At 71.5% G+C, this 230686-nt stretch carries 202 protein-coding genes, 4 tRNA genes, 1 pseudogene and 1 riboswitch (2 of these 208 running past the window's edge); of the genes and pseudogenes, 94 read left to right on the forward strand and 113 right to left on the reverse strand.

The window, feature by feature from the left end:
• On the reverse strand, nt 1-28 hold the start of the coding sequence (locus HNR23_RS13860; RefSeq protein WP_184075979.1) for an endonuclease/exonuclease/phosphatase family protein. The gene continues 1502 nt to the left of window position 1, outside the view; the window shows 28 of its 1530 coding nt (coding positions 1-28); its start codon is at nt 26-28; the stop codon falls past the left edge of the window.
• Between the two features lie 417 nt (nt 29-445).
• On the opposite strand from HNR23_RS13860, the gene HNR23_RS13865 reads away from it, so the two are divergent.
• From HNR23_RS13865 to HNR23_RS13900, 8 genes are all read left to right on the forward strand, one after another.
• A complete protein-coding gene (locus HNR23_RS13865) occupies nt 446-2809 on the forward strand; it encodes a penicillin acylase family protein (protein ID WP_184075980.1) in 2364 nt (787 codons plus the stop codon).
• A 181-nt stretch (nt 2810-2990) separates the two neighbouring features.
• Nucleotides 2991-3710, forward strand: coding sequence for a PIG-L deacetylase family protein (locus HNR23_RS13870; RefSeq protein WP_184075981.1), 720 nt, complete (start codon nt 2991-2993; stop codon nt 3708-3710).
• Nucleotides 3711-3836: 126 nt separating this feature from the next.
• Nucleotides 3837-4373, forward strand: a complete 537-nt coding sequence (locus tag HNR23_RS13875) for a YbhB/YbcL family Raf kinase inhibitor-like protein (protein WP_184075982.1) — start codon at nt 3837-3839, stop codon at nt 4371-4373.
• Between the two features lie 167 nt (nt 4374-4540).
• Nucleotides 4541-5173 carry an HAD family hydrolase gene (locus tag HNR23_RS13880; protein WP_343070558.1) on the forward strand — a complete coding sequence of 211 codons (633 nt, stop codon included), beginning with the start codon at nt 4541-4543 and terminating at the stop codon, nt 5171-5173.
• Between the two features lie 444 nt (nt 5174-5617).
• The gene (locus tag HNR23_RS13885) at nt 5618-6628 is read left to right on the forward strand and encodes an ATP-grasp domain-containing protein (protein ID WP_184080299.1); all 1011 of its coding nucleotides are present in this window, start codon (nt 5618-5620) and stop codon (nt 6626-6628) included.
• Nucleotides 6625-7497, forward strand: a complete 873-nt coding sequence (locus HNR23_RS13890; protein WP_184075983.1) for a 3'(2'),5'-bisphosphate nucleotidase CysQ family protein — start codon at nt 6625-6627, stop codon at nt 7495-7497. Before HNR23_RS13885 ends, HNR23_RS13890 begins: the two co-directional genes overlap by 4 nt.
• Before the next feature lie 190 nt (nt 7498-7687).
• The gene (locus tag HNR23_RS13895; protein WP_394353775.1) at nt 7688-8167 is read left to right on the forward strand and encodes a DUF1707 SHOCT-like domain-containing protein; all 480 of its coding nucleotides are present in this window, start codon (nt 7688-7690) and stop codon (nt 8165-8167) included.
• 173 nt (nt 8168-8340) lie between these two features.
• On the forward strand, nt 8341-8760 hold the full coding sequence (locus HNR23_RS13900; protein WP_184080301.1) for a DUF1707 SHOCT-like domain-containing protein: 420 nt from the start codon (nt 8341-8343) through the stop codon (nt 8758-8760).
• A gap of 13 nt (nt 8761-8773) precedes the next feature.
• Here the strand turns inward: HNR23_RS13900 and HNR23_RS13905 are convergent, their stop codons facing one another.
• On the reverse strand, nt 8774-9268 hold the full coding sequence (locus tag HNR23_RS13905) for a DUF3145 family protein (protein WP_184075984.1): 495 nt from the start codon (nt 9266-9268) through the stop codon (nt 8774-8776).
• A 235-nt stretch (nt 9269-9503) separates the two neighbouring features.
• On the opposite strand from HNR23_RS13905, the gene HNR23_RS13910 reads away from it, so the two are divergent.
• The 4 genes from HNR23_RS13910 to HNR23_RS13925 all read left to right on the forward strand — a co-directional run bounded on the left by HNR23_RS13910 (nt 9504) and on the right by HNR23_RS13925 (nt 13893).
• On the forward strand, nt 9504-10094 hold the full coding sequence (locus HNR23_RS13910) for an RNA polymerase sigma factor (protein WP_343070559.1): 591 nt from the start codon (nt 9504-9506) through the stop codon (nt 10092-10094).
• A gap of 1 nt (nt 10095) precedes the next feature.
• Nucleotides 10096-10650, forward strand: a complete 555-nt coding sequence (locus tag HNR23_RS13915) for a hypothetical protein (protein WP_184075985.1) — start codon at nt 10096-10098, stop codon at nt 10648-10650.
• 241 nt (nt 10651-10891) lie between these two features.
• Nucleotides 10892-13387 carry a CHAT domain-containing protein gene (locus HNR23_RS13920; RefSeq protein WP_184075986.1) on the forward strand — a complete coding sequence of 832 codons (2496 nt, stop codon included), beginning with the start codon at nt 10892-10894 and terminating at the stop codon, nt 13385-13387.
• Between the two features lie 80 nt (nt 13388-13467).
• Nucleotides 13468-13893, forward strand: coding sequence for a DUF2203 domain-containing protein (locus tag HNR23_RS13925; protein ID WP_184075987.1), 426 nt, complete (start codon nt 13468-13470; stop codon nt 13891-13893).
• A gap of 177 nt (nt 13894-14070) precedes the next feature.
• On the opposite strand, the gene HNR23_RS13930 is transcribed toward HNR23_RS13925, so the two are convergent.
• The 6 genes from HNR23_RS13930 to HNR23_RS13955 all read right to left on the reverse strand — a co-directional run bounded on the left by HNR23_RS13930 (nt 14071) and on the right by HNR23_RS13955 (nt 21140).
• Complete coding sequence (locus tag HNR23_RS13930; RefSeq protein ID WP_184075988.1) at nt 14071-14724, reverse strand: MBL fold metallo-hydrolase; 654 nt, start codon at nt 14722-14724, stop codon at nt 14071-14073.
• A gap of 7 nt (nt 14725-14731) precedes the next feature.
• Nucleotides 14732-15517 carry an enoyl-CoA hydratase-related protein gene (locus HNR23_RS13935; protein WP_184080303.1) on the reverse strand — a complete coding sequence of 262 codons (786 nt, stop codon included), beginning with the start codon at nt 15515-15517 and terminating at the stop codon, nt 14732-14734.
• A gap of 211 nt (nt 15518-15728) precedes the next feature.
• Nucleotides 15729-16193 (reverse strand): redoxin domain-containing protein, encoded by a 465-nt coding sequence (locus tag HNR23_RS13940; RefSeq protein ID WP_184075989.1) that lies wholly within the window; start codon nt 16191-16193, stop codon nt 15729-15731.
• A gap of 10 nt (nt 16194-16203) precedes the next feature.
• Nucleotides 16204-17355 (reverse strand): alkaline phosphatase family protein, encoded by a 1152-nt coding sequence (locus HNR23_RS13945; RefSeq protein ID WP_184075990.1) that lies wholly within the window; start codon nt 17353-17355, stop codon nt 16204-16206.
• Nucleotides 17356-17469: 114 nt separating this feature from the next.
• Nucleotides 17470-18066, reverse strand: a complete 597-nt coding sequence (locus tag HNR23_RS13950; protein WP_221308114.1) for a DUF5998 family protein — start codon at nt 18064-18066, stop codon at nt 17470-17472.
• A gap of 347 nt (nt 18067-18413) precedes the next feature.
• Nucleotides 18414-21140 carry a GNAT family N-acetyltransferase gene (locus HNR23_RS13955; protein ID WP_184075991.1) on the reverse strand — a complete coding sequence of 909 codons (2727 nt, stop codon included), beginning with the start codon at nt 21138-21140 and terminating at the stop codon, nt 18414-18416.
• A 191-nt stretch (nt 21141-21331) separates the two neighbouring features.
• Between HNR23_RS13955 and HNR23_RS13960 the strand changes: the two genes are divergently transcribed.
• On the forward strand, nt 21332-22225 hold the full coding sequence (locus HNR23_RS13960; protein WP_184080305.1) for a PfkB family carbohydrate kinase: 894 nt from the start codon (nt 21332-21334) through the stop codon (nt 22223-22225).
• A gap of 287 nt (nt 22226-22512) precedes the next feature.
• Here HNR23_RS13960 and HNR23_RS13965 read toward each other — a convergent pair whose 3' ends face one another.
• The 4 genes from HNR23_RS13965 to HNR23_RS13980 form a co-directional block, all read right to left on the reverse strand.
• Complete coding sequence (locus HNR23_RS13965; protein WP_184075992.1) at nt 22513-24672, reverse strand: RecQ family ATP-dependent DNA helicase; 2160 nt, start codon at nt 24670-24672, stop codon at nt 22513-22515.
• 68 nt (nt 24673-24740) lie between these two features.
• On the reverse strand, nt 24741-25037 hold the full coding sequence (locus HNR23_RS13970; RefSeq protein ID WP_184075993.1) for a PTS sugar transporter subunit IIB: 297 nt from the start codon (nt 25035-25037) through the stop codon (nt 24741-24743).
• An 8-nt stretch (nt 25038-25045) separates the two neighbouring features.
• Nucleotides 25046-26527 carry a PTS transporter subunit IIC gene (locus HNR23_RS13975; protein ID WP_184075994.1) on the reverse strand — a complete coding sequence of 494 codons (1482 nt, stop codon included), beginning with the start codon at nt 26525-26527 and terminating at the stop codon, nt 25046-25048.
• 16 nt (nt 26528-26543) lie between these two features.
• Nucleotides 26544-27917 (reverse strand): hypothetical protein, encoded by a 1374-nt coding sequence (locus tag HNR23_RS13980; protein WP_184075995.1) that lies wholly within the window; start codon nt 27915-27917, stop codon nt 26544-26546.
• Between the two features lie 452 nt (nt 27918-28369).
• On the opposite strand from HNR23_RS13980, the gene HNR23_RS13985 reads away from it, so the two are divergent.
• A complete protein-coding gene (locus HNR23_RS13985) occupies nt 28370-28699 on the forward strand; it encodes a hypothetical protein (protein WP_184075996.1) in 330 nt (109 codons plus the stop codon).
• Between the two features lie 10 nt (nt 28700-28709).
• Here HNR23_RS13985 and mnhG read toward each other — a convergent pair whose 3' ends face one another.
• The 8 genes from mnhG to HNR23_RS14025 form a co-directional block, all read right to left on the reverse strand.
• Entirely contained in the window at nt 28710-29090 is a 381-nt protein-coding gene (gene mnhG, locus HNR23_RS13990) for a monovalent cation/H(+) antiporter subunit G (protein WP_184075997.1), read from the reverse strand.
• The gene (locus HNR23_RS13995; protein WP_184075998.1) at nt 29077-29349 is read right to left on the reverse strand and encodes a monovalent cation/H+ antiporter complex subunit F; all 273 of its coding nucleotides are present in this window, start codon (nt 29347-29349) and stop codon (nt 29077-29079) included. Before HNR23_RS13995 ends, mnhG begins: the two co-directional genes overlap by 14 nt.
• Nucleotides 29350-29395: 46 nt before the next feature.
• On the reverse strand, nt 29396-29989 hold the full coding sequence (locus HNR23_RS14000; protein WP_184075999.1) for a Na+/H+ antiporter subunit E: 594 nt from the start codon (nt 29987-29989) through the stop codon (nt 29396-29398).
• Nucleotides 29986-31512, reverse strand: coding sequence for a Na+/H+ antiporter subunit D (locus HNR23_RS14005; RefSeq protein ID WP_184076000.1), 1527 nt, complete (start codon nt 31510-31512; stop codon nt 29986-29988). The genes HNR23_RS14000 and HNR23_RS14005 overlap by 4 nt, the downstream gene beginning before the upstream one ends.
• A complete protein-coding gene (locus HNR23_RS14010) occupies nt 31509-31883 on the reverse strand; it encodes an NADH-quinone oxidoreductase subunit K (RefSeq protein ID WP_184076001.1) in 375 nt (124 codons plus the stop codon). The genes HNR23_RS14005 and HNR23_RS14010 overlap by 4 nt, the downstream gene beginning before the upstream one ends.
• Entirely contained in the window at nt 31880-32527 is a 648-nt protein-coding gene (locus tag HNR23_RS14015; RefSeq protein ID WP_184076002.1) for an MnhB domain-containing protein, read from the reverse strand. Before HNR23_RS14015 ends, HNR23_RS14010 begins: the two co-directional genes overlap by 4 nt.
• Nucleotides 32520-34904, reverse strand: a complete 2385-nt coding sequence (gene mbhE, locus HNR23_RS14020) for a hydrogen gas-evolving membrane-bound hydrogenase subunit E (protein ID WP_184076003.1) — start codon at nt 34902-34904, stop codon at nt 32520-32522. The genes HNR23_RS14015 and mbhE overlap by 8 nt, the downstream gene beginning before the upstream one ends.
• A gap of 353 nt (nt 34905-35257) precedes the next feature.
• Entirely contained in the window at nt 35258-35437 is a 180-nt protein-coding gene (locus tag HNR23_RS14025) for a hypothetical protein (protein WP_184076004.1), read from the reverse strand.
• Between HNR23_RS14025 and HNR23_RS14030 the strand changes: the two genes are divergently transcribed.
• From HNR23_RS14030 to HNR23_RS14060, 7 genes are all read left to right on the forward strand, one after another.
• Nucleotides 35436-37913, forward strand: coding sequence for a DNA gyrase/topoisomerase IV subunit A (locus HNR23_RS14030; protein ID WP_184076005.1), 2478 nt, complete (start codon nt 35436-35438; stop codon nt 37911-37913). The two genes, HNR23_RS14025 and HNR23_RS14030, sit on opposite strands and share 2 nt — an antisense overlap.
• A gap of 138 nt (nt 37914-38051) precedes the next feature.
• Nucleotides 38052-38555, forward strand: coding sequence for a beta-class carbonic anhydrase (locus HNR23_RS14035; RefSeq protein ID WP_184076006.1), 504 nt, complete (start codon nt 38052-38054; stop codon nt 38553-38555).
• 70 nt (nt 38556-38625) lie between these two features.
• The gene (locus tag HNR23_RS14040; RefSeq protein WP_184076007.1) at nt 38626-38952 is read left to right on the forward strand and encodes a tetratricopeptide repeat protein; all 327 of its coding nucleotides are present in this window, start codon (nt 38626-38628) and stop codon (nt 38950-38952) included.
• 105 nt (nt 38953-39057) lie between these two features.
• The gene (locus tag HNR23_RS14045; RefSeq protein WP_184076008.1) at nt 39058-40200 is read left to right on the forward strand and encodes an L-cysteine desulfhydrase Cds1; all 1143 of its coding nucleotides are present in this window, start codon (nt 39058-39060) and stop codon (nt 40198-40200) included.
• Nucleotides 40201-40504: 304 nt separating this feature from the next.
• A complete protein-coding gene (locus HNR23_RS14050; RefSeq protein WP_184076009.1) occupies nt 40505-41077 on the forward strand; it encodes a (2Fe-2S)-binding protein in 573 nt (190 codons plus the stop codon).
• Complete coding sequence (locus HNR23_RS14055; RefSeq protein ID WP_184076010.1) at nt 41077-42072, forward strand: FAD binding domain-containing protein; 996 nt, start codon at nt 41077-41079, stop codon at nt 42070-42072. The genes HNR23_RS14050 and HNR23_RS14055 overlap by 1 nt, the downstream gene beginning before the upstream one ends.
• A 205-nt stretch (nt 42073-42277) precedes the next feature.
• Nucleotides 42278-44524, forward strand: a complete 2247-nt coding sequence (locus tag HNR23_RS14060; protein ID WP_184076011.1) for a xanthine dehydrogenase family protein molybdopterin-binding subunit — start codon at nt 42278-42280, stop codon at nt 44522-44524.
• A gap of 85 nt (nt 44525-44609) precedes the next feature.
• On the opposite strand, the gene HNR23_RS14065 is transcribed toward HNR23_RS14060, so the two are convergent.
• Nucleotides 44610-46715 (reverse strand): DNA gyrase subunit B, encoded by a 2106-nt coding sequence (locus tag HNR23_RS14065; RefSeq protein WP_184076012.1) that lies wholly within the window; start codon nt 46713-46715, stop codon nt 44610-44612.
• 466 nt (nt 46716-47181) lie between these two features.
• Here HNR23_RS14065 and HNR23_RS26815 point away from each other — a divergent pair, with 466 nt between their 5' ends.
• The 4 genes from HNR23_RS26815 to yaaA all read left to right on the forward strand — a co-directional run bounded on the left by HNR23_RS26815 (nt 47182) and on the right by yaaA (nt 49074).
• Nucleotides 47182-47412: a DUF7455 domain-containing protein gene (locus HNR23_RS26815; protein ID WP_343070560.1), complete on the forward strand. Its 231-nt coding sequence runs from the start codon at nt 47182-47184 to the stop codon at nt 47410-47412.
• A gap of 218 nt (nt 47413-47630) precedes the next feature.
• Nucleotides 47631-47846 carry a type II toxin-antitoxin system VapB family antitoxin gene (locus tag HNR23_RS14070; protein ID WP_184076013.1) on the forward strand — a complete coding sequence of 72 codons (216 nt, stop codon included), beginning with the start codon at nt 47631-47633 and terminating at the stop codon, nt 47844-47846.
• On the forward strand, nt 47843-48265 hold the full coding sequence (locus tag HNR23_RS14075; protein ID WP_184076014.1) for a PIN domain-containing protein: 423 nt from the start codon (nt 47843-47845) through the stop codon (nt 48263-48265). The genes HNR23_RS14070 and HNR23_RS14075 overlap by 4 nt, the downstream gene beginning before the upstream one ends.
• A gap of 11 nt (nt 48266-48276) precedes the next feature.
• Nucleotides 48277-49074: a peroxide stress protein YaaA gene (gene yaaA / locus HNR23_RS14080; protein ID WP_184076015.1), complete on the forward strand. Its 798-nt coding sequence runs from the start codon at nt 48277-48279 to the stop codon at nt 49072-49074.
• Between the two features lie 53 nt (nt 49075-49127).
• On the opposite strand, the gene HNR23_RS14085 is transcribed toward yaaA, so the two are convergent.
• The 3 genes from HNR23_RS14085 to HNR23_RS14095 form a co-directional block, all read right to left on the reverse strand.
• On the reverse strand, nt 49128-50150 hold the full coding sequence (locus HNR23_RS14085; protein WP_184076016.1) for a hypothetical protein: 1023 nt from the start codon (nt 50148-50150) through the stop codon (nt 49128-49130).
• A gap of 304 nt (nt 50151-50454) precedes the next feature.
• The gene (locus HNR23_RS14090; protein ID WP_184076017.1) at nt 50455-52140 is read right to left on the reverse strand and encodes an RNA polymerase sigma factor; all 1686 of its coding nucleotides are present in this window, start codon (nt 52138-52140) and stop codon (nt 50455-50457) included.
• A gap of 301 nt (nt 52141-52441) precedes the next feature.
• Nucleotides 52442-54511: a SpoIIE family protein phosphatase gene (locus tag HNR23_RS14095; RefSeq protein WP_184080307.1), complete on the reverse strand. Its 2070-nt coding sequence runs from the start codon at nt 54509-54511 to the stop codon at nt 52442-52444.
• Between the two features lie 517 nt (nt 54512-55028).
• Between HNR23_RS14095 and HNR23_RS14100 the strand changes: the two genes are divergently transcribed.
• Nucleotides 55029-55286, forward strand: coding sequence for a hypothetical protein (locus tag HNR23_RS14100; protein WP_184076018.1), 258 nt, complete (start codon nt 55029-55031; stop codon nt 55284-55286).
• A gap of 252 nt (nt 55287-55538) precedes the next feature.
• On the forward strand, nt 55539-57161 hold the full coding sequence (locus HNR23_RS14105) for a hypothetical protein (RefSeq protein WP_184080309.1): 1623 nt from the start codon (nt 55539-55541) through the stop codon (nt 57159-57161).
• Between the two features lie 52 nt (nt 57162-57213).
• On the opposite strand, the gene HNR23_RS14110 is transcribed toward HNR23_RS14105, so the two are convergent.
• From HNR23_RS14110 to HNR23_RS14130, 5 genes are all read right to left on the reverse strand, one after another.
• On the reverse strand, nt 57214-58002 hold the full coding sequence (locus tag HNR23_RS14110) for a tyrosine-protein phosphatase (protein ID WP_184076019.1): 789 nt from the start codon (nt 58000-58002) through the stop codon (nt 57214-57216).
• Between the two features lie 54 nt (nt 58003-58056).
• A complete protein-coding gene (locus HNR23_RS14115; protein ID WP_184076020.1) occupies nt 58057-58791 on the reverse strand; it encodes a nucleotidyltransferase family protein in 735 nt (244 codons plus the stop codon).
• Nucleotides 58792-58870: 79 nt separating this feature from the next.
• Nucleotides 58871-61366, reverse strand: coding sequence for an AAA family ATPase (locus tag HNR23_RS14120; RefSeq protein ID WP_184076021.1), 2496 nt, complete (start codon nt 61364-61366; stop codon nt 58871-58873).
• Between the two features lie 212 nt (nt 61367-61578).
• Entirely contained in the window at nt 61579-62283 is a 705-nt protein-coding gene (locus HNR23_RS14125) for a ribonuclease HII (protein ID WP_184076022.1), read from the reverse strand.
• Nucleotides 62284-62339: 56 nt separating this feature from the next.
• Nucleotides 62340-62762, reverse strand: coding sequence for a hypothetical protein (locus HNR23_RS14130; protein ID WP_184076023.1), 423 nt, complete (start codon nt 62760-62762; stop codon nt 62340-62342).
• A gap of 285 nt (nt 62763-63047) precedes the next feature.
• Here HNR23_RS14130 and HNR23_RS14135 point away from each other — a divergent pair, with 285 nt between their 5' ends.
• Both HNR23_RS14135 and HNR23_RS14140 read left to right on the forward strand, forming a co-directional pair.
• Nucleotides 63048-63737: a hypothetical protein gene (locus HNR23_RS14135; protein ID WP_246421743.1), complete on the forward strand. Its 690-nt coding sequence runs from the start codon at nt 63048-63050 to the stop codon at nt 63735-63737.
• 229 nt (nt 63738-63966) lie between these two features.
• Nucleotides 63967-64158: a hypothetical protein gene (locus tag HNR23_RS14140; RefSeq protein ID WP_184080313.1), complete on the forward strand. Its 192-nt coding sequence runs from the start codon at nt 63967-63969 to the stop codon at nt 64156-64158.
• 52 nt (nt 64159-64210) lie between these two features.
• Here HNR23_RS14140 and HNR23_RS14145 read toward each other — a convergent pair whose 3' ends face one another.
• The 3 genes from HNR23_RS14145 to HNR23_RS14155 all read right to left on the reverse strand — a co-directional run bounded on the left by HNR23_RS14145 (nt 64211) and on the right by HNR23_RS14155 (nt 68533).
• On the reverse strand, nt 64211-65686 hold the full coding sequence (locus HNR23_RS14145; protein WP_184076024.1) for an SPFH domain-containing protein: 1476 nt from the start codon (nt 65684-65686) through the stop codon (nt 64211-64213).
• The gene (locus HNR23_RS14150) at nt 65687-67435 is read right to left on the reverse strand and encodes an SPFH domain-containing protein (protein WP_184076025.1); all 1749 of its coding nucleotides are present in this window, start codon (nt 67433-67435) and stop codon (nt 65687-65689) included.
• 126 nt (nt 67436-67561) lie between these two features.
• Entirely contained in the window at nt 67562-68533 is a 972-nt protein-coding gene (locus HNR23_RS14155; RefSeq protein ID WP_184076026.1) for an ornithine cyclodeaminase family protein, read from the reverse strand.
• Between the two features lie 155 nt (nt 68534-68688).
• Between HNR23_RS14155 and HNR23_RS14160 the strand changes: the two genes are divergently transcribed.
• Nucleotides 68689-68976, forward strand: a complete 288-nt coding sequence (locus HNR23_RS14160; protein WP_184076027.1) for a helix-turn-helix domain-containing protein — start codon at nt 68689-68691, stop codon at nt 68974-68976.
• Between the two features lie 36 nt (nt 68977-69012).
• Here HNR23_RS14160 and HNR23_RS14165 read toward each other — a convergent pair whose 3' ends face one another.
• From HNR23_RS14165 to HNR23_RS27510, 6 genes are all read right to left on the reverse strand, one after another.
• Nucleotides 69013-69441, reverse strand: coding sequence for a CBS domain-containing protein (locus HNR23_RS14165; RefSeq protein ID WP_184076028.1), 429 nt, complete (start codon nt 69439-69441; stop codon nt 69013-69015).
• Between the two features lie 78 nt (nt 69442-69519).
• Nucleotides 69520-69954, reverse strand: a complete 435-nt coding sequence (locus tag HNR23_RS14170) for a PIN domain-containing protein (protein WP_184076029.1) — start codon at nt 69952-69954, stop codon at nt 69520-69522.
• Nucleotides 69936-70247 carry a hypothetical protein gene (locus HNR23_RS26820; RefSeq protein WP_246421745.1) on the reverse strand — a complete coding sequence of 104 codons (312 nt, stop codon included), beginning with the start codon at nt 70245-70247 and terminating at the stop codon, nt 69936-69938. Before HNR23_RS26820 ends, HNR23_RS14170 begins: the two co-directional genes overlap by 19 nt.
• A 166-nt stretch (nt 70248-70413) precedes the next feature.
• Nucleotides 70414-73293 (reverse strand): vitamin B12-dependent ribonucleotide reductase, encoded by a 2880-nt coding sequence (locus HNR23_RS14180; RefSeq protein ID WP_184076030.1) that lies wholly within the window; start codon nt 73291-73293, stop codon nt 70414-70416.
• 168 nt (nt 73294-73461) lie between these two features.
• Nucleotides 73462-73944: a transcriptional regulator NrdR gene (gene nrdR / locus HNR23_RS14185; RefSeq protein ID WP_184076031.1), complete on the reverse strand. Its 483-nt coding sequence runs from the start codon at nt 73942-73944 to the stop codon at nt 73462-73464.
• A gap of 360 nt (nt 73945-74304) precedes the next feature.
• Nucleotides 74305-74841, reverse strand: a complete 537-nt coding sequence (locus HNR23_RS27510) for a LysM peptidoglycan-binding domain-containing protein (RefSeq protein ID WP_343070561.1) — start codon at nt 74839-74841, stop codon at nt 74305-74307.
• A gap of 452 nt (nt 74842-75293) precedes the next feature.
• Here HNR23_RS27510 and lexA point away from each other — a divergent pair, with 452 nt between their 5' ends.
• Nucleotides 75294-75959 carry a transcriptional repressor LexA gene (gene lexA, locus HNR23_RS14195; protein WP_221308676.1) on the forward strand — a complete coding sequence of 222 codons (666 nt, stop codon included), beginning with the start codon at nt 75294-75296 and terminating at the stop codon, nt 75957-75959.
• A 238-nt stretch (nt 75960-76197) separates the two neighbouring features.
• On the forward strand, nt 76198-77313 hold the full coding sequence (locus HNR23_RS14200; protein ID WP_184076033.1) for an alpha/beta hydrolase family protein: 1116 nt from the start codon (nt 76198-76200) through the stop codon (nt 77311-77313).
• A gap of 34 nt (nt 77314-77347) precedes the next feature.
• Here the strand turns inward: HNR23_RS14200 and HNR23_RS14205 are convergent, their stop codons facing one another.
• The 3 genes from HNR23_RS14205 to leuS all read right to left on the reverse strand — a co-directional run bounded on the left by HNR23_RS14205 (nt 77348) and on the right by leuS (nt 81477).
• The gene (locus HNR23_RS14205) at nt 77348-78151 is read right to left on the reverse strand and encodes a hypothetical protein (protein ID WP_184076034.1); all 804 of its coding nucleotides are present in this window, start codon (nt 78149-78151) and stop codon (nt 77348-77350) included.
• A 139-nt stretch (nt 78152-78290) separates the two neighbouring features.
• Nucleotides 78291-78971 (reverse strand): hypothetical protein, encoded by a 681-nt coding sequence (locus HNR23_RS14210; RefSeq protein WP_184076035.1) that lies wholly within the window; start codon nt 78969-78971, stop codon nt 78291-78293.
• Nucleotides 78972-78978: 7 nt separating this feature from the next.
• Nucleotides 78979-81477: a leucine--tRNA ligase gene (gene leuS, locus HNR23_RS14215; protein ID WP_184076036.1), complete on the reverse strand. Its 2499-nt coding sequence runs from the start codon at nt 81475-81477 to the stop codon at nt 78979-78981.
• Nucleotides 81478-81918: 441 nt separating this feature from the next.
• Between leuS and HNR23_RS14220 the strand changes: the two genes are divergently transcribed.
• Together HNR23_RS14220 and HNR23_RS14225 are read left to right on the forward strand one after the other, a co-directional pair.
• Nucleotides 81919-82377, forward strand: a complete 459-nt coding sequence (locus HNR23_RS14220) for a DUF6406 domain-containing protein (protein ID WP_184076037.1) — start codon at nt 81919-81921, stop codon at nt 82375-82377.
• A 122-nt stretch (nt 82378-82499) separates the two neighbouring features.
• Nucleotides 82500-84047: a long-chain-fatty-acid--CoA ligase gene (locus tag HNR23_RS14225; RefSeq protein WP_184076038.1), complete on the forward strand. Its 1548-nt coding sequence runs from the start codon at nt 82500-82502 to the stop codon at nt 84045-84047.
• A 63-nt stretch (nt 84048-84110) separates the two neighbouring features.
• Here the strand turns inward: HNR23_RS14225 and HNR23_RS14230 are convergent, their stop codons facing one another.
• From HNR23_RS14230 to HNR23_RS14270, 9 genes are all read right to left on the reverse strand, one after another.
• Nucleotides 84111-84377: a hypothetical protein gene (locus tag HNR23_RS14230; protein WP_246421746.1), complete on the reverse strand. Its 267-nt coding sequence runs from the start codon at nt 84375-84377 to the stop codon at nt 84111-84113.
• Nucleotides 84374-85525, reverse strand: coding sequence for a glycoside hydrolase family 3 N-terminal domain-containing protein (locus HNR23_RS14235; protein WP_246421747.1), 1152 nt, complete (start codon nt 85523-85525; stop codon nt 84374-84376). The genes HNR23_RS14230 and HNR23_RS14235 overlap by 4 nt, the downstream gene beginning before the upstream one ends.
• Nucleotides 85522-86421, reverse strand: a complete 900-nt coding sequence (locus tag HNR23_RS14240) for a carbohydrate ABC transporter permease (protein ID WP_184076039.1) — start codon at nt 86419-86421, stop codon at nt 85522-85524. Before HNR23_RS14240 ends, HNR23_RS14235 begins: the two co-directional genes overlap by 4 nt.
• Entirely contained in the window at nt 86418-87395 is a 978-nt protein-coding gene (locus HNR23_RS14245; protein WP_184076040.1) for a carbohydrate ABC transporter permease, read from the reverse strand. Before HNR23_RS14245 ends, HNR23_RS14240 begins: the two co-directional genes overlap by 4 nt.
• A gap of 3 nt (nt 87396-87398) precedes the next feature.
• Nucleotides 87399-88676 carry a sugar ABC transporter substrate-binding protein gene (locus HNR23_RS14250; RefSeq protein ID WP_184076041.1) on the reverse strand — a complete coding sequence of 426 codons (1278 nt, stop codon included), beginning with the start codon at nt 88674-88676 and terminating at the stop codon, nt 87399-87401.
• Nucleotides 88677-88840: 164 nt separating this feature from the next.
• Nucleotides 88841-90100, reverse strand: a complete 1260-nt coding sequence (locus tag HNR23_RS14255; protein ID WP_184076042.1) for a cytochrome P450 — start codon at nt 90098-90100, stop codon at nt 88841-88843.
• Nucleotides 90101-90306: 206 nt separating this feature from the next.
• The gene (locus tag HNR23_RS14260) at nt 90307-90765 is read right to left on the reverse strand and encodes a hypothetical protein (protein WP_184076043.1); all 459 of its coding nucleotides are present in this window, start codon (nt 90763-90765) and stop codon (nt 90307-90309) included.
• 86 nt (nt 90766-90851) lie between these two features.
• Nucleotides 90852-92111 carry an SAM-dependent methyltransferase gene (locus tag HNR23_RS14265; protein ID WP_184076044.1) on the reverse strand — a complete coding sequence of 420 codons (1260 nt, stop codon included), beginning with the start codon at nt 92109-92111 and terminating at the stop codon, nt 90852-90854.
• Nucleotides 92112-92168: 57 nt separating this feature from the next.
• Nucleotides 92169-93593: an FAD-binding protein gene (locus HNR23_RS14270; RefSeq protein ID WP_184076045.1), complete on the reverse strand. Its 1425-nt coding sequence runs from the start codon at nt 93591-93593 to the stop codon at nt 92169-92171.
• Between the two features lie 323 nt (nt 93594-93916).
• Here HNR23_RS14270 and HNR23_RS14275 point away from each other — a divergent pair, with 323 nt between their 5' ends.
• The 4 genes from HNR23_RS14275 to HNR23_RS14290 all read left to right on the forward strand — a co-directional run bounded on the left by HNR23_RS14275 (nt 93917) and on the right by HNR23_RS14290 (nt 97140).
• The gene (locus HNR23_RS14275; RefSeq protein ID WP_184076046.1) at nt 93917-94696 is read left to right on the forward strand and encodes an aspartate/glutamate racemase family protein; all 780 of its coding nucleotides are present in this window, start codon (nt 93917-93919) and stop codon (nt 94694-94696) included.
• Between the two features lie 138 nt (nt 94697-94834).
• Nucleotides 94835-95182, forward strand: coding sequence for a hypothetical protein (locus tag HNR23_RS14280; protein ID WP_184076047.1), 348 nt, complete (start codon nt 94835-94837; stop codon nt 95180-95182).
• Between the two features lie 93 nt (nt 95183-95275).
• Nucleotides 95276-96442, forward strand: a complete 1167-nt coding sequence (locus HNR23_RS14285) for an AI-2E family transporter (protein ID WP_246421749.1) — start codon at nt 95276-95278, stop codon at nt 96440-96442.
• Nucleotides 96443-96615: 173 nt separating this feature from the next.
• The gene (locus tag HNR23_RS14290; RefSeq protein WP_184076048.1) at nt 96616-97140 is read left to right on the forward strand and encodes a DUF6315 family protein; all 525 of its coding nucleotides are present in this window, start codon (nt 96616-96618) and stop codon (nt 97138-97140) included.
• 78 nt (nt 97141-97218) lie between these two features.
• Here the strand turns inward: HNR23_RS14290 and HNR23_RS14295 are convergent, their stop codons facing one another.
• The 5 genes from HNR23_RS14295 to HNR23_RS14315 form a co-directional block, all read right to left on the reverse strand.
• Nucleotides 97219-99279: an ATP-dependent DNA helicase gene (locus HNR23_RS14295; RefSeq protein ID WP_343070563.1), complete on the reverse strand. Its 2061-nt coding sequence runs from the start codon at nt 99277-99279 to the stop codon at nt 97219-97221.
• An 84-nt stretch (nt 99280-99363) separates the two neighbouring features.
• A complete protein-coding gene (locus HNR23_RS14300; RefSeq protein WP_184076049.1) occupies nt 99364-100155 on the reverse strand; it encodes a DUF427 domain-containing protein in 792 nt (263 codons plus the stop codon).
• Nucleotides 100156-100248: 93 nt separating this feature from the next.
• Nucleotides 100249-101586, reverse strand: a complete 1338-nt coding sequence (locus HNR23_RS14305) for a hypothetical protein (protein ID WP_184076050.1) — start codon at nt 101584-101586, stop codon at nt 100249-100251.
• A gap of 319 nt (nt 101587-101905) precedes the next feature.
• Nucleotides 101906-101978 (reverse strand) — tRNA-Ala (locus HNR23_RS14310).
• 156 nt (nt 101979-102134) lie between these two features.
• Nucleotides 102135-102207: transfer RNA gene (locus HNR23_RS14315), tRNA-Ala, on the reverse strand.
• Between the two features lie 160 nt (nt 102208-102367).
• Here HNR23_RS14315 and HNR23_RS14320 point away from each other — a divergent pair.
• On the forward strand, nt 102368-102661 hold the full coding sequence (locus tag HNR23_RS14320) for a GroES family chaperonin (protein WP_184080324.1): 294 nt from the start codon (nt 102368-102370) through the stop codon (nt 102659-102661).
• A gap of 82 nt (nt 102662-102743) precedes the next feature.
• Here HNR23_RS14320 and HNR23_RS14325 read toward each other — a convergent pair whose 3' ends face one another.
• Nucleotides 102744-103334, reverse strand: coding sequence for a TetR/AcrR family transcriptional regulator (locus HNR23_RS14325; protein ID WP_221308116.1), 591 nt, complete (start codon nt 103332-103334; stop codon nt 102744-102746).
• Nucleotides 103335-103497: 163 nt separating this feature from the next.
• Here HNR23_RS14325 and HNR23_RS14330 point away from each other — a divergent pair, with 163 nt between their 5' ends.
• Nucleotides 103498-105267: an ABC transporter ATP-binding protein gene (locus HNR23_RS14330; RefSeq protein ID WP_343070757.1), complete on the forward strand. Its 1770-nt coding sequence runs from the start codon at nt 103498-103500 to the stop codon at nt 105265-105267.
• Nucleotides 105268-105355: 88 nt separating this feature from the next.
• Here the strand turns inward: HNR23_RS14330 and HNR23_RS14335 are convergent.
• From HNR23_RS14335 to nadD, 4 genes are all read right to left on the reverse strand, one after another.
• Nucleotides 105356-105428 (reverse strand) — tRNA-Ala (locus HNR23_RS14335).
• Nucleotides 105429-105535: 107 nt separating this feature from the next.
• A complete protein-coding gene (locus HNR23_RS14340) occupies nt 105536-106162 on the reverse strand; it encodes a histidine phosphatase family protein (RefSeq protein ID WP_184076051.1) in 627 nt (208 codons plus the stop codon).
• A 133-nt stretch (nt 106163-106295) separates the two neighbouring features.
• Nucleotides 106296-106691, reverse strand: coding sequence for a ribosome silencing factor (gene rsfS, locus HNR23_RS14345; protein ID WP_184076052.1), 396 nt, complete (start codon nt 106689-106691; stop codon nt 106296-106298).
• Nucleotides 106692-106718: 27 nt separating this feature from the next.
• Entirely contained in the window at nt 106719-107372 is a 654-nt protein-coding gene (gene nadD, locus HNR23_RS14350; RefSeq protein WP_184076053.1) for a nicotinate-nucleotide adenylyltransferase, read from the reverse strand.
• 484 nt (nt 107373-107856) lie between these two features.
• On the opposite strand from nadD, the gene HNR23_RS14355 reads away from it, so the two are divergent.
• A complete protein-coding gene (locus HNR23_RS14355) occupies nt 107857-108915 on the forward strand; it encodes a M48 family metallopeptidase (RefSeq protein WP_184076054.1) in 1059 nt (352 codons plus the stop codon).
• A gap of 317 nt (nt 108916-109232) precedes the next feature.
• Here HNR23_RS14355 and HNR23_RS14360 read toward each other — a convergent pair whose 3' ends face one another.
• The 14 genes from HNR23_RS14360 to HNR23_RS14425 form a co-directional block, all read right to left on the reverse strand.
• The gene (locus HNR23_RS14360) at nt 109233-109508 is read right to left on the reverse strand and encodes a DUF6247 family protein (protein ID WP_184076055.1); all 276 of its coding nucleotides are present in this window, start codon (nt 109506-109508) and stop codon (nt 109233-109235) included.
• A 155-nt stretch (nt 109509-109663) separates the two neighbouring features.
• A complete protein-coding gene (locus HNR23_RS14365) occupies nt 109664-110920 on the reverse strand; it encodes a glutamate-5-semialdehyde dehydrogenase (RefSeq protein WP_184076056.1) in 1257 nt (418 codons plus the stop codon).
• Nucleotides 110921-111103: 183 nt separating this feature from the next.
• Entirely contained in the window at nt 111104-112069 is a 966-nt protein-coding gene (locus HNR23_RS14370; protein WP_184076057.1) for a hypothetical protein, read from the reverse strand.
• Nucleotides 112070-112632: 563 nt separating this feature from the next.
• Complete coding sequence (locus HNR23_RS14375) at nt 112633-112872, reverse strand: hypothetical protein (RefSeq protein WP_184076058.1); 240 nt, start codon at nt 112870-112872, stop codon at nt 112633-112635.
• Between the two features lie 73 nt (nt 112873-112945).
• Nucleotides 112946-114112, reverse strand: a complete 1167-nt coding sequence (gene proB / locus HNR23_RS14380; RefSeq protein ID WP_343070564.1) for a glutamate 5-kinase — start codon at nt 114110-114112, stop codon at nt 112946-112948.
• A 65-nt stretch (nt 114113-114177) separates the two neighbouring features.
• Nucleotides 114178-115542: a GTPase ObgE gene (gene obgE / locus HNR23_RS14385; RefSeq protein ID WP_184076059.1), complete on the reverse strand. Its 1365-nt coding sequence runs from the start codon at nt 115540-115542 to the stop codon at nt 114178-114180.
• Nucleotides 115543-115691: 149 nt separating this feature from the next.
• A complete protein-coding gene (rpmA, locus tag HNR23_RS14390) occupies nt 115692-115958 on the reverse strand; it encodes a 50S ribosomal protein L27 (RefSeq protein WP_184076060.1) in 267 nt (88 codons plus the stop codon).
• A gap of 13 nt (nt 115959-115971) precedes the next feature.
• Entirely contained in the window at nt 115972-116283 is a 312-nt protein-coding gene (rplU, locus tag HNR23_RS14395; RefSeq protein WP_184076061.1) for a 50S ribosomal protein L21, read from the reverse strand.
• A 274-nt stretch (nt 116284-116557) separates the two neighbouring features.
• Nucleotides 116558-119596 carry an Rne/Rng family ribonuclease gene (locus tag HNR23_RS14400; RefSeq protein ID WP_184076062.1) on the reverse strand — a complete coding sequence of 1013 codons (3039 nt, stop codon included), beginning with the start codon at nt 119594-119596 and terminating at the stop codon, nt 116558-116560.
• 160 nt (nt 119597-119756) lie between these two features.
• Complete coding sequence (locus tag HNR23_RS14405; protein WP_184076063.1) at nt 119757-120548, reverse strand: TIGR03936 family radical SAM-associated protein; 792 nt, start codon at nt 120546-120548, stop codon at nt 119757-119759.
• Between the two features lie 602 nt (nt 120549-121150).
• Nucleotides 121151-123085 carry a TIGR03960 family B12-binding radical SAM protein gene (locus tag HNR23_RS14410; RefSeq protein WP_184076064.1) on the reverse strand — a complete coding sequence of 645 codons (1935 nt, stop codon included), beginning with the start codon at nt 123083-123085 and terminating at the stop codon, nt 121151-121153.
• 129 nt (nt 123086-123214) lie between these two features.
• On the reverse strand, nt 123215-124447 hold the full coding sequence (hemW, locus tag HNR23_RS14415; RefSeq protein ID WP_184076065.1) for a radical SAM family heme chaperone HemW: 1233 nt from the start codon (nt 124445-124447) through the stop codon (nt 123215-123217).
• A gap of 120 nt (nt 124448-124567) precedes the next feature.
• Nucleotides 124568-125227 carry an MOSC domain-containing protein gene (locus HNR23_RS14420; protein ID WP_184076066.1) on the reverse strand — a complete coding sequence of 220 codons (660 nt, stop codon included), beginning with the start codon at nt 125225-125227 and terminating at the stop codon, nt 124568-124570.
• 14 nt (nt 125228-125241) lie between these two features.
• Entirely contained in the window at nt 125242-126291 is a 1050-nt protein-coding gene (locus HNR23_RS14425) for a LacI family DNA-binding transcriptional regulator (RefSeq protein ID WP_184076067.1), read from the reverse strand.
• Nucleotides 126292-126424: 133 nt separating this feature from the next.
• On the opposite strand from HNR23_RS14425, the gene HNR23_RS14430 reads away from it, so the two are divergent.
• Nucleotides 126425-128059, forward strand: a complete 1635-nt coding sequence (locus HNR23_RS14430; protein ID WP_184076068.1) for a glycoside hydrolase family 13 protein — start codon at nt 126425-126427, stop codon at nt 128057-128059.
• A 147-nt stretch (nt 128060-128206) separates the two neighbouring features.
• On the opposite strand, the gene lepA is transcribed toward HNR23_RS14430, so the two are convergent.
• Nucleotides 128207-130048 (reverse strand): translation elongation factor 4, encoded by a 1842-nt coding sequence (gene lepA / locus HNR23_RS14435; RefSeq protein ID WP_184076069.1) that lies wholly within the window; start codon nt 130046-130048, stop codon nt 128207-128209.
• Nucleotides 130049-130228: 180 nt separating this feature from the next.
• Here lepA and HNR23_RS14440 point away from each other — a divergent pair, with 180 nt between their 5' ends.
• The 7 genes from HNR23_RS14440 to HNR23_RS14470 all read left to right on the forward strand — a co-directional run bounded on the left by HNR23_RS14440 (nt 130229) and on the right by HNR23_RS14470 (nt 139081).
• Nucleotides 130229-131272, forward strand: coding sequence for a hypothetical protein (locus HNR23_RS14440; protein WP_184076070.1), 1044 nt, complete (start codon nt 130229-130231; stop codon nt 131270-131272).
• Between the two features lie 298 nt (nt 131273-131570).
• Entirely contained in the window at nt 131571-131843 is a 273-nt protein-coding gene (gene rpsT, locus HNR23_RS14445; protein ID WP_184076071.1) for a 30S ribosomal protein S20, read from the forward strand.
• 345 nt (nt 131844-132188) lie between these two features.
• Nucleotides 132189-133412, forward strand: coding sequence for a ComEA family DNA-binding protein (locus tag HNR23_RS14450; RefSeq protein WP_246421751.1), 1224 nt, complete (start codon nt 132189-132191; stop codon nt 133410-133412).
• Complete coding sequence (locus tag HNR23_RS14455; protein WP_184076072.1) at nt 133412-135781, forward strand: ComEC/Rec2 family competence protein; 2370 nt, start codon at nt 133412-133414, stop codon at nt 135779-135781. The genes HNR23_RS14450 and HNR23_RS14455 overlap by 1 nt, the downstream gene beginning before the upstream one ends.
• 53 nt (nt 135782-135834) lie before the next feature.
• Entirely contained in the window at nt 135835-136803 is a 969-nt protein-coding gene (gene holA, locus HNR23_RS14460) for a DNA polymerase III subunit delta (protein ID WP_184076073.1), read from the forward strand.
• 828 nt (nt 136804-137631) lie between these two features.
• Nucleotides 137632-138456 carry a Crp/Fnr family transcriptional regulator gene (locus tag HNR23_RS14465; RefSeq protein ID WP_184076074.1) on the forward strand — a complete coding sequence of 275 codons (825 nt, stop codon included), beginning with the start codon at nt 137632-137634 and terminating at the stop codon, nt 138454-138456.
• Nucleotides 138457-138844: 388 nt separating this feature from the next.
• A complete protein-coding gene (locus HNR23_RS14470) occupies nt 138845-139081 on the forward strand; it encodes a hypothetical protein (protein WP_184076075.1) in 237 nt (78 codons plus the stop codon).
• 58 nt (nt 139082-139139) lie between these two features.
• Here the strand turns inward: HNR23_RS14470 and hutI are convergent, their stop codons facing one another.
• Nucleotides 139140-140348: an imidazolonepropionase gene (gene hutI / locus HNR23_RS14475; RefSeq protein WP_184076076.1), complete on the reverse strand. Its 1209-nt coding sequence runs from the start codon at nt 140346-140348 to the stop codon at nt 139140-139142.
• A gap of 284 nt (nt 140349-140632) precedes the next feature.
• Nucleotides 140633-142156, reverse strand: coding sequence for a GTPase HflX (gene hflX / locus HNR23_RS14480; RefSeq protein WP_184076077.1), 1524 nt, complete (start codon nt 142154-142156; stop codon nt 140633-140635).
• Between the two features lie 303 nt (nt 142157-142459).
• On the opposite strand from hflX, the gene aceB reads away from it, so the two are divergent.
• From aceB to HNR23_RS14500, 4 genes are all read left to right on the forward strand, one after another.
• On the forward strand, nt 142460-144064 hold the full coding sequence (gene aceB / locus HNR23_RS14485; RefSeq protein WP_184076078.1) for a malate synthase A: 1605 nt from the start codon (nt 142460-142462) through the stop codon (nt 144062-144064).
• An 81-nt stretch (nt 144065-144145) separates the two neighbouring features.
• Nucleotides 144146-145609: an FAD-linked oxidase C-terminal domain-containing protein gene (locus tag HNR23_RS14490; protein WP_184076079.1), complete on the forward strand. Its 1464-nt coding sequence runs from the start codon at nt 144146-144148 to the stop codon at nt 145607-145609.
• A 40-nt stretch (nt 145610-145649) separates the two neighbouring features.
• Entirely contained in the window at nt 145650-146921 is a 1272-nt protein-coding gene (locus HNR23_RS14495; RefSeq protein ID WP_184076080.1) for an FAD-binding protein, read from the forward strand.
• 391 nt (nt 146922-147312) lie between these two features.
• Entirely contained in the window at nt 147313-148668 is a 1356-nt protein-coding gene (locus HNR23_RS14500; RefSeq protein ID WP_343070565.1) for a (Fe-S)-binding protein, read from the forward strand.
• Between the two features lie 34 nt (nt 148669-148702).
• Here HNR23_RS14500 and HNR23_RS14505 read toward each other — a convergent pair whose 3' ends face one another.
• The 3 genes from HNR23_RS14505 to dapF all read right to left on the reverse strand — a co-directional run bounded on the left by HNR23_RS14505 (nt 148703) and on the right by dapF (nt 152650).
• Entirely contained in the window at nt 148703-150538 is a 1836-nt protein-coding gene (locus tag HNR23_RS14505) for an ABC transporter family substrate-binding protein (protein WP_184076081.1), read from the reverse strand.
• Nucleotides 150539-150836: 298 nt separating this feature from the next.
• Complete coding sequence (locus HNR23_RS14510) at nt 150837-151829, reverse strand: ABC transporter permease subunit (protein WP_184076082.1); 993 nt, start codon at nt 151827-151829, stop codon at nt 150837-150839.
• On the reverse strand, nt 151826-152650 hold the full coding sequence (gene dapF, locus HNR23_RS14515) for a diaminopimelate epimerase (protein ID WP_184076083.1): 825 nt from the start codon (nt 152648-152650) through the stop codon (nt 151826-151828). The genes HNR23_RS14510 and dapF overlap by 4 nt, the downstream gene beginning before the upstream one ends.
• A gap of 49 nt (nt 152651-152699) precedes the next feature.
• Here dapF and miaA point away from each other — a divergent pair, with 49 nt between their 5' ends.
• Nucleotides 152700-153671, forward strand: coding sequence for a tRNA (adenosine(37)-N6)-dimethylallyltransferase MiaA (gene miaA, locus HNR23_RS14520; protein WP_221308118.1), 972 nt, complete (start codon nt 152700-152702; stop codon nt 153669-153671).
• Between the two features lie 94 nt (nt 153672-153765).
• Here the strand turns inward: miaA and HNR23_RS14525 are convergent, their stop codons facing one another.
• Nucleotides 153766-154446 carry a class III extradiol ring-cleavage dioxygenase family protein gene (locus tag HNR23_RS14525; protein ID WP_184076084.1) on the reverse strand — a complete coding sequence of 227 codons (681 nt, stop codon included), beginning with the start codon at nt 154444-154446 and terminating at the stop codon, nt 153766-153768.
• A 147-nt stretch (nt 154447-154593) separates the two neighbouring features.
• Between HNR23_RS14525 and HNR23_RS14530 the strand changes: the two genes are divergently transcribed.
• From HNR23_RS14530 to HNR23_RS14545, 4 genes are all read left to right on the forward strand, one after another.
• Entirely contained in the window at nt 154594-155340 is a 747-nt protein-coding gene (locus tag HNR23_RS14530; protein ID WP_343070566.1) for a TetR/AcrR family transcriptional regulator, read from the forward strand.
• Between the two features lie 39 nt (nt 155341-155379).
• The gene (locus HNR23_RS14535; RefSeq protein WP_184076085.1) at nt 155380-156657 is read left to right on the forward strand and encodes a cytochrome P450 family protein; all 1278 of its coding nucleotides are present in this window, start codon (nt 155380-155382) and stop codon (nt 156655-156657) included.
• 130 nt (nt 156658-156787) lie between these two features.
• On the forward strand, nt 156788-158203 hold the full coding sequence (locus HNR23_RS14540) for a cobyrinate a,c-diamide synthase (protein ID WP_184076086.1): 1416 nt from the start codon (nt 156788-156790) through the stop codon (nt 158201-158203).
• A complete protein-coding gene (locus tag HNR23_RS14545) occupies nt 158200-158796 on the forward strand; it encodes a GNAT family N-acetyltransferase (RefSeq protein ID WP_184076087.1) in 597 nt (198 codons plus the stop codon). Before HNR23_RS14540 ends, HNR23_RS14545 begins: the two co-directional genes overlap by 4 nt.
• 363 nt (nt 158797-159159) lie before the next feature.
• Here HNR23_RS14545 and cobO read toward each other — a convergent pair whose 3' ends face one another.
• Together cobO and HNR23_RS14555 are read right to left on the reverse strand one after the other, a co-directional pair.
• On the reverse strand, nt 159160-159762 hold the full coding sequence (cobO, locus tag HNR23_RS14550; RefSeq protein ID WP_184076088.1) for a cob(I)yrinic acid a,c-diamide adenosyltransferase: 603 nt from the start codon (nt 159760-159762) through the stop codon (nt 159160-159162).
• Between the two features lie 92 nt (nt 159763-159854).
• On the reverse strand, nt 159855-161924 hold the full coding sequence (locus HNR23_RS14555) for a putative cobaltochelatase (RefSeq protein ID WP_184076089.1): 2070 nt from the start codon (nt 161922-161924) through the stop codon (nt 159855-159857).
• Between the two features lie 56 nt (nt 161925-161980).
• Nucleotides 161981-162110, reverse strand: a riboswitch (cobalamin riboswitch).
• 186 nt (nt 162111-162296) lie between these two features.
• Here HNR23_RS14555 and HNR23_RS14560 point away from each other — a divergent pair.
• A complete protein-coding gene (locus HNR23_RS14560; RefSeq protein WP_184076090.1) occupies nt 162297-163316 on the forward strand; it encodes an LLM class F420-dependent oxidoreductase in 1020 nt (339 codons plus the stop codon).
• Between the two features lie 27 nt (nt 163317-163343).
• On the opposite strand, the gene HNR23_RS14565 is transcribed toward HNR23_RS14560, so the two are convergent.
• The gene (locus HNR23_RS14565; RefSeq protein WP_184076091.1) at nt 163344-163613 is read right to left on the reverse strand and encodes a DUF6504 family protein; all 270 of its coding nucleotides are present in this window, start codon (nt 163611-163613) and stop codon (nt 163344-163346) included.
• Between the two features lie 323 nt (nt 163614-163936).
• Between HNR23_RS14565 and HNR23_RS14570 the strand changes: the two genes are divergently transcribed.
• Together HNR23_RS14570 and HNR23_RS14575 are read left to right on the forward strand one after the other, a co-directional pair.
• Nucleotides 163937-166180, forward strand: a complete 2244-nt coding sequence (locus HNR23_RS14570) for a protein kinase domain-containing protein (protein ID WP_184076092.1) — start codon at nt 163937-163939, stop codon at nt 166178-166180.
• A 94-nt stretch (nt 166181-166274) separates the two neighbouring features.
• The gene (locus HNR23_RS14575; protein WP_184076093.1) at nt 166275-167243 is read left to right on the forward strand and encodes a quinone oxidoreductase family protein; all 969 of its coding nucleotides are present in this window, start codon (nt 166275-166277) and stop codon (nt 167241-167243) included.
• A 7-nt stretch (nt 167244-167250) separates the two neighbouring features.
• Here HNR23_RS14575 and HNR23_RS14580 read toward each other — a convergent pair whose 3' ends face one another.
• The 3 genes from HNR23_RS14580 to HNR23_RS14590 all read right to left on the reverse strand — a co-directional run bounded on the left by HNR23_RS14580 (nt 167251) and on the right by HNR23_RS14590 (nt 171989).
• Nucleotides 167251-168351 carry an SPFH domain-containing protein gene (locus HNR23_RS14580; RefSeq protein WP_184076094.1) on the reverse strand — a complete coding sequence of 367 codons (1101 nt, stop codon included), beginning with the start codon at nt 168349-168351 and terminating at the stop codon, nt 167251-167253.
• A gap of 72 nt (nt 168352-168423) precedes the next feature.
• A complete protein-coding gene (locus HNR23_RS14585; protein WP_184076095.1) occupies nt 168424-168864 on the reverse strand; it encodes an NfeD family protein in 441 nt (146 codons plus the stop codon).
• A gap of 173 nt (nt 168865-169037) precedes the next feature.
• Entirely contained in the window at nt 169038-171989 is a 2952-nt protein-coding gene (locus tag HNR23_RS14590) for a penicillin acylase family protein (protein ID WP_184076096.1), read from the reverse strand.
• A gap of 373 nt (nt 171990-172362) precedes the next feature.
• On the opposite strand from HNR23_RS14590, the gene HNR23_RS14595 reads away from it, so the two are divergent.
• The 5 genes from HNR23_RS14595 (at nt 172363) to HNR23_RS14615 (ending at nt 177007) form a co-directional block, all read left to right on the forward strand.
• Nucleotides 172363-172908 carry a hypothetical protein gene (locus HNR23_RS14595; protein WP_184076097.1) on the forward strand — a complete coding sequence of 182 codons (546 nt, stop codon included), beginning with the start codon at nt 172363-172365 and terminating at the stop codon, nt 172906-172908.
• Between the two features lie 329 nt (nt 172909-173237).
• Nucleotides 173238-173894 carry an ABC transporter permease subunit gene (locus HNR23_RS14600; RefSeq protein ID WP_184076098.1) on the forward strand — a complete coding sequence of 219 codons (657 nt, stop codon included), beginning with the start codon at nt 173238-173240 and terminating at the stop codon, nt 173892-173894.
• A complete protein-coding gene (locus HNR23_RS14605) occupies nt 173887-175215 on the forward strand; it encodes an ABC transporter ATP-binding protein (protein ID WP_184076099.1) in 1329 nt (442 codons plus the stop codon). The genes HNR23_RS14600 and HNR23_RS14605 overlap by 8 nt, the downstream gene beginning before the upstream one ends.
• Entirely contained in the window at nt 175212-176030 is an 819-nt protein-coding gene (locus HNR23_RS14610; RefSeq protein WP_184076100.1) for an ABC transporter permease, read from the forward strand. The genes HNR23_RS14605 and HNR23_RS14610 overlap by 4 nt, the downstream gene beginning before the upstream one ends.
• Nucleotides 176030-177007: a glycine betaine ABC transporter substrate-binding protein gene (locus HNR23_RS14615; protein WP_184076101.1), complete on the forward strand. Its 978-nt coding sequence runs from the start codon at nt 176030-176032 to the stop codon at nt 177005-177007. The genes HNR23_RS14610 and HNR23_RS14615 overlap by 1 nt, the downstream gene beginning before the upstream one ends.
• A 91-nt stretch (nt 177008-177098) precedes the next feature.
• Here HNR23_RS14615 and HNR23_RS14620 read toward each other — a convergent pair whose 3' ends face one another.
• The 3 genes from HNR23_RS14620 to HNR23_RS14630 all read right to left on the reverse strand — a co-directional run bounded on the left by HNR23_RS14620 (nt 177099) and on the right by HNR23_RS14630 (nt 180529).
• Nucleotides 177099-177599, reverse strand: coding sequence for a hypothetical protein (locus HNR23_RS14620; RefSeq protein ID WP_246422159.1), 501 nt, complete (start codon nt 177597-177599; stop codon nt 177099-177101).
• Between the two features lie 373 nt (nt 177600-177972).
• Nucleotides 177973-179520, reverse strand: a complete 1548-nt coding sequence (locus tag HNR23_RS14625; protein WP_184076103.1) for a cobyric acid synthase — start codon at nt 179518-179520, stop codon at nt 177973-177975.
• 1 nt (nt 179521) lies between these two features.
• Nucleotides 179522-180529 (reverse strand): cobalamin biosynthesis protein, encoded by a 1008-nt coding sequence (locus tag HNR23_RS14630; protein WP_394353776.1) that lies wholly within the window; start codon nt 180527-180529, stop codon nt 179522-179524.
• A 631-nt stretch (nt 180530-181160) separates the two neighbouring features.
• Here HNR23_RS14630 and HNR23_RS14635 point away from each other — a divergent pair.
• The 6 genes from HNR23_RS14635 (at nt 181161) to HNR23_RS27645 (ending at nt 185245) form a co-directional block, all read left to right on the forward strand.
• Nucleotides 181161-181233: transfer RNA gene (locus HNR23_RS14635), tRNA-Arg, on the forward strand.
• A gap of 203 nt (nt 181234-181436) precedes the next feature.
• Nucleotides 181437-182417, forward strand: a complete 981-nt coding sequence (locus HNR23_RS26335; protein ID WP_221308119.1) for a hypothetical protein — start codon at nt 181437-181439, stop codon at nt 182415-182417.
• The gene (locus tag HNR23_RS26340; protein WP_394353823.1) at nt 182348-182635 is read left to right on the forward strand and encodes an IS3 family transposase; all 288 of its coding nucleotides are present in this window, start codon (nt 182348-182350) and stop codon (nt 182633-182635) included. The genes HNR23_RS26335 and HNR23_RS26340 overlap by 70 nt, the downstream gene beginning before the upstream one ends.
• Nucleotides 182636-183223: 588 nt before the next feature.
• Nucleotides 183224-184615 (forward strand): group II intron reverse transcriptase/maturase, encoded by a 1392-nt coding sequence (ltrA, locus tag HNR23_RS14650; RefSeq protein WP_221308120.1) that lies wholly within the window; start codon nt 183224-183226, stop codon nt 184613-184615.
• On the forward strand, nt 184612-185088 hold the full coding sequence (locus HNR23_RS27640) for a DDE-type integrase/transposase/recombinase (protein WP_394353777.1): 477 nt from the start codon (nt 184612-184614) through the stop codon (nt 185086-185088). Before ltrA ends, HNR23_RS27640 begins: the two co-directional genes overlap by 4 nt.
• Before the next feature lie 13 nt (nt 185089-185101).
• Nucleotides 185102-185245, forward strand: coding sequence for a hypothetical protein (locus HNR23_RS27645; protein WP_394353824.1), 144 nt, complete (start codon nt 185102-185104; stop codon nt 185243-185245).
• 193 nt (nt 185246-185438) lie between these two features.
• On the opposite strand, the gene HNR23_RS14660 is transcribed toward HNR23_RS27645, so the two are convergent.
• Nucleotides 185439-185663 (reverse strand): hypothetical protein, encoded by a 225-nt coding sequence (locus tag HNR23_RS14660; RefSeq protein WP_184076107.1) that lies wholly within the window; start codon nt 185661-185663, stop codon nt 185439-185441.
• 186 nt (nt 185664-185849) lie between these two features.
• Here HNR23_RS14660 and HNR23_RS14665 point away from each other — a divergent pair, with 186 nt between their 5' ends.
• Both HNR23_RS14665 and HNR23_RS14670 read left to right on the forward strand, forming a co-directional pair.
• Nucleotides 185850-187733, forward strand: a complete 1884-nt coding sequence (locus tag HNR23_RS14665; protein ID WP_343070567.1) for a DEAD/DEAH box helicase family protein — start codon at nt 185850-185852, stop codon at nt 187731-187733.
• Nucleotides 187734-187783: 50 nt separating this feature from the next.
• Nucleotides 187784-188371 carry a hypothetical protein gene (locus tag HNR23_RS14670; protein ID WP_184076109.1) on the forward strand — a complete coding sequence of 196 codons (588 nt, stop codon included), beginning with the start codon at nt 187784-187786 and terminating at the stop codon, nt 188369-188371.
• Nucleotides 188372-189215: 844 nt separating this feature from the next.
• Here the strand turns inward: HNR23_RS14670 and HNR23_RS14675 are convergent.
• The 3 genes and pseudogenes from HNR23_RS14675 to HNR23_RS14685 form a co-directional block, all read right to left on the reverse strand.
• A pseudogene (locus HNR23_RS14675) lies at nt 189216-189527 on the reverse strand (transposase); the annotation flags it as partial.
• A gap of 33 nt (nt 189528-189560) precedes the next feature.
• Complete coding sequence (locus HNR23_RS14680) at nt 189561-190487, reverse strand: IS3 family transposase (RefSeq protein ID WP_184076111.1); 927 nt, start codon at nt 190485-190487, stop codon at nt 189561-189563.
• Nucleotides 190484-190795: a transposase gene (locus tag HNR23_RS14685; RefSeq protein WP_184076112.1), complete on the reverse strand. Its 312-nt coding sequence runs from the start codon at nt 190793-190795 to the stop codon at nt 190484-190486. The genes HNR23_RS14680 and HNR23_RS14685 overlap by 4 nt, the downstream gene beginning before the upstream one ends.
• 138 nt (nt 190796-190933) lie before the next feature.
• Between HNR23_RS14685 and HNR23_RS14690 the strand changes: the two genes are divergently transcribed.
• Nucleotides 190934-193060, forward strand: a complete 2127-nt coding sequence (locus HNR23_RS14690) for a GmrSD restriction endonuclease domain-containing protein (protein ID WP_221308122.1) — start codon at nt 190934-190936, stop codon at nt 193058-193060.
• A 734-nt stretch (nt 193061-193794) separates the two neighbouring features.
• Here HNR23_RS14690 and HNR23_RS27515 read toward each other — a convergent pair.
• On the reverse strand, nt 193795-193932 hold the full coding sequence (locus HNR23_RS27515) for a GntR family transcriptional regulator (protein WP_343070568.1): 138 nt from the start codon (nt 193930-193932) through the stop codon (nt 193795-193797).
• Between the two features lie 308 nt (nt 193933-194240).
• On the opposite strand from HNR23_RS27515, the gene HNR23_RS14700 reads away from it, so the two are divergent.
• A complete protein-coding gene (locus HNR23_RS14700; protein WP_184076113.1) occupies nt 194241-194381 on the forward strand; it encodes a hypothetical protein in 141 nt (46 codons plus the stop codon).
• 307 nt (nt 194382-194688) lie between these two features.
• Here HNR23_RS14700 and HNR23_RS14705 read toward each other — a convergent pair whose 3' ends face one another.
• The 3 genes from HNR23_RS14705 to HNR23_RS14715 form a co-directional block, all read right to left on the reverse strand.
• The gene (locus HNR23_RS14705; RefSeq protein WP_184076114.1) at nt 194689-195066 is read right to left on the reverse strand and encodes a hypothetical protein; all 378 of its coding nucleotides are present in this window, start codon (nt 195064-195066) and stop codon (nt 194689-194691) included.
• Nucleotides 195067-195787: 721 nt separating this feature from the next.
• Nucleotides 195788-196420: a TetR/AcrR family transcriptional regulator gene (locus HNR23_RS14710; protein ID WP_184076115.1), complete on the reverse strand. Its 633-nt coding sequence runs from the start codon at nt 196418-196420 to the stop codon at nt 195788-195790.
• Nucleotides 196368-196997, reverse strand: coding sequence for a DUF7134 domain-containing protein (locus tag HNR23_RS14715; RefSeq protein ID WP_184076116.1), 630 nt, complete (start codon nt 196995-196997; stop codon nt 196368-196370). Before HNR23_RS14715 ends, HNR23_RS14710 begins: the two co-directional genes overlap by 53 nt.
• Before the next feature lie 301 nt (nt 196998-197298).
• Here HNR23_RS14715 and HNR23_RS14720 point away from each other — a divergent pair, with 301 nt between their 5' ends.
• The 8 genes from HNR23_RS14720 to HNR23_RS14755 all read left to right on the forward strand — a co-directional run bounded on the left by HNR23_RS14720 (nt 197299) and on the right by HNR23_RS14755 (nt 204204).
• Nucleotides 197299-197484 (forward strand): hypothetical protein, encoded by a 186-nt coding sequence (locus tag HNR23_RS14720; protein WP_184076117.1) that lies wholly within the window; start codon nt 197299-197301, stop codon nt 197482-197484.
• Between the two features lie 449 nt (nt 197485-197933).
• Entirely contained in the window at nt 197934-198092 is a 159-nt protein-coding gene (locus HNR23_RS14725) for a DUF4352 domain-containing protein (RefSeq protein WP_184076118.1), read from the forward strand.
• Between the two features lie 6 nt (nt 198093-198098).
• Nucleotides 198099-198461: a hypothetical protein gene (locus HNR23_RS14730; RefSeq protein ID WP_184076119.1), complete on the forward strand. Its 363-nt coding sequence runs from the start codon at nt 198099-198101 to the stop codon at nt 198459-198461.
• Nucleotides 198458-199600: a methyltransferase domain-containing protein gene (locus HNR23_RS14735; protein WP_184076120.1), complete on the forward strand. Its 1143-nt coding sequence runs from the start codon at nt 198458-198460 to the stop codon at nt 199598-199600. Before HNR23_RS14730 ends, HNR23_RS14735 begins: the two co-directional genes overlap by 4 nt.
• A gap of 160 nt (nt 199601-199760) precedes the next feature.
• Nucleotides 199761-200327, forward strand: a complete 567-nt coding sequence (locus HNR23_RS14740; protein WP_184076121.1) for a hypothetical protein — start codon at nt 199761-199763, stop codon at nt 200325-200327.
• A 614-nt stretch (nt 200328-200941) separates the two neighbouring features.
• The gene (locus HNR23_RS14745; protein ID WP_184076122.1) at nt 200942-201274 is read left to right on the forward strand and encodes a hypothetical protein; all 333 of its coding nucleotides are present in this window, start codon (nt 200942-200944) and stop codon (nt 201272-201274) included.
• A gap of 809 nt (nt 201275-202083) precedes the next feature.
• On the forward strand, nt 202084-203706 hold the full coding sequence (locus HNR23_RS14750; protein ID WP_394353778.1) for a BCCT family transporter: 1623 nt from the start codon (nt 202084-202086) through the stop codon (nt 203704-203706).
• 30 nt (nt 203707-203736) lie between these two features.
• Nucleotides 203737-204204 (forward strand): Hsp20/alpha crystallin family protein, encoded by a 468-nt coding sequence (locus HNR23_RS14755; RefSeq protein ID WP_184076123.1) that lies wholly within the window; start codon nt 203737-203739, stop codon nt 204202-204204.
• Between the two features lie 101 nt (nt 204205-204305).
• Here HNR23_RS14755 and HNR23_RS14760 read toward each other — a convergent pair whose 3' ends face one another.
• The 11 genes from HNR23_RS14760 to rimP all read right to left on the reverse strand — a co-directional run bounded on the left by HNR23_RS14760 (nt 204306) and on the right by rimP (nt 217059).
• Nucleotides 204306-205640 (reverse strand): M16 family metallopeptidase, encoded by a 1335-nt coding sequence (locus HNR23_RS14760; protein ID WP_184076124.1) that lies wholly within the window; start codon nt 205638-205640, stop codon nt 204306-204308.
• 122 nt (nt 205641-205762) lie between these two features.
• Nucleotides 205763-208072, reverse strand: a complete 2310-nt coding sequence (locus HNR23_RS14765; RefSeq protein ID WP_184076125.1) for a polyribonucleotide nucleotidyltransferase — start codon at nt 208070-208072, stop codon at nt 205763-205765.
• Nucleotides 208073-208474: 402 nt separating this feature from the next.
• Nucleotides 208475-208744 carry a 30S ribosomal protein S15 gene (rpsO, locus tag HNR23_RS14770; RefSeq protein ID WP_184076126.1) on the reverse strand — a complete coding sequence of 90 codons (270 nt, stop codon included), beginning with the start codon at nt 208742-208744 and terminating at the stop codon, nt 208475-208477.
• 231 nt (nt 208745-208975) lie between these two features.
• Nucleotides 208976-209947: a bifunctional riboflavin kinase/FAD synthetase gene (locus HNR23_RS14775; protein ID WP_184076127.1), complete on the reverse strand. Its 972-nt coding sequence runs from the start codon at nt 209945-209947 to the stop codon at nt 208976-208978.
• Nucleotides 209948-210139: 192 nt separating this feature from the next.
• Nucleotides 210140-211033: a tRNA pseudouridine(55) synthase TruB gene (gene truB, locus HNR23_RS14780; protein ID WP_184076128.1), complete on the reverse strand. Its 894-nt coding sequence runs from the start codon at nt 211031-211033 to the stop codon at nt 210140-210142.
• Between the two features lie 91 nt (nt 211034-211124).
• The gene (gene rbfA / locus HNR23_RS14785) at nt 211125-211559 is read right to left on the reverse strand and encodes a 30S ribosome-binding factor RbfA (protein WP_184076129.1); all 435 of its coding nucleotides are present in this window, start codon (nt 211557-211559) and stop codon (nt 211125-211127) included.
• Nucleotides 211552-211860, reverse strand: coding sequence for a DUF503 domain-containing protein (locus HNR23_RS14790; RefSeq protein ID WP_184076130.1), 309 nt, complete (start codon nt 211858-211860; stop codon nt 211552-211554). Before HNR23_RS14790 ends, rbfA begins: the two co-directional genes overlap by 8 nt.
• 170 nt (nt 211861-212030) lie before the next feature.
• Nucleotides 212031-214982: a translation initiation factor IF-2 gene (infB, locus tag HNR23_RS14795; protein ID WP_184076131.1), complete on the reverse strand. Its 2952-nt coding sequence runs from the start codon at nt 214980-214982 to the stop codon at nt 212031-212033.
• 228 nt (nt 214983-215210) lie between these two features.
• The gene (locus HNR23_RS14800) at nt 215211-215516 is read right to left on the reverse strand and encodes a DUF448 domain-containing protein (RefSeq protein WP_184076132.1); all 306 of its coding nucleotides are present in this window, start codon (nt 215514-215516) and stop codon (nt 215211-215213) included.
• Nucleotides 215500-216552, reverse strand: a complete 1053-nt coding sequence (gene nusA / locus HNR23_RS14805; protein WP_184080345.1) for a transcription termination factor NusA — start codon at nt 216550-216552, stop codon at nt 215500-215502. The genes HNR23_RS14800 and nusA overlap by 17 nt, the downstream gene beginning before the upstream one ends.
• A gap of 24 nt (nt 216553-216576) precedes the next feature.
• Nucleotides 216577-217059: a ribosome maturation factor RimP gene (rimP, locus tag HNR23_RS14810; protein ID WP_184076133.1), complete on the reverse strand. Its 483-nt coding sequence runs from the start codon at nt 217057-217059 to the stop codon at nt 216577-216579.
• A 272-nt stretch (nt 217060-217331) separates the two neighbouring features.
• Between rimP and HNR23_RS14815 the strand changes: the two genes are divergently transcribed.
• On the forward strand, nt 217332-217844 hold the full coding sequence (locus HNR23_RS14815; protein ID WP_184076134.1) for a hypothetical protein: 513 nt from the start codon (nt 217332-217334) through the stop codon (nt 217842-217844).
• Between the two features lie 7 nt (nt 217845-217851).
• Nucleotides 217852-218346, forward strand: a complete 495-nt coding sequence (locus HNR23_RS14820; RefSeq protein WP_184076135.1) for a ferritin-like domain-containing protein — start codon at nt 217852-217854, stop codon at nt 218344-218346.
• A 78-nt stretch (nt 218347-218424) separates the two neighbouring features.
• Here the strand turns inward: HNR23_RS14820 and HNR23_RS14825 are convergent, their stop codons facing one another.
• Nucleotides 218425-220179, reverse strand: coding sequence for a proline--tRNA ligase (locus tag HNR23_RS14825; RefSeq protein WP_184076136.1), 1755 nt, complete (start codon nt 220177-220179; stop codon nt 218425-218427).
• 214 nt (nt 220180-220393) lie between these two features.
• Here HNR23_RS14825 and HNR23_RS14830 point away from each other — a divergent pair, with 214 nt between their 5' ends.
• The 3 genes from HNR23_RS14830 to HNR23_RS14840 all read left to right on the forward strand — a co-directional run bounded on the left by HNR23_RS14830 (nt 220394) and on the right by HNR23_RS14840 (nt 224316).
• Nucleotides 220394-221509, forward strand: a complete 1116-nt coding sequence (locus tag HNR23_RS14830; RefSeq protein WP_184076137.1) for an LLM class flavin-dependent oxidoreductase — start codon at nt 220394-220396, stop codon at nt 221507-221509.
• 13 nt (nt 221510-221522) lie between these two features.
• Nucleotides 221523-222647: a phenylacetate--CoA ligase family protein gene (locus tag HNR23_RS14835; protein ID WP_221308123.1), complete on the forward strand. Its 1125-nt coding sequence runs from the start codon at nt 221523-221525 to the stop codon at nt 222645-222647.
• A gap of 61 nt (nt 222648-222708) precedes the next feature.
• On the forward strand, nt 222709-224316 hold the full coding sequence (locus HNR23_RS14840) for an AMP-binding protein (RefSeq protein WP_246421763.1): 1608 nt from the start codon (nt 222709-222711) through the stop codon (nt 224314-224316).
• Here the strand turns inward: HNR23_RS14840 and HNR23_RS14845 are convergent.
• Entirely contained in the window at nt 224290-225288 is a 999-nt protein-coding gene (locus HNR23_RS14845; RefSeq protein ID WP_246421768.1) for an EamA family transporter, read from the reverse strand. The genes HNR23_RS14840 and HNR23_RS14845 overlap by 27 nt on opposite strands.
• 91 nt (nt 225289-225379) lie before the next feature.
• Here HNR23_RS14845 and HNR23_RS14850 point away from each other — a divergent pair, with 91 nt between their 5' ends.
• Nucleotides 225380-225940 (forward strand): MarR family winged helix-turn-helix transcriptional regulator, encoded by a 561-nt coding sequence (locus HNR23_RS14850; RefSeq protein WP_184076139.1) that lies wholly within the window; start codon nt 225380-225382, stop codon nt 225938-225940.
• A gap of 86 nt (nt 225941-226026) precedes the next feature.
• Here HNR23_RS14850 and HNR23_RS14855 read toward each other — a convergent pair whose 3' ends face one another.
• Both HNR23_RS14855 and HNR23_RS14860 read right to left on the reverse strand, forming a co-directional pair.
• Complete coding sequence (locus HNR23_RS14855) at nt 226027-226458, reverse strand: Zn-ribbon domain-containing OB-fold protein (protein ID WP_184076140.1); 432 nt, start codon at nt 226456-226458, stop codon at nt 226027-226029.
• Entirely contained in the window at nt 226455-227651 is a 1197-nt protein-coding gene (locus HNR23_RS14860; RefSeq protein WP_184076141.1) for a thiolase C-terminal domain-containing protein, read from the reverse strand. The genes HNR23_RS14855 and HNR23_RS14860 overlap by 4 nt, the downstream gene beginning before the upstream one ends.
• 259 nt (nt 227652-227910) lie before the next feature.
• On the opposite strand from HNR23_RS14860, the gene HNR23_RS14865 reads away from it, so the two are divergent.
• From HNR23_RS14865 to HNR23_RS14880, 4 genes are all read left to right on the forward strand, one after another.
• Nucleotides 227911-228462, forward strand: a complete 552-nt coding sequence (locus tag HNR23_RS14865) for a flavin reductase (protein ID WP_184076142.1) — start codon at nt 227911-227913, stop codon at nt 228460-228462.
• A 53-nt stretch (nt 228463-228515) separates the two neighbouring features.
• Entirely contained in the window at nt 228516-229370 is an 855-nt protein-coding gene (locus HNR23_RS14870) for a spermidine synthase (protein WP_184076143.1), read from the forward strand.
• Between the two features lie 740 nt (nt 229371-230110).
• Nucleotides 230111-230479 (forward strand): hypothetical protein, encoded by a 369-nt coding sequence (locus HNR23_RS14875; protein WP_184076144.1) that lies wholly within the window; start codon nt 230111-230113, stop codon nt 230477-230479.
• Nucleotides 230480-230565: 86 nt separating this feature from the next.
• Nucleotides 230566-230686: the beginning of a TetR family transcriptional regulator gene (locus tag HNR23_RS14880; protein WP_184076145.1), read on the forward strand. Its footprint extends 632 nt past the window's final position; the window shows 121 of its 753 coding nt (coding positions 1-121); the start codon lies at nt 230566-230568; its stop codon lies off the right edge, out of view.

The following is a 230686-nucleotide window of genomic DNA, read 5'->3' on the forward strand; positions in this document are numbered from 1 at the left end:
CCAGTACGCGGTGCTGCCAGTCGTGCATGTTTCCGGTCTGCCTCTCGGTTGGGGGACATTGGGGCCGCAATCGGTCACTGTGCAGCCCCGATCACCCGGTATGCCCAACAACGTCCGGACTATCCGCGACACCGCGGTGAACACTCCCCACCACCCGTGACCACGGCCCCCACCCCTTACTCCGGTGCCGGCGCCGACCGCGGACTCAGGGGCGGTTACGGGTGGTGCCCGCTCTGCCGCGGCTGGCACTGTCCGACCAGGGGCACCACATGATTCGCCGCCGCTCCCGCCGCCGACGGACCCATGCCGCGCGTCGGCGTCGCCGACCCCTCGGCGACGGGCCGAATGGGCGACCGCGGCCGTCCGACCGCGGCGGCGCGTGCGAGCCGCCCCGGCCCAGCCACCCGCACAGCCGTTCCCCGATCCCCACTCCCCGAGGAGACGCATGCGACCACAGCGGTACCTCGCGGCGACGCTCATCACCGGCTTCGCCCTGATCGCCTCTACACTGACCGCCATGACAGCGGGCGCGGCACCCCACCACCGCTCACCCAAGATCTCCGGGCTGCGGGAACCGGTACAGATCCTGCGGGACACCTGGGGTGTCCCGCACATCTACGCCGAGAACACCGACGACCTGTTCCTCGCGCAGGGATACAGCGTCGCCCAGGACCGCCTCTTCCAGATCGACCTGTGGCGGCGGCGCGGCCTCGGGCAGCTCTCCGAGGTCCTCGGCCCGCAGTACGCCGAGCAGGACCGCGCCGCCCGACTCTTCCTCTACCGCGGGGGCATGGACGAGGAGTGGGCGAGCTACGGCCCCGAGGCCGAGCAGGCGGCCATACGGTTCACCGAGGGCATCAACGCCTACATCGACCGGATCGAGGGCGACCCGGAGGCGCTCCCCCAGGAGTTCCGCGATCTCGGCTACACGCCGGCCAAGTGGAAGCCGGAGGACGTCGTCCGGATCCGCAGCCACGCGCTGGCCGGGAACTTCTACCACGAGGTCAGCCGGTCCTACATGGCCTGCTGGGCGGACCCCGACGCGCACAAGTTCCAGCAGAGGCTGGAGGCGGGCAAGAGCGCGCGGGTACCCGAGGGTTTCGAGCCGTGCGACCTGCCCCACCAGGACGACCCGCTGGACTTCCTGGAGACCTACGTGCTGGGCACCCAGCCGGTGACGGTCACCGACGGCGAGGTCACCATGGTCCCGCTCGGTTCCGGAGCCGCGGAGGGGAGCAACAGCTGGACCATCGCGCCGGAGCGCACCGCCACCGGCCGTCCGATCCTGGCCGGGGACCCGCACCGGGCGATGACGGCGCCCTCGCTGCGCTACGTCACCCACCTGTCGGCGCCGGGGATCGACGTCATCGGCGCGGGCGAGCCGTCCATGCCCGGTGTCTCGATGGGCCACAACGGCACGATCGCGTTCGGGCTGACCATTTTCAGCATCGACCAGGAGGACCTCTACGTCTACGAGCTCGACCCCGACGACCCCACCCGGTACCGCTACGGAGAGGGCTGGGAGAAGATGCGGGTCGAGACCGAGCGGCTCGCCGTCAAGGGCGAGGAGCCGCGGGAGATCGAGCTCCCGTTCACCCGGCACGGCCCGGTCATCCACACCGACGAGGAGCGCAACCTCGCCTATGCCCTACGCAGCGTCTGGCTGGAGCCGGGCACCTCGCCCTACTACCGGAGCATGCGGATGATGCGGGCGCGGAACTTCGCCGAGTTCCAGGAGGCCATGAGCGGGTGGGGCGGCCCGCCGCTCAACTTCACCTACGCCGACACCGACGGCAACATCGGCTGGCAGGCCGGGGGGCTGACGCCCCGGCGCGCGGGCTACGACGGTCTGATGCCGGTTCCGGGCGACGGCCGCTACGAGTGGGACGGGTTCGTGGACCCGGCCGAGTACCCGAGCGTCTACAACCCCGAGCGCGGCTTCTTCGCCACCGCCAACGAGTTCAACGTGACGCCGGAGCAGGCGGCGACGTTCGGCTACGAGTGGCAGCCGCCGTACCGCCACGAGCGCATCGCCGAGGTGCTGTCGGCCCAGGAGGCCGGTACCGTCGAGGACTCGATGGCGCTGCAGAACGACCGGGTGTCGATCCCGGCCCGGCGGATCGTCGGGCTGCTGGAGGGGCTGGAGGCTCCCGACCCGCAGACCGGGGCCGCGCTGGAGCTGCTGCGCTCCTGGGACGGCACGGTCGCCGAGGACTCGCCGCAGGCCGCGCTGTTCGAGCCGTGGTTCATGCGCCACCTCGGCCCGGCCGTCGTCGCCGAGGCGGTGTCGGAGCAGATGTCGCAGGTCATCGTGTTCGCCGATTCCGGGGCGACCATGATCGACCTGCTGGCCGACCCCGAGCAGTGGTTCGGCCCCGACGGTGCCGAGATCCGGGACAGGATCCTGCTGAGCTCGCTGAAGAGCGCGTACGCCGATGTGTCGGACCGGCTCGGCGCGGACTCCGGCACCTGGACGTGGGGGGCGATCCAGAAGACGACGTTCGCGAACCCGACCGGCGCCCACCTGGGGCCGTTCCCGCGCGGAGGCTCGCCGCACACGGTGGACGCGTCGAACTACAACTGGTTCACCTACGCGCAGACCTCCGGAGCGTCCTTCAAGATGGTGCTCGACGTGGGGAACTGGGACGGCTCCCGGGCGATCAACGCGCCCGGCCAGTCCGGCGACCCGCGCAGCCCGCACTACGACGACCTGGTGCCGAAGTGGCGCGCGGGCGACTACTTCCCGCTGTTGTACAGCAAGAAGGCGGTGAAGCGGAACGCCGTCTCCGAGCTGCGCCTGCGCCCGTAGCCGACGCGGCCCCCGGCCCGTGCCCCGGTTCGCCCGCGGCGCCGTGCCCTGCCAGGGTCCCGTTTCCTCTGGTGGCACCGGGCCGGATGGGAAAATGAGGGCAGCCGTCGATGCCCCCGACGCGCGGGGGATCCCCCGCTCCACGGCCCCGGACGAGGATCGCGCAGAGAGGAATTCGCCGATGCTGCACGACAACGACGTCGAACGGGCCCTGGTCGTCATGGCCCACCCCGATGACGTGGACTTCGGATGCGCCGGGACGGTCGCCCTGTGGACGGACGCCGGGGTGCGGGTCACCTACCTGATCGTCACCAGCGGCGACGCGGGAGGCGGAGAGCGCGGTCTGGACGGGGCGCACATGGCCGGGCTGCGCCGCACCGAGCAGCGCAAGGCCGCCGAGATCCTGAACGTGTACGACGTCCGGTTCCTCGGCTATCCCGACGGACGCATCACCCCCTCCTTCGAGCTGCGCCGGGACATCACCCGGGTCATCCGCCAGGTCCGGCCGCAGCGGATGCTCATCCCCAGCCCCGAGCGCGACTGGTCGGCCATCGCGCCCAGCCACCCCGACCACCTGGCGGTGGGAGAGGCGGCGATCAACGCGGTCTACCCTGACGCGCGCAACCCCAACGCCCACCCCGACCTGCTCTCCGAGGAGGGGCTGGCCACGTGGACGGTGCCCGAGGTGTGGCTGGCCCACGGGCCCTCACCCGACCACTACCCCGACATCACCGACGTCGCCGACCGCAGGATGGCCGCGCTCGCCTCGCACACCAGCCAGATCCGCGACTTCACCGAACTCGACACCGCCATGCGCGAATGGTTCGCCGACAACGCCGTCCGGGCCGGCCTTCCCAAGGGTCGGCTGGCCGAACGGTTCCGGGTGGTCGACACGTCGTAGCGCCGACGGACCGCACCGCCCCGGGACAGCGTGGCCCGCCGCACGGGGCGCCGGGAACGCACGATAATCGTGGACGTACGGGAGCGGGCCCGCTCCCGTGACCCCGATGACTTCAGGAGGCGCAACGTGGCACAGCCGCCATCTCCCTACGACTTTCTTCCCGACGTCGCGTCGTTCACCGTGACCAGCCAGGACGTCACCGAGGGCCGGACGCTGCCGATGGCTCAGGTCAGCGGGCTCATGGGGGCGGGAGGGGAGGACATCTCCCCGCAGCTGTCGTGGAGCGGTTTCCCCGAGGGGACCCGCGGTTTCGCCGTCACCTGCTTCGACCCCGACGCACCCACGGCGAGCGGGTTCTGGCACTGGGCGGTGTGCGATATCCCTGCGTCGGTGACCGAGCTTCCGGCGGGCGCGGGCGGCGAGACCGGTGCGGGGCTGCCGACCGGGGCCGTCACCGTTCGCAACGACGCCGGGGGCCGGCGCTACATTGGCGCCGCGCCGCCGCCCGGGCACGGCCCGCACCGCTACATGTTCGCGGTGCACGCCGTGGACGTCCCGACGCTGGGGATCGACGGCTCGGCGAGCCCGGCCTTCCTCGGCTTCAACCTGTTCTCGCACGCCATCGGGCGGGCGATCCTCACCGGGGTGTTCGAGCGGAAGTGACCCGTCCGCGCGGGGCGGCCGCGGGCGCGGCGCCTCGGCGATTCGCCCCGGCGCGCGCCGGAGGCGCCCAGTGCGGCTCCGGCGCCGCCGACTCGACTGCACGGCGATTCGCACATAGTCTCTGTTCGAATCAGTCACCTTCGGACATGGTTTGGGTGTGAATTCACGTGTCGTCCAATCGGAACGCCGCGTCCGTCCCCACCACAGCTGTTTTCGACTACGGCGAGGTGATCTCCCGTCCGCAACTCGTCGAGGCACGCGGCCATATGGAGCGCATCGCCGGGGTCGACCCGCGGGACTTCTGGACCGCCTACTGGGACGAGCGCCCGGACTACGACGGCGGTCTGACCTCGACGGAGTACTGGGAGCGCATCGCCCTGCGCCTCGGTGCGGACTGGGACGGCGCGCGGCGCCAGGAGCTGTGGGCGACCGACGTGGCCTCGTGGCTGCACGCCACCGAGGAGAGCGCGGCACTGCTGAACCGGCTCGCCGCGCGCGGGGTGCGACTCGCCCTGCTCTCCAACGCCCCCTCCGACATCGCCGGGGCGCTGCGCCACTCCCCCGTCCTGGCGCGGTTCGACGCTGTGTTCTTCAGCTGCGACCTGGGGATCCGCAAGCCGGACCCGGAGATCTACCGGCACGTCCTCGCCGAACTGGGTGCCGCGCCGGAGGAGACGGTGTTCGTCGACGACCGTGAGGAGAACGTCCTGGCGGCCAAGCGGCTGGGGATCGACGCGCACCACCACGGCGCGTTCGACGACCTGGTGTCCTTTCTGACCGCCCGATTCGGCATGTTCTGATATCACAGACCATTCGACCGCAATTCGATCAGCTGTGGCCGCTTACGGTCAGGGGAACAGGGGTTGCGCCCGCCCGAGGATGGATGCTGCGCTCCTCGCGTCCGGGGTGCCGCGTCCGTGCGGTCGGCGCCGGAATTGCGACAGAGAACAGATTCCCGGTACACGGCCCCCCACGGAGCGCGGGCGCCGCGCGAGGCCCGTATCCGGCCCGGGTGCCACGCGCGACGGGGCCTCCTGGTTGTCCTAGGAACCGAAACCGGCCACCCCCGGGCAAAGCACTGGTCAGAGACATACGCTCAAAACGTAGCTGAAGGACCGAACGACTGTCCCGTCCGGGCACGCCGTCACGCCCCGCTGTCCCGAGCCGGTCGCAGTGCAACTCCATCTTCCGATTGGAAAGGTTCATCGGTGCCCGCTGAACAGCTCCCTGATCAGCCGACGGTCGTGGTGACGACCGCCGGCTCGGCCCAGACCTCCGGAACGATCCTGCACCTCCGCCGCCAAGGCTTCCGCATCATCGCCACCGACATCGATCCGACCGCTCCAGGGCTCTACCTCGCCGACCGCGGCTACGTCGTCCCCCCGGGCACCAGCGACGCCTACCTACCGGAGGTCCGCCGCATCTGCCGTGAGGAGCGGGCGATCGCGATCATCCCCCTGGTCGACGAGGAGCTGGTCCCGGTGGCCGACCTGTCCTTCGACGACGTCGCGATACTGCTGCCCCGACCGGACTTCGTCGCCGTGTGCCTGGACAAGTACGTGCTGATGCGGCGGCTCGCGGCCGTCGGCATCGGGGTGCCCGCGACCTCGCTCGCCTCCGAGTGGGACGGGTCGCTGGAGCCGCCGCTGGTGGTCAAGCCGCGCGCGGGCCGCGGCAGCCGCGGGGTCACCGTGTGCACGTCGCCCGAGGAGATCGGCGGGCTGATCGCGGACGGCCCGTACGCGGCGGACGACCTCATCGTGCAGGAGCGGATCTGCGGCCCCGAGTACACCGTCTCGGTGGTGGTATGGCGCGACGGCGACATCCAGGCGGTCGTGCCCAAGGAGGTCATCCTCAAGCGCGGGGTCACCAAGTACGCGGTGACCAGACGCAACGCGCGGGTGGCCGAGGTGTGCCGCGCCGTGCAGCACGAGCTGCGCGCCGACGGGCCGTTCAACGTCCAGCTCGCCCTGGACGCCGACGGCGAGCCGCGCATCTTCGAGATCAACCCGCGCTTCTCCTCCACCGCACCGCTGACCATCGCCTCCGGCGTCGACGAGATCACCGGCCTGCTCCGCCAGGCGACCCGCGGCGGGCCGCGGCTGGCCGACGACTGGGAGGAGGGGCTGGTCATGGTGCGGCACTGGAGCGACCGGTTCCTCCAGGAGACGGAGTTCACCGGACACGGCATCTCACCCGCCGCAACGGACCCGCTCGCCCACTCGGCCCCGCAGATCGCCCAGGTCGCCAGGTGAGCGCGACCGGCCGTCCGACGCGGACCGCGCCCACCCGCCGCTCCCTCTCCGGCCCCGACGCGCTGGCCGACAGCCTGGCGGGTGCGGTGGCGGAGGTGGGCGGACTGCTGCGTGCGTGGCGCAGTGACGCCCGGGCGACACAGGGGACCTGGGAGGGGAGCCAGTTCAAGGCGGAGGCCGACACGCGGGCACACGAGGCGCTGTGCGCGCGGCTGCGGGAGATCGACCCGGGCATCCCCGTGGTCAGCGAGGAGGATCCGGGGTCGCTGCGCGGCGACCGGCCGCCGCGCTACTGGCTGATCGACCCGATCGACGGAACCGCCAGCTACGCGCACGGCTACCCGGGCTACGTCACCCAGGCCGCGCTGATGATCGGCGGGCGGCCCGCGCTGGCCGCCATCTGCGCCCCCGAGGCCGATGTGCTGTACACGGCGGTGCGCGGGCGGGGCTCCGCCGCCAACGGGCGGCCGCTGCCACCCACCGCCCGCGCCGCCCCGGGGTCGGGCGTGCTGATCGACAACACCCCCGAGCCGCACGGGATCGCCCGCGAGGTGGGTGAGCGGTTCGGGTACACGCGGTACCGGGAGTGCGGCAGCATCTCGCTGAAGCTGTGCCGGGTCGCCGAGGGGGAGGCGCACCTGTTCGTCAAGGACGTGCCGGTACGCGACTGGGACGTCGCCGCACCCGACCTGGTGCTGGCCGAGGTCGGCGGCCACCTGAGCCGGCTCGACGGCACCCCGTTCGCCTACCGCGGCGGCTTCCAGCACAGCGGGCTGGTCGGCGCGGCCGACCCGGGGACGGGCGCCGAAGTCGCGGCATGGTGCGCGGCGCGGCCGTCCGCCGACACCGACGCGGCCGATCCCCCCTGAGCCGGGACCCGCGGGGGTGCCGCCGGATGTCCTACTTCGGCCGTACGGCCGATCTGGACCTCCGGCGGAGGAAAGCCGCATTCCCAGCGGACTAGCATGGCGGTGAGGTGGCCGCCGTTTCCCCACGGGAACACCCGCCCGGGCCGGGGCGGCGCGTGCGGCGGTGCAGGTACGAGGAGGGGCCGGGAGCATGAGTTCCGATATCACACCGCACAGCGGCATGCGCGCGTCCGACGCCGACCGCGACGCGGTGGCGCAGCGGCTGGCCTCGGCGCTGTCGGAGGGGCGGCTCGACCTCGCCGAGTACGAGCGCCGCCTGGACACGGCCATGACCGCGACCGTCATGGGCGAACTTCAGCCCCTCACCGCCGATCTGCCGACACCCGCGCGCCCCGAGGAGCAGCCCGTCGACCTGGCCGCGGTGGGCGAGCGGGACGCCGCCCCGTCGGCGTGGCGCGAATGGTTCGACGAGTGGCGCTGGTGGCTGGGCGGCGCGATCATCATGATCGGGATCTGGGGCGCCACCAGCCTGAGCGCCGGGGAGTTCCAGCACTTCTGGCCGGCCATCCCGCTGGGCATCTGGGCCGCCATCCTCATCGCCCATGTCGTCTTTCCGTCCGACCATGGCAAGAAGAGGGACAGGAAAGACAAAGAAGACGACTGGTACTGAGGGCGAAGGACCTCGTCGGGGGGCCGGAAGTCCGTGGGCGGCGCGGCCGCCGCGACATGACTCTGGCGGAACCGGTGCCTTTTCTCGGCCCGGCCCGCGGCGTATCGTGAGTGTCGCCAGCATCCTGCCGCAGGGGGTGGGCGTTGGACGACGATCGCGTCCCGGAAAGCCAGATGCGCGCCTCGGACGCCGACCGCGATGCTGTGGCCGAACGGCTCGCGACGGCCCTCACCGAGGGCCGACTCGACCTGGCCGAGTACGAGCTCCGGCTCGACAGGGCGATGCACGCGGTCGTCCTCGGTGAGCTGCGGGCCCTGACGGCCGACCTCCCGGTGCCTCCGGAACCCGCGGACGAGTCGGACGGCGACCTCGTCGCCGCGGGGCGGGCCGCCCTGTCGCCCTGGCGGGACTGGGTGGACGAGTGGCGCTGGTGGCTGGGGGGCGCCGTGATCATGACCGGGATCTGGGGCGTCACCAGCATCATGGGGGGCGCTCTGCTCCCGTTCTGGCCGCTGGTCCCACTGGGGATCTGGGCCGCCATCCTGGTCGCCGCGGCCATCTGGCCGGATGAGAGCACCGGCAGCCGCACGTGAGCGCCGGAGCGGCTCAGCCTGCGGCGTGCAGCCAGCGCACCGGGGCGCCGTCCCCGGCGTAGCGGAACGGCTCCAGCTCTTCGTCCCAGACCCGGCCGGTCAGCCGGTCGAGCTCCTCGGCGAGATCGGCCTCGTGGGCCGCGGCCCGCTCCATGGCGTTGCGCAGCCGCGCCTCCGACACCATGACCTCACCCGACGCACTGGTCACCGCGGTGAAGATGCCGAGGGTCGGCGTGTAGCTGTAGCGCGCGCCGTCACACCCCACGGTCGCCTCTTCGGTCACCTCGAAGCGCAACCGCTGCCAGCCGTTCAACGCCGAGGCGATCGCGCCCGAAAGACCGGGAGCCCCCTGCCAGTTCAGCTCGGCACGGTGGGTGCCGGGCGCCGCCGGCTGGTCGTCCCAGTCGAGTTTCACAGGTACGCCGACCACACCCGCGACCGCCCACTCGACGTGTGGGCACAGCGCCGCGGGCGCGGAGTGGACGTACAAGACGCCACGTGCGGACACCGAACCTCCTGATACGAACGAGTGCGCTTCCCCGACGCCCTCGTATCCGCAGAGGAGCCGTCCGTGTAGGTATGAGTTCTCCTCGGCCTATTGTGCCGCATGGACCCCACAGGCACCAGGTCATCGTCGCCCCGAAGATCCGGCTCCTTCTCCGGCTACGGCGGTGACCCTTCGGCTACGGTGATTCCCGTTCTCCCGTGTGCATGCGGGAGCAGCGAGTCTAGCGGGGGTGCGGGTGAGTGACCAGCCCTGGGCGGAGATGGCCACCGGCGAACTGGTGAAGCGAGCGCTGGACGACGCCGTGGCGCTGGAGCACCTCATCGCCAGATTCGCCCGCAGGGTCCGCTCGGTGGTGCGCTTCTACGGCATGTCGGTCCACGACGCCCAGGACGCCGAGCAGACCGTCTGGCTCGGCTTGTGGCAGCACCTCGCGGCGATCCGCACCCCCGAGCATGTCGGCGCGTGGCTTGCCGCAGCCACCCACAACGCCTGCCGCAAGCAGCTGCGGCTGGCCCGGCGCCTCGCTCTGGCGGACCCCGTCCACCTCGACGCCTTCGACGTCGGCGCGTCCGGGCAGGCGCGTACGCCCGAGGAGCACCTGCTGGCCGCGGAACGGCGCCGCCGCGTCCGTGCGGCCATCCTGGAGCTGGGGGAACCGGACCGGACCATCGCCGTTCTGGAGCTGTGCGGGCCGCGCTCGCCGGCGGCGTCGGTCGCGGACTTCACCGGTCTGCCCATCGCCGAGGTACCCAATGCGCGGCGCCGTGTCAGACGGCGGCTGCGGCGCCTGCTGATCGACGAGCAACACGGCGGGGAGTGTCCGTGAGATGACCGGTGAGGACAGGGCAGGGGCCATGGACGGCCCGCAGCCGCAGGACGGCCGCGCCCGGGCGCACGGCGCGGCGCCCGAGGAGCCGTGGGACGCGGTCCTGGACGAACGGATCGCCGGGCTGTGGGGGGAGGGGACCGCCACCGGCGACCCGGCATCGGCCGAGATCCGCGCCACCGCCCGCACGGTCTACGCGGCCCGCGCGGAGGGCGGGATCATCGCCGAGGTGGTCAACGACTCCGTGGACGACCCGCCGAGTGACCTGCGCGCCGTCGCCGACCTCGCGGCCTCCCCCCGCTACGTGCGTTTCCACGCGGCGGGGCTGACGGTGCGGTTGGAGGTCGCGGTCGCCGACGACGGCCGCGACATCGTGGGCCGGGTCAGCCCGACCGACGTGACCGGTGTCGAGGTCCGCTGGCCGGGCGGCTCGATGCGGCGGGAGATCGACGAGTCCGGCAGCTTCGCCGCCCGCGCGGTCCCCCGCGGCCCGGTCAGCATCCGCCTCCACCGCGCCGCCGGACCGTGCGTCAGCACCCCGTGGCTGGCGTACTGAAAAAGGACCCGGCAGGAACGACGGATGGGGACGGGCCGCAGGACGTCCGATCAGCGGCGATTTTCCGACGCACGGTGACGAACGGGACGGTCCGGCCGGTGGATCGCGGATCTCCCCCTCCCATAACGGGATCACGGGCTGCTATCACTGGCAGTGACGCTCCGCCGACAGGCGGACGGGGACGGACGCTTCGCCGTCCAGGCGTCGCCCAGCACGATCGTCGCGTGCGAAAGGCTCTTCGATGGCGGATCCGCAGCATGTCGATGTCCACCTGCCGGTCATGCTCGTCGCACGGGACCCGCGCCGGGCGCGGACGCGCGCCGAGCGCATGCTCGCCGACTCCCCGGAGCCCGTGACCAGAGCCGTTGCGCTGCGCATCCTCGGGGTGGCGCAGCGGGAGTTCGGTGACACCGCCGGCGCGCACCGGACCCTGCGCATGGCGGCGGCCGTCGCGACCCGGGCGGGGGCCGACGAGCACGCAGCGCACGCCCGGACGTCGCGCCTGGGTCTGCTGGCGCTGCGCGGTGGCGGCGGGGTGGCCGGGGCCGCACTGGACCGCATGGCGGCGTCCACCCCGTCGACCCGCGCACCGGCACTGCTCCACCAGGGTGTCGCGGCCGCCCAGCGCGGGCATTTCGGTCCGGCCCTCGCCTTCTTCGACGCCGCACTCGCCGAACTGGGCCGCGGCGCCTACGACCGGATGCTGCCGGGCGTACTCAGCAACCGCGGGCTGGCGCTGATGTACTCCGGCCGCCTGGAGGAGTCGGCCGAGGACCTGCACCGGGCGCTGGCGCTGGCCGAGCGCCACGCGCTGGACTACCTGCGCGGGATCACCCTGCAGAACCTCGGCTGCCTGGCCACGCGGCGAGGCGACATCTCCGCCGCCGTCGCGAGCTTCCGTAGTGCCGCGCGGCTGGTGCCCGAGCACCGCGGGGCGGGGCTGCGCCTCGACCACACCGACGCGCTGCTGGCCGCCGGCATGTTCGGCGAGGCCCGAAAGGTCCTCCTCGGCACCGCGGTGGAGAGCGCCTACGCGGACGAGATCACCGCCCGGCTGCTGCGCGCCAAGATCCACCTGGGCCGCGAGGAGCGGCGCGCCGCCCGCGACCAGGCGCTGCGAGTGCGGGCCCGATGCGCCCCGGGCTCGCTGTGGGCACGGCTCGCGGACCAGGTGGCGTGGTCCGCGCTGCACCTCCCGGGAACCGCGCCGGCCCCCGGGCGGGGCGCGGTTCCCCGCTCTCGGCCTGCCGCGGCGCCACCCGCCGGACCACCCGGCCGCACCGCGGCCGGAGGAGCGGCTCCGGCCCTCGCACGCTGTGTGTCCAGCGCGCCGCTGGGTCCGCTGTCCCCGGAGGTGCTCGCCCCGAGGCATGCCGACGCGCTGCGCGCGATCGCCGCGGGCGACCACGTCGGGGCGCGGCGTGAACTGCTGCGCGCGGCGGACGACGGCCCGCAGGAGGCCCCGGCCGTGCACCACCTGGAGTTGCTGGCCCACCAGCACGCCCATGAGCGCGAGGTGGCGGCCGCCGGGGCGCGCGGCGCGCTGGACCAGGGGAACGCCGCTGCCGCCCTGGACTGGGTCGAGCACGGACGCGCGCTCTTCAGCGTCCCCGGGCGCTGCCGGGACCGGGCCTGGAAGGGGGTGCTGGACCGGTGCCGGGAGGCGTTCGCACGGGCCCGTAGCGGGGACGACGGCGCCGCGATCGAGCTGCGGCGGCTCACCGCCGTCCTCGGCCCTGCCCAGTGGCACACGGGCTGCGCCGCCGCGGGGGCGGGAGGTCCGGCGCCCTGGCCCGGCAGCACCGACCTCGCCGGGCTGCTGGGGCGCCGGGTGCTGGTCTGCTACGCCCAGCCGCACGGTGTCCCGGCCGCGATCACGGTCGTCGACGGGCACGTGGCGGCTCACCCGCTCCCGCCGCTGCGCGTGATCGAGGACGCCGTGTGCCGGATGAACGGGGTCGCCCGGATGAACTCCCGCGGCGATGCCGCGGACGGTGCGGGCCTCGCCGCGGCCGCCGCACAGGTCGAGCGGCTTCTGCTCGCCCCGCTCGCCGGGGTTCCCGACGACCGGCCGCTGGTGATCGCGCCGGCGCCGTTCGCCGAGGCGCTGCCGTGGGGGCTGCTGCCCGCGCTGCGGGGGCGGGAGGTGAGCGTGGTCCCCTCGGGGCGGGCGTGGCTGGCGTGCCGTGCCCGTTCCCGCGCCGTGGCCCACCGGGCGCCGCGGGCGCTGCTCGCGGCCGGCGGCGACCTGGGAACGGCGGTCGCGGAGGTCCGGTCGCTGCACCGCCGCCATCCCGGGGCCGAGGTGCTCACCGGTCCGGACGCCCGGGTGGGCGCGGTGCTGGACGGGCTGGCGCGCTGCGACCTCGCACACATCGTCGCGCACGGACTGGTGCCGGCCGGTGCCCCCATGCTGTCCGGGCTCGCGCTCGCGGACGGGCCGCTCTTCGCCTACGACCTGGAATCGCTGCCCGAGGTCCCGGCCGTGACGGTGCTGTCCTCGTGCCGTGTGGGCACGGCCGCCCCCTCGCCGGCGGGCGTGCGGCTGGGTTTCGCCGCGGCGCTGCTCGCTCTGGGCGGAGCCACCGTCGTCGCGGGCGTCCTGCCGGTCCGCGACCGGGGCACACCGGCCGCCATGGAACGCTTCCATTCCGCCCTCGCCTCGGGTTCCGCCCCGGCCCGAGCGGTCGCCGACCACCTCGCCGACGCCGGCTTCCTCTGCTTCGGCGCCGGGTGAGGCGCGGCCGGGGCTCGCCGCGGCGCCGTCACGAGTCGCCGTTCCGCCTGTTCGGGATGGCCGGTCGGTACCGTGAACCCATGAGCGACGACGATGTTCCCCCGGTCGCGGCCGGAGGGAAGGGCGGACCCGACGAGCCGCACGTGTTCACCCTGGAGGAGGCACGCGCCCTGATGCCCGAGGTGCGCAAGCACGTCGACGAGTTCGTTCGGCTCCGCGCCGACCTGGCCGAGCACGCCGCCGACCTGCGGATCTCCGGTAGCTCGCCGCTGGGCGGTGTGCCGGAGCTCAAGGCGATGGAGGCCCGGTTCAGCGAGCTGCACGCCTGGTTCCCCGACCACGGCATCGAGGTGAAGAACCTGGCGCCGGTGCTCATCGACTTCCCCGCGCTTCTGGACGGGGCCGCGGTGCGGCTGTGCTGGCTGGAGGGCGAGCCGGAGCTCGCCTGGTACCACCGCAGCGAGCTGGGCTTCATCGGCCGACGCCCGCTGCCGCGCGACCGCTGAACCCCCGCCCGGGCCGTCGATCCCGGCAAAGTGCTCCGGATGCCGCCGGTGGTCGGCAGTGGTCGGCAGTGGTCGGTGCGCGCCACCGAGATCGGCGCCGGACCCGGTGGCGGCGCGGCGGGCCCCCGGCGCCCCGGCGCGGTCTCCGCGGGGGCGTCGGGGGCCCGGAACGGGTGGTCACCAGCCGCGATCGCGCCACTCTCCCAGGTGCGGGCGTTCCGCCCCGAGCGTGGTGTCCTTACCGTGGCCCGGATAGACCCATGTGTCGTCGGGCAGCACGGCGAAGACGCGCTCATCCACGTCGTCGATCAGGGACCGGAAGTCCTCCGGCGCCCAGGTCTTGCCGACGCCTCCGGGGAACAGGCTGTCCCCGGTGAACAGGTGGGTGCACCCGTGCGGGTCGTCGTAGCGCAGGGCGATCGAGCCGGGGGTGTGGCCGCGCAGGTGGATGACCTCCAGGGCGCACTCGCCGACGGGGATCCGCTGGCCGTGCTCGACCGGTTCGTCCACCGACACCGGCAGCTCTCCCGCGTCCGCCGGGTGGGCGACGGTCCGGGCACCGGTCGTGCCGACGACTTCGGCCAGTGCCTGCCAGTGGTCGTGGTGGCGGTGGGTGGTGACCACCCGTTGCAGCCCCCCGTCGCCGACGAGTTCGAGGAGGCGGTCGGCCTCGTTGGCGGCATCGATGAGCACCGCGTCCCCGGTGCGCCGGCAGCGCAGCAGGTAGGCGTTGTTGTCCATCGGCCCCACGGCGAGCTTGGCGATGAGGAGCTCGGGCAGTTCGCGTATGTCGGCGGGCCCACCGACCCGCGTATCTCCGGAATAACTCACGCCCCCATTACAGCACCCAACGCGGAGGGCGCTTCGCGAAGAAGGCCTCGCGTCCCTCCGCAGCGTCGTCGCTGCCGAAGAATTCGCGGGACAGCTCGCCCATTTCGGCGAAGGCGGACGCGCGCTTGTGCCCGTCGGGCCCGCTCAGCAGCGCCTTGGTGCGGGCTAGGGCGCGCGGTGCGCCCTTGCGCAGCCCGTCGAGGATCTCCTCGGTGTACGCGTGGAGCCGGTCGGCGGGCACGGCGGCGGTCAGCAACCCGGCCTCGGCGGCGGCGCGGGCGTCGAACGTCTCACCGGTGAGGAAGTAGCGGCCGAGCTGGCGGTCGTGCATGCGCGCGGCCACAGGGACGGAGATGATGGCCGGGACCACCCCGATGCGCACCTCGGTGAAGGCGAAGGTGGCGTCCTCCGGCGCGACGGCGATGTCGGCCGCGGCGACCAGCCCGATGCCTCCGGCGCGGGCCGGGCCGTTGAGCCGGGCGACGACCGGCTTGTCGGCGTCCATGATCGCGGAGAACAGCTCGGGCATGCCGGGCGCCGCGGGGTCGGGCTCCCGGCCGGCACGCTCGGCGGCGACCTCCTTGAGGTCGGCTCCGGCGCAGAAGGCGGGGCCGGATGCGGTGAGGAGGACCGCCCGCACGGCGTCGTCGGCCAGGGCCGCGGCCAGGCCGTCGGCGAGCTCGGTGCGCAGCCGCGCCGAGAGCGCGTTGCGGTTGTGCGGGGAGTCCAGGGTGAGGGTCGCGATGCCCCTCTCCGTGCTCCGGCGCACCAGCGGCGTGGTGGATTCCACCATGTTCATCTCGCCCTTTCCGTCGTTCCGTGAACGTCGTCGTCCTCGTCATGACCTCCGTCGATCCCGGGGGCGGCGACCGTGGTCCGGCACGCGTCCGGTCGGTGTCCCCGAGATCGGCGGACGGGGTGGGCACGGGGCCCGGTGCGCCTAGGGCGTGTCCGACGGATCATTCCCGGCTCGCGGCCACCGGAAAGCATCCGCCCAACACGCCCTAGTCGCGCAGGGCCCGCAGGGCGCGCAGGGCGCCCTCGGCGTGCGCCTGCATGCGGATCTCGCTCCTGACGACGTGCAGCACCCGGCGGTCGGTGCCGATGACGAAGGTCGTGCGCCGGGTCGGCGCCACCGCCGACAGCACGCCGCCGCGGCGTACCCCGTAGAGGTCGGCGACGGTGCCGCCGACGTCGGACAGGAGGGGGAAGTCGAGCCCGTGGGCGCGGGCGAAGTCCGACTGGCGGCCGACCGGGTCGGCGCTGATCCCGATCCGCTGGGCGCCGCGTTCGGCGAACTCCGCACCCAGATCCCTGAAGTGGCAGCTCTCGGCGGTGCACCCGGGCGTCATCGCGGCCGGGTAGAAGAACAGTACGGCGGGGCCGACCGCCAGCAGGTCGGTGAGCCGCCGGGGAACGCCGTCCTGGTCGGGCAACTCGAAGTCGGGGGCGTGCGCTGCGATGTCCACGCCGCAAACCCTAGGCCACCGTCGTCACCCGCAACAGGGGCACCCTCAGTTCCACGGGGGTGAGCGACCCGTGCTGGCCGACCAGGGAGCTCTCGACCGGCTCGGCCTTGGGGGCGACCAGCGCGGTGTCGCCGTGGGCCAGCGCCAGGACGTCGCCGATGCGCGCCCGTACACCGTCGTCGACCGCGCCGAACAGGCCCCGGGCGATCGCCTCGTCACGGGTGACGACCTCGGCCGACCCGGCGAGGCGCTCCCGCCACGCGGCCAGGACGTCGTCGGCCGCGCCTTCGCGGGCGTAGACCTGCCGGACCCGGGCCTCCCCCGCCAGGACCCGCACACCCGCGCTGAGGGCGGGGTCGGACTCGACGTCGATGCGGGTGTCGGGGCCGGTGTCGACCATGCCGTGGTCGGCGGTGATGTAGAGGGCGGAGTCGGGCGGCAGTGCGGCCGCGATCTGCTCGGCCAGGCGGTCCACGTGCCCCAGGTGCAGCCGCCAGTAGGCGGAGTCCACCCCGAACATGTGGCCGTAGGAGTCGAGGTCGGGGTGGTAGACGAAGGCCAGCGCGCGGTCGGCTGCGGTGAGCGCGGCGCGTGTCCGGACCGCGAGCTCGGTGATGTCGTTCGCGGCGAGGTAGCGGCTGCCGCGCGCCGAGGCCCGGCTCAGCCCGCCGCCCTCGAACGCGCCGGCCGCGACGTAGGAGGCGGCCACCCCGGCCCGCTCGGCGCGCTCGTAGACGGTGGCGCGGGGCTGCCACGCCTCGGGGTCGACGTCGGGGTCCCAGCGGAGCTGGTGCAGGATGCGGTCGGTGCCCGGGATGGCGACCTGCAGGCCGATGACGCCGTGGTGGCCGGGCGACAGGCCGGTGCCGAGTGTGGTGAGACTGGTGGCGGTGGTCGTGGGGAACGCGGCGGTGATCGGGGCGGCCGCGTCGATCAGCGAGGACAGGAAGGGGGCGCTGCCCCGGTTGGCGAGGAGCGGCTCCCAGCCCATGCCGTCGACCAGCAGGACACAGGCCCGGCGGACCGGGGGCAGCTCCAGGGGGCCGCTCTCCCCCGGCACGCCGAGCGAGGCCAGGACCGACGGGCTCAGGTCGGCGAGCGAGGCGCCGCCGTAGCGCGGGGACTCGAACGGGGGCACGGACGCGGCCGCGGGCGTGTTCATCGGGATGATCCACCTGCTCTCGGACCGGGTCGCGGACCGGTGCCCGGGACACCGGTCCGCGACCGAGCGGTTGGCGCTGTCGTCGTGGTCTGCCGGGCCGCCGCGGCCGCACCGTCACGGACGGGCGGTGGCCTCCGACAGCACGTTGGCGAAGTTGACCATGGTGGCCACGGAGTCGGTGCCGTCCGCGGCCTGGCTCACCCGCAGGGTCAGCGGTTCGGCGGTGATGGCGCCGGTGTAGCCGTGGTCGAGCTCGCAGGACTCGTCCGCGCACGATGCGGGTTCGAGGTCGATGTGGGCGATGGCGCCCCAGTTGACGTTGAGGCTGATGCTCAGCACCACCTCGCCGGGCAGGCTGCCGGGCGCGTAGTTGGCGGGGTCGGCCACCACCCGGGTCAGCGCGACGGACTGGATGTTGCCGATCCGGATGGAGTCGGTGGTGGTGGAGGCGTGCGGGCGTCCGTTCCCCTCCGCCGGCGGGTGTTCGTCGGTGTGGCAGACGATCAGCCGCGTGGGGGTGAGGAGCAGGACGGTGGTGTGCCGCCGCATCTCCATCGCGGGATCGAAGATGGCCTCGTGGTGCACCACGAAGGCCTCGGCGGTCTCGTTGCCGAGAGCTGTGGCGACGGCATCGATCACGAGACCGGGGTAGTACCCGCTGCGCTCGATCTCCGAACGCCAGTCGGTGGGCACGGCACGCGTTTTCCTCATGTCTCCATCCTGCCCTCTTCCGGCAGCAGATCGCATCCCGCGTCCACAAGGCGCGCCGCCCGGTGGGTGGCCCGCCGGGCACGGGTAACCGGAAACGATCCGGGGTAGGGCCGTCGGCATGAACGCGACTGTGCCACCGGTACCGATACCGGATCCGCCCGGACCGCAGCCGCCGGGTCCGGGGCCGGTGCCGCCCGAGCCGACACCGGCACCGCCCGAGCCGCCGATGCCCGAACCGGGCCCGGGGCCGGGCCCCGGGCCGCTGCCGCCGGAACCGGAGCCCGAGCCCCGCCCCGCCTGACCGCGGCCCGCGGCGCGGGCGTGTGCGTGTGTGTGCGGCACCCGGGTCAGAACGTCACGCCGCGCAGCCGCCGCGGCCCGGCGTCGGGGCGCAGGTCGGGCGGTTCGCGCAGCCACACCCGGGCACCCAGGACATGGGCGCCCTCGGCGTTGACCACGACCGGGTCGAGGTCGACGTGGGCGACCTCGCCGAACGCCTCCACCAGCCGGGACACCCGGATCAGCAGCTCCTCCAGCGCGTCGACGTCGGGCTGCTCGGCCAGCGATGTCGCCCCGGCCGGAAGTCCGAACAGCAGGGGCGAGGAGCGCACCGCCCGGACCAGGTCGGCGGCGTCGGCGTCGGTGAGCGGGGCGAGCCGGAACGCGCGGTCGTCGAGCAGTTCGGCGGTGACGTCGGCCAGTCCGAACCCGACCACCGACCCGAACGACGGGTTCTCCCCGGCGCGGATCACCGTGGGCACACCGGGCACCACCATGCGCTGGACCGCGAGCATGGCCTCCTCGCCGAGCCGGTCGAACAGGGCGGTGAACGCCCCCCGGACGTCGCTGGATGTGCGCAGGTCGGCCCGGATTCCGCTGCCACCGGCGCGCAGCCGCAGGTCGGGGGCGTTGGCCTTGACCACGACGGGGTAGCCGATCCGCTCGGCCGCGGCGACGGCCTCATCGGCGGAGGCGACCGGGACGTCCTCCCACACGTCGATTCCGTAGCAGGCGAACAGGTCGCGCGCGGCCTCCGGTGCGACGGCGTTCTCCTCGTTGTGCACCGGCTCGCTGGTGAACCACACCGGGCGCGGGATGCCCTCGGCGTCCTCCTCCATGGCGAGGGTCCGGTCGATGATCTCGCGGGCACGCGCCCCGTCGATGTCGGCGAGCTCGGGGTGGCGCCCGGCGTCGCGCCGGCGCCACATGGAGTAGCGGGTCGCGTGGGCCAGGGCGCGCACGGCGTCCTCGGGCGCGGGGTAGGAGGGCACCGAGCCGCGCACGGTGCGCCCGTCCTCGCCGGTGCGGCGCAACTCCTCGGGCAGGCCCTGGTAGCCGAGGTAGGTGGTGACGATGGGCTTGTCACCGGTGGCGGCCTTGGCCCGCATGACCGCGGCGACGTCGTCGGAGATCGGGTTCAGGGCGGGGATGAACACCACGACGACGGAATGCACCGCGTCATCGGCCAGCGCCGCGGTCAGCGCGCGGTCGAAGTCCTCGGCGGTGGCCTTGGGCCCGAGGTCGACGGGCTCGTGCGGTTTGAGCCCCGAGCGCACGCAGGCGTCCTTGACCAGCAGCCCCAGCGAGTCGGAGTTGCCGAGGATGCCGACGCGCGGTCCGGCGGGCAGCGGCTGGTAGGCGAAGAGCTGGGCGACGTCGAACATCTGGGTGATGTCGTCCACGCGCACCACCCCGGCCTGTTCGAACAGCGAGGTGACGGCGTAGTCGGGCAGGGCGAGCGCCCCGGCGGCGTGCCCGGTGGGCACGCCCTGGGAGGATCCGCCGCTGCGCACCGCGACGACCGGCTTGTGCTGGGCCAGGCGCCGTGCCAGCCGGGTGAACTTGCGGGGGTTTCCCAAGGATTCGAGGTACTGCAGGACGACCTCGGTGGCGGGGTCCTCCTGCCAGTACTGCACCAGGTCGTTGCCGGACACGTCGGCGCGGTTCCCCGCCGAGACGAAGGTGCTCAGGCCCATGCCGCGGTCGGCGACGCGCTGCAGAATGGCCCGACCCAGCGCGCCGGACTGGGAGAAGAACCCGATGGGGCCGCGCGGCGGCAGGTCCGGGGAGAGGGTGGCGTTGAGGGAGACCGCGGGATCGGTGTTGGCGATGCCCAGGCAGTTGGGACCGACCACACGCATCCCGGCCGCGCGGGCGGTGCGCACCAGCTCGTCCTGGCGGGCACGGCCCTCGGGCCCGGTCTCACCGAAGCCGGAGCTGACCACCACCAGGCCGTGTACGCCCTTCCGGGCGCACTCGTCCACCACGTCGGCGACCATGTCCGCGCGCACTGCGACGACGGCGAGGTCGACGGGGTCGGGGATGTCCAGAACGCTGCGGTAGGCGCGGACGCCCGCGACGGCCTTGGCCTCGGGGTGCACCGGGAACACCGGCCCCTGGAAGTCCGCGGCCAGAAGGTTGCGCAGGGCGGTCTGGCCGATGGTGTGCGCGGTACGGCTGGCGCCGATGACGGCGACCGACTCCGGAAAGAGCAGCCGGGAGATGGAGCGGGACTCGGCCCGCTGCTCGCGGGCGCGCATGACCTCCTGGGAGGAGTCGGTGGGCTCCAGGTCCAGGGTGAGCCGGATGACGCCCTCGTCGAAGGTCTGCTGGGCGGTGTACCCGGCCTCCCTGAAGACGTTGATCATCCGGCGGTTCTCGGGCAGGACGTCGGCGATGAACCGGCGGATGCCGCGCTCGCGGGCGGCCGCTCCGATGTGCTCCAGCAGCACCGAGGCGAGCCCGCGCCCCTGGTGGGCGTCCTCCACGACGAAGGCGACCTCGGCCTCGTCCTCGCTGACCTTGTCGTAGCGGACGACGGAGACCATGACGTCGGAGATCGTCGCCACGAGCGCGACGCGGTCCTCGTAGTCGACGTGGGTGAACCTCTTCACGTCGCGGTCGGAGAGCTTGGGGTAGGGGGCGAAGAAGCGGAAGTAGATGGTCTCCGGCGACAGCCGCGAGTGGAAGGCCCGGAGCAGATCGGCGTCCTCGGGCACGATGGGGCGGATGTGGGCGGTGCCGCCATCGGTGAGGACTACGTCTGCTTCCCAGTGGTTCGGGTATGACTGCACGGTTTTGAGCCTAAACGAGAACCGCCCGGGGGTGACCAACCCCACGCCTGCGATTCGCGGTCTGCCACTTCGTTACCCGCAGCCCCCCTCAGACCTGTTAACGTCGCATGGCAGGCGTTCTTAACGGGCACGAATGCGCGCGGTACCCGCGGAACACGGGCGGCAAGGCGGTGGGTGAAGCAATGGCACGAGTGGTAGTGATCGGCGATCTCATGACCGACGCTGTCGCGAGGGCTTTCCACCCGCTGGCCCGCGGCAGCGACACCCCCGCGTCGGTCATCACCTACGGCGGTGGATCGGGCGCGAACGTCGCGGCGTGGCTGGCGATCGAAGGCACCGAGACCACATTCGTCGGGCGACGCGGATCCGATATCACCGGGCGGACCCGCGAGATGGAGCTGATGGGCTACGGCATCGACTCCCGGCTGGTCATGGACCCGGAGCGGCCCACGGGCACCTGCGTGGTGATGATCACGCACCGGGGCGACCGCACGATGCTCAGCGACCCCGGCGCCAACGCCCGGCTGCAGCCCGAGGACCTGCCGCGCGACGTCTTCGGCCCCGACGGCCACCTGCACGTCTCCGGTTACACGCTGATCAACGACGACTCCCGGCGCGCGGCCCGCATGGCGCTGCGCATGGCGCGGGAGACGGGCATGTCGATCTCGGTCGACGGCGGCTCGCACGCCCCGCTGGAACGCGCGGGCGCCGAGAACTACCTGGACTGGACCAACGGCGCCCGGCTCCTGTTCGCCAACAGCGACCAGGCCCGCGTTCTGACCGGCCGCGACGAGCCCGAGGCCGCGGCAAAGGTGCTCACCGCCTGGTTCCCCAACGTCGTCATCAAGATGGGTGACGAGGGTGCGCTGTGGGCGTCCAAGACCCGCGACGACATCGTCACCGTCCCCGCAGAGCCGGTGGAGCCCTCCCCCGGATCGATCGGTGCGGGTGACGCGTTCATCGCCGGGTTCCTGCCTCCCTGGCTCGCCGGCCGCCACCCCAAGGACGCCCTGGGCCACGCCCAACTGCTGGCCGCCCGCGCCCTCCACCAGCCCGGCGCCCGCCCCGACCTCGGCGACTCCTAGGGCGTGTTCGGCGGATGCTTTCCTCCTGAGCGAGCGGCCGTCCGGGGCGGCGCTCGCAAGCCGCTTCACGAAGTCGATCCAGGTCGGCTTTGCGAGTGGAGCGGCGCAGCGAGCGTCGTTCCGGAGGCCCTCTCGTGCTGTCAAATCGCTGCCGGGCTGTACCTAACCTCTGTGGTCAGTACACCTAGGGCGTGTTCGGCCTTCACCGATCGGTGTGCCCTCCTGTCCCGCGGTGATCGTGGAAGGGGCATCCGCGGATGCCCCTTCCGCCCGGTCGGGTTCCGTGGTCACCGCTGGAGGGCCAGCGTGAGCGGGAGGACGTCGTCGGCGCCGGCCTCGCGGAGCAGGCGAGCGGCCAGGGTGAGGGTCCAGCCGGTGTCGGTGTAGTCGTCGACCAGCAGGACGGGACCGTCGAGGGCGGCCAGGGCCGAGGCGACCTCGTCGCCGACCGTGAGCGCCGTCCACACCGACGCGAGGCGCTGGGCACTGTTGTGGCGGCGCGGGCCGGGGCCCTCGGGTCGCGTGTAGGCGAGGGCGCCGACGGGTGCCAGGCGCCCGACCCGGGCCAGGCGGGCGGCCAGTTCGGTGATCATGCGGGGGCGGGTGCGCGAGGGCATCGCGACGACGCCGACGGGGCGCCGCTCCCACGGCCAGGCCGCCAGAACCTCGACGACCGCCTGGAAGACGCGGTCCCCCACGGGCTCGTCCGGTGCACCCTCGGCCAGCAGTCGGCGCAGCTCGGTGCCCCAGCCGATGTCGGTGAGGCGGGCCAGGGCACGGCCCTCCTGCGCCCGCTGGCCGGCGGGGATGTTCCCGGAGGCCGCGATGTCGAGGGCCGCCATTCCGGTCGGCCACTGCTTGCGCGGCGCGATGGGAGTTCCCGGCCGGGCCAGGTGCGCCGCTGCCGCCGCGCGCCGCTCCGGGTCGACGTCGGTGGACCAGGTCCGCCCGGTGCAGGCGTCGCACCGCCCGCACGGCGCCGCCCGGGGGTCGTCGAGCTCGCGGCGGAGGAACTCCATCCGGCAGCCGTCGGTGGCGATGTAGTCGAGCATCGCCCGCTGCTCGCGCTCGCGCGCCGCGGCCACGGCGGCGTAGCGTTCGGCCGCATAGACCCACGGCCGCCCCGTGGCCTCCCAGCCGCCGCGCACGCGGCGCACCGCCCCATCGACGTCGAGCACCTTCAGCATCTGCTCCAGCCTGCTCCGGCCCAGGTCGACCTCGGTCTCCAGACGCGGGGTCGACACCGGGCCGCCCGCGGCGGCCAGCGCGTCGAGCGTCCGGCGCACGGTCTCCTCCGGCGGGAACGCCAGACCCGCGAAGTAGCTCCAGATCTCCCGGTCCTCGCGCCCGGGCAGCAGGATGGCCTCGGCCCGCTCCACACCGCGCCCGGCCCGGCCCACCTGCTGGTAGTAGGCGATGGGCGACTGCGGCGCGCCGAGGTGGATCACGAAGCCGAGGTCCGGCTTGTCGAACCCCATGCCCAGCGCGCTGGTCGCGACCAGCGCCTCGACCCGGTTGTGCAGCAGGTCGTCCTCGGCCCGCTGCCGCTCCTCGGGGTCGGTCTGGCCGGTGTAGGCACGGACGTCGCGCCCGCACTCGGTGAGGAACGCGGCGGTCTCGTGCGCGGCCGCGACGGTGAGCGTGTAGATGATGCCCGACCCGGGCAGTTCGGGCAGGTGCTGGGCCAGCCAGCTCCAGCGGGCGGTGGAGTCGGGCAGGTCGACGACGGACAGCCGGAGGCTCTCGCGCTCCAGCGGCCCGCGCAGCACCAGGGTGGCGGTGTCGTCGCCGACCTCCAGCTGCTCGGCGACGTCGCGGGTGACCCGCTCGTTGGCGGTGGCGGTGGTGGCCAGCACCGGGATGCCGGCGGGCAGTTCGCGCAGCAGGGTGCGGATGCGCCGGTAGTCGGGACGGAAGTCGTGGCCCCAGTCCGAGACGCAGTGGGCCTCGTCGATGACGACCAGCCCCGCCCCGGCCGCGAGCTCGGGCAGGACGCGGTCGCGGAACTCGGGGTTGTTCAGCCGCTCCGGGCTGACCAGCAGGACGTCGACCTTGCCCGCGGCGACCTCCTCATAGGTGGCCTCCCACGCGGTGACGTTGGAGCTGTTGACGGTGTGCGCGCGGATCCCGGCGCGCTCGGCCGCGGCGATCTGGTTGCGCATCAGCGCGAGCAGCGGCGAGATGATGACGGTGGGGCCGGCCCCCTCGGCCCGGCGCAGCGCGGTCGCCACGAAGTACACCGCGGACTTGCCCCACCCGGTTCGCTGAACGACCAGGGCGCGCCGCCGCTCGGCGACCAGCGCGTGGATGGCGGTCCACTGGTCCGCACGCAGCCGCGCGGAGGGGCCGGCGAGCGCACGCAGGTGGCGCTCGGCCGCTTCGCGCATGGCGGGGTCGGCGGGGGACGCGGTCGCCGGTACTGCCTCGGGAGGCACGGAGGTAGCCATGTGCTCCTTGGTATCAGAGTGGGGCGACGCCCGCCGACCGTCGTCCACGACCGGGTCGGCCTCGGTCGTCAGTCCAGGAGGCCGTGCGCGGTCAACCGGTCCCGCAGGGCGGCGGCCAGGCCCTCGGCATCGAGGAAGTCGCTGACCGTGACGACGATCGGCGCGAGGTCGCCCAGCTCGGCGGTGTGCAGCTCCTGGCCGATGACGATGTCGGCGCGCATGCCGCGGGCGGTCGACACGTCGGTGGCCTCGACGCGCGCGGGCAGGCCGAGGGCGCGCAGGGCGTCCTCGGCGGTGATCTTCAGCATCAGACTCGACCCCATGCCGACGCCGCAGACGGTGATCACGTCGAGTGTCCGGTCCATGGTGTGCCTTACCCGCTTCCGGTCGTCCGACTTCGGTTCCGCTCGCCCCCGCCCGCCGTGCGCCGCTCCCTGCGCCCGAGGGCCAGGAGGATCGCGACGGTCGCCCCGAGCCCGATGACGGGGACGGCCCAGACCGCGGCGCCGCCGAGCAGCGGCCGCACCCCGGCGACCAGCCAGACCAGGAGGTACCAGTCAGGGTCGGCCAGGGTGGCGAGCTCGGGGGCGGTGCCGGAGAGCAGCCCCCAGGTGAGGGCCTGGCCGACGGCGAGGCCGAGCCCGGTGAGCGCGCCGCCCAGCACCGCGCCGGGCCAGCCGGCGACCGCGTTGCCGAACACGGCCGCGGCGCCGCCGACGAAGAAGAGCATGATCATGGGAGGCACCAGGGTGAACCACCCCGTCACGGCGAACAGTCCGAGGAGGGCGAGGAAGACGGCGGTGGCGGTGACGAAGCCGAGCATCACCGCCGTCGGCGCCACGGGGAAGATCGCGGGCGCGTCGAGGGCCGGCCGGGTGCCCGGGATGACCCGGTCGCTCAGCCCCTTGAAGGCGGGCACGATCTCGGCGAGGAACATCCGGACGCCGAAGAGCAGGATCGCGATCCCGCCCGCGAAACGCAGCCCGACGAGCAGCGCCCACACCCACGGGGACAGGGCGGGGTCGGTCTGCGCCGCCAGGTCGGCGACCCGGTCGGGGTCGGCGGCGGCGACCGCGCCGAGCAGCAGGGCGGAGACGACCAGGGCGGTGCTGACGTTGACGTCCTTGAAGAAGGAGAGTCGGCGGGGCAGGGCGATGCGCTCGGTGTCACGTGCCCCGCGGCCGCGGAGCGGCCGGGCGGCCAGGCCGGTGAGCACACACATCACCGAACTGGTGTGGGCGAAGCCGAAGCGGTCCTCGGGCATGACCCTGCGCATCAGCGGGCGCATCCACAGCGGTTGGAGGGTCCAGTAGGCCGCGACGACGGCGGTCCCGCACACCACGAGGGTGAGGCGGTCGGCGTCGGGGGCGGCGATCACCAGCGCGGCGACCGCGACCGTGCTGATCCAGAACATCAGGTGCCCGGTCAGGTAGAGGTAGCGGGCGGCGGGCAGCAGCCGGACCAGCAGGACATGGGTGAGGAAGCCGAGGGTGAGGACCAGGGCGACGGTTCCGCCGTGGAGGGTGAGGAACTCGGTGAGCGTCCGGTCGGCGGGAGGCGGTTCGGCGCCCACCGCGTCGGCGAGCACGGTCTGGAACCCTTCCAGCCCGCCGGTGAACACCTCGACGCCGATGAAGAGGATGACCACACCCACCGCGGCGCGCAACGCGCCGCCGACCACCTCCTCGACGGGTTTGCGCTGCAGCGCCAGCCCGGCCAGGGTGATCAGGCCGATGAGGAGCGGCACCTGGCCGAAGACGTTGTCGGCGAGGAACACCAGGGCGTCGGTGACGGTCGCGCCGATGGTGCCGGCCACGGTGTCGGCACGGGTGCCGGTGTCGGCGCTTACGTCCATGTCGCGGCCGTCTCCCTCACGCGTCGGGTACGTACAGGCGGATGTCGTCGACGACGGCGGAGCCCTCGTAGAAGTTCAGGTGGGGGTCGCCGATGATGAAGGTGTCGGGGTAGGCGGAGTCCGCGGGCCAGGCGTGTTCGGTGGTGTAGGTGCCGGCGTGGCCGGTGTGGGTGAGGGAGCGGTCGAACGCGCCGTCGTAGGCGCCGGGGGTCCGGTTGTAGTGCCAGATGGGTCGGCCGTCCTCGACGAACTCGTGGTGGAAGCGCAGGGTGATCGGCCCGGGTGGCCCGCTGTGCCGGAACGGTCCGCTCATCTCCAGGGTGTAGCCGGTGGCGTCGCGTTCGACGGCGAAGGTGTAGGCGGCTTCGGGAAGGAGTTCGGGGCGGAGTTCGGTGCCGGTGAGGATCCCGGAGTACCGGCCCTCGTCGTCGAAGGGCTCGTCCCCGGAGAATTCCCCGCAGGCGGTCTTGAAGTAGTACTCGTTGCCGACGTCGTTGATTCCCGAGCGCATTCTGTCGCCGCGGATGAAGATCGCGTTCACGCCGTTGTACGTTCCGTCCTCGACGCCGTGGATCCGCCCGGTTCCCGGGTCGCACACGGCGTTCTTCGCGGACCATTCCCGCTGGCTGTAATACCCGTCCATGACCACCTTGCGGCGAAAGTGGATCCCGGGGTTTCCCTGCGGCGACGGCGTGGGGTGGTCCAGTATCCCCAGATAGTAGAAGCCGTTCTCCTCGGTGACGTCGTGGTAGTCGCAGCGCTCGACTCCGGGAAGGGCGCCGTGGAAGGTCCAGGGGAAGCTCGTCTTGCACCCGGCTCCGGTCCGGTAGCCGTTGTACTTCCCCTCGTATTCCAGCGACCCGTCGCGCATTCCGCCGAAGTCGATGTCGCGCAGGGTCATCTCCACGCGGTAGCGCTCCGGGAGCGGGTCGGTGGAGCGGATCAGCACCCCGGCGTCCCAGCTGGGCTCGTGGATCCGCGCGGCGCGCTCACCGTCCGGCAGCTCCACGGTCGCCAGTCCGGGCTCGGAGTCGGGTGCTCCGGACCGGTCCTTGTCCACCGCGGCGATCTCCGCGGTCAGCCAGCCGCCGTCGCCGAACGCGACGCGTTTGCGGTAGACGTCGAAGGTGGCCGTCTGCTCGGAGAAGTCCGGGTCGCTGATCGCGTGCCACACCTCACCGTCGTCGCCGAACGGGTCCATGTACCACGGGCTCCGCGGCCCCTGCGGGTCGAGCGTCCACGGCACCTCGTCGATCCGCAGCGGATCGACGAAATCCTCCTCGGCGACAAGGCGCCATCCGGATAAATGATCGTTTTCGCCGGCGTCGGCCGACTGCGCCGCCAGAATCGCCGCGGCGATCGTGGCGGCGGCCGTTCTCCGGTACCGCATGCGGGGCCCTCCGGTCCGTTCGGAGGCGGGCTGGGAACGCCAGGGTAAAACGATTCCCGGCCCGAGTGAACGACCGTCGGGCCAATGCGGCCGAAACGCCCGACGGGTCGGCGGACCTCCGATCGAATACACGGGGTGAGCCGACGGGAAGTGCCAAATCGTCGGCCTCTCCCCCGCATCTTCGGCACTCGCACCCTCTGCTTCCACACTGACCGAAATTGGGAAAAGTCCCCGCGCGCGGCGCGTCCTCGATCTAGGCTTCCAGGGGGAGGCCGCCCGTCACCGCCGACCCCGCGGCCCACCGCACCGTCACGTGTCCGCCCGAGGGAGAGTGCACCGATGGCCCGTCCGTGTCCCCGCTGCGGCGGTTCCGGCAACAGCCCCGACGGCTCAGGCAAGTGCTACTTCTGCAAGGGAAACGGGGAAACCCTGCGCGCCCCGGCCCCCGCGTCATGACCGTCGACCCCACCGATCTCAGCCGCGGCGGGTCCTTCGACACCGCGTGGCGGACCTGGGCCGAGGGGTACGCCGCCGCCTCAGCGTCCGATCCCCCGCCGCCCGAACCGGACGCCCGGCCCCTCCACCTCTACGACCTGCTGCCGCCCGACGTCCTGCGGCGCCTCGACTGGGTCACGCTGCAGTGCGCCGCGATCACCAAGATCCTGCCCGGTAACCGGTGCGACTCCGACCTGGTGCTCCGCTTCGCGGCCACCTACCGGGAGCCCGGCCTGCGCCGGGTGCTGGACGACATGCGGCGCCACCCGCCCGGCCGGGTCGGCTGAGCGGCCCGGCTCAGCCGCGCGGCGGCCCCGGTTCCCCGGCCGGGTCGCCCGGCTCGGCGGCGTGCAGCGCCTCGGCCAGCTCGTCGACGACCAGGTGCTCCTCGTCCGTCTCGCCGCGGCTGTAGGCCACCCGGCCCAGGGTCTGGGCGAACACGGGGATGGTGGTGAACTGGAAGAGGGCGACCAGCAGCAGCGGGGCGGCCGCGGCCGGTCCGGGCAGTTGGAAGGCGGCCCCGGCGAGGATGAGCACCAGGCCGACCGTGTCGGGCTTGGTGGCCGCGTGCATGCGCGCGAGCACGGTCGGGAAGCGCAGCAGGCCGAGCGTGCCGAACAGGGTGAACAGCGCGCCGAGCGGCATGAGCACGGCGGTCATCACGTCAGTCCAGGTCATGCGCCCGCCTTTCGGCGAATCGCGCCGCCGTCAGCGTGGCGACGAACCCCAGCAGCGCGATGCTCACCAGCACACCGATGTAGGCGTTGTCGCCGCGCACCGCCATCTCCACCGCCATGAAGCTGACGAGCAGCACCGACAGTGTGCTCAGGCACATGATCCGGTCCAGCACGGAGGGCCCGCGCACCAGTCGGAACAGCACGAACAGCACGGACAGCGCCAGCATGGCGGACGTGGCCGTGTAGACGATACCGAGCATGTCTCACCCGCCCTTCGGCTCGTAGGTCGGTCGGTCACGGCGCGGATCAGGCACGTGCGGACCCCTCCTCCGCCGCCTCGAAGGCGGCGATGTCGTCGGCGGTGCCGAAAGCGCGTACGAACAGCTCCTCGATGCGGCGCGCGTGGCGGCGCACCCGCTCGGCATCCTCGGGTTCGGCGACCGGCAGGCCGTGCACGTAGATGACACCCTCGTCCCGGTTGAGCTCGATCACCAGGCTTCCGGTGATCAGTGACAGCCCCCCGGTGACCATGACCAGCAGCAGTTCGGAGTCGGTGCGCATGGGCACGGCCACGATGGCCCCGTTCACCTCGCGCGGCCGCCACACCACCCGGAAGGCCACCTGGAGGCTCGACGCGATCAGGTCGAAGAGGAAGCGCCCGGCCAGCCGGAGCACGCGCAGCGGGCGGAAGCCCAAGCGGACCGGGAGGTGCGGCAGCTTCGCCACCGAATAGCACAACGTGGCCACCGCGGCCCCGGCGAGGACCGTCCCCGGACTCGCGTCGCCCCACAGCAGCACCCACATCACGGTCAGCCAGGCGATGGTGGGCAGCCGCCCCAGGACCCGGCGCCAGCGGGGCCGCCCCGTCTCGGAGCCGACGTGGGTGCTCGCCGCGTTCATGAACCTCCTCCGGGAAGGACGGCCTCGATGTAGGCGCCGCCGTCGAGCAGGTCGTGCGCCGCGGTGAAGGACAGGTCGACCAGCGGGCCGCCGAGCACGGCGACGAGCACACCGACCCCGACCATGACCCCCGTCGTCACCGTCATCATCCGCAGCCCCGCCGCGTCGGGCCCTCGCTTGAGCTCGGCACGCGCGGTGAGCATGTCGGGAAGCGGGGTTCCCCAGAACGCGCGGGTCCACACGCGGAAGATCGCGATGATGGTGAGCAGGCTCGTCAGCAGCCCGGCACCGATGCCGACCCAGGTGAGCCACCCGCCGGCCTCGACCCCGGCCTGGAACAGCGCGACCTTGGCGATGAACCCCGACATCGGCGGGATGCCGGCGAGGCTGACCGCCGGCAGGAAGAAGAAGAGCGCCAGCGCGGGCGACACCGCTGTGAGGCCGCGGATGGACCGCAGCGAGGTGTGCCCGACGTACTGTCGGACCAACCCGTTGACCAGGAACATCGTGGCCTGCACGACGATGTGGTGGACCAGGTAGACCATCACCCCGGCGATCCCGGCCACCGTGTTGAGCGCCAGCCCGAAGATCATGAATCCGATGTGGCTGACCAGCGCGAACGACATGATCCGGTTGATGTCGTCCTGTACCAGGGCACCCAGGATCCCCACGATCATGGTGGCGATCGCGATCCAGAGCATCACGGCCGACACGTCGTCGCCGCCGAAGAGCAGCGTCTGGGTGCGGATGATGGCGTAGACCGCGACCTTCGTCAGCAGCGCCGCGAAGATCGCCGAGATGCGGGTGATCGCCACCGGATAGCTGTCGGGCAGCCAGAAGTGCAGGGGCACGATGGCCGCCTTGATGCCGAACACCACCAGGAACAGCAGCGCCAGCACCATGCGCAGGTCGTCGGGGGCGCCGTCGAGCTTGATGGCGATGTCGGCCATGTTGACGGTGCCGACGAGCGCGTACACCAGCGCGATCCCGGTGAGGAACAGGATCGAGGAGGTCAGGCCGACCACCGTGTAGATCATGGTGGCGCGTACCCGCGCCCGGGTCGGAGCCTGGGTGATCAGCGCGTAGCTGGCGGTCAGCATCACCTCGAAGGCCACGAACAGGTTGAACAGGTCGCCGGCCAGGAAGCTGAGGCAGACCCCGGCGGTGAGCACCAGGTACAACGGGTGGAAGGTCTGCGGGGTGGCGCTGCTGAGCCCGCCGATGTCCTGGCCGATGGCGTACAGCAGCACCAGCAGGAGCACCACGGACGAGACGGTCAGCAGCAGCGCGGCCAGCGGATCGGCCACCAGGGTGATGCCCAGCGGCGCCGCCCAGCCCCCGGCGTCGCTCGCGATGACGGTGCCGTCGGCGGTCAGCCACAGCAGCCACACGGCGTCGACGACGACCGCGGCCAGCGTGACGACGCCCGCGATCTGCTTGGAGCGGGGGGAGCGGCGGAGCAGCAGGGTGATGCCCGCGCCGAGCAGCGGGATGACGAAGGGTACGGCGAGCAGCAGGTTCACGCGGAGTCCTCCGGCTCACTCAGCCGCCCGATGCGCCGGTCCTCCAGGTCGTCGGGGACCTCGTCGTTGGCGTCACCCAGCCAGACCCGGTAGGCGAGCGCGAGCAGGAACGTGGTGACGCCGAAGGTGATGACGATGGCGGTCAACGCCAGCGCCTGGGGCAGCGGGTCGGAGATCGGTCCGTCGGGTCCGCCGAGCAGGGGTGGCAGGGTGATGGCGGCGTCGGTCAGCATCAGCGACAGGTTGGCGGCGTGCCCGAGCATCACGATGCCGAAGACGACGCGCATCAGGGAACGCTGCAGCAGCAGGTAGAAGCCGCAGGAGTAAAGGATCGCCACGGAGGCGACGAGGACGAGTCCGGGGACGTTCACGGCGTCTCGTTCCTCCCTTCCGTTGTCGGTCGGCCCGGGTCGGTACGGGGCTCCACCGCGCCGCCGGAGGGCGCGCGGCGGCGGCGCCGCAGCGCGCTCAGCGCCCGCGCCTCCTCTTCCTCCGCCTCCATGCGGGCGCCCAGTGCGGCGACGACCGCCAGCACGAGGCCGACGACGATGAACACGACGCCGAGCTCGAACAGGAGGTAGCTGGCGAACTTGACCTTGCCGAAGACGGGAAGGTCGGCGGTGTAGGAGAAGGTCCGCAGGATCGGGTCGCCCCACAGCAGCGGGGCCGTGGCGGTTCCGGCCGTGGCCAGCAGGCCGATCGCCAGCAGCCCCTGGGGGCGCGTCGGCAGCCCGGCGGCGAGCTCCTGCCGCCCGCCCGCGACGTAGCGCAGCACGTAGGCCATGCCGGCGACGAGTCCGGCGGCGAACCCGCCCCCCGGCCGGTCGTGCCCGGTGACGAGGAGGAACACCGCGAAAGTCAGGATGGAGGGGATGAGCAGCCGGGCGACCACCTCCAGCAGCACCGACCGCGGGCCGAAGGCCGGCCGCACGACCGTGCTCAGCCACCTCTCGCGGGGTGCCTCCCACCCCTCGGGCGGTCCGCCGCGCACCGGCGGTCCGTGCTGATCAGCCATGGCGCGTCCCCCTGTCCGCGTCCTCGTGTTCCTCCGGCGGATCCTCCACGACCACCCGGGCGCGCCGGTTGAGCAGGACGAGGGAGGCCACGGCGATGGCGGCGGTCGCGAGCACCACGACCTCGCCGAAGGTGTCCAGCGCCCGGAAGTCGGCGAGGATCAGATTGACCAGGTTGGCCCCGCCCGCCTCGGCTGCGAGGTCGGAGTAGCCGAGCGAGACGGGCGGATCGGTGCGTGCGGCCGTCATCGCCCACAGGGCGACGGCGATGAACGTTCCGGCTGCGGCACACAGCAGCACGGTGAGGCGCTTGCCCCAGCCGTCGGGCCGGGTGCCGAACGTCGCGGGCAGCCGCCGCAGCACGAACAGCAGGATGATGGTGGTCAGTGTCTCCACCAGGATCAGGGTGAGTGCCAGGTCGGGGGCGCCGTAGAGCACGAACAGCCCGGCCACGCCGAAGCCGGTGGCGCTGATGAGGATCAGCGCGCCGAACCGGCGGTGTTCGCGGATGGTGGCGACCGCGGTGACCGCGATGACCACGGCGACCAGGCCCTCCAGCGGGGAGTTCCACAGCAGCGGCCCGTTGTCGCCGCCGGGGAGTTCGATGCCGCCGCCGACCAGGCCCATGACCAGGTAGGTGCCGGGCAGCGCGAGCAGGGTGGCGAGGATGATGCCCAGGTAGACCGGGAGTGACCCGCTCTGCGTGCGCCGGGTGACGCCCAGGGCAGCGGAGTACACCGCGTGCAGGACGAGATGGTAGCCGACCTCGGCATCGGGCCAGCGCGGCATGGCGTTCTGCACCCGGGTGAGCCGGCCCCGACCGACGAACAGCAGCCCACCGGCCGCGATCACCAGCGCGGTCAGCCCCAGTACCGGGGTGAGGCCGTGCCACAGCGCGAGGTGGTAGGGCTCCCCCTCGGGGAACGCGGCGGCGTGCCCCTGGGCGATCGCGTCGACGGGCGCCGGGTAGAGCCCCAGGAGCAGACCCAGTGCCGAGGTCAGCACGGGCGCGGCGACGAACGGGGCGGCGGGCGCGGTGAACCGCCGCTCGGAGACCGTCTCCTTGTCGGCGAAGGCGCCCCATACGAACCGCGCGCTGTAGGCGAACGTCAGGATCGAGGCGATCACCAGGCCGGTGAGCATGATCGGGCCGGTGAGCGGCCAGTCGCCCGGCGCCTGTCCGGGGAGGAACCCCTCCAGCGCCGCCTCCTTGCCGACGAAGCCCAGCAGCGGCGGGAGCCCGGCCATCGACGCGGCGGCCGACGCGGCGGCCGCGGTCAGCACGGGCATCCGGCGGCCGATCCCGGTGAGCAGGGAGATGCTGCGGGTGCCGGTCTGGTGGTCGATGATGCCGACGGTGAGGAACAGGGTGGACTTGAAGAAGCCGTGCGCGAGCAGCACCCCGATGGTGGCGGCCGCCGCCGTCTGCGTTCCCGCCCCGGCGAGCAGGGTGAGAAAGCCCAGCTGGCTGACGGTGCCGTAGGCGAGCAGCAGCTTCAGGTCGTCCTGGCGCAGCGCGCGCCAGCCGCCGATGACCATGGTGGCCAGGCCGAACGACAGCACGATCGCCCGCCAGGGGTCGACGTCGGCGAAGCCCGGGGCGAGCCGGGCGATGAGGTAGACGCCGCCCTTGACCATGGCAGCGGCGTGCAGGTAGGCGCTGACCGGTGTCGGCGCCACCATGGCGCCGGGCAGCCAGAAGTGCAGGGGCGCCTGGGCGGACTTGGCGAACGCCCCGACGAGGATGAGCACGAGGGCCGCGGGCAGCAGGGGGTGGTCCAGCGGCGGGTGGGCCAGCAGCTCGGAGATGCGGTAGCTGCCGCCGATCCGGCCGAGCAGGATGAACCCCAGCAGCATCGGCAGGCCGAATCCGGCGGTGACGACCAGCGACTGGGTGGCGGAGCGCCGCGCCTGCTCCTTGCGGTCGTCGTGGCCGATGAGCAGGAAGGAGGTGACGGAGGTCAGCTCCCAGAAGACGAACAGCGCGAACAGGTTGTCGGTGGTGACGACGCCGAGCATCGACCCGGCGAACAGGACCAGCAGGGAGGCCAGCCGGCCCAGGGCACGCTCGTCGGCGTGAAAGTACCAGGCGCAGTAGCCGAAGATGACCGCACCGACACCGCTGACCAGCAGCACCATGGCCAGTGCGAGGGGGTCGAGGAGCAGGTCGAAGCCGATGCCCAGGCCCGGGACCCAGGCGATGGAGGCGGTTGCGGGGATCCCGGCCACGACGGCGGGGGCGTGGGCGAGCGCCCACACGGCCGCGGTCGCGGGCGGCACCGCCGCTACCAGGAACGCGCGCGGGCCGAGCGCGCGCACCAGCCGCGGCAGCAGCACGGCGACCGCTGCGTGCAGCAGGAGGATGAAGGGCAACAGCATGGGGAGGCCAACCATCGGGAGCGCTCCGGAGTGCGCGGTTCTCACCTCCGGGCGGTGGGCGGACGGGGTGGGACGGGGTCGGGCGGACCGGACACCGCAAGGTTAGCCTGAGTCACACGGTGCGCCTTGACTCCGACGCGATCCGGTGTAACATTCGCCGCGCTTTTTCACCCTCCGCCAATGGATACTTTCCGTTACTTCCCACCCCGACCAGGCATGACGCCGACGACAGGCGCAGGCGGTCGCCGCGGATTCCCGCATTCGCCGTGTTTGATCTCACCGAACGCCCGAAAAGCCGCTCCAGGACCGGTTGCGGCCCGCTCCGGCGGAACCGGACACACCCCCGGACATCATCACCCAAAGTAGTCATCGCCGACGTTCACCCCCGGTCCCCCGGCGCCGCGGAGAGCACGTTCACGCGGTTTTAACGGGATCTTGACGCCCCCGCACAGCGCGGTTTCCGGCGCCGCGCCGCGCCCGATGGGGGCGATCGGTTCGCGCTGGTCGCCGCCGCGGGCCAGAATGACCGGCATGGCCCGTACTACATCCGCTCCCCCCGAGGAACCCGCCGAGAAGATCATCGACATCGACGTCTCCGAGGAGATGCGCGGCAGCTTCCTGGAGTACGCATACTCGGTGATCTACTCGCGGGCGCTGCCGGACGCCCGCGACGGGATGAAACCGGTGCAGCGCCGCATCCTCTACCAGATGAACGAGATGGGGCTGCGCCCCGACCGCGCCCACGTCAAGTGCGCCCGCGTGGTCGGCGAGGTGATGGGAAAGCTGCATCCGCACGGCGACAGCGCGATCTACGACGCCATGGTGCGGATGAGCCAGGACTTCGCCATGCGTGTCCCGCTCGTCGACGGGCACGGCAACTTCGGGTCCCTGGGCGGTGACGACGCCCCGGCCGCCATGCGCTACACCGAGGCGCGGATGGCCCGCGCCGCCGAGCTCCTGGTCGGCTCGATCGACGAGGACGTCGTCGATTTCCAGCCCAACTACGACGGCCAGGAGACCGAGCCCGAGGTCCTTCCGGCGGCCTTCCCCAACCTCCTGGTCAACGGCGCCTCCGGGATCGCGGTGGGCATGGCCACCAACATGGCCCCGCACAACCTGGGCGAGGTCATCGCCGCCGCGCGGCACCTCATCGCCCACCCCGACGCCACGCTGGACGACCTCATGGAGTTCGTCCCCGGCCCGGACCTGCCCACGGGCGGGAGCATCAACGGACTCGACGGCGTCCGCGACGCCTACGCCAAGGGCCGCGGCACCTTCCGGACCCGCGCGACCGTCTCCATCGAGAAGGTCTCGCCGCGCCGCACAGGCCTGATCGTCACGGAGCTCCCCTACAGTGTCGGCCCGGAGAAGGTCATCGCGCGGATCAAGGAGCTGGTCCAGGCCAAGAAGCTGCAGGGCATCTCCGACCTGAAGGACCTCACCGACCGCAACCAGGGCCTGCGGCTGGTCATCGAGCTGAAGAACGGCTTCAACCCCGAGGCGGTGCTGGAGGAGCTGTACCGCCTCACACCGATGGAGGAGTCCTTCGGCATCAACAACGTGGCGCTCGTCGACGGCCAGCCGCAGACGCTGGGCCTGCGCGAGCTGCTGCAGGTCTTCGTCGACCACCGCCTCGACGTGGTGCGCCGCCGCTGCGAGTACCGCCGCGCCAAGCGCCAGGAGCGCCTGCACCTGGTCGCCGGCCTGCTGATCGCGCTGCTCAACATCGACGAGGTCATCGCGCTGATCCGGGAGTCCGAGGACACCGCGCAGGCGCGGCAGCGGCTGATGTCGGCCTTCGAGCTGTCCGACACCCAGGCCCGCTACATCCTCGACACACCGCTGCGCCGCCTCACCAAGTACGACCGGCTGGAGCTGGAGACCGAGCGCGACCGGCTCAACGAGGAGATCGCCGAGCTCACCGCGATCCTGGACTCGGACAAGAGGCTGCGCCGCCTGGTCTCGGGCGAACTGGCCAAGGTCGCCAAGGAGTTCGCCACCCCGCGCCGCACCGTGCTGCGGGAGAGCTCCGGCGCCACGCGCAGCGCCGTGATCCCGCTGGAGATGGGCGACGAACCCTGCCACGTACTGATGAGCACCACCGGCCGGCTCGGCCGCAGCAAGGGTGCCGCCGTGCCGCGGATGCACGACGGGCTGCGCGCCGAGCACGACGCCGTGGCCGTGTCGATCCCCGCCACCACGCGCAGCGACATCGGGTTCATCACCGACCTGGGCAGGATGATCCGCGTCCCGGTGCTGGAACTTCCCGAACTGCCCGACGGGGACGGCGACACCCCCGCTCTGGCCGCGGGGCTCCCTGCGGACGAGTTCGTGGCGCTGGGCGAGGGCGAGCGGCTCGTGTCGGTCGTCGCGATGTACGCCGACGGCCCGGGGATCGTCCTGGGCACCGAGCAGGGCGTGGTCAAGCGCGTCGCTCCCGACTACCCGCCGAACAAGGACGACTTCGAGGTCATCGGCCTCAAAGACGGTGACCGTGTGGTGGGCGCCGCCCAACTGTCCACCGGCGAGGAGGACCTCGTCTTCATCACCTCCCAGGCGCAGCTGCTGCGCTTCTCCGCATCAGGTGTGCGCCCGCAGGGACGCGCCGCCGGCGGTGTGGCCGGGGTGAAGCTGCCCGAGGAGGCGCGCGTGGTGTGGTGCGGCGCGGTCGCTCTGCCGGAGGACTCGGTGGTCGTCACGGTCACCGGGGCCTCCACGGCGCTGCCGGGCACGCAGGCGGGGTCGGCGAAGGTGACGCCGTTCGAGGTGTACCCGGCCAAGGGGCGCGCCACCGGCGGTGTCCGTTGCCAGCGCTTCCTGAAGGGGGAGGACACCCTGCTGTTCGCGTGGATCGGCCGGGCGCCGGCCCGCGCCAACCGGGCCGACGGCGGCCCGGTCCGGCTTCCCGACCTCGACCAGCGGCGCGACGGCTCCGGAGAGCCGCTGACCAGCCCCATCGCCACGGTGGGCAGCGGGCGGACCGACGCCGGGGTGACACCCCCGGCCTGATCGGCGCCGATGACGGCGCGAACACCCGGTGTGCGGCCGCCGCCCCTGCCTTGGAAGAATGGGGGGAGCCGCACACCGCCGACGGGGGCCGCACGCGCTCACGGCGTGCGAGCAGGGAAAGTGGAGAGGGACGATCCGATGAGTGGCGCGTTCGACGACGTGTTCAAGGCCAACGACGACTATGTCGCCCGGTTCCGCCTGCAGGGCCTGCAGCCCGTGGCCGCCCGCGGACTGGCCCTGGTCACCTGTATGGACTCGCGTATCGAGCCGCTGGACACGCTCGGCCTCCAGCCCGGCGACGCCAAGATCCTGCGCAACGCCGGCGCCCGCGTCACCGACGACACCCTGCGCACCCTGGTGCTGGCCGTCTACCTGCTGGGGGTCGACCGGGTGCTCGTCCTCCCGCACACCCGTTGCAAGATGGCCTCGGTGGCCAGCGACGACGAGGTGCACGACACCATCCTGGACACCTACGGGGTCGACACCCGCAGCCTGGAGTTCAAGACCGACAACGACCAGCTCGGCGCGCTCAAGCACGACCTTGAGCGGATCCGGCACCACCCGCTGCTGCCGAAGGGGCTTCCGGTGGGCGGCGCGATCTACGACGTGGACACCGGCCGGGTCACCCCCGTCGGCTCCTGAACCCCCGCCCGACGCGCGGGAATAGGCCGCCGGGGGCAGGTGTTGTGATGCGGAGACGCAGGGGGTGCACGTGGAGGAGACCACCTACGAGACCTACGCGCGCGGCCGCATGTACTTCGACCTCGGGGACCCCATCGGAGCAGCCCGGATCCTGGCTCCCCTCGCCGACGCCGAACCGCGCAGCCGCTCGATCCTGGAACTCCTGGGGCGGGCCTACTTCCACTCCGCCCAGCTGCGGAAGGCCGAGGACACCTTCCGCCGACTGGTCGAACTCGACCCGTGCGACAGCTGGGCGCACATCGCCCTGGCGCGCGCCCTGGAGCGCCAGAACCGCGAGGACGAGGCCGCCCCGTACCGGCGGCTGCACGCCGTCATGTCCGGCGGCTCACTCGACTGACCGCCCGGTGCGGCCCCGGCCGGCTCCGGTGCCGCACCGTTCCCCCCGCGCCAAAGCCGCACCGACCTGCGGGAACACCCGTCGCTCCGGGGTAGCATGCGGCGTATGACAGCCTCGGGAGACGAGAACGGTTCCGCCTGGGTCGACCGCAGCTGCGCGCGCACCCGCTCGTGGGTCGACGAGGCGATGCGCAGGGTCGTCGCCGACGCCAACCGCTCTGCCGACACCCACCTGCACGTGGTCCCCCTCCCGGCGGAGTGGGGCATCGACCTCTACCTCAAGGACGAGTCGGTGCACCCCACCGGCAGCCTGAAGCACCGGCTGGCCCGGTCGCTGTTCCTCTACGGGCTGGCCAACGGGTGGATCCGCGAGGGCACCACGATCGTCGAGGCCAGCTCGGGCTCGACCGCCGTCTCCGAGGCGTACTTCGCCCGCCTCATCGGCCTCGACTTCGTCACGGTCATGCCGCGCTCCACCAGCCCGGAGAAGATCGAACTGATCGAGCGCTTCGGCGGGCGCTGCCACTTCGTGGACGTCCCCGCGGAGATGTACGGCGAGGCCGAGCGGTTGGCGGCCGAGTGCGGCGGCCACTACATGGACCAGTTCACCTACGCCGAACGGGCCACCGACTGGCGCGGCAACAACAACATCGCGGAGTCGATCTTCGAGCAGCTCACCATGGAGCCGCACCCCGTCCCCGACTGGATCGTCGTGGGAGCCGGTACAGGCGGCACCTCCGCCACCATCGGCCGCTACCTTCGCTACCGGCGCCACCACACCCGGCTGGCCGTGGTCGACCCGGAGAACTCCGCGTTCTTCCCCGGCTGGGTCACCGGATCGGCCGACCACACCACCGGTATGCCGTCGCGTATCGAGGGCATCGGGCGCCCGCGTATGGAGCCGAGCTTCGTCCCCTCGGTCATCGACCTGATGGTCCCGGTGCCCGACGCAGCGAGCATCGCGGCGATGCGCCACCTCAACGACACCACCGGGCTGTGCGCGGGGGGTTCCACCGGCACCAACATGTGGGGGGTGTGGCAGCTCGTCGCGCGCATGCTGCGCGAGGGGCGGCGGGGCAGCGTCGTCACCCTGCTGTGCGACGGTGGCGAGCGCTACCGGCACAGCTACTACGCCGACACGTGGGTGGCCGACCGCGGCCTGGACCTGGCGCCCTACACCGCCGCCATCGAGCGCTTCCTGTCGGCCGGGACATGGAGCCCTCCCCCGACGGTCGGCGGCACGGAGTAGCGGACCGGCACGCCCACCACCACACCCCGACCGCGGAGCGGATCCACCCGACGAAGCTGCACGGTCATCCGCGTCGCCCCCGGCCGCCGGAAGCCGGCGGTCCGTCAACGATCGATGGGCCGATCTTTACCGCCCCACGGTGTCCCATGTCACATTCCACGGGAAGGGTAGAGGCGTTGGCCGCCGTCGGGGGAGGCACCCCGTCCCGGGGTTCGACGGCGGAACGTTCTGCCATGGGCAATAGGGGGATGCACATGTCCTGTAACTCGTGTTCGGCCGCCGACCCGCAGCGGAGGGCCGCGCAGTGAGCCACCAGACGACCCACCGGACCCACACAGCACGCGTACCCGGCCAGCCCCGTGCCACCGAGGCGGCCCCCGTCGCCGCCGAACGTGGACCGGGCACCGTCGAGGTCACGCTGACCGTCAACGGGACCGTGCACGACATCGAGATCGAACCCCGTGTGAGCCTGCTCGACGCGCTGCGCGAGCACCTCGACATCACCGGCCCCAAGAAGGGCTGCAACCAGGGCGCCTGCGGCGCCTGCACGGTCTGGGTGGACGGCCGCCGCGTCGTCTCCTGCCTGACCCTGGCCATCTCCTGTGAAGGACATGAGGTCACCACCGTCGAAGGGCTCGCCGACGGCGATGAACTGCACCCGATGCAGCAGGCCTTCGTCGAACACGACGCGTTCCAGTGCGGGTACTGCACACCCGGCCAGCTGATGTCCGCCATCGCACTGATCGAGGAGGGCCACGCCGACGACGACGCCGAGATCCGCGAGTGGATGAGCGGCAACATCTGCCGGTGCGCCGCCTACCCCAACATCTGCTCGGCGATCCGCGCCGTCCGCGACGCGTCGGAAGGGGGCCGGTGATGCAGCCGATCGCCTACACCCGCGTCTCCGACGTCACCTCCGCCATCACCGAGGCCGCGTCCGACCCCGGCAGCGAGTTCCTGGCCGGCGGCACCACCGAGGTCGACATGCTCAGGATCGGCGTGGCGCGGCCGCGCCGCGTCGTCGACATCAACGACCTGCCGATCTCCCGTATCGAGGAGCTGCCCGGCGGCGGTATCCGCCTCGGCGCCCTGGCCAGGATGAGCGACGTCGCCCAGGCGCCGAGCGTGCGCCAGCGCTTCCCGATGGTCGCCCAGGCGCTGGAGCTCGGCGCCTCGGCGCAGCTGCGCAACATGGCGTCGATGGGCGGCAACCTCATGCAGCGGGTGCGCTGCTCCTATTTCCGGGAGGGGACCGCCCCCTGCAACAAGCGGGTACCCGGCAGCGGGTGCGCCGCGATCGACGGGGTCAACCGCGGCCACGCCGTCCTCGGCACGAGCGAGCACTGCATCGCGACCCACCCGTCGGACGTCGCGGTCCCGCTGGTGGCGCTCGACGCCGTCGTGCACATCCAAGGGCCGCAGGGGACCCGCACCGTCGGCTTCGACGACTTCTTCCTGCTGCCCGGGGACACCCCGGACCGGGAGCACCCGATCGGCCACGGTGAGCTCATCACGGCGATCGACATCCCGCCGATGCCGATGGCCCGCAGGTCCCACTACCTCAAGGTGCGCGACCGGGAGTCCTACGAGTTCGCCCTGACCGCGGCGGCCGTGGCCATGCGGATGGAGAACGGGGTCATCGGCGAGGTCCGCATCGGGCTCGGGGGTGTGGCCACCAAGCCCTGGCGGGCCCGGCGCGCCGAGGAGGTCCTGACCGGGCAGCGACCCGACCGGGAGACCTTCGAGCGGGCCGCACGCGAGGAGATGGCGCCGGCCGTCCGGCGGAGCATGAACGGGTTCAAGGCCGAACTGGGCCGACGCACGATGGTCCGGGCCCTGGAGACGGTCGCGGCGATGGGAGGCACAGCGTGAGGCCGACCGAGCAACCGGAAGCGCCGGTGCCGACCGGCCCCAGACCCCACAGCTCCGGCGCTGGAGGGCGCGAGGAGACCGAGCGTGAGGGAGGCCGCAACGCGAGGCCGACCGAGCAACCGGAAGCGCCGGTGCCGACCGGCCCCAGACCCCACAGCTCCGGCGCTGGAGGGCGCGAGGAGACCGAGCGTGAGGGAGGCACAGCATGAGTACTCCGACGAAAGCCGAGATCGGGCGGCCCCTCGACCGTATCGACGGGCGCTCCAAGGTCACCGGTAGCGCTCGGTACTCCGCCGAGGTCACGCCGCAGGGGACGGCGCACGCCATCATCATCGGCTCGGAGATACCGGCGGGCAGCGTCACCGCCGTCGACGACGCCGACGCCCTGGCGGCCGAGGGCGTCCTGGCCGTACTCAGCCACGTCAACATGCCCCGAATCGCCACGGAGCCGCACCTGATCCCGTCGCTGGCGGGCACCACGGCCCATGGGCAGAGCTTCTTCCCGATGCAGGACGCCAAGGTGCACTACGCGGGCCAGCCCGTGGCCGTGGTCGTCGCCGACACCCTCGAACGGGCTCAGTTCGCCGCCAGGCTGCTGCGGATCTCCTACGAGCGGGAGCCGGCGACGACCACCGTCGCCGAGGGGCGCGACCATGCCTATGAAGCCGAGCGGATCTTCGGCGGGATGATTCCCGGCCGGGCCGAACGCGGCGATATCACGGCCGGGTTGGCCGACGCCGAGGTGCGGGTCGACCGCACGTACCACCTGGCCGCCAACCACCACAACCCGATCGAGATGTCGGCGACGACCGCCGTGTGGGAGGACTCGCGGCTGACCCTGTACGACGCCACCCAGGGCCCCACCGCGACCCGGCTGACGGTGGCCGAGCTCCTCGGCATCCCGCCGTCCAACGTCCGTGTGATCAGCGACTACGTGGGCGGCAGCTTCGGGTCCAAGGCGATGATCTGGCACCATCCGGCGCTGGCCGCGTTCGCCGCCCAGCACGTGCGGGCACCGGTGAAGCTCGTCCTGATCCGCGAGCAGATGTTCGACGGCTGCGGGCACCGGGAGGAGCAGGAGCAGCGGGTGGTCCTCGGGGCGCGGCGCGACGGCACGCTCACCGGGATGCTCCACCACAAGCTCTCGCCGACGTCGCACTTCGACGACTGGGCGGAGCCGTCGCTGAACGTCGCGTCGCAGATGTACGCCTGCCCCAACTATGAGGGTGTGTACCGCCTGTTCAAAGCCAACACCATGACGCCGACGTTCATGCGCGGCCCGGGCGAGGCGTCCGGTGTGTTCGCGGTGGAGACGGCGATGGACGAGCTCGCCTACGAGCTGGGCATGGACCCGATGCAGCTGCGGCTGCACAACCATGCCGACGTCGACCCGGAGTCCGGGCGACCGTGGTCCAGCAAGGGGCTCAAGGAGTGCTACGCGCGCGGCGCGGAGCTCTTCGGGTGGTCCGACCGCGACCCGCGCCCCGGGGTCCGCCGCGAGGGGAACTGGCTCATCGGCACGGGGATGGCCACCGCCATCTACCCGGTCTACCTGCCGATGAACCCGCAGCGGGCGCGCGCCCGCATCTACGCCGACGGCCACGCCGTGATCGAGAGCGGGGCCGCGGACTTCGGCACCGGTGTGGGCACGGTGATGGCGCAGGTGGCGGCCGACGGGCTCGGTGTGTCCACCGACCTCGTGGCGGTCCACTACGGCGACACCGAGCTGCCCAACACCGTCGCCGCGGTCGGATCGGCCGGTGCCGGGGCGGTCAGCGCGGCCGTGCACACCGCGGCCACCGCGCTGCGCGACCAGCTCATCGCCCAGGCGGTGGCCGACGCCCGGTCGCCGTTGCACGGCGCGGACCCGGCCGGTGTCGAGGTGCGCGACGGGCGGATGATGCTGCGGGACCGTCCCGACACCGGTGAGACCTACGCGGAGCTGCTGCAGCGCAACATGATGTTCGACGCCGAGACGCTGGGGTCGTGGAACCCGCCCGGGCCGGACACCGGCCACGGCATGGCCACCTTCGGCGCCCAGTTCGCCGAGGTCGCGGTCGACCCGGAGCTGGGGGTGGTCCGGACGCGCCGGATGGTCGGCGTGTTCGCGCCCGGCCGGGTGCTCAACCTCAAGACCGCGCACAGCCAGCTGATGGGCGGCATGCTGTGGGGGCTCAGCCAGGCGCTGCTCGAAGCCACGCATATGGAGCCGCAGCTCGGCCGCTGGGCCAACCCCAGCCTTGGCGAGTACCTGCTGCCCGTGCACGCCGACATCCCGGACGTGCGTGTGGAGACGATCGAGGTCGAGGACCGGGTCGTCAACCCGCTCGGTGTCAAGGGCGTCGGCGAGATCGGCATGGTGGGCGTGTCGGCGGCCATCGCCAACGCCGTCTTCCACGCCACCGGAAAGCGCTTCCACGAGCTGCCGATCACCATCGAGAGGGTGATGTGATCCGCTGACATGGCAGTGACACGGCGTCCGCCGTGCGCCCCGCCGTCCGGGGGCGGACGGCGGGCGCCGCCGTCGGTACGGCGGGTCAGGTGTCGATGCGGTTGAGGTCCAGCTCCTGGGCGCCCTTGCTGATGAACTCCCGCCGCGGCGCGACCTCGTTGCCCATGAGCAGGCCGAAGACCTTGGCGGCCTCTTCGGCGTGCTCCACCTGGATGCGGCGCAGCGTGCGGAACCGCGGGTCCATCGTGGTCTCGGCGAGCTGGTCGGCGTCCATCTCGCCCAAGCCCTTGTACCGCTGGACCGGCTCCTTCCAGCTGAGCCCTTTCTTCTCCAACTCCAGCAGGGTGCGCTGCAGCTCACCGTCGGAGTAGGTGTAGATGTAGCGGTCCTCGGGCTTGGCCCCGCGCTTCTTGCGGACGTTGGTCAGCTCGATCCGGTGCAGCGGGGGCACCGCGGCGAACACCCGCCCGGCCTCCAGCATCGGCCGCATGTAGCGGTAGAACAGCGTCAGCAGCAGGCAGCGGATGTGCGCGCCGTCGACGTCGGCGTCGGCCATGAGGATGACCCGGCCGTAGCGAGCCGCGTCCAGGTCGAAGGTGCGGCCCGAACCGGCACCGATGACCTGCAGGATCGCCGCGCACTCGGCGTTCTTCAGCATGTCGGCGACCGACGACTTCTGCACGTTGAGGATCTTGCCGCGGATGGGCAGCAGCGCCTGGAACTCCGAGTCGCGGGCGAGCTTGGCGGTGCCCAGGGCGGAGTCGCCCTCGACGATGAACAGCTCGCTGCGGTCGAGCCCCTCGCTGCGGCAGTCGACCAGTTTCGCCGGGAGCGCCGAGCTCTCCAGGGCGTTCTTGCGGCGCTGGGTCTCGCGCTGCTGACGGGCGGCCAGCCGCGCCTTGGCCGCGTTGACGACCTTCTCCAGCACCGCGCGGGCCTGCTGCTTCTCACCGCGCTTGGTGGAGGTGAGGAAGTGCCGCAGCTCCTTGCCGACCACGGAGGAGACGATCCGGGAGGCGGCGGAGGTCCCCAGGATCTCCTTGGTCTGGCCCTCGAACTGCGGCTCGGGCAGTCGCACCGTGACCACGGCCGTCAGCCCTTCGAGGACGTCCTCCTTGGTGACCGCCTCGTCGTTGGCCTTGAGCAGCTTGGTGGTGCGCAGCTGGTCGTTGATCACCCGCACCAGCGCCCGCTCGAACCCGGCCATGTGGGTGCCGCCCTTGGGCGTGGCGATGACGTTCACGAACGAGCGCGCCGTGGTCTCGTAGCCGCTGCCCCAGCGCAGCGCGATGTCGACCTCCAGCTGCCGTTCGACGTCGGTGGGCACCATGTGGCCCAGGTCGTCGAGGACCGGCACGGTCTCGGTGAAGTGCCCGGTGCCCTCGATGCGCAGGACGTCGTTGATCGCCTCGTCGGGGGCGAGGTAGGTGCAGAACTCGCCGATGCCGCCGTCGAAGCGGAACTCCTCCTCATAGGGCTGCTCCTCCGCGGAGCGTTCGTCGCGCACCGCGATGGTGAGGCCCGGGATGAGGAAGGCGGTCTGCCGGGCGCGGTCCAGCAGGGACTCGCGCGTGATGTCGGCGTCCTTCAGGAAGATCTGGCGGTCGGCCCAGAAGCGGATGCGGGTGCCGGTGACCTTCTTGGCCACGCGGCGCACCTGCTGCAGGCCGGAGGCCGCGGCGAAGTCGGCGTCCGGCCCGGGGGCGGCGAAGCGTCCCGGGATGCCGCGGCGGAAGCCGATGGAGTGGGTGTGCCCGGCGCGGTCGACCTCCACGTCCAGGCGGGCGGAGAGCGCGTTGACCACCGAGGCACCCACGCCGTGCAGGCCACCGGAGGCGGTGTAGGACCCGCTGCCGAACTTGCCGCCCGCGTGCAGCTTGGTCATCACCAGCTCGACGCCGGACAGTCCGGACTTGGGCTCGACGTCGACCGGAATACCGCGCCCGTCGTCGCGGACCTCCACCGATCCGTCGCGGTGCAGCACGACGTCGATGCGGGTGCAGAACCCGGCCAGGGCCTCATCGACGGAGTTGTCGATGATCTCCCACATGCAGTGGGTCAGTCCGCGGCTGTCCGTCGACCCGATGTACATGCCGGGGCGCTTGCGTACCGCCTCCAGGCCCTCCAAGACCGACAGGTGCCGTGCGGAGTAATCCTCTGGTTCATGGACGGCTGCGGTGAGGGCGGTCACGTGGACATCTCCTGCGGTCGAAGGACAGGGACAGGCGCACGGCCGGGGAGGGTGCGCGGTACACGGGCGGCCGAGGGCGGGCGGTCAGGCCCGGCTTGGTTCACGGGTGTGACAGGACCCGGCCTCCCCGGCCACTCGCGCGGACTCGGGGCGCGACCGCCGAGAGCGACGGCGCGTGCGGCTCACTGCCCGCCCGGCGGCAGTGAGGCGGGCGCTTCTCCCTCTCCCGGCCACACCACGCGCGACATTACCATCTCCGGCCCGCTCGGCCCGGCTGCTCCCCATCCGCCCGATAGCTGGGCGTGTCGTCGGGTACAACTCGAAGAAGATGACCCCCACCATCCGGGTGAAGCAGACCACAAACCCCGAGATTCCGCTGTCGGCGTACAGAGGAGCTGGTTGGGAAGCTCTTCGTCCGGTTAGATGTTGTCCAGGGTGACTAACGCCGAGCATTGAGGAAGGCGAAGTGACTGGAACTCTTGCCCCCACGCAGCCCCTGAGCGCTGCAGACCGCTGCGACCGCTGCGGAGCGCAGGCGTACGTCCGAGTGGTTCTCAACACCGGTGGCGAACTACTGTTCTGCGCGCACCACATGCGCAAGCACGACGATTCGATCAGAAAGATCGCCTCGGAGATCCAAGACGAGACGAGTCGCCTCCACAAGGAACCGGCCACAACGCCCGACGAGGAGCGTTAGGTCAGAACTCCCCCAGACGTCCGGCGGCGGCCTCCACCACGGAGGCCGCCGCCGTTGTCGTGTGAGCCGGGACAGCGAAACCCGCTCGTTCCGCTCTGCCGCATGCCCTGCACACGCCGTATGTATCGCCGCGGTTTCCCTGCACCGCAGAGCCGGTGCGTATATCTTGGTGTTCAGTTCGTATATATGAACCGACGCACCGACGCCAGTGAGGCGAGATGACGAAAGTCCTGATCGACATCGACGACGAGGCCCTCACTCAGGCCACGGAGCTGCTGGGCACGAAGACCAAGAAGGACACGGTCAACGCGGCCCTGCGTGAGGTCGTGCGGCAGATGAAGCGCGCCCGAGCCCTCGCTGACATGCGTGAACACGCTGCCGAAGGTGGGTTTGACCTCGACCTGCTCATGGACAAGCGGAACTACCGCCGGTGAGCCAGGCGCATTACCTCATCGACACCAGTGCGCTGGCGCGACTCCTTGCCAAGCCCGACAGCCTCCCGGAATGGGATCGGGCGATGCGATCCGGAGTCATCGCGGTCAGCCCGGTGACCGAGCTGGAGTTCTTGTACAGCGCCCGGTCGCAGACCGATCGAGAGCGCATGGTGCGAAATCTCAACGACATGCTCCTACCCGCCCCCTTCGACGAGCGCCACAACGCGCGTGCATGGCAGGTACAGGGCCTGCTCACCCAACACGGGGAGCACCGCAGCGCAGGCCCCATCGACCTGCTGGTCGCATCGTGCGCGGAGGTCACCGGGTTGACATTGCTCCACTACGATCGGGACTTCGAAACGATCGCCCGCCACACCGGCCAGCCCACGCGGTGGGTGGCCGAGCCCGGTTCCCTGTGAGTGAGAAGCGCATGTTGATCCTGCTACCCCCGTCCGAAGGCAAGGCGAGTGCGGGGGACGGTCCGAAGTTGGACCTGTCCGCGTTGAGCCTGGCCGAGGTGACCGAGGCGCGCGAGACGGTGTTGGACGCGCTGGAGCGGGTGTGCTCGGGGCCGGTGGAGACGGCGCGGGAGGTGCTGGGGCTGTCCGCGCGGCAGACCGATGCCGTCGAGCGCGATCTGCAGGTGCGCATCGCGCCCACGCTGCGGGCGGCCGACCTCTACACCGGCGTGCTCTTCGACCACCTGCGCCTGCCCGAGCTGCTGGCCGGGGGCGCCGCGGCGCGTGCCCGGGAGTCGGTGCTCATCTTCTCCGGGCTGTGGGGCGCGGTCGGGGTCGCCGACCCGCTGCCGCCCTACCGGTTGTCGATGGGGGTCAAGCTGCCCCCGCTGGGCGCGCTCGGGGCGTTCTGGCGGTCCCGGCTGACCGACGCGCTCGCCGCGCGGGCCGAGGGGCGGCTGATCGTGGACTGCAGGTCGGCGGCCTATGCCGCCGCGTTCGTGCCCACCGGTGCGGCAGCCGAGCGAGCGGTCGCGGTGCGGGTGCTCCGCGAGACCACGAGCGGAGGCGTCACCAAACGATCGGTGGTCAGCCACATGGCCAAGGCCACCCGCGGGGCCATCGCGCACACGCTGCTCGCCGAGGGGGTGGAGGCGGCCACCCCGCGGGAGCTGGCCGACGCCCTCAACGACCTCGGGCACACCGCCGAGCTGAGCGCGCCCGCGCGCGGGAAGCGGCCGGCCACGCTCGACGTCGTCGTGCGCGAGTGACCCGGGCGTGACCGCGGCGCCGCGGGGGTGAGTGCTCCTCCCCCGCCGCCGTGTCAGGCCATCTTGAGGTCGACCAGCGCCGTGGCGAACTCGTGCCGGGCCGACTGCCGGTACCCCCACGGCTTGGCGACGAGGTGGTTGCCCACCTGCTCCAGGTGCCAGCGCGCCGCGTCATGGGCCCCCGCCTCGTAGAAGCACCAGCCGAAGTAGTGGTGGGCGGCCAGGTCGTCCGGGTGCGGGCCGGGTGCCGCCGTGCACCACTTGGCGGCCGCCGCCCGCAGCTCCGCCACGGCGGCCTCGGACCAGTGCTCCTCCTGGAACTTCACGTACTCCCAGGTCTTGTCCTGGTGCTCGACCAGGTCGTCGTAGACGCGCTGGACGTACTCGTAGTGCGCCATCGGCAGCAGGTAGGGAACCGGGTGCCCGTTGGGTGCCAGGGCGACGGTCTCGCGGGCGAAGGCGAACATCTCCGCGTGCGACCCGTACCACTTCTCGCACAGCACCTGCAGGCGGCGCCAGTTCGCGTCGATGAGGAAGCGGGCACGCTGGGCGACGTTGGCCCAGATCCGGTCCTGCCGGTCGCGGTCGAGCTGCATGCCCATCCCGTAGGCGAGCATCTCGTGCCAGGGGGTGGGGTCGTCGGGGCGCAGCTTGGCGGCTTCGAGCAGGGGTTCCTCGGCGGCTCCGAGGCTGGCGAAGAAGAGCTTGTAGCGGTCCTCGCCGACGGTGTCGGAGTACCCGCCGCCGCGGATCTCCCAGGCCTCGCTGACCAGCGTGGAGCCGAGCCAGACCAGGATGTCGGCGGCGTCTTCGGCCGGCATTCCGTCGGCTAGGAGGTCGAAGACCTCCCCGCTGCGTCCGATCGCGGCATCGCCCAGTGTGCCCACCCGGCTGACCCGCAGCTCGTGGTCGTAGCGGCACTCGCGCAGCAGCGCCAGCCCGGCCTGCAGGTAGCCGTCGCCCACGGCCTGCGCGCCCGCGCTCAGCGCCGGGTCCTGCCATAGGCCGGTGGTGACGAAGCCTTCGGCGAGCGCCTCGATCTTCGCCTTCTTCTTGCGGTTGCCGAACAGTCCCATGGTTCTGCGACATTAGCGGCAGAACGGACGGGGCGGCGCCCCAGGGCCCCGAGCACGGGTAACGAACCGGTCTCGGTCCTTTATCTCAGTCCTACACGGCATCCGGCAGGATCGTTCCCGTCGGATGAAGGATGTACGGAGCGGCGCCCCGGCACAGCGCCCCCCTCGGGAATCGCCACACCCGGGGGACCGGCCGGCCGGGCGGGGCCGCACACGGACCGGGCCGACCTTCCAAGGTCGCGGGAAGGTCGGCCCGGGGAAAACCAGCGCGAGGGCGGCGGTCCGCCCCGCGGATGCCGCGGGGTCAGTCCAGGTAGTCGCGGAGCACCTGGGAGCGAGACGGATGCCGGAGTTTCGACATCGTCTTGCTTTCTATCTGACGGATCCGCTCGCGGGTCACGCCGTAGACCTTGCCGATCTCGTCCAGCGTCTTGGGCTGGCCGTCGGTCAGGCCGAAGCGCATGGAGACCACCCCGGCCTCGCGCTCGGACAGGGTGTCGAGCACGGAGTGGAGCTGCTCCTGCAGCAGGGTGAAGCTGACCGCCTCACCCGGCTGGATGGCTTCGGAGTCCTCGATGAGGTCACCGAACTCGCTGTCGCCGTCCTCACCCAGCGGGGTGTGCAGCGAGATGGGCTCGCGCCCGTACTTCTGGACCTCGACGACCTTCTCGGGGGTCATGTCGAGTTCCTTGGCCAGCTCCTCCGGGGTGGGTTCCCGGCCGAGGTCCTGCAGCATCTGGCGCTGGACCCGGGCCAGCTTGTTGATGACCTCGACCATGTGCACCGGGATGCGGATGGTGCGGGCCTGGTCGGCCATGGCCCGGGTGATGGCCTGGCGGATCCACCAGGTCGCGTAGGTGGAGAACTTGAAGCCCTTGGTGTAGTCGAACTTCTCGACCGCGCGGATCAGGCCGAGGTTGCCCTCCTGGATCAGGTCCAGGAAGAGCATGCCGCGGCCGGTGTAGCGCTTGGCCAGCGAGACCACGAGCCGGAGGTTCGCCTCCAACAGGTGCTTCTTGGCGCGCCCGCCGTCCTCGGCGATCCATTCGAGTTCGTCGAGCAGCTCGGGGGTGAGCGTGTGCCGCTCCTCCGCCAGCTTCTCCTCGGCGAACAGGCCGGCCTCGATGCGCTTGGCGAGCTCGACCTCCTGCTCGGCGTTGAGCAGCGCGACGTTGCCGATCTGCTTCAGGTAGTCCTTGACCGGGTCCGCGGTGGCACCGGCGGCGACGACCTGGGCCGCGGGGGCGTCGTCGTCATCGTCATAGAGGACGAACGCCTCGTCCTCCGATGTGCTGGACACCGTCTTCTCCGGGGCGCCGGCCCCGGGGCGGGCCCCGCGCCCGACGGGCTCGGGCTTCTCCGGGCGGTCCTCGACGAGCTCCAGCTCGACACCGGTGTCTTCGAGGTCGTCGGCGATCTCCAGGTCGAGGTCCTGGTCCTCGGCCGCGGCGAGACCGATCTCGTCCTCGGGCTTCTTCTTCTCGGCGGCCTTGGCCTTCTTGGCGGTCGGCTTGGCCGTGGACGTGGCGGCGGTCTTCTTCGCCTTCGTCGCCTTGCCGGCGGTCCCCTCCTCGGCCTGAGCGGCGGCCGCACGCTTCTTGGGAGCGGGCGTCGCGGAGGCGGCACCGGAGTCGACGACCGCGGTCACGGTGTCGGGCTGCTCCTGCGCCGCGGCGGCACGCTTGGCCCTGGTCGTCGTGGTGGCGGCCTTCTTGGCTGCAGGCTTGGCGGCGGGCGCCTTGCGCCGCGCGGACTTACGCCGCGCGGGTGCCGACTCCTCGGCTCCGACCACGAGGGTGACCCCCTCCTTGGTCAGGCTCCGGAGCACGGCCTGGGCCTGCGACATCGGGATGTCGGCCTCCTCGAAGGCACGGCGCACGTCCTCGGGCTCAAGGTACCCCTGGGACCGCCCACGCTCGATCAGCTGCTGGATGACGGGCTCTTGCAGCGACTCCGGCTGCTTAGAGCGGGTCGAACTGGCAGGTGACACAAACACCTCTCGAACGGACGTGTGGCGAGATTGCTGGACCCGGCGGCCGAAGAGCCACGAGGGAGAGCGCTGCCCTGTCCTCGCTGTTGCCCGGGATCGTCCTCGCCTCGGCGAGGAAGACTTATTTTCTTCAGCGTATGCGCCCTGTCTAGCGTTTGGGCACATCCGCCCAGTAGGATTTTTCTCCGCGATACGTGCGGATCGAACCCCACCGTCGGGTCCTCGAACCCACCCCCCGCGCGAGCGGGGTTAATGGTTCCTCCACCTTAGGCAAAGTGGCGGACTTCTTCGTACGGTCTGCTTACTCCGGCGTGGCCTCGTTCACCGGAAGGTGGACGGCGAGCAGTGTGACGTCGTCGTCCTGCTCATACCCTGCGAGCATGCCCTCAACAAGGTACTCCAGCATGTGCTGTGGATCCCCCACCACCTCCGGCGGCGCCTGAGACGCTACGGCGACTAGATCTTCGATCCCGGTGGCGACGGCCCGCCTCCGGTTCTCAACAAGTCCATCGGAGTAGAGCACCACGGTGTTACCGGGTTCCACGAAAAATTTCTGGTGCCCGCGCTCCGAACTCACCCCCAGCGGCGTGTCGGGCTCTCCTTCCAGCAGGCGCGGCGCCCCGTCGGCGGAGACCACCAGGGGCGGCGGGTGGCCCGCGTTGCTCAGGTCGATCTGCCCGGTCTCCGGGTCGAGGACGAAGTAGACCAGGGTGGTGACCTGGTCCAGGCCCTCGGTCGCGTCGAACATGCGGTCGAGCCCGGTGAGCACGTCGGCGGGCTCGGGCATGCTGAACGCCAGCGCCCGCAGGGCGTTGCGCACCCGGCTCATCCCGGTGGCCGCCTTGAGCCCCTTGCCCATGACGTCGCCGAGGACGCCGGCCACCCGGCCGTCGGGCAGCGGGAAGGCGTCGTACCAGTCGCCGCCCACCTGCACGTGCTGGGTGCCGGAGCTGTAGGAGGCCCGCATCCGGATGCCCTTGACCTCGGGCAGGTCCTCGGGCAGCAGGCTCTGCTGCAGTGCCTCCGCGGTGCGGTGCTCACGTTCGAAGAGCTGGGCGCGCTCCAGTGCGAGCGCGCACTGCCCGGCCAGCGCCTCCAGGAAGACCTTCTCCTCGTCGGAGACGTCGCGGCGACCGGTGAACGCGAAGCGCAGCGCGCCCATCGGCAGCCCGGCGCTGAGCAGGGGCAGGGCGATCCACGCCTGCTCGTCGGTGTGTTCCAGGAAGCGCTCCACCTCGGGCGCGTCGTCGAGCAGGGCGCGCAGCTCCAGCCGGCTGCCGACGATGAGCGGCCCGCGCTCGCGCACGGCCGCCGCCATCGTGCAGGGGAAGTCCAGTGCGGCGTCGCACGGCTGGGCGCCGGGGATGTCGGGCAGCTCGTAGGCGGAGGAGCCCAGCAGCCGCAGCCGGAGGCGGTCGCGGTCCAGTTCGGCGATGGTGGTGCGGTCGGCGCCCACCGCGGAGCGGCCGATCTCGGCCATGACCTCGACGACCTGGTCGACGGTGAGCGCCTCGGCCAGGTCGGAGGTGGCCTTCTGCAACCGCACCGTACGCAGTGCCGCCTCACCCAGCTGCTGGGTGAGGCGCTGCCGCATGTCGTCGGCCTCACGCTGGACGGTGACGTCGGTGTTGGCGCCGACCCACTCCACGACCTCGCCGCCACGGGTGATCGGCACCGCCCGCGAGCGGTAGTGCCGGGTCTCGCCGGACTGGCTGCGGATCCGGAAGGTGGCGTCGAAGATCATCCGGTCGGCGACGGCATCGTCCCAGGCGCGCTCGACCCGCTCCCGGTCGTCGGGGTGGACGGCGTCGAGCCAGCCGCGGCCCAGGTACCGCTCGACCGTCTGGCCGGTGATGGCACGCCATTCCGGGCAGTCCTCGCCGACCTCCCCTTCCGGGTCGGCCGCCCAGACCACCTGGTTGGTGGCGGCGAGCAGGGACCGGTAGCGCTCCTCGCTGCGGCGCAACGCCACCTCCGCCTTGTGCCTGTCGCTCAGGTCGACCGCGATGAGCGCCACGCCGTCGATCACTCCGTCCTCACCGTAGGCGGGAAACCAGGACAGGGCCCAGTGCGGCTGCTCTCCGTAGCCGTCCGTGTCGCCGCCGACGAGGTGGTGGTCGCTGTAGACCACGGTCTCACCGGCGAGTGCCGCCGTGATGGCGGATTCGTGGGCCGCGACGTCGTCCGGAGAGGAGCAGACCTCGGCCGGGGTACGCCCGTGGAGTTCGGCTTCGCCGTGTCCGTATATCCCGGCCAGTGTCCGATTCACCCGGCGGAAGCGGGCCGAGGTGTCGAGAAACGCGAATCCGATGGGTGCTTCCTTGAGCAGCGTGTCGAGCAGGGCCGAATCGGAGGACCCGAGTCCGGACATGCGAGGGAGCGGGAGGGATGTCTCGGTGCTCAACAATGACACCTCCGGGGTCCGGGTCACCCCCACGGGCGTGGGGCTCGCTCATGCGAGCGCCAAGAGCTTAACGAATCAGGGGGAGGGAAAGAGGACGTGAGGCGGACCGGCACCGCCCCGGCTCCGGCCACCTCGCGGCGACGCGTGCGGACGCGGCGCCGTCTCCGCCCAGCATAGGCCACCGGTCTCCGGGGAGCCGATGCCGCGGCGGAAAGTCAACGTCGTTCACGGAAGGCAAATGATACGCCGTGATGCTCACGTTCGCTGCCCCAGGCCTGGTTTCGGTCAGCCCATTCTCGGCGAAACGCCGCCTTGAGCTGGAGGAACATGGATATTTACAGAGCCAGGCAGTTTTCCCTCTTGGTCCGAAAAAGGTATACACCAATTAAAGGTCGGCCGGAGAGGGGTTGACACCCTTCCCCGAACAAGTGAAATGGATGGAGGTCGCCGTCCAGACCACCGCCAGCGAGGGGCGTGAGCAAGGATGCTCCAGACCTATCCCGTCCGTGACCTGCAGGAGGTCACGGCCCGACTGCACGACGAGTTCAGCGTCCTGTCCCATCGATGCGTCGAACGCTGTGTCAACGACAGCTGGAAATGCGCGGAGCACCTCGGGTACCAGGTCACGCCGAGCCTGGTGGAGGGCCTCGCCAGGGAACACCTGCAAGCCATGATCAACTCGCAGCCGCCGTCCCGGCTGAGCGTCCCCCTGCCGACCCGGCCACGCGAAGGACTGCTGTAGGGACCGCTGCCGCCGTCCGCCGCGACGCGGCCGGCACGGCGCACGGACGCGCGGTGCGCGCACTCCGGGGCGCCCCACCGGGGCGCCCTCCTCGTGTGGGTGCACCACGTTCGCGCCGAACGCCGTGTGCACACCGCGGCGGCGATGCGAACCGGCCCGGACCACGTGTGCCATAGGCTTTATCGGGTGTCCGTTCCTTCCCACTCCCCGCGGCCGGACGGCGAGCCCGTGCCGGACGCCGTCTTCGCAGAGATGCTGCGCGCGGCCCGAGCGCTCCTCGCGATGCGGCACCCGCTGGACGCCGAGATCGGCGTCAGCGAGATGCTGGGCTCCTGGTGGGGACTGAGCATGCCGGGCACGCCCGGGGCCGACGTCGAACGGCGCCTCGGCGAGGGGCTGGTCGCGCACGCCGCCGCCTCCGGCACCGCGGCCGGGCTCGCCCTGCTGAGCGGCATCGCGGCCCTGGGCACCTCGCGCCGCCAGCGCATCCTCGCCAAGAAGGGCGTCCTCGACCTGAGCGGGCAGGGCGTCGGCCGACCCACGTGGGCCGCCGCGCTGGGCGCCGCTCGGCCCGTCGCCGCCTACGTCTCCGGGTCGCGATTCGGCGACACCGACGACATCATCTGCACCTTTCGCCACGAATGCGACCCCGACCCCGGTGAGGAGGCGAAAGCCGACGGCTCCGGGCACGCGCTGATCGCCGTCGTCGACCACAACAGCGGCGGGGTCCTACGCGACGCCTGGGTGACCACCAAGGTCGGCCGACTGCTGGAGCACTGCCGCGCCGAAGCGGCCGACAACCCCATGGCGACCTTCGAACCGCTGGACCTCGGCCGCGCCCGCGACCTGCTGGAGGCCGCGGTCGCCCGCACCGACCGGCGGCTGGCCGACAGCACCGCGGCGCACACCGACCCCGACACGGCCGCACACGGCCCCGGGCTCACCGGACGATCCCTCGCGGCGCACCATGCCCTGCTCCGCGCCCGGATCCGGGTCCTGCCACACGCGCCGGAAAGCGCCGCCGAACCGGTGTGGCGGCATGACCGCAGGGCCATGCTGGCCGCGCGCTTCCTCGCCTCCGACGAGGCCGCGGAGCTCTCCGACTCCTATGCGGCCAGCAGATGCGTCGACCACATCATCGACTACGGCTGCGACCGGGACGCCGGCCGCCCGCTGCGGGTGAGCCCGCGCAAGGTCGAAGCGTTCCTGCTGAGCTGGCTGCCGCGGCGAGTGGTCCTGCTCCCGGCCGAGCAGGAGGCCATGCCCCACGTGCTGGCGGCGTGGATCCGCTGGACCGGCCCCAGGTCCGGGCTGCCCGACATCGCGGTCGGTGCCACCCTGGACGCGCTGTGGGAGGCGACCACCCCGTTCACCACCTCCTACCGCGACCCCAGCGCCTCCTTCGGGCTGAACCAGGAGGCGATCCGGCGGCTGCTGCCCGACCGCGACCTGTCGGCGCTGCCCCGCCGCATGTTCGCCTTCCCCCTGCTCGCCAGCGACCTGCTGGAGGAGTCGGCGGGCGACTTCGACCCCTCGACCTCGGCCGGGCGCCGCGCGCTGCTCCGCCTGGACCATTTCGGCGAGTACGACGCTCCGGCCGCCCACCGCGGCAGGCACGAGACCCCGGCCGACGGCGGGGCGACCGACCACGGCACGACCGAGGACGGCGCCCGCGCCGCGACCGAGGCGGAGCTCACCGCGCACGAGCATCTCGCCGAACGCCTGTGGCACGGCGAACCACCCGCGCTGTGGGCGGCGGCCCAGCGTCTCCTCGACCGCGGGCTCAGCCGCCCCGCCGTGCTGCGGACCCTGCTCGACACCCTGGCGTCGGCTCAGGACGGCGAGGAGCCGACGGCGGCGCTGGAGGACCTGTAGTCCTCCGCCGACGACCCCACGGCCCCCTCGCGCCACCCGCCCGACGCCGTCATCACCCGGGCGACAGGAGGCGTTCGCGCAGGGCGGTGACGGTCTCCGGGGCGACCTTCAGGCCGTCGGCGACATAGCCCTCGAAGGACCCGTAGACCCGGTCGGCCTCGTCGAACGCCGACTGCAGGTACTCCGCGCGCACCTCCATCAGCGGCTGGAGCAGGTCCGGGTCGATCCCGTAACGGGCGGCGGACCCGTGCATCCACTCCCGCGCCTGGGCCAGGCGCGCATTGCTGGCGAGGTAGTCGGCGACGATGGTCTCGCGGGGAACATCCAGCAGGGCCAAAAGGACGGCCGCACCCCAGCCGGTGCGGTCCTTGCCCGCGCTGCAGTGGAAGACCAGCGGGGAGGGGCCGGCCGCGGTGAGCCGCACCAGCTCCCCGTACCCGGCCAGGGCGTCCTCCCAACTGACCAGCATGCGGTTGACCTCGTGCACGAAGCGCTCACCGCCGCCGTTGCCGAGCAGTTCGGCGGAGCGCTCCGGGTCGGTCAGCATCGCGGCGAGGTCGGCGCCGGTGCTGTGGTCCCCCTGGACGTCGATGACCGCGTACTCGACGCCGTCGGGGACGCGGTCGGCCGCGGCTGCGCGCTCGAAGGAGGTCCGCAGGTCGACCTGGAGCCGCAGGCCCAGACGGTCGCCGAGCGCGTGCAGCTCGTCGTCGGTGAGGTTGGCCAGGGAGTCGGAGCGGTAGACCAGGCCGCGGCGGACGACGGATCCGTCGCGGGTGGTGTGTCCGCCGAGGTCGCGGAAGTTGGGGGCGCTGGCCGGGAAGTGGGCGTCATTCGTCACGGATGCGACGATACCGACCACCGGTCACGGCCCTGTACCGCGCGGCGGCGCCCCTCAGGACGCGGAGGCCCCTCCGCGCAGCGCCGCGATCTCATCGCCCGCCTCCTTGACGTCCTTGACCGTGTCCACGCCGCGCCAGAACCCGTCGATGCGGTACCCGAACAGGCGCCCCTCCTTGGCCAGTTCGGGGAACGTGCCGGACTCGTGGTCACCCTTGACCGGGAGCAGCGGCACGGCGGCGCGCTCGAAGAGGTAGACGCCCGCGTTGATCCAGAACGGCAGCTGCGGGCTCTGCGTGAAGCCCTCGATCACACCGTCGTCGGCGACGTCCACGATCCCCCAGGTGGTCTGGAACCGGGCCAGCGCCAGGGTGACCAGTCCGCCCTTGCCCCGGTGGTAGGCGGTGAACTCGTCCAGCGGGAACCAGGTGAGGATGTCGCCGTTGAGGGCGTAGAAGGGGTCGCCGGAGCCCCGCAGGCCGCCGGCCGCGTGGCGCAGACCGCCGCCGCGGCCCAGCGGCTCCTCCTCGACCACCAGGGTGGTCTCGGGGCCGCCGCCGCGCCCGGCCAGGTGGTCGCGGAGCACCTCCGCCTTGTACCCGCAGGACACGACCACGTGCTCGACGCCGTGTCCGGCCAGCCAGTCGAGCTGGTGGTCGATGATCGGCCTTCCCGCGACCTCGACCATGGCCTTGGGGCGGGTGTCGGTGTAGGGGCGCAGCCGCGTGGCCTGGCCTCCGGCCAGGATGATCGCCTGGGTGACGGGAGCGGCGGTGGAGTGTCCGGTCATGCAGCGGAGCGTAGCAGGCCGGTATTCCGCGCGGATGGCGGAGCTCGGCGCCGCCGGCGGGGCCCGCGGGGGCCCTGGTTCAGCTCTGGGTGAGCTCCGAGTAGGCCTGGCGCAGATCCGCGCTGGTGACCAGGGTCAGCTCGGCGGCGGTGGCGGAGTCGCCGAGTTCCTCGGCCACCCGCAGGTCCCGGTAGGAGCACGCCTTCTCGAACAGGGAGCGGGCGAAGCGCCCGTTGCCCAGTTCGTCGATCCAGCCCCCCTCGCACACGTAGCCGAAGATCCGCCGCAGGTCCTCCCGCGCCTCGGGGTCGAAGGCGTCGCCGGTGCGGGCCGCCACCACATCGGCGATCTCACTCAGCTCGTCGGCGGTGTAGCTGGGGAAGGCCACCCGCACGTTGAAGCGGGAGGACAGCCCGACGTTGCTCGCCAGGAAGCGGTCCATCTCCGCCGGGTACCCGGCCAGGACCACGACCAGCCGGTCCCGGTCGTCCTCGGCCCGCTTGAGCAGGGTCTGGATCGCTTCGGCGCCGAACGCGTCGCCGCCGCTATAGCCGGGGTTGGCCAGGGCGTAGGCCTCGTCGACGAACAGCACGCCGCCCAGCGCGCGGTCGACGAGCCGGTCGGTCTTGATCGCCGTCGCGCCGAGGTGCTCCCCCACCAGGTCGGAGCGCTGCGCCTCCACGACCTCGGCCCGGCCGAGCAGCCCGAGCGCGGCGAACACGCGGCCCAGCACGCGTGCCACCGAGGTCTTGCCGGTGCCCGGCGGCCCGGAGAAGACGAAGTGCCGCATCGGCGCCTGGGTGCGCAGTCCCTGCTCCTCCCGGAGCTTGGCCACCTGGAGCTGGGCGACGATCGAGCGCACCTGGGCCTTGACCGGCTCCAGGCCGATCATGCCGTCGAGCTCGGCCAGGGCCTCGGTGATGTCCGGTGTCTCCCCGAACCCGGGCAGCCGCGCGGTGAGCTCGTCGAACGCGGTCACGATGTCGGCGGCGCGCACGGTGACCAGGTCGTCCGGCACCGGGCGGCCCCCGCCGTGGCCCGCTGTCACCACGCGCACGTCGCGGGCCTCGGCCGACTTCTCCACCAGTGAGCGCACGAAGCGGCCGTTGCCCAGGTCGTCGATGACGCCGCGCTGGACCACCTGGTCGAACCGGCGGCGCAGTACCGGGCGCGCCGTGTCCTCGACCAGGTCGCCCCGCTGCTCGAAGTGGTGCTCGGAGATCCGCCGCAGCTCCTCGGCGGTGTAGCTGGGAAAGGTGACGCGGGTGGCGAAGCGCGAGGCCAACCCGGGGTTGGAGGCCAGGAAGCGGTCCATCTCGGTCTCGTATCCGGCGAGGATGACCACGAGCCGCTCGCGGTCGTCCTCGGCGCGCTTGAGCAGGGTCTGCACGGCCTCGTTGCCGAAGCGGTCGGGCTGCCCGTCGCCGTCGTTGACCAGGGAGTAGGCCTCGTCGATGAACAGCACGCCGCCCAGGGCCCGGTCCACCAGCTCGTTGGTCTTGATCGCGGTCGCACCGAGGTACTCGCCGACCAGGTCGGCACGCTGCGCCTCGACCACGTGCGGCGTGGGGAGCAGGCCGAAGGAGTGGAAGATCGTCGCGAGGGTGCGGGCGACACTGGTCTTGCCGGTGCCCGGCGGTCCGGAGAACACCAGGTGCCGCAGGGGCTTCTCCACGGAGTAGCCGGCGTCGGCGCGCAGGCGCGCCGCCTCGATGGACGCCGCGATCGCGCGGACCTGCTGCTTGACCGGATCGAGGCCGATCATGTTCTCCAGCCGGGCCAGGGCCTGGTCGACCGGGATGGGCTCGGGCACCTCGCCGTCCCGCGCGCCGGGGCCGCCCTTCCCCCCCTCGGTGGCGCGGTCGCGGCGCCGGTCCGCGGCCCCGTCGGTCGGATGGTCGGTCCGGTGGTCGGCGAGGTCGCCGGTACGGCTGCCCGCGCGGGGGAAGAGGCCGGACCCTCCCGGCCGCCTCCCCGCGGCGGCGTCCGCACCGTCGCGGGGCTCCATGCCGCGGCGCAACCGGTATCCGGCCAGTGCCCGCCAGCCCAGGGCGGTGGCCGCGGCCACCGCGCACACGGCGACGCCGGCGCCCGGCCCGACGGTGTCGGTGAGCAGCCCGGCGAGCGCGACGGCCAGGCCCACGATCAGCCCGACCAGCAGTGCCAGCAGGGTGGTGTGCCAGACGGGGAAGGCGGTGATGCGGGCGGCGCCCAGCGCCACCAGCAGCGGGATGAGCGGCAGGAGCAGCAGCACCGAGGAATCGGCCACCGAGATCGGGATCTGGAACAGGACGTAGGCCAGGACCAGCCAGACCAGGCTGACCAGGGCCGTGGCGACGGCGTCGGACGAGCGCATCAGCGCGGCGAAGAGGGACAGCGCCGCGACGGCGATCACGATGGCGAGGAGGACCGGGAAGGCGGCGAGGTAGGCGAGCGCGGCGGCGGCGGTGACGGCGGCCAGGGCCGCGAACAGCCGGGTCCGCGGCGGGAAGGCGTAGTAGGCGGCGCGCAGCCGGGCGAGCGGCGTCCGAGTCTCGGCTCTCGGGGAGATGCGGGTCCGGTCCTCGCGTGCCATCACCTGCTCCTCCCCGCTGTGTGCTGCGCCGTGTGCGTCACCGAGCGCTCCGCGGCGCCGACGGCCGCTCACCTTTTCTACCGCCCCGGGGCCGCGGCCCGACAGGCCCTGCGCCGGGACCCATCTTGGCGGCTGCGGCGGCGTTCCGCCGGGTTCCACCGCCCCGGGGAGCCCGGCGTGTCGCGCGCGGCGCGGTTCCGGGCCGACCCGATCTAGAGGAGGGGCAGCTGGCCGTCGCGGTCGGGCCGGTGCCGGCGCAGGTGCCGCCACTTCGGCAGTTTGTCCAGGTAGGACCAGCTCATTCGGTGGTGGGGGGTGGGTCCCTTCTCGGCGAGTGCGGCGCGGTGCGCGGGCGAGGGGTATCCGGCGGCGGTCGCGAAGCCGTAGCCGGGGTACTGTGCGTCGAGCCCGGCCATGTAGGTGTCGCGGTGCACCTTGGCCAGGACGGAGGCGGCGGCGACCGTGACGCTGGTGAGGTCGGCCTGGATCTGGGTCCGCACCGGCCAGGGTGCGCCGAGGTAGTCGTGTTTGCCGTCGAGGATGACGAGATCGGGCCGGATGCGCAGGCCGTCCAGGGCGCGGGCGGCGCAGCGGCGCAGTGCCTCGGTCATGCCGACCTCGTCGATCTCCTCCGGCTCGGCGGCACCGAAGGCATGGTCGGCCACCCACGGGCGCAGCAGCTCGGCCATGGCCGTGCGGCGCTTGGGGCTGAGCTTCTTGGAGTCGGTGAGGCCGTCGGGCGGTACCGATCCGTCGGTGACGGCGGCGCAGACCACGACGGGTCCGGCCCAGGCGCCCCGGCCGACCTCGTCGACCCCGGCGATGCGGGTGGCGCCCCGCTCGGCGAGCCGGCGCTCCAGGTCGTAGGTGGGTGCACCGCCGGAGCGGGGAGCGGTGGGAGAGGATGAGGCGGCCACGCGGCACAGCTTAGAGGAACCGGCGGCGCGCGGCTCCCCACCCGCTCATGCCGCGTTCACCGGCGCGGGGCCAGGTCGCGCAGCAGGGAGTGCCCGGCGTTGGCGCAGGCCACCGACATCCAGACCCCGATGATGGGGAGGACGGCCTCGCTGCCGAGGACCACCGCCAGCAGGAACGTCAGGACGAGCCCGGTACCGGCGGAGAGCACCGCCACGGCCAGTGTGCTCCAGGTCCGCACCAGCCACTCGGGGGCACCAGCCCCGCCGGTGCGCGGCGCGGGTGCCGTGTAGGGCCCGCGCGACGCGGAGGAGACGCCGAGGCGGGCGTCGATACGCCGGTCGATCTCCTCGCCGATGCGCTCCACGAGCCCTTCGGCCACGACGTCGTCGTAGGCCGCGCCGAGCTCCCCGCGGGCCGCGACCGCCGACCGGATCTCGCCGTCGACGCCACCGTTCCCATGCGCCACGTTCTCACTCATGTCCGGCCTAACGCCGGGCGGCGCACCGACGGTTCCGTCCGTGCCCGTACGTGCCCGACCCGGACGACCAGGACGTACGGTCGCGGTCCGCGGTCGGAAACGGACGAACCCCACGCCGGATTCGGGCCTCCGGAGGCCCGATCATGCTCCGCGTCTCCCCTATCCTGAGGGGCGGGCCGCTTCGCGGCGGCCGTCTTGATAGGTGACGCGGCGACCAGCGGCCCGAGCCCTGGCGTCGGCCGTGCACGATGGCGTACCGAATCTCAGTGGGGAGAGGCCGGCACAATGACCCCCGTAGCCCCGACGCCCGGGTCCGACCCACAGGGCGGCGACGGCTCACCCGGTGACCAGGACTCGGTCGCGAAACTGATCGAGATCGCGCATCGTCCGACCCTGGGCCAGCGGCTCATCTCCTGGTCGTCGCGGCCCCCGGGCCGCCTCTACCTCCCGGCCTGCGCGTTCATCGGGCTGGTGCTGCTGCACGAGGACAGCATGCCCGGCGGCCACCTGCCGAGCTGGGTGATCGGCATGGGCGGGGGCGCGTTCCTCGCGGCGATGGGCGCACTGCGGCTGGGAATCGCGCTGTCGGTCGCCCGCCCGATGATCCGCCGCTACTGGCTGCGCTGGGTCACCGCTCCGGTGATCGCGGCGCTGGCCATCGTTCTGTCGGTGATGGACGTCCCGCTGCAGGCACGGGTCGACGCGTCCCATGACCAGCTGCTACAGGTGGGCGCCACCGCCAACCGGTCCACCGCCATCCCGATGAACGGGACCTGGGCGGGGCTGTACCCGCTGGCGGCGGTGTCGGTTTCGGACGGCGTCACCCGCTACACCGTGCAGGGTGCCGGATTGCTGCGCGACTCCGGTCTGGCCTACAGCACCGAGGAGCTGCCCACCGACGTCTTCGTCCCGGGGCACGGCGGGGTGGTCTACGAGCACATCACCGGCGACTGGTACGCCTGGAGCGAGTACTGACGGGACGTGGGGGTGTGCGACGGCCCGGGTAAGAGTTCCCGGCACCGCCCCACCGGCCGCTTTCGCACCGGACCCGCCCACCCGCAGGGCTTCCGGGAGCCGCCCGTGGCACATGTCACGGGCGGCTTCGACGTCCCGGGGCTCGCCTCTCACCGCCTTCTTATACCGGTTCGGTAAACCTAGGGGCGGAACTCGCGAGTCTTTGGCGACCCGAGGGACGGAGGACATGATGAGTGAATTCATGACGACGCTGCACCTGCGGATCTACGACGCGGTCCGCGCGCTGCGCCGCGCACACGAGCGGGGCGACGAGGCGCTGTGCGCCGCCCAGGCCGGCGAGATCGAGGACCTGGTGGAGATCGCCGCCCGGCACGGGGTGGACATAGGAAGCGGCTACAAGGAGCTGGCGCACGCAGCGTGAAGGGGGAGGCCGTCGGCCTCCCCCTTCTGCGTGGCGGTGCGGATCCGGGGCGTCAGCGCTGGGTGCGCCGCCCGTAGCCCTCACCCTGCTCGAACTGGCGCTGCATCGCCTCTTGCTGCTCCTGCTGGTAGGTCTCGGCCAGCCGCTGCTGCCGCTCGGCGGCGGCCGCCACCGAGCCGCGGGCCTGGTCGAACATCTCGGCCGCGGCCTGGGCCCCCGGACCGTCACCGCCCCCGTCGATCGAGGGGCGGCGGGCTGACCGGCTCCCGCCCAGGGTCGGCAGCAGCTGCGCCAGCAGCAGCGTCGACAGCGCCGACGAATCCCCACCTCCGTCGGTCCGCACGACGACCGACTGCGGTGCGTGCTCGGCCAGGGTGGCGCCGACCTCCAGTCGGCGACGGGCCAGCTCGTAGGTGAGCACCGCCCGGTTGTCCCGGTAGGAGGTGGCCAGCCGGCGCTGCGCCTTCGCCTCGTTCTGCGCGGCGACCAGGTCGGCGCGGCCGCGCGTCTCGATCTCATAGCGCACCCGCTGCGCCTCGGTCTCCTGCTCCTCCAGCATCTGCGCGACATCCTTGCGCGCCTTGTTCAGCGCCGCGTTGACCTCGACGATCTTGGCGTCGCGCGTCTTCTTGGACCGCTCGATGTCCATCAGCAGGGTGTCGATGCGGCGCTTGCGGGTCAGCTCCCACTCCTGCTCGTAGGCGACCAGCTCCTTGGCGACCCGCTCGCGGGTGGCCAGGTGCTGCTGGTACTGGCTGGGCAGCTGCACGTCGGGGATGTTGCACCCCATGATGCGCACGCCGTAGCGGCTGAGCTGCCGGTTGAGCAGGTCCTGCATGTCGGCGACATCGGAGCCGCGCAGGTCGTAGGCGCGCTCGGTACGCACCTGGCGGCCGCGCTGGCGGATGGCGTCCTGCACGGCGTTGGACAGCACCAGGTCGAAGTTGCTGGCGCCGATGGTCCGCACGAACCGGATCGCGTCGGTGATGCGGAACTTCAGGAAGAACTCGATCGACTTCAGCGGCACGTTCTCGTGCGTGGGGCAGGCCACGACGGGGGCCGAGTAGGGGATCTCGGTGGAGGTGTCCACGACGAAGTCGACGCGCGCCCACGGGTGCCACAGGTAGTGCCGCCCGGGATCGAGCGTGCCCACGACGGCACCGTACTTGGTGAGGACGCCGGTGGTGCCCTGCTCGATCTCCACGATCGACGAGCGCCACCACCACATCAGCGCGAGGCCGATGCTGAGCAGCCCCACGATCAGCGTGGGGATGGACAGGATCAGGTAGACGCCGTCCCCTGCGATCGCCGCGTCCCGGCGGATCGCCATGACCAGCGCCGAGAAGAGGGCGAACAGGCCGAACCAGATGGGGACGGTCCACAGCAGTCCGCGGCTGTCGCGCGGGATGACGACCGGGACGAGTGCCCCCTGGTCGCCACCGCGCAGCAGGCGGGCGATGTCGCTCCACGACGCGAGCGACTCCTTGATGCTGGAGCCGCTGCGGTCGGCGTGTGTCGGCTGGCTCATCTAGTGACCTCCCCGATACGGGCCGTCCTGGGTGTCGGTGCCCGGCTGCGGCCAGGGCGCGGGCGGCCCGTCGGGCGGTGGCGCGGTGGCCGCGCCGTCCTCGGCGGCGGTGCCCAGGCGCTGGTCGATGGCCTCGTCGGAGACCGACCGGCGGATCTCCTCGACGCGGTCCTCGCCGGGCACCTCCCCGCTGTCCGGCGGGGCGGCCACGGTCGCCTCCTCCGCCTCCAGCAGTTCGGCGATCTCGGCCTCGCGCGAGGCGATGCGCTCGGAGATCTCGCGCAGCCGGGTGCGGATGGCCGCCATGTCCTCCTCGGTGAAGAGCGCGGACTCGGCCTCCCCGATGATTCCCTGGGCGACCCGCAGGTAGTCGACGCTGGACGCGTCGCCGTCGCCGATCTGCAGCACCTGCGGGAGGCTGTCGGCCACGGCCTCCAGCTTGTCGAGCAGGTCCTGCTGGTAGCGGTAGTTGAGGATCTCCGGGGCCTCGGCGGCGCTCACCGCGCGGATGTCCAGCGCCTGGGCCTCCAGCAGGGCGGCGTTGGCGTTGGCCTCACTCTCGGCCTCGACGAAACGGCGGCGGGCCACGGCGCGGGCACGGTTGGTCTCGCGCTCCAGGGCGGTGTCCATCTGCGCCTGGTACTGGGCGATGTCGGCCTGGATGGCCGACAGCGTCTCGTTCAGCGAAGCGAGCTCCTTGTTGAGGTCGCCCTCGTTCTGCTCCTTGCGGAGCTGCAGCTCGTACTCGTAGGTGTAGGCCTCCTTGGCCACGCGCACCATCTCGGGCGCGGCCAGGTCCATCCGGTACTCCTGGCTGGAGGGCTCGGCGTGGGTGATGTTGGCGTTGGTGAGCTCCACGGCCGGCATGAACTGGGCGTTGAGCTGCTCCAGCAGGCGGGCGGTGTTCTCCCCGACCATGTCGTAGATGCCCGCTGCCTCCTGCTCGTAGATGAGGCTGCGGGTGGTCTCGCTGATCGCGTTGTTCAGCTTCTCCTGGAAGCCCTGGACCGCGCCGAGGGTGTAGATGAACTCGACCGGGTCCTTGATCTGGAACTGGACGAAGAGGTCGATCGAGGCCTGCACGCCGCTGCGCGTGGGCGCCTCGCGGATCGGCGCGTTGAACGGGTACTCGCGGGTGGTGTTGACGATGTAGGAGACCCGCTTCCAGGGGTTGAACAGGGTGACCCGGCCGGGGCCCACGACCTGTTCCAGCTTGCCGAACTTGGTGATCATCGCGTGGCAGCCGTCGGGCACCATCACCATGCCCTGGCGCCACCACATGAAGCCGGTGACGCCCAGCGTGATGATCCAGTAGTGGAACCCGAAGAAGGGGTTGAGGAGGGGGTTGGTTCCGGCGGCCAGCGCCGCGGGGACGATGACGACCAGCGCCACGAGCCCGATGGCGATGAGCGCGATGGCGGGCAGCATGGTCGTGAAGGTGCGGCCCCGCGGGATCACCATGGGGCAGATGACGTGGACGGGGCCGCCCTGGCCCCGTTCGAAGGAGCTGCGGTTGAGGGCCTCACCGGCGTTGTTCAGCGAGGTGGTCTGCTGCTCGATGCGGGTGCCGACAGAGGCTCCCTGGTCGCGGGCGGCGAGGAAGTCGCCGGGGTCGAGCCCGACCCCCTCCGCCGCATCACCGACCGCGCCGCCGACCGCGCCGCCGACCGCGTCGGCGACCGCCTGGCGCGGGTCACCGCCCTGGGCGATCGACGCGGCGGCCCCGCGCACCGTCTGCGCGAAGGACATACGTGATCACTCCTTGCATATGGAGGAGGAGAAGGAACTGGGGATTGGACGCCGGCACCACCGGGACGGTTCCCGCCGGGCCGGTCAGAGGGGGTGCCCACGCGGAATCGCCCCCGGATCATCGCATCACTCCAGGAACTCGAACCGGGTGCCCACCCGGTCGCCCCGTGACGCGTCGGCCTCCTCGGCCGCCCGGTAGGCGAGCCAGGCCAGCGCGAGGTCCTGCCAGGCCAGGCCCACGGGCGCGTACACGGTGACGGTGTCGGCGGACTCGCGCGCCGCGAGGGCTCCGGTCAGGATGTCGCGCAGGGTCCCGTCGATGTCGGACCGGTCCAGCGCGGTGCCGCCGACCGGTCCGCCGGACAGCGCGAGCCCGGGGTCGTCGACGATCACCCGGGCCGCCCGCAGCAGGTCGGCGGAGAGCTCGGCCCGGCCGGGCTCGTCGGAGCCGAGCGCGGTGTAGTGGGCGCCGGGCCGGGCGTCGTGCAGGTCCAGCAGGGGGCGGCGCGACCAGGTCGCGGTGAGGACGATGTCGGCCTGGGCGGCGACGGCGGGCGCGTCGTCGGCGATCCGCACGGGGACGCCGAACTCGGTGGAGCAGCGCCCGGCGAACGCGTCGGCCCGCTCCCGGTCGATGTCGGTGACCACCAGCTCGGAGATCGGGCGCAGCCCGACCAGTCCGCGGGTGAACATCCCGGCCTGGGCGCCGCACCCGACGATGCCGAGCACGTCGGCGTCGTAGCGGGCCAGCGAGTGCGTCCCGAGCGCGGCGGCCAGCCCGGTCCGCCACGCGGTCAGCGTCGCGGAGTCGAGGAGGGCCAGCAGCTCGCCGCCGGCCAGGTCGTGCAGGCACACCACCCCGCGCACGGCGGGCCGCGCGTCAGGGAACCCGGCGTTGACCTTGACGGTGTAGGCGGGGACATCGGGCAGCAACCCGGGCAGCAGCGCCACCGCCGTCCCGGGACCGGGCAGATCGGTCCGCACCCGCCGCCCCTCGATCGCCCCCGGCTCAGCGGTGAACCCACTCCACAACCGGTCCAGACAGGTGTGGGTGTCCAACACACCGAGCAGGTCCGAACGACCCAGGATCAGCGTCACACCTCCATTGTCCCATCGCACCCTACGACCCGTCGGCACCATATCCAGGTGCGGGAGGAGCCTCAGGTCCGAGAACGTTCCCAGCGATCGGAGAGTGATGGCGAAATCCGGTGCGGCCACGGCGTTACGATCGAGGACCACTGCTTGGAGGACCGATGAACGGCACGCAAGGCGAACACGCTGTCTGGCGCCGCAGTGGTCGACACTCCGACGCCTATGACGAAGCCCGTCGAGGATTTCTGCTCGGCAAGATGGTCTGTGAGCGTCGCGTCGCACTGGGACTGAGCCAACGTGAACGGGCTGAACGTGCTGGTATGACACAGCCCCAGGTGTCTCGGTCGGAGGAAGGAGGCACCACTCCGAGCATCGCCCTCCTGGAGCGTCTGGCGGAAGCGCTCAACGCCGATCTGAGCATTGGCTTCACACCACGCAATGCCGCGTGACCGGGCCCTGCGTCGTTGCCGGGCCCGGGTGGGGGGTCAGCCCTGGGTGATGTAGGCCTCCAGTTGGCGGCGGTCCTGTTCGAGTTGGCTGATGCGGGCTTTGACGACGTCACCGATACTGACGATCCCGACGAGGGAACCGGCTGACACCACGGGGACGTGGCGGACCCGGTTCTCGGTCATCAGGACGGTCAGGGTGTCGTCGGTGTCGGTCGTCGCGCACGTGACGACCGCGCTGGTCATGATGTCGGAGACCGGCGCGGCGAGCAGCTCTGCTCCCCGCGATCGGAGTTGGCGGACGACGTCGCGCTCCGACGCGATTCCGGTGATGGCCCCGTCATCGGTCACCACCACCGCCCCGATATTGTGCGCGGCCAGCCGCGTCAGCAATTCGGCCACGGTCGTGTCCGGCTGGACAGTCACCACCTCTGAGCCTTTGGCACGCAGGATCTCAGCGATCAGCATGGCAACCACCTTTCGATCGGTGACCGAGGGTTACCCGCGCCAGGCTCACGCCAATCATCTGAGGACCGCGACAGAAATTCAGATGTGAACGACGGCGACCCGTTGATTCTTCGCGCGATCCGGCTCCTCCACCAGTCGGCTCATGTCGTCAGGGTCGCTGCTCAATACGAGGACGGGACGTTCCTGGTCCAGAGCGGTCACCGCTACCACGGCATCGATCGCACAACGGTGCCCGGACAGACCAGTGGCTCCGAGCAGCTCACCGGCACGGCGAGCGACGTCGGGCGTGACGCCCACGACGTTCACCCGGGAGAGAACGCGGTGCACAGACGCATCCCGCGGACTGCCGTGCAGGACCTCGGTCAGCGTGATCGCGCTGACCACCAGGCGGGCACGGCGCGCGAGGGCCTTGTGCAGATGTCCGCGCGCTTGCACGTCGCCGGCTGCGAGTTTGGAGAGGCCTTCGCTGTCAAGGATCAGCGTCCCACTCGTGGCTATTCGGCGTCGGGCCACGCCGCCTCCGCTTCAGCCAGGGCCTCCTCAGGCACAGGACCGTGTTCGGCTTCCAGGAGCTCAGCGAGCTCCGCCAGCTGATCCAGTTCAAGTTGCCTGGTCACAGCTTCGGTGACGTAATGGCTGAACTCGCCGCGGCCGACACGGTTCTGGACCGCCGCGGAAAGTCCTTCCGGCATCGACACGCTCACTTTGCGTGTCCGGCCGCCGAACCGCGTATCTTTGCCGCGCGGAGTACACGCGTCGGCAGCGACCTGGTTCCCGTCCCTCGATCTCTTCGCATCTGCGCCCATATCCACGATGCTACCGGCGGTGGCAGCACCCTGTCCGGGAAACCGAGACCCTCGACACGACCACGACACGAATCGAGATCGCCGCAGTGGACATGCGGACCGGGGCCGACGGTACGTCGGCCCCGGTTCGGGTGTGGCCGGGGTCAGGCCCGCACCGGCTCCCGGATCAGCTGCAACCGCTGGTGGAGCCGCAGCCCTCGCAGGCGTAGCAGCTGCCGGACGGGCGCATCTTGGTGCCGCAGGTGACGCAGAGCGGTGCGTCGGCGGTGAAGCCCTGCTTGGCCTCCAGGAGCTCCGTGCTGGTGTGCGCCTCGGAGACCGGGCGGGCCGGTTCGGCGGCCGGGCCCTCCTCCGAGGCCGCCGGGCCTCCGGTGATCTGCTCGGCCTTGGCCGGGGCGGCCGACTGGGCGTACGACTCGACCTGGGCGGCGACCTGGGAGGGGTGCTCGCCGGCGGCCTGGGCGCGGCGCTCCTCGGCGGAGAGCACGCCCAGAGCGGCGCGGTCCTCATAGGAGAGGTAGTCCAGGGCCAGGCGGCGGAAGATGTAGTCGACCACCGACTGGGCCATACGGATGTCCGGGTCGTCGGTCATCCCGGCCGGCTCGAAGCGCATGTTGGTGAACTTCTCGACGTAGGTCTCCAGCGGGACCCCGTACTGCAGCGCGATGGAGATCGCGATCGAGAAGGCGTCCATGACACCGGCCAGGGTGGAGCCCTGCTTGCCGAGCTTCATGAAGACCTCGCCGAGGCCGTCGTCCGGGTAGGACCCGGCGGTGATGTAGCCCTCGGCGCCGCCGACGGTGAAGGAGACGGTCTGGCTGGGCCGCTTCTTCGGCAGCCGGCGCCGGACCGGGCGGTTGACCTCGATGACCTCCGGCTCCGGACGCTTCTCGGCGGTGGCGGTGCTCACCTCCGCGGCCTTCGCTCCGCCCTCGGCCTTGCCCGTGGACAGCGGCTGGCCGACCTTGCAGTTGTCGCGGTAGACCGCCAGCGCCTTGAGGCCCAGGCGCCAGCCCTCGTAGTAGATGTGCTCGAAGTCCTCGACGGTGGCCTCCTCGGGCACGTTCACCGTCTTGGAGATCGCACCGGAGAGGAACGGCTGCACGGCCGCCATCATCTCGACGTGGCCCATGGGCTTGATGTAGCGCTTGCCCATGGCGCAGTCGAAGACCTCGTAGTGCTCGGGGCGCAGCCCGGGGGCATCCACGACGTGGCCGTTCTCCGAGATGTACTCGACGATGGCCTCGATCTGCTCCTGCTGGTAGCCGAGGTTCTTCAGGGCGCGCGGGATCGCCTGGTTGACGATCTGCATGGACCCGCCGCCGACCAGCTTCTTGAACTTGACCAGCGAGAAGTCCGGCTCGATGCCGGTGGTGTCGCAGTCCATCATGAAGCCGATGGTGCCGGTGGGCGCGAGCAGGCTGGCCTGGGCGTTGCGCCAGCCGTTCTTCTCGCCGACCCGCAGGCACTCCTGCCACTGCTTGGTGGCGGCGGCGTGGATGTCGGCGTCCATCGCGCCGACGGTGCGCAGGTCGTCGTTGGCGGCGGCATGCTTGCGCATGACGCGCTTGTGGGCGTCGACGTTCTTGGCGTAGCCGTCGTACGGGCCCACCACCCCGGCGACCTCGGCGCTGCGCCGGTAGGCGGTGCCGGTCATCAGGGAGGTGATCGCGGCGGCGACGGCGCGGCCGCCGTCGGAGTCATAGGCGTGGCCGGTGGCCATCAGCAGCGCCCCGAGGTTGGCGTAGCCGATGCCGAGCTGGCGGAACGCGCGGGTGGTGTCCCCGATCTTCTCGGTCGGGAAGTCGGCGAAGGTGATGGAGATGTCCATCGCCGTGATGACCAGCTCGGTCAGCTTGACGAACTTCTCGACGTCGAAGGTGTCCTCGGGGGTGAGGAACTTCAGCAGGTTGATCGAGGCGAGGTTGCAGGAGGAGTTGTCCAGGTGGACGTACTCCGAGCACGGGTTGCTGGCGCTGATCCGCCCGCTTTCGGGCGTGGTGTGCCAGTCGTTGATGGTGTCGTCGTACTGCAGCCCGGGGTCGGCGCACTCCCAGGCGGCCTTCGCCATCCGGTGGAAGAGGTCCTTGGCGCCCACCGTGGCGACCACCTCGCCGGTGGTGCGCGAGGTCAGGCCGAAGTCCGCGTCGGCCTCGACGGCGCGCATGAACGCGTCGGAGACGCGCACCGAGTTGTTGGCGTTCTGGTACTGGACGCTGACGATGTCGGCACCGCCCAGGTCGACGTCGAACCCGGCGTCGCGCAGCGCGCGGATCTTGTCCTCCTCGCGCGCCTTGGTGTCGACGAACTCCTCGATGTCGGGGTGGTCGACGTCGAGGACGACCATCTTGGCGGCGCGGCGGGTCGCGCCGCCGGACTTGATGGTGCCGGCGGAGGCGTCTGCGCCGCGCATGAACGACACGGGGCCCGAGGCGGTGCCACCGGAGGAGAGCAGCTCCTTGCTGGAGCGGATGCGCGAGAGGTTCACGCCCGCGCCGGAGCCGCCCTTGAAGATGATCCCCTCTTCCTTGTACCAGTCGAGGATCGACTCCATGGTGTCGTCCACGGAGAGGATGAAGCAGGCCGAGACCTGCTGCTTGGACATGGTGCCGACGTTGAACCAGACCGGGGAGTTGAAGCTGAAGAGCTGGTGCACCAGCGCGTACTTCAGTTCGTGGTCGAAGATCTCGGCGTCGGCGTCGGAGGCGAAGTAGCCGTTGGCCCTGCCGGTCTCGGTGTACATCCCGGCGACGCGGTCGACGAGCTGCTTGAGGCTCCACTCACGCTCCGGGGTGCCCACGGCACCGCGGAAGTACTTGCTGGCGACGATCTGGGTGGCGTTGATCGACCACGGCGCGGGGAACTCCACGCCCCGCTGCTCGAAGTTGACCGAGCCGTCCCGCCAGTTCGTCATGACCACATCGCGACGTTCCCACTCGACCTCGTCGTAGGGGTGAACGCCGGGCGTGGTGAAGATGCGCTCGACCTTCAGACCGCTGCGCTTCCCCTTCCCCTTGCGCCCCGTCGCGCCGGTGGTCTCCGTCATGTCAGCTCCCCCAGTTCTCGCCACATATCCGTTCCGATCCCCCGCCAGTGCCCCCGCGTCACACCCCTCGGCATGACGCGGCCGCAGTGGCGGTACTTACTCACGTCGTCACGGTCCGGCCGCGCGCGGACCGGACCCGCGCGTCTCCGTTCGCCGCCGTCCGGCCGACTACGCCTCGTCCTGCCCGCCCGCCCCGTCGGCCTTGGCCCGGTCGGCCCGCAGCAGGGCGATCTCGTTCTCGAAGTCCATCAGCGACTCGAAGCCCCGGTAGACCGACGCGAAGTGCAGGTAGGCCACCTCGTCGAGGTCGCGCAGCGGGACGAGGATGGCCAGGCCGATCTCGTGGGAGGGCACCTCCGCCTGCCCGCGGCACCGGATCTCCTCCTCGACCTGCTGGCCGAGCTTCGCGAGCGCGTCCTCGGTGACGGGCCGCCCCTGGCAGGCCCGGCGGACACCCGCGATGATCTTGGTCCGGGAGAACGGTTCGGTCACACCGGAGCGCTTGGCGACCATCAGCAGCACCGTCTCCTGCGTGGTGAAGCGCCGCTCGCACTCGGGACACGCGCGTCTGCGGCGGATCGCCGCGCCGTCGTCGGTCGACCGGCTGTCGATGACCCTGCTGTCGGGGTGGCGGCAGAACGGACAGTGCATACCGGTGTGCCTCCCCCCAGATCCGCGTCGATCGAACTCCGCGCACCACGTGTCGCGGACGTGCTCGCGACCGTGCCGAGCAGCCGCTCGCGCCGTGGTGAACCGCCCTCTCTGAACCGGACGCCGCCGAACGACTCAGAAAGATCGGATACCTACTAAAGCACAAGTTCTAGTCTGCTTGTTCCGTGCGAGCACTAGATGTTGTGGTCAACCTACGGGGGTCGCCTGCCGCGCGCAAGTCACGGAACGGTGCGGCGGCCGATCGGACGCCGGGGCAGGCCGCGCCGGGATCCGGGCACACCGAAAAGGCGCACCCGGCGCCGCGGGGGCGGACACGGGCACGCCACAGGCACGGGAGTGTCAGTGGTCGGGCAGCCGGAGCACCTGACCGGGAGTGAGATCGGGATCGGGCAGGTCGTTCAGCTCGACGATCTCGTGCACCGCCGGGCGGGGGTCGTCGCCGGGCCGGACCCGCTGCGCGATCCCCCACAGCGTATCGCCATCCCGCACGACCACCGTCGCGGGCGCGCCGTCGGGCAGGGGCGCCGCGGGCTGCCCCCCGGACGCCGCAGCCCCGACAGCGGCGGAGGTCACGAAGAGCATCGAAAGCCCGGCGACGGCGACGGCGGACGCGGCGGAGACGAGGACCACACGGCCGCGCCGGGTGAGTCGCACCGCGGCGGGGCACGCCGCAGCGCGCGCACGGCCGGAGGAGGCGGCGGCGGAGGCGGACGGGGCCGCGCGGGAAACGGCGGCGGAGGCGGACGGGGCCGCGCGGGAAACGGCGGCGACGGGCCCTCGGAGGGGAGCACGCGCCGGGGCGGCCGGCACGGCACGGCCGCGCGGACCGGGGGCGTGGGCCCACTCGGGGATCTCCACCGCCCAGTCGAAGAGCACGGGAGCCTTCCGGCGCGGCGCGGGAGGGGGAAGCCGGCGGGGTGGGGCCGGAGGGACGGGGTGGGGTGCGAACACGATCATCACCTTCGAATGCCAGTTCGCTAGAACAGCTGTTCGACTAATATCGCATCCGGGCGATTTTTTCATCACCATCTCGAACGTTTGTTTGATATGGCACTGCACACGCAGTAACGTTGGACATGCTCGATCGGCGCAACCGCCGGGGCATCCGCGCCGCGGCACCCGCATGCGGGCGGTGGTGACACCGCCGGTGAGGCGGTCGGCCGATCGACACGAACACACCGACATCCCACGCAGAACACCGACCGCCGAGGAGGCCGGCCGTGCCGGAGGACAACCACGGAACGCACGAACCTCAGGCGGGCGGGAGAAGCGTCACCGCACTCTGGTCCACCGGCTCCCCCGCGACGACCGCGGAGACCGACGAATCCATGGGCCAGACCGATGCCATGCCGAAGCTCACGGCCCGCCAGCAGAGTGTTCTGAACTGCATCCACCGCTATGTACGGCAGCGCGGGTACCCACCGTCCATCCGGGAAATCGGCGATGCGGTGGGCCTGTCGAGCCCGTCCAGTGTCGCGCACCAACTGAAGGTGTTGCAACGTAAAGGCTATCTTTATCGGGACCAAAATCGCCCAAGGGCGGTGGAAATTCGCATTCCAGGGCAACCGCCGATCCGTTCCTGGGATGAACTGGAGAACGACCCCCGGGCCGACTACTCCCGCGCGACCGACGTCCCGGTGGTCGGCCGCATCGCGGCCGGCGGTCCGATCCTGGCCGAGGAGTCCATCGAGGACGTCCTGACCCTGCCCAAGCAGATCGTCGGTGAGGGCCGGCTGTTCATGCTCAACGTCGTCGGCGACTCGATGGTCGACGCCGCCATCACCGACGGCGACCTGGTCGTCGTCCGCCAGCAGCCCGACGCGAACAACGGCGACATCGTCGCCGCGCTGCTCGACGACGAAGCCACGGTGAAGGTGTTCAAGCGGGAGGGCGACCGCGTGCTGCTGCTCCCCCGCAACGACGCCTACGAGCCCATCGACGGTGACAGCGCGACCATTCTCGGTAAGGTCGTCGCCGTCATGCGGCGGGTGTGACCCTCCGGGATAACGACGCCGCATCGTTTCGGCCGACGGGCCCGTGATCTCCGTGTGAGACCGCGGGCCCGTCGCGATTCCGGCCGGTCCGCATCCCCGCGGCACTCTGGATCGCATTCGACGGCCGGCGTTTCCGAACCGCAATATATCGAAATGGACTCGGACGCGAAGAACGGCGGAATTCCCCCTCCCCCGCCGCTCGCGCACTCCGCCGCGCCGCGCCCCCTACGGTAGGACCATGCCTGCTCCGTCTTCACCTCCTCCGTCTTCACCCCCTCGCTCCCTCCGGGCGCCCCTCCGGGCCGCAGCCGGAGGGGCGGTGGCGCTGCTTCTCGCCACCGGGTGCGGCGTCGGCCCCGACCACCCGGCCGAGCCCGACCCCCCCGGCTCCGATCCGGTCGAGCGCGAGGTGAGCTTCGACAGCGGCCCCGACACCGTGTACGGCACCCTCGCCCTGCCCGAGACGGCCGCCGACGCCCCGGTCCCGGGCGCACTCATCATCTCCGGGAGCGGCCCCACCGACCGCGACGGCAACAGCGAGCTGCGCGCGAGCGCCGACACCAACCTGAACCTCGCCCGGATCCTGGCCGACGCCGGTGTCGCCTCGCTGCGCTACGACAAGCTCGGCAGCGGCCGCACCGGCCTCGGCGACCGTGACACCGACGACCCCGTCCCCTACGAGGTCTTCGAGCGCCAGATGGCCGACGCCTACGCCGAGCTCCTCGGCCGGCCGGAGGTGGACCCCGAGCGGGTGGTCGTCGTGGGGCACAGCGAGGGCGCTCTCTTCGCGCTGCGCTCACCGGACGTGGTCGCCGAGCACCCGCCCGCGGGCCTGGTCCTGGCCGCCCCCATGGGCGACCGCTACCTCGACACCCTCGACCGCCAGATCACCGAGCAGGTACGCTCGGCCGAGTCGGCCCGGCGGATCACCGCGGAGGGCGCCACCGACATGCTCTCCGAACTCCGCCAGGGCATCGCCCGGATCCGGGCGGACGAGCCCCTGTCCGAACAGGTCGAACCACCGCTCGGCGCCGTCCTCAACCCCGGCAACGCCCCGTTCCTCCGGACGATCGACAGCATGGACCCGGCCGAGCTGGCCCGTGAGCTGCCCGCGGAGACGAGCACCCTGGTGCTGTGGGGCACGGCCGACGCCCAGATCTCCGAGAGCGATGTGGACCGCCTCATGGACGGGCTCTCCGGCCAGGCCGACGCGCGCAGGGTGGACCTCCCCGACGCCGACCACATCCTCCGTGTCTACGACGACGCCCCAGGCGTGTCGGCCCTCGATGCCGACCGCGCGTTCGCACCGGAGGTCGAACCGGCGCTGCGGGAATTCCTCGACGGGGTGCTCTAGGACGGCGGGCGGCCCGCCCTCGGCCGCCCCGTGCCTACTCCGGGCCGTCCAGGATCGCCTGGACGACCTCGCGGGCGAGCTCCTCGGCGCCGGCCAGGGCCTCCTCCTCGGAGATCGACTCGTCGGCGTTGAAGTCGGCCGCGGCCGTGTAGCAGGTCTCGGTGTAAAGGTTGGAGATCCGCACGCCCACGCAGCCCCACGCGTAATCGCCGTGGGAGTCCGCCCAGGTGTAGGCCTCGTCTCCGAGGTCGGCGAGCTCGCTCGACTCGTGGTCGCTGCGCGCCTCGCGCAGGGCCGCCGCGGCCTGCGCCTCGGCGTCGCGCTGTGCGTCACCCCCGTTGGCCACGAGGACCAGGCGGGCCGCGGCCGGAACGGCCGCGCCGTCCTCCGCGGTGGCCCAGCGGCACTCCTGGCCCTCGCGCCCGGTGCCCTCCAGGTCCTTGATCCGCTGGTCGACCTCGGTCGTGCGGTCGGGCACCAGCCGGTTCAGGGCCTCGCCCCTGGCGATCGTGCACTTCGGCGCGGTCTCGTAGTCGCCCCCGGCGCCGGTGAGCACGATGACCGTCCACACCCCGCCGCCCAGCAGGGCGATGACCGCGAGCGACAGGCCTGCGATCATGGCGATGGCGCAGCCCCGCCGCTGCTTGGGCGCCGACTCCACCGGCGGCATGTACCCCGGCGTCGGCCCGTGCGGCGCCGTCGGCCCGGACGGCGGCGGGGTGGGGCCGGAGAGGTGTCCCGGGGCCGCCGCTCCCCCGGCGGCGGACGGATCGATCGGCGGCCCGCCCCTCGGTCCGGCCGGTCCTCTTTCGGGGCCACCGGAAGGTGGCTGGGCCATGGACGCCTCCGTGTGGTCGCGCCGACGCGTCTCGTCGTTCCGGGAGCCCACGGTACTAGGCATTCCGCCCCAGACCGGACGCGGACCGGAGCGTCCGACATGGCCGCCTCCGACCGGTCCGCCTCGGTCGGCCGACGACCTACAGGGCGTCGGCGACCTGCTCGGCGACGGCGACGGCGCCGTCCCGCGCCGCAGCGAAGGAGAGCGGTGCGCCCCCGCTGTCCTCGGCACCCCCGTAGGAGACCCGGACCAGCAGGTTGTCGCTGCGGAACACCAGCTCGGCCGTTCCGTCGTCGGCGCCGGGCCAGACCAGTGCGTCGGCGCCGAGCCGGGGCAGCGGCGCCGCGCCCTCCAGGTCGGCGACCGGGGCGAAGCCCTGCAGCGCCCGGGCGGCCGCGGACGCGCCGGTGACGTCGCCCGCCCGGTCGGTGAACCGCGCCTCGAAGTCGACGGCCAGGACGCGGGGCGGTACACCGTCGGCGTCCACCGACGTCCACACGCACGTGGTCCCCTCGGCGTCCATCAGCGGCCCGTGCTCGTCGGCCTCCGGCCGCCCGGAGGGCAGCAGCTCGGCCACGGTGCCGGCCTCGACGACGGAGCACTCCGGCGCGGTCGTGACGGCGTCGTCGGGGCCGGCCCCCAGGGCCGGTCCGTCCTTGCCCCACCACAGCCCCGCCGTGATCGCACTCCCGGAGAGGACGGCCACGGCGGCGGCCATGGCGAGCGCCCGCCTGGCTCTGGGCGTGCTCAGGAAGGCGGCCGCGCCCGAGGGACCGGCCGTGGCGCCCGTCCGCTGCGGCTGCTGGGGGTTCGGCTCCACCTCGGTGTCAGCCCACGACGATGTTGACGAGCTTGGGTGCCCGGACCACGACCTTGCGGATCTCCTTGCCGCCGATGAAGCCCTGCACCTTCTCCGAGGCGAACGCGAGGCGCTCCAGCTCCTCCTCGGAGATGTCCGGGGCGACCTGCAGCTTATCGCGGACCTTGCTGGCCACCTGCACGACGCAGGTCACCGCGTCCTGCACCAGCAGGGCGGGGTCGGCGGCCCGCCAGTTGCCCACGGCGACCGTGCCGCTGTGGCCCAGCCGCTCCCAGCCCTCCTCGGCGACGTAGGGGGCGAACAGCGAGAGGGTGACCGCGATGACCTCGGCGGCCTCGCGGACCGCGGGGTCGGCGGCGCCGGGGCCGGAGTCGATGGCCTTGCGCGCGGCCGTCACCAGCTCCATGACCCGGGCGATGGCGACGTTGAAGCGCTGGGCCTCGATCGCCGCGGTGACCTTGTCGATGGTCTGGTGGGTGGCCTTGCGCAGGGCGAGGTCTCCTGTGGCCGGTTCGGTCCCCGGCTCGGAGGCGGCGCCGGCCTGCGCCATGACGCGGAACGCGCGGTTCAGGAACTTCAGCGACGCGCCCGGTGAGACGTCGGCCCAGTCCACGTCGTCCTCGGGCGGGCCGGCGAACAGCATGGTGAGCCGGACGGCGTCGACACCGTAGTTGTCGATCTCCTGGCCCAGGTCGACGCCGTTGCCCAGGGACTTCGACATCGCCTTGCCCTGGTTGATGACCTGGCCCTGGTTGAGCAGCCGCTTGAACGGCTCGGTGAAGCCGACCAGCCCCATGTCGTAGAGCGCCTTGGTGAAGAAGCGCGCGTAGAGCAGGTGGAGCGTGGCGTGCTCCTTGCCTCCGATGTAGTTGTCCACCGGCCCCCACCGGTCGACGAGTTCGCGGTCGAACGGGGCGGTGTCCAGGTTGGGCGAGCAGTAGCGCAGGAAGTACCAGGACGAGTCGACGAAGGTGTCCATGGTGTCGGTGTCGCGCTTGGCCGGGGCGCCGCACCCGGGGCAGTCGACGTTGACCCAGTCGGTGGCGGCGGCCAGCGGCGAGACGCCCTTGGGAGCCAGGTCGGCGCCCTTCAGGTCGTCCGGCAGGCGCACCGGCAGCTGGTCGTCGGGGACCGGAACCTCGCCGCAGTCAGGGCAGTGCACGATCGGGATCGGTGTGCCCCAGAAGCGCTGGCGGGAGATCAGCCAGTCGCGCAGCCGGAAGTTGACGGTGCCCTCGCCGGTGCCGCGCTCCTCCAGGATGCCGATGATGCGCTGGACGGCCTCGTCCTTGCCCAGCCCGTCCAGCGGGCCGGAGTTGACCAGGGTGCCGTCGCCCGCGGTGGCGATACCGGTCTCGGCCGGGTGCGGTTCGCCGGTGTCGACGACGACCCGCACGGGCAGCTCGAACTTGAGCGCGAAGTCCAGGTCGCGCTGGTCGTGGGCGGGCACCGCCATGATGGCGCCGTGGCCGTAGTCGGCCAGCACGTAGTCGGCGGCCCAGACCGGCATGCGCTCGCCGGAGACCGGGTTGACCGCGTAGCGGCCCAGGAAGACACCGGTCTTGGGACGCTCGGTGGACTGCCGCTCGATGTCGCTCAGCTTGGCGACCTGCGCACGGTAGGCCTCGAACTCGGCGCGCTGCTCGGGCGCGCACAGCTCGTCGGCCAGCGGCGCATCGGCGGCCACAACGAAGAACGTGGCGCCGTACAGCGTGTCGGGTCGGGTGGTGAAGACCGGGACGGCCTCCTCACGGCCGTCGATCTCGAAGCGGACGTCGGCGCCGTGCGAGCGGCCGATCCAGTTCCGCTGCATGGTCAGGATCTCGTCCGGCCAGTTGCCGCCCTCCAGCCGGTCCATGTCGTCCAGCAGGCGATCGGCGTAGTCGGTGATACGGAAGTACCACTGGTTCAGGCCGCGGCGCACCACCTCGGCGCCGCAGCGCTCGCACCTGCCCTGCACGACCTGCTCGTTGGCCAGAACGGTCTGGTCCTGCGGGCACCAGTTGACCAGGCCGTCCTTGCGGTAGGCCAGGCCGCGCCCGAACAGGCGCAGGAACATCCACTGGTTCCAGCGGTAGTACTCCGGGTCGCTGGTGTGCAGGCGCCGCGTCCAGTCGACCGAGATGCCGTAGCGGCGGAACGACTCGGCCTGGGTCTCGATGTTGGCGTAGGTCCAGGCCGCCGGGTGGCTGTCGTTGCGGATCGCCGCGTTCTCGGCGGGCAGGCCGAAGGAGTCCCAGCCGATGGGGTGCAGCACGTTCTCGCCCCGCTGGAAGCCGTAGCGCGCGATGACGTCGCCGATGGCGTACACCTCGGCGTGTCCCATGTGGAGGTCGCCGGAGGGGTAGGCGAACATGTCGACGACATAGCGGCGCGGACGGTCGTCGGCCGGGCTGTCGTCGGCGAGGAAGGGGGCGTCCTTCTCCCACCGCGCCTGCCACTTCTCCTGGAGGGCGCGAGCGTCGTAGACGTCGCTCGCCACCTGGTCTCCACCTACCGCTGTCATCGCTCGAATGTCCTCTACCGGGTCGCAACTGAGGGGCACATCGTGTCTGGAGCGCCCGCGTCGGTCCGCCCGTGTGTCGCGGTCGGGCCCGCGGTCCGTTCCTCTCCAGCCGAGTGACTGTGCTTCACAGGTTAGCGCGGTTGCCGGATCTCCCTCGACGGGAATCGCAGGCGGCCCGGGCCCGGCGCCCGCCACGCCCGGGCCGCCGGCCCGCGTTCGGCCCCTCTGCCTTGGGATTCCCTGAGTGCGGCGGGGATCCGGTCTCCCCGCCGGCGCGCCGGTGGGAGAATGCAGCCTGGGCGGTCGCCCGCCGCGCCCGCTCCGTCGCGCGGTGTCGCGCCGGCCGCGCTGTCGTGTGCGGCGTCGCCGCGGCCACGGAACCGGTCGCACACCCTCCTCCCAGATCCGCAGCGTCCACGAGTAGTTGGAGATCAGTCGAACATGACCGTCTTCGCAGGGGCCCGCCGAGCCGCCCGGTTCATGTCCATCGCCGCCCTGGGGGCCGGTCTGGCGTTCGGTGCCGCGGCCTGCGGCGGCGAGCCGGAGATCGACTCCGCGTCCGACGCGTCCCCCGCCCCGGTGCTGGGTGAGGACACCGACCGCGTCCAGCTGACCGAGGGCATCCCCTTCGACCTGCGCACCGGCCCCGACGAGGCGGCGGCGCTGTCGCTCAAGATCACCGGTTACGAGGAGGGCGACGACCCGGCGGTGGTGATCGCCGTCGACTCCGGCGCCGAGCCCCCGGCGAGCTACACGCTCAGCCTCGGTGACGAGCTGAAACTCGGCGACGACACCTGGCGCGTCTCGGAGATCGGGATGAACGGGGACGCGGGACCGGGCAGCGCCACCCTGACGCGGGACGAGCCGGACACGGGCGGACAGGGCGACCGGCAGGAGTAGCCGCACCCGGCCGCGACCCCCGAAGTTACCGTGCGGTAAAACAGTGATCGGGAACACTCAGGTGGCCGGGGACGCCCACACGCGCCACGGGCACTGGACCGATGCACGCTGTAGGAGGCCCGATGCTCAACCTGTCCGTACTTCTGGAGGACGGTGCCCGGAACACCCCCGACCGGGACTGCCTGGTCTTCGGCGAGCTGCGACTCACCTACGCGCTGACCGACATGATCGCCAACCAGGTGGCCAACCTCCTGGTCGAGCGCGGGGTCAAGCCCGGCGACAAGGTCGCGCTCGCCAGCCCCAACGTCCCCTACTTCCCGTTCGTCTACTTCGGGGCGCTCAAGGCCGGGGCCGTGGTCGTGCCGCTGAACGTGCTGCTGACCCCGCGTGAGATCGCCTACCACCTCCAGGACTCCGGGGCCAAGGCGCTGTTCGCGTTCACCGGAACCCCTGAGCTGCCACTGGGCGAGCGCGCGTTCGCCGCGTTCGGCGAAGTCGACACGTGCACCACCTACATCGACCTGCCGGCCGCACCGGGGGCCAAGGAGTCCGCGATCGAAGGCGCGGAGACGTTCTGGGCCGCCCTGGACGGGCAGCCCGGCGCGTTCTCCTCGGTCCGCACCGAGGCGGACGACACCGCCGTCATCATCTACACCAGCGGCACCACCGGCACCCCCAAGGGCGCCCAGCTCACGCACAACAACCTGCTGTTCAACGCGGTGGCCTCCGACGCCCTGTTCAGCAGGGCGGACAGCGGGCACGACGTCTGCCTGGCCGTCCTGCCGCTGTTCCACATCTTCGGCCAGACCACGATGATGAACGTCGGCCTGTACCGGCACGCCACCATCGTGCTCATGCCGCGCTTCGACGGCGACGAGGCCCTGGCGCTGATGGAGAAGGAGGGCGTGACGATGTTCGCCGGCGTGCCGACCATGTACTGGGGCCTGCTCGGCGCCAAGGGCGAGCACGACCTCGCCGCGATCGCCGGGAACCTGCACACGGCCGTCTCCGGCGGCTCCGCCCTCCCCGCCGAGCTGGCCCGCAACATCAAGGACCGGTTCGACGTCGGCATCCTGGAGGGCTACGGCCTGTCCGAGACCTCGCCCGTCGTGTCCTTCAACAACCCCAAGGTCAAGGCGAAGACCGCGTCCGTGGGACGGCCGATCTGGGGCGTGGAGATGAAGCTCATCGACGGCGACTTCAACGACGTCGAGGGCGAGGGGCCCGGCGAGATCGCGGTCCGCGGCCACTGCGTGATGAAGGGGTACCACAACCGCCCGGACGCCAACGCGCAGGTCATGCGGGACGGCTGGTTCCGCACCGGCGACATCGCCCGCCGCGACGAGGAGGGCTTCTACTTCATCGTCGACCGGTCCAAGGACATGATCATCCGCGGCGGGTACAACGTCTACCCGCGCGAGCTCGAAGAGGTGCTGATGACACACCCCGAGGTCAGCCTGTGCGCGGTCGTCGGTGTCACGCACGAGACGCACGGCGAGGAGATCAAGGCGTACGTGATCCGGGAGGAGGGGGCCGCGCTCACCGAGGAGGCTCTCATCGACTGGGCGAAGGGACGGCTCGCCGCCTATAAATACCCCCGCCTGGTGGAGTTCCGCGACGAACTGCCGATGACCGCCACGGGCAAGATCCTCAAACGCGACCTGCGCTGAGGTGCTCCCGCGAGAGCGCACGAGCGAGCCGAGCCCCCGCGCGTGGGCGGGCGGCTCGGCCCCTCAGGACAGCGGGCGCCAGGGGGAGTCGCACGCGGTGCAGCGGAACTCGATGCGCCTCCCGCAGGTCCGGCAGTGCGGGCCGGGGCCGTAGCCCGCGCGGTCGTCGGCGTGCCGGTCGGCGAAGAACCGCAGGCCCATACAGGCGTTGCAGCGGATGCGCACGCTCGTCGGGCTCTTGGGCCACGGATGGTCGGGGTCGATCGCGTGCCCGTCGGGGTCGATCGCGTGCCCGTCGGCGTCTCTACCGGGGGTGCTCTCCGTCCTCACCTCGTGCGCTCTTCCCGTTCGGCCGCGCGGACCAGATCCCCGGCCCGCCGCAGCAGCCGCTCCACCCGGTCGGCCGCCTCCTCAAGCCGGCCGCGGGGCACCGCACCGCCGCGCACCGCCGCGAGCAGTCCGTCGCGCGCCGCCGTGAACATGTCCTCGTCGCGCACCCCGGCCGTGGCGGGGTTGCCCAGGCACAGCAGGTCGGCACCGGCGGCGAGCGCGGCGACGGCGCCACGGGCCAGGTGCTCGCGCACCTCCGCCACACCGGTGTAGGCCCCCAGGCCGCGCATGTCCAGGGCGTCGGTAACGGCCACTCCGCTGAACCCCAGGTCCGCGCGGAGCAGCGCGTAGGCGCGCGGCGACACGCTGGCCGGTGCCGCGGCGTCCAGCGCGGGGACACCGATGTGGCCGACCATGACCATCTCGGCGCCCGCTGCGACCGCCGCGGCGAAGGGCGGCAGCTCACGCCGCCGCAGGGTCGCCTCGTCGATGTCGATGACGGGCAGGTCGACGTGGGAGTCGGTGCGGGTGTCGCCGTGCCCGGGGAAATGCTTGGCCGCGGCGGCCACCCCGGCGGCGTGCAGCCCGGCGATGAACTCCGCCCCGTGCCGGGCGACGGTGGCGGGATCGGCGCCGAACGCGCGCACCCCGATCACCGGGTTGGCGGGGTCGATGTCGACGTCCATGACGGGGGCGAGCGCGGCGTCGATGCCGGCCTCGCGCAGCTCGCGCCCCATGGCGGCGGCGACCGCGCGGGTGTGCCCGGGGTCGCCGACGTCGCCGAGCTCGCCGTGGCCGGGGTAGGGCGAGCCGGTGGCGGCGTGCAGCCGCGTTACGGCGCCGCCCTCCTCGTCGGAGGCGCGCAGCAGGTCCGGCCGGAGTGCGCGCAGCTCGGCCGAGAGCCGCGCGGGGTCGTCGGCGAGGTTGGGCGCGAAGTACAGGACCGAGGCCAGCCCGCCATCGATCGCCCGGGCCAGCCACGGTGGCACGGACGTACCGGTGAAGCCGGGCATCAGGACGGTGTGCACCATCCCCGACAGGCGCGCCCCCTCGCGCTCCGGGGTCGATCTCGGCGACGTACGCGGGGTGCTCGGCGGTTCTCGGTGCACGTCGCCGCGGTCGTCGGAGGTCCGGGCGTCGGCGGTCATCCCTTCACCGCCCCCTGGACGAGGCCGGAGACCAGGCCGCGCTGCACGATCAGGAAGAAGACCATCACCGGGAGGGTGATGATCGTGGAAGCGGCCATCAGTGCCCCCCAGTCGGTGGTGTGCTGTTGGAAGAACTGCCGCAGGCCGACGGCGACGGTGAACTTGTCCCCGTCCTGCAGGAACGTGAGCGCGAGGATGAACTCGTTCCAGGCGACGATGAAGGAGAAGATGCCGGTGGCCACGAGTCCCGGGGCGACCAGCGGGAACAGCACCGACCAGAACATCCGCGGCCAGGACGCGCCGTCGATGTAGGCGGCCTCCTCGACCTCGACGGGGATGGCCGCGACGAACCCGCGCAGCATCCAGATGGCGAACGGCAGCGACATCGCGATGTAGACGATGCTCAGGCCGATCAGCGAGTTGAGCATCCGTAGGTCGCTGGCCTGCAGGAAGAGCGGGATGACCAGCGCTTCCAGCGGGACCATCTGCACGATGAGGACCATGATGAGAACGCTGGTGCGCAGCCGGAACCGGAAGCGCGCCACGGCGGTCGCGGCGAACAGCGCGAGCAGGGCGCTGCCCACGACCGTGATCAGCGCGACGAGCAGCGAGTTGCGCAGGTAGGTGAGGAAACCCGCCTCGGTCAGCACGTAGGTGAAGTTGTCCAGGCTGACCGACCGCGGCAGCAGCGCGTCGGTCCCGGAGACGGCGCGCTCGGAGAGCCCGCTGACCACCATGAAGTAGGCGGGGAAGAGGGTGAAGGCCAGGACGACGGCGACGCCGAGCGCCCGCCAGGCGGTTCCGGCGGCGCGGCGGTACCGGCGGGGGCGCGGGGGCGTGCGCGTGCTCCGCTTCCCCGGGGCGTCCGGCGCGGCCGGCGCGGCCGGGCGGCTCATCGGAGCTCGTCCTCTCGGAACAGGGCGCGCACGTAGACGATGGTGATCGCGAGCAGCAACAGCGTGAGCATCACCGCGATGGCCGAGCCCATGCCGTAGCTCTGGTGGCTGAAGGACCGGATGTAGGACCACACGCCGAGGTTGAACACCTCCTGGTTGCCCCCGGAACCGCCGGGCATCAGGTAGACCTGCGCGAACACTTTGAAGTCCCAGATCGTGGAGAGGATGGTGACCACCGCGAACACGGGGCGGATCGTCGGCACGGTCACGTACCAGAACCGCTGCCAGGCGCCGGCGCCGTCGAGCACCGCGGCCTCGTAGAGCTCGCGGGGGATGGTCAGCAGCCCGGCGAGCACGGTGACGGCCACGAACGGGAAACCGTGGTGGATGACGTTGAGGACGACGATCGCGTAGAAGGACACCCGGTCGGCGAACCAGTTGAACCCGTCGGGTCCGAGCAGCCCGAGCGAGGTCAGGGCGTGCCGCACGACGCCACGGTCGACGTCGAAGATCCAGATCCACACGTAGGTGCCGGAGACGGCGGGCATCGCCCAGGCCACCATGACGCAGCTGATGACGATGGTCCGGGAGACCCGGCCCAGGCTGCGCAGGAGCAGTGCGACGAGCGTGCCCACCACCACCGTGCCGCCGACCGCGAACACCGCGAACACCACCGTGTTGGGCAGCACCACCCGCCACAGGTAGGGCTCGGTGAGCAGCTCGACGTAGTTGGCGCCCCAGTTGTAGTTCGTCTCGCCGGTGTAGATGTTGCGCAGCGTGTAGTCCTGGAAGGACAGCCACACCACGCGCCCGAGGGGGAACAGCAGGAGCGCGCCGATGACCAGCAGCCCGGGGGCCAGCAGGCCCCAGGGCAGCCACCGCCGCAGTGTCCGCGCCGGGACCCGGGTCCGGGGTCGGGGCGGCGGGCGGCCGTCCCGCGCGGCGGGTGGCCGCGTGTCGACGGCGGCGCTCACGCGTCAGGCGCCTTCGTTGAGGGTCGTCTCGATCTCCTCGGCGGCCTTGGCCGTGGCGTCCTCCAGGGAGGACCTGCCGTTCAGTATCGACTGCAGCATCCGGGGTATCACGGCGTCGCCTTCGACCTTGCCGAAGTCGGGCGAGGAGGGCAGGGCCTTGGAGGCGTCCCTCATCTGGACGGCGAAGGGCGCCACCAGCGGGTCCTGCGATTCGGTGTAGGGGGTGAGCTGGTCGGTCTTGCCGGGGAAGTAGGTGGACTGGTCGGCCCAGAGCGCGGCGTGCTCGTCGTCGGTCACCAGGTCGATGTAGGACCAGGCGAGGTCGTCGTTCTGGGTGCCGGACATGATCGCCAGGTGGGAGCCGCCGAGGAAGGAGGGGCTGTGGCCGCCGTCGCGGCCGGGGATCGGGAAGACGCCGATCTTGCCCTCCATGTCGGGATTGCCCTCGACGATGGCGGCGGGGGTCCAGCTTCCGGAGATGGCCATGGCGACGTTGCCGTCGGTGAAGTTGTCGAGCACGTCGGTCTCCCGCCAGGTGCTGGCCCCGGTGCTGGAGACGCGGTCTTCGAGGGCGAGGTCGGTGAAGAACGCGAGTCCCTCACGGGCTTCCTCGCCGTCGAGCGGGGAGGTCCAGGTGCCGTCGGCCTCCTGCACGGCGATCTCCCCGCCGGCTCCCCAGATGAAGGGGAGGGAGTGGTAGTAGGCGTCGCCGGCGACGGGGAAGGCGGTGACGTCGTCTCGCTCCTCGGCGATGGTCAGCGCGGTCTCGCGCAGCTCGTCCCAGGTGGTGGGTTCCTCCAGGCCGAGCTCGTCGAAGATGTCGGTGCGGTAGACGATCGACCGCACCCCGGCGTACCAGGGCACGCCGTAGAGCCGTCCGTCGACGGTCCCGGCTTCCACCAGGCCCTCGGAGTAGGCGCCGGTGTCGCCGACCCGGTCGGTGAGGTCGACCAGCGCCCCGGCGTCGGCGAACTCGGGGGTCCAGGTGCTGCCGACCTCGGCGATGTCGGGCAGGCGGCGCCCGGCGATGGCGGTGACGAACTTGTCGTGGGCGTCGGCCCACTGCACGAACTCGACCCTGACGTCGGCCCCGGTCCGCTCCTTGAACGCCGCCGCGACGTCGGCGAAGTAATCGCCGGCGTCGGGGTTGGTGCCGTCCATGATCCAGACTTCGAGGGTGTCGCCGTCCGCGGCGCCGTCGCCTCCGCCTCCGCACGCGGTGGCGAGCAGGGCCAGGGACGTGCCGAGCGCTGCGACGGTCAGGGCATGCGTTCGTGCCATCGGAGATCTCCCGTTCGCTTACGGTCTCCCCCGCGGGTTGGTAAGAAACCTACGCAAAAACCGCCCGGCTGTGAAGGCGGCGCCACCGTCCGGGCCGTGCCGCCCGACGAAACCGTCGCCGGGTGCGGCAGGTCATCACCGTATCGGGCGAGGGTACGGAGGTGTCAGAACGAACACGGCATGGATTTGATGCCGTTGACGAAGTTGGAGAACAGCCGCTGCGGCCTGCCGGTGGAGTGGATGTCGGGGAGGCGCCGGTGCAGTTCGCGGAACATGACGGTGATCTCACGCCGGGCGAGGTGGGCGCCGAGGCAGAAGTGCGGCCCCGGCCCGCCGAATCCCACGTGGGGGTTGGGGCTGCGGGTGACGTCGAAGCGGTGCGGGTCGCAGAAGACGGTCTCGTCGCGGTTGGCCGAGGCGTAGTAGAGGACCGTCTTGTCCCCGGCGCGGTAGCGGTGCCCGTTCATCTCGTGGTCGCGGGTGACGGTGCGGCGCATCCAGACCACCGGTGAGGCGTGCCGGATGATCTCCTCCACGGCGGTGGCGGCGTAGCCCTCGAAGTCCGACCACCAGGTCGCGCGCTGCTCGGGGTGGAGGGTGAGGAGCTTGAGCCCGTGGCTGATGGCGTTGCGGGTGGTCTCGTTCCCGGCGACGGCCAGCAGGATGAAGAAGGAGCCGAGTTCGGCGTCGGTCAGCGACTCGCCGTCGATGTTGGCGTTGACCAGGGCGGAAGTGAGGTCGTCGGTGGGGTGGGCGCGGCGCTCGGCGGCGAGGTCGGCCAGGAGCCCGGCCAGCTCGGCCCCGGCTCTGAGCACGCGGCCCACGGCGGTGTCGATGTCGTCGCCGAGGTAGTCGCGGTCGTGCCCGGCCAGGATGATGTTGGAGTTCTCGAACACCATCCGGTGGTGGCTCTCGGGTATGCCCATCATCTCGCAGATGACGACGAGCGGGAGGCGGGCGGCGGCTGCGGCGACGAAGTCGCACGGTCCGGTCCGCTCCAGGTCGGCGACGATGCGCTCGGCCTGGCGCTGGACGCCGTCCTCCAACCGCGCGAGCATGCGGGGGGTGAAGCCGCGGGAGACGATGCGGCGCAGCCGTGCGTGCCGCGGGTCGTCGAGGTTGATCATCGAGCCGAAGAACTCGTTGAAGCCCTCGGGCAGGTCGGGGATGGAGATGGCGCTGGGTTCGGAGGCGAAGACCTCGGGGGTGCGGCTGGCCTCGACGACGTCGGCGTGGCGGACCAGGGCGTAGAAGCCTGGGCCCGTGGGGATGGGGCCGAGGTCGGGTTCGGTGAAGAACACGGGGGCGGGCCGGGCGCGCAGCCGGGCGAACGCCTCGTGGCGCTCCCCGCTGGGGCGGCTCCAGAAGCCCATGTCGGAGAGGTCGATGTCGTCGAGGGGGGCGGGCCGGGTCGCCGGTCTCATCGGGGGGAGTCCTTTCCCTCACGGCCGCCGCCCCGGGTTCGGGGCGGCGCGGCGCGGAACGGAGTGGGCTGGCTCACCCCCACACTCTTTACATAACATCCTTCCGTGTCAAGAAGAATCCGGCCTCCTGCGGTGGTCTCGGGGATATCGCCCGAATGCCGGCGGCGAGAATGAGGTCGATACCCCCGAGATCGACGCGGGGAGGGTCAGTCACCCAGGCCCGCGGCGATGCGCAGCGTCGAGATGAGCTCGGCCGGCTTGTAGACCGCCCCGCCGATCGCCGCGCAGAAGGCCGCCAGCATGTGGACGTAGACCACGGGGTCGCCGTTGGTGAAGCGCTCGGCCACCGCCTCCTCACCCACCGAGTAGGCCTCCCACGCCGTGACGACCGCGAACTCGATCTCCGGTGGCAGCATGTCGGCCACGGCCGCCGCCACGGCCTCCCGTGCGTCGGCGGGCTTCCACACCACCCCGGTCTCCTGCACCCGGCGGGTCAGGAAGGCGGCGAAGACCTTGAGGTCGGAGGTGACCTCGGCGGTGGCGCCGCCGATCCCCGCGACCGCGGCGGCCAGGGCGTCGGCGTCCTTGCGCACGTAGGCGTCGACGAGGGTCACGGCGAGCTGTTTGACGCGGGCGGCGTCGTCGGGTCCGTCTGTTGCAGGCATACCTCCATCATGCCCGGGGTGCGGGCGGTGATCGCGCCGCTCGCGGGGGAGCGCGCCCGGAGCGGGTGGCCGGGCGCGCCCGGTCCTCAGGTGAAGTCGGGCCGCAGCGGCATGTGGGCGTCGGTGCCGTCCAGCTTGACGCCGAGGATCTGGTGCAGCTGCACCACGTTGCGCTCGAAGCCGAGGATGCAGCCGGCCATGTAGAGCCGCCATACCCGCGCGGTGCCCTCGCCCACCTGGGCGACGGCGGCGTCCCAGTTGGCCTCCAGGTTGTCGCACCAGTGGCGCAGGGTCAGCGCGTAGTGCTCGCGGAGGTTCTCCTGGTGCCGGATCTCGAAGCCGGCGTCGTTCATGGAGGTCTGCAGCACGCCCGGCCCCTCAAGCTCGCCGTCGGGGAACACGTAGCGGTTGATGACCCCGCCGGGGAACATCGGGGGCAGGTCGTTGCGCGGCCGGGTGATGCAGTGGTTGAGCAGGCGGCCGCCCGGCTTGAGCTTGGCGTACAGCCCGGCGAAGTAGGAGTCGACGTTCTTGTGGCCGATGTGCTCGGTCAGGCCGATGGAGCTGATCCGGTCGTAGATGCCGTCGGGCACGTCCCGGTAGTCCATGTGCCGGACCTCGGCCAGGTCGCCGAGGCCCTCCTGGGCGATCCTCTTGCTCGCCCACTCGGCCTGCTCCTTGGAGAGCGTGACCCCCAGCGCCTTGACGCCGTACTCGCGGGCGGCGTGCCGGACCATGCCGCCCCAGCCGCAGCCCACATCCAGCAGGCGCATTCCGGACCGGAGGTCCAGCTTCTTTGCGACCAGGTCGTACTTGTCGAACTGGGCCTGCTCCAGAGACGTCTCCGGGGTCGCGAAGACGGCGCAGGTGTAGGTCATCGACGGGCCCAGCACCAGCTCGTAGAAGGCGTTGGAGACGTCGTAGTGGTGATGGATCGCCTCGGCGTCGCGGTCCTTGGAATGGCGAAGTCCACGGCCCAGCAGGCGCTTGGGGGTCACCTCCTGCGGGGGCGGCGGGACGCGGTTGACGAACTTCACCCAACCGATGTCCTTGGCGATCTTGACCATCTCCAGCGGGGAGATGGCGATACCGTCGCCGATGGCCAGGTCCCACATGCGCTTGAGGGCGGTGTACATGTCGCCCTCCAGGTCGAGGTGGCCCCCGACATAGGCCCGGGTCAGACCCATGGCCCCGGGCGACTGCGCCAGGTAGTTCAGTGCCACCGGGGTGCGGACGACGATCGTGACATCGCTGTCGGGATCCCCCGCTGTGCTGCCGTCATAGGCGCGGAACCGAACGGGCGCATTGGCGCCGACGACACGTTCGAAGATCTCCGCAAGCCGCATGGTCGTTCCCTTCGTCACCTCTGGGCGGGACCGCTCCCCCGGACACGGTCCCGCGATTCACTTGTTGCCGACACATTTCGCGTAGAGGTCCAAGAGCCGCCCGTCGGGGTCGTAGGCCTGCTTCAGGTCCCGGTACGCGTCGCCGTTGTAGAGCCGCCAGAACTCCTCCTCGGTGTAGAACGCGTCGGAGTACAGCGACTTGTGGCCGTCGAGGCGGGCGACCTCCTCCTCCACCAGCCGGTTGTGGTGGGCACGGCGCTGCCCCGGCTTCATCTCGACCATGCCCCAGAAGCCGAAGTTGATGTAGAGGCGGTCCTGCTCCAGCGGGTACAGCGGCCACACGTGCCGCCGCCCGGCGATGGGTGCGGCCTTCTCCCGCAGCCGCAGCGGGCACATCCACACCGGCGCCATGCCGATCTCGGACTGGAAGAAGTCGAGGAACTCCGCTCCGCGCTCCACGCCGACCTCGATGTCCTGGATCAGCGGTTCCGACTGCCGCTTGCCCCGGTAGTGGGCGAGCAGGCGGGTGAAGTCGGTGCGCCGGTCCAGCGCCACCAGCCGGCGGTAGACGTCGGAGCGCTTCAGCGACCGCGGCCAGAACCTGCGCACGGTCGGGTTCTGCACGCCGAACGCGCGCGAGCACCAGAACCAGTCGGTGTCCCACCGCCACAGGTAGTCGTGGACGGTGAGGTAGTCGCCGGGACCGGTGCCGGCGTAGCGCGGGATGGACGTGTAGTAGATGTCGTTGCCGGTGTAGTCGCTGGCCCAGGGGGCGCTGTCGACGAACGAGGCCAGGGTCAGGTACAGCTCGCCCGGGCCGAAGGCGACACCGTCGACGAAATCCACCGGCTCGCCGTCGTGCTCGGCGTCGGCGCAGATCCGCGCGAAGGCGTCCATGGCCTCCTTGGCGTCGCCGAAGCGCAGGTGGCGCAGGTGGACGAAGGGCTTGACCGGTTCCAGCTCGATGCGCAGCCGCAGCGAGTAGCCCAGCGTGCCATAGGAGTTGGGGAAGCCGTGGAACAGGTCGCGGTGGTCGTTGTCGCGCCGGGCCACCACGGTGTCACCGGCGCCGGTGAGGATCTCGATCTCCTGCACCGACTCGTGCGGCAGCCCGTTGCGGAAGGAGGAGGACTCGATGCCCATCCCGGTGACCGCGCCGCCCAGCGTGATGGTGCGTAGTTGCGGCACCACCAGCGGCATCAGGCCGTGCGGGAGGGTGGCGTTCACCAGGTCCTCATAGGTGGTCATGCCGCCGACCTCGGCGACCCGCTCGACCGGGTCGACGGAGAGCACCGAGGAGAAGGCGCCCACGTCGAGCGGACGGGTGGCCGCGGGGTCGCGGAAGCGGAAGAGGTTGGAGGTCGGTTTGGCCAACCTCACGGGGGCTCCTGGGGGCAGTGCCGCGTACTCGCGTCGCAGCCGCTGGACGGCTTCGACGTGCTCGGCGAAATCTCGTTGCGAAGGCTGACGAATCACGTTCACCCGCTCTATTCACCCGCTTCGGACGCTGTTCGCGCCCGCGTCGTGCATCGGTTCGCACCGAATGGGCGCAAGCCGTCGGTCAGCCTACGCCTACCCATCAGTAGCGCCGACATCCCCGTCCTTGTTCCGTGTGACACCCCACGTCGCGCGGGCCACATGGCAAAACGCCGGTCGCGCCAATGCGCGTGACACGGAACACGGATCACGGTGCCCCCTCGACCACTTGTCCACGTAACGTTCCCGCCATCATTGTGGCGCGGACAGGACCCGACATCCACGCCATTTATCCGCGCAGCTTTCGGAACCGCCTATCATCTGCTGACGTGCGTATCTCCCTCGTCGACTCAGGCATCGGCATGCTGTCCACGGCCGCCGCGCTGCGCGCGGCCCGCCCGGACGCCGACCTGATCCTGTCCATGGACCCCGACCACATGCCGTGGGGGCCGCGCCGCCCCGACGACGTGATCGGACGGGCACTGGCCGGGGCCGAGGCCACCGCCGCCTTCGCGCCCGACGCGATCGTGGTGCCCTGCAACACCGCCTCCGTGCACGGACTGGACGCACTGCGTGCCCGGTTCGAGCCGAAGACCCCCGTGATCGGCACCGTCCCCGCGGTCAAGCCGGCCGCCGCCCACGGCGGCCCGATCGCCGTCTGGTCCACCGCGGCCACCTCGCGCAGCCGGTACCAGGCCGACCTCATCGAGCGCTTCGCCGCCGGGCACACCGTCACCCCGGTGGCCTGCGTCGGCCTCGCCGAGGCGGTGGAGAGCGCGGACCCGGCCGCCATCACCGAGGCTGTGGGGCGCGCGGCCGAGCGCACACCGGCCGACGTTCGGTCCGTCGCCCTCGCCTGCACCCACTACGACCTGGTCGATGAGGTGATCTCGGCCTCCCTGGGGCAGCGTCCCGCACTGTTCAGCGCGGCCGCGGCCGTCGCGGCGCAGACCCTGCGCCGCATGGGTGCCGCCCCCGCGCCCGAGGCCCCCCGCACCGGCACGGTGACCGTGCTGGCCAGCGGCCGACCCGGTGAGCTGCCCGAAGCGGCCCTGGCCTATGCCGCGGGGGCGGCCCTGGCCCTGCCCCCCGTGGGCTCGGGCGTCTGAGTCGACGGAAACTCCCCGCCCCGGCGGGAACCCGGGGCGATCTCACCCGCGTTGTGCGGAAAAGGGAACGGATAGACTCGGGCGGACCGGTGCCGCACGGCGTCGGGCACGGCGACTCGGAAGGGGAGCACGGCGCACATGGGATGGCTGGACCGGTTCGGACTCCGCAAGGCCAAGCGGCAGAGCAATGCCCGGTTCGACCGCGCCGCCGAGGACTCCGACGTGCAGGCCCTGATCGACTTCGCCAAGAGCCGCACCGGTGTGGAGTTCTACGTCGAGCCCGAGACCTTCGCCACCAGCACCACCGCGGTCGCCGTAGCCAGCGACGGCGAGTGGACCCGCCGCCGGGTGGGCTCCCCCGACGTCATCCGCAAGGTCGCCCGCAACCTCGCCGCCCCCGTGTACGACGTCCAGGTCGTGGGGTACCCGCGACGGATGCGCGAGTGGACCGCCCGCAACAAGCGCGGACTGTCCATGGACGACTGACGGCCCGCTCCCGCTCGCACCCCCTGCCCTTCCGCACGGCCCCCTGCCGCCGGGCCTGACCACCGTCCCCCATTAAGGAAGTCGTCGCTCCGCATGAGCGCCCCAGGCCCCAACGGCATGCCCGGATGGCTGCCCCGCGCCATGATCCTCGCCGTGTGGACCGTGGTCGGCTTCGGCATCGCCGGCTGGATGCTGTTCCAGCTCCGCGGCCTGCTGATCCTGCTGCTGATCTCGCTGTTCCTCGCGCTGGCCCTGGAACCCGCGGTGAACTGGCTGCACCAGCGCGGCTGGCCGCGAGGACCGGCCACCGGGGTGGTGCTGCTCGGCGCGTTCAGCGTCTTCCTGCTGTTCGTCACGGTGCTGGGCTCCATGCTCATCGGCCAGGTGCTGGACTTCGTCAACCAGCTGCCCGCGATGAGCAGGGCGCTGCTGCGCTGGGTCAACGCCACCTTCAACACCTCCTTCGACCCGGTGCTGCTGCTGGACGAGATCTCCGACCTCAGCGGGACGCTGGAGCGCTACGCCAGTAGCGCCGCCGAGAACGCCCTGGCGGCCGGCACCACCGTGCTGGCGCTGCTGTTCAACGGGCTGGCGATCGCGCTGTTCACCTTCTACCTCACTGCCGACGGACCGAGGTTCCGCCGCACCCTGTGCTCGGTACTGCCGCCCCGCACCCAGAGCGAGGTGCTGCGCGCCTGGGAGATCGCCATCGCCAAGACCGGCGGCTACATCTACTCCCGTGCACTGCTCGCGCTGATCTCGTCCGGGGCGCACTACGCCGCGCTGCTCGTGCTCGACATCCCCTACGCCTTCGCACTGGCCCTGTGGATCGGTGTGTTCTCCCAGTTCATCCCGACCGTCGGCACCTATATCGGGGGCGCGCTGCCGGTCCTGGTCGCGCTGCTGCACGGTCCGTTCGCCGCGCTGTGGCTGCTCCTGTTCATCACCCTCTACCAGCAGTTCGAGAACTACCTGCTGCAACCGAGGATCACCGCCCGGACCCTGGACATGCACCCCGCGGTCGCATTCGGCGCCGTCATCGCGGGCGCCGCCATCCTCGGAGCCCCCGGCGCACTGCTGGCGCTGCCGGTGGGGGCGAGCCTGCAGGCCTTCCTGGGCGTCTACATCCGGCGCTACGAGGTGGCCGAGCACCCCCTGCTCGACTCCGTCGAGGCGGAGGCCGAGCGGTCCGAGGAGAAGCCGTCCGAACGCACCGGCGCGCACACCCGCGAGACCAGGGAAAACGATAGTGCCGAGTGAAAAGGCGCAATCTACATCACAACGGCACCGCGTTTCCAGGGGTGCGCCGAAAAAGCTTTCCGCGACTCCGCTTTTTGGCCGTTGATGACGACAGTTTGTAGAACTCCTTCGGCCAATCGGTTCCCTCACGGGGGGTTCCCGTCGCATACTCCCTGGGGAGGGGGAGTGAAAGGATGAAGCGGGATCTCACCGCCCTGTGCTGCGAATGTGGCGCAATCCGTCAGGTCAGCGCACATAACGGCATCGGGGAAGCACAGTCCGCGTACGGCCTCGCGCGCTGCGTGGTCCGACGGGTGTGCCGGTCCTGCGGACGCCGGACCGACCACGCCTACCTTCGCGGCGACGACGACCGCGACGAGCTGGAGGACGCACTCAAACTCGACGACGCCCTCGCGGCCGAAGCCCTCGACGAGGAGGTCGAGCAGCTGCGGCTGTGCGGGATCGACATCGGCCACGCTCCCGTTCCGGCGATCTGGGACGGCCAGCCGGTGGGAATGGTCACCCAGCGGCTTTCCGACCGCTCGTACGCCATCGTGCTCGACCCGGAGTCCTCGGTGGTGGCCCGGCTCAAACTCATCGACATGATCTGGAACGAGCTGTCCATCGGCGACAACGACGACCGCTGGTACATCCAGCCCGCCGAGGACGACTCCCCCGGCTACGCCGTCCGTCTGTTCGGCTACCGGGTGCGCCGGTAGCGCCGTCCGTACCCTGGCCGACGATGGCCATGGACCGGCACCCGACGGTTCCGCTCGGCCCGACACCCGTTCCCGTGATCACCGCAGGGCGGGGGCCGCCGCGAGGCGGCGCAGGGCGGCGCGGGCGACGTCCGGATCGCTCGTGCCCCAGTAGGGCGGCAGTGAGGCGCGCAGGAAGCCGCCGTAACGGGCGGTGGCCAGGCGGGGGTCGAGGACCGCGACCACGCCGCGGTCGTCCATGGAGCGCAGCAGCCGCCCGGTGCCCTGGGCCAGCAGCAGTGCCGCGTGAGTGGCGGCCACGGCCATGAAGCCGTTGCCGCCGTGCGCGCCCACCGAGCGCTGCCGCGCCGAGGCCAGCGGGTCGTCGGGACGCGGGAACGGGATCCGGTCCACGATCACCAGCTGCAACGACGGTCCCGGGACGTCCACCCCCTGCCACAGCGACAGGGTGCCGAACAGGCAGGACGCCTCGTCCTCGGCGAAGCGGCGGACCAGCTGGCCGGTGGAATCGTCGCCCTGGCACAGGATCTCGAAGTCGAGCCGGTCCCGTAGCTCCTCGGCGGCCTGCGCGGCCGCGCGCATCGACGAGAACAGGCCGAGCGTGCGGCCGCCGGAGGCCTCGATCAGCTCGGCGATCTCGTCGATGTAGCGGGGGTCCAGGCCGTCACGGCCGGGGGTCGGCAGGTGCTTGGCGACGTACAGGATCCCGCTGCGGGCGTGGTCGAACGGCGACCCGACGTCCAGCGCCCGCCAGCGCGGCTCACCCGCCGAGGTGGGGTCCGGCTCGGCTCTCCCGGTGCCGTTCAGCTCCTCTACGCCCGGCACCGCGGCGGTGCCCGACGCGTTCAGGACGGTCTGCCGCCCCAGGCCCCACTGCATGGCCAGGGTGTCGAAGGAGCCGCCGAGGGACAGCGTGGCCGAGGTCAACACCGCCGTGCGGTCACCCCACAGCTTCTCGCGCAGCAGCCCGCCGACGCCCAGCGGGGCGACGTGAAGGCTCGGCGCCTGCTTGCCGCCCTTGGCCAGCCACACGACGTCGCGGCGGTCGCGCAGCGGGGGCTCGAACGACTCCAGGACGGCCACGGCGGCGTCGTGCACCTCCTCCAGCGCCGCCAAGGCGAGCTTGCGCGCGGTCGCGGACTCGGGATCCTGCTCGCCGTTCGCGGGGCCGATCGCGGTGACGCAGGTGTGCGCGGCGTCGCGGACGCCCGCGACCGCCCCGGCCAGGCCGTCGTCGATGTGGTCGATGCGGCCGGGCTCCATGTCGGCGAACATCAGGGCCAGGCCCTCGCCGGTCTCGGTCAGCCGCTCGGTCAGCCCTTCCTCGCACAGCCGCGCGGCACGCTTGGCGGCGGCGCCCACCGACCGCTCGCCCAGCGCCCGGGTGGCCACCGACGTCACGCGGTCGGTGAGCTCGTGCGCCTCGTCGACCACCAGGACCCGGTGCTCGGGCAGCAGCTGGTAGCCCTGCATGGCGCCGATGGCGAGCATGGCGTGGTTGGTGACGACGATGTCGACGCCGCCGGCGTCGGCCCGGGCCTGCTCGGCGAAGCACTCCTGGCCGAACGCGCAGGCGGCGGCGCCCACGCACTCGTTGGCCGACACCGACACCTGCCGCCAGGCGAGGTCGCCGACCCCGGGCACCAGTTCGTCGCGGTCGCCGGTGACGGTCTCCTCGGCCCACTCGTGCAGCCGCTTGACCTGGCGACCCAGCGAGGACAGCTGGTGCGGGTCGAACAGCTCGGCGTCCTCGGGCTCGGCGTCGGCGCCCTGCAGGCGCTGCCGGCACAGGTAGTTGCGCCGCCCCTTGAGGATGGCGAACGTGGGCTCGCGGCCGAGCAGCGGCGCCAGCGCCTCGGCGAGGCGCGGCAGGTCGCGCTCGATGAGCTGGCGCTGCAGGGCGATGGTGGCGGTGGAGACGACCACGGTGGTGTCGGTGCGCAGCGCATGGTGGACGGCGGGGACCAGGTAGGCCAGGGACTTGCCGGTGCCGGTTCCGGCCTGCACCACCAGGTGCTCCTCGGCCGTGATGGCCGCGTCGACCGCCGCGGCCATGGTCACCTGGCCGTCGCGGCGGGTGCCGCCGAGCGCGCGCACGGCGGCGTCCAACAGGGTTTCGACGTCGGGGATCTCAGCCACGCCGTCAAATGTAGTGCCCGGCGGGGACGGGCGTGCCGACCCTCCACAGATCCTCGGACCGCCCCGCCACAGGGTGCCGGGCGGTCACGCCCGTTCGAGCGTGGTGGTGACCTCGTCGTGCAGGAAGCAGAAGTGGTCGCGCACGTCGTGGCCGTCCTTCAGCGGGTTCGGGATGCTCCAGGCGGCGTCGGCGATCTCCCGGTCGCCGACTCGGATGTTCCAGTAGGACGCCCCGCCCTTGTACGGGCAGTAGGTGCGGGTGGTGCTGGGGGTGAGGAACTCGCGGCGCACGTCGTCCGGCGGCAGGTAGTGGCGGTTGGGCAGCCCGGTCTCGGAGAGCACCACGGGGTTGGCCGACAGCGCGACGACCGCCTCGCCCACCGAGATCCGGACCAGTGTGGAGGAGCGGCGGGTGTCGACCCGGTGGTAGGGGTCGCGGAGATGGCCGTGGACGCGCTCGTCCTCGTCGAACCAGGCGTCGGCGGCGTCCCAGGCCACCGCGGCCAGGCCGCGCAGCCAGTAGGCCTCCTCCCGGGCCTCCGGGTAGGACCACACCGCATCGCGCACGAACCGCTCGCCCACGGTGATGTGCCGGTAGGCGGCGTCCCCCTTGAACGGGCAGTGCGTGGTGTGGTCGCTGGGCCGCAGCAGGCCCTGGCGGATGTCGTCGTCGGGGACGTAGAGCACGGGCAGCAGGTTGGTCTCGTGCAGCAGGTAGCCGCGGTCGGAGTCGAGTACCGTCCGCCCGGCGACCTCGGCCCGGACGCGGCGCGGGAACGGCTCCATGAACAGCGAGTGCCGCGGTGAGTCGATGGTGTAGTTGACGGTCTTGGGTGCGCCGGAGGCGAGCGGCCCGGCGCCGATGGTGAGTGACATCCCCGTCATCCCCTCATCGGATCGGATGCTTCCAGGGTGGTCATGCCCCGACCGGGGCGATCTCACCCCGTGAGGCACCGCCGCGTGGTGATGTCAGACGTCGTCGCCGTCGATCCCGGCCTTGCGGGCGCGCCCCAGGTAGATGGCCGCGCTGCCGCCGCCGAGGGCGACCAGGCCGCTGCCGACCAGTCCGAAGAGGGCGCTGCCGGTGATGGGCAGCCGGTCCGAGCCCCCGCTGTCGGAAACGGGAGGCGTCGGTGCCGGCAGCACGGGTTGGGCGACCGTGGGGGACGGCCGGGGCGAGGGCGGCGCGCCCGTTACCTGCGGCGGTGCCGACGCGGAGGCCGAGGACGGGGACCGCGGCCGCGGACTCGGTTCCGGCCCCCTGGGCGTTTCGGGCGCGGGCGACACGTCGGCTCCGCGGCCGGGCGGCGGAGGTGCCGGCTGCGGGTCGGGTTCGGGCGTAGGGTTTCCGCTGAACACCGGGGGTTCCGAGGCACCGGTGGCCCCGCCGCCGCCCGTGCTTCCGGCATCCTCGCCCGCGGGGGTGTGGGAACCGCCCCCGCGGGTCGCGCCGCCGTCGGCCGGGCCGGTGGGCGGGGCCGCGCTGTGCACCCCGGCCTGGGCGAGGTCCAGCCGGTAGGCGACGGTGTCGGTGGGCTCTCCGTCCCGGTCCAGCCAGGCGACGTCGAATCGGATGGCCAGCCAGGCGTTGGCGGTACCGGGGGCGGCCGCGGCGCCGGGGCCGGAGCCGTGCGGCACCCCCTCGTCCACCTCGGTGACGTACCGCTCGGCGGTGACCTCCACCCGCACGGAGTCGCCGTCGTCGCCCTCCTCGGTGAAGCCGTCGCGGTAGGGGCCCTCCCCGAGGTCCACGGGCTCTCCCAGGATCTCCAGGCCCTCGACGGCGATGCGCGCCCGCGCCCCCTCCTCCTGGGACCAGGAGGCGGAGGCCTCCGCGTACCCCACGGCGACCGTGTCGGTGTCCTGGAAGGCGGTGGGGACGTGCTCCCCGCCGCTGTCATCGGGGACGGCGAAGGGGCCGCAGTCGGGGGTGAAGCGCAGGTCGGTGACGGCCGCGACGGCGGTCAGGCCGTCCTCGGCGCGGGTGACCGCGCTGTGCGCCGTGCCCGGGGGGATGCGGAAGTGCGGCGCGGCACCGATCCTGTCGGCGTCGCGCGACCAGTCCGCGGTGTCGTCCCCGCCGGCGCGGTCGGTGTCGACGTCGCCGATGACGCCCTGGACGCACCACTCGACCGCCGCGATGCGCGCCGCGGCGTAGTGCGCTCCGGCAGGGTCGGCGCCGATGGGGGAGAAGGCGGAGGCGGCAAGGGCCGGAAGCGCTCCGGCGAGCGTCAGCGCGCCCGCGGCGGTGATCGCGCTACCTACCGCGATCAGCCGACGGTGCGGCGTGGGGGAACTCGCAGTCACGATCGTCCTTTTTCAGGGCGCTGAGCGGTCCGGGGGACTCCCGAGGGACCGTCGTCGAACCTACATTCCCATGGACCGCGCGATAAGGGCAGTCATGGGTGGGGAAGCCGCGGCGGTGGTCCGCCGCCACGGCGGAACCGGGGCCCGCCGCCCGGGGCGGGCGCGGCCGTCGGCGTCGCCATCGCAGGTGGCACCGGGTGTGCCCGTGCTGGGGGCGGGGGCCGTCGGTGAAGGTTCACGCTGCGGCCGGTATCGGCCAGCTCACCGTCGAGGACGAGAAAAGGTCCCGCAGCCGACAGCTGCGGGACCTTCCGAAACGTGGAGCTATGGGGATTCGAACCCCAGACCTCTTCCATGCCATGGAAGCGCGCTACCAACTGCGCCATAGCCCCGTGGAGACGTCTGCGAGTATATCGGACCCGTGCGGGCACGGGGACCGGTACTCGGCACCGCGCTCTCCCGGCCCGGCTCCGCGGCCGACGGACCGGCACACTCGGCATACGGAACGGGAAAACCGCCCCCGGTTCACCCGGAAGCGGTTCGCGACGTGGAGCTATGGGGATTCGAACCCCAGACCTCTTCCATGCCATGGAAGCGCGCTACCAACTGCGCCATAGCCCCTGGACCTCCGCCGCCCTGCGGCCTCTCGGCCTCGGCGACACCACGACTCTACCGGACCCGCGGGGGTGTTCGCGCCAGCTCTGCGCAGGCCGCCTGCTCACCGCCACGGGTTGAGTCGGAATAAGCTTGAGGAGTGTCCGAATCAAAGCTTGAGATCCAGATGCTCCACGACCGCCTGCTCGTGCGCGAGGCCCCGGAAAAAGGAGAGCGGCGCAGCAGCGCCGGTCTGGTCATTCCGGACACCGTGAAGATGGCGACCCGCCTCGTCTGGGGCGAGGTCTGCGGAGCGGGCACGGGAGCCAGGCACGTCAAGACCGGCGACCGGGTGCTGTTCAACCCCGAGGACCAGCACGAGGTCGAGCTCCAGGCGGAGCGCTACCTCGTCCTCCGCGAGCGCGACGTGCACGCGATCGCCAGCGAACACCCCTCCCAGGGCACCGGGCTCTACCTCTGACCGCGCCCGCGACGACTCCGGCACCGCGCCTCCGCGCACTCCCCGACCGGCGGGCGGCGCCGCCGCTCCCCCGGCCCCTCCCTCAGGACGTTTCCGGGACGGCCACGGCCTTACGGAGCGTGTAGAGGCACTGCGTCAGCGCCTCGTGCTTGGCCGCGGCACCGCTTCTGACATGCATCCCGGCGGCGTACAGCATCGCCCACACGAACTGCCCCATCCACGCCGGGGAGAGCCGCGGGTCGATGGTGCCGTCGGCGTGCCCGCGCTCGACCAGCTCGGCGAGCGCCGCGTCGCTCTCGTCGGGCTCGTCATCCGCGCTCGCGGCCCAGTCGTCATCGCTCGTGAAGGCGAGGAACACCAGTTCATAGGTGTCGAAGTACTCCGACACCAAGCGGTTGAGTGCCTCGGCGGCCGTCCCATCCCCGATCCGGGCGCTGCGCACCGCCTCGTGTATCCGCTCGGTGGCGTACTCCGCCAACGCCGAGGTCAGGCTCTCGCGGTCGGGGAAGTAGCGCTGCAGCGTGCTGCGCGCCACCCCGGCCCGCTCCGCCACCGCTGACATCGTCGCGGACGCGTCCTGACCCAGCACCAGGACCGCGGCGTCCAGAATCGCGCGCCGTGTCCGCGCCCGAGTCCTGGACTGCCCGGCCACCGGTTCGTTCTTCACCACCATGCGCACATCCTAGGTCGAGAGGGGATGACGGGTATCCAGTTGACAAAAATCGGTCATCTATGACCTACTTTTAATCATGAATGATGCCATACCGTCCGAAGAGAAACCACAATCGGGCGATACCGACGCGTCGATCGCACCCCCCCGCTTCGCCCCGATGCGCGTGCTGTGGTCGTTCGTCCGCCCCCACCGGGCCGCCCTCGCACTCGGGCTCGTCCTCGCCCTCCTCGGCTCGGCCCTGGAACTGGCCACGCCGATGGTGATCAAACTCGTTCTGGACACCGTCTCCGGGTCCGCCGACCTCACCGGGCCGATCGCGCTCCTGGTCGCACTGCTCGTGGTCGGCGCCGGCCTCGGCCTGTGGCAGTGGACGCTCATCGGCACCGTCGCCGAGCGGATCGTGCTCGACGCCCGCACCTCCCTGGTCGACCGCTACCTGCGTGCCGCACTCTTTCCACTGTCCCGGCGCCCCGCCGGTGAGCTGGTCACCCGCGTCACCTCCGACACCCTGCTGCTGCGCGAGGCCGCGTCCTCCAGCATCATCGGCCTGGTCAACGGGGTCATCCTGCTCGCCGGGACGCTGATCCTGATGGGCGTGCTCGACCTCGTCCTGCTGAGCGTCACGATCGGCGCGGTGGTCGTGGTCACCGTGATCTTCCTGACCCTGATGCCGATGATCGCCCGCGCCCAGGAACAGGCCCAGTCGGCGCTCGGCCGCATGGGCGGCGTCCTGGAGGGCACACTGCGCGCCATCCGCACGGTGAAGGTGAGCCGGGCCGAGGGGCGCATGGGCGACGCGGTGCTGGCCGACGCCCACGAGGCGGCCCGGCACGGCGTGCGCTCGGTCCGCCGCGAGGCCCTGGCCTGGACCGTGGCCTACGCCGGCATCCAGCTGGCGATCATCGCGATCCTGGGCGTCGGCGCGCTGCGCGTGGCCTCCGGCCAGATCGAGGTCTCCACCCTGATCGCGTTCCTGCTGTACGCCTTCACCCTGATGGGTCCGGTCACCGAGCTCTCCCAGAACGTCACCGGGCTGCAGTCCGGCCTCGCCGCGGCCCGGCGTATCCGCGAGGTCGAGGCACTGCCGGCGGAGCCGGCGCCGACGGGCACGCCGGACCGTGCACGGGCCGCGAAGGCACAGGCATCGCCCGCGTCCGCCCTGCTCGAACTGCGCGGGGTCACCGCCCGTTACACGCCCGGGGACCGGCCCGCGGTCACCGACGTGGATCTGGCGATCCCCGCGACCGGGCACACCGCCATCGTCGGCCCGTCCGGAGCGGGCAAGACCACCGTGTTCTCGCTGCTGCTGCGCTTCCTGGAACCGGAGAGCGGGCGGCTGCTGCTGAACGGGACGCCCTACGACGGGCTCTCCCCCGCCGAGGTACGCGGCCGGTTCGCCTATGTGGAGCAGGACACCCCGGTGGTGCCCGGCACCATCCGGGAGAACCTGGTGTTCAGCGCACCGACAACGGGTGAGGACGAGCTGTGGCGGGTACTCGGCGAGGTGCGGCTGGCCGAGAAGGTCTCCGCCCTGCCCGACGGCCTGGACACCAGGCTGGACACCCAGTCGCTCTCCGGCGGCCAGCGCCAGCGCGTCGCCCTGGCCCGCGCGCTGCTGGCGACGCCGGAGGTCCTGCTGCTGGACGAGGCGACCGCGCAGGTGGATGCGATCACCGAGGCGGCCGTCACCGAGAGCGTGCACCGGCACTCCCGGCACGCGGCGGTGGTGACCATCGCGCACCGGCTGTCCACCGTCATCAACGCCGACCGGATCATCGTCATGGAGTCCGGAGGGGTGCGCGCCGCAGGCACGCACGAGGAGCTGCTGCACGCCGACACGCTCTACCGGGAGCTGGTGGAGGCGCTGCGCATCGAGCAGCGGGGCGACACCGCCGTGCTCGCCTCGGCCGCCGACGGCCCGCCCACGGCGTGACCGGAGACGGGCGCGGGTCCGCCGGTACGAAAAAGCGGGGCGGCCCGGCGAGCGAGTCTCACTCGCTCCGGGCCGCCCCGCTGTCGTGTGGAGCTATGGGGATTCGAACCCCAGACCTCTTCCATGCCATGGAAGCGCGCTACCAACTGCGCCATAGCCCCTGGTGGGAGTCGTCGGATCAGCTCCGCCGACTCCCAGAACAATAGCGGAATCCGGCGTTTTCGTCGAAACGGATTCAGCGGCGCCCGGGCGTCGAGCGCTCGCGGGATCAGCGGTCGTCGCTGAGGACGCGCCCCTCCGGCAGGCTGGCCGCGTTGTGCTCCAGCAGCCGCCAGCCGCCCACACGCAGCGGCCCCAGTACCGACCACGAGCAGTTGCCGAGCGGGCCGAGGACCTGGCGCAGCTCCGGCGGCAGGCCGAGCATCCGGCTGATCCCGGACCGCAGGGCGGCCCCGTGGCCGACCACGACCAGCAGCCCGTGCTCCGGGACCCGCTCCAGCCCGCGCAGGGCGGCCTCGTGCACCCGCTCCCCGACGGCGAGGACATCCTCGCCGTCCGGGATGTCCATCCGGGCGTCGTGCTCGGGCCAGCGCTCGCGGATCTCGGCCGTGGTCAGCCCCTCCCAGGAGCCGCCGAAGCGCTCCCGCAGCCCCTTGTCGTACTCGACCTCCAGGCCGGTCCGCTCCGCCAAGCACTGCGCGGTGACCGCGGCGCGCCGAAGGTCGGAGGCGACGATCGCGTCCGGCCGCATCGCGGCCAGCAGCGCCGCCGCTTCACGCGCCTGCGCCTCGCCCACCTCGTTGAGCGGGATGTCGGTCTGCCCCTGGAACCGCTTCTCGACGTTCCAGGTGGTCTGGCCATGGCGCCAGCAGACGATACGGCGGGTCTCGGGCACGGGCTGCCTCTCAGCGGTCGGTCGGGACGATACCGGCCTCCTCTTCGATGGTCTCGGGGGGTGCGGTCCGGATCACCGTCGATCCGGACCGTACTCCCGAGATCATCGAAGAGGGGGTATCAGGGGGCGGGGGTCAGGAGGCGTCGCCGGCGGAGCGGCTCTGCCCCTTGGCCGTCTCGGGCAGCTTGATCTCCGGGCAGTCCTTCCACAGCCGCTCAAGGCCGTAGTGCCCGCGCTCCTCCTCGTGCTGTACGTGGACCACGATGTCGGTGTAGTCCAGGAGCACCCAGCGGCCGTCGCGCTCCCCCTCCCGGCGCACCGGCTTGGCTCCGGCCTCACGCAGCCGGTCCTCGACCTCGTCGACGACGGCCCGCACCTGGCGATCGTTGGGGGCGGAGCACAGGACGAACGCATCGGTGATGACCAGCTGGTCGCTGACGTCGTAGGCGATGATCTCCTGGGCGAGTTTGTCCGCCGCGGCCTCCGCGGCGATGTTCACGAGCTCGACGGCCCTGTCCGTGGCGGTCACGATGTAGCAGCTGCCTCCCCTGGGCCGCTATCCCGACATGTGGTCGTCGAGATAGAGCCCGGTCTTGTTGATATAGCGGACGATACCGTCGGGCACCAGGTACCAGATCGGTTCGCCCTTGCGGACGCGCTCCCGGCACTCCGTCGAGGAGATCGCCAGTGCCGGAATCTCCACCAGGCTGACCTTGCCGTCGGGAAGTCCGGTGTCGGTGAGCCGGTGTCCGGGACGGTTACAGCCTACGAAATGCGCGAGATCGAAGAGTTCATCGACGTTGTGCCAGCTCAGGATAGCGCCCAGTGCGTCGGCCCCGGTGATGAAGAACAGCTCGACGTCGGGGCCGTACATAGCGCGCATCTCGCGCAGGGTGTCGAGGGTGTAGGTGGGGCCCTCGCGGTCGATCTCGATGCGGCTGACCCGGAACTGCGGGTTTTCCGCGGTGGCGATGACCGTCATCAGGTAGCGGTCCTCGGCCGAGGCCACCTTGGACAGGTCCTTCTGGTAGGGCTGCCCGGTGGGCACGAACACCACCTCGTCCAGGTGGAAGAGGTGAGCGACCTCACTGGCCGCCACGAGGTGGCCGTGGTGGATCGGGTCGAACGTGCCGCCCATGATGCCCACACGGCCGGGGCGTGCGCCCAGCCCCCGGGCTGTGCCTCGTGCGTTCGCTGTTTCGTTCGGCACCTTGACCGCTCCCGTTTCATCCCCGATGCCGGATTTCGTCAACCAACGCCGAGATTAACCGACTCGCCCGGCTCTCACTCCCAGCCCTACCCGGGGCACCCCCCGAAATTCCCGCAGTGCCCCTGCGCGCTCACGCTCCCCGTGCGCTCAAACTCCTCCCTCACTCCGCCGCCGACCCACACAGGCCTCCGGCCACACGGGACCGACGACTCCGCTCACTCGATCGCTTTCGCGACACACCCCCCGCGCGCTCAAACTCCTCCCTCACTCCGCCGCCGACCCACACAGGCCTCCGGCCACACGGGACCGACGACTCCGCTCACTCGATCGCTTTCGCGACACACCCCCCGTGCGCTCAAACTCCTCCCTCGCTCCGCCGCCGACCCACACAGGCCTCCGGCCACACGGGACCGACGACTCCGCTCACTCGATCGCTTTCGCGTCATATCTCGACATCGGAAAGCTGTCCGCATAGAGTGCCGACATGTCCACGAACTCGCCAGAACGCGCCCGCGTCCGCCTCGAAAACATCAGTTCCCGGGCCTACGAGCATCCTGCCGACCGAGGCGCGCTGGTCGCGCTGCGGTCGCTGCGGGGGTTCGACGAGGTCTTCAAGAAGCTCTCCGGACTGTTCAACGAACGGGCCCTGCGGCTGATGTTCCTCTCCAGCTCGGTGCGGGTGAGCGAACAGCAGTTCCCGGAGGTCTACAACTACGTCCGGGACGCCGCCTACGTCCTCGACCTGGACGAAGTACCCGAGCTCTACATCCAGATGAACCCGAAGCCCAACGCCATGGCGATCGGCAGCCAGAAGCCGTTCATCGTCATGACCACCGGGCTGTTCGACCTCCTCGACGCCGAGGAGCAGCGGTTCGTCGTGGGCCACGAGGTCGGCCACATCCTGTCCGGCCACGCCGTCTACCGGACCATGCTCCTGGCGCTGATCAACCTCGCCGCGCGGGTCGCCTGGATCCCGCTGGGCTACATCGGCCTGCGCGCGATCGTCACGGCCCTGGAGGAGTGGTACCGCAAGTCCGAGCTGTCCTGCGACCGCGCCGGGCTGCTCGCCGCGCAGGACCCCGAAGCCGCCAAGCGCGCGCTGATGAAGCTCGCCGGCGGGTCCCGGCTCGCCGAGATGAACCCCGACGCCTTCCTGGAGCAGGCCAAGGAGTACAGGGAGGGCGGCGACGCCCGCGACAGCCTGATCAAGCTACTCAGCCTGATGGGGCAGACGCACCCGTTCGCCGTGGTCCGGATGGCCGAGCTGGACGCCTGGATCAAGGACGGGTCCTACCGCCGCGTCATCGCCGGGGACTATCCGCGCCGGGACACCGACAAGGACGCCTCGGTCGGCGAGGAGGCCAAGAGCGCCGCCAACTACTACAAGGAATCCTGGGAGCGGACCAGCGACCCGCTGCTCGGCACCCTGCGCGACGTCGCCGGAAGCGCGGCCAGCGCGGGCGGCAAGCTCTTCGACACGGTCGCCGACCGCTGGAAGAGCGCCGGCCGCCGGGACGGGAACTCATCGTCGACCGGTTCCTGACCGACGCCGGGGCGGGCGACGCTCCGCGCGCCCGCCCCGCGCATTTTCGCGGCCGACGGCTCTAGTCGACCCATATGATCCGCAGAATCTCGACGAGCTCCAGGTGGTCCACGATCAGGTAGATCACCGTGCACTGCGATTCCTCACCGAGCGAGTGCGCCCGGATATTGGCGTCCGGTCGCGCGCGGTTGTTAGGAAACCCCGCTCCACGGCTGTAGTTCGAGCAGGTCCATGAGCACGGCGAAAGGTGGCCGCAGGTGTTCTGGGAGCGCCCTGAGCTGTTCTTTGGCTACGTCGTCGATGTCGACCTTGTACGCCTACAGCCCCAGCTCCGCCTTGAGCACGGACCATGGGGTGCCAGAGACCCGTTCACCGCGATTGATGCGGTCGGCGGTCTCCAGCATCTGCCGGTGTCCCTCGGGGTCCTGGGCGGTGGACATCGCAACCACCCACCATCGGTCGAGGCATTCGAACACCGGAGTCAGGTCGAGTTGCTCCTTGGCGTCCGCCATGACCTGACGGTACTCCCGGTCGAAGTCGCCCGCTTCCTCCGGCAGCAGGACCTCACGGATCGCCCGTGGTGCCTTCTCCACACGCACCGATCGGTCCGGACGAGGGCGGGAAGCCGCCCCGGTGTCGCCCGATCCTTGCGGTCGGGCAGCCGTCATAGACCTCACCTCCGCCGCTCAGCTCAGGCCGTCTTCCCTCACCCATGTGGCGGAACCGCGAGAAGCGTTCGACCATCCCATCACCGCAGGTGCCCGTCACCCGTGACGACGTACTTGGTGGAGGTCATCTCCGGCAGGCCCATGGGGCCGCGGGCGTGCAGTTTCTGGGTGGAGATGCCGATCTCCGCGCCGAAGCCGAACTCGCCGCCGTCGGTGAAGCGGGTGGAGGCGTTCACCATGACCGCGGCCGAGTCGACTCGCGAGACGAAGCGGCGGGCCGCCGCCTGGGAGTCGGTGACGATGGCCTCGGTGTGCGCGGTGGAGTACCGGCGGATGTGGGCCACGGCGTCGTCCAGCGAGTCCACCACCTTCACCGCAAGGTCGGGCGAGAGGTACTCGGTGGACCAGTCCTCCTCGGTGGCCTCGACGGCCTCCGGGTCGACGGAGCGGACCTTGGCGTCGCCGTGCACGGTGACGCCCAGCTCGCGCAGTCGGCCCAGGACGTCGGGCAGGAAGACGTCGGCGACGTGCTTGTGCACCAGCAGCGTCTCGGCGGTGTTGCAGGTGGAGTAGCGCTGTGTCTTGGCGTTGACCGCGATTTCCAGCGCTTTGTCCAGGTCGGCTGCGGCATCCACGTACACGTGGCAGTTGCCCTCGCCGGTCTCGATGACCGGGACGGTGGAGTCGCGCACCACCGCCTGGATCAGGGCTGCGCCGCCGCGCGGGATGAGCACGTCGACCAGGCCGCGCGCCCGCATCAGCGCCTGGGCGGAGTCGCGGCTCGTGCCGGGCACCAGCTGCACCGCGTCGACCGGCACCCCGGTCTTGGCGAGCGCACCGCGCAGCACCTCGACGATGCGGGTGTTGGACGAGTAGGCGGAGGAGGAACCGCGCAACAGGGCGGCGTTCCCGCTCTTCAGGCAGAGGGCGGCGGCGTCGGCGGTGACGTTGGGGCGGCCCTCGTAGATGATACCGACGACACCCAGCGGGACCCGGATCTGGCGCAGCTCCAGGCCGTTGGGCAGGACCTTGCCGCGTACCACCTCGCCGACCGGGTCGGGCAGCTCGGCGATCTCCCGCACGGCGTCGGCGATGGCGCCGACGCGTTCGGTGGTCAGGGCGAGGCGGTCGACCATCGCCTCGCTCTGGCCGGCCTCGCGGGCGCGGGCGACGTCCTCGGCGTTGGCCGCGACGATGGACTCGGCGTCGTCGACCAGAGCGTCGGCCATGGCGAGCAGCGCCTCGTCCTTCACCGCCCGGCTCAGCGGCGCGAGGTCGGCCGCGGCGTCCCGGGCCCGCTCGGCGACGGCGTGGACCTCGCGCTCGATGTCACTCATGGTGGTGTTCCGCTTTCCAGGTTCGTCGTTCCGGTCATGGGCCAGCTTAGGGGGTGCGCCCCCACGCCGCCCGGCCCTCTCCCCTTCTCCCACCGGAATGGCCTGGCCACGCGCGTGCGGCCCCGCCCTCCGGCCGGAGGGCGGGGCCGCACGCATGTGTGGCGCGGTCGATCGCCGTACCGCCTAGAAGGCCTTGCCGGCCTCCTCCGCGTCGGCCTTGGCCTCGCCGCGGCGCTCCGCGGCCTTGGTCTCGATCTCCTCGGCACGCTGGGTGGCCGGGGCGCTTCTGGTGCTGGCGCTCGGGATGTCGCCGAACTCGCCGGTGATCCCGCCGCGGACCCGGTTGTTGTTCCCGGTCTGGGCCACCGGCTCGTTGCCCTGGCCGATCAGGGCGCCGCGGATGATGTTGTCGTCGATCCGGGCGCCGCCGGTGTTGCCCTTCACCTCGACGTCGCCACCCCAGTAGCTGGTTCCGGTGCAGGTGCCGTCCTTGCCGGAGGCGCCGATCTGCAGCGCGCCCGGGTTGTTGGTGTAGGAAGCGTCGCCGTGCACCTCGCCGTGGCAGAACACGCTGCCGAGCCGGTTGCCGTCGACGTGCAGGCTGCCGTTGACCACCGTGTTGTACAGGTCGGTGTACTCGGTACCCTTGCTGGCCGCGCTGCCGCCGATGGTCGCGCCGACCATGTAGACGTCGCCGTGGGTGGCGTTGACGCTCCCGCCGATGCCGCTGTCCAGGGCGTAGAAGAAGCTGTCGGTGTCGGCGCCCCTGACGGCCACCGTGCGCACGTTCTTGGCGGCCCGGCTGTCGTCCAGGTAGGCGCCGTAGGCGCTGCGGGCGGTGACCGTGCCGCTGATCTCAGTGTCCTTGGTGTCGAGGAACGCGTTCTGCTGGACCACGACGTCGGACTTGAGTGTGCCGCCGACGACGACGAGGTCGGCGCCCTGGCGGACGGTGACCTTGCCCTCGACCGTGGTTCCGTCCAGCGTGCAGGACTTGCCGGCGGGAACGACGAGCTCACCGGGCACGGTGACGGCTCCGCCGACACCGTTGCAATGGGTGACCAGGCCGGCGTGCGCGGGGGCCGAGAGGAAGGCGAGCCCGCCGAGGGCGAACACCGCGGTCGAGGCGACTGCACTCCAGGACTTCATCAATGTGTCCCTTTCCGCATGAGACTGTGGGGGACGGCTCCCCTGGACGCCGCTGCGCCGGGGTGCGGGAAATCGGACACGACACCCGGAAACGCCGTAGCGGAGGGGGGTAAGACCGTCCTCATGAGTCCTCCACGGGTCCGGTGCGCCATCGAACCGATTAGAGCCGTTACGGAGTGAAGTTACCGACAGAGCCTCGCAGAAGGAACATCTGGAGCAGAGAATCTTCTATTTCTCAGGTGATCCGTCACGCCCCGTCCCTCCCTTGTTCACCCATGCGCAGGGATTTCGGGCAGGAGTGGTGGAGACTTTTCGCTTTTCGGGACAGGCCGGAAGACCGCGGGTAGGGTGTCGGCGCCGACAGCGGCCGACAGCGGTTTCGGAGAACGAAGGGCGGATGCACATGTCCGCATGTCCGCAGGGCGGGGAGCACGACTGGGAGCTGGGTACCGACCGCAAGTTCCACTGCACCAAGTGCGGCGCGCAGAGCGCCCGCCGCCTCTAGGGCGTGCTTGACGGATCATTTCCGGCTCGCCCACCGGAAAGCATCCGCCGAACACGCCCTAAGGCGCGTCCGGCGGATACATCGTGCCCTCGCGCACGACCTCGCCGTCGGAGCTGGCCCGCCAGGAGACCGGACCGCCGATCTGGTCGGCCACCGACTGCGCCCAGCGCTCCAGCGGGACGAACATCTCCGGACCGGGTGACAGCACCGTCCGGCCCCGGTACACCATGCCCCCCAGGCTGACGACGTCGCCGTCGTGGAGCAACTCGGTGTCGTACTCGTGAGTGGTCGGCCGCATGGCGCCCACCCTAATCGGCACCGGCCGCCGCCGCACCCGGTGCGGCGCCGTCGCAGCGGTGCCGCGCCGCATCTCAGTCCCGCGGGTCGGGCAGCACCACCAGGTCGTCGCGGTGCACGATCTCCCGTTCGTACTCCGGTCCCAGTTCGCGGGCCAACCACCGGGTGGAGCGCCCCATCAAATCGGGGATCTCCACCGAGTCGTAGTTGACCAGCCCGCGCGCCACGACCCGGCCGTCCTCGTCACACAGGTCCACGGGGTCGCCCGCGACGAACTCGCCTTCGACCTTCACCACCCCGGCCGGGAGCAGCGACGCCTTCGCCTCGGCGACCGCACGCACGGCACCCGGGTCGAGCACCACGCTGCCCCGCCCCGCGGTCGCGTGCGCCAACCACAGCTGCCGGGTCGAGGGACGGCGCCGGGGGGAAGCGGTGAACAGCGTCCCCACGTTGTGGCCCGCAAGCGCGGCGCGGGCGTTGGCCGCCGAGGTCAGGACGGTGGGTACGCCCGCCTCCGTGGCGATCCGCGCCGAGTCGACCTTGGTCACCATGCCGCCGGTGCCGACACCCCGCCGCCCCGCGCTGCCGATGTCGATGCCGTCCAGGTCGTGCGGGTCGGCGATCTCCACGATCCGCTGCGAGCCGGGCCGCGCCGGGTCCCCGTCGTACAGCGCGTCGACGTCCGAGAGCAGCAGCAGGGCGTCGGCGCGCAGCAGGTGCGCCACCAGTGCGGCCAGCCGGTCGTTGTCTCCGAAGCGGATCTCGTGCGTGGCCACCGTGTCGTTCTCGTTCACGATGGGCACCACGCCCAGATCGAGCAGGCGGCGCAGGGTGCGCTGCGCGTTGCGGTGCTGCACCCGGCGCATCATGTCCTCGACCGTCAGCAGCACCTGGGCCGCGGTCAGCCCATGCGCGGCGAAAGCACGCGTGTAGTGCGCCACCAGCAGGCCCTGGCCGACGCTGGCCGCGGCCTGCTGGGTGGCGAGGTCGTTCGGGCGGGCGGCGAGCCCCAGCGGGGACATGCCGGCGGCGACCGCGCCGGAGGACACCAGGATGACCTCGGTCCCCGCCGAGCGCCGCTCGGCGAACACGTCGGCCAGCTCGCGGATGCGCTCGCGGTCGATGAGCCCCTTCGGTGTCGTCAGCGACGACGACCCGACCTTGACGATGATCCGCCGCGCGTTCTTCAGCTGCAGGCGCTCGGCGGTTCCGTTCTCCCCGTTGGACTGCGCGTCGTGCACGTCGTTCGTCTTCCTATCCGTGTCCGTGCGTCGAGATGGCTGGATGCGGGGCTCCCCACGCGGCGTCAGCCCAGCCGGGAGTCGGTACCGCGCGGGCCGATCGGGGTGGCCTCGGCATCCACGGACGGGTCCCAGTCGAAGACCACGGAATCCTCCTCGGTGCCGATGTAGACCTCGGCGCCCTCGGTCGCCCCGGCCTTGGCCAGGGCCTCCTCGATGCCGAGGCGGTTGAGCCGGTCGGCCAGGTAGCCGACGGCCTCGTCGTTGGAGAAGTCGGTCTGGCGCACCCACCGCGCGGTCTTGTCGCCGCGCACCCGGAAGGTGTTGTCGCCGAGCGGGACGACCTCGAAGGGGATCTCACCGATCTCCCGGGGGCGCAGCACGACGCGCGTGGGCTCGGGCGTGGGCGCGGCGGCGCGGGCGGCGGCGACCTGCTCGGCCATGGCGAAGGACAGCTCGCGCAGCCCCTCGCGGGTGGCGGCGGAGACGGCGATGACCTTCAGCCCGCGCTCCTGGAGCATGGGCGTGACGAACTCGGCGAGCTCGCGGCCGTCGGGGACGTCCACCTTGTTCAGCACGACGATGCGCGGCCGGTCGGTCAGGTCGATCTCCGTGCGCTCGCCGTAGGCGCGCAGCTCGGCCTCGATGGACTCCAGGTCGCTGACGGGGTCGCGGCCCTGTTCGTAGGTCGCGCAGTCGAGGACGTGCACCAGCGTGGAGCACCGCTCGACGTGCCGCAGGAAGGACAGGCCCAGCCCCTTGCCCTCGCTGGCGCCCGGGATCAGCCCGGGGACGTCGGCCACCACGTACTGGGTGGCGCCCGCCTCGACCACGCCGAGGTTGGGGATGAGCGTGGTGAAGGGGTAGTCGGCGATCTTCGGCCGGGCCGCGGACAGCGCGGCGATCAGCGACGACTTGCCCGCGCTGGGGAACCCGACCAGGCCGACGTCGGCGATGGTCTTGATCTCCAGCTTGACCTCGATGGACTCGCCCTCCTCGCCCTTGAGGGCGAAGCCGGGGGCCTTGCGGCGGGGCGAGGCCAGCGCCGCGTTCCCCAGACCGCCGACGCCGCCCTGGGCGACGATGAGCCGGGTTCCGACACCGACGAGGTCGGCGATGAGCTCGCCGTCGGGGCCGGTGACCACGGTGCCGTCGGGCACGCCGAGGACCAGGTCCTCGCCGTTGGCGCCGCTGCGGTGCCCGCCCTGGCCGGGCGTCCCGTTGCGGGCCTTGCGGTGCGGGCGGCGCTGGTACTCCAGCAGCGTGGCGACCTGCGGGTCGACCTCCAGGACGACGTCGCCGCCCCGGCCGCCGTTGCCACCGTCGGGCCCGCCCAGGGGCTTGAACTTCTCCCGGTGCACGGAGGCACAGCCATGCCCGCCGTCACCGGCCTTGAGCTGCAAGACCGCTTCGTCGACGAAGTCCGGCATGTGCTATTCCCCCCGTGTGGTGGACCTGCTCAGTAGTGCAACGCGCGAAGGGCGGGCCAGATTTCCTGGCCCGCCCTCGATCATCCGCAGGCGTGGGCGGAGCCGCGCGCGGTAAGGCGCTGCGGGCTCCCCCACTGCTCCGGGCCGACCTACTCCGCGGCGGCCGGCGTCGGGACGATGTTCACGGCCTTGCGGCCGCGCCGGTTACCGAACTCGACCTTGCCCGCGACCAGCGCGAACAGGGTGTCGTCGCCACCGCGGCCGACGTTGTCGCCCGGGTGGAACTTCGTGCCGCGCTGGCGGATGAGGATCTCGCCGGCCTTGACGCTCTGACCGCCGAAGCGCTTCACGCCGAGGCGCTTGGCGTTGGAGTCACGCCCGTTACGGCTGGACGATGCGCCCTTCTTGTGTGCCATGTCGAGCCCTCCCCTACTTCGCCGCGATGCCGGTGACGCGCACCTTGGTGTAGGTCTGACGGTGACCCATGCGCTTCTTGTAACCGGTCTTGTTCTTGTACTTCAGAATGTTGATCTTGGGGCCCTTGGCCTCGCCGAGGACCTCGGCGGTGACCTTGTAGCCGCTCAGCTCGGCGGTCTCGCTGATGACCTTGCCGTCCTCGACGACAAGCAGCGGCTCCCACGTCACCGTCGAACCGGCCTCACCGGAGACCCTGTCGATGTCCAAGACGTCATCGACAGACACCTTCTCCTGTCGGCCGCCCGCTCGCACGATCGCGTACACCGGGAAACTCTCTTCCTGCTCGTGGACAATCCTCGCCAGGGCGAGGAGCAAATGCGCTGCTGTTGACCGCAGCTCGGACCCATCGGGCACCCGCGGTGGGGGCGTGGGAATCGAGGTCCGGTCTCGGGCGCGCGAACGATTGGGGCGCGCCGACGCACCGACCCTTAGATTACCACCCGCCGATCGGCGGCCGACACGTTCTCGGGTGTGATCAGGCCGAACCGGGCGCTACTCGACATAGCAGACACGATTCGGCCCGACCGCTCTCCCGTCTCTATCCCGCCTCGGCGACCGCGGACTCGGTACCGGCGGCCTTGGTCCGGCGGGTGCGGCGCCGTGTCTTGCGCTGCCGCTCGGCCTCGCCGCCCTCTCCCGTACCGTCGGCCGCCGCGAGCGACGCGGCCCCGACCGACGCGGCTTCGGCGTCGGCAGCGGCCTCCGCAGCCGGCTCCGCTGCGGCGCCGGCGTCCCCGGTCGCCTTGCGGGACGTCTTCTTGGCGGTGGTCGCCTTCTTCTTCGGTGCCGCTTTGGCGGTGGTGCTCTTGGTGGCGCTCTTGGTAGCGCTCTTGGTAGCGCTCTTGGCGGTGCTCCGGGCCCGGGTGGACCGGGTCGCCCTCTTCTTCGGCTCCTCCGCGGGCACCTCCGCCTGTTCGGACTCCTCGGTCCGGGCCTCCGCAGCGGTGCCCACGGCGGGAGCCGCGGCGGCATCCGGGGCCTGTGCCGCCGGGGGCTCCTCGGCGGTCGTGGCGGCGGTCTCCTTCTCGGCCTTCTCCGCCTTCTCCGCCTTGTCGGCCTTGTCGGCCTTCGCCTTCTTCTTCTTTCCGGTGCCCGAGACAGCGGCCTTGCCCTCGACCGGCTCCGAGGAGATCAGCAGGCCGCGGCCGTTGCAGTGCTCGCAGCCCGCGGAGAAGGCCTCCAGCAGGCCCTGGCCGACGCGCTTGCGCGTCATCTGCACCAGACCCAGCGAGGTGACCTCTGCCACCTGGTGCTTGGTGCGGTCCCGCGACAGGCACTCCAGCATCCGGCGGAGCACCAGGTCGCGGTTGCTCTCCAGCACCATGTCGATGAAGTCGATCACGATGATGCCGCCGATGTCGCGCAGCCGCAGCTGGCGCACGATCTCCTCGGCCGCCTCAAGGTTGTTCTTGGTGACCGTCTCTTCGAGGTTGCCGCCCTGGCCGGTGAACTTGCCGGTGTTGACGTCGACGACGGTCATCGCCTCGGTGCGGTCGATGATCAGCGAGCCGCCGCTCGGCAGCCACACCTTGCGCTCCAGCGCCTTGGCGATCTGCTCGTCGATGCGGTAGGCCTCGAAGACGTCGCGGTCACCGTCCCACTGGGAGACGCGCTCCGACAGGTGCGGCGCCACGTACTCGACGTACTCGTGGACGGTGTCCCAGGCCTCGTCACCGGAGACGACCAGGCTGGAGAAGTCCTCGTTGAAGACGTCGCGCACCACCCGCACGGTGAGGTCGGGCTCGCTGTTCAGCAGCGCGGGCGCGGTCGCCGACTTCGACTTGCGCTTGATCGACTCCCACTGCGCGGCCAGGCGCGCGATGTCGCGCTCCAGCTCCTCCTCGCTGGCGCCCTCGGCGGCGGTCCGCACGATGACCCCGGCGTTCTCCGGCATGACCTTCTTGAGGATCTGCTTGAGCCGCGCGCGCTCCTTGTCGGGCAGCTTGCGGCTGATGCCGGTCATGGAACCGTCGGGCACGTAGACCAGGTAGCGGCCGGGCAGGCTGATCTGGCTGGTGAGCCGGGCGCCCTTATGGCCCAACGGGTCCTTGGTCACCTGCACCAGCACCGACTGGCCGGACTTCAGCACCGACTCGATGCGCTTGGGCTGGCCCTCCAGGCCGGAGGCGTCCCAGTTGACCTCACCGGCGTACAGGACGGCGTTGCGGCCCTTGCCGATGTCGACGAACGCGGCCTCCATGGACGGCAGCACGTTCTGCACCCGCCCGAGGTAGACGTTGCCGACGTAGGAGCGGTGGGTGGCGCGGTCGACGTAGTGCTCGACGAGGACGTCGTCCTCCAGCACACCGATCTGGGTGCGCTCGCCGGTGCGCCGGATGACCAGGTCCCGCTTGACCGCCTCACGGCGGGCCAGGAACTCCGACTCGGTGATGATCGGGGTGCGGCGGCGGCCCTGCTCGCGTCCTTCGCGGCGGCGCTGCTTCTTGGCCTCCAGCCGGGTGGACCCGCGGACGGCCTGCACCTCGTCCTCGATCGGCTTCTCCACGCGCGGCTCGCGCACGCGGACCACGGTGTTCGGCGGGTCGTCGCGGCCCGGTGCCTCTTCGGCGGCCTCGCCGCCGGAGCGGCGGCGACGACGGCGGCGACGACGGCTGCCGCCCTCGCCCGCGTCACCCGCCGGGGTCTCCTCCTCGGCCGCCTCGGGCCTCTCGGCCGGGGCCTCCGCGACCGCCGGGGCGGCGGTGGACGCGCCCCGCTCGGCTTCGGTCTCCTCCTCGGCACCGCGCGACTTGCCGCGCCCGCGGCCGCCCCTGCGGCGTCGGCGGCGCGAGGGGCGCTCCTCGTCCTCGTCGGCGCCGCGGGCGTCCTCGACCGGTTCGGCCGACTCCTCGGCCGCAGGCTCGGCCTCGGTGTCCTCGTCCTCGGTGTCCTCGCCGACCGCGGGCTCCACCTCGGCGGCGGCCCCTCCGGCGGGCGCCACGGGCGGCTGGAACAGCACCATGGGCGGCTGGAAAGACGCGGTGGCCGCGGACTCCACGGCGGGGGCCGCCGCGGACCGGGGGTCGGCGGTGTCGCCGTCGCCGTCCTCGTCGCCGGCGGTGTCCGCGGGCTCGGCAGCGGCGCGGGCACGGGTCGCACGCGAGCCGCGCTTGGCCGCCTGGGTCGTGCCCGACGCGCGGGTGCGGGTGCGCTTCTTGGGCGCGCGCTCCTCGGCCTCCTCGGCCTCGGGCGCCTGATCGGCGGTGGCCGCTGCGGCGGTCTCGGTCGCGGCCGCCCCGGCGGCCTCCTCGACCGGCGTCACGACCTGCCGCGCGACCGTGGTCCTGCTGCCGACGACCGGAGCGGACTCGACGTCCCCCGGTCCGGCCAGTCGTGTGAGCGGAGCGGCACCGGGCGTGAACACGGGCTCGGGCTCCGGAGGCGGACCCGCCTGCCGGGCGGCGCCCTTGCGCTTGCTCGGCCCGCTGACCTTGATCTCCGCCTCCTGTGGCGGCGCGAACGTGGTCCGCGCCCCAGTGCCGTTGGACGTGGAGGTGGCGGCCTCGGCAGCCGCATCCGCTGTTTCAGTTGTACCCGCGGTGCCGTCGGCACCGCCGTTGGGCTCGTTTTCGAGCATCCGGGTGGTCTCCCGTCAGAGTCCTCGGGTGCGGCGTCGGCCTGCTTCGGCCGCCGCGCTCGCGCGCGAGGACTGTCGTCGCTATGTCGGCGCCGGTAGCGTTTCCGCCGCTACCGGGGCAAAGTCCTTGATCGCGGTCGCCCACGTTCCCCGCTGGAGGTCACCCATCCGGTGCGCTCCGCGTGGGCGCCGACGGCCTCGGGCCGAAGTCCGCGCGTCCGTCCGGATCCGCCTGCGCCGTACCGCTCCCGGGTACGGCCCCTTCCCGCCCGGTGTACCGGGCGGCCGCCCTCTCGGCGGCGAACGGGTCGGCGATCGCGGCGGACACCCCGTCAAGAGGCCCCTGCGCCAGCCGGGTCATCACCGGTGATGACAGCGGCGCGAGGTCGGCCACCTGACGAAGGCCGGTCACCACATCGTCTGGTCGCACGGCAGGTGTCGTGTGCCGAACAACCATACGAAGTATGGTATATGTCACATCTTGTCCCATTGTGGCGCGATCGTCCACTTCCAGTCGGACGACCGCCGAACGGGTGTCGAAGCGTCGGCGGCCCTTCTTCGTCAGCCGCTCCACTTCGACCGTCTCGGCCGCGAGGTACGCGGCCGCTGCCGCCGCAGCGTCGTCGGGGGCGACGCCGGGCAGCTCCACCTTCCACTCCGATGCCTCCAGGCGGTCCGCCAGACCACCCGCCGCCGCTTCCACGACCTCGGTCACGTCCAGCCCCTCGGGCATGGCGCCGTCCAGCCGGACACGCACCTGTCCGGGGTCGCAGGGCTCGGCCAGGGTCAGCTCGAAGTACTCCGCCTCGCTGGCCACCCCGGTGGGGGCGGCTCCGGTGTAGGAGATCTTCGGGTGCGGCGTGAACCCCGCTGAGAACGCGACGGGGACCCCGGCCCGGCGAAGGGCCCGCTCCAGCGCGCGGGCGATATCGCGATGGCTCGCGAACCGCATCCTTCCGCGCTTGGCGTAGCGAACGCGCAGCCGCCGACCGGCCTGTCCTGTGGAGGGCGAGGTGGTGCCCTCAGGTGCGGGGGGCAGCGCTACTCCTTTCCTCGATGCCTCCCGGGGGGTGCGGGGATTCCTCCCTGACACACCCACCTGGGAGATTCACGTCCTCTTCAGCCTACGGTGCGCGCCGGGTACAGCGCGCCATCGGCTCGGGGCGAGTGCCGATCAGGCGCTCACCGTCGACGTATCGCCGGGGGCGCCACGTGTCTCGAAGGGCGCACCCCTTACCTCTAGAGCTGTTCCCATCGACGCGATACTTGAAAAGCGGACCGTCCGTTGCTTCCGACACAACCGGACCCGCCCGGAACCGGCCGTCGCGGACGCGGCTGACCTGGGGCGGCATACCGGCCGCGGATCTCCGCCGAGATTTTTTCGATTCCATGCCAACCTCAGGCGCCCCCAACCCGTCCAACTACGCGTATGGCCCGGCGCGAGCGGGGCGCCGGGCCATACCTCGTTCTCCCATCTCTCACGTCCACGGCCCGTATGGCCGGTTCCGGCCGCCCGTGCACAGTGCCCCCGGCCCGGCGGCAGGCCACCGGTGGTCAGACCACCGACAGCGGAAGAAGCTTCCTCTTGTCCCCCGGGCCGATCTGGATCTCGGTCCCCATGCTCGGGCAGACACCGCAGTCGTAGCAGGGGTTCCACCGGCAGTCGTCCACTTCCAGCGACTCCTCGCCGTGCAGCGCGTCCCGCCAGTCCTGCCACAGCCAGTCGCGGTCCAGCCCGGCGTCCAGGTGGTCCCAGGGCAGCACCTCGTCCTCGTCGCGCTCCCGCGTGGTGTACCAGTCGAGGTCGACCGGCTCGGCGGCCAGCACCTCGGCGGCCGCCTCGCACCAGCGCTCGTAGGAGAAGTGCTCGCTCCAGCCGTCGAACCGGCCGCCGGCGCGCCACACCGCCTCGATGATCCGGCCCACGCGGCGGTCGCCGCGGGACAGCAGGCCCTCGATGATCGACGGGCTGCCCTCGTGGTAGCGCAGGCCGATCGACTTGCCGTAGCGGCGGTCGGCCCGCAGTGCGTCCTTGAGCCGGTGCAGCCGCGCGTCGACGACCTCGGCGGGCGTCTGGCCGGCCCACTGGAACGGCGTCTGCGGCTTGGGCACGAACCCGCCGATGGAGATCGTGCAGCGGATGTCCTTGCGGCCGGTCACCTCGCGCCCGGTCCTGATGACCTCGGCCGCCAGTTTCGCGATCGCCAGGACGTCGGCGTCCTCCTCGGTCGGCAGCCCGCACATGAAGTACAGCTTGACCTGGCGCCACCCGGCGGCATAGGCGGCGGTGACGGTACGGATCAGGTCGGCCTCGGTGACCATCTTGTTGATCACCCGGCGCATCCGCTCGCTGCCGCCCTCGGGCGCGAACGTCAGTCCGGAGCGGCGGCCGTTGCGGGTGAGCTCGTTGGCCAGGTCGATGTTGAAGGCGTCCACCCGGGTCGAGGGCAGGGAGAGGCCGGTGTTGGTGCCCTCGTAGCGGTCGGCGAGGTCCTTGGCGATGCCGCCGATCTCGCTGTGGTCGGCGCTGGACAGCGAGAGCAGGCCGACCTCCTGGAAGCCGGAGGACCGCACGCCCTGCTCGACCATCTCGGTGACGGTCTCCTTGCCGCGCTCGCGGACCGGGCGGGTGATCATCCCGGCCTGGCAGAAGCGGCAGCCGCGGGTGCAGCCGCGGAAGATCTCGACACTGTAGCGCTCGTGCACGGACTCCGCGATGGGCACCACCGGGTTCTTGGGATAGGGCCAGTCGTCGAGGTTCATGACGGTGTGCTTCTGCACGGTCCACGGCACGCCCGGGCGGTTGGGCTCGTAGCGCTCGATGCGCCCGTCGGGGTGGTAGCCGACGTCGTAGAACCGGGGCACGTACACACCACCGGTGGCGGCCAGGCGCAGCAGCAGGCCATCGCGCCCTTCAGGGCGCCCTTCGCGCTTCCACTCCCGGATGATCTCGGTGATGGCCAGCGCGATCTCCTCGCCGTCGCCCAGCACCACGGCGTCGAGGAAGTCGGCGATGGGCTCGGGGTTGAACGCCGAGTGGCCACCGGCCAGCACCACCGGGTGGTCGTCGGCACGGTCGGCGGCGTGCAGCGGGATCCCGGCGAGGTCCAGCGCGGTGAGCATGTTGGTGTAGCCCATCTCGCTGGCGAAGCTCACACCGAGGATGTCGAACGCGCCCACGGGGCGGTGGGCGTCGACGGTGAACTGCGGGATCCGGTGCTCGCGCATGAGCGCCTCAAGGTCGGGCCACACGGCGTAGGTGCGCTCGGCCAGCACGCCCTCGCGCTCGTTGAGGACCTCGTACAGGATCTGGATGCCCTGGTTGGGGACGCCGACCTCGTAGGCGTCGGGGTACATCAGCGCCCAGCGGACTTCGGCTGCGTCCCAGTCGCCGACGACGGAGTTGAGTTCCCCGCCGACGTACTGGATCGGCTTCTGTACCTGCGGCAGCAGGCTCTCCAGTCGCGGGAAGACGCTCTCGATGGGCATTGGTCCGGTCCCTCGTCAGATCCTGCGGTCAATGGGTGGGGTCGACGCGTGGTCGAACGAATTCCTCCCAGCTTAGCCACCGGGTCGGCCGCCGGGGGACGTCGCTCCTGACAGGGCGTGCGGTGCCGGTCAGGTGAGGTCGCGCACCACGGCGTCGGCGAGCAGCCGCCCCCGGCGGGTCAGCACGGCGCGGCCGGCGGCGTGCGCGTCCACGTCCAGCAGGCCGTCGGCGACCGCGCGCTTCGCTGCGGCACGGCCGGCGTCGTCGAGCAGGGCCAGCGGGCAGCCCTCGGCGATGCGCAGCTCCAGCAGGATGCGCTCGAAGCGGCGGGTCCCGGCGTCCAGCACCTCGCGGGCGTGGCCGGGGCTCACGCCCTCCGCCAGGCGTGCGGCGTAGGCGGCCGGATGCTTGACGTTCCACCACCGGGTGCCGCCGATGTGGCTGTGCGCGCCGGGGCCCACACCCCACCAGTCGCCGCCGGTCCAGTACAGCCGGTTGTGCCGGCTCCGGGCTGCCGTGCCGCGCGCCCAGTTGGACACCTCATAGGCGTGCAGGCCGGCCTCCGTCAGCGCGTCGTCGGCGGTCACGTAGCGGTCGGCCATGGTGTCCTCGTCCGGTGGGCTGAGTTCGCCGCGGCGGACACGGGCGGCCAGCCGGGTGCCGTCCTCGACGATCAGCGAGTAGGCCGAGACGTGGTCGGGACCGGCGCCGATGGCGGACCGCAGCGAGTCCTTCCAGTCGGCGTCGGTCTCCCCGGGGGTGCCGTAGATGAGGTCGAGGTTGACGTGCTCGAACCCGGCCGCGCGGGCCCAGGCCACACACTGTTCGGGACGGCCGGGGGTGTGGCCGCGCTCCAGCACCTCCAGCACGTGCGGGCGGGAGCTCTGCATGCCGAAGGAGACGCGGGTGAACCCGGCGGCACGCAGCCGCGCCAGGGTGCCGGGGTCCACGGTCTCGGGGTTGGCCTCGGTGGTGACCTCGGCGCCGGCCTCAAGGCCGAACTCGGTGTCGATGGCGGCCAGGATGCGGCCCAGGTCCTCGGGCGGCAGCAGGGTGGGGGTGCCGCCGCCGACGAACACCGTGCTCACCGGGGTGTCGACGGCGCCGAGGACACGGCGGGCGAAGCGGATCTCGGCGACGGCCTGCTCGGCGTAGGTCGCACGGGAGGCCAGCGCGCCTCCGTCGCGGGAGCGCAGCTCGGCGGCGGTGTAGGTGTTGAAGTCGCAGTAGCCGCAGCGGGTGGTGCAGAACGGCACGTGCACGTAGAACCCGAACGGGCGGCGCCCCAGGTCGGCGGTGGCCTCGGCGGGCAGCACGCCGTCGGCGGGAACGGGATCGCCGTCGAGCGGAACGGAAGGCATACCTCCAGTGTCGGTGATCGACGGGACTCACCGGTCCCCGCGGCCGATCCCGGGGAGATCGGGGGCGGGAGCCGCCCGTGGACCCGTGGACCCCGATATCGCCGATATCCCCGAGGGCCGTCAGGCGCGGCCGAGCTGCGTGGCGACCTTCGCGGTCACCTCTTCCCACTTCGCCGCCCGGCCGGGCAGCTCCAGCACGCGGTGGAGCAGGTCGATGTCGCGCTCGTCGTAGGCGCGCGCGGCGGCGTACACGGTGATGTCGTGGTCGGGGCGCTCCACGGTGACGGTGTCGCCCGCGCTGAGCTCCCCCTCCTCAAGGACGCGCAGGTAGACGCCGGTGCGGGCCTCGTCGGCGAACCGCTTGACCCACCGGGGCTCCTCCATCCAGGCCTGGAAGGTGCGGCACGGGGTGCGGGCAAGGGTGGCCTCCAGCACCACGGTGCCGATGCGCCAGCGCTCGCCGATCAGGACCTGGGCGAGGTCGATGCCGCGGGTGGTGAGGTTCTCGCCGAACACACCGTCGCGCAGCGGCCTGTCGAGGCGTTCCTGCCACACGTCCAGGTCCTCGCGCGCATAGGCGTGGATGGCCTGGTCGCGGCCGCCGTGGTGCTGCCGGTCGCCCTGCTCGTCCCCGGCCACGCCGAGCGCGTGCACGGCGACGGCGCCCTCCACCGGGCGCTTCTCGATGGCGGTGGGCTTGTCCTTGACCGCCCACGCGGTGGTGACGGCGCGGCCGGTGTTGACGGATCGGACGGCGGGGAGACGGGGTGTGGAAGGCATAGGAGAACGTTAGGTCAATCCGCGGCCGACGGCACCCGGATATCCCCGGCGGTGCCCACGGGGGCGGCGCCGGTGGAGCCCCGGACCACGAGTTCGGGGTCGAAGAGGTACTCGGCGTGCGTCGCCGCGGAGGCGTGTCCGGCGATCTCGTCGCACAGGGTGCGCACCGCGGCCAGCGCCATCGCCTGCACGGGCTGGCGGACCGTCGTGAGCGGCGGGTCGGTGAACGCGATGAGCTGGGAGTCGTCGTAGCCGACGACGGAGACGTCGCCGGGCACCGACAGGCCGCGCTGGCGGGCGGCGCGGATCGCGCCGAGGGCCATGAGGTCGGAGCCGCAGACCATGGCGGTCACCCCGCGGTCCAGCAGCCGGACGGCGGCGGCGTGGCCGCCCTCGACCCCGAACAGGGAGGGCTCCACCAGGCCGTCGGCGGGCAGCCCGTGGCGGCCCATGGCCTCCCGGTAGCCCGCAAGCTTGCGCTGGACGGGGACGTAGCGCTCGGGTCCGCTGGTGAAGCCGATGCGGGTGTGGCCGAGGGCGGCGAGGTGGTCGACGGCGATGCGCCCGGCCTCCCGGTCGTCGCAGGAGACGAAGGCGGCGGGTACGTCCTCGGCGTAGCCGTTGACGAGCACGATCGGCAGCCTGCGGGCGGCGATCCGCCGGTAGCGCTCGTGGTCGGCGGTGGTGTCGGCGTGCAGGCCGGAGACGAAGATGATGCCGGAGACGTTGCGCTCCATCAGCAGCTCGACGTACTCGTCCTCGGCGACCCCGCCGGGGGTCTGGGTGCACAGCACGGGGGTGTAGCCGTGCTGGGCGAGGACGCCCTCGGCGGCCTGGGCGAACATCGGGAAAACGGGGTTCTCCAGCTCGGGGACGACCATGCCGACCAGTCCGGCCGAGCGCTTGCGCAGCCGCGCGGGGCGCTCGTAGCCGAGCACGTCGAGCGCCGTGAGCACGGCCTTGCGGGTTTCGGCTCCGACCCCCGGCTTGTCGTTGAGGACCCGGGAGACCGTCGCCTCGCTTACGCCCGCGTGCCGCGCGATATCGGCCAGTCGTGGACCCATGGCAGCACTCTAATGGAAAAACCCCCGCCAACTATCTGCAAGAACCGGGTAATCTTGCGCAAGTCCTTGCAGTCCGTGTTCGTTCGGGCCGGAGTGCCCTCGTCACCACTCCGGCAAGAGAGGGGACCGCCCCATGCCGCAGACGCCCTCCTCCCCGCCCCCCGCCCCCGCCGCGGCGCGCCGGGACTGGTGGCGCGACGCCGTCATCTACCAGATCTACGTCCGCAGCTTCGCCGACTCCGACGGCGACGGCGACGGCGACCTGCCGGGCATCCGGCAGCGCCTGCCCGAACTCGCGGCGCTCGGCGTCGACGCCGTCTGGCTCACCCCCTTCTACCGCTCTCCACTCGCCGACGGCGGCTACGACGTCGCCGACTACCGCGACGTGGACCCCCGCTTCGGCACCCTGGCCGACTTCGACGCGCTGACCGCGGCCGCGCACGACCTCGGCCTGCGCGTCATCATCGACATCGTCCCCAACCACACCTCCTCCGCCCACCGCTGGTTCACCGAGGCGGCGGCCGCCGAGCCCGGCGGCCCGGAGCGCTCGCGCTACATCTTCCGGCCCGGCCGCGGGGCCGACGGCGACCTGCCGCCGAACAACTGGCGGTCCATCTTCGGCGGGCCGGCCTGGACCCGGCTCAAGCGGCCCGACGGCACGCCTGAGGAGTGGTACCTGCACCTGTTCGACGCCGAGCAGCCCGACCTCGACTGGACCTCCCCCGAGGTGCACGCCGAATTCGACGACGTGCTGCGGTTCTGGCTGGACCGGGGCGTCGACGGGTTCCGCATCGACGTGGCCCACGGCATGGTCAAGGACCCCGCACTGCCCGACATCGCCCCCGGGCAGAAGGCCGCGCTGCTCGACGGCGAGACCCGGCTGCCCTACTTCGACCAGGACGGGGTCCACGACATCCACCGGCGGTGGCGGCGCATCGCCGACTCCTACCCGGGCGGGCGCGCCCTGGTGGCCGAGGCGTGGGTGCAGGACGCCGCCCGGGTGGCCCGCTACCTGCGGCCCGACGAGCTGCACCAGGCGTTCAACTTCGAGTACCTGACCGCGGAGTGGGACGCGGCCGCACTGCGGTCGGTCGTGGATGCGTCACTGGCGGCCAACGGCTCCGTCGGCGCCACGACGACGTGGGTGCTGTCCAACCACGACGTGACCCGGCACGTGACCCGGTTCGGCGGCGGTGAGGCGGGGCTGCGCCGCGCCCGCGCCGCCGCGCTGCTCACCCTCGCGCTGCCCGGCTCGGCCTACCTCTACCAGGGTGAGGAGCTGGGCCTGCCGGAGGTCGCCGACCTGCCGGAGGACGCGCTGCGCGACCCCACCTGGGAGCGCTCCGGGCGCACCGAGCGCGGCCGCGACGGCTGCAGGGTGCCGCTGCCGTGGGAGGGTGGCGAGCCCCCGTTCGGGTTCGGCCCCGCGGGCACGGAGCCGTGGCTGCCGGTGCCCCCGGCGTGGGGGGCGCTGACCCGCGAGGCCCAGCGCCACGATAGGGACTCCACTCTCACGCTGTACACGGCCGCGCTGCGCGAGCGGCACGCCCACCCGGCGCTGGGTGATGGGGCCATGGAGTGGGCGGAGGCGCCCGAGGGCGTCCTGGCGTTCCGACGCGCCCCCGGCTTCGCCTGTGTCGTCAACCTGACCGGTGAGACCGTGGCCGCCCCCCTGCCGGGCGAGGTGCTGCTGTCCAGCGGTCCGACCGGACGCCGCGGGGCCGACCTGCTGCTGCCCGGCGACACCGCCGTGTGGCTCCACGCCTGACCGGCCCTCTCCCCGCCCCTTCGTTGATCTCGGAGATATTGGGGCCTCAGCGGCGATTTTTACCCCAATATCCCCGAGATCAACGAAGGGAAGCGGCGCGGGCGGGCCCTTTCCCGGAGCCCGCCCGCGCAAACGCCGCTACCTCGGCTACTTCTTCTTGCCGTCCTTGTCGCCGCCCTCCTCGGTGGACAGAGCGGTGATGAAGGCCTCCTGGGGCACCTCGACCCGGCCGACCATCTTCATCCGCTTCTTGCCCTCCTTCTGCTTCTCCAGCAGCTTGCGCTTCCGGCTGATGTCACCGCCGTAGCACTTGGACAGGACGTCCTTGCGGATGGCCCGGATGTTCTCCCGGGCGATGACCCGCGATCCGATGGCGGCCTGCACCGGCACCTCGAACTGCTGCCGCGGGATGAGCTCGCGCAGCTTCTTGGTCATCTCCGTGCCGTAGGCGTAGGCCTTCTCCTTGTGCACGATCGCGGAGAACGCGTCGACGGCCTCGCCCTGCAGCAGGATGTCGACCTTGACCAGGTCGGCCGCCTGTTCGCCGAAGGGCTCGTAGTCGAGCGACGCGTAGCCCTTGGTACGCGACTTGAGCTGGTCGAAGAAGTCGAACACGATCTCGGCCAGGGGCAGCGTGTAGCGCATCTCCACCCGGTCCTCCGACAGGTAGTCCATGCCCTGGAGGTTGCCGCGGCGGTTCTGGCACAGCTCCATGATCGGACCGACGAAGTCGGCGGGGGCCAGCAGCGTCGCCTTGACGACCGGCTCGTGGACCTCGGAGATCTTGCCCTCGGGGAACTCGCTGGGGTTGGTCACCGTGTGCTCGGTGCCGTCCTCCATGATCACCCGGTAGATGACGTTGGGCGCGGTGGAGATCAGGTCCAGGTTGAACTCGCGCTCCAGCCGGGCGCGGGTGATCTCCAGGTGCAGCAGGCCCAGGAAACCGCAGCGGAAGCCGAAGCCGAGCGCTGCCGAGGTCTCCGGCTCGAACACCAGCGCGGCGTCGTTGAGCTGGAGCTTCTCCAGAGCGTCGCGGAGCACCGGGTAGTCGGTGCCGTCGATCGGGTACAGCCCCGAGAACACCATGGGCTTGGGGTCCTGGTAACCCGCCAGCATCTCGGTGGCGCCGCGGGCGGCGGAGGTGATGGTGTCACCGACCCGCGACTGCCGCACGTCCTTCACACCGGTGATGATGTAGCCGACCTCGCCGACGCCGAGCCCCCCGACCTTGGTGGGTTCCGGCGAGATGACGCCGACCTCCAGCATCTCGTGGGTGGCGCCCGTCGACATCATCTCGATGCGCTCGCGGGTGCTGAGGTGCCCGTCCACCACGCGGACGTAGGTGACCACGCCGCGGTAGGTGTCGTAGACGGAGTCGAAGATCATCGCGCGGGCGGGGGCGCCGGCGTCGCCGACGGGGGCCGGGACGCGCTGCACGATCTCGTTCAGCAGCTCCTCGACGCCCACCCCGGTCTTGGCGCTGACCTTGAGGACGTCGGAGGGCTCGCAGCCGATGATGTTGGCGAGCTCGGCGGCGTACTTCTCCGGCTGGGCGGCGGGGAGGTCGATCTTGTTCAGCACCGGGATGATCGCGAGATCGTTCTCCAGCGCCATGTAGAGGTTGGCCAGCGTCTGGGCCTCGATGCCCTGGGCGGCATCGACGAGCAGGACGGCGCCCTCGCAGGCCGCCAGCGAGCGGGAGACCTCGTAGCTGAAGTCGACGTGGCCGGGGGTGTCGATGAGGTTGAGGACGTAGGCGGTGTCGTCGAGCGCGGTGAAGGGCAGGCGCACCGCCTGCGACTTGATGGTGATGCCGCGTTCGCGCTCGATGTCCATCCGGTCGAGGTACTGCGCGCGCATCTGCCGGTCCTCGACGACACCGGTCAACTGGAGCATTCGGTCGGCCAGCGTCGACTTGCCATGGTCGATGTGCGCGATGATGCAGAAGTTCCGGATCAGCGCGGGATCGGTCCGGTTCGGCTGTGGCACCGTGCTCCGTTCACAGGTCTCGTACGTCGTGTGGGACATGCCGGGTCGGGCGTGGCGGCCGCGGGCGTGGCGCGGAATGTCGCCGTCTATGATCCCATGACCCCCGTGGGCCCTCGCCCCGGTGGCGGGGACCGCCCGGCACACTCAGGCTAAGCGACGACCGGGAAGTGGTGGACATCGGTGAAGTGGCTGCTGAGCAGGATCCTGGCGGGACTGGCCGCGGTGCTGGTCGTCGCGGCGGGGGCGGCGGTGCTGCTGGCGGCCCAGTATTCGGGCACTCCGGCGCCGTGGGCGGCGTCGACGGGGCACGACGCGGCGTGGCTGGGCGGCCCCTGGGCCGCACAGGACGTGGACTCGGACGAGTACGCCACCCTGGCGTCCCGGGTCGAGCGGGGCGGGATCAGCGAGCTGTACGTGTACGTGGGTGAGATCGGTGCGGACGGGACGCTCGCACCGGAGGGATACGCCGAGGCGGAGCGCTTCCTGCGGCGGGTCGGCGAGGAGCTGCCCGATGTGCGCGTGCTCGGCTGGATGAACTTCACCGGGGACGGGTCCTCGCTCGTGGAGGACCGGTTCGACCGGGAGCAGCGGGCCGCCGTCGCCGCCGCGGCCGGTGCGGTGCGCGATGCCGGGTTCGACGGCGTGCACCTCGCGGTCTCCCCGGTCACCACCAACGACCCGTCGCTACCCCGGCTCATGGGCGAGGTGCGCGAGGCGATCGGCGACGACGCCCTGCTGTCGGTGCAGGCCCAGCACGTGGAGCTCGTGCCGGGCGCGCGGGTGCCGTCGTTCGTCTTCTCCGGGCGGGAGAAATACTGGTCGAAGGGGTATCTGGCGCGGGTGGCCGGGCCGGCGGACATCGTCGTGCTTCCCGGGCACGGCTCGGGGATGCCGGTGTCGTCGCTGTACGGAGGATTCATGGTGCGCCAGGTCACCCAGGCGCTCGGCGCGCTGGACGGGCCGGAGGCGCAACGGGACGGCGAGGACGCGGTGGCGGTGCGCTTCGGCGCGCCCGTCTTCGAGGACGAGGCGTGGGGGGAGCCGTCGGGCGGGGAGAGCGTCGCGACCGCCACCGAGGCGGTGCGCATCGGACTGACCGACCACGGCCGGCGGGACGACGTCGGGATGGCGGTCTACCTGCTCGACGACGCGGACGAGCAGGCGTGGGATGCGTTCCTCACCGGATGGGTGGACGTGGCCGACGAAGCGGACCGCGCGGACTGAGCGGACTGAGCGGACTGAGTGGACTGAGTGGACCGGGGGGACCGGGGGGACCGGGGGGACCGGGGGGACCGGGGGGACCGAGCGGCGGCGACGCGGTCAGCCGGGTGTCGCGACCACTCTCCGGGCGGATGCATAATGGAGGTTCCGTGTCTCGGACGTTCCACGTTCGGTTTTGAGCCCTTCGGTTCACATACCTGGCGTTACGGCGTGCCAAGGTCACTGCCGCGGATCGGCTGCCCGCGGTGCGGGACCGGGCCCGGCGGCGCAATGATCAGAATTTACTGGAGCACGTTTTCGCATGGCGAACATCAAGTCGCAGAAGAAGCGCAACCGTCAGAACGAGAAGCGCCGGATGCGCAACCAGGCGGTGCGGTCTGAGCTGAAGACCGTCATCCGCAAGTTCCGCGAAGCGGCCGAGGCCGGGAACGTCGACCAGGCCGTCGAGACGCAGCGCCACGCTGCCCGCAAGCTCGACAAGGCCGCGAGCAAGGGCGTCATCCACCGCAACCAGGCGGCGAACCGCAAGAGCGCCATCGCCAAGCGGCTCGACCAGCTGCAGAAGAGCGCCTAGTCGACGACGGGTCCTTCCCACGTCGGCCCCCGCCCCATCGGCGGGGGCCGACGTGTTTTTCGTGCCCCGACCGGCCCGAACCCCGCACGCCACACCTCACAGCCGACCCGGACCTACGAGCGTCCGGCGCGCCACGCATCGTCCGCGCCGCGGCAATGCCGCGATCAGCGGCCCCGCGCCGCTCTGCGGGCATGTGACGCCACCCCTTGCCCTCTCCCGCCCGTCCACCCGGCGGGCGCGCAGCGCGGAAGCGGCCCCGCCCGCCCCAGGGCAGCGGAGACGGTTATCCACAGCCGGAAGAATTCCTCCTGACCGCGTCCGGAGCCGGTTCCTAGCGTGGATCGCATGTCCACTTCATCGCGATCCCGGCGTTCGTCCCACGCCACCCCCATGCGGCGGCTGCAAGCCCTGACCTCCGACGAGGAAGGGGCGGAGGCCGCCGCGCCGCCCGCGCCCGCCGACGGTGCCGGTGGAATCGGAGAAGCCCCGGTCACGGTCGGTGAGCCGCCACCCGACCCCCCGCTGGTCGGCGACATCCCCGTCCCGCCCTACGCGGTCCAGGCGGCGGAGGCCGCCACGGACCCCGACGCGCCCCGCCACGAGGCGCGCGACGAGCCGGAGTCCGCGCCGGACGCGGATCGGCTGTCGGACACGGGACACCGACCGTCCCCGCGGCCCGCGGCGGCACGGGACCCGCGGCCACGTCGGAATACCGAATCCGAGGCCGGCACCTGTGCCCGCCGACCTCCGGACCAGGACACCGCCCACGACGAGGACGAGGGCGAAGACCGGCCACCCGACGACGTGCCCGAGGACCGGCCGCCGCGCGGATACGTCGAGGTGGACGCCGCCCCGGAACCGCGGTCACGGCTCGCGGCCCTGGCCGGCTCCGCCCTCTCGTCCCTCTCCGACCGGCCCCTGCTGAACCGCAGCGGGGTGCAGGCCCTCCTCGCCGTCTGCGCCTTCGCCATCCTGGGCACCGCGTGGTTCCTCCTACAGTCCCGGCCCGACGCCACGCCCGCCCCCGAGCTGATCTCCGACACCGAGCCCGCCGCCGCGTCGGCCGGGCCATCCCCCGGAGCCACGGCGTCACCCAGCGGCGAGGTCATCGTCCATGTCGGTGGCACGGTCGAGCGGCCGGGCGTCTACACCCTGCCCGCGAGCTCCCGGGTGGCCGACGCGATCGACGCCGCCGGGGGCATCACCGCCGAGGCCGGCGCGGAGGAGGACACTCTCGCCCTCAACCTGGCCCGCCCCCTCGTCGACGGTGAGCAGATCCTCGTCGGCGTCACCCCCTCGCCCGCCGTCGCCGCCCCCGATACCCCCGCCGGTTCCGGGACGGCCGCCGCACCCGGCGGACCCGACCCCCAGGGACTCATCGACCTCAACTCCGCCACCGCACAGGATCTCCAGGCGCTCCCCGGGATCGGACCGGTGCTGGCCGACCGCATCGTGGAGTTCCGCGACGCCAACGGCGGGTTCGGCAGCGTCGAGCAGCTGCAGGAGGTCAGCGGCATCGGTGAACGGCGCTTCGCCGACCTGCGCGACCGGGTCCGGGTGGGGGCCTGATGGCATCCTGGCTCGGCACCGACGCGGCCGGTCTCGGCCAGCCCCGCGACCTGCGGCTGCTGCCCCCCGCGGTGGCCACCTGGCTCACCGCCCTGCTCCTGCTCGACGCTCCTTCACCCGTCGCGGTGGGCGTCGCGGTGGGCGCGGGGTGCTGTGCCCTTCTCCTGCTGCCGTTCCTCCGGCACGGGGCGGCCGCCGAGGCCGTGACCGCCCCGCTCGCCGCGGTGCTGGCGTGCGTCTGCGCCGCCGCGCTGGTGGTCGGCGCCAGGGTCGGCACGGTGCGGGCCGGTCCCGTCACCGCCCTCGCCGAGCAGGAGCGGCGGGCCGAGTTCGCCGCCGAGATCACCCTCGACCCGCGCCTCCGGGAGGGCATCCTGCGCCCGGGGCGGGCCGAGTACGTCATCGAGGCACGCACCACCTGGGTCCAGGTCGACGGCCGACGGGTCGCCGCCCGGGTACCGGTCGTGCTCCTCGCCTCCGGCGAGGAGTGGCGGCGCCTGCTCCCCAGCCGCCAGGTCCGCGCCACCGGGGCGTTCCTGGCGACCGACGACTCCCTGACCGGGGCGCTCATCGCGGTGCGCGGACCGCCCCACGAGGTCGGGCCGCCGACGGCCGCCCACGCCTTCGCGGGGTTGGCCCGCGAACGGCTGCGGGAGGCGTGCGCGTCCCTGCCCCAGCCCGAACGCGGCCTGCTTCCCGCTCTCCTCGTGGGCGACACCTCCGAGCTGCGCCCGGAGACCGCCGAGGACTTCCGCGCCACCGGGATGACCCACCTGCTCACCGTCTCCGGTTCCAACCTGGCCATCATGACCGGGGCCGTCCTCGGCCTGGCCCGCTGGCTGCGCTCGCCCACCTGGTGCACGGTCCTCGGCGGGGCCGCGATGATCGTCGTGTTCGTCCTGCTGGCACGGCCGGAGCCCAGCGTCGTCCGCGCGGCCTGCATGGGCGGCATCGCGCTGCTCGCGCTGGCGCTGGGGCGCCCGCACGCCGGGATCGCCGCGCTGAGCGCCACCGTCATCGGGCTGGTGCTGTTCGAGCCCTCGCTCGCCGACTCCTACGGCTTCGCGCTGTCCGTGCTGGCCACCGGCGGAATCCTGCTGCTCACCCCCGGCTGGACCCGGTCCTGGTCGCGTCGGATGCCGCACTCCCTGGCCGAAGCGGTCGCCGTGGCGCTCGCCGCGCATGTGGCCTGCTCACCCGTCCTGGTCCTGCTGTCCAGCGAGGTCAGCTGGGTCGCCATCCCGGCGAACGTGGCAGCCGCCCCGCTGGTCGGAACGGCCACGGTGCTCGGATTCTGCGTGGCCGTCGTCGCGCTGGTGTCGCCCCCGGTCGCCGCGGTCCTGATCGGGTTCCCGGGGTTGGCCGTCTCGTGGATCGCCGCCGTCGCCGAGGCGGGCGCCCTCGTCCCGCACGGCGGTGTCCCCTGGCGCCCCGACCTCTCCGGCGCACTGGCCCTCGCCGCCCTGATCGCCCTCGGCCTGCTCCTCCGGGGTCGCGCACGCCGGGTGGCGGCCGCGCTCGCGCTGTCGGTCGGCGCCGCCATCGCCCTGGTCGAGTGCGCCTCCCCGGCATGGCCGCCGCGCGGCTGGGCCGTGGCCGCCTGCGACGTCGGCCAAGGCGACGCCCTGGCCCTCGACGCGGGCGACGGCGCCGCGGTACTGGTCGACACCGGACAGGACCCCGGCGCTGTGGACGGCTGCCTCGACCGGCTCGGCGTCCGCGAGGTGCCCCTGCTGATCCTTTCCCACGACCACGCCGACCACGTCGACGCCGTCCCCGCCGTGCTGCGGAGCCGAACCGTCCACGCGGCCGTCGCGCCCCCGGGCTTCGCCGACGGCACCGTCGGACGCATCCTCCGGGCCCACGGCGTTCCCCTGCACGCCGGGGTGGCGGGGCGCACCCTGCGTGCCGGCCCCTGGCGGCTCGCCATCCTGGCACCCGAAGCCGGTGCCGTCGGCAACCTGAACGACCGCAGCCTGGTACTGCGCGCCGAGCGGGAACCGGCCTCCGATTCCGCCCCGGCACCTCTCTCGATCCTGCTGACCGGCGACATCGAAGAACCCGCCCAGCAGCGCCTCGCCATGTCGGACACGTCACTGGACGTCGACGTCCTCAAGACCCCGCACCACGGGTCGGCGACCCAGGAGCCCGCCTTCCTCCGGGCGACCCGCCCGGTGATCACCCTCACGTCCGTCGGCGCGGACAACTCCTACGGCCACCCCCACCCCCGGACCACTGCGCACCTGGAGGAGCTGACGACCGCCAACTACCGCACCGACCTGCACGGCGACATCATCGTCGGCACCGGCACCGACGGCCTCGCCGTGACCTGCGAGCACGGCTGCGACACCACGGCACCGGAACCCTGACCAAGGTGTCGTTCGCGCACCGGTACGTCCCTCGGACGTGGCATGCTGCATGCATGGGCTCCACCTCCGTCTCACCGATCACCGCCGTCGTCGGCGACGAAGAACTCCTCGTCGACCGGGCGGTGGCCGAAGTCGTCGCCGCCGCACGGGCCGATGACCCCGACGTGGACGTGCACGACCTGGTCCCGGGCCAGGTCACGGCCGGGAAGCTGGTGGAGGTCACCTCGCCCTCCCTGTTCGGGGAGCGCCGCGTCGTGGTGCTGCGCTCCGCCCAGGACCTCACCAAGGACCTCGCCGCCGAGGTCACCGGCTACCTCAAGGCCCCGGCCGACGACGTCATCATGGTGCTCGTACACGCCGGCGGTGCCAAGGGCAAGGCGCTGCTGGAAACCGCGGTCAAGGCGGGGGCCCAGCGGATCAACTGCCCGAAGCCGACCAAGGCGAACGAGCGCCTGCAGTTCGTCAAGGGCGAGTTCTCCCGGGCCGGGCGGCAGATCACCGCGGACGCCGCACAGGCGCTGCTGGACGCGGTCGGCAACGACCTGCGCGAACTGGCCGCCGCCTGCACCCAGCTGGTCGCCGACACCGAGGGGCGCGTCGACGCCGCCGCCGTCGCCCGCTACCACTCCGGCAAGGCCGAGGCATCGGGTTTCACCGTCGCCGACCGCGCGGTCGAAGGGCGCCTTCCCGAAGCCCTGGAGCAACTGCGCTGGTCCCTGGCGGTCGGCACGGCCCCGGTGCTGATCAACAGCGCCCTGGCCGGAGCCGTCCGCGGCCTGGCCGTAGCCGCCCAGCCGCCCCGGGGCATGTCCGAGGCCGAACTCGCCAAGCGCGCCAAGGTCCCGCCGTGGAAGCTGAAGACCCTCCGTCAGCAGGCCCGCGGCTGGTCCCCCCAGGGCGTGGCCCGCGCCATGGAGGTCATCGCCGAAACCGACGCCCTCATCAAGGGCGCCGGCCGCGACCCCGCCTACGCCCTGGAACGAGCCGTCATCGAGATCGCCTCCGCCCGCGGCCGGCGCTGACCCCCGGCCAGGAGTACGGGAACCGATCACGGGGGTCGACCTCACCACCGGCGCGGTGACCTTGTCCGCGGACCGGAGGGTGGTGCCGGCGCTCGGGGAAGGCGCCTCGTCCGCGGTCCACAACCGCGAGTCCGGGCACTCGGTGGAAGAGAGCGGCATGGGGTCGATAGGGATGTCCGTAAATGGGGTTGTGGATTCTCTGCATTAACAAAGGTGAGGATAATTCGCCTCAGCACCCGCAAAGCGGTCATCGACCAGGGGCGCCAAAAGTTCACCAGAACCCACGCGATATCCTCTTTGGCGATGGTTCTTCTCTGGAAGAAGCGCCACATCATCACTCACGATGACATCGTTTGATGGAATCGCAGGGGGAGCGGCGCGAACATGGGCCATCGAACGGAGTTCGGCGTCCTGAATGCGGAGGATCCCCGAACGGAGCGCGAAAGGAGGGTGACTCACTGAGCAGGCGTTCCACCCGGCTCGACCGCCCCAGGGGGGCACTTTCGTCGCAGACCAGTCAGACGGTCTAGATTTTTCCGCAGACGACCTCATAGAGTGATCTTCAGCCCCGACCTGATCGTCGGACAGTCTCACCAGCTGACCGGAATCCACGTGCGGGGCCGGCACTCCCGACCGGGCGAATCCGACAGGACAGACCCGACCGGAACGTCACATCCGGATAATCCCATCATAGGTTCGGCTAATAACTTGGAGTTCGTCCATGGTTCCCTCCACCGGCCTTCTTCCGTTTTCACGCTGCGTTCACGGACGCGGCCGCGTCCGTACTTCCGGATCCCCTGAACCATCGCGCGCCAGCGGTGCGCGGTCATGAGTGCCGAGGGGCTGAGGGACTACGTCTTCGGTCCCGGGTTCTTCTGGGATGTGCTTCGCACGTCCGAAGTGCCGATGGCCCACCTGTTCAGCCACGGCGTGGGACGGTCCTTCGCCCCGGGGGAGGACGTGGCCCGGCAGGGCGAGCCCGTGCGCAGGGTCTTCGTCGTGCACTCCGGCTACCTGAAGGTGTTCGCGCGCTCCCGGGACGGGGAGGAGATCCTGTCCGCGATCTTCGGTCCGCGCGACCTCGTCGGCGCCGCCAGCTCGGCGCTGCGGCCACCCACCTGGCGGCACACCGTCCGCGCCGCCGGTGAGGTGCGGGTGACGGCCATCCCCCGCCGGTACTTCCGCATCTTCCTGCTGGACCACCCGCGGGTCGCGCTGGAGCTCAACGGCTACATCGCCCACCTGCTCAGCGACTCCGACCAGCGGTTCCTCGACATGAGCACGCGGGGGATCGAGGCGCGCCTGTCCCGGCTCCTGGCCACCCTGGCCGAGCGGTTCGGCTACGAGGTCGACGGCGGCACCGAGATCGCGGCGCCGATGACGCAGAAGGAGCTGGCCTCCTTCATCGGCGCCTCGGAGGTGTCGGTGTCGCGAGCGCTGCAGCAGCTGCGCCGGGACGGGGTCGTCGAGACGGGGTACCGGCGGCTGCTGGTCCGCGACCTCCCGGCCCTGGAGGCGGGGACGGTGGCCGTCGGCCGTGATTCCGACCGCGGTTCCGACGCCGATGGCGCCCACGGCTCCGGGCGTCGGCGCCGGGAGGCGGCACTGGAACAGGGGCAAGTGCGGAGGCAGGCACGGGGGGCCGCTCGCTGATCGGGCGCCTTCGCCGGGGAGGTTTCCTCTTATGGGCACTCTTATGTGGATATTAAATTGAATTGCCTCACGTGATGCAATTGGCCTTACATTCCCTCAGGCGACGTGATGTCATGGGTTCGCACTCCGAGTTCTTAGCCGAACCTACGATGTGCACAGGGGGCGGGTCAGCAGGATGGTAACCCGCTTGACCTGCCCCTTCTTCGCTTGACGCGCCGGATTCACGATTCGCGTGAACGGAATAATCCTCGAATCCCACTAGAGAAATTCGTAGTCGGCGGTCTACGCTGCCCCCAACACCGGTCTGAAGCGATCGGCCTCACCAGCCACCCGTGATCGTATTCAGACTCCGCAGGTTCGGCACAGGAACAGGAAGCGGAGTTTTTTCATGGACGTCGAACGTATCGTCATGGCCGCGGCTGCGGCCGTGGTCGTTTTCGCGGTCATCGGCCTGGTCGGTTATACGATCCACCGGTTGACCCACGCCGGGGACGGCGCCGGGCGTGGCGCCACCCTCCGGGTGACCGCCGTCGCCATCGTCGGGGTCATCGGTGCGATCACCGGGCTGGTCTACGGATTTCCGCCGGTCATCGAGGCTTTCGGGGTTTTCCTGGGCCAGGAGTGAGGCCGATCGGCGCCGCGATCGGGGGGCTCGGCGTGTCCGCCGCGGCCGTCGGCCGCGGCTATCGGATGGTTTCGCCGCCTCGCCACACGCGCAGGGTCTTCAGGCCGTAGGACCACGCGAAGGCGCCCTCGTGATCGGCGTCCCACTGAACGATGTCGGCGAAGGCGCCCGGGGAGAGCACACCGCGGTCGGTGACACCGAGGGCGAAGGCGCCGCCGACGGTGGCGGCTCTCAGGGCTTCGAGAACGCTCATGTTGAACATGGCGATGGCCAGGGCGATCGCCATGGGCAGCGAGGTCAGGCCCGACTGGCCCGGGTTGTGGTCGGTGCCCAGGCCGACCGGGACACCGTGGTCGAGCAGGGCGCGGACCGGCGGGTTGCTGTGCTCGTGCAGGGACGTCGTCGGGCACACCACGACCGGGGTGGTCGTCTTGGCCAGGGCGAGGATGTCCTCCTCATCGGTCTCGTGGACCAGGTCGACCGACGTGCACTGCAGGTCGGTGGCCATCCGGACCGCGCCGTGCCGGGGCTTGGCGCAGGCGTGCATGTGGGTCTTGAGCCCCGCACCCTGGCCCGCGGTCAGGAGCCGGTGCGCGTCCTCGGCGGTGAACTGCTGGTTGTCGCAGTAGACGTCGACGCCGTCCGCGCCGGCCTGGACGGCGTCGCTCAGCCAGGAGCACACCGCGTCGACGTAGTCGTGCGGGCGGCCGAAGTACTCCGGCGGCACCGCGTGCGCGGCGAAGAAGGTGGCGTGCAGCCGGGGCATGCCCGGCTCCTCCTCCAGGGATCGCAGCAGCCGGATGTCGGACAGCTCGCCATCGCGGGTGAGGTGGTAGCCGGTCTTGGCCTCGACGGTCGTGCAGCCCGACAGCACCCAGTGCCGCAGGCGCTCGCGCACCGCGTTGCACAGGGTCCATGGGTCGGTCCCGCGTGTCACGGTCACGGTGGAGGCGACGCCGCCGCCCGCTCCGGTGATCTCGGTCTTGGAGGCACCGCTGGCGCGCATCGTGATCTCGGCGTACCGGTTGCCCGCGTAGACGGGGTGGCAGTGCGCGTCGATGAGGCCGGGGGTGACCAGCCCACCGCCGAGGTTGTCGACCTCGTCCACGTCGACGATGTCATCGACGATGCCGGGAAGCCGCTGCGGCAGCTCCGCTGCGGGCCCCACCCACGCGACGCGATCGTGCTGGATGAGCATGGCGGCGTTGCTGAGGAGGTCGGTCCCGGTCCACAAGCGCCCGATGTTCGTCAGCAGTCGCACTGTCATCGTCTCACCGGCCTGCCTCTATGTTCAGCACCGCGCCGGGGCGGGCATTACGGCAGGTCGGAGCAGGAGGGAAGACATAAGCGACCTCGATCTCGACTGGGCCGGAGGGGGTGGGAAACGGAGGCGGCGGGGCCGTCGGCTCACGCTCCTCGTGCCGGTGACTCAGAACCGTAGTTCATCGGCGGACCGTGTGTACACCTCTTCCCCGCGAATCCGTTTTCCCACTGATACAGGCCAACGGCGGAACCCTGCGCAGGGTTCCGCCGTTGGCGTGTGATTTCGGCTCAGCCGACGGGGACGGCGAACTCCTCCAGCTTCCCGGCCAGGAGTGCCGGCACGTAGGCGTGCAGTGAGGTGCCGTCGCCGGTGTGCTGCTCGGCGACGATGCGCCCCTCTTCGTGCACGCGGGAAACCAGGTCGCCCCTCTCGTAGGGGAGCACAACCCGGACTTCCCGGTCGAGTTCGGGGAGCGCGTCGGAGACCGCGGCGATCAGCTCGGCCACGCCCTCGCCGGTGCGCGCGGACACCTCGACGGAGCGCGGCTCGCGGGTCCGCAGCTGCTTGAGCACGACCGGGTCGGCGGCGTCGACCTTGTTGAAGACGACGAGCTCGGCCACGTTCTGCGCGCCGATCTCGCCGAACACCTCGCGCACCGAGGACAACTGCTGCTCGGGGTCGGGGTGCGAAGCGTCGACCACGTGCAGGATCAGATCGGCGTCGGCGACCTCCTCCAGCGTCGACCGGAAGGCCTCCACCAGCTGGTGCGGCAGGTGCCGGACGAATCCGACGGTGTCGCTGAGGGTGAACGAGCGGCCGTCGGGCGTGCGCGCCTGGCGGACCGTCGGGTCCAGGGTCGCGAACAGGGCGTTCTCGACCAGGACACCGGCCCCGGTCAGCCGGTTGAGCAGGCTGGACTTGCCGGCGTTGGTGTATCCGGCGATGGCCACGGCCGGTACCTGGCGTACGCGGCGCTTGTCCCGCTTGACATCACGGGCCATGCCCATCTGGGTGAGCTGGCGGCGCAGCTTGGCCATCTTGGCGTTGATGCGGCGCCGGTCGGTCTCGATCTTGGTCTCACCGGGGCCGCGCAGTCCCACGCCGCCGTTGCCGCCGGCACGTCCGCCGGCCTGCCGGGACAGGGAGTCACCCCAGCCGCGCAGGCGCGGCAGGAGGTAGCTGAGCTGGGCGAGTTCGACCTGGGCCTTGCCCTCTCGACTGCGCGCGTGCTGGGCGAAGATGTCCAGGATGAGCGCGGTGCGGTCGATGACCTTCACCTTGACGACGTCCTCCAGCTGGCGCAGCTGGCCAGGGGTGAGCTCACCGTCGCAGATCAGGGTGTCCGCTCCGGTGCTCTCGACGATGTCGCGCAGTTCTCCGGCCTTGCCGCGGCCGACGTAGGTCGCGGGGTCGGGCTTGGGGCGGCGCTGGGTGGCACCTTCGAGCACCATCGCGCCGGCGGTCTCGGCGAGCTGCTTGAGCTCCATGAGCGAGTTGTCGGCGTCGGCCTGGGTACCGGTGGTCCACACACCGATGAGGACGACCCGCTCCAGGCGCAGCGAGCGGTACTCGACCTCGGTGACGTCGGTGAGTTCGGTGGACAGCCCTGCCACCCGGCGCAGCGCGTGGCGGTCGGCGAGTTCCATCTCCCCTTGGTCGGGGACCGCGGCGTCGCCGTGACCGGTTCCCGAGGCGAGGAGCGCATCGGTGTCCAGGTCTCCGACGGCGATCGCGTCACGGCCCGCGTCCATCGTGTCCGGCGCGTGCGTGCGCGCGGTGTGGTCGGAGCCGTGGTCGTACGTCTTATTCATATCCCTCCAGCAGGGGCAACGTCCCGGGGACGGCGGTTGTTCCCTGGGATGGTGACACGTCGCCGTGGTGTTGGCATCTGCTTTTCCGCCGCGCAAGAGTGGCTCATACCACGTCCTTCCCTCTGCACGCGAAGGGAAGCTCAAAAACGCGCCGATTTTCGCCGTGAATAAGTAGATTTCTTCCACACAGCGGAAAGTTTCGCGATGTGTGAGACCCTCACAACGTTGACCATGCCCCAGGCTCAAGAGTAGCGTCATATTCCACATAACAGAAGCAACTTTCGCTTTGTGGAAGGTTTTCCCATGGGCGCCACCAACGGGGTCGAGGTCACCGGCCCTCTGCACGAGCGGTACGACGAGATCCTCACCGATGACGCACTCGCGCTCATCGCCGATCTGCACCGGAGGTTCGAAGGTCGCCGCCAGGAACTGCTCGCCGCGCGCAAGCGCCGACAGGACGCCGTCTCGGCCGGGGCCGACCTCGACTTCCTCCCGGAGACGCGGGCCATCCGCGAGGACCCGAGCTGGAAGGTCGCGCCGCCCGCTCCAGGGATCACCGACCGCCGTGTGGAGATCACCGGCCCCACCGACCGCAAGATGACCATCAACGCGCTCAACTCCGGCGCCAAGGTGTGGCTGGCCGACTTCGAGGACGCCAACACCCCGCTGTGGGAGAACATGATCGGCGGCCAGCTCAACCTGCGGGACGCGCTGGACCGCACCATCGACTTCTCCACCCCGGAGGGCAAGAGCTACGCGCTGAAGGACGACGGCGAGCTCGCCACCATCGTGGTGCGGCCCCGCGGCTGGCACCTCGACGAGAAGCACATCCTCGTCGACGGCCGACGCACCTCCGGCGGCATCGTCGACTTCGCGCTCTACTTCTTCCACTGCGCGCGCCGCCAGCTCGACAAGGGCAAGGGCCCCTACTTCTACCTGCCCAAGATGGAGAGCCACCTCGAAGCGCGGCTGTGGAACGAGATCTTCGTCGCCGCCCAGGAGAAGCTCGGCATCCCGCGCGGCACCATCCGCGCCACCGTCCTCATCGAGACGATCCCCGCCGCCTTCGAGATGGAGGAGATCCTCTACGAGCTGCGCGAGCACTCCGCCGGGCTCAACGCCGGCCGATGGGACTACCTCTTCAGCATCATCAAGGTGCACCGCACCCGCGGTCGCCGCTTCCTGCTGCCCGAGCGCAACGCCGTCACCATGACCGCCCCGTTCATGCGCGCCTACACCGAGCTGCTGGTCAGCACCTGCCACAAGCGCGGCGCCTTCGCCATCGGCGGCATGGCCGCGTTCATCCCCAGCCGCCGCGACGCCGAGGTCAACGAGCGCGCCCTGGCCAAGGTGCGCGACGACAAGACCCGAGAGTCCGGCGACGGCTTCGACGGCTCGTGGGTGGCCCACCCCGACCTGGTCCCGGTCGCCATGGAGATCTTCGACGGCGTGCTCGGCGAGCGCCCCAACCAGCTCGACCGGCTCCGCGAGGACGTCGCCGTCAAGGCCGACGACCTGCTGGCCGTCGACGCCACCGAGGGCGGCATCACCGAGGCCGGACTGCGCTCCAACATCAACGTCGCCCTGCAGTACCTGGCCGCGTGGATCGGCGGGAACGGCGCCGTGGCCATCCACAACCTCATGGAGGACGCCGCCACCGCCGAGATCTCCCGCTCCCAGATCTGGCAGTGGCTGCACAACGACGTCACGCTCGACGACGGCCCCAAGGTCACCCGCGAGCTCGTCGACCGGATCATCGGCGAGGAACTCGCCGCCATCCGCGAGGCCGCCGGCGACGCCTTCGACACCGAGCTCTACGAACGCGCCACCGAGCTGTTCAAGGAGGTCGCGCTGGCCGACGACTACGCCGACTTCCTCACCCTTCCGGCCTACGAGCGGATGCCGTAACGTCGGGAGAATCCACCGGCCGGTGGGCGCCGCGGCACCCACCGGCCCCCGGTGCCATCGGACGGGGAGGGGCGATCCCCCATGCCGGAACCGGTCCGCGCGCTGATCCCGCGACTGCGCGCGATCTGCGGCGACGACGGCGTCATCACCGACACCGCGCAGCGCCGCACCTACGAGAGCGACGCGCTCACCTACCACGCCGCCGTGCCCGGAGTGGTGGTCCTGCCCACCGGCACCGAGCAGGTCGCCGCCGTGGTGCGGCTGTGCGCCGAGCACGGCGTGCCGTTCGTCCCGCGGGGGGCGGGGACCGGCCTGTCGGCCGGGGCACTGCCCCGCGACGACGGGGTCCTGGTCACCACCTCCCGGATGCGCCGCATCCACGAGATCGATATCGACAACGCGTGCGCCGTCGTCGAACCGGGCGTGGCCAACCTCGACATCACCCGGGCCGCGGCCCCGCACGGCTACTACTACGCGCCCGACCCCTCCAGCCAGCAGGTGTGCTCGGTAGGCGGCAACGTCGCGGAGAACTCCGGCGGGGCGCACTGCCTCAAGTACGGCTTCACCGCCAACCACGTCCTCGGCCTGGAGGTCGTGACCCCGGGCGGCGAGGTGGTGCGGCTGGGCGGGAAAGCCCCCGAGGCCCCCGGATACGACCTCATCGGGGCGTTCGTCGGCTCCGAAGGCACGCTCGGCATCGCCACCGAGATCACCGTGCGGCTGACCCGCGCGCCGGAGCGCGTGAGCACCGTCCTGGCCGCGTTCGCGACCACGGACGCCGGGGGCGCCGCAGTGTCGGCGATCATCGCCGCCGGTGTGCTGCCCTCGGCCGTGGAGATGATGGACGCCCTGTCCATCGAGGCCGCCGAGCAGGCGGTGGCCTGCGGCTACCCGAAGGGAGCGGGGGCCGTACTGATCGTCGAGCTCGACGGCCCCGCCTCCGACGTCGAGGCCTATGCCGCAGTGGTGGAGCGGCTCTGCCGCGAGGCCGGGGCCTTCGAGATCCGCGCGGCCGACGACCCCGACGAGCGGGCCCGCATCTGGAAGGGCCGCAAGTCGGCGTTCGCCGCCGTGGGCCGCATCAGTCCGGCCTACATCGTTCAGGACGGCGTGGTGCCCCGCACCGCCCTGCCCGACGTGCTGCGCCGCATCGCCGAGCTGTCGGCGCGGTCCGGGATCCGGGTGGCCAACGTCTTCCACGCCGGGGACGGCAACCTCCACCCGCTCGTGCTGTTCGACGACGCCGAACCCGGCGCGGCGGAGCGCGCCGCAGAGGTCTCCGGCGCCATCCTCGACCTGTGCATCGAGCACGGAGGCTCGATCACCGGCGAGCACGGGGTGGGCGTCGACAAGGCATGCCACATGCCGGCCATGTTCGGCCCGTCCGACCTGGACGCCTTCGACCGCCTGCGGCGGGCCTTCGATCCGCAGGGCATCGCCAACCCGGAGAAGCTGCTGCCCACGCCCCGGCTGTGCGGGGAGCGGCCCGCGGTGCGCAAGGGCGAGCACCCGCTGGTGGCCGAGGGCGCGGGCGACGTGTTCTGACCCCGCGTCCTGTCGTCGACGATGAGGAGGTAGCGAGCCGGTGGGATCGCGACGGGATGCCGAGGCGCTGGTCGACGCGCTGGGGGCGAGCGGGGCCGCGCTGCGCCCGGGCGGCGAGGAGGACGCCGTGGGCGGCTGTGTCCCCCGCATCGTGGCCGTACCTCCCGACCCCGGAGCGGCCGCGGCCCTGATGGCGGCCGCCGCCCGGCACCGGCTGGTGACGGTGGCGCGCGGGCACGGCACCAAGCCGGTCTGGGGCGGGGTGCCCGAGAGGTGCGACGTGCTCATCGACACCGGCCGCCTGAACGGGGTCGATCACGCCACCGGCGACCTGGTGGTGCGTGTCGGCGCAGGAACGCCGATGGCGGAACTGGAGGCGGAGCTGGCCAAGGCCGGGCAGCGGCTGTCGGTGGACGCCGTGGTGGCCGGATCGACCGTGGGCGGAGTCGTGGCGACCGGCCTTTCGGGGCCGTTGCGGCTGCTGCACGGGCCGGTGCGCGACCTGGTCATCGGCATGACGACGGTGCTCGCCGACGGCGCCACCGCGTCCTCCGGCGGCCGGGTGGTGAAGAACGTCGCAGGGTATGACCTCGGGAAACTACATACCGGAGCGCTGGGGACGCTGGGCCTGATCACGTCGGTGACGTTCCGGCTGCACCCCGTCCCCCCGGCCCGCCGATTCGTGCGCGTTTCCGTGGAACCCGGCGACTCCGCCGCGGTCTGCGACGCCGCGCGGGCGCTGCGGGCGTCCCAGCTCGTCCCTTCCGCCATCGAGCTGGACTGGCCGGTGGACGGCCCGCCCGAGCTGCAGGTGCTGGTCGAGGGGGCCGAGTCCGGGGTCGGGCGGCGAGCCGCCGCAGCCGCGGCGCTGCTCGGCGGCCGGGCCGGGGTCGGCACGGAGCCGCCCGAGGGGTGGGGCGAGCTCCCCGGTGCCCCCGATGACCTGCTGCTCAAGCTGGCCTACCCCCTCACGGGGCTTCCCGAGGCGCTCGACGTACTGCGCTCCGCCGCTGCGGACGCCGGGGTCGGGGTGGCCGTCCGCGGGTCGGCCGGCACCGGCATCATGTATGCGGCGCTGCCCCGGTCCGCCGCCGCGGAGGAGGCCGCCGTCGACGCCGTGTCCCGGCTGCGCGCCGCACCCGGCGACGGCCGGGCCTCCTTCCCCGACGCCGCGCGGGCGCCCCGCCCCCGCCACCCGCACCTGCCAGGGGCGCGGGACGAGATCCCCGGGCTGGCGCTGATGCGCGCGGTGAAGGACCGCTTCGACCCCCACCACCTGCTGTCGCCCGGGCGGATCGCGGGTGGTGTCTGACGCCCTGGCAGCCTCGGGGCGATGCGCCGACCACGACCGCGGTTGAGGAGGTCGAAGAGGACCTTTGCACCCTTCCCCTCGTGAACGGGAGGGTTCCCGGCTCGGGTCGCCTGTCCGCCCGGCGGGCGGCCAGGTCGTCCACCCTCGCCACTGGCCAGGCCGGTTCCGCCCCGGAAACCGCAAGGCCCGAAGTATCGAAAGGAGTCGCCGTGGCGGCCTGGCTCTCACACGGCGCGCCGTGCGCGCTCGGTTCTCGCACCGCACAGCGAGCGGTTCACCCCTGCCTGCGGGCGGGGATCGGCCCTTGCCGTGACTCCCCGTCCCCCGCCCTGCTCCGCAGAAGTCCGATTCCTCCCCGGCCTGAAGGCCGCCGCATTCGAGGAGAAAGCCGGTGAACGACGGCCACACCACCCACGACATCCCCGGCGCCGGCGCCCATGCCGAGCGCTCGTTCTCCGACCTGCTCGGCGACTGCGTGCACTGCGGGTTCTGCCTGCCCACCTGCCCCACCCACGTGCTGTGGGGCCAGGAGATGGACTCGCCGCGCGGCCGCATCCACCTGATGGGGCAGGTCGAGCAGGAGGACGTGCTGACCGACGCGGCCGTCCGCCACTTCGACAACTGCCTGGGCTGCCTGGCCTGCGTTTCGGCCTGTCCCTCGGGGGTGGCCTACGACGCGCTGCTGGAGAGCACCCGTGCCCGGGTCGAGGAGGAGCACCCGAGGGGCCGGGGCGAGCGGCTGCTGCGCGCGGCGATCTTCGCGCTGTTCCCCTATCGGCGCCGACTCGACCTGCTGCGCGGCCCGCTCCGCGCCTACCAGGCCTCCGGCCTGTCCGGGCCGCTGCGCCGCTCCGGGCTGCTCGACCGCCTGTCCCCCGTGCTGGCCACGATGGAACGCGTGGCGCCGCCCCTGAGCGGCGGGGTGCCCCGGCTGCCCGGGTTCGTGGCCGCGCGCGGGCGGCGCCGGGCCGTGGTCGGGATGCTCACCGGGTGCGTGCAGGGGGCGTTCTTCCCGCAGGTCAACACGGCGACCGCACGGGTTCTGGCAAGCGAGGGCTGCGACGTGGTGATCCCGCGCGGCCAGGGCTGCTGCGGCGCGCTGTCAGCGCACGCGGGGAGGGCTGCGGAGGCGGCCCGATTCGCCGACGCCACGGTCGCGATGTTCGACCGCGCCGGCGTGGAGACGGTCGTGGTCAATTCCGCCGGGTGCGGCAGCACCATGAAGCACTACGGGCGGGTGCTGCGGGAGGCGGGCGCCCCGGATGCACGGGTGCGCCGCGCCGAGGAGCTCGCCTCCCGCGTCGTCGACCTCACCGAGTTCCTGGCCGAGCTGGGGCCCCGGGCGCGGCGGCATCCGCTGCCCGTTCGGGCGGCCTACCACGACGCGTGCCACCTTTCCCACGGCCAGGGCGTCGCGGCCGCTCCCCGCGCGCTGCTGGCGGCCGTCCCCGAGCTGGACCTGTGCGATCTGCCCAACCCCGACATCTGCTGCGGTTCGGCGGGTGTGTACAACCTGCTGCGGCCCGGTCCCGCGGCCGAGCTCGGTGACCGCAAGGGTGCGGACGTGCGCTCCACCGGCGCCGACCTGCTGGTCGCGGGGAACCCGGGGTGTTCACTGCAGATCGCCTCGGCGATGGAGCGCACGGGTCGTGCCATCGCGGTCGCGCACACCGCCCAGGTCCTCGACGCCTCGATCCGCGGCCTGCCGCCGACGGCCCTCGTGACCACCCCCGCTCCCCGCCCCTGAACCGCCCGTTCGCCCACGCCTGAGGAGGGGGCGGTCAGGGCGTGTCGAGGTAGCCGATGTCGGCGTAGTCGAGGGTGCCGAAGCCGACCGCGCCGAGGTTGGCGATGTCGTGGCGCGCCGCCACCAGTTCGGGGCGCTGGTAGAGCGGCAGGGTGTGCCCGGCCTCCCACAGCAGGCGGTCGGCCTCGTTGATGCGGCGCAGTGCCTCGTCGGGATCGAGGGTCTCCAGTGCCCCCTCCAAGGCACGGTCGATCTCCGGGGAGGAGATGCGGCCGACGTTGGCCCGCCACTCCGGCGTACCGTCGGCCCCGGTCACCGGGCTGCTCCACTGCTGCAGGGTCGCCGAGAGCGGGAATCCGCCGCCGGTGTTGACGAAGGCGACCATGTCGTAGCGGCCGGGCAGCACGTAGTCGCTGAACAGCTTGTCGCCGGCCACGGGGTCGATGCGCACGTCGATGCCGATGTCGGCGAGCATGCCCTGCACGAGTTCGGCCTCGTCCCGGGCGGGGCTGTGGCCGCGCGGTACCAGGAAGTCGACGCTGAGCGGGGTTCCGCCCCTGGTACGGGTGCCGCCTTCCGGTGGGACCGTCCACCCCGCGGCGTCCAGGAGCTCGCGCGCGTGCTCCGGGTCGAAGTCGCCCCACGTGCCGCTGTTGTCCGCGTACCCGTGGCGGCCCTCCAGCAGGAGGTGGTTGCCCAGCGGGGCGCGCGGCGGCTCGATCGAACCGAACGCGGCCTGGATCAGGACCTCGCGGTCGATGCCCTGGAAGACGGCGTGCCGCACGTCCACGTCGGAGAGCATGTCGCTCTGCCCGTTGAGGGTGATGTGCCGGTAGTCGGGGGCCAGGGCCGCGCGGACCTCGCCGTCGGCGGCCGAGGAGGCGCGCTCGTAGGAGGCGGAGTCCAGGGGAAGCGCGTAGGTGTCGATGCCGCCGTCGAGGAACGCGCTGTCCAGCGCCTCGGGGGCCATCGTGCGGAAGATGATGCGGTCCAGCTTGGCCGGGGTGCCCCACCAGTCCTCGGAGCGCCGCACGGTCAGGGTCTGCGCACCCCGATCGATCCCGTCGAACGCGAAGGGGCCGGCGGTGACGGGGATGTCCTCTCGGTAGCCGGTGTCGAAGCGGTCCGCCGACTCGGTGTAGGCGGCGGGCAGGAGCGGCGCGAACAGGGCGGCGTACTCCGCGAACGGCCGGTCGAAGGCGATGACGACCTCGAACTCGTCCTTTCCCGCGTCGACCGAGGAGATCCGGTCGTAGCCGACACCGCCGAGGGTCCGGTATCCGGGCTGCTCACCCGCGAGCGCCCGCGCCATGGCCGCGTAGTCGCGCCAGGTGATCGGGGTCCCGTCCGACCAGCGGGCCTCGGGGTTCAGCCGCAGGGTGAGGACCTGTCTCCCGCCCGCTCCGTCGGAGGAGCGGACCTCGACGTCCTCGACGTAGTCGGGGTCGGGGGCGGCGACACCGTCCTCATCGGTCCGGAAGGGGTAGGGCATCAGCGCCGCCATGACGGTGCCGACCGTAGCCAGGTTGCCGTCGGCGTGGTGCGGGTTCCATTGGGCGGGGAACTCGTTGAGCCCCCAGCGCAGGGTTCCGCCCTCGGTGAGCTCGTCCCGGTCGGCCGGGTTCAGCGCCGAGGCCGCCACCGCCTCGGCGCGGTTGTCGGCCGCCGCCTCATCGTCGCCGTTCCGGCAGGACGCCGCGGCGATCGCGATCAGCAGAACGGACGCCGCGACCCCGACGGCCCTGCTCGTCCCCGCTCGCACTCGTCTCTCCCCCTGCGTCGACGTCCGTCGGCCGTCCGCCGCGGTCGGGCGGCCGAGCGGGGCGGCCGCGTACCGGTCATGGAACTGGTCATAGATGGAACTGGTCATAGAAGGTGTGGCCGGATGGCGTCTCCCCCGGCCGCACCGTGGGAGTGAGGGGGTGCGGCAGGCGGCGTCCATCGGCACTATCGGAACAATTCGGAAATTCTACTCCGTCGGCGACCGCGAGAGGCGCCTTGGGAGCAGGTCACCGGGCAGGTCACGCCCGCGCACGGCGACCTCCGGGCAGTTCCCCGGCCCTGCGCCCCGTGCTCGCACACCGTTCGCCTCCCCTGCCCCACCGGCCCCGGTACTCAACCGCCCGCACCATCGCCCTGCACCTTCCCCTCCCTCCCCTGGCGCACCCTCACCCGGTCCGGACCCGCGGGTCGAGCATCACCCGGACCACGTCCAGCAGTGCGCCGGTCAGCAGCACGCACAGCGCACCGAAGCACAGCACCGCGGCCACCGCGTTCACGTCGCCGTGGCCCACCGAGTCGATGAGCAGTTCACCCATCCCGTGCACACCGAACACCTTCTCCACGATGACCGCGCCCGTGAACATCGCCGCCATCGAATAGCCCAGGTAGGTCGTGGCCGGAATGAGCGACGAGCGCAGCGCGTGCACGGTCAGCGCCCTGCCCCGGGTCAGCCCCTTGGCGCGGGCGGTTCGAACGTAGTCCGCCGACGCCGCCTCCGCCATCACGCCCCGCTGGAAGCGGCTGAAGACGGCGATCTGCGGGAGGGCGATGGCGAGGGTGGGCAGCACGAGGTGGCGCGCCCGGTCGGCGGCCTCGCCCCAGAAGCCGGCGGACAGCCCGGGGGTCGACTCCCCCGTCGTCCGCAGCAGCTCCACCCCGGTCACCTGGTTGACCCACAGCGCCGCCGCCTGCAGGAGCACCGCGACCACCACCACCGGGATCGAGATCAGCACCACCGACGCCGCCGTGCCGACCCGGTCGGCCACTCCGTACCGGCGGCTGCCCGTCCACGCTCCCACCAGCACGCCGACCACCCCGCCCACGACGACGCCCAGCGCCAGCAGACGCAGACTCGCGCCGACGCGGTGGGCGATCTCGCCGTTGACCGGGCGCCCGTCCCAGGTACTGCCGAAGTCGCCGGTCACGACGCCCGACGCCCAGGTGAGGTAGCGCTCGCCGAGCGGGACCGCGTCGCTCAGGTTGCGCTCGGCCAGCATCTGCTCCACGACCTGCGGCGGCGGGGGCGGGCGCTGGCCCTCGTAGTTCTCCCGCGGGTTGAGGGCGAGCGCCGCGAGGAGATAGGCACAGCTGCACACGACGGCCAGCAGCACCACGTGGCCGGCCATCCTGCGCAGCAGGAAGCGCGCGGCGGCGCTCACCCCAGGCGCGCCTCGTCGACCTCGCCCTCGGCGAGGATCACGGCCGGGCCGCGCAGCCGGGCGCCGTCGGCGTCCAGGTAGACGATGCACTCACCGCCCGGAACGCGCACCCGCCACGTGGCGCCTTCGCCGGGGGGTGTCGCGGCCGCGGCGGCGGCCACGATGCCGGTGCCGCACGAGCGCGTCTCCGCGGAGCCGCGCTCGTACACCCGCATCTCCAGCACGCCGGGGGCGGTCTCGGCGAAGACCTCGACGTTGGCGCCCTCGGGGAAGTCGGCCGGGTCCAGGACCGGCCTCGCGGTGAGGTCGATCTCTGCTACCGGCCGGTCCACCGGGCAGGCCAGGTGCGGGTTGCCCACCGAGACGCGGGTGCCGTGGACGGTGCCGTCGGCCAGCGCCGCCGACCCCTTGCCGAGGATCTCCGGGCGGCCCATGTCGACGGTGACGTCGCCGTCGGCCTCGATGGCGACGTGCCGCGCCCCGGCCCGGGTACCGACGCCGAACGCGGTACCCTCGCTCAGCCCCGACGCGATGAGGTAGCGGGCGAAGACGCGGACCCCGTTGCCGCACATCTCGGCGAGGCTGCCGTCGGCGTTGCGGTAGTCCATGAACCACTCGCAGGAGGCCGCGGAGGCCGCCGCCTCGGGCAGCACCTCGCCCAGCGCCCGGGTGCGGACCACGCGCAGCACTCCGTCTCCGCCGATTCCGGCGCGGCGGTCGCACAGCGCGGCGACCATCGCGGGGGTGAGGTCCAGCGAACCGTCGGGGTCGGGGAGGATCACGAAGTCGTTCTCGGTGCCGTGGCCTTTGGCGAATCGCATGTCGATCATCCTAGGAGCAAACAGGTCCAAGCGCTGTCAGACTGGACCGATGAGCAGTGTGAACAGAGTGCTCGCGGTCGTCGGCGCGACCGCGGCCGGCAAGTCCGACCTGGCCGTGGAACTCGCCCTGCGGCTGGCCGAGCGCGGGACGCCCGGGGAGATCATCAACGCCGACTCCATGCAGCTCTACCGCGGCATGGACATCGGGACCGCCAAGCTCACCGTGGCCGAGCGGCGCGGCGTGCCGCACCACCTGCTCGATATCTGGGACGTCACCGAGACCGCCGACGTCGCCCGCTACCAGCGGCTGGCCCGCGGGCTCATCGACGACATCCGGGCGCGCGGCGGCGTGCCGATCCTGGTCGGGGGGTCGGGGCTGTACATCCGCGGAGCCCTGGACCACCTGGACTTCCCCGGAACCGACCCCCGGGTACGGGCGCGGTTGGAGGCCGAGCTGGCCGAGTTCGGCCCCGGTCCGCTGCACGCCCGGCTGGCCGAACGCGACCCGGCGGCGGCCGAGGCCATCCTGCGCGGCAACGGGCGCCGCATCGTGCGGGCGCTGGAGGTCATCGAGGTCACCGGTCGCCCGTTCACCGCGACCATGCCCCAGCACGTGTCCCGCTACCCGTGTACGCAGGTCGGCCTGTCGGTGCCCCGCCCCGAGCTGGACGAGCGCATCGAGCTGCGCGTCGACCGCATGTGGGAGGCCGGGCTGGTGGAGGAGGTCCGCCACCTGGAGAAGCACGGGCTTCGGGAGGGCCGCACCGCCTCGCGGGCGCTCGGCTACGCCCAGGTCCTCCGCTTCCTCGCCGCCGAGCAGGGCCTGCCGGGCGAGGACGGCACGGTCGTGGACTACGACGAGGCGGCAGCGCGCGCGGACACCGTCCGCTCCACCCGCAGGTTCGCCCGCCGCCAGGACTCCTGGTTCCGCCGCGATCCGCGGATCGACTGGCTCCCCTACGACGCCCCCGACCTCGCCGACCGCGCGCTGGAGCTGGCCGAGGCCGCCGGCCACCGCTGATCCTCTCTGCGCCGATCCCGGATCCGTCCGGGAGTAAAGGCGCGCTCGGGGCCCGCCTCTCCCCGAGAACGCCCCTCGGGGAGGGCGGAGGGGGTCAGTTCCAGGTGGCGCAGAAGTACCCGACGCCATAGGGGGCCGTGTGGGCGAGAAGGCGGCCGCGCAGGCCGGAACCGTCCGCAGCGCCGGCGAGGGTCTGCCAGGCCGCACGGCCGGCGGCCATCAGCTCATCGGCGAGGCGCGGGTCGAGCGCGGACAGCCCTTCGACGTCGGCGTCGGCCAGCGCGGCGGCCACGGAGTCGTCGAAGCCGACGGCGCGGTCGTCGAAGCGCCCGGGTGAGGCGGTGGTACGCCGGGCGCTCCCGTCGCCCATCACCAGGAGCGCGAGGCGCGGCACCGATGCGGCCAGCTCGGCGCCGCGCACCAGGCACTCCTCGGGACGGGCGTCGCGGGCCACCTCCGCGTAGCGGGACGGCGCCGCTCCCCCGCGTTCGGCCAGCCAGCGGCCGACGGTGAGCGGGTGCGGCAGCACCGCCGGGGCCGGACCGACCTCTAGGGGGACGCCGAAGGGCGCCAGACTGCCTCCGGCGTCGGCGCCGTGAACCCGGTTCTCCTCGCCGGCCCCGACCACGACGAGCTCGTCGGGGCCGGCCGCGACCAGGTCGGCCACGGCCCGGTCGCAGGCGGCGCGCAGTGCGTCGAGTTCGGCGGCGGCTCCGCGGGCGATCTGGGGGACGAGCAGCGGCGGGTGCGGGCACACGGCGGCGGTGATCAACACAGGGCGAGGGTATCGGGTCGCCGTTTCGACGGTTCCTCGGGACACGTGGCCCTTGCCACCCCATCCGTCCCCGCGTACGTTCGACTCTGTGACCGGATTTCTCATCCGGTCACAGAGTCATGATCACAACGGGAGTGGCGGAGCGGCGTGGCACCGAACGAGCGGATCGACCGGGCGCCGGAGGGGGCGACGGCCCCCGGGCGCGACATGCGTGCGGAGCGCATCCTCGACACCGCCGGGGAGCTGCTGGTCGCGTGGGGGTATCGGCGGGTCACGATCGACGAGGTCGCCCGCCGGGCGGGCGTCGGCAAGGGCACCGTCTACCTGCACTTCAGCACCAAGGAAGCACTGTTCCTGACCGTGCTGATGCGCTCGCAGGCCGCGCTGTGCGCGACCTTCGTCCAGGCGATGCGCGCGGACCCGGCCCAGATCCTCCCCGGCCGGCTGGCCGAACGGGGCTTCCGGGCGGTCATGGAGGACCCCATCATCCGCGCCGTCACCGTCGTGGACACCGACACCCTGGGCACCCTGGCCCGCAGCGCACCCGAGCTCATCGGCGACCTGATGGCCTTCCGGGACCGCAGCGACACCGAGTACTTCCGCCTGCTGCGCGAGCACGGCATCGTGCGCACCGACCTCCCGGCCCCCGCGCAGCGCTACGCCTTCAAGGCGACCGTCACCGGCTTCATGACGCTGGACAGCCTCACCGGCGGACGGGACGCGGACCCCGACACCGCCACCAAGATCGATGCGCTGGCCAGGACCGTGGGCGCGGCCTTCGATGCCGATACCCGGCCCGAGGTCCTGCGTGCGGCGGCACCGCGGGTCATCGACCTCTACGAGCGCCTGGAGGAGCGGATCCGCGACGAGATCGACCGGCAGAAACGCACCTGAGGTGCGACACCGCGACCGGATACCCGAGGAGTGGACGCCATGACCCCCCGGACGCCCGACATCGAGCCCACCACCGCAGCAGAGCCGGGCACCGCCCACCTGATGGACCCGGAATTCGTCCGCGAGCCGTACGGCGCCTGGGCGCGCATCCGCGAGCACGGGCCGGTCGTCCCCGGCTATTTCGTGGACGGCTTCCCGCTGTGGGTCGTCACCCGGCACGAAGACGCGCGGGCCGTGCTGAGCGACCCGCGCTTCGCCAACGACTCGGCCTCGGTCCCGGGCGTCGAGACGAACGAGCGCACCGCGCTGATGCGGCACTTCGGCATCCCCGAGGACTACATCCCCTATCTGGCGGAGTCGGTCCTGGACGCCGACGGGGCCGACCACACCCGGCTGCGCAAGCTCGTCTCCCGCGCCTTCACCGTGCGTCGGGTCAACGAATTGCGGCCGCGTGTCGAGGAGATCACCGAGCAACTGCTCGACCGGCTCCCAGGCGAGGCCGAGGACGGTGTCGTCGACCTCATCGAGCACTTCGCCTACCCGATGCCCATCACCGTCATCTGCGAGATGGTCGGCGTCCCCGACGAGGACCGGCCGCTGTGGCTGAAGTGGAGCCACGACCTGGTGTCGACCGACACCGACGCGATGGGTGCCGCGGTGGTGGAGCTGGTCGATCACCTCAAAGCCATGGTCGAACGGCGCCGGGCCGCGCCGCGTGACGACCTCATCGACGCGCTGATCCGCATTCAGGACGAGGACGGTTCCCGGCTCGGCGAGGCGGAGCTGGTCACCATGGTGCTCAGCCTGGTGGTCGCCGGGCACGAGACCACGGCGCACCTGCTCGGCAACGGCACCGCCGCGCTGCTCACCCACCCCGACCAACTGGAGCTGCTGCGCCGGGACGAGAGCCGCGCCCCGGCGGCCGTGCACGAGCTGCTGCGGTGGTGCGGCCCGGTCCTGGTGACGCGCCCGCGCTTCGCGACCGAGGACGTCACGGTCGCCGGCACCCTGATCCGCCAGGGCGAGCGGGTCCTGGTGGTGCTCGTCTCGGCCGACCGCGACCCGCGTCGCTTCGACGAGCCCGACCGACTCGACATCACCCGGCGCCCGGCCACCCGCGGGGAACAGCACATCGCCTTCGGCCACGGCGCCCACTACTGCCTCGGCGCCGCCCTGGCCCGCCAGGAGGGCGAGGTCGGCTTCACCCGCCTGCTGCACCGCTTCCCGGGCCTGTCCCTCGCGGTCCCGGAGGAGGAGCTGGAATGGGCCCCGCGCCCGGGCATGCGCCGACTCGCCCGGCTGCCCGTCCGGCTGTGAGGCGGCGGGCCCGGTGAGCCCGCCGGGGCGGGCCGCCCCGGACCCGGGCGGCCCGCACTGCGCATAGCCTGGACGGTCGTCGACGGTCATCGGTCGGCCGACGACGGCGGGTCGGGAAGAGAGGCGGGCAATGCCGCAGGTTCCGCGGGTCGTGATCGCGGCCCCGGCGTCGGGGAGCGGGAAGACCACGGTCGCCACCGGGCTCATGGCCGCGCTCGCGGCACGGGGCGCGCGCGTGTCCGGACACAAGGTCGGACCGGACTACATCGACCCCGGGTACCACGCGCTCGCCACCGGAAGGCCGCCGCGCAACCTCGATCCGGTGCTGTGCGGCGAGGACCGGGTCGTTCCACTGTTCCGGCACGGCGCCGCCGGCGCGGACATCGCCGTGGTCGAGGGCGTGATGGGCCTGTTCGACGGCGCCTCCGAGCCCCGGCACTTCCACGGCCCCGGCGACTTCGCCTCGACCGCGCACGTCGCCGGGCTGCTCGGCGCGCCCGTCGTGCTGGTCGTGGACGCCGCCCGGACCAGCCGATCCATCGCCGCGCTGGTCCACGGCTTCTGCACGTATGAGACGCGGGTGCGTGTGGGCGGGGTGATCCTCAACCGGGTCGGCTCCGACCGGCACGAGGAGCTGCTGCGCGACGCCCTGGAGGACGCGGGGGTGCCGGTCCTGGGCGCGATCCGGCGGCATTCCGCGGTCGAGACGCCGTCGCGCCACCTCGGTCTCATCCCCGCCGCCGAGCGCGCGGACGCCGCGCGCGCGGCGGTGGACGCGCTCGGCTCACTGATCGCCGACTCCTGCGACCTGGACGCGATCGTCGCGCTGGCGCGCGGCGCCGCCCCGCTGCCGGGACCCCCCTGGAGCCCCGATGCTGAGCTGGCGGCGCCGCCGGGCGCCGAGCCGCGGGCGCCCTCCGTCCCGGCACGCGTCGCGGTCGCCGGCGGCCCCGCCTTCACCTTCTCCTACACCGAGCAGACCGAACTGCTGCGGGCCGGCGGCGCCGAGGTGGTCGCCTTCGACCCGTTGCGCGACGAGAAGCTCCCCGCCGACACCGCCGGCCTCGTCATCGGCGGCGGGTTTCCCGAGATGCACGCCGCCGAGCTCTCCCGCAACGCCCCGCTGCGCGCCGCCGTCGCCGACCTCGCCGACCGCGGCGCCCCGATGGCCGCCGAGTGCGCGGGACTGCTCTACCTCGCGCGCGAACTGGACGGCGCCCCGATGTGCGGTGTCATCCCGGCCTCGGCACGGATGACGGAGCGCCTGACCCTCGGCTACCGCGCCGCCGTCGCGGTACGCGACTCCGTTCTGGCCGGCGCCGGTACTCGGGTGCACGGCCACGAGTTCCACCGCACCGAGCTGACTCCGTCCCGCGGCACCGACCCCGCCTGGCAGTGGCGATCCGGTGGCGGCGAGGGGTTCGCGAGTGCCACCCTGAACGCCTCCTACCTCCATGTGCACTGGGCCGGCGCCCCCGCCCTGGCCGCCCGTTTCCTCGGGTCGGTACGCGGATTCGCCGAGACGAAGGGCAGGTCCGACCGATGAGCGCCGCCACCGCCTCGACCATGCCGGTCGTCATCCTGAAGACCGAGCGGCTGACCCTGCGCGCCTTCACCGAGGCCGACATCGACGACGTCTACGCCGCGGTGCGGGATCCCCTGATCCAGACGTGGCTGCCGCTCCCCGAGCCCGGGGTGCCCTACACCCGTGCCGACGCCGAGGAGTGGTGCCTGACCGGTGCCCCGGAGTCCCGTGCCGGAGGCGACGGGCAGAACTGGGCTGTCACCGATCGCCGGACGGGCCGCTTCCTCGGGTCCGTCGGGCTGACGCGCACGATGTGGGTGGTCCGGTCGACCGAGGTCGGGTACTGGACGGCCCCGTGGTCGCGCGGCACGGGCGTCGCCGCGGAGGCCGTGACCGCGGTCTCCCGCTGGGCGCTGGACCAGGGCCTGGAGCGCGTGGTCCTGCGGGCCGCGACCGCCAACACCGCCTCCCGCCGCGTGGCGGAGAAGTCGGGATTCGCCTTCGAGGGCATCGAACGCAACGCGATGCTCCTCCACGAGGGCCGTGCCGACCTGGCCCTCTACAGCCTGATCCCGTCCGACCTGGGGAAGCCCCCGGAGGACGGAACCCGCTGACGCCGCTTGCCTGCCGAGGTCCGGACAGGGTCAGGGTGGTCGGGGTCCACCGGGGCCTTGTCAGCGTTCCCCTGCACGGTGTCCCGTGGAGACGAGCGGCAGCGACGAGGACGGCAGGAGCCTGGGGCAGGCGGTCGCCGTGCGGGTGAGCGGACGGCCGGGCCAGCGGCGGGGGCCGACCCCTGCGGCCGGTCCCGGTTCCGTACCAAGGGGCGGCCACGGAGAGGGTGGGAGGAGCGCCCCGATCGGCCCCCGCACCGGACAGCTCTCCCCCTTCGTTGATCTCGGGGATATCGGGGTGTCGGGGGCGATTTTTACCCCGACATCTCCGAGATCAACGGAATCGGGGGCCGATCGCAGGCATCACCACTCGATGCCGCGCTGCCCCTTCTGGCCCGCGTCCATCGGGTGTTTGACCTTGGTCATCTCGGTGACGAGGTCGGCGGCGTCCAGGATGCGCCGGTCGGCGTCGCGGCCGGTGATGATGACGTGCTGGTCGCCCGGTCGGTCCCGCAGGGTCGCGACGACGTCGTCCACGTCCACCCACCCCCATTTCATCGGGTAGGTGAACTCGTCGAGCACGTAGAGCCGGTAGGTCTCGGCGGCCAGATCGCGCTTGATCTGGCTCCAGCCCTCGGCGGCGTCGGCGGCGTGGTCCTCCTCGGTCCCGGGGCGCTGGATCCAGGACCAGCCCTCGCCCATCTTGTTCCAGGTGACGGTGCCGCCCTCGGAGGTCTCCCCCAGGACGCGCAGCGCCTTCTCCTCGCCGATCCGCCACTTCGCGGACTTCACGAACTGGAAGACGCCGATGTCCCACCCCTGCGCCCAGCCGCGGGTGGCCAGGCCGAAGGCGGCGGTGGACTTGCCCTTGCCGGGGCCGGTGTGCACGATCAGCAGCGGCCGGTTGCGCCGCTGGCGGGTGGTCAGCCCGTCGTCGGGGACGTAGGCGGGTTTGCCCTGGGGCATCTGCGGAGTCCTTGTCTGTCGCTGTCGGTCGATCGCTGTCACTGGATGTCGGTCGATGTGGCCGTCTCGTTCGCCCACCGCCGGCCTCCGGCTCAGGCCGCGCTGTTCCGGGTATGCCGGGTGTGCCGGACCAGTCCGCTCAGGGCATCGGCGCCCAGTTCCTCCAGCCGGACCGCGGTCCCGCCCATGGCGGCGGCCAGACGGCCGGCCAGCCCCAGCCGGACCGCGCCCGACTCGCAGTCGACGACGACGGTCTCCACCCCTTGGGCGCCGATCCATGCCCCGGCGCGCAGGGCGTCGTCGAGTGCGCCGTGTGTGGCCCGGCCGTCGGTGACGACGACCAGCAGCGGGCGGCGCCGCGGGTCGCGCAGGCGCTCGATGCGCAGGACGTCGGCCGCGCGCAGCAGCCCCGCGGCCAGCGGGGTGCGCCCTCCCGTCCGGAGTTCGCGCAGGCGGCGCGCGCCCGCCTCGACCGAGGAGGTGGGCGGCAGGTCGAGTTCGGCGCCGCGGCCGCGGAACGTCACCAGCCCGACCTTGTCGCGCCGCTGGTAGGCGTCGAGCAGCAGGCTGAGCACCGCGCCCTTCACTGCGCGCATGCGCTGCCGCGCCGCCATGGAGCCGCTGGCGTCCACGCAGAACAGGACGAGGTTGCCTTCGCGCCCCTCGCGCACGGCCTCTCGCAGGTCGGACCCGTCGAGGAGCAGCCCGGGGCCGGTGCGGCCGCGCGCCCGCTGGTGCGGGGCGGCCGCCCGCAGTGTCCCGGTCAGGTGCAGCGCGCCGACGCGCTCGCGGGGCGGGCGGGCGCCCGATGTCCTGCCGTAGGGGGTTTCGGCGCGGGAGCGGCGGCCGGGGGTGCCGTGGCCGATCCCGGCGACGCTGAACAGCCGCGGCCGGTAGGTGTCCCCCGCCTCGGCGGTGCTGTCGCCGGTGGGGTGTTCCGTTCCCGCAGGGGGATCCGGGGGAGACGAAGGCGGGGCTTCCTCCTGCGGTTCCTGGCGCGGGGCGTCGTCGGGCGCGGGGGCCTCGGCGCCGTTCCGCTGCCCCCGGTCCACCTCGGCGTCCCCCGGACCGGGGTCGGCGCCGCCGTCGTCGGGACGCCCCGGGTCCTCGTCCGGGGCGTCCTCACCGGCTTTTGGGTCCGCATCACCCGCCTGGTCGAGCGCATCCTGCAGGCGGTCCTCGTCGAGGTCCGGGGCGTCGAAGGGGTCGCGGCGGCGCCGGTGCGGCAGGGCCAGGCGGGCGGCGTCGCGGACGTCGTCGGAGGTGACCTCGATGTGGTCGCGCCAGGCGGCCAGGGCCATGGCCGCGCGGGCGGTGACGATGTCCGCCCGCAGCCCGTCGACCTCGAACGCCGCGCACACGGCGGTGACCTGGCGCAGCGCGGCGTCGGAGAGGACGACCCCGGGCAGCCGCTTGCGTGCGGCGCGGATGTGCGCGGCGAGTTCGGCGTCCTCGCCGGAGTATCCGGCGGCGAAGGCTCCGGGGTCGGTCTCGAAGGCGAGGCGGCGGCGCACCACCTCGGCCCGCTCGGCCGGGTCGCGGGTGGCGGCGACCTCGACCGTGAGGCCGAAGCGGTCCAGCAGCTGCGGGCGCAGCTCGCCCTCCTCCGGGTTCATGGTGCCGACCAGAAGGAACCGTGCGGCGTGCGCGACCGACACGCCCTCGCGCTCGACGTGCGAGGTACCCATCGCCGCCGCGTCCAGGAGGAGGTCGACGAGGTGGTCGTGGAGCAGATTGACCTCGTCGACATAGAGGACGCCGCGGTGTGCGGCGGCGAGCAGGCCGGGTTCGAAGGCTTTGACACCCTCGGTGAGCGCGCGCTCGATGTCCAAGGAGCCCACCAGGCGGTCCTCACTCGCGCCGACCGGCAGCTCCACGAGGCGTGCGGCGCGCTCGGCGGGGACGGCGCCGTGGGGGTGGGGCCCGTCGGGGCACCGGGGGTCCGCGGCGGCGGGGTCGCAGGAGAACCGGCAGCCGTCGACGATGTCGAGGTCGGGCAGGAGCGCGGCGAGGGCGCGCACGACGGTGGATTTCGCGGTGCCCTTCTCACCTCGGACCAGCACACCGCCGACCGCCGGGGAGACGGCGTTGATCAGCAGCGCCAGTTTCAGGTCGTCCATGCCGACGACCGCGCTGAAGGGGTAGCGAGCCGGAGCGCTCACGCGGGTCAGTCCTTCCTCGGGAGTCCACGCCCATAGGGGTCGGTCGCGGCGCCGTGCAGTCTCCTGGCTCCCAGATCGCCGCGTCCCCGCCGCCTTCCCACCGGTGTCGTCCGGCAGTGGCTACGGTCGCGGGTCCGCTCCCTGGTCACAGTGGCGGGACCGCCCCGGATTCGCACCGGGTTCCTGCGTGCGGCGGCGGACCCCGGTAGGGCCGCACCGCCGACGTCGGCACCGCCCACCAGAATGGCACACGCCCGCCGGAGGACACTCCCGCGTCGGCTTTTCGGGCCGACCGGCCTATCCGGATGCTGAAACCGGTTCTAGCATGCGGTCCAGGCACCCGCTTCCCGCCGAGCGACCGATGGAGCGCACATGGCCACGGACCTGAAGCTGGGACTCGCGGTGGGGTACTGGGGTGCCCGCCCCGACGACGCCACCGCGACCGTACGGGCCGCCGAGGCCCTCGGGTACGACTCGGTGTGGACCGCCGAAGCCTACGGATCCGACGCCTTCACCCCGCTGGCCTGGTACGGAGCCCGGACCGAACGGATCGGCCTGGGCACCGGGATCGTGCAGCTCTCGGCGCGCACCCCGGTCGCCACCGCCATGCACGCGCTCACCCTCGACCACCTGTCCGGTGGGCGCCTGCGGCTCGGCATCGGGGTGTCCGGCCCGCAGGTGGTGGAGGGCTGGTACGGGCAGCCGTTCCCCCGCCCGCTGCAGCGGACCCGCGAGTACCTGGACATCATGCGCCGGGTCTGGCGCCGCGAGGCACCGGTCACCGCGCCGGGACCGCACTACCCGCTCCCCTATCCGGGCGGGACCGGGCTGGGCAAGCCGCTGAAGCCGATCACCCACCCGCTGCGCCCGCACATCCCCGTCTACCTGGGTGCCGAGGGACCGAAGAACGTCGCGCTGGCCGCCGAGATCGCCGACGGCTGGACCCCCCTCTTCTACCACCCGCGGATCAGCCCCGACGTGTACGCCGACGCGCTCGCCGGCGCCCCCGACGGCTTCGACATCGCCTGCACGGTCGCGGTGATCCCGCACGAGGACACCGCCGCGGCGCTGCGCGCGGCCAAGGCGCCGATCGCCTTCTACATCGGCGGCATGGGCGCCCGGGATGAGAACTTCCACCTCAACGTGTTCGTGCGCATGGGCTTCGCCGAGGCAGCCCACCGGGTGCAGGAGCTCTTCCTGGCCGGGCGCCGTGAGGAGGCGGTCGATGCCGTCCCCGACGACCTGGCCGACGGCCTCTCCCTGGTCGGCCCGCTTCCGCGCATCGCCGAACGCCTCGGGGCCTGGCGCGACAGCCCCGTCACCACCCTCCTCGCCGCCGGCGTCCGCGACGAACCCACTCTCCGCGCCTTCCGCGACCTGGTCCTGGGGTGACCGAGCCGGGATCGGCCCTCGACGACCTCAGTCCCACACGCGGGCCAGTAGCCATTCGCCGGTGGTGGAGTCGTGGCGGAGTTCGTAGACGCCCGGGGCGCGGTCCGCGCCGGCTTCGACGCGCCAGAACGTGCGCTGGGGCAGGCGGTCGTGGGCGGCGGGGGTCCAGTCGGTACGCAGGGTGACCCAGTGGTCGATGATCCGTCGGACCGTGTAGATCCGCCCGTCCCAGGTGAAGCGCTGCGGGCGGCCCTCCCGATCGACCACCGAGATCCGAACACCGTAGACACGTGCCACCGGGCCACTCCCCTCATCGCGTGCGCGCCCGCGTCCGCGGCGCGCGAAGGCCGTCGACCCGCGGGGAAGAGCAGGTTCACGTTCGAACAGGTGTTCTAATCATAGCCGGATGGGCCGCCGCCCGGAAGCGCAAAGTGTGTTCGCGTGTCCGCAACGTGTTCGGGAATCATGGCGAGACGTACGTGTCCGCACGTGCCTGGCACGTGCGGCATCCCCTGCACCCGGTACGAGGTCACCCGGCGACCGCACCCGCGCGGTGTCCGGCCGTCGTCGGTACGCTGTGAGGCGCGAACCCCCGTGAGCCACAAAGGAAAACCACAACTGTGACGTCGAACGAGCACGAGCGCGCCAAACCCCTCCGAACCGGCGACCCCCACGAGCTCGGGGACTACCGCATCGTGGGACGACTCGGCCGCGGCGGCATGGGCACCGTCTACCTCGCCAAGGACGCCTCCGACCGCTTCGTCGCGGTCAAGCTCATCCACCCCGACCTCACCGACGACGAGGACTTCCGCCGCCGCTTCGCCCGCGAGGTCCGGTCCGCACGGCGGGTCGCGCGCTTCTCCACCGCCGGGGTCATCGACGCGGAACTGGACAGCGACCCGCTCTACATCGTCTCCGAGTACGTCCCGGGCCCCAACCTGTCCGAGGCGATCAACGCCGAGGGGCCGATGCAGGGCGGAACCCTGGAGAGCCTGGCCATGGGGGTGGCGGCCGCGCTCACCGCGATCCACGGCGCAGGGGTGATCCACCGCGACCTCAAGCCCGCCAACGTCCTGCTGTCGAGCGTGGGGCCGAAGGTGATCGACTTCGGCATCGCTCGCGCCATGGACGACGACGGCTCGGTCACCCGTTCCAGCCAGCTCATGGGCACCCCCGCCTACCTCGCGCCCGAGCTCGTCATGGGCGGGGAGATCACCCCGGCCTCCGACATCTTCTCCTGGGGCTGTCTGATCGCCTTCGCCGGAACCGGCACGACCCCCTTCGACGCCCAGAGCGTCCCGGCCGTGCTGCATCTCATCAGCTCGGCGCCGCCGAACCTGGACGGCCTCGATCCGAGCCTGGACGAGCTGGTGCGCCGGGCGCTCGACAAGGACCCGAAGAACCGGCCCACCGCCCAGCAGCTGCTCAACCGCCTGGTCGGGCAGGAGAACCCCACCGAGTCCGTCGTGGACCGGACCGTGGAGCGCTCGTGGACTCCGCCGTCCACACCGCGGTCGGACGCCGCAGCGGCGGCGGGCTTGGCGGGGGCCGCCGCCGGTGCGGCCGCGGGCACGGCGGCGGAATCCGCCCCGACCGCGGCGATGCGCGAGGCCGGTGCGGCCACTCCCACGGACGCGGTGAACCCGGCCGACCAGACCACCCACGCCATGCCGCCCGAGGCCGACCGGCAGCCCTCCGCCTATCCGTCGGCGCCGCACCCCTCCGCCCAGGACCGGGTCCCCTCCGGCCCGCAGCAGCCCTCCTACGGCCCGCCGCCGTCCGGAGCACCGGTCACGGGCCCGCCGCCCGGCCCGGCGTTCGGAGCGCCCCCGCCCTACGGCCCGCCCTCGGGGCCGCAGCAGTCCCCCTACGGCGGCCCGCCGCAGCCGGGCGGGCAGCCGCCGATGGGCGCCGCCCCGCAGCCGGGGGCCTTTCCGTACCCCGGCGCTCCGTCTCCGCCCTACGGCCAGCCGTCCCACACCCCGATGGCGCCCGGCGGACCCGGTGCGCACGGCGGCCCGGGCCGACCGCCGTCGGGGCCCGACCCGGCGGCCGCCCCCGCGCCCGGGGGCGGGCGGAAGAAGCTGATGATGATCGGCGGGGGCGTCGGCGCGGTGGTCCTGCTGCTGGCCTCCGGCATCGTCGGGTCCTACCTGTTGAGCGGCCCGGAGTTCCCGTCGGGGACCAACATCTACACCGACGAGTTCGCCGATCCGAACTCCGGCTGGTCGGCCGATGACTCCGACGACCCCTTCGACGCACGCGAACACAACCGCGGTTACACCGACGACGGCCGCTACGCGCTGCGCGCCACCCGCGACGACACGGTCACCCGGGCCGGATCCGCCTTCGAGGGCGACTACCCCGAGCAGCTCGCCGTCAGCGTCGACACCACGGTGCAGAGCGGTCCCGACTACGGGGAGATGGAGGTGTACTGCTTCTTCAACAAGGACGACGAGACCCGCTATTCGGTGACCGTTCGCTTCGACGGCAGCGAGGCCCGGATCCGCCGGGTCGGCGGCGAGTCGGGCATCTCCACACTCGAACAGGTCACCGACGGCGTCCCCGGGTATCAGGCCCCTGAGGCCGACCGGGAGGACGAGGACAAGCCGGTCAACACCCTGCAGGTGACCTGCGAGCGCCAGGAGGAGGAGAGCGGGGGCTCGACCGAGCGGAGCATCGCGGTCGGCCTGTGGGTCAACGGCTCGCACGTGATGAACGCCGTGGACGACAACCCGGTGCAGAACGGCGTCGCCGGCCTCGGCGTCACCCGCGAGGGCGGGGGCAGCGGCGGGGATGCCATCGTGTACTTCGACGACTTCAGGATGAGCAAGCTGGACCCCGAAGGGGACAACGGGGGCTGAGGGGGCCGGGGCGGGTCCGTGCGCGGTCGAGCGCGGGACACCCACCGCCCCGCCCGCACACCCGAGGGACCGACACCGCGGAGGAGCCGTGAGCATGCGCGCCATCGTCATCGAGGAGCCCGGCGGGCCGGAGGTCCTGCGACCGTGCGAGGTGGACGACCCGCGGCCCGGGCCCGGGCAGGTGGTGGTCGACGTCGAGGCCGCCGGCGTCAACTTCATCGACATCTACCAGCGCACCGGTGTCTACCCCGTCCCCCTGCCCTACACCCCGGGCCTGGAGGGTGCGGGCACGGTCACCGCCGTCGGCGCGGGCGTGGCCGACCTGGCGGAGGGGCAGCGCGTCGCCTGGGTGTCGGCGCCCGGGGGCTACGCGCGGCGCGCGGCCGTCCCCGCCGAGCGGGTCGTCCCGGTCCCCGACGGTGTGTCCACCGAGCGGGCCGCCGCGGTGATGCTGCAGGGACTGACCGCGCACTACCTCACGCACGCGACCTACCCGGTCCGCCCGGGCGACGACGTGCTGGTGCACGCCGCTGCCGGAGGCACCGGCCTGCTGCTGGTGCAGCTGGCCAAGGCACGCGGCGCCCGCGTCATCGGCACGGTGTCCACCGCGGCCAAGGAGAAGCAGGCGCGTGCGGCCGGGGCCGACGACATCATCCGCTACACCGAGGTGGGCGACGTGGCGGCCGCCGTGCGCGGGCTGACCGGCGGCGCGGGCGTGGCCGCGGTGTTCGACGGCGTGGGGGCCGACACCTTCGACGCCAGCCTGGCCTCGCTGCGGCGGCGCGGCGTGCTGGCGCTGTTCGGCCAGTCCAGCGGGGTGGTGCCGCCGGTGGACCCGCAGCGCCTGAACAGCGCCGGGTCGGTCTTCCTGACCCGGCCGAACCTCGCCGACCACATCGCCGACCGCGCCGAGCTGCTGCAGCGCACCACCGACGTCCTGGGGCTCGTGGACGCCGGAGAGCTGCGCGTGGAGATCGGCGGCCGCTATCCGCTCGCGGACGCCGCCCGGGCCCATGAGGACCTGGCCGCCCGCCGCACCACCGGCAAGCTGCTGCTGGTCTGAGCGGCGCCTACTCGTTGTCGTCGCGCTGGGACGGCAGCGGCCCGGGGCCGGCCGCGGCGGCCGCCTCCTTGCGCGCGTTGGCGACCGCCGCCGCGGCGCTCTCCGCCGCCTCGACCGCGGCCTGGGCGGCCGCGGGCCGGGGGCGCTGCTCGCCCTCGGTGATCCGGCGCGGTTCTCCCTCGCCTTCCTCCACCTCGTCGGTCGCGGTGCTCGGGGCCGCGGCGGGGCGTACGCCCTCCCCGGCCTCGCCGGCGAAGGCCTTGGTGACGTTCTGCACCGCCTGGGTCAGCTCGCCGGGGATCACCCAGAACGTGTTCCCCTCTCCGCTGGCCAGGTGCGGCAGGGTCTCCAGGTACTTGTAGGCCAGCAGCTTGGAGTCGGCGTCGTTGGCGTGCACGGCCTGGAAGACGCGCTCGACCGCCTGGGCCTCACCGTCGGCGCGCAGGATCCGGGCCTGCTGGTCTCCCTGGGCCTCCAGGATGGCCTGCTGCCGGGCGCCCTCGGCGGTCAGGATGCGGGACTGCCGCTCACCTTCGGCGTGCAGGATCACCGCGCGCTTGTCGCGCTCGGCCCGCATCTGCTTCTCCATCGCCTCCTTGATCGTCGGCGGCGGGTCGATGGCCTTGATCTCGACGCGGTTGGCGCGGATGCCCCACTTGCCGGTGGCGTCGTCGAGGACGCCGCGCAGCCGCGAGTTGATGGTCTCGCGCGAGGTCAGGGTCTGCTCAAGGTCCATGCCGCCGATGACGTTGCGCAGCGTGGTGATGGTCAGCTGGTCGATGGCCTGCAGGTAGTTGGCGACCTCGTAGGCGGCGGCGCGGGGATCGGTGATCTGGTAGTAGAGGACCGTGTCGATGTTGACCACGAGGTTGTCCTCGGTGATCACCGGCTGCGGCCGCGAGGAGAACACCTGTTCGCGCAGGTCGTACTTGGTGTTGACGCGGTCGACGCCCGGGATGATGAAGTTCAGGCCGGGCTGGAGTGTGCGCAGGAAGCGCCCGAACCGCTCGATGTTGTAGGCGCGCGCCTGCGGCACGATGCGCACCGTGGACACGACCAAGAGGACGGCGATGGCCGCGAGGACGATGAACAGGATGTCGAGCCCCATTGTGATCTCCTGCCTGCCGAAGGATCCGGGTGTGGGAGGACGATGCGGTGGCGGTGCCCGTGCGAGCGGGCGTCAGGGCAGTGCTTCGCGCGGATAGACGATGGCCGTCGCTCCTTCGATCTCCATGACGTCGACGTGGATACCCGGCGGAATGGAGTGGTCCTCGTCCAGCGACCGGGCCGACCACTCCTCACCGACGAGCTTGATGCGGCCCTTCTCTCCGGTGACCTCTTCGACGACCACGGCGGACCGGCCGACCAGGGCGTCGGCCCCGGAGCGGAGCAGGGGTGGCTGTTGCAGGTGGCGCTTGGCGATCGGGCGGACGATGAGCAGGCCGGCGGCGGACGTGACCACGAAGGCCACGACCTGCACCACGACGCCGAACCCCAGTGCGCCGGCGATCCCGGCGACGAGGGCCGCGATGGCGAGCAGCCCCAGGGACAGGGTCAGCGTGAAGATCTCCGCGATCCCCAGTGCGACCGCGGCGACCAACCACAGGATCCACAGCGACATACGTGACTGCCTCCCGTCCGAAAGTGGCGGGTATCACTACGAAAATACCCCTCCTGCCACGATCAAGCACTACATCGGCGGAGAGGTTCGCCATAGGTCCGTAATTCCCCGGTCCAAGGTCGCGGGGGCCGGTCCGCTGCGGACCGGCCCCCGCGCCCGCGGAGCGGTGCGGATCAGGGCCTGCGCTCGGTGAACTGCAGGGCCAACTGGTAGGTCGGGCGGTTCTGCCAGGCGATCGGCCACATGCCGATGCCGCCCAGCTGCGAGTGGATGACGGCGTCGGCGCAGACCTGGTCTCCGGCCGAGCAGTGGGCGTCGCCGGGGTAGACGTCGGAGGCGGGCGCCGCGGCCGCCTGGGCGAGGGAGTCCAGCAGGGCGGTGCGGCAGGCGCCGACGTCGCCGCCGCCGCAGTAGGCCTGGCCGAGCGGTGCCCGGACGTCGTCGCCGAGCACGTTGCGCAGGTCCTTGTCGACATAGGACCACCAGCCGTACTGGAAGCTGGAGCCCTTGTGGGTCTGGCCCTGCTTCACGTCGCCGGGCTCGCCGCCGAGGCTGCCCGAGGGCGATTCGTCGACCTGCACGATCCCGGTGAGGCCCGTGTAGAGGTCACTGCCCAGTTCCGGTTGGAACTGCGCCCGGACGAGCAGCGGCCACCAGGCGTCGAGCACCCGGATGGCGTCGGCGTGCGCGTAGTGTCCGGCGTCCCGCCGGGGTTCCCGGCGCAGGGCGCCGTCCTCCAGCCAGTCGCGCAGGCCCGCGACGGTCGCGGCGAGCTCGGGGTCCTCGACGGGGGCGGTGTCGATGACGCGCAGCAGCTGCGGCAGCACGCGCTCGGCGCGCAGGTCGGCGACGCCGGCCTCGGTCATGACCCGGGTGAGCGAGGCGACGGTGAACTTGTGGCCGTCGTCGATCAGTCCGGCGACGCGGGCGTCGAGCAGGTCGCCGCGGTGGACCGACCCGGTCCCGTAGCCGGAGGTGTAGCCGCGGGCGATCTTGTTGTTCCAGTTGACGAGGTAGTCCGGGTTCAGGGCGTTGGGGTGGCGGTCCGGTGGGAGGTAGTCGGCGCTGTTGTCGGCCGGGTCCCAGCCCGACCATCCGGCTTCGGAGTCGGCCCGGATGGGCAGGTTGGGGTCGGTGCCCGGGGTGCGCACGGGGTTGGCGCCGGAGTTGACGAAGGCGATGTCATCGGCGTCGGCGTAGTGCCAGTTGAAGGCGTAGCCGATGTCGGCGGCGGCTTGCCGGAAGTCGGTCGCCGAGGTGATGGTGCCGGGTTCGTTGAATTTCTGGAAGCCGATGAGGGAGTCGACCTCCCGCATGTAGGTGGAGCGGCGGGTGGCGAAAGCCACGGGGGTGTCGTCGACGGTGCCGAAACCGTCGACCAGCCCGTGGGAGGAGCGCAGGGCGGTGAGCGTGTAGGAGCCGGCGGGCGTCCGGTCGGCCACGCTGGGCGACCACGCGTTGTCCACGCTCAGCTCCTCGAACTCCACGCACCGGCCGTCGTCGACGTAGGCGCGGGAGTCCAGGCTCGGGGTGGAGCCGTCGGGTTCGCACAGTTCGAGGGCGAAGGTGTCGGTGATGTCCTGTCCGGCGGAGGTGGCGCTCCAGGCGTAGTCGGTGCCGCGCCCCATCTGCACGTAGAAGCTCACACCGGGGAAGGAGGCGCCGCGGGCGCTGATGCCGGGCCCCTGCAGCTCCTGGACCATGAGCAGCTGGGGGGAGAAGTAGCCGGTCTGCGGGCCCATGACGGCGACGGGGTTGCCGCTTTCGGTGTGCCGGCCGGCGACGAGCAGGGCGTTGGACATGCCGCGCTCTCCGTCCAGGAAGTCCTCGGGCAGGACGCCTGCGTCGAAGACGCCCTCGGCCGCGCTGAGATCGCCCTGCTCGATGAGGGCCTCGATGCGCTGCCGGTCGGACTCCGGGAGGTCATCGACGGTGGCGGCGTCGGTGGCGGTCGGCGCTTCGGCCACGGCGGGCGGCGGCGGGGGCGCCGGGGCCCGCGCTGCGGGGATGTCGGCGTCGTGCACGATGTCGTAGGGGACGACCGAGCCGGGGTCGGGCATGGCGACGCCGACGGGGGCCTCGGGGGTGGCGCTGTAGGGGAAGTCCCCGTCGACCGTGGTGACGGCCTCGGGGTCGTTCTCCATGCGCCAGGAGCGCCACAGCTCCTCGCCCCTCTCCGCGCCGTACTCGTTCTCGAAGGCCGCCTTGAGCAGGGCCGATCGTACCTCGCCGCCGCCTCCGCCGCCGAAGAGCAGGCCGACCATGGCGGCGATGCCGACGACGTCGGTGGTGGTGAAGTGCTCGATCTCGCCCCTCTGGGTGATGGCGTTCTTGTGCCCGGTGAGCACGTACTCGCCGGGGTAGTCGAGCCTGCGCTGGGAGCGGTCGATGTAGGCGTTGATGCCCTCGATGTAAGCCTCGACGTCGGCCAGGCCCTGGCGCCCGCGCTCACCGCCGGCGGCCACGCGGTCGATCTGGGCCTGCTTGTCGGCCTCGGTGTAGGGGGCGCCGCGCCACAGGGTCTGCTCCAGCGCCCGGTTGCTCGGCGCGCCCCCGGCGAAGGGGGTGAGCTGGCCGCGCCCGAGGTTGCGCAGCACGTCCATCAGGAAGAGCCGGTCCTCGGCGGCGGCGTACCCGGCGCCGTACATGGTGCCTTCGCGGGTGGTGCCGTGGATGCGGGGGATGCCGTGGGCGGCGTCGCGGACGATGGTGACGTCCTGACGCGGCCGGTACCGGCGGTCGACGCGGGAGCCGGCGACGCCGAACGAGGCGTCGGCGAAGTAGTCGCCCAGGTCGCCGTCGGTGAGTCCGTCGTGGTCGTGCAGGAGGTTGTCGTACATGTCCAGCTGCGAGGAGGAGTGCCTGGGGCGGGTCCCGAACAGCTGGTGGCCGATGATCTCGACGAGGGTGGCGTTGCCGTTCTGGCCGGGCGGGACGATGTCGCGGCAGATGCCGCCGGAGCAGTGGTCCTCGACGGCGGCCGCGAGCCGGGCCGCATCGTCGGGGGCTGCCGCGTCCGCCCGCTCCACGGCCGCTGCGGGGGCGGAGGCCATGCCGGTGAGGAGGCAGGCGAGTGCGGTCCCGGCGGCCGCGGCACCGAGGAGGCGGGGGTGGGGGATGATCATGTTGTACACCTCGTTTACGCGGGGCTGGCGGCAGGTTAAGCACCGACACCCTTTTCCCGAAAGAGATTCACATTCGCCCGAGCGCCGACGCGGCGGGCGGGCGCCGCGGCCGCGCCACCCGCCGGGATTCGCCGTCCCCCCGCCACCTGCGAGAAAAACAAGCGATCGCTTGCCCAGATCACGATGTGACCCACGACACAAGGGTCGGTGCGTGGCCGAATGTGGCCACTCCCCGCCCCGCCGCCCCGGAGCCGCCGCTCCGATGGGCCGGGCACGCCCGCCGCGGCTCCCGCCGCCGGTGCCATCGGCCCCCTGAAATGCCGCCCCCGCAGGGAGTTTGGCAATCGCCACGTCCCCGGCGAGAATGCCGGACATGAGCCACGGCCCCTACCCTTCACCGGATCCGAGCGACCCCTACCGGCAGCACCAGGCCGGCACCCCCTACGACCAGCCCTTCGCGGGCGGTGCGCCGCATCCGGGCGGTGACGTCGCACCGGGGCCGATGCCGGTCTACGGCGGCACGCCGCAGACCGGCGGGTGGCAGGCCCCGGCGGAGGCATACGGCGCCGAGCCACCGCTCACCACGATCGGGGACATCACGATCACCCGCACCGAGGTGATCACCCCGTCCGGGCGGTTCCCGATCAAGGGCAGCACCTGGAACGTCGCCGACATGACCCACCAGCACGAGACCATTCCCGCCTACGCGATCGTGCTGGCGATTCTCTTCTTCCTCTTCTGCCTTCTCGGGCTCTTGTTTCTCCTCATCAAAGAGCGCAGGATTACCGGAGGCATTCAGGTGACCGCACAGGGAGGCGGGGTGGTGCATTCGACGATGATCCCGGCCCGTGATCCGTCGACGATGATGCAGGTCATGCAGTCCGTCAATTACGCGCGTTCGCTGGCGGCCATGCCCTGACCGACCGTTCGGCGGCAAGAGGGAGCGGTGGGCCGGGGTCGCCCTGCGGAGACCTCCCGGCACTCCGGGTGACCACCGGGCGCACGGTGCCCGGAACGCCGCGGCGAATGCCCGGAAAAGCACAGGTCAGCGCGGATATTTCCGAAGCCCGGACCTGCGGGACGAAATGCGTCGTCAAGCTCCGGCACATTGCGGTTCAATTCTGATCCGACAACGGAATGATCACCATATTCGCCTGGGTGAGTACTTCGCATTCACGCGGCTAGGTTGCCGCTCATGACCGAATCCGCTCAAGGCGCGTTCTCCCCTGCCCGGGAGGCGCGCGTATCGTGACCGACTTCCTGGCGTATGTCGATCGGCAGTTCGACACGATCCTGCAGCAGACGATCCTGCACGCCAGCCTGATCGCCCAGTGCATCCTCATCGCGGCGGTCCTGGGCGTGGGGATCGGAGTCCTGGTCCACCGGAACGAGACCGCGGCGGCGCTGGCCACCGGCACCACCAGCATCATCTTCACCATCCCGTCGCTGGCCATGCTCGGCCTGCTGATCACCCCGCTCGGACTGGGCGTGGCGCCCACGGTGACGGCGATCGTGCTCTACTCACTGCTGCCGATCCTGCGCAACACCATCTCCGGGCTCAAGGGGGTCGACCCCGCGCTGGTGGACGCCGCCCACGGCATCGGCATGAGCCGCGCCCGCGTCCTGGTCCGGGTCCAGTTCCCGCTCGCCTGGCCCGCGATCCTGGCCGGACTGCGTGTCTCCACCCAGCTCGCCATGGGCATCGGCGCCATCGCCGCCTTCGTCAAGGGGCCCGGCCTGGGCGAGCTGATCTTCAGCGCGCTGGGGCGGCTCGGCACGGCCGACGCGCTGAACATGGCGCTGGCCGGAACGCTCGGCATCGTCCTGCTCGCCCTGCTGTTCGACCTCGCCTTCGTCCTGATCGGCAGACTGACCACCTCACGAGGGATCCGAATCCATGCCTGAGAGCACCGCCGCCCCGCACACGCCGGCCGCCCCCGCCGCGAGCGGTGACGACCGTGCCGGAGGCGTCCCCATCCGCCTCATCGAGGTGACCAAGCGCTTCGGCACCACCGCCGCGCCCGCCGTCGACGACCTCACCATGACCATCCCGGCCGGGGAGATCGTGGTGTTCCTCGGCCCCTCGGGGTGCGGCAAGACCACCACGATGCGGATGATCAACCGCCTCATCGAACCCACGTCGGGCCGCATCATGATCGGCGACACCGACGCCAAGCAGCAGCGCCCCGACGAGCTGCGCCGCCACATCGGCTACGTCATCCAGCAGGCCGGCCTCTTCCCGCACATGACGGTGGCCCAGAACATCGCGCAGGTCCCGCTGATGCTGGGCTGGCCCAAGCCGCGCATCGCCGAGCGCGTGGACGAGCTGCTCACCCTCGTGGGGCTGGACCCGGCCGAGTACCGCCGCCGCTACCCGCGCCAACTCTCCGGCGGGCAGCAGCAGCGTGTGGGGGTCGCCCGCGCGCTGGCCGCCGACCCGCCGGTGCTGCTGATGGACGAACCGTTCGGCGCGCTCGACCCGATCACCCGGGAGAACCTGCAGGACGAGCTGCTGCGGCTGCAGCGCGAGCTGTCCAAGACCATCGTCTTCGTCACCCACGACGTCGACGAGGCGCTCAAGCTGGGCGACCGCATCGCCATCCTGGACACCGGCTCCACCATCGTCCAGTACGCCCGTGCCGAGGAGATCCTCACCAACCCGGCCAACGCCTACGTCGAGCAGTTCATCGGCGGCGAAAGCTCGATGCGGCTGCTCAAACTCACCCGCGTCGCCGACATCACCCCGGAGAACATCGCCACCGCGCGGTTCGACGACAGCGCCGCCGAGGTGCACCTCAGGCTCACCGAGACGGGCGCCGAGCGGGCCATCGTGCTCGACGAGCGCGACCGGCCGCTGCACTGGGCGCACCCCGCCGAACTGGCGGCCGCGCCCGGCACCGTCGCCGACCTCGCCGGCGCGCGGGACGACCGACTCAGCACCGTCGTCTCCGCCGACGCCACCCTGCGCGAGGCGATGGAGGCCCTGCTCAACTGCCCCGAGGACATCGTCCCCATCGTGGCGGACGGCGCCTACGCCGGCGCCGTCACCCTGGCCTCCGTCCAGGGCCACATCTCGGCCATCTACGAACGGCAGAAGGAGCTGCGCCGCCGGCGCCTGGCCGCGGGACTCCCCCCGGTGTCGCTGACCGCCGACCCCGAGGACAGTGCCGGGAGCGAGCCCCCGGAGGAGACCGAGGCCGCCGTCGCGGCGGGTGAGGCCTCATGACCGCGCCGGTACGGTCCTCGGCCGCCCCCGACGGCGTCAGCGCCGCCGAGAAGCACGCGGACGAAGCAGCCTCACCGCTGGGCAGCGGGCTGCGGCTGTTCATCACCCCCGCGGTGATCCTGCTGCTGGCGGGCGGGGCACTGCTCTACACCTGGCTCGGCGACGGCCTGGGCTACCTCGACAACACCGAGCTGCGCTCGCTCAACCTCGACAACATCGCGCGGCGCACCTCCGAGCACCTCCAGCTCTCCGCGGTGGCGACGATCATCGTGCTCATCCTCGCGATCCCGCTCGGGATCGCGGTCAGCCGCAGAAGCATGCGCTGGTCGACCCCGATCGTGCTGGGCATCGCCAACATCGGGCAGTCGGCGCCGCCCATCGGCGTGCTGGTCCTGCTCGCAGCGAGCATCGGCATCGGCTTCTGGCCGGCCGTCATCGGGCTGGTCCTCTACGCGGTGCTGCCCGCTCTGCGCAACACCATGGTCGGCCTCCAGCAGGTGGACCCCGCGCTGATCGACGCCGCCCGCGGCATCGGCATGCCCGGCTGGCGGGTGCTGCTCAAGGTCGAGCTGCCACTCGCGCTTCCGCTCATCCTCGCGGGCATCCGCACCACCCTGGTACTGCTCGTCGGCATGGTGGGCCTGGCGATCTTCATCAACGCCGGCGGCCTGGGGCAGATCGTCGTCGCCGGGAACAGCACCGGCCGCGACGTGACCCTGTTCATCGGATCGCTGCTGATCGCCCTGCTGGCCCTCCTCATCGACTGGATCGCCGGAGTGGTCAACCGACTCGTTCAACCGAAGGGACTCACCTGATGCGCAACCGCACGACCGGCATCGCCGCCGCCACCGCCGGGCTGGCACTGCTCGCCACCGGATGCGGGCTGGACGGCGGCGGAGGCGGCAGCGTCGACGTGGAGGCCGGTTCCATCCCCACCTTCGAGGAGCTGGAAGGGCAGACCATCACCGTCGGCTCCAAGGAGCTCACCGAGCAGCTCATCCTCGGCCAGATCGCCGTCCAGGCGCTCAGCGCCGCCGGGGCCGACGTCCGCGACGAGACCAACATCGCCGGCAGCGAGAACGCGCGCCGCGCCATACTCAACGGCGACATCGACCTGATGTGGGAGTACACCGGGACGGCCTGGCTCATCTACGAGGGCCAGGAAGAGGTCATCAAGGACTCGCGCGAGCAGTACGAGGCGATCCGCGACCGCGACCTCGAAGAGAACGGCATGGTGTGGATCGACCCGCCGGCCCCGATGAACAACACCTACGCGCTCGTGGTCACCCAGGAGACCGCCGACACCTACGGGCTGAAGGGGATCTCCGACTTCCTGGACATCCCCGCCGACGAGCGGTCGCTGTGCGTGGACACCGAGTACCACGACCGCTCCGACGGGCTGGCCCAGACGCGCGAGGACTACGGGATCACCACCGACGACCTCTCCGACTCCGACGTGCAGACCATGGACTCCGGCGTGGTGTACACCTCCGTCGCCGATGGCGAGTGCACCGTGGGCTCGGCCTACTCCACCGACGGCCGCATCAAGGCGCTGGGTCTGAAGATGCTGGAGGACGACCGGGACGTCTTCCCGATCTACAACCCGGCGATCACCGTCAAGGAGGAGTTCGCCGAGGAGTACCCGATGCTCGACGAGATCTTCGGCCCCATCGCCGAGAAGCTCGACACCGAGACCGTGACCGCCCTCAACGCCCAGGCCGACCAGGACGGCGACGACGTCGCCGACGTGGCCAAGGAGTGGCTGGTCGAGGAAGGCTTCCTCAAGGGGTAGGCGCGACCGGCCGGGGCGCCGCGCGGGCCGGAGCCGCGGGGGTCCCCCGCGGGACCCGGACGGCTCCGGCGGCGCGCGGCGCCCCGACGGCTCACCCGGCGGCCGCGGCCCGCTCCTCATCGGCTTCCTCGGCCCGTCGCCCGATCGGCGCGCCGGTTTCCGGCGCCGCGGGTTCGGACCCGGCCACGGCGGCCTGCGGGGTGGTGAGGCGGTCGGTCAGGAGGTCACGCACGTACGCGGCGATCGGGCGCTCCCCGGCGGCCGCGCCGAGCGCACCGAACTCTTCTGCGCTGAAGGAGACGGTGAGCCGGCGATTGCCGTCGGCCGCACGCCGCGGCAGCCCCAGCATCCGGCGGTGCAGCCCCTCCAGTGCCTCCGGCGGGACCGGGCCGTAGGACGCCTCCAGCTGCGACAGCCACTCGCGCAGCTCGCTCCAGCGGGCGTAGCGCCCGGCCAGGACGTAGAGGTAGGACTCGACGTCCCGGTGCCCGGCCGCCCGCTGCAGCTCGGCGTGGGTCACCGGATCGAGGACGAGGACGACGCGGCGGGCCGCACCGGTCATTGCGGGGACGACGGGGTCGGGGGTGGACATGCTCACCTGGAGTACCTCCGAAAGGCTGGGTGGACGCCCCCGGCGGGACGGCCGGGGGCCGGTGAACGGTCGTCGACTCGGCACGGGTCCGCCGCCGTCCGGGGCTCCCCGGACCATCGCCCGCGTCCCCACCCTCCAGCGGGACGCGCCCCGACGTGTCTCGCATGTGACCGCGATCTCGACGGCCACGCTAGCCGGGGCCCCGCCCGGGCGGGGCCGTCGTCCACAGCCGGCATCACGCCAGGCACTCCCCCGCCGCAGCGGCCCACCGCCCGCACACGACCCCACCTGCGCGCCTGGGGCACGGTCATGCTCAGGCGAGGCGCACGCCGAGTACGCGGCGTCCGGTACGGGCGGTCCGGGGGCAGGGCGCTCAGGAGGTCGGCGCGAGCACCGGCCCCGCCGGGGGGATCACGGGCAGCTCCTCCGGCGCGCCCTCGTCGAGCAGGCGCCGCACGGCGTCGGTGTCCATGTGCAGCTCGACGAGGTCGCCGAGCGCGTCCAGGCGCGCGGTGCGCTCGGCGGCGAAGTCGGTGTCGGCTGCGGGGACGAAGTCGCGCCCGGCCACCGCCGCGACGTCGGCCAGGAAGGCGCGGCGGAACCCGTCGTTCTCCAGGGCACCGTGCCAGGTCGTGCCGAACACCGGCCCGCGGCGGCAGCCGTCCAGGAACGGAACGGGTGCGCCGTCGGCGCGGCCCCAGTCCACCGTGGTGCGCCCGTGGTGGATCTCGTAGGCCTCGACCCGCTGCCCGTACGCGCTGCCCTCGGGCCGGCCCAGGGTCTTGTCCCGCTCGAAGTGCACGGCCGTCGGCAGCAGGCCGAGCCCGGTGACCCGCCCGGCGCCGGACTCCACGTCGTCGCGGATCTCCTCGGCGAGCATCTGGTAACCGCCGCAGATCCCCAGCACCGGCCGACCCGCCTCGACGTGGCGGGCCACGGCGTCGTGCAGCCCCCGGTCGCGCAGCCAGGCCAGGTCGGCGACGGTGGCGCGGCTGCCCGGCAGGACCACCAGGTCGGCGTCGCCGAGCTCGTGCGGCGCGGTCACGAAGCGCACGTCGACACCGGGCTCCACGGTCAGCGCGTCGATGTCGGTGAAGTTGCTGATGCGCGGGGTGCGGACGACGGCGACGCGCAGCGTCCGCCGCCCGACCGGGGCGCGCATCGGCCCGCGGTCGACGCTCAGCGCCAGCGAGTCCTCCACGTCCAGCCACAGCCCGTCGAGCCAGGGCAGTACCCCGTGGACGGGCCGACCGGTGAGCTCGGTGATCATCCGCAGGCCGGGGTCGAGGAGTTCGGGCGCGCCGCGGAACTTGTTGATCACGAACCCGGCGACCAGCGCCTGGTCGGCCGGCTCCAGCAGGGCCAGCGTGCCGTGCAGCGCGGCGAACACGCCGCCCCGGTCGATGTCCCCGACGACGAGCACCGGCAGGTGTGCGGCGCGGGCGAGCCCCATGTTGGCGATGTCGCCGGAGCGCAGGTTGATCTCGGCGGGGCTGCCCGCGCCCTCGCAGATCACCGCGTCATAGCGGGAGCGGAGCTCGGCCAGGCCCTCCACGGCCACCTCGCGCAGCCGGTCCTTGAAGTCGCGGTAGTTCAGGGCGTCGGCCTCACCGATGGGGCGGCCCCGAACGACGACCTGGCTGGTGCGCTCACCCCCCGGTTTGAGGAGTACGGGATTCATCAGGGCGCTGGGCTCGATACCGCAGGCGGCGGCCTGCATGGCCTGGGCGCGGCCGATCTCGGCGCCGTCGGGCGTCACCACCGAGTTGAGCGACATGTTCTGCGCCTTGAAGGGGGCGACCTTCACGCCCTGGCGGCTGAGCCAGCGGCACAGCCCCGCGGTGAGGACGCTCTTTCCGGCGTCGGAGGTGGTTCCGGCGACGAGGAGCGCCGGAGCGGCGCCGGGTGGGGTCCGCGTCACGTCAGGCCTTTCGCTGGTGGGCGCGCCGGGGGCGGCGGCGGGGAGCGGGGCGGCGGGAGGTCGGAAGTTCCGCGAGCAGGGCGGCGGTGGCGGCCGCGGCCGTGTTGACGGCGCGGGCGAGCCGCACGGCGCGGCGGATGTCGCTGACCTCGGGGCGGCGCCCCTCGCCGAGCTCGGGCCGGTGCTCGACTCGGCCGGCGTAGCTGTTGGCGCCGCCCAGGCGCAGGTCGAGCGCGCCGGCGAAGGCCGCCTCGCAGTGCCCGGCGTTGGGGCTGGGGTGGCGGTGACCGTAGCGGGCGCGGATCCGCGCGGCGCGCCGGGGGTCCCCGGAGACGAGGGGTGCCGCGGCGGTGGCGAGCAGTGCGGTCAGCCGGGCCGGTGCCCAGTTGGCGACGTCGTCGAGGCGGGCGGAGGCCCAGCCGAAGCGCTCGTAGCGGGCCGAGCGGTGCCCGATCATGGCGTCCAGGGTGTTGACGGCGCGGTAGCCGAGGAGGCCGGGCAGGCCCAGCAGCCCGCCCCACAGCAGGGGGGCCACGACGGCGTCGGAGGTGTTCTCCGCGACGGACTCGACGGTGGCCCGGGCGATGCCCTTCTCGTCGAGGGCGTGGGGGTCGCGTCCGCAGAGGTGGGGCAGTCTGCGGCGGGCTTCGTCGATGTCGCCGGCCTCCAGGGCGTCGGCGATGCGCTCGGCTTCGCGCCCCAGCATGTCGCCGCCGACGACCGCCCAGGTGGCGGCGGCGGTGAGGGCGGCGCGGAGGGCGGGGCGGGGGGCGCGTTCACCGAGCACACCGAGTGCGGCCACCGGGGCGACGGCGAGCGCCGTGAAGGCGGCACCGCGGGCGCGGGACGGCCGGTACACACACTGTTCGAGGCGGGCCGCGGCTATGCCGAACAGGGCGACGGGGTGCCCGCGCGGCGGGTCGGGCACGACACGGTCGAGTGCGGCTCCGAGGAGGAGGCCGAGCCCTCGGGGTCGGGCGTGGCGGTGCGGAGTCTTCACGGGGTCCACCGTAGTGCCGCCGCGTGTCCTGTCCGGGCGTTACCGTTACCCGATGAGACGATAATCCCGCTTTGTGACCATCCGTAATTGATCGGCTACACTGAGCCTCCCCCCTCCTTCATGCGAGGCTCCCGGACGGACCGGGCGCCCGGCGGATAGGGAGGGCTCAGTCGTGTACACCATCGCGATGATCGCGACGTTCCTGATGGATCCGGGCGGCTGGTGGGTGTTCTAAGCCACGCCAGCGCAGCGGCGTGGGGCCGCCCTACGGGGGCGGCCCCACGATCGACCCGAACCGAGTTCGCGAAACGCGACGGTCGCTCACCTCTCCCGGGGTTAATCACGGGTAACGTGGCTAGGGACGCCGATAGCAACCGGTTTGGTGGAACCCGCGTGGTAACGAGACGCAACTACGAATCCCTGTAGTTGTTATTGTTTTGCCCGGCGATAGGCGACATCACCCGAATGCCCTAGAATGTCTCCCCGAAGCATCCGGGGGCCACCGCGTCACGGCGTAGGGTCCCGCCGACCGCAGGTCGCACCCACCGGCGCTTCACCCCGCCCGAACCGGCGCCACCCCCTGCACGACCGCAGGCCCCGGCACCCCGACCGCCGCACGGACGGGACACAACTGAATCGAGCACCCGTAGCTCAGTGGATAGAGCACCGGACTTCTAATCCGACGGTCGCAGGTTCGAATCCTGCCGGGTGCGCCCCTTCTCACCAGGCGATTCTCAGTCCGGGAGAGCACTGGAACCATTTTTCTGACAGTCGATCTGACAGTCATCAATAGGCGCGCCATCCCCTGCCATCGCGCGCCATCTGCCCCTGAACACGACAACGGCCCCGGTACGGCGATGACGCGCCGTGCCGGGGCCTCCGTGTTCTCACACCTGACCACACCAGGCGGAGAACCATGGCCAATGCTACGGCCCAGCCCTCACCCCGACCCTCCTCGGCAGCACAGCCCCGGCCGCATCCGGCCACCTGTTCCGGCCCCGCCGCACAGCCCGGCAGCGGCAGCGCCCCCCAGGCGCCGCGCCGACGGACCGTCTACCTCCTCCGCATCGTCACCACGATCGTCGCCGCCTCGGCGTTCGTCGCGATCTGGGGCGGCTGGGTCGGGCTCGGCCAGATCGCCGGCTTCGGCCCGGTCAACCTCCTGCCCGGCATCGGCGACGGCCTCGTGGTCGACCTGTCGATCACCCTGCCGCTGGGGATCGAGGCCTACGCCGCCATCGCGCTGTACACCGCCGTCGGCGGCATCGTCCAGGGCGGCGCCCGCGTCTTCGCGTGGTGCTCGGCGGTCGGCGCGCTCGTCCTGGGCGCCGTAGGCCAGCCCGTGTACCACCTGATCGTCGCCGATGACCACGCACCGACGGCGATCGTCATCTTCGTCAGCGTGCTGCCCGCCATGGTCCTCGGCCTGTCATCCGTCCTGCTGCACCAGGTCGAGGACGCCTACCGCCGCGCCCACCAGGCGCCCCTCGCCGCACCCGAGCCGTCCTCGGCCGAGGAGGACCGGGAGGACGCGGAGGAGGACCAGGAGGACATCGGGGAGGTTGCCGATCCGGCCGACGACGCGGACCACCAGGAGCCCGAGCCGGACCCGTCGCCGACCGGCGGTCAGGACACCCGGCGCCGTCCCGGGCCGACACCACCGCCACCGGTTCGGGGTCGAGCCGATCTGCATCGTGCTGCAGTTCGCCCCGTCCACCTACTACGCCGCAAAGACACGGCCGCCCTCGGCCGACACACACTCAGACGCAATCCACCATCACGGACAAGATCGCGCGGGTGCACGCCGACGGCTACGGCGTCTACGGGGTGTGCAAGGTCCACGCCGAGCTCAACCGCCAAAGACATCCGGTGGCCCGCCGCACCGTCCAGCGCCTGATGAAGGCCGCGGGGCTACGCGGTGTCAGGCGGACCGGGCATCCGCGCACCACCGTGCCCGCACCCGGCCCCGATTCCCGCGGCGACCTGGTGCAGCGGAAGTTCAGTGCCACCGGGCCCGACCAGCTGTGGGTCACCGACATCGAGCGCCGTGAGGCGCTGTTCAACCGAGTGGAGGTGAAAGACCGCCACCGCCGCCCTGTCGCAGCAGGGTGGTGAAGCTGGGGGCAGCCTGATCCGGGAGACGCCGGTGAGGGTGGTAAGCAGCCCCGACAACGACGGGACGGCCTGGTACTGCCAGACAGGCCGGGTCCGGCAAGCGAGACGGGAAGGTGTACGCGAGGAACCAGCGGCTGAACGCTCCTTAAGAGAAGGAACACCAGCTCCAACCTGGCGGATGCGGGCTGGGCAGCGACGTGTCCCCGGCCGGTAGTGGCGGGGAACTCCTGGGCCGGTTGATGTCGTCGGTCGGGAGGCCGCGGTGAAGGTCTGCGGTGTAGCCGCGGCGAGGTCGCAGGGGCATAGCTGGGCACCTCACCCGTCGATCGGTTGAACAGTGAACACGGGAACCACCGCGCGGGCCCCCTACCCGAATCCGGCGCCCAGCCGGACGGGAGGGAAGGCACGTCGTCGGCTGATGCCTGCGCGGTGGGGCGGAGGAGCCGTAGTAGTCCGAGGCCGGGAGAGCCGGTCACACGGCGAAGGGCTCCAGCGGGTTCGCAGCAAGTACGCAGACTGTGGAGGTCACTTGTGAATACGAGTGCTCCGTGGCCCGACCTGAACACGGCGGAGCTACGGGTACGCAGGATGCAGCGCAAACTGCACCATTGGGCGGTCAATGATTCCGGCCGCTGTTTCGATGATCTGTACAACCTCGTCTATGATCCCGCTTTCCTCACCGTGGCGTGGGAGCGGGTGCGGACGAACAAGGGTGCCCGCTCGGCGGGAGCCGACGGGATCGCGGCGCGGTCCCTCGGTCCGTCGCAGGCGGCCGGAATGCTCCAGAACCTCCGACAAGAGGTCAAGGAACGAACGTTTCGGCCCGATCCAGTGCGGGAGGTGATGATTCCCAAGGCGAACGGCAGGTCCCGCCGCCTGGGCATCGCTACCGTCGCCGACCGAGTGGTGCAAGCCTCGCTGAAGCTGGTCCTGGAGCCGATCTACGAGGCGGACTTCCGCCCGAGTAGTTATGGCTTCCGTCCCCGCAGGCGAGCCCAGGACGCGATCGCCGAGATTCATTACCTCGCCAGCGGCGCACGCGCCTATCACTGGGTGTTCGAGGGTGACATCACGGCCTGCTTCGACGAAATCTCGCATACCGCCCTCATGGATCGAGTGCGGGACAGAGTCGGAGACAAACGCGTGCTGGCCCTGGTGAAGGCGTTCCTCAAGGCGGGGATCCTCTCCAAGGACCTCGTTTATCGGGGCAATCTCACTGGAACGCCGCAAGGCGGGATCCTGTCACCGTTGCTCAGTAATATCGCCCTGTCCATTCTGGACGAGCACTTCGACGCCAAGTGGAAGGCGCTCGGCCCGGAGTGGAAGCGCATCAAGTATCGCCGGTCCGGCGGCCCCACGATGAAGATCGTCCGCTACGCGGACGACTTCGTCGTCATGGTCCATGGCAGCCGTGACGATGCCGAAGCGCTATGGGAGGAGATTGCGGCAGTGCTCGCGCCGATGGGTCTGCGCCTGTCGGCCGAGAAGAGCAGGGTCTGCCACATCGACGAGGGATTCGACTTCCTGGGCTTTCGCATCCAGCGCCAGACCAAGAAGGGCACGACCAAGAAGTACGTCTACACCTGGCCGTCGAAGAAGGCGCTCGCGTCGGTCATCGACAAGGTCAGACAGCTGACGCGCCGTCACAGACATCGCACACTCGCCGACCTGTTGCGCCGGATCAACCCCGTGCTACGGGGATGGTGCAACTACTTCCGGCACGGGGTGTCCAAGCGCACCTTCAGCTACCTCGACCACTTCACCTGGTGGCGGGTGGTGACATGGATGCGCAAACGACACCACGGGCTGGCCTGGGGAGTCTTCTGCCGCAGACTCCTGCCCCGATGGCAGATCCGCGACGGCAAGACAGCGCTGTTCCGGCCGCAGAAAGTAGAGGTCACGCGATACCGCTACCGGGGCACGCAAATCCCCACCCCCTGGACGGCGAGACCGTCGGAAGCAACCGCAACAACGGCATGACCCCGTGGAGAGCCCGTTGCGTCGAGAGGCGCTCGGCGGGTTCGGAGGGCGGGCCGGGGAAACGAACCGGTAGAGACACCGGCACCGCGCCCCGGCCCGACCCCTACACCCACTGCCGCACCCTGGCCGGGTGGGTGTACGCGGCGTTCGTCATCGACGTCTACTCACGCCGCAGGGTGGGCTGGCAGCTGTCCAGATCGCTGCGCACCGACCTGGCGTTGGACGCACTGGAAATGGCGGTGTGGAACCGCGAGCACGTCGGCCGACGCATCGACGGGCTGATCCATCACAGCGACCCCTTGAACCTGAGCAGTACCTCGCGGTGCGCTACACCCAGCGACTGGCCCAGGCTTGGGCGGTGGCCTCGGTCGGCAGCACCGGCGATTCCTACGGCAACGTGCTGGCCGAGGCGTTCCACTCGCTGTTCAAGGCCGAACTCATCCGCAACGGGGCCCGTGGGAGAGCTTCGATGAGTTGGAGATCGCGGTGGCCCGGTACATCGACTGGTTCAACCACCGCCGGCTGCACGGAGAGATCGACCTGGTCCCGCCAGCGGAATTCGAAGCAGACTTCTACCAGCACGAACACGCGTCAGCAGACGCTGAAGCGTTGGTCGGAAGCCTCCACTAAACCCGGCGCGGTCCAAAGCGGGGGAACCTCACCCAGGAAATCTCTTCCAACCCTGGTAGCACCAGGCTTGCGGCCAGCACCGCCAGACTGGTTGCCCCGACGGGTCGCGAGTTCCCACGCCTGTGTTCGTCTCATACGCCGATTCTGACTCCTCTGTCAGTGTCCATGGTGTGGTGGGCGCTCAGGAGCGTGTTCAAGCGGTGTCGGTGCGGTTCTGGTAGTCGGTGAAGCTCTGGGCGCAGGTGGTCGCTTCTCCGGTGACGAACGCCCCGCGCTCGGAAGGTTTGGAGTTGTCCTTGCGTCGGAGCGCGGCCAGGTTCGCGGGAGTGGACAGTTTGACCACGTGATCGGGTTGCGGGAGGCCGGAGAACACCCGTCCGGCCAGGGCTTCCAGACGTTCGTCTCCGGACGGCCTCATCCAAGCCTGGTGCTTGAATTACCAGCCATCGACCACCCCGGAGCGGCCTTGGGCGAGCGCGGGGACGATGTGCGCGTGGCAGAACAGCCGAGGCAAATGATTACATAAGCTCCCCCAAACCCCACTCGCACCATCTGAAACATGCGCTCCTCCTTGGCCGAAGCGAGATGATTTTTTCGTCCCTATGTGTCAGCATATTCATCCCTGCCTCACCTCTCACGAGAGGCCACCGACTTGCCCAGCACGGACCCCCGCAGGTCGTTCAACTCCGCTGAACGTGTAGCCCTGTATCTCGCTGCGGATGGGAAGTGCTCACGATGCGGAACCGACCTGAAGCCAGGTTGGCATGCAGACCACGTAGACGCATGGGCGCGAGGTGGGCCCACTGATGTGATCAACGGACAAGCACTATGCCCGCAGTGCAACTTGAAGAAGGGCGTGGGTTCCATGGGCGTGGAATTGCGCAACTGGCAACAAGAAGCGCTGGACCGATTCCTGGGGCGCCGGGAAGACTTTCTGACCGTTGCAACGCCTGGCGCAGGAAAGACAACTTTTGCCATCACAGCAGCAACGAAGCTCATTACATTGGGCGAGGTCCGACGGATCATTGTGGTGGTGCCAACCGCGCACCTACGCAGCCAATGGGCGGCTTCCGCAACACGACTCGGGATCCAACTGGATTACCGTTTCAGCAACGCAGCCGCCGTCATCGCAAGCGACTACGACGGGGTTGTTGTCACATACCAGACGGTCGCTACCACACCCGATCTGTGGCGGAGGCTCTGTTCCGATCCACGGAATCCTACTCTCGTTGTCTTCGACGAAATCCACCACGCGGGGGATCATGAGGACCAAGCTTGGGGGGTAGCCCTTAAGCACGCCTTCGAACCAGCCGCCCGTAGGCTGTTGTTGTCTGGCACTCCCTTCCGCACAGACCAGCGGCCGATCCCGTTCGTGACCTACAACGGGGAGAATCGAGCGGTTCCTAGCTACAACTACGACTACGGCATGGCCCTGCAGGACGGCTCTGTCGTCAGGCCGATCGTGTTTCCCGCGATGGACGGTGAGTCCAAGTGGAAGCGTGCGGGAGAGATGACCACTACGTCGGTCGCTCTCGCCGATACTGATGATAAGACGGTCCCTCCAGCGCTTCGAGCAGCTTTGGCCGCCGAGGGGGAGTGGATCCCCTCGGTGCTCAAAGAAGCGGACGAAGCGCTGAGGAAGGCACGTGAGGATACTCCAGACGCCGGCGGCTTAGTGATCGCCTCCGACCAGCAGTCCGCTTATGCCTATCAAGCGATCTTGACGAAGATCACGGGCGAAGAAGCGGCCATTGCTGTATCCGACAATCCTGAAGCCTCCCAAGTCATCGATAACTTTTCTGCGAGTACGAGCCGGTGGATCGTCGCGGTCCAGATGGTTTCGGAGGGCGTTGACATCCTTCGCTTGACAGTCGGCGTCTACGCCTCTCGCATCCGCACGCAACTGTTCTTCACCCAAGTCGTTGGGCGCTTTGTGCGCCTCCGAGGAGAAAATGATGAGACCTGCGCGCGTCTATTCATTCCCTCGATCGAGCCCTTGCTGTCCTTCGCTAAGGACATCGAGAAGACCGTTGACGCGGTGATCGCTGAGGAAGAAGAGAAGATCCGTGACACTCAACGGGAGAGCGATGAAGGCGGCAGTGGATCCACGCTGTTCCCGGAAGTCGAGGTAGTGGGATCATCGGCCGCCGTACACCACGCCACGATCGCTAACGGCGAATCGATCACCACTGCGGAGAAGGTCTACGCTGAGAAAGTCTTGTCGTTCGCCGGATCCGGCCTTCCCCGAAACATCACCCCTGAAGCGGTGGCCTTGATCCTCAAGGTAGGTGGTGCGATGGCCCCCACGCCCGACCCAGCCCAACCCGAACCGTCGCCAAAACCGCTCACAAAGCAGAAGGAGGATGTCCGCAGAGTCATCAGGCGCAAGGTCGGGAAGCTCAATGTCCTGACGGGTCGACCGCACCAGCACATTCACGCTGACATGAACCGCATGTTCGGTGGGCCCATCACGGCGGCCACGCTTTAACAGCTTCATAAGCGAGTAGATGTCCTCAATCAATGGCTGACTGAGCAACAATGAACACACCTAAATCGAACGCTGTTCTCGTCGAGTCACTCAGCACATCACTGCGCGCTACCGAGAATGGACTACAGACCGTACCAGAACTCCTCAGGCGTGTTATTCGTGAAGATTCCTGGAAAAAATTCATCACACCTCGCGGAGAGCTGGTCGAGTACGAACGCTTCAGCGACTTCGCCGCTGCCGCCCCTTCGGCTGGACTCGGAACTTCCGTCGACCTACTCGTACGCATCGTCGGAGACGACACTGAGACGCTTAAGCTGCTAGACAGTGTCCTCGGCGACAATCGCATGGATAGCTCTGAGGTTCGCCCTCTGGGTACAAAGGAACCAGAAACCCAGCCGTCGCGTCGACAATCGGCTGCCTTGCATCGCCTCGAGCGGGAGCGACCAGACCTTCATCAAAAGGTCCTCGCGGGCAGCATCACTACCAATAAGGCGATGATTGCAGCAGGGTTCCGTGCGCGCACCGTCAGCGTCCCCGTATCTCGCCCGGAAGCGGCAGCTCGAACTCTACGCCGTAGTTTCAACCCGGAAGAACTCGAGCACCTCATCGAGCTTTTGGCTACCGAAGATAAGGAGTAGATACCCGCTCCTGTCGTCATTTCAAGTCGGGCTGATTCACATATTGGATTCTGACTCTACGGTGTCCCAGATTCGTCACCGTCAGATCGACGACTGCGTGGCCCTGTTCCACGAGTACGCCGACTCGCTATGAGGATGCGGTCGACCGACCGAATTTCCTGAAATCGACCCGGACGACGATGAAGGGCCTCGGAAGGTATGAGAAGCTTACCCCCCAGAAAATCCATGAGAGGTTCGTCGCCTTGGTCCATGGCAAAGCCAAGCACAACCGGGTCCGGTCTCTATGACATGAGTCAGGGACGGCGCCCTCACGAGAACCTCGCGAGGCCCTGACGGGCACTACCCGCCGACGGCTTGCGCTCCGTTCGCGCTCCACGGTTCCGTACTGGCACGACACGGGGCGGAATCACGCGGCATCCGACGGCACGGCGGATCGGCGGATCGGACGGGCCAGCATGAAACGGTACGTAATGATATGTGACGGTGCGCAACAAGGCAACTTCTCATCCGACGGTCGCAGGTTCGAATCCTGCCGGGTACACCACAAAAAAACCCAGGTCAGACGAGGCATCAAGGCCCGCGAGGACCTCGCCGACCCCATGTTCGTGCTCCTGGCGTGCTCCGCAGTACGACCTCAGTACAAGGTCCTCCCATCGAACCGAAGTCCTTCGGAGCCCCGGCGCTGCCCGGGCCCGCCTTGGCCGCAGCGCCGGGGCCGGCATCCGCCCGCCAGCGCCCCACTGATGCCCCGTCCGCCCCGACAACCCGGCGCCCTTACCCTGGGTCGCCACCAGGGCTACCAGCCGCCTAGATGCCACGAGAGCTAGCGCTCACCTATTGATCTTTATTTTGTGATGTCGGTATCGGTGATGGGCGCGAGGCCGGTCTGGGCCAGCAGGCCCATGAGGACCTCAGGCCGGTGCTGCAGGCGGTGCATGGGTCTTCGCACCACCCGGGCCAGGTGATCGATGCCGGTGACCGCCAGGTTGGCCAGCTCCCCGCGCTTGATCAGGGACCACAGTCCCTCCACCGGGTTGAGGTCGGGAGCGTAGGCGGGCAGGTGGACGGCGCTGAGCCAGTCGGTCGCCTCGATGAAGGCCCGCATCCGTGCGCTCTTGTGCGGGTTCAGATTGTCCCAGACCAGCACGATCGGGGCGCCCTGAGGTTCCCCGCTTTGCTGGAGACCTGGTTATCTGGATTCGTCCAGCGTGGACGGGATCATAGCTGGTCGGGTGTGCTGACGGATGCGCCAGGCGTCTTCGTACTCATCCGGAGACAGGCCGCCGAGCCCTGCCTGGATGCGGCGGGGATTGTACCAGCCGTCGATATAGCGGAACAGGGCGGCCTCGGCCTCGGCGCGGGTGGCGAAGGTCCGTACCGGCCAGTAGACCAGCTCGGTCTTGATGGTCGACCACAGGTTTTCGGCCAGTGCGTTGTCGAAGCTGTCGCCCACCGAGCCGGTCGAGGGGAGGATGCCGGCGTCGGCCAGGCGCTGGGTGAAGCGCACAGCGGTGTACTGGCAGCCCTTGTCGCTGTGGTGGATGAGTTCGCCGGCGCGCACGTCGCGGGACCACAGCGCGTAGTCCAGCGCGGACAGGACGAGGTCGGTGTCGGCGCGGGGTGCGGTCTTCCATCCGACGATGCGGTTGGAGAACGCGTCGCGCACGCTGGCCAGCCACAGCACGCCCTCATCGGTGGGCAGCCGGGTCAGGTCGGCCACCCACAGCCGGTTGGGGGCGGGAGCGGTGAAGTCGCGGTCGACCAGGTCCGGAGCCGCTGTGTGGCGGGGGTCCTGGCGGGTGGAGGCGCTCTTCCAGCCCTTGCGCAGGTAGGCGCCGCGCAGGTGGTTCTCGCGCATGAGCCGCTCCACGCGCTTGCGTGAGCAGCGCACGCCCTGCCTGCGCAGCTCCAGCCAGACGCGGGGTGAGCCGTAGGTGGGGGCGAACTCGTCGGCCTCGCGGATCTCGATGATCTTCTCCAGCAGCTCGGCGTCCTCGCGGTGGCGTTGGGAGGGCGAGGCCACCCGGGCGCGCCAGCCGTAGTAGGTCGACGAGGCTACCCCCAGGACCCGCAGCACGAGACCGACCGAGAAGTCATGGGCATCGATGAAGCTCATGACCGTCTCCGGGTCGGGTCGATCTCCGAGGCGAAATAAGCGCTGGCCGCCCGCAGCACCTCGTTGACCCGCTTCAGCTCGGCGTTCTCCCGCCTCAGCCGCCGGTTCTCCTCGGCCGTCTCCGTGGTGGGCCGGTCGTGGCGCCGGCCGCGGTCGGCCTCGTCCTGGCGGATCCAGTTGCGCAGGGCCTCGGGGTGGACGTTCAACTGCTCGGCCATGCGGCGGATCACCGGCTTGGGATCGGACTCCCGATACAGCCGCACCGCGCGTTCACGCAGCTCATCGGGATACTTCTTCGGAACGGCCACAACGACTTCCTTCGTGGGTTCGCAAGATCAAACCTGGTTTGGAAGTCTCCGAGCAACCAGGGGAACCTCACCCCACGCTTCGACGGGCCCGAGGGACTTCGGCTCAAATTGTCGGACGTGTACGGGATGATGGCAGGCGTGGAGACCTTCAAACGGACGCCGCTGCAACTGTTCAACCTGCCGCAGCATTTCGTGATCCCGCTGTTCCAACGTCCCTACGTCTGGAAGGAGGATGAGCAGTGGGAGCCGCTATGGAAGGACATCCGGCGCATCGCCGAACTCCGGATCGACGAGCCCCATCAGAACGCCACCCACTTCCTCGGCGCGGTGGTCATCCAGTCCCTTGAAGCTCAGAGCAAGCGGCTAACGACGTGGAACGTGATCGACGGCCAGCAGCGGCTGACGACCTTGCAGATCCTCGCGAACGCCACATGCGGGCTACTGGCGGAGTCGGGCAACGCGCGGCTCGCTGGTCAGCTCGAACGTCTCACCCACAACGACGATGTCTACGTCGAAGATGGCGACATCCGGCTAAAGGTGCGCCACCTCAACAAGGACCAGGCAGCGTTCAACGGAGTAATGTCGGCTGAGCCACCGGTCGACCACACCGATCTAGCCCACTCGGACTCCCAGATCGTCGCCGCACATGCCTACTTCTCGAGGGTCGTCGAACAGTGGCTCGGTCCACCCGAGTCGGACGAGTACACCGGCAAGGCCAAGAAGCTCACCGACGTACTGCTGGACGGCCTTCAGCTTGTCTCCATCGAGTTGGAGGCCTCGGAGAACTCCCAGGAGATCTTCGAGACACTCAACGCTCGCGGCACCCCGCTCACCGCAGCCGACCTTGTGCGCAACTTCGTGTTCCAGCGGCTTGAAGCCGAAGGCGGAGACACGGAGAAGGCCTACCGGGAGGACTGGCCGTTCGAGACCAAGTTCTGGATGAAGGAGGTCAGCGTCGGGCGCAACTTCATCAGCCGCAGCTCGCTGTTCCTCAACCAGTGGCTCGTGTCGCGTACCGGCGAGGAAGTCAGCCCGCAGGCGACGTTCAACCGATTCAAGTCCTACGTCGAGCTCGAGTCCGGACACGAAATGGCCCACCTGCTGCCTGCGATCAAGCAGCAGGCACAGCAATACGAGGCCTGGACCGTAGCCGCAGCCCGTCCCAGCGGAAACCTTGACTCCGCCGAGATGGCGGTGTACCGAATGCAGGCCGGCGGCGTCGAGGTGCTCAAGCCACTGCTCATCTGGCTGCACAAGCCGGGTCGAGACCTTCCGCAGGCGACCGTCGACCAGATCATCCGGGTGGCCGAGAGCTGGGTCGTACGTCGCCAGCTCCTTCGCCTGTCCGGAAGCGACCTGGGGCGCATCGTCGCCGACCTCATCGCGGCGAACTCCACCGTACCCGCCGACGAGCTCGTGGAACGCGTCACCGGACACCTTGCTCGACTGAACGTCACGAGCACCTATTGGCCCGGCGATGAGGAAGTTCGTACGACGCTCACCACGGAATCCGCATACTCACGGTTCCCGCGGGGACGACTCCGCATGATCCTCGAAGCGGTTGAGGACCTCTACCGGGCGGAGACAGGCCAGCCGCAGATCGAGCGGAAGGGCTATCCGATCGAGCACCTGCTTCCGCGGAAGTGGCACGACACCTGGGCCGTACAGGCGCCGGAGGACATCGAGAAGCGACAGCTGCGCGTCCACCGTCTGGGCAACCTGACGCTTCTAACGAGGTCGCTCAACTCGAAGGTGTCCAACGGACCGTGGTCAGCGAAGCGGTCGGCGCTGATGGACCACAACACGATCACGCTCACGGGTCGGGTGATCAAGCGAACCGAGCACCATGCCTGGGACGAGGAACTAATCGATCAGCGGACGACGGAGCTGATCGATCGGATCCTCCAGGTGTGGCCGGTCCCGGAGGGCCATCACGGCAAGGTGGTCGACCCACAGACCAAGGCCGGTGACTGGGTCGAGTTGAAGCACCTCATTGAGGCAGAACTTCTCGCTCCTGGCGACAAGCTGGTGGCAACGCACCGAGACTTCAAGGGCAGGGAAGCCACCCTGACCTCCGATGGTGCCATCGAACTGGTCGGCAAGCGCTACACGTCACCGTCGGCCGCCGGACACGCATTGCGCAAGAAGGCCACGAACGGGTGGTACTTCTGGGCCGTGGCGGACGGCCGCCGATTGAGGGACGTGCGCGCGGAGTTCCAGAACTCCATGCCAGCAGACGAGGAGTTGAAGTTCAGTGATGAGTAGCAGCGCACGAACGTACCCGCCGAGCAGTGGACATATCGGATATTCGAGTCTGAGGAGAAGTCCACACCTACTGACCATCAAGGCCGACCCGGCCGAGTTCAGAGCCGATGCTGGCGTGCTCTACCGTTCCCGCCCCGGAGCGCCGGCTAGCCTCCGGAAACCTCACTCCGAGGCCGCCACACAACCGTGCGTAACAATCTCTCGTTGTATGCTCTTGCCGCTCTGGTGGGGGTGCCCCGAGGTTTCCGGGCACAGACACGGTCTCAACGGCCACCCAGCGAGAACCTCGTGAGGTGCCACCAGAGGCCGCTCACCCCGGTCCGCGCTCCGTTCGTGCCCCACGGTTCCGGGCCCAGACGGCACCGGTCGGCATCACCCGGCCTCGGGCAGCACAGCGGATCGGTCAGGGTGGCATAACACGGCACATAGCAACATGTGGCAGTGAGTAACCAGGCAACTTCTAATCCAGCGGTCGCAGGTTCGAATCCTGCCGGGTGCGCCCCTTCTGACCTGGCACTTCCTTGACAGAGCAAGCACCAGGACGTGTATTCGGGCACCCTTTTCGACACCCTGTGGCATTCCCGCTCCCTACGCCCCTCCAACAGGCGCCGCACCCCAGGGCGCTCCCCGGGACCGAGGCGACCGCCACAGCGACCGACCGGTTGCCCCCGAGCTTCCGGGACGTCCTCCGCCCCCGGAGACGGCTCTCCCTGTACCGACAGGACGCCGCCGTGCTACTGACCGCCGTCGGCGTTCGACTGCTCCGCGACGACCGTCCCCTTGCCGCGGACCGTGATCGCGAGTTGGCGGTCACGCAGCTCTCGCACTGCTCGGGCGACGGTCATCTTGGCCACGCCGTAGATCTCGGCCATCTCAAGTTCTCCCGGCAGCTTCGCACCGGGGCGAAGCTGCCCGATTCGATCTGACCGGCGATGTGGTCGGCGATCACCACGCAAACGAGCTGCGGCCTGCACGGATCGATCTCCGGACTGCTGTCGTCATCCATGGCCATAGGTCGCACGTTACGTGCCTAGTGGCCAGCAGATATAAATAGATGGCCCTAGTGCGCCCTATAGGGACCCATATTTTCAATGGGCTGGCTCTCCCACCCGACGGCAAGACCCCGGCGACGAATCGCACTCGTCCCGGGGCATGGCCCCACTCACCAGAGGAGTGAGACATGTCCATCCTGCCACCAGGGCGGCGTCGCCGCGTACGCCGCTACGTCACGGCGCTCGAACGCCGCCGCGCCGTCGAAGAGCGCCGCTTCCGGGAGTTCGCCGGAATGATCGTCCTGCGAGCGACGGAGGTCTCCCGATGACTTCCCGAACGACTCGGGTCGCGTGGGGCGACTTCAGCGTCACCCACGACCCCCACGCCGACAGCACTCTGAGCCTCCTGCTCCGACCGGCCTCTGCCGCACTGCGCTGCAGAGGCCGGTTTCCGAGCGAGGTTGAAGCCGGACGGCTGTAGCCACATCCGCGCGGGCGAGGACTCCGCACTGCTTCTCGGGTCGCATGGGGGCGCCGCCTGATTCGATGTATGCGCTCACGACGTTCGGCTGATCGATGAAGGACTCCCTCACTCGCCTGACTCCTTGAACACTCAAGCGCTCGACCAGGTGTCCTCTAGTTCCAGTAGACCGCGATCGCCGTGTTCGCCAGAACGGCGATCAAGGTGATCCCGAAGACCACGGGCATACCGTCGGCGGGAACGTCCGCCCCCGTCTCCGACTTCTTCGCCTTGAAGGCGAGGTAGCCCGTGAGCAGGAGGACCAGGACGGCTATCCCCATTTTGAACATGATCTTGTCGTCGTTGACGCCATTGCCCAGCCTCATGTTGCCGAACACGAGTCCGACACCGGTGAGGAGCTGCACGATCGCGGCCGGGAACATGATGCGCAGGAGTCGCGCATCGCGCTGCCGCAGTTGAGCCACCCCCACGCCCAGAAGGGCGGAGAGGCCGACGAAATGCAGCAGAAGCATGGTGAGCAGGAAGAGTTCCATAGCGGCCCTTCAACGCGCGTGCAGGTCACCCGAAAAGGTAAGTGAGTATTTACTTACTTGTCAAGCGCGGGAACGGCGGCCGAGCCCTCGCCGCACCACCGGCTCGTTCGCACCGCCGCTCGATCGCAGTGCCTCGTAGAACCAGTACACGGCCCAGGACACAGGGAAAGTCGAGGTAGAAGAACGCCAGGCAGGAGAGGGTCCAGGCGACGGGGTTGGGCGCATGGAGGACCGCATCGGGGAACCATGCCTGGACCATGAAGACGGACGCCACACCGGCGAAGAGAAAGTCGACCCCGCCCCATCCCGAGGACGCCGTTGATCGGGGGCAGGGGCATCAGTTCCGCGAGGTGGGAGCAGGAAACGGCGCTACAGAAGATGAAGCGCATACCGTTCATCGAATGCAGGTACGCGGGTCGGCGTTCGCCGCCTTTTCCTGCGGCGGCTGGACATCGGGCCGATTATTCCTCAGGGCAGTCATGAGGCTCCTCCCGATGGGAGGGAAGTCGGTGCCGTCGAGTGCACCGACCGCCATGCACCTGGCAGAACCCGTTGAAGAGGACGAAATACCCCGAATACCCAGAGAATGCGCCAGGGATCGACGATACCCGAGCCCTGGGCACGGTACCGGCCCATCACCCGGTCCGACCCCGTTCCGGGCACGCGGTCGCACGCGGAAGGCGACCGCACGCCCTGCCAGGAATTCCGCGAGGTCGGCCCGTCAGCGACCTTGGAATATGTCGGGAAGGGCCGCCACCAGGTCGGCCGCGAACCGGTCGACAGGGGGGAAGTCCCCCAGGCCGCCGGAGAACGCCTCGAAGAAGCCTCGTTGGAAACACGCTCCGACCAGCAGGGACGCTACAGCTTCGGGGTCGGTGTCCGCTCGGATCCGCCCGAGGTCGCGCTCGGCCCTCAGGTAATCGGCGAGGGCCCGGTTGACGTTGAGCGGACCGGCACCGCGCTGGCGCAGCTCCTCGCGATGGCGCCGCAGCAACTCCGGATCGGCGAACAGGGCGCCCAGGAGCGGAGTTCCGTGCCGGAAGAACTCGACCGCCTTGGCCGCCACCTCGGCCAGGGTCTCGCGCACCTCACCGCGGCCCACCCGGGCCGGCAGCTCGGCGAGCACGTCGACGAAGGGAGGGAACCGGTGGCGCATGACCGCCAGCAGCAGATCGGTCTTGTCCTCGAAGTGCTTGTAGAGAGTCGCCTCGGAGTAGCCGGCCTCTCGTGCGATCTCCTTGGTTCTGGCCTGCGCCAGTCCCGAACGGCGCAGGACGTCGGCCGCGCTGTCCAGGATGTGCTCACGCGTCTCCTCCGCGCTCGACCTGCGCCGCCTCCTGGGTGGCTCGTCCATCCGTCTCCAAGCGTGTGAGTTCCGACGCCGTTCCCGCGTCTCGGTATGAGGAGAGCAGGCGATGGCAGCGCACCAGTTCCCCCGCGACGTAGGACCCGGCGAAGAAGATGAGGATCACGGATCCGAAGGCGACCCACGCCAGTACTCCCACTCCGGCGTCGGTGATTTCCGAGGTACGAGTGTACAGCCACCCAACGGTTGCGGACATGCACACGGTCCCGGCGAGAAGGGCGGGAAACCGCTCGCGGCCCAGGGCCGCGACGGTGTAGAAAGCGACCATCGGCGCCAGGAACATCCCGAGCTCGAAGTCTCGGAGCAGGAAGACCGAGAAGGCCGCGGTCGCGACGGCCAGGGTGGTGACCGGATGCGTCCGGCGCCAGTAGAGCGCGCCACAGCCCAGCAGCACGAGAACGAAGGCCCACGGGTCCGTGTTCTGGGCGGTGTTCCAGCCCGCGACGGGGTCCAGCGGATCACCGCCCAGGGAGCCGTAGGCATCGAAGAGTTCGATGGCGAGTACGACCCCAGCTATGAGGGCGTCCGTTCCCCGGAAGCGCTTTTCGGTCGGGTCGGATGACATACGTCCTCCATAAGTGAGTACTTACTTACCAGGATACGCTCAACGAGGTTCCTCGGACAGACCCGGGCGCCCACCCCCGCCCGCGCACGCACAGCGGCGACCACCCCGGTGGAGGGCCCAACCGGCGTCCGCACACCCCCAGGGGCATCCATGCGCGCGCACGGAGGCCCTGGATGCCCGCGCCTCCTGGTCTGCCATCGACCTTGCCCCAAGGTCGATCCGGACGCTGCCCCCATGGCGAACCCGAGCACGATTCACCCGGCATGGCACGGCGTGCGGCCGACGACGGACAGCGCCGGCCGTGATCGGCACCAGCGGCACGTGGCCGACCGGGTACGGCGAAGGCACCCGGGTCTGCGCCGTGATCGAGGCCATCGGGACGATCCGTGCCGAGGAACAGGCCGAAACCGCCGGCACCGTCGAGGAGCTTCCGCCGGCCCCCCTGGCACGGCCCCAGATCGAATCGCGCTCGCGGCGCCGCCGCTAGCCGTACCCGTGATCACAGATCCCACATACCCGGCCGTAACTCCGAATGGGTTCATACGGCCACCGCACCGGGCATGGAATGGAGTCACTGACGGCACATCCGCACATCCCCCACCGCCCTCAACCGCCGCAGCCCCGGCGGACCGCCCCGTGGCTGGTCGGCTGCCTCGGATGCGGCGGCGCTGCCGCCCTGGTCATGATCCTCGGCGTCGGATGCATCGCCGTGGTCGGAGGCGCGGGAACCGAACCCTCCGAGAAGGACAAGCCCGCCGCAGCCGCCAGGGGCGGCAGGGCCGACGCCGGGGCCGCGAAGGATGACGTCCTGAAGGGCGGCGGCACGGGAACGGTCGACGACTGGAAGGTCACCGTCACCGGGATCGAGACCACTTCCGCCTACGGCGACAGCTTCCTCGAAGAAGAAGCCCAGGGCGCGTCCGAGGTCGCGGGGCTGTGGAGGTGGAGAACGTCGGCGACAAGGCCACCTACCTCGGCTCCAGCACGCCGAAGCCGCAGGACGCCCACGGCAAGCAGCACTCCTCCAAGACCACCGCAGGAGAGAACGATCTGTTCCTGGAGCAGATCACCCCAGGAAGCTCCGTGTCGGGATAGGCCGTGGTGGACACGCCGGAGGACGCGAAGATCACCAAAGTCATCGTGGACGACGTCTGGTCGTTCTCCGACTCGCCCACCTTCACCGTCAAGGAGAAGATCCGCCCCGGACGCCCGGTCCACGCGAGTGGCCCGGCACTGCACGGTGCCGGGCCACTCGCATGGCCGAATCCGGCCGCACCGGTGACGCGCAGCGATCACCGGGTTACGGTCATCCTGGATCGATCTCCAGTTTCGGGAGGACGCATGGGCAGCCACGGTAAACCCGACAGTGAAGACACCGGCAAAGGCTCCCCCTCGGAACACGACGGCCAAAGGGGACCGACACATGGCGGCGGCGGGCAAAAGACCGGCGGCGACAAGAAATGAGCCTCGTCGGCCTCTTGGACCTCAATTGTGCGATCCCCCGCGGCGGGTGGCGCGACGCCCTGACCCGCGTCCCACGCCGCCTCTTCATCCCCGATACCATCTGGCTCCCCGACCCTGACGGCCTCCTCGTCGCCGTACACCGCGATGACGAGGCCTGGGAGAAGCGCGCGGCATCCGACGTCGCCATCGCCACGCAGGTCGACGACGGCGCCCCGGCCGCGCGCCATGGGCGAGGCCGGACCGCCACCTCCTCGGCCTCCCAGCCATCGCTCGTACTGCGCATGCTCGATGCCCTGGACGTAGGGGACGGCGACCGGGTGTTGGAGATCGGCACCGGCAGCGGATGGAACGCCGGGCTGCTCGCAGCCCGGCTCGGCGAGGACCGCATCACTAGCATCGAAGTCGATCCCGAGGTCGCCGACCAGGCCCGCCGCAACCTAGAGAAGGTGGGGCTGAGCCCTCACTTGATCGTCGGCGACGGGGCCGAGGGCGCACCCGATCGCGCTCCGTTCGACCGCATCATCGCCACCGCCGCCGTAAACCGCGTCCCACCGGCATGGACTACCCAGACCCGGCCGGGCGGGACCATCCTCACCCCATGGGGCACCCCGTACGCCTCCACCGGACTGCTGCGACTCCAGGTCGGCGACGATGGCACCGCCCACGGGCAGGTGCTGGGCCGGGCCGGGTTCATGTGGGTGCGCGAGCAGCGAGGCCCGATGGGCGCGTGGGGCAAGTACGTCGACACGAGCCTGCCCGTGGACACCGCGAAGACCTCCGTGCCGATCAGTGACCTGCTGGACTTCGGCGCGCCGGCCCGCTTCGCCGTCGGACTCCTGGTGCCACAGATCTACCAAGTTGACTGCCACGCCGAGGACGACTCCGGCGAGTACACGCTGTGGCTGTTCGACGCCCAGGGCTCATGGGCGTCAGTCGACTACCAGCCCGGCGCCTCTGACTATCCGGTGGAACAGGCAGGCCCCCGTCGTCTGTGGGATGAGATCCAGGCCGCTTACCAATGGTGGGTAGCCACAGACCGTCCCGGCCGGGAGCGCTTCGGCCTGACCGTCACCGTCGACAGCCAGCAGGTATGGCTCGACAGCCCCGACCGGCCGCTCACACCGGTGCTGCAAAGCTAATCCGGTACTACCCGTGCCCTAGAAACGGCTCCGCTCAACTCTGGGAGTGCGATCTTCCAGAACGAGCGGAGCCGACCATGGGCCCGTCTACCCCCGACAGCATCGGTGCGCGCGTCGCCCGCGTTTCCAACCTCTCAGGGCAGCACACCTAGCCCAGCGCATGAACCACTCCCGATCCCTCATCGCATTGGTGGAGAAGGGGCACCGGATCGCCACATCCGCGTTCATCGCCGCCGCGAGTTCCGCGCTGATTATCGACCCCGCCGAAACGTCCGGGCAGCCCTACCGCGGCGACCCCGCGACCGCTGACAAGGTCCACGCCACCATTCCCGACCTCCGCCCCGCTCTCGCGTGCACCGACCTCCCTCCGGGCCTCGACGGCCCGCCCCGCGCCCTCCACGAGTTGGCCGCCGAAATCGAGCGGTTGCGCCGCTACTCCCTCAACGCCAAGTACCTTCGAGTGGGCACCCGCATCAGCGCGGTGCTGACCGAGCTGGCCGCCCACGTCCACGACACCGGCTCTCCGCGGGCATGGCGGCTGATCGACAGCGCCCAGGCCCTCGCCGTCGCCCTCGCGCGCCGGCTCGGCTACAACGACCTCGCGGCCGGGGCGATCCGGGATGCCGCTGATGCTGCCGAGAACTCCGACGACCCCCGCCTTCCCCGGCTCGCGAAACTGTCCCGGGCGCTGCTGATGATGACGATCGGGGCGTGGACGTCGGGCTGAAAGTCGTCCGGCAGGCCAGGGAAGGCATGGACCTCCAGTCTCCCCAGCCTTACGCCGTCCACGGGGCGCTACAGCTGCGCTCGGCGGTGCTGCCGGCGCGGCGCCCACTCCGGGGTCACCACCGCCTCGGACTCCTGGGAGCACCACGAGCGTGCGGTGGAGGCAGTGCAGAGGCTGCTCGCACACACCCCGGACCTCTACGCGCTGCAATTCAACCCGGCGAACGTGAGGCTGCACGGTGCCGCGGTCGCCGTCGAGCTGTGCGACTACGACGAGGCGATCCGCCGCGACACCGAGATCACCGGCACCTGCGGGTTGCTGGAGGCGCTGCCCGTGGAGCGGCGCGCCCACCGCGCGATCGACATGGCGAGGGTGCATGTCGAGATAGGGCAGCCCCGGCGCGCTCTGGAACGGGTGCTGGAGGCCGGGCGGATCGCATCGCAGATGGCGCGCCACCACCCCGGCGCGCGCGGTGATCGCCCATCTGGTGGACCTGCGCAGAAAGTTCCCGGAGCCGCTGCGCGGTGTCCAGTCGCGCATGGGCTTCTCGTCAATCCCCCCTTGGTGTTTCGACCTGAAAGATCGGGGGTGCTCGGCAGGCGCAGCGTAGGGGCATGGACGCATCCCCCGAACTCAGCAGCGGCGGCGAGCTGGCGGCGCTGCGCCATGACTTCCCCCGCTGGCGCATCTACCGGTCCCGGAACCCGGATGGCTCCCCGGCCGCATGGGTAGCCAGCAACATCACCCCCGGCCACCGCGTCGCGCCCATCCTGTGCGCCGGCACACCGGCCGGGTTGCGGGCCCAGGCGAACGCACGTCAGGTACCACAGCGGACCTGGGGGTGGGTGGGCCCGCCTGTAGACAGCGACCACAGCAGCGGGCGGTGGGGATGCCTCCGAATGGGGGAACTCATCTCCCTTCCTCTCTCACTCGAAGAGGGACGTTGAGCTTCCTCTGTGTCGGACGCGTGCCCATGTCCCGTCTCGTGGTGCGCGTCGTCCACAGAGGGCATGTCGGGACGCCTGTTGCCATGGGCCGTGCGTCGGGCTTCTCATCCGGCGGTCGCAGGTTCGGATCCCGCCGGGTGCGCTCTCTCGCGCAAGGCTGTCGGTGCCCCCGATCCGCCGTGCGGGTCGGGGGCGTTGGTGTGGGCGGTGTGGCGTGGGGCGGCCGGTTGTGGCCAGCCGGGGGCGGTGGCGGCAGGGAGGGCGTAGGGGTTCGCCGCGCATGGGGTGGAGCCGGGGGCGACCGCGAACCCCCCGACCTTGCGCGCCATCCCACCGGGTGAGGGCGGGGCCGAACAGGGCCGATGCGCGCCGCCGACGGCCGAGCGACGTTCCGCCCGGATACTGACGAAGGGCGACAAGGCATGCACATCTGGTTCGCAATGCAGGAGCCAACAACAAATGTGCCTACAGCCGGATTAATTTACGATAACCAACCACTGACGATAAGTGTGTTCCGGGTCGCCCGGTATTAGGATCTCCTTGCGAAGGCAGACTGCGAATAGCGGAAACGAATTCGTTATCCGGCACGTACGGTGCGCTGGGCCGAGGGCGGCCGATCCGGCCGGACGAGGAGCGGCGCGATGGGTGTAGGCGGCTCCGATCGCTCAGCATCGGCGCAGGGCACCAGGTGACCGGCACACGAGGTAGGAGTCGTCATCTCTCGCTTAAAGACATACATCCAGGAGCACACGAACCCGCCGGTCTTCTTCATCTCCGGTGCCGTCGTCCTGATCTTCCTCATCGTCGGCGTGGCGTTTCCGGAGCAGTTCGGTGAAGCCGCATCGAACACCCGTAATTGGATCGGGGTGAACTTCGGCTGGTTCTACGTCATCGCCACCACGTTCTTCTTGATCCTCGCCGTGGTGCTGATGCTCAGCCGCTACGGCAACATCCGGCTGGGCCCCGACTCCTCCAGGCCGGAGTTCAGCACCCTCGCCTGGTTCGCCATGCTGTTCACCGCCGGTATGGGCATCGGCCTGGTGTTCTGGGGTGTGGCCGAACCCGCCTTCCACGCGGCGAGCGACTACGTCGCCGAGGCCACCGGCGACCCGGCGACCGGGGCGATGCAGTTCACCCTGTTCCACTGGGGTTTCCACCCGTGGGCCGTCTACATCGTCCTCGGCCTGTCCCTCGGCTACTTCTGCTTCCGCAAGGGCCTGCCCATGCGGCCGGCCTCGGCCCTCTACCCGCTGATCGGCAACCGGATCTACGGCTGGATCGGCAACCTGATCGACATCCTGGCCGTCTTCGGCACGCTGTTCGGCCTGGCGACCTCGCTGGGCCTGGGCACCATGCAGGTCAACACCGGGCTCTCCCAGGAGTTCGGAATCCCCGTCAACCCCTTCGTGCAGTCCCTGATCATCCTGCTGATCACCGCCGTCGCCGTGGTCAGTGTGGTCGCCGGGATCGACAAGGGCATCCGGCGGCTCTCGGTCATCAACCTGTGGCTCGCGGCGGCACTGCTGCTGACCATGTTCCTGATCGGTCCGAAGCTGTGGATGCTCAGCATGATGTACACCGGGGCCGGGGAGTACCTGCAGAACCTGGTCCAGATGAGCCTGAACTTCTCGGTCTCGACCCCCGCCGGGGAGAACCCGGCGGAGACCTTCGCCACCTCCTGGACCATCTTCTACTGGGGCTGGTGGATCTCCTGGTCGCCGTTCGTCGGCATGTTCCTCGCCCGGATCTCCTACGGCCGCACCATCCGGCAGTTCATCGTCGGCACGCTGTTCGCCCCCGTCGGAGTGAGCGTCGTCTGGTTCGGTGTCTTCGGCGGCACCGGCATCTACTACGACATGTTCCGGTTCGGTGAGGGCGACAAGATCAGCGACGTCGCCAACGAGGCCGAGGCGACGTTCCACCTGATCGACGCCCTACCGCTGCCGGGTGTCTTCCTCTCCCTGCTGGCACTGCTGACCATGGCCGTCGTGGTGGTCTTCTTCATCACCTCGTCGGACTCCGGCTCGCTGGTCGTGGACATGCTGACCAACGGCGGCGACCCGCACCCGGTCCGCCTCCAGCGGATCTTCTGGGCCACGATGGAGGGTGTCATCACCATCGTGCTGCTGGTCATCGGCGGCAGCGCGGCCCTTCTGGCACTACAGGCGGCATCGGTGTCCACGGGTCTGCCATTCGCGATCGTGCTCGTGGTGATCGGCTTCAGCCTGATCAAGGCGCTGCGCTCCGAAGACCCGACCTCGATGCTTCCGGAGGGCTTCAAGCCGAGGGTCGCTCCCCCCGGCCCGGGAACCGAGGGGGCCGAGGCCGAGCGGGTGCCCGTCACCGGCCCCGGCGACCGCGAACACGAACGGGCGGTCGGCGACGGTTCCACGGCCGGCCGGGCGGCCGGTGAGGAGTCCAGCGGTGACTAGCCACCGACGAGCAGTGAAGGGAGGAATACGATGACGCCGGAGAAGAAGAAGCACGGCAACCCGTTCCGCGGGGTGCTCGACATGATGAGCGAGATGAACCGCATGTCCGAGACCATGACCAGTCCGGAGGGCGGGGGTGTGCAGCCGCGCGGCTACCACGACGCGTGGAGCCCCGCCACCGACATCTTCGCGCGCGGATCGGACCTGTACGTCCGCTGCGAGCTGCCGGGCGTGCACCTGGAGGACGTCGAGGTGTCGTTCTCGCACGGCTACCTGACCATCGCCGGTGAGCGCCGGCGGGACGACGCCGACGTCGTCTACTACGCGTCGGAGCGCCACCTCGGTGCCTTCCGCCGCGAGATCACCCTGCCCGAGGGGGTCAAGGAGGCCGACATCTCGGCCCAGTTCGACGACGGCCTGCTGGAGGTCAAGATCGCCGACGCCGCCGACGCCGAGGGGCCGCGGCAGATCTCCGTGCGGAGCCGCAAGCGCCGCTAGGGAGACCCTCAGACCCGCGGCCACGCGCGAGGGCCCGGACGGATCCGTTCCGTCCGGGCCCTCGCTCACCGCCGGTGGCCATCACACCGGCACGGCCCCTGTCAGAAGACGCGGCCGGTCTCGTACGGGCCGATCACCGCGAGCGCCTGCGGGCGGTTGAGCAGGTCCGCGGCCACGGCCGCGACCTCCTCCAGGGTGACGGCGTCGAACGTCGCCAGGTCGTCGTCGATCGAGCGGTGCCGCCGGTGGCCGAGTTCGTGCGCGGTCAGCCGCGCCATCCGGGCCTCGCTGCCCTCGCCGGCCAGCACCAGCGACCCCTCCAGCTGCCCCTTGGCCCGGGCCAGCTCCTCCTCGGTGATCCCGGCGGCCGCGACCTTCGCCAGCTCCTCACGGCACACCCCCAGCACCTCGTCGATCTTGTCCGGCAGGCAGCCCGCGCCCACCTGGAACAGCCCGGTGTCGGCGTAGAAGCTCGGGTAGGAGTACACGGCGTAGGCCAAGCCCCGCTTCTCCCGCACCTCCTGGAAGAGCCGCGAGGACATGCCACCGCCCAGCGCCGCACTGAGGACCCGCAGGGCGTGACGCCGCTCATCGGTGCGGGTGATCCCCTCGCAGCCGAGGATCAGGTGGGCCTGCTCGGTGTCCCGCGGCAGCAGCGCCGTGCCCGGCGTGACGGCCACCGCAGCCCCTCCGATACGCGGCCCCGCCGCGGCAGCGTCTCCGGCCACCGCCAGACGCTCGGAGAACGCGTCGCGGACGGCGGCGACGACCCCGTCATGGTCGAGATTGCCCGCCGCCGCCACGATCAGCTCGGCCGGCCGGTAAGCGTCCCGGTACTGCTCCAGGATGCGCTCCCGGGGCAGCCGCCCGATCGTGTCGTTGGTGCCGAGGATGGGCCGGCCCAGCGGCGATCCGGCGAACACGTGCGCGGCGAAGACGTCGTCGACCAGGTCGGCGGGCTCGTCCTCGTACATCGCGATCTCTTCGAGGATCACCCCCCGCTCGGTCTCCACCTCCCCGGGGTCGAGCACCGAGTTGGCCACCATGTCGCAGACCACGTCGATGGCCAGCGGCAGGTCCCGGTCCAGCACTTTGGCGTGGAAGGTCGTCTGCTCTTTGGTGGTGTAGGCGTTGTGGTCGGCGCCGACGCCGTCCAGCAGCGCCGAGATCCGCATCGCGTCGCGCCGCTCGGTGCCCTTGAACAGCAGGTGCTCCAGGAAGTGCGCGGAACCGGCGTGCGCGTCGTCCTCGTCGCGGGACCCGGTCGTCGCCGTGATCCCGAAGGCGGCCGACCGCACACCGGGCATCGCCTCGGTGAGGACACGCAGCCCGCCGGGCAGCACGGTGCGCCGCACCAGGCCCGAGCCCTCACCCGGCTCCCGCAGGGTGACGGTGCTGCCGGGTTCCTGCTCGGCTGCGGTGGGGAGTGAGCTCATGCTTTCCTTCTTCACCTCGTGGCTCGCGGTGGATCGGTCGGGAGGGATGGGGTGGGAGGGGCGAACGCGACGGGGCGGCCGCACCGTGTGGTGGGCCGCCCCGGTCATGCTCTCGTCACGGATCAGGTGTTCTCGCTGCGGGCGCCGCGGGTGCGGCGGCGACGGCGCGGAGCCGCGCCCTCTCCCTCGGCGTCGCCCGACTCCGGCTCGGTGTCCTTGGCCTGCGGGGCCTCGCCGCCGTCGGCAGCGGCGGCCTCGGCCTCGACGACCTCCACCGGGATCAGCGACAGCTTGCCGCGGTCGTCGATCTCGCGGATCTCGACCTGGACCTTCTCGCCGATGGCGATGACATCGTCGAGGTTCTCGATCCGCTTGCCGCCGTGCAGCTTGCGGATCTGCGAGATGTGCAGCAGGCCGTCCTTGCCCGGGAGCAGGGACACGAACGCGCCGAACGCGGTGGTCTTGACGACCGTACCGAGGTAGCGGTCGCCGACCTCCGGCATCGTCGGGTTGGCGATGCTGTTGACCGTGTCGCGCGCGGCCTCGGCCGACGGGCCGTCGACGGCGCCGATGTAGATGGTGCCGTCGTCCTCGATCGTGATGTCGGCGCCGGTGTCCTCCTGGATCGAGTTGATCATCTTGCCCTTGGGGCCGATGACCTCGCCGATCTTGTCCACGGGGATCTTCACGGTGAGGATGCGCGGGGCGTGCGGGCTCATCTCGGCCGGGCGGTTGATGGCCTCCTGCATGACGTCCAGGATGGCCAGCCGCGCGCCACGCGCCTGCTGCAGCGCCTTGGCCAGCTGCTCGGCGGGGATGCCGTCGAGCTTGGTGTCGAGCTGCAGGGCGGTGATGAGGTCACGGGTGCCGGCGACCTTGAAGTCCATGTCGCCGAACGCGTCCTCGGCACCGAGGATGTCGGTCAGCGTGACGAACTCGCCGTCCTGGCTGATGAGGCCCATGGCGATGCCGGACACCATCTCCTTGAGCGGAACGCCCGACGCCATGAGCGACATCGTGGAGGCGCAGACCGAGCCCATGGAGGTGGATCCGTTGGAGCCCAGGGCCTCCGACACCTGCCGGATGGCGTACGGGAACTCCTCGCGGGACGGCAGGACGGGCAGCAGCGCCCGCTCGGCCAGCGCGCCGTGGCCGATCTCGCGGCGCTTGGGCGAGCCCACGCGGCCGGTCTCACCGGTGGAGTACGGCGGGAAGTTGTAGTTGTGCATGTAGCGCTTGGTCCGCTCGGGGTTGAGCGTGTCGACCATCTGCTCCATGCGCAGCATGTTCAGCGTGGTGACACCCAGGATCTGGGTCTCGCCGCGCTCGAACAGCGCCGAGCCGTGCACCCGCGGGACCACGCCGACGTCCGCGCTGAGCGGGCGGATGTCCTTGGGGCCGCGGCCGTCGATGCGGACACCGTCGCGCAGCACGCGCTCACGCATGAGCTGCTTGGTCAGCGAGCGGAAGGCCGCGCTGACCTCCTTCTCACGCCCCTCGAAGTCCTCGGCGAGCTTCTCCCCGGCCAGCGCCTTGACGCGGTCGAGCTCGTTCTCGCGCTCCTGCTTCTCGGCGATGGTCAGCGCCTGGGCGAGCTGCTCGCGCACCGCGCTGTCGACGGCGGCGTAGACGTCGTCCTCGTAGTCGACGAAGATCGGGAACTCGCCGGCGGCCTCGACCGCCGGGACCTGGTCGGCCAGCGCCTGCTGGGCCCGGCACAGGACCTTGATGAACGGCTTGGCGGCCTCCAGGCCCTCGGCGACCGTCTGCTCGTTGGGGCCGACCGCGCCCTCGGCGACGAGCTTCAGCGTGCGCACCGTGGACTCGGCCTCGACCATCATGATGGCGACGTCGCCGTCCTCCAGGACGCGGCCGGCCACCACCATGTCGAAGGTGGCGTTCTCCAGCTCGGTGTGGGTCGGGAACGCGACCCACTGGCCCTCGATCAGCGCCACCCGGACGCCACCGATCGGCCCGGAGAAGGGCAGCCCGGCCAGCTGGGTGGACATCGACGCGGCGTTGATCGCGACGACGTCGTAGAGGTGATCGGGGTGGAGCGCCATGATCGTCTCGACGATCTGGATCTCGTTGCGCAGGCCGCCGGTGAACGACGGGCGCAGCGGCCGGTCGATCAGGCGGCAGGTGAGGATGGCGTCCTCGGACGGACGGCCCTCACGCCGGAAGAACGAGCCGGGGATGCGGCCCGCGGCGTACATGCGCTCCTCGACGTCCACCGTCAGCGGGAAGAAGTCGAGGTTCTCCTTGGGCCGCTTCGAGGCCGTGGTGGCCGACAGGACCATGGTCTCGTCGTCGAGGTAGGCGGCGGCGGAGCCGGCGGCCTGACGGGCGAGACGGCCCGTCTCGAAGCGGATGGTACGGGTGCCGAAGCGGCCGTTGTCGATGACGGCTTCGGCGGAATACGCGCCCTCCATGGGCGACCTCCTACTACACGGTTGTCAACAATGAGGTCCCGCGTCCGTACCCCGGAGAGTGTGGTGATCGTCGTCGAGCTGACGTCTCAACCGGTCGGCGCTGCGTGCGCGGACGGCCCCTGACGACCGGTCATCGATCGAAGTCCTCGGCACGCCTCCGCTGGGGGGCGGGCCGAAGACCACTACCGAGGACCGGCCTCGACGCGGCAGCCGAGGAGAGGACCGCGGGAACACTGCGTTCTCGATGAAGTTGTCACGTGCGGACGCCCCGGCCGGCGGGACCCGGCGGCTGCGCCGCACGCGGCCGCCACTGCGGACGATACTCCCTGGCCACAGCGGCGGGCGTCACATCACACACTACTAAGAAAGGGAGCGGCCGAGGCCACTCCCTCACGTCACCGCCTAGCGGCGCAAGCCGAGGCGCTCGATGAGCTGGCGGTAGTTGTTGATGTCCTTCTTGGCGATGTACTTGAGAAGGCGGCGACGGCGGCCGACCATCAGCAGCAGGCCGCGGCGGCTGTGGTGGTCGTGCTTGTGCGTCTTCAGGTGCTCGGTGAGCTCGGTGATGCGGTGCGTCAGCAGCGCGACCTGCACCTCCGGCGAACCGGTGTCACCCTCGCCGGTGCCGTACTCGGCGATGATGTTCTGCTTGGTGGCGGCGTCGATCGACACGTCGCTCCCTTTTCATTGTCGTCGGTACGCGGGCATGGGAATGCTCCGCACTTGAGGGCGGAGCGCAGCCGCGGTGACCGCGCGTACGAACAGTCACCGTCATGAGGATCCGGACCCCGATCCGGGGAGACCCCGGGCGGTTCCCGCCGCGGCCGCTTCTGCGCACCGATGGCGCCGGTCACGGCCTGGATCCTCGCGTCTACCCGACGGAGTCTACCGCAAACGGCGAGGTCACCCGACATCCGACGAACCGGGCTCCGCTGCCATGAGCTCGCGGGCCGTGGCGACGTCCCCGCGCATCGCCTCGATCAGCTCGTCGACCGAGTCGAAGCGCAGCTGGCCCCGGATGTGGTGGACGAATTCGATGGCCATGGCCTCGCCGTAGAGGTCGAGGTCGTCCCGGTCCAGGGCGTAGGCCTCGACCGTGCGCGGGCTGCCCTCGAAGGTGGGGTTGGTACCCACGGAGATCGCGGCCGGCCAGCACGACTCGGCGTGCTCCCCCGGAGCGGTCCGCAGCAGCCACCCGGCATAGACCCCGTCGGCCGGGATCGCGGTGTGCTCGGGGCAGTCCAGGTTGGCCGTGGGGAAGCCGAGCAGCTCGCGCCCGCGCGCCGCGCCGTGCACGATCACGCCCTCGACCCGGTGCGGCCGCCCCAGCTCGGCCCGTGCCCCGGCCACGTCGCCGGCGGCCAGGCAGCGGCGGATCAGCGTCGAGGTGATGGTGTCGGCGTCGGCCACCAGCCGCACGCCCTCGGTACTGAAGTCGTACTTCTCACCGAGCGTCTGCAGCACGGCCACGTCGCCGGCGGCCCTGTGGCCGAACCGGAAGTTCTCCCCGACGACCACGGCCGCGGTGTGCAGCCGGTCCACCAGGGCGTGCTGGACGAACTCCTCGGCCGACAGCCGGGACAGCTCCACGGTGAAGGGCAGCACGCACACCGCGTCGGCCCCGTGCTCGGCCAGCAGCTCGGCCTTGCGGTCGGCCGAGGTGAGGACGGCCGGGTGCGGCACCCCGCGGACGACCGAGTCGGGGTGCGGTTCGAAGGTGACGACCACGACCGGCAGATCCATGCGCCGGGCCTGCTCGACCGCCGTCCGCAGGATGGTCTGGTGACCGCGGTGCACGCCGTCGAAGACCCCGATGGTCACAACGGACCGGCCCCAATCCGGGGGTATCTCCTCCAGTCCGCGCCAGCGCCGCACGTCAAACAGCTCCCCTCAAGAACAGGTGCCCGCCGCGATATCGGCGGAAAGTCCCGGATCAAACGGTACCGCTCCCGCCGCCGCACCGTTCCCCACGCCGCCCCGGCCCTCGCGGCGATCTCGGAGACATCGGGATGGACAGCGCCCGCACGACCCCGGACGGCTCCGAGATCGACAGGACGTGCGCGCGGGTCAGGCTCCGGCCGGCTCGAACACGACGATGGGCTTGCTGTAGCCGCGGGTGTCCTCGGCGAGCGCGACGACGGTGCCGTCCGGCGCGAACAGGCCGATCGGCCCGGGCCCCGACTCGCCCGGGGCGATGCGGTTGCCGTGCGCGACCTTCCGGGTCTCGGCCGCACTGAGGACGCGCACCGGGAACGCCGCCGCCACCGCCTGGGCCAGCGGCAGCGCGCTGAACTCCGCGGCGAGCCCGTCCAGGGTCCGGGCCTGGGACAGGTCGTAGGGGCCGACCCGGGTACGGCGCAGCGCGGTGAGGTGCCCGCCGACTCCCAGCGAGGCGCCCAGGTCGCGGGCGAGCGCGCGGATGTAGGTGCCGCTGGAGCAGGTGACGCGGGCGTCGACGTCGATCAGCGCGCCCTCGGCATCGGGCACCCGCCGGATGTCGCCGAGTGCGAACTCCGACACGGTCACCGTGCGCGCCGCGAGCTCGACGGTCTCCCCCGCGCGGGCCGACTTGTACGCCCGCTTGCCGTTCACCTTGATCGCGCTGACCTGCGGCGGTACCTGCTCGATCGCGCCGGTCAGCGCTGCCGCGGCGGCGCGGATCGGCTCGTCGCCGACACCGGAGGCGTCCACCCGCGCCCCGGGTTCGCCCTCGGCGTCGTCGGTCGTGGTGGCCAGGCCCAACCGGATGGTGGCCTCGTAGACCTTCTCGGTCAGGGCGAGGTGGCCGAGCAGCTTGGTGCCCTTCTCGATCCCCAGGACCAGCACTCCGGTGGCCATCGGGTCGAGTGTCCCGGCGTGGCCGACCTTCCGGGTTCCGGCCAGACGCCGGACCCGCGCGACGACGTCGTGCGACGTCCAGTCGGCGGGCTTGTCGACGATGACGACGCCACTGTCTGCCATGTGAGTCACGGGTTCCTCGTCGTGCGTGGATTCCTCGGGATGGAACGGCGTCGCACCGGGCGCGACGGCACCCGGTGCGACATGAGGTGCGCTACTCCTCGTCGGGCTCGCGCGGCGTCTTGTAGGGGTCGGCGTCACCGGCGGGGGTGGCGTTGGTCGCCGCCCGCGCCACCTCGGCGTCCGACTGCCGGGCCTTGGTCAGCAACTCTTCGATGTGCTGGGCGTTCTGCTGCACCTCGTCCAGCTCGAAGGCGAGGCTGGGGGTGTGCCGCAGCCCGGTCTGGCGACCGACCTCGGACCGGATCACGCCCTTGGCGCTCTCCAGCGCGGCGGCCGTGCCGGCCTTGTCCTCCTCCGCGCCGAACACCGTGTAGTACACCGTGGCGTCGCGCAGGTCGTTGGTGAGTCGTGCGTCGGTGACGGTGACGAAACCCAGACGCGGGTCCTTGATGCGGCGCTCCAGCATCTCCGCCACGATCCGCTGGATCCGGTCGGCGAGCTTGCGCGCCCGTGCGGCGTCAACCATGGTTACTTTCTTCCTCTGAGCTGAAGAGCCGCTGTCTCGCGGAGAGCAGCTCGATCTCTGGGCGTCCCGCGACGAATCGCTCGCAGGAGTCCATGACCTCCGCGCAGTGCGCGGCCGTGGATGCGGCGACGGCGACGCCTATCTCACAACGTCGGTAGAGATGCTGGTCGCCGGTTTCGGCGACCGACACGGAGAACTTCCGCCGCAGCTCGGCCACGATGGGCCGGACCACGGACCGCTTCTCCTTGAGGGAGCGGACGTCGCCGAGGAGGATGTCGAGCGTCAGTGCTCCGACGAACAACCGTCCGCCCCGTGCCGTACGAGCCGAGTTTCGCGATCTCGCTGTCATATGTGGGCCGCCTTGACGGCGCGGCCGAGCCGAGAAGGAGGGGATCCGAACAACGCGACCGACGGACCCGACCCCGGCTCGCGCCGGGGTCGGACCTCGTCGTGTGTCAGTTCACCGCCCGGTCAGTCACGCGGCTTCTCCTGCATCTCGTACGTCTCGACGACGTCGCCGATGCGGAGATCGTTGTAACCGAGGCCGATACCACACTCGAAGCCGTCGCGGACCTCGGTGGCGTCGTCCTTGAACCGTCGCAGCGACTCGACCGTGAGGTTCTCCGAGATGACCACACCCTCGCGGATGAGGCGTGCCTTGGCGTTCCTCCGGATGATGCCGCCGCGGACGATCGAACCGGCGATGTTGCCGATCTTCGGCACCTTGAAGACCTCGCGGATCTCCGCGGAACCGAGCTGGACCTCCTCGTAGACGGGCTTGAGGAGCCCCTTGACGGCCGCTTCGACCTCGTCGATGGCCTGGTAGATGACCGAGTAGTAGCGGATGTCGACGCCCATGCGGTCGGCGAGCTCGCTGTTCTTGCCCTCCGGCCGGACGTTGAACCCGACGATGATGGCGCTCGCGGAAGCGGCCAGGTTGATGTCGTTCTGCGTGATCGCACCGACACCGCGGCCGATGACCCGGATGGCCACCTCGTCGCCGCCGGCGTCGATCTTGAGCAGCGACTCTTCCAGGGCCTCGACCGAACCGGACGTGTCGCCCTTGATGAGCAGGAGCAGCTCGTTGCGCTCCCCCTCCTCCAGGGTCTTCTGCCAGTTGTCGAGGGTGACCCGGCGGCTGGACCGCGCCTGCTGGGCGAAGCGCTCGCGCGCCTCGCGCTGCTGGGCGATCTGCCGCGCCACCCGGTCGTCCTTGACGACCAGGAAGTTGTCACCGGCGCTGGGCACGTTGGTCAGACCGAGCACCTGGACCGGGCGCGACGGCTCGGCGGCCTCGACGTTGCCGCCGTGCTCGTCGAGCATGGCCCGGACGCGACCGTAGGCGTCGCCGCAGACGATCGAGTCACCGACGTTCAGCGTGCCCCGCTGGACCAGCACCGTGGCCATGGAGCCGCGGCCGCGGTCCAGGTAGGCCTCGATCGCCAGACCCTGGGCCTCCATGTCGGGGTTGGCCCGGAGGTCGAGCGCGGCGTCGGAGGTCAGCACGACCGCCTCCAGCAGGGCATCGATGTTCTCGCCCTTGAGGGCGGAGATGTCGACGAACTGCACGTCACCGCCGTACTCCTCGGTGACCACGCCGTACTCGGTGAGCTGGGCGCGGACCTTCTGCGGGTCGGCCCCCTCGACGTCGATCTTGTTGACCGCGACGACGATCGGGACGTCGGCCGCCTTGGCGTGGTCGATGGCCTCCGCCGTCTGCGGCTTCACACCGTCGTCGGCCGCGACCACCAGGATGGCGATGTCGGTGGCCTGCGCACCGCGGGCACGCATGGCGGTGAACGCCTCGTGACCCGGGGTGTCGATGAAGGTGATCTTGCGCTCTTCACCGTCGACCGTGGTCGCGACCTGGTAGGCACCGATGTGCTGGGTGATGCCGCCGGCCTCGCCGCTGACCACGTTGCTGTTCCGGATGGTGTCCAGCAGGCGGGTCTTACCGTGGTCGACGTGGCCCATGACGGTGACCACCGGCGGACGCGGACGCAGATCCTCGTCGGTGCCGCTGTCCTCGCCGAACTCGATGGAGAACGACTCCAGCAGCTCGCGGTCCTCGTCCTCGGGGCTGACGACCTCGACGACGTACTTCAGCTCCTCACCGAGCAGCTGCAGGGTCTCGTCGGGCAGCGACTGGGTCGCGGTGACCATCTCACCCAGGTGCATCATGACCTGGACCAGCGACGCCGGGTTGACGTCGATCTTGTCGCCGAAGTCCGACAGGGACGCGCCGCGGGACAGGCGGATGACCTGGCCGTTGCCGCTCGGGATCTTGACGCCGCCGAAGCTGGGCGCACCGAGCTCGTTGAACTCTTGGCGCCGCTGCTTCTTGGACTTGCGCGCACGGCCCGGACGGCCGCCGGGTCGCCCGAAGGCACCCGCGGTACCGCCGCCGCGGCCACGGCCGCCGCCAGGACGGCCGGCGAAGCCGCCCGGACGCGGGCCGCCGCCACCGCCGCCGAAGCCGCCGGGACGGGCACCGCCACCGGGGCCGCCGCGACCGCCACCGGGACGGCCGCCGCCGCCACCGCCGCTGCGACCCCCACCGGGGCCGCCGCGACCGCCACCGCCGCCGGCCGGGGCCGGACGCGAGGACGGCATGTTCATCGGGCTGGGGCGCGGACCGGGACGCGGAGCGCCGCCCGCGGCACCGCCACCGGGACGCGGGCCACCGGCACCGGCGCCACCGCCGGGACGCGGGGCCTGCGGACGGGGCGCCTGCGGGCGCGGACCGCCGGCACCGGCACCGCCACCGGGACGCGGGCCACCGGCACCGGCGCCACCGCCGGGACGCGGGCCGCCGCCCTGCGGACCACCGGGCCGGGGGCCCGGACGCGGGGACGGCTTGGAACCCATGCCGGTCGCGGTCGACGCGAACGGGTTGTTGCCCGGGCGCGGACCGGCCGGACGCGGGCCGGGACGGGGGCCCTTGCCGGACTCGGGGCGGCCGGAGCGCTCGCCCCGCTCAGGGCGGCCACCGGGCTTCGGAGCGGCGGGCCGCTCCTGCTTGTCGGCCTTGTCGGCCTTGTCAGCCTTGGGGCCCGGACGCGGACCCGGCTTGGGGCCGGGCTTCGGCGCGCCACCGCCGGGAGCACCGGGACGGGAACCCGGCTTGGGACCGGGCTTGGGGGCGGGGCGCGACGGCGCACCGCCATCGGCCGCGGCGGGCTTCGCCGGGGCCGGGGACTCGCCGCGCGGGCGCGGCTTCGGCTCCGCCGGGCGCGGCTTGGCGCCGCCCTTCTTCTCGGCGGTGCCGTTGTTGAACGCTTCCTGAAGACGGCGGACGACGGGGGCCTCTATCGTCGAGGACGCCGACCGTACGAATTCGCCCATTTCGTTGAGCTTGGCCAGCACGGCCTTGCTCTCTACTCCGAACTCCTTCGCGAGCTCATATACCCGGACCTTCGCCACTGCTCTCCTCTATCTCGGTCCGGGACATGGGCTTGTGCCGGACCGTCGCTAGCTTGACGTACTCATCGCTGCGTACTCATCGAGCGCTCATCGCAATCTCGACCCGCTTCCTCGTCGTTACACAACAATGGGTCAGAGCCTGCCGACAGGCATGCCGACATGACTCGACCCGCCACCCGACGGTGAGTACAACCATCGCGGCGACGCGATCATTCCAACCCTATCGGTCTATCGTGCCCCGCTCCAACGCGATTCCTCGGCGAAGAAGGCGGCGACACGCGAGGTGTCCAACCGGCCCGCGGCCCGGAAGGCACGCGGCCAGGCTCTCCTCCGCTCTGCCGACTCCCAGCACCGGGGGTCGGGATGGAGGTAGGCGCCCCGGCCCGGATGGCGGCCCATGGGGTCGGGTATCACCGCGCCGCCATCGGCCACCAGCCGCACCAGGTCGGACTGGGCCGCCCGAGAACGGCAACCCACGCACATCCGTACAGGGTACGACCGATCGTGCTCGCTCAGTCTATCGCGGCGAGGCATCGGCTTGTCCGCTGGGACGGTCGGTTCCGTCGTCCGCGGCACCCTGCGGACCGCCCGCTTCGGCCCCGGAGTCGCCCTCCGCGGGCTCGGCGTCGGAGCGGATGTCGATGCGCCAGCCGGTGAGCCGCGCGGCCAGGCGGGCGTTCTGCCCCTCCTTGCCGATCGCCAGCGACTGCTGGTAGTCGGGGACGGTGACCCGGGCGACCTTGGCCGCCGCGTCGAGCACCTCGACCTGGTTGACGCGCGCCGGGGACAGCGCGTTGCCGACGAACACGGCGGGGTCCTCGGAGTAGTCGACGATGTCGATCTTCTCTCCGTGGAGCTCCGCCATGACGTTGCGCACGCGGCTGCCCAGCGGGCCGATGCAGGCCCCCTTGGCGTTGACGCCCGCCTTGTTGGACTTCACCGCCATCTTGGTGCGGTGCCCGGCCTCCCGGGCGATCGCCGCGATCTCGACGGTGCCGTCGGCGATCTCCGGCACCTCCAGCTCGAACAGCTTGCGCACCAGGTTGGGGTGGGTCCGGGACAGGGTCACCGACGGCCCGCGGTGGCCCTTGCGGACCTGCACGACATAGGCGCGCAGGCGCTCGCCGTGGTCGTAGGACTCTCCGGGGACCTGCTCCTGGGGCGGCAGGATGGCCTCGATCTTGCCGAGGTCGACCAGCACGTTGCGCGGGTCCTTCCCCTGCTGGATCAGGCCCGAGACGATCTCGTTCTCCCGCCCGGCGAACTCACCGAGGGTCAGCTCGTCCTCGGCGTCGCGCAGCCGCTGCAGGATGACCTGCTTGGCGGTGGACGTCGCGATCCGGCCGAACCCGGTGGGGGTGGCGTCGTACTCCCGGACGACGGTGCCGTCCTCATCGGTCTCGGAGGCCCACACCGTGACGTGCCCGGTGGCGCGGTCCAGCTCCACGCGCGCGGGGATCTCCGTGCCCTCCTGGCGGTGGTACGCGATCAGCAGGGCGTCCTCGATCGCCTTGACGACGAGATCCACCGAGATGTCCTTCTCGCGCTCCAAGCTGCGCAGGACACTCATATCGATATCCACGAGGCTCCCCCTCTAGTCCGCCGCGTCAGCGTCGGCGCCGCGGCGGAATTCCACCTGGACCTTGCCGCGCACCAGGTCAGCGTAGCCATAGTGGTGGCTCTGGCCCGAGACGTCCAGGGTGACGCCGGATTCGTCGGCGCCGGTCAGACGGCCCTGGACCTCACCGCCCTCGGCGAGTCGGGCCTGCACCAGGCGGCCGCGAGCGCGGCGCCAGTGCCGGGGCTGAGTGAGCGGCCGGTCCACACCGGGGGAGGTCACTTCGAGCACATAGGGGGCCTTGCCCATGACGTCGGTGGCGTCGAGCGCGGCGGAGATGTCCTGCGTGACGGCCCCGACCGAGTCGAGGTCGACACCGTCGTCGGAGTCGACGACGACCCGCAGCAGGCGCCGTTTGCCCGCCGGAGTCACCTCGACATCCTCCAGATCCAGGCCGGCGTCGGCCAGGACCGGCTCCAGCAGCTCGGCGAGACGGTCGCGGCGAGCCTGCGCCCCCATCTGTGATCCTCCTCGGCGAATTCCACCCGCGCTCCTCCGCGAGGACGGGGCGGTCCAGCTCTTGACATAAGTTGTCCGCACGTCGCGACGACGGCGGTTTGGGATCAAGCCTATCCACAGTCCGTGTCTCCCCAGGCCCCTCCGCACCGCGAACGCACGTGCATCTTCCAGTGTGGCCGCACGGGCCGGGATTGCGCGAATGGCGCGCCCGCCGTGGAAAGATGGACGCCTGATCATCGGGATGACCATTCGAAAGAGTGAGGAGCAGGGGCTTGGGCCAGGATGACGGAGCCGTCAGCCGACGCACGGTCGTCATCGGCGCGGTCGTCGGCCTGGTGGGCCTCGGACTGGCCGGCTGCCAGGGGCCGCGCTGGTATCCCGGCGAGGTCGGTCCGGATGAGTACGTGCTGCGGGCGGTGATCACCGAGAAGGAGCGGATGATCGCCCGCTACGAGGCGGCGGTGTCCGCCGGTTCGGGCCCCGCGGACCTGCTCCAGCGGCTGCTCGATGACCACCGCGGCCACCTGGACGCGCTGCGGGAGAGGCTCCCGGACTCCGACGGGGAGGACGCGCGGCCCGGTGAACCCGCCGCCTCGCCCTCCCCCGCACCGGCCCCCGTCCCCCGGGAGGGGGTCGCGGCGGACGCGCTGCGCGTGGCGGAATGGGGCGCCGCGGACGCTCGGGTGCGCCAGGCGGCCAAGGTGTCGGACTCCGGCCTGGCCCAGCTGATCGCCTCCGTCGGCGCCTGTGAACTCGGACACGCACACCTGCTCGCGGAGGCCTAGCCACGACATGAGCGCATCAACCGACGAGCAGCGGGAATTCACCGACACCGGCGCGCTGCGGCTCGCCCTGCGCGCGGAGCACGCCGCCGTCTACGGCTACGCGTTCATCGGCGCGCACTGCGCCGACGCCCGGCGCGACCGCGCCTACGCGCACTTCGACGCCCACCGGGCCCAGCGTGACGCCCTGCGGTCGCTGCTGGTGGAGCACGGGGCCGAGCCCGACGCGGCCGAGCCGTCCTACGGCCTGCCCGGCTCGACCGACGACGCCGACCTGGACGCGTTCGCCCGGGACATGGAGGAGCGGACCGCCCAGGGCTATCTGGAGCTGGCCGCCGCCTCCGACCCGGTCCTGCGCGACCTCGCGGCACGCTCCCTGCAGGCCGCCACCGTGCGCGGCCTGCAGTGGGGCGGAACGCTCACGCCCTTCCCGGGCTACAGGGCCGACCGGAGCCCGGACGCCGATACGGCCGATACGGCCGATACGGCCGATACGGAGGAGTAGCCGCCCCGCGATGGTCACGGCGACGGGTGGCGAGAACCGGACGGAACCGACACCCATGCCATGACCACCGCGCGGAGGTCAGGAGCCCGCGACGGCGGCGGTGACCCGGTCGACCGCGGTGTCCAGGGTGATCTCCGCACGTTCGCCGGTGGCACGGTCGCGCAGTTCCACGACGCCCTGGGCCAGGCCCTTGCCGACGATCACGGCGGTGGGGATGCCCAGCAGCTCGGCGTCGGTGAACTTCACCCCCGGGGAGACGCCCTTGCGGTCGTCGACGAGCACCCGTACTCCCCTGGCCTCCAGCTCTCCGGCGATGCGCAGGGCGACCTCGATCTGCTCGCCCTTACCGGTGCCGACCACGTGCACGTCGGCCGGGGCGATCTCCCGCGGCCAGACGATGCCCTTGTCGTCGTGGGACTGCTCGGCGATGGCGGCGACGGCACGGGAGATACCGATGCCGTAGGAGCCCATGGTGATGCGCTTGGGCTTGCCGTCGGGACCGAGGGCGTCGACCTCGAAGGCGTCGGTGTACTTGCGGCCGAGCTGGAACACGTGGCCGATCTCGATGCCGCGGGCGGTGTAGAGGGTGCCCTGCCCGTCGGGCGAGGGGTCGCCGTCGCGGACGTCGGCGACGTCGATGGTGCCGTCCGGGGTGAAGTCGCGCCCGCAGACGAGGTTCATGACGTGGTGGTCGGCCTTGTCGGCGCCGGTGATCCAGCGGGTGCCTTCGGCGACACGCGGGTCCACCAGGTAGCGGAGCTTGTTGGCGAGCAGGGCGTTGGGGCCGACGTAGCCCTTGACCAGGAACGGGTTGGCGGCGAAGTCCTCGTCGTCGACCATGGCGACCTCGGCGGGTTCGAGGGCCGCCTCCAGCCGCTTGACGTCGACCTCGCGGTCACCGGGCACCCCGATGCCCATGATCTCCCAGTCCTCGGTGCCGGGGAGGCGGACCTTGAGGAGGACGTTCTTCAGCGTGTCGGCGGCGGTGACGGTGCGGTCCACCAGGCCGGAGGCGTTGAAGAAGTCGACCAGGGTCGCGATGGTCGGGGTGTCGGGCGTGTGGTGCACCACGGCCTCCGGCTGCCCCTCGACGGGGAGGGGGGGCGGAGCGGGGACGCGCACGGCCTCGACGTTGGCGGCGTAGTCGGACCCGGTGCTGCGGACGAAGGTGTCCTCACCGGTGGGTGCCTCGGCGAGGAACTCCTCGGAGGCCGAGCCGCCCATGGCGCCGGAGGTGGCGGCCACGATCACGTACTTCAGGCCGAGGCGGTCGAAGATCCTGATGTAGGCGTCGCGGTGCGCGTCGTAGGAGGCCTGCAGCCCCTCGTCATCGATGTCGAAGGAGTAGGAGTCCTTCATGTGGAACTCGCGGCCGCGCAGGATCCCGGCCCGGGGGCGGGCCTCGTCGCGGAACTTCTCCTGGATCTGGTAGAGGACCACCGGGAAGTCCTTGTAGGACGAGTACTCGCCCTTGACCAGGGTGGTGAACACCTCTTCGTGGGTGGGGCCGAGGAGGTAGTCGGCGCCCTTGCGGTCGACCAGGCGGAAGAGGGTGTCGCCGTACTCGGTCCAGCGCCCGGTGGCCTCGTAGTACTCGCGCGGCAGCAGCGCGGGCAGCAGCAGCTCCTGGCCGCCGATGCGGTTCATCTCCTCGCGGACCACCTCGGCGACGTTGTCCAGCACGATCTTGCCGAGCGGCAGCCAGGAGTAGATCCCCGGCGCGGCGCGGCGCACGTACCCGCCGCGGACCAGCAGCTTGTGGCTCGGCACCTCGGCGTCCGCCGGGTCCTCACGCAGGGTGCGCAGGAACAGGGTCGACATCCGCAGTAGCACGGCCACTCCTCGGTAGTGATGGGGAAAACGCTGCGGCTCAAAGCGCGACGTCCTTGAGCGGTGGAGAACCAGGCTAGCGGCCCTGCGGCGTGCTCACAGCCCGGCCGACGCCCCGGGCGGCGGACGGCACGGTGTGCGGCCCTATTCTCAGCGGGGCAGGCCGCTGCTACGCTACCAAGCGAACGCTTGGTTGATATCGCCATCGGAGGCGTGCATGCCGTCGCTTCGCGTCAGCCTGGGGTACGAGGTCGAGGTCCGCGGCCGCACGAAGGACGTGGAGAAGCGCGCGTTCGACGGCGCCGTCGCCCAGGCGGAGCTGGCGGACGACCTCGGGTACGAGGCCGTGTGGTTCGTCGAACACCACTTCACGCGGGGGTTCTCGCATTCGTCCGCGCCGGACCTGATCCTCGCGGCGATCTCACAACGGACCCGACGGCTGCGGCTCGGCCTGGGGGTGGTGCTGCTCCCGTTCCAGTCTCCCGTGCGGACGGCCGAACGCGTGGCGACCCTGGACGTGCTGTCCGGCGGACGGGTCGAGTTCGGCACCGGGCGCGGCGCCTCGCCCCTGGAGTACCAGGCGTTCGACCGGCCTTTCGAGCGGTCGCGGCGGATCTGGGAGGAATCGCTCGACGCGGTGCTGCGGATCTGGGCCGCCGAAGGCGGCCCGGTGACCATCGACACCCCCTACTTCACCGTGCCCGGTGTCTCGGTCCACCCGCGCCCCGCACAGGACCCGCACCCTCCGGTGTGGGTGGCCTCGACCAGCCGGGACGGCTACCGTGCCGCCGCTCGGCGCGGGTACCACCTGCTCGGTATGACGATGCTCAAGGGTGTGGACGACGTCGCCGAGGACATCGCCGAGTACAGGCGGACCCTGGCCGAGCACGGCTTCGACCCCGACACGCGCCGCGTCGCACTGATGGTCCCCTGGCACGTGGCGCCCACCCGCGACGAGGCGGTCGCCACCGCGGCCGACGCCGTGCTCTGGTACATCCGCCGCCAGGTCAACCTGGTGACACCACCCGACTACTACGACGCGCGGCACGCCACCCACCGCGTCCTCGGGCAACTCGCGGCGGGGATGCCGGCCGAGGCCGCCCTGGAGACGCTGCGCGACCACCGCATGGTCGTCATCGACGACGTCGAGGGGTCCCGCCGGGCCGTCGACCGCATCCGCGCGGCCGGGGCCACCGACCTCATCCTGCAGGCCCAGGTCGGCGGGCTCGACCACGAGCATGTGTGCGACACCATCAAGCTCTTCCATCGGGAGGTGGAGCCAGGGCGGGCATGGCGGGGACAGGGGACGCAAGAGGGACCGGCGAGCGGCTGAGGAGCGGTGGTCGATGACGAACGAGAACGTGCGGGGACCCTGGATCGGCGACGACGACACCGCCATCGGCCCGGTCGGCGGCTCCGGCCTGCTCCTCGTCTCCCCCGGTACCGGGACGGTCGCGGCGCTCGGGCCGGAGGACCGGCGCGCCGCGGTCGGCGTCGGCGCGCGGACGCTGGCCGCCGCCGGCGTCGGCGCGCACGACCGCGTCGTGGTCGCGCTGAACAACGAGGGCGGTCAGGCGGGCACGCTGCTGGCCGAAGCCGCCGTCGCCACCGGGGCGAGTGCCGCGGCGATCGGGCCGCGCGGCAGGATGCGCCTGCACGGTGCCCTGGAGGCGGTCGGTGCGACCACGCTGGTCGCCACCGCGACCGGCACGATGGATCTGCTCTCCCGCCTCCACCTGGAGTTCGGGATCGACCCGTTGGACCTCGGCCTGCGCCGTGTCCTTCTCGCCGGCGAGATCACCGAGCCGGAGGCGCGCCGCCGGCTCGCGGAGGAGTTCGACGCCGATGTCGTCGACCTCCTCATCGACCCGCGGTTCCACATCCCGCTGGCGCACGGCGACGGGACGGCCCTGGTCCCGGTGGAACCGGGAGCGGTCGGGCTCGCCCCGCTGACCGAGGACCGGCGGCTGGCGCCCCCCTATCCCGGGGGCGCGGCCGAGATCACCACGTGCCCGTTCTGGCACTCCGATCTGGCCGACGCGACCGTGCGCACCGGCCTGGTCGCGGTCCCCGCCGGCGGCGCGACGGCGGTCCCGCTGCCCCGCCACACCGTCGGCGACCGCGTGCTGGTGCGCGGCCAGTGGCTGTCGCTGGCCCGGCTGGAGCGGGCGCTGGCGTGCGTCGACGGCATCGCGCACTGGACCCTGCGGGTACGCCGGCCCGGGACCCTCGACAGCGCCGAACTCCGGGTCGCCTTCACCCGCGACTCGCTCGTGGGCGAGGCGATGTGGCACCGCCGCATCGAACAGGCCCTGGCCGGGCTGACCCCGGTGCGGATCGACCTCGCCGTCGAGCCGCGCACCGAGGACGAGCGCCGCCCCGGCACCGTGGCCGACGAACGCGGACACCACCTCGCGCGGACCCGTACGGAGGCGGAAAGGCGGCACGATGTGGAACTCCCCCGGCGCTGAGCCCCTCGGCGGTTCTCCCGAGATCGCCCCCGTGCCCCGAGGATGGACGACGATCCCCCGCATGCTGCGCGCGCAGGCCCGCGCCCGCCCGGATGCCGGGGTGCTGGTGGAGCGGGACACCCGGTGCACCCTCGCCGACCTGGCACGGGGGGCGGCCCGCGTGGCGCGGGCGATCGCGGCCGCCGACGTGCGCCCGGGCGACCGCGTGGCGGTGATCGGCCCCAACACCGCGCAGTGGGCGGTGCTCGCCTTCGGCGCGTGGGACAGCGGTGCCGTTCTCGTAGGGCTGTCGACGCGGTCCAGGGGGTTCGAGGTCGCCGAGCTGCTGCGCCGCACCGGCGCGCGGCTGCTGTTCACCACCGAGCGCTTCCTCGGCATCTCCTTCGTGCGCCTGATCGAGGCGGTCGTCGGCGGCCCGTGTGAGGGGCGGCCGTTCGCCGGGCTGCCCGACCTCGAACGGGTGGTGCTGACCGACACCGCACCGGACCACCCGGCCGCGGCGCGGTCGGGGATCGAGTCCTACGCGGTGTTCACCGACCGCGCCGACCGGGTGTCCACGGCTGTCGCCGAGGGGCGGGCGCAGGCGGTACTCGGCCAGGACCTGGCCGAAATCCTCGCCACGTCGGGGACCACGGGCGCGCCCAAGGGCGTGATGGTCCACCACGCCCAGCTGCTGCGCGGGTACTGGGACTGGTCGGCCGTGGTGGGGCTGGGCCCGGACGACACGTATCCGGTGATCGCCCCGTTCTCGCACGGGTTCGGGGTCAACGCGGGACTGCTGGCCGGAGTGATGCGGGCGGCGGCCGTGCTCCCCCAGCCCCGCTTCGATGCCGCGCGGCTGGTGGGCCTGATCGAGCACGACGGTGCCACGGTTCTGGCCGGCCCGCCCACGATGTTCCAGCGGATCCTCGACGAGATCGGCGCGGGGGCGATGGGGGGCGGCGCCGGACGCCGCGAGGTCCGGCTGCGGGTCGGGATCTGCGGCGCCGCCGCGGTCCCGCCCGAGCTGGTCCGGCGCCTGCTGGAGGACGGGGTGGTGCGCCGGATGGTCAACGCCTACGGACTGATCGAGGGCACGGTGGTGTCCATGACGCGGGCGGACGACCCGGTGGACGTCGTCGCCGGGACCGCCGGGCGGCCGATGCCGGGCGTGCGCGTCGAAGTCGTGGACGAGGGCGGCACGCCGCTGCCGCCCGGCCGGCGGGGCGAGGTCCGGGTCGCCGGATACGGCGTGATGCGCGGCTACTGGGGCGATCCGCGGCGCACCGCCGAGGCGATCGACGATGCGGGGCGGCTGCGCACCGGGGACATCGGCGTGCTCGATGCGGCCGGGAACCTGGCGATCGTCGACCGCGCCAAGGACGTCTTCGTCTGCGGCGGCTTCACCGCCTACCCGGCCGAGATCGAGCGGCTGCTGGTGCGCCACGGCGGCATCTCCCGAGCGGCGGTCATCGGCGTCCCCGACCCGCTGCTGGGCGAGGTCGGCCGCGCCTATGCGGTGCCGCGCCCCGGAGCGCGCCCCACCGCCGAGGAGGTCCTGTCCTGGGCGCGGGAGCACATGTCGAACTACAAGGTGCCGCGCCGCCTGGAGTTCGTCGACGCACTGCCGACCAACCCGAACGGGAAGGTCGACAAGGCCGTCCTACGCCGTCGCGCCGCCGGGACGTGAGGCGTCGGCTTCAGCCCGCCGCGCCGACCGCGGCTGCCACTGTCCGGCCGCCATCGCGCCCAGCGCGACGAGGAAGCCGAGGAGCTGCCACGGGGTCAGCGCCTGGCCCAGTACCAGGAACCCGGCGATCAGCGCGGCCATCGGGTTGGTCAGCCCGAGGAAGCTCACCTGCGCCGGGGCCAGTCGTTCGATGCCGCGGAACCACAGGATGTAGGCGAGCGCGGTTCCGAACAGGCCGAGGTAGACGAAGCCGGCGGCGTTGGTCGCGCTGATCGCGGGCGGTGCCCCTTCCACCGCCAGGGCGATCGGGGCGAGCACGAGTCCGCCGACGGTCAGCTGCCAGGCGGCGAGCGCGACCAGGGAGACCCCGGCCGGGCGCCCCCAGCGCTTGCCCAGCACGACCGCGGTTCCGATCAGCAGCACGCCGGCGACCTGAGCGGCGACGCCGATGGGGTCGATGGACGCCTCGCTCGTCAGCACCATGAGCCCGACGCCGATGACCCCCGCGATCGCGGCGAGTGCCGACCACAGCGTGGGCCGGGTGCCCAGGACCAGGGCGGAGAGTGCGAGGACCACGAGGGGCAGTACGGAGCCCACGGTGGCGGCCACGCCGCCGGGGAGCCGGTAGGCGGCGATGAACAGCAGTGGGAAGAACGCGCCGAAGTTCAGCACGCCGAGCACCGCCGCCTTCCACCACCAGTCGCCGGTGGGCAGCCGCCGGGTGAAGGCGAGCAGGATCAGCCCGGCGGGCAGGGCGCGCAGAGCGGCGACGAGGAGCGGCCGGTCCGGGGGCAGCAGCTCGGTGGTGACGACGTAGGTGGTGCCCCAGCTGACCGGGGCGAGCACGGTGAGCAGCACGTCGGCGACCCGGATGCGGGACGTCGCGGACGGGGTGGACGGGGTGGACGGGGGTGGGGATGGTGCTTGCCGGCGGTGGGCGGCGGTGGCCATGGCCGAGACCTCGACATTCATTTTCTTAACGTTGAACCAATCATCCTGAGCTATCATCTCAGCGTCAAGTAAATGAACATTGAGACATCTATCGCACGGCGAAGGAGAAGGCATGCCCGACGGCGGCAGGCGCGATGACGGGGCGGCGGAGCACGACGCGGTCGACGAGATCATCGACCAGTGGCGCACCGAGCGCCCGGATCTCGACGCCGAGGTGATGGCCGTCCCAGGGCGGATATGGCGCGCGGCGCACCTGCTCAGCCGTGCCGTCACCCGCCAGTACGCCGAACACGGCCTGGAGGGCTGGGAGTTCGACGTCCTCGCCACCCTCCGCCGCTCCGGCCCGCCCTACGCACTGAGCGGCAAGGAACTGAGCGCGGCGGCCATGATCACCTCCGGCGCGATCACCAACCGCGTCGACCGGCTCGTCGGCAAGGGCCTGGTCGAGCGGAACACCTCGCCGCATGACCGCCGCACCATGCTGGTCAGCCTCACCGCCGAGGGCCGGCGCCTGGCGGACGAGGCCGTGGAAGCCCACGTCGACAACGAGAAGCGCCTGCTGGCCGCCCTGTCCCCCGAGGACCGGGAGAGCATCAACGCCGCGCTGCGGCGCCTGCTGGTGTCCCTCGGCGACACGTCGCTGTCACCCGCGAAGTCCGACACCGGCCACTGATCGCCGCCCGCTCCGCCCGGTGCCGCTCCCGGAGCCACCGGGGTGCGGACCGCCGCCGAGAGCCCCGGCGCCCCGGGACCGACGGATCAGTGCGGCCCTTGCGCCGGCTCCGGGCGCCAGAGCAGCAGGGGCGTGCCGTCGGCGACATCGGTGAACACCGCGCGCACCGGGAGGTCCGGGTGCAGTCCACCCGGGGCGGCACCGGTCAGTCCGCCGTGGCAGAAGAGGCCCGGGGCGTCGTCCAAAGCGACGTGGAGGACGGTGTAGGGGGCCTCGTCGGCGAAGGCCGGGTGGACGGCGTGGTGGGTGACGACCCAGCTGACGACGCGGCCGGTGCCGCGAGCGGGGATCCACGACCAGGTGAAGGAGCGGCAGCGGGCACACACCTCGCGTGCGGGAAAGCGCAGGACACCGCAGTCGGCGCAGCGCTGGAGCAGGAACTCGTGCCGCCGCAGCGCCTCCCACCATGCCGCCGAATCGCGGTCGGCGGCGGGGCGCGGGCGCCGGTGGGCGCTCATCGGCCCGCCGTCAGCAGCAGCGCCGAGGTCCCCGCCAGCACGTGGCCGGGTTGGCCGGTCGTGAGCGCCACCTCGGCCCCGGGGACCTGGCGCTCACCCGCCTCTCCCCTCAGCTGCTGGACGGCTTCGGCCACGTGGTTGATGCCGTGCACGTATCCCTCCGACAGGAATCCGCCGTGGGTGTTGACCGGGAGCTCGCCGGTGAGCCGGGTCGCGCCCGAGGCGGCGTAGGGGCCGCCCTCGCCCTTGGCGCAGAAGCCGTAGTCCTCCAGTTGGACCAGGACGGTCCAGGTGAAGCAGTCGTAGATCTCGGCGACGTCGACGTCGCGCGGCCCCAGCCCGGCCATGGCGTACAGCCGGGGTGCCAGGCGGGCGGCCGACGACGTGGTCAGGTTCGCGTGGGGCGGCGGGGCGGGGCCGCGTGCCGCCGAGGAGTAGGCGGAGTGGCCGCCGCCCCACGCGGCGGCGGCGATGTCCACCGGCGGGTGGCGCAGGTCGCGGGCGCGTTCGGCCGACGTCACCACGACGGCGCAGGCCCCGTCGGTCTCCAGGCAGCAGTCCAGCAGACCGAACGGTTCGGCGATCCGGCGGGAGGCGAGGTGGTCGTCCATGCCGATGGGATCGCGCTTCACCGCCCGCGGGTTGGCCGCGGCGTTGGCCCGCTGCGTGACCGCGACGTGGCCGAGGTGTTCGCGCGTGGTGCCATAGGCGAGCATGTGGGCGCGGGCGGCCACCGCGTAGTGCTGGACGGGGGCCAGCAGCCCGTGGGGCGCCTGGTACTGCAGGTCGAACGCGCCGACCGGGGCGCGTCCCTGCCCGCCCGGGCGGAACTCCGAGCGCGCGTTGATCGCCCGGTAGCAGACCGCGGTCGTGGCCATGCCCGTCGCGACCGCCATCGCGGCCTGTCCGATCACCGCGTGCGAGACGCTGCCGCCGCCGAACTGGTCGAGGTACCAGTGCGGGTCGTCGATCCCCAGGGCCGGCCCGACCACCCACGGAGGTGCGGAGTCGCCGACCCGGTGGGTCGCGATCCCGTCGACGTCGTCGGCGCCGAGTCCGGCGTCGGCGAGCGCTTCCAGGATCGCAGCGCAGGCCAGCGTGGTCGTGCTCACGCCCGAGTCCCGGCTGAACGGCGTGTAGCCGATGCCGGCGATCGCCGCGGCTTCGGACAGTGCCCTGCCGCCGTCGCCCATGGGCTCTCCCTTCCTCCTCGTCCGGCGCCTCCGCCGTGTGCGGCGGGAGGAATCGGGCGGGAACGGGTGACGCGGTTCCGTCGTGAAGCTACAGTACTAACCAAGCAAGCGCTTGGCTAGGAGAGGGTGGAGCGCCGAGGAGCGCGGAAAGGCGGCGCGCGTGCCGACCGACGACTGTGCAGGCGGAGCGAGAGGCGCGGCCACGGCCGCGGGCGGCGGCCGCGGCCCGGCCGGACCCGCACACCCGGGTGGTGGCGCCGTGGACGGCCGACGGTTCCGCGACGTACTCGGCCGCTTCGCCACCGGCGTCGTCGCGGTCACCGGCCGCGACCCCGCCACCGGAGCTCCCGCCGGGATGGCCGCCAACTCCTTCACCTCGGTGTCCCTCGACCCGCCGCTCGTCGGCTTCTGCGTCGCCCACACCAGCTCCAGCTGGCCACTGCTGCGCGCCTCCCGCGGCCAGGTCGTCAACATCCTCGCCGCCGACCAGGAACACGCCTGTCGGCGGATGGCGGCCAGGGGCGGGGACAAGTTCGCCGACGTGGACACGGTTTCCTCACCCCGGGGCAACCCCGTACTGACCGGTGCGCTGGCCTGGCTGGAGTGCGACGTCGAGGCCGAACACGTGGCCGGGGACCACCTCATCGTCGTCTCCCGCGTGCACCGCCTCCACCTCGGCGAGGACTGCGGCGTCGGCCCCCTCGTCTTCTACCGCGGCGGCTACGGCCGCTTCCGCTCCGCCGTGTCCTCCGCCCGCGAGGCTCCGGCGTACGTGCGGGCAGCACACCCCCGTACCGTTGATGGACACTGACGGGGACAGGGCCCATGCGGCCCGCACGAGGGACGGCGAGTGGGTCGAGGCTGATGGCCAGGCAGGGAACACGAGGCGGTACGGCAGCGGCGGCAGCGGAGGCACCGGGCGTCGAACTCGTACGCGACGCCGACCGCCCCGACTCCTGGATGCTCGTGGTCGACGGCACCCCGCAGTCGCACGTCGACCTCGCCGACCCCACCCACCTCGACTTCGAGTACGTGCGGCGGCTCGGCCATGTGGCCGACCTGGCCGCACCCGGCGGCGAACCGGTCGACGCGCTGCACCTCGGGGCCGGCGCCCTCACCCTGGCCCGCTACATCGCCGCCACCCGCCCCGGCTCACGCCAGCGCGCCGTCGACATCGACGCCCGACTGGTCGAACTCGTCCGCGGCTCACTGCCCTGGGACCGGCGGGCCGACATCCGCGTCGGGATCGGCGACGCCCGGGAGTGGCTGGAACGGCGCCGCGACGCCTGCGCCGACCTGCTCGTCTGCGATGTGTTCGCGGGGGCGCGCACCCCGGCCGCCATGACCTCCGTGGAGTTCCACACCGCGGCCGCGCGGGTGCTGCGACCCGGCGGGGTGTTCGCGGCCAACATCGGCGACGGGCAGCGGCTGCGGCACGCCCGCGCCCAGGTCGCCACGGCCGCGCAGGTCTTCTCCGCCGTCGCGCTGGTCGCCGAACCGGGCGTGCTGCGCGGCCGCCGCTTCGGCAACCTGGTGCTGGTGGCCGCCGACCGCCCATTCCCCGTCGACGACCTGGCCCGGCGCGCACACCGCGATCCGGACATGGCGCGACTGCTCCACGGAGAGGAGCTGGAGCGGTTCGCCGCCGGTGCCGCACCGGTCTTCGACGCGACGGCCGAGGACTCCCCCGTGCCGCCCGAGGGGACCTTCGTCCGCTGAACTCCCGGTCCCGCGACTCCGATCCGGACCGGGGTGCGGCGGACCATTACGGTCGGCTCCCCGCCGCGGTTGCGGCCCCGACCCCAACGGCGCCCCGCCGCGGTCCGCAGGCGGACCGGCCCGCAGGTGGGGTGGGGGCGAATTCGCCCCCACCCCACCTGCCCCGCAGTGGCGCGTTCATCGCCGAGAGCCCCCGTGTTCCGGCTGCTGCGGTCGTGACCGTATTCGGCCACGGTGGTTGGCGATCACCGGAATCGGGCACCAGACGTGATGGCGACGAATTCGTGCCACGGGAGTGCCGTCCGGCGAGCGGGCGGCGCACCTGGAATTCCCCTGCCCGTGCACGCCTGTCCTTGAGGAGGGACAATGCCCCAGTCCTCCCCGATTCCGCCGACCCCCGGAGGCTGCAGCTGCGGACCCGGCTGCGGGTGCGGCTGCCAGAGCGGCGGCCCCTGCCAGTGCGGCGGAGGTTGCAGCTAGACACGCACGGCGAGACACGACCGGACGTCACGGAGAGCGAAGAATCCCCCACACAGCCCCGACGTCCACCTGAAGAGCACGGGTCGTCCCAGGCCCCCGGGGCGACCCGTGCATTGCCGTGCGCGCCCGGTTCCGCTGTCGGCTCCGGCGCGTCCTGTCGGCTTTCCCCCACACGCGTTGCCACAATGCGTAACAATGCATGCACACTCAGGCACTCGGGCGGGCTGGGGCGGAGCATCTTCGGCGGGGGGAATGGCACGATGTCGATTTCCGACATGTTCGCATCGGCGGCAGGGCAACTGGACGACCACGAACGGCTCCGCCTCTATGTCGAGGGCGTACGCGAACGGGCCGCCAAGGCGGTGCCGTGGGGGCCGGACACCGTCGGGATCCCCCGCCAGGTCGGCGACAGCCCGCTGCTGCGGATCAACGACGTCGCGTTCTACGCCAACGCGCGCGAGGAGGTCGCCGGCTTCGCGGAGCTGTGCCTGGGCCTGCTCACCCTGCACCAGCCGCGCGACGGCGGCGGCCTGACCAGCGGTAACACCGCCCCCGCGCAGCGCTGCAAGTGCTGCATGCTGCGTTGGCCCTGCCCGACGCTGCGCGAGATGGCCCGACTCCTCGACTGACCACCGCGCCGGCACGGCCCGGGGGGCACCGGTCGGCGCCGCGTCCACCGGACGCGCACTCCGACGTCGGCGGCATAATGAGGGGCGTGAACACCCCAGACCAGAACGCCTCGGTGACCTCCGGGGACACCTCCGGAAACGACGCCGCCGGGCGCAGCGCCCGCAGGCGCGGGCGGGGTCGCCAGGGCACCTCCGCGCTCGCCTCGG

This window comes from Nocardiopsis mwathae (genome assembly GCF_014201195.1).
GTDB classification, from domain to species: Bacteria; Actinomycetota; Actinomycetes; order Streptosporangiales; family Streptosporangiaceae; genus Nocardiopsis_C; species Nocardiopsis_C mwathae.

What these genes read in the sequence shown, in the direction of transcription:
- HNR23_RS14420 (WP_184076066.1), bottom strand. Translation starts at nt 125,227, where the DNA reads ATGCCTTCCACACCCCGTCTCCCCGCCGTCCGATCCGTCAACACCGGC.
- obgE (WP_184076059.1), bottom strand. Translation starts at nt 115,542, where the DNA reads ATGCCGGACTTCGTCGACGAAGCGGTCTTGCAGCTCAAGGCCGGTGAC.
- HNR23_RS26820 (WP_246421745.1), bottom strand. Translation starts at nt 70,247, where the DNA reads ATGGGCGCAGATGCGAAGAGATCGAGGGACGGGAACCAGGTCGCTGCC.
- HNR23_RS14610 (WP_184076100.1), top strand. Translation starts at nt 175,212, where the DNA reads ATGACCGCGCCGGTACGGTCCTCGGCCGCCCCCGACGGCGTCAGCGCC.
- lexA (WP_221308676.1), top strand. Translation starts at nt 75,294, where the DNA reads ATGGGCCAGACCGATGCCATGCCGAAGCTCACGGCCCGCCAGCAGAGT.
- HNR23_RS13920 (WP_184075986.1), top strand. Translation starts at nt 10,892, where the DNA reads ATGGCGGATCCGCAGCATGTCGATGTCCACCTGCCGGTCATGCTCGTC.
- rimP (WP_184076133.1), bottom strand. Translation starts at nt 217,059, where the DNA reads ATGGGGGCGCAGGCTCGCCGCGACCGTCTCGCCGAGCTGCTGGAGCCG.
- yaaA (WP_184076015.1), top strand. Translation starts at nt 48,277, where the DNA reads ATGTTGATCCTGCTACCCCCGTCCGAAGGCAAGGCGAGTGCGGGGGAC.
- HNR23_RS14015 (WP_184076002.1), bottom strand. Translation starts at nt 32,527, where the DNA reads ATGGCTGATCAGCACGGACCGCCGGTGCGCGGCGGACCGCCCGAGGGG.
- HNR23_RS13915 (WP_184075985.1), top strand. Translation starts at nt 10,096, where the DNA reads ATGACCGGTGAGGACAGGGCAGGGGCCATGGACGGCCCGCAGCCGCAG.
- HNR23_RS13970 (WP_184075993.1), bottom strand. Translation starts at nt 25,037, where the DNA reads ATGGACCGGACACTCGACGTGATCACCGTCTGCGGCGTCGGCATGGGG.
- holA (WP_184076073.1), top strand. Translation starts at nt 135,835, where the DNA reads ATGGGCTCCACCTCCGTCTCACCGATCACCGCCGTCGTCGGCGACGAA.
- nusA (WP_184080345.1), bottom strand. Translation starts at nt 216,552, where the DNA reads ATGAGTGTCCTGCGCAGCTTGGAGCGCGAGAAGGACATCTCGGTGGAT.
- mbhE (WP_184076003.1), bottom strand. Translation starts at nt 34,904, where the DNA reads ATGCTGTTGCCCTTCATCCTCCTGCTGCACGCAGCGGTCGCCGTGCTG.
- HNR23_RS14745 (WP_184076122.1), top strand. Translation starts at nt 200,942, where the DNA reads ATGGACGCATCCCCCGAACTCAGCAGCGGCGGCGAGCTGGCGGCGCTG.
- HNR23_RS14465 (WP_184076074.1), top strand. Translation starts at nt 137,632, where the DNA reads ATGAGTGCCGAGGGGCTGAGGGACTACGTCTTCGGTCCCGGGTTCTTC.
- HNR23_RS14835 (WP_221308123.1), top strand. Translation starts at nt 221,523, where the DNA reads ATGACGAACGAGAACGTGCGGGGACCCTGGATCGGCGACGACGACACC.
- HNR23_RS14150 (WP_184076025.1), bottom strand. Translation starts at nt 67,435, where the DNA reads ATGTCCTTCGCGCAGACGGTGCGCGGGGCCGCCGCGTCGATCGCCCAG.
- HNR23_RS14325 (WP_221308116.1), bottom strand. Translation starts at nt 103,334, where the DNA reads ATGGTGGTGAAGAACGAACCGGTGGCCGGGCAGTCCAGGACTCGGGCG.
- HNR23_RS14755 (WP_184076123.1), top strand. Translation starts at nt 203,737, where the DNA reads ATGACGCCGGAGAAGAAGAAGCACGGCAACCCGTTCCGCGGGGTGCTC.
- HNR23_RS14130 (WP_184076023.1), bottom strand. Translation starts at nt 62,762, where the DNA reads ATGAGTGAGAACGTGGCGCATGGGAACGGTGGCGTCGACGGCGAGATC.
- HNR23_RS14840 (WP_246421763.1), top strand. Translation starts at nt 222,709, where the DNA reads ATGCTGCGCGCGCAGGCCCGCGCCCGCCCGGATGCCGGGGTGCTGGTG.
- HNR23_RS13985 (WP_184075996.1), top strand. Translation starts at nt 28,370, where the DNA reads ATGACCGTCGACCCCACCGATCTCAGCCGCGGCGGGTCCTTCGACACC.
- HNR23_RS13950 (WP_221308114.1), bottom strand. Translation starts at nt 18,066, where the DNA reads ATGAGGAAAACGCGTGCCGTGCCCACCGACTGGCGTTCGGAGATCGAG.
- HNR23_RS14250 (WP_184076041.1), bottom strand. Translation starts at nt 88,676, where the DNA reads ATGGCACGAACGCATGCCCTGACCGTCGCAGCGCTCGGCACGTCCCTG.
- HNR23_RS14705 (WP_184076114.1), bottom strand. Translation starts at nt 195,066, where the DNA reads ATGGAACTCTTCCTGCTCACCATGCTTCTGCTGCATTTCGTCGGCCTC.
- aceB (WP_184076078.1), top strand. Translation starts at nt 142,460, where the DNA reads ATGGGCGCCACCAACGGGGTCGAGGTCACCGGCCCTCTGCACGAGCGG.
- rpsT (WP_184076071.1), top strand. Translation starts at nt 131,571, where the DNA reads ATGGCGAACATCAAGTCGCAGAAGAAGCGCAACCGTCAGAACGAGAAG.
- HNR23_RS14100 (WP_184076018.1), top strand. Translation starts at nt 55,029, where the DNA reads ATGCTCCAGACCTATCCCGTCCGTGACCTGCAGGAGGTCACGGCCCGA.
- hutI (WP_184076076.1), bottom strand. Translation starts at nt 140,348, where the DNA reads ATGACAGTGCGACTGCTGACGAACATCGGGCGCTTGTGGACCGGGACC.
- HNR23_RS14180 (WP_184076030.1), bottom strand. Translation starts at nt 73,293, where the DNA reads ATGACGGAGACCACCGGCGCGACGGGGCGCAAGGGGAAGGGGAAGCGC.
- hemW (WP_184076065.1), bottom strand. Translation starts at nt 124,447, where the DNA reads ATGCCTTCCGTTCCGCTCGACGGCGATCCCGTTCCCGCCGACGGCGTG.
- HNR23_RS14660 (WP_184076107.1), bottom strand. Translation starts at nt 185,663, where the DNA reads ATGAGGCCGTCCGGAGACGAACGTCTGGAAGCCCTGGCCGGACGGGTG.
- HNR23_RS14225 (WP_184076038.1), top strand. Translation starts at nt 82,500, where the DNA reads ATGCTCAACCTGTCCGTACTTCTGGAGGACGGTGCCCGGAACACCCCC.
- HNR23_RS14870 (WP_184076143.1), top strand. Translation starts at nt 228,516, where the DNA reads ATGGCCAGGCAGGGAACACGAGGCGGTACGGCAGCGGCGGCAGCGGAG.
- HNR23_RS14765 (WP_184076125.1), bottom strand. Translation starts at nt 208,072, where the DNA reads ATGGAGGGCGCGTATTCCGCCGAAGCCGTCATCGACAACGGCCGCTTC.
- HNR23_RS14470 (WP_184076075.1), top strand. Translation starts at nt 138,845, where the DNA reads ATGGACGTCGAACGTATCGTCATGGCCGCGGCTGCGGCCGTGGTCGTT.
- HNR23_RS27515 (WP_343070568.1), bottom strand. Translation starts at nt 193,932, where the DNA reads ATGGCCGAGATCTACGGCGTGGCCAAGATGACCGTCGCCCGAGCAGTG.
- HNR23_RS14370 (WP_184076057.1), bottom strand. Translation starts at nt 112,069, where the DNA reads ATGAAGTCCTGGAGTGCAGTCGCCTCGACCGCGGTGTTCGCCCTCGGC.
- HNR23_RS14055 (WP_184076010.1), top strand. Translation starts at nt 41,077, where the DNA reads ATGCAGCCGATCGCCTACACCCGCGTCTCCGACGTCACCTCCGCCATC.
- HNR23_RS14700 (WP_184076113.1), top strand. Translation starts at nt 194,241, where the DNA reads ATGTCCATCCTGCCACCAGGGCGGCGTCGCCGCGTACGCCGCTACGTC.
- HNR23_RS14410 (WP_184076064.1), bottom strand. Translation starts at nt 123,085, where the DNA reads ATGCCCATCGAGAGCGTCTTCCCGCGACTGGAGAGCCTGCTGCCGCAG.
- ltrA (WP_221308120.1), top strand. Translation starts at nt 183,224, where the DNA reads ATGCAGCGCAAACTGCACCATTGGGCGGTCAATGATTCCGGCCGCTGT.
- HNR23_RS14615 (WP_184076101.1), top strand. Translation starts at nt 176,030, where the DNA reads ATGCGCAACCGCACGACCGGCATCGCCGCCGCCACCGCCGGGCTGGCA.
- HNR23_RS14620 (WP_246422159.1), bottom strand. Translation starts at nt 177,599, where the DNA reads ATGTCCACCCCCGACCCCGTCGTCCCCGCAATGACCGGTGCGGCCCGC.
- nrdR (WP_184076031.1), bottom strand. Translation starts at nt 73,944, where the DNA reads ATGCACTGTCCGTTCTGCCGCCACCCCGACAGCAGGGTCATCGACAGC.
- HNR23_RS14105 (WP_184080309.1), top strand. Translation starts at nt 55,539, where the DNA reads ATGCTGCGCGCGGCCCGAGCGCTCCTCGCGATGCGGCACCCGCTGGAC.
- HNR23_RS14365 (WP_184076056.1), bottom strand. Translation starts at nt 110,920, where the DNA reads ATGAGTGACATCGAGCGCGAGGTCCACGCCGTCGCCGAGCGGGCCCGG.
- HNR23_RS13995 (WP_184075998.1), bottom strand. Translation starts at nt 29,349, where the DNA reads ATGCTCGGTATCGTCTACACGGCCACGTCCGCCATGCTGGCGCTGTCC.
- HNR23_RS14145 (WP_184076024.1), bottom strand. Translation starts at nt 65,686, where the DNA reads ATGAGCCAGCCGACACACGCCGACCGCAGCGGCTCCAGCATCAAGGAG.
- HNR23_RS27640 (WP_394353777.1), top strand. Translation starts at nt 184,612, where the DNA reads ATGACCCCGTGGAGAGCCCGTTGCGTCGAGAGGCGCTCGGCGGGTTCG.
- HNR23_RS14240 (WP_184076039.1), bottom strand. Translation starts at nt 86,421, where the DNA reads ATGAGCCGCCCGGCCGCGCCGGCCGCGCCGGACGCCCCGGGGAAGCGG.
- HNR23_RS14205 (WP_184076034.1), bottom strand. Translation starts at nt 78,151, where the DNA reads ATGGCCCAGCCACCTTCCGGTGGCCCCGAAAGAGGACCGGCCGGACCG.
- HNR23_RS14300 (WP_184076049.1), bottom strand. Translation starts at nt 100,155, where the DNA reads ATGTCACTCACCATCGGCGCCGGGCCGCTCGCCTCCGGCGCACCCAAG.
- HNR23_RS14405 (WP_184076063.1), bottom strand. Translation starts at nt 120,548, where the DNA reads ATGCGGTTCGCGAGCCATCGCGATATCGCCCGCGCGCTGGAGCGGGCC.
- HNR23_RS14260 (WP_184076043.1), bottom strand. Translation starts at nt 90,765, where the DNA reads ATGCCTGCAACAGACGGACCCGACGACGCCGCCCGCGTCAAACAGCTC.
- HNR23_RS14540 (WP_184076086.1), top strand. Translation starts at nt 156,788, where the DNA reads ATGCCGCAGGTTCCGCGGGTCGTGATCGCGGCCCCGGCGTCGGGGAGC.
- HNR23_RS14580 (WP_184076094.1), bottom strand. Translation starts at nt 168,351, where the DNA reads ATGGGGCTCGACATCCTGTTCATCGTCCTCGCGGCCATCGCCGTCCTC.
- HNR23_RS14715 (WP_184076116.1), bottom strand. Translation starts at nt 196,997, where the DNA reads ATGTCATCCGACCCGACCGAAAAGCGCTTCCGGGGAACGGACGCCCTC.
- HNR23_RS14285 (WP_246421749.1), top strand. Translation starts at nt 95,276, where the DNA reads ATGAGCGCCCCAGGCCCCAACGGCATGCCCGGATGGCTGCCCCGCGCC.
- HNR23_RS13935 (WP_184080303.1), bottom strand. Translation starts at nt 15,517, where the DNA reads ATGGTGGAATCCACCACGCCGCTGGTGCGCCGGAGCACGGAGAGGGGC.
- HNR23_RS14585 (WP_184076095.1), bottom strand. Translation starts at nt 168,864, where the DNA reads ATGTCGCTGTGGATCCTGTGGTTGGTCGCCGCGGTCGCACTGGGGATC.
- HNR23_RS14740 (WP_184076121.1), top strand. Translation starts at nt 199,761, where the DNA reads ATGAACCACTCCCGATCCCTCATCGCATTGGTGGAGAAGGGGCACCGG.
- HNR23_RS14135 (WP_246421743.1), top strand. Translation starts at nt 63,048, where the DNA reads ATGACCCCCGTAGCCCCGACGCCCGGGTCCGACCCACAGGGCGGCGAC.
- truB (WP_184076128.1), bottom strand. Translation starts at nt 211,033, where the DNA reads ATGGCAGACAGTGGCGTCGTCATCGTCGACAAGCCCGCCGACTGGACG.
- HNR23_RS14875 (WP_184076144.1), top strand. Translation starts at nt 230,111, where the DNA reads ATGTCGATTTCCGACATGTTCGCATCGGCGGCAGGGCAACTGGACGAC.
- HNR23_RS13945 (WP_184075990.1), bottom strand. Translation starts at nt 17,355, where the DNA reads ATGAACACGCCCGCGGCCGCGTCCGTGCCCCCGTTCGAGTCCCCGCGC.
- HNR23_RS14710 (WP_184076115.1), bottom strand. Translation starts at nt 196,420, where the DNA reads ATGGACGAGCCACCCAGGAGGCGGCGCAGGTCGAGCGCGGAGGAGACG.
- HNR23_RS14160 (WP_184076027.1), top strand. Translation starts at nt 68,689, where the DNA reads ATGAACGGCACGCAAGGCGAACACGCTGTCTGGCGCCGCAGTGGTCGA.
- HNR23_RS13865 (WP_184075980.1), top strand. Translation starts at nt 446, where the DNA reads ATGCGACCACAGCGGTACCTCGCGGCGACGCTCATCACCGGCTTCGCC.
- HNR23_RS14590 (WP_184076096.1), bottom strand. Translation starts at nt 171,989, where the DNA reads ATGATCATCCCCCACCCCCGCCTCCTCGGTGCCGCGGCCGCCGGGACC.
- HNR23_RS14085 (WP_184076016.1), bottom strand. Translation starts at nt 50,150, where the DNA reads ATGGGACTGTTCGGCAACCGCAAGAAGAAGGCGAAGATCGAGGCGCTC.
- rbfA (WP_184076129.1), bottom strand. Translation starts at nt 211,559, where the DNA reads ATGGTTGACGCCGCACGGGCGCGCAAGCTCGCCGACCGGATCCAGCGG.
- HNR23_RS14680 (WP_184076111.1), bottom strand. Translation starts at nt 190,487, where the DNA reads ATGAGCTTCATCGATGCCCATGACTTCTCGGTCGGTCTCGTGCTGCGG.
- HNR23_RS13895 (WP_394353775.1), top strand. Translation starts at nt 7,688, where the DNA reads ATGAGTTCCGATATCACACCGCACAGCGGCATGCGCGCGTCCGACGCC.
- miaA (WP_221308118.1), top strand. Translation starts at nt 152,700, where the DNA reads ATGAGCAGTGTGAACAGAGTGCTCGCGGTCGTCGGCGCGACCGCGGCC.
- HNR23_RS14860 (WP_184076141.1), bottom strand. Translation starts at nt 227,651, where the DNA reads ATGGGCGACGGCGGCAGGGCACTGTCCGAAGCCGCGGCGATCGCCGGC.
- HNR23_RS14850 (WP_184076139.1), top strand. Translation starts at nt 225,380, where the DNA reads ATGCCCGACGGCGGCAGGCGCGATGACGGGGCGGCGGAGCACGACGCG.
- HNR23_RS14450 (WP_246421751.1), top strand. Translation starts at nt 132,189, where the DNA reads ATGTCCACTTCATCGCGATCCCGGCGTTCGTCCCACGCCACCCCCATG.
- HNR23_RS14025 (WP_184076004.1), bottom strand. Translation starts at nt 35,437, where the DNA reads ATGCCGGTCATTCTGGCCCGCGGCGGCGACCAGCGCGAACCGATCGCC.
- HNR23_RS14070 (WP_184076013.1), top strand. Translation starts at nt 47,631, where the DNA reads ATGACGAAAGTCCTGATCGACATCGACGACGAGGCCCTCACTCAGGCC.
- HNR23_RS14760 (WP_184076124.1), bottom strand. Translation starts at nt 205,640, where the DNA reads ATGAGCTCACTCCCCACCGCAGCCGAGCAGGAACCCGGCAGCACCGTC.
- HNR23_RS14290 (WP_184076048.1), top strand. Translation starts at nt 96,616, where the DNA reads ATGAAGCGGGATCTCACCGCCCTGTGCTGCGAATGTGGCGCAATCCGT.
- HNR23_RS13965 (WP_184075992.1), bottom strand. Translation starts at nt 24,672, where the DNA reads ATGGCTACCTCCGTGCCTCCCGAGGCAGTACCGGCGACCGCGTCCCCC.
- HNR23_RS14855 (WP_184076140.1), bottom strand. Translation starts at nt 226,458, where the DNA reads ATGAGCGCCCACCGGCGCCCGCGCCCCGCCGCCGACCGCGATTCGGCG.
- HNR23_RS14400 (WP_184076062.1), bottom strand. Translation starts at nt 119,596, where the DNA reads ATGCTCGAAAACGAGCCCAACGGCGGTGCCGACGGCACCGCGGGTACA.
- HNR23_RS13925 (WP_184075987.1), top strand. Translation starts at nt 13,468, where the DNA reads ATGAGCGACGACGATGTTCCCCCGGTCGCGGCCGGAGGGAAGGGCGGA.
- HNR23_RS14060 (WP_184076011.1), top strand. Translation starts at nt 42,278, where the DNA reads ATGAGTACTCCGACGAAAGCCGAGATCGGGCGGCCCCTCGACCGTATC.
- HNR23_RS13975 (WP_184075994.1), bottom strand. Translation starts at nt 26,527, where the DNA reads ATGGACGTAAGCGCCGACACCGGCACCCGTGCCGACACCGTGGCCGGC.
- HNR23_RS14030 (WP_184076005.1), top strand. Translation starts at nt 35,436, where the DNA reads ATGGCCCGTACTACATCCGCTCCCCCCGAGGAACCCGCCGAGAAGATC.
- cobO (WP_184076088.1), bottom strand. Translation starts at nt 159,762, where the DNA reads ATGCCCCAGGGCAAACCCGCCTACGTCCCCGACGACGGGCTGACCACC.
- HNR23_RS14490 (WP_184076079.1), top strand. Translation starts at nt 144,146, where the DNA reads ATGCCGGAACCGGTCCGCGCGCTGATCCCGCGACTGCGCGCGATCTGC.
- HNR23_RS14575 (WP_184076093.1), top strand. Translation starts at nt 166,275, where the DNA reads ATGCGCGCCATCGTCATCGAGGAGCCCGGCGGGCCGGAGGTCCTGCGA.
- HNR23_RS14735 (WP_184076120.1), top strand. Translation starts at nt 198,458, where the DNA reads ATGAGCCTCGTCGGCCTCTTGGACCTCAATTGTGCGATCCCCCGCGGC.
- HNR23_RS14255 (WP_184076042.1), bottom strand. Translation starts at nt 90,100, where the DNA reads ATGAGACCGGCGACCCGGCCCGCCCCCCTCGACGACATCGACCTCTCC.
- HNR23_RS14220 (WP_184076037.1), top strand. Translation starts at nt 81,919, where the DNA reads ATGACCGTCTTCGCAGGGGCCCGCCGAGCCGCCCGGTTCATGTCCATC.
- HNR23_RS14265 (WP_184076044.1), bottom strand. Translation starts at nt 92,111, where the DNA reads ATGCGGCTTGCGGAGATCTTCGAACGTGTCGTCGGCGCCAATGCGCCC.
- HNR23_RS14165 (WP_184076028.1), bottom strand. Translation starts at nt 69,441, where the DNA reads ATGCTGATCGCTGAGATCCTGCGTGCCAAAGGCTCAGAGGTGGTGACT.
- HNR23_RS14235 (WP_246421747.1), bottom strand. Translation starts at nt 85,525, where the DNA reads ATGACCGCCGACGCCCGGACCTCCGACGACCGCGGCGACGTGCACCGA.
- HNR23_RS14280 (WP_184076047.1), top strand. Translation starts at nt 94,835, where the DNA reads ATGGGATGGCTGGACCGGTTCGGACTCCGCAAGGCCAAGCGGCAGAGC.
- HNR23_RS14455 (WP_184076072.1), top strand. Translation starts at nt 133,412, where the DNA reads ATGGCATCCTGGCTCGGCACCGACGCGGCCGGTCTCGGCCAGCCCCGC.
- HNR23_RS14800 (WP_184076132.1), bottom strand. Translation starts at nt 215,516, where the DNA reads ATGCCTCGCCGCGATAGACTGAGCGAGCACGATCGGTCGTACCCTGTA.
- HNR23_RS13870 (WP_184075981.1), top strand. Translation starts at nt 2,991, where the DNA reads ATGCTGCACGACAACGACGTCGAACGGGCCCTGGTCGTCATGGCCCAC.
- HNR23_RS14430 (WP_184076068.1), top strand. Translation starts at nt 126,425, where the DNA reads ATGCCGCAGACGCCCTCCTCCCCGCCCCCCGCCCCCGCCGCGGCGCGC.
- hflX (WP_184076077.1), bottom strand. Translation starts at nt 142,156, where the DNA reads ATGAATAAGACGTACGACCACGGCTCCGACCACACCGCGCGCACGCAC.
- HNR23_RS14375 (WP_184076058.1), bottom strand. Translation starts at nt 112,872, where the DNA reads ATGCGGCCGACCACTCACGAGTACGACACCGAGTTGCTCCACGACGGC.
- HNR23_RS14425 (WP_184076067.1), bottom strand. Translation starts at nt 126,291, where the DNA reads ATGGGTCCACGACTGGCCGATATCGCGCGGCACGCGGGCGTAAGCGAG.
- HNR23_RS14505 (WP_184076081.1), bottom strand. Translation starts at nt 150,538, where the DNA reads ATGACCAGTTCCATCTATGACCAGTTCCATGACCGGTACGCGGCCGCC.
- HNR23_RS14560 (WP_184076090.1), top strand. Translation starts at nt 162,297, where the DNA reads ATGGCCACGGACCTGAAGCTGGGACTCGCGGTGGGGTACTGGGGTGCC.
- HNR23_RS14830 (WP_184076137.1), top strand. Translation starts at nt 220,394, where the DNA reads ATGCCGTCGCTTCGCGTCAGCCTGGGGTACGAGGTCGAGGTCCGCGGC.
- HNR23_RS14535 (WP_184076085.1), top strand. Translation starts at nt 155,380, where the DNA reads ATGACCCCCCGGACGCCCGACATCGAGCCCACCACCGCAGCAGAGCCG.
- HNR23_RS14045 (WP_184076008.1), top strand. Translation starts at nt 39,058, where the DNA reads ATGACAGCCTCGGGAGACGAGAACGGTTCCGCCTGGGTCGACCGCAGC.
- HNR23_RS14820 (WP_184076135.1), top strand. Translation starts at nt 217,852, where the DNA reads ATGAGCGCATCAACCGACGAGCAGCGGGAATTCACCGACACCGGCGCG.
- HNR23_RS14605 (WP_184076099.1), top strand. Translation starts at nt 173,887, where the DNA reads ATGCCTGAGAGCACCGCCGCCCCGCACACGCCGGCCGCCCCCGCCGCG.
- leuS (WP_184076036.1), bottom strand. Translation starts at nt 81,477, where the DNA reads ATGACAGCGGTAGGTGGAGACCAGGTGGCGAGCGACGTCTACGACGCT.
- HNR23_RS14200 (WP_184076033.1), top strand. Translation starts at nt 76,198, where the DNA reads ATGCCTGCTCCGTCTTCACCTCCTCCGTCTTCACCCCCTCGCTCCCTC.
- HNR23_RS26335 (WP_221308119.1), top strand. Translation starts at nt 181,437, where the DNA reads ATGGCCAATGCTACGGCCCAGCCCTCACCCCGACCCTCCTCGGCAGCA.
- HNR23_RS14095 (WP_184080307.1), bottom strand. Translation starts at nt 54,511, where the DNA reads ATGTCCGGACTCGGGTCCTCCGATTCGGCCCTGCTCGACACGCTGCTC.
- HNR23_RS14000 (WP_184075999.1), bottom strand. Translation starts at nt 29,989, where the DNA reads ATGAACGCGGCGAGCACCCACGTCGGCTCCGAGACGGGGCGGCCCCGC.
- dapF (WP_184076083.1), bottom strand. Translation starts at nt 152,650, where the DNA reads ATGCGATTCGCCAAAGGCCACGGCACCGAGAACGACTTCGTGATCCTC.
- HNR23_RS14320 (WP_184080324.1), top strand. Translation starts at nt 102,368, where the DNA reads ATGCTCCACGACCGCCTGCTCGTGCGCGAGGCCCCGGAAAAAGGAGAG.
- HNR23_RS14670 (WP_184076109.1), top strand. Translation starts at nt 187,784, where the DNA reads ATGAACACACCTAAATCGAACGCTGTTCTCGTCGAGTCACTCAGCACA.
- HNR23_RS14595 (WP_184076097.1), top strand. Translation starts at nt 172,363, where the DNA reads ATGAGCCACGGCCCCTACCCTTCACCGGATCCGAGCGACCCCTACCGG.
- HNR23_RS14355 (WP_184076054.1), top strand. Translation starts at nt 107,857, where the DNA reads ATGTCCACGAACTCGCCAGAACGCGCCCGCGTCCGCCTCGAAAACATC.
- HNR23_RS13900 (WP_184080301.1), top strand. Translation starts at nt 8,341, where the DNA reads ATGCGCGCCTCGGACGCCGACCGCGATGCTGTGGCCGAACGGCTCGCG.
- HNR23_RS14140 (WP_184080313.1), top strand. Translation starts at nt 63,967, where the DNA reads ATGAGTGAATTCATGACGACGCTGCACCTGCGGATCTACGACGCGGTC.
- HNR23_RS14115 (WP_184076020.1), bottom strand. Translation starts at nt 58,791, where the DNA reads ATGACCGGACACTCCACCGCCGCTCCCGTCACCCAGGCGATCATCCTG.
- HNR23_RS14035 (WP_184076006.1), top strand. Translation starts at nt 38,052, where the DNA reads ATGAGTGGCGCGTTCGACGACGTGTTCAAGGCCAACGACGACTATGTC.
- HNR23_RS14845 (WP_246421768.1), bottom strand. Translation starts at nt 225,288, where the DNA reads ATGAATGTCGAGGTCTCGGCCATGGCCACCGCCGCCCACCGCCGGCAA.
- mnhG (WP_184075997.1), bottom strand. Translation starts at nt 29,090, where the DNA reads ATGACCTGGACTGACGTGATGACCGCCGTGCTCATGCCGCTCGGCGCG.
- HNR23_RS14545 (WP_184076087.1), top strand. Translation starts at nt 158,200, where the DNA reads ATGAGCGCCGCCACCGCCTCGACCATGCCGGTCGTCATCCTGAAGACC.
- HNR23_RS14120 (WP_184076021.1), bottom strand. Translation starts at nt 61,366, where the DNA reads ATGGCACGCGAGGACCGGACCCGCATCTCCCCGAGAGCCGAGACTCGG.
- rpmA (WP_184076060.1), bottom strand. Translation starts at nt 115,958, where the DNA reads ATGGCACACAAGAAGGGCGCATCGTCCAGCCGTAACGGGCGTGACTCC.
- HNR23_RS13980 (WP_184075995.1), bottom strand. Translation starts at nt 27,917, where the DNA reads ATGCGGTACCGGAGAACGGCCGCCGCCACGATCGCCGCGGCGATTCTG.